236 protein-coding genes, 1 tRNA gene and 4 pseudogenes (2 of these 241 cut by a window edge) are annotated in these 228149 nt (G+C 52.2%); 117 read left to right on the top strand and 124 right to left on the bottom strand.

Translation table 11 applies throughout. From position 1 onward, the window contains the following. Positions 1-672, top strand: the 3' portion of a protein-coding gene (locus tag SIB74_RS03270) for a pseudouridine synthase (protein WP_063396372.1). 63 nt of this gene lie to the left of the window's left edge; 672 of the gene's 735 nt are visible here — the last part of the coding sequence; its start codon lies off the left edge, out of view; it ends in the stop codon at positions 670-672. Between the two features lie 33 nt (positions 673-705). After that, positions 706-1635 (top strand): helix-turn-helix domain-containing protein, encoded by a 930-nt coding sequence (locus SIB74_RS03265; protein WP_063396035.1) that lies wholly within the window; start codon positions 706-708, stop codon positions 1633-1635. Here the strand turns inward: SIB74_RS03265 and malQ are convergent. After that, the gene (gene malQ, locus SIB74_RS03260; RefSeq protein ID WP_063396036.1) at positions 1557-3122 is read right to left on the bottom strand and encodes a 4-alpha-glucanotransferase; all 1566 of its coding nucleotides are present in this window, start codon (positions 3120-3122) and stop codon (positions 1557-1559) included. The genes SIB74_RS03265 and malQ overlap by 79 nt on opposite strands. Positions 3123-3343: 221 nt before the next feature. On the opposite strand from malQ, the gene SIB74_RS03255 reads away from it, so the two are divergent. Next, positions 3344-4321, top strand: coding sequence for an LCP family protein (locus SIB74_RS03255; protein WP_063396037.1), 978 nt, complete (start codon positions 3344-3346; stop codon positions 4319-4321). Positions 4322-4331: 10 nt separating this feature from the next. Here SIB74_RS03255 and SIB74_RS03250 read toward each other — a convergent pair whose 3' ends face one another. Further along, positions 4332-4868, bottom strand: a complete 537-nt coding sequence (locus SIB74_RS03250; RefSeq protein ID WP_063396038.1) for a hypothetical protein — start codon at positions 4866-4868, stop codon at positions 4332-4334. Between the two features lie 86 nt (positions 4869-4954). Between SIB74_RS03250 and SIB74_RS03245 the strand changes: the two genes are divergently transcribed. Continuing rightward, complete coding sequence (locus SIB74_RS03245; RefSeq protein WP_011130446.1) at positions 4955-5953, top strand: ribose-phosphate pyrophosphokinase; 999 nt, start codon at positions 4955-4957, stop codon at positions 5951-5953. A 602-nt stretch (positions 5954-6555) separates the two neighbouring features. On the opposite strand, the gene SIB74_RS03240 is transcribed toward SIB74_RS03245, so the two are convergent. After that, the gene (locus tag SIB74_RS03240) at positions 6556-6717 is read right to left on the bottom strand and encodes a hypothetical protein (protein ID WP_156486120.1); all 162 of its coding nucleotides are present in this window, start codon (positions 6715-6717) and stop codon (positions 6556-6558) included. Between the two features lie 94 nt (positions 6718-6811). On the opposite strand from SIB74_RS03240, the gene SIB74_RS03235 reads away from it, so the two are divergent. Next, the gene (locus SIB74_RS03235; RefSeq protein ID WP_063396039.1) at positions 6812-7351 is read left to right on the top strand and encodes a hypothetical protein; all 540 of its coding nucleotides are present in this window, start codon (positions 6812-6814) and stop codon (positions 7349-7351) included. Here the strand turns inward: SIB74_RS03235 and lipA are convergent. Next, complete coding sequence (lipA, locus tag SIB74_RS03230; RefSeq protein ID WP_063396040.1) at positions 7333-8253, bottom strand: lipoyl synthase; 921 nt, start codon at positions 8251-8253, stop codon at positions 7333-7335. The two genes, SIB74_RS03235 and lipA, sit on opposite strands and share 19 nt — an antisense overlap. A 4-nt stretch (positions 8254-8257) precedes the next feature. Next, positions 8258-8827: a recombination mediator RecR gene (recR, locus tag SIB74_RS03225; RefSeq protein ID WP_011825628.1), complete on the bottom strand. Its 570-nt coding sequence runs from the start codon at positions 8825-8827 to the stop codon at positions 8258-8260. Positions 8828-8964: 137 nt separating this feature from the next. Between recR and psbP the strand changes: the two genes are divergently transcribed. Further along, positions 8965-9519 carry a photosystem II reaction center PsbP gene (psbP, locus tag SIB74_RS03220; protein WP_063396373.1) on the top strand — a complete coding sequence of 185 codons (555 nt, stop codon included), beginning with the start codon at positions 8965-8967 and terminating at the stop codon, positions 9517-9519. 206 nt (positions 9520-9725) lie between these two features. Here the strand turns inward: psbP and SIB74_RS03215 are convergent, their stop codons facing one another. Both SIB74_RS03215 and SIB74_RS03210 read right to left on the bottom strand, forming a co-directional pair. Next, positions 9726-10622 carry an LCP family protein gene (locus SIB74_RS03215; RefSeq protein WP_063396041.1) on the bottom strand — a complete coding sequence of 299 codons (897 nt, stop codon included), beginning with the start codon at positions 10620-10622 and terminating at the stop codon, positions 9726-9728. 365 nt (positions 10623-10987) lie between these two features. Continuing rightward, complete coding sequence (locus SIB74_RS03210; protein WP_063396042.1) at positions 10988-12790, bottom strand: ABC transporter ATP-binding protein; 1803 nt, start codon at positions 12788-12790, stop codon at positions 10988-10990. A gap of 139 nt (positions 12791-12929) precedes the next feature. Here SIB74_RS03210 and SIB74_RS03205 point away from each other — a divergent pair, with 139 nt between their 5' ends. Continuing rightward, positions 12930-13130: a hypothetical protein gene (locus tag SIB74_RS03205; RefSeq protein ID WP_063396043.1), complete on the top strand. Its 201-nt coding sequence runs from the start codon at positions 12930-12932 to the stop codon at positions 13128-13130. Positions 13131-13184: 54 nt separating this feature from the next. On the opposite strand, the gene SIB74_RS03200 is transcribed toward SIB74_RS03205, so the two are convergent. The 10 genes from SIB74_RS03200 to SIB74_RS03155 all read right to left on the bottom strand — a co-directional run bounded on the left by SIB74_RS03200 (position 13185) and on the right by SIB74_RS03155 (position 28966). Next, on the bottom strand, positions 13185-13499 hold the full coding sequence (locus tag SIB74_RS03200; protein ID WP_011825624.1) for an RNA recognition motif domain-containing protein: 315 nt from the start codon (positions 13497-13499) through the stop codon (positions 13185-13187). 447 nt (positions 13500-13946) lie between these two features. Next, on the bottom strand, positions 13947-14231 hold the full coding sequence (locus tag SIB74_RS03195) for a hypothetical protein (RefSeq protein ID WP_011825623.1): 285 nt from the start codon (positions 14229-14231) through the stop codon (positions 13947-13949). Between the two features lie 10 nt (positions 14232-14241). Then, the gene (locus tag SIB74_RS03190; protein ID WP_082818486.1) at positions 14242-16152 is read right to left on the bottom strand and encodes a DEAD/DEAH box helicase; all 1911 of its coding nucleotides are present in this window, start codon (positions 16150-16152) and stop codon (positions 14242-14244) included. A gap of 51 nt (positions 16153-16203) precedes the next feature. Next, a complete protein-coding gene (locus tag SIB74_RS03185; protein WP_063396375.1) occupies positions 16204-16587 on the bottom strand; it encodes a phosphomannose isomerase type II C-terminal cupin domain in 384 nt (127 codons plus the stop codon). A 13-nt stretch (positions 16588-16600) separates the two neighbouring features. Further along, complete coding sequence (locus SIB74_RS03180; RefSeq protein ID WP_063396044.1) at positions 16601-18331, bottom strand: ATP-dependent DNA helicase; 1731 nt, start codon at positions 18329-18331, stop codon at positions 16601-16603. Next, positions 18328-22152 carry a UvrD-helicase domain-containing protein gene (locus SIB74_RS03175; protein WP_063396045.1) on the bottom strand — a complete coding sequence of 1275 codons (3825 nt, stop codon included), beginning with the start codon at positions 22150-22152 and terminating at the stop codon, positions 18328-18330. Before SIB74_RS03175 ends, SIB74_RS03180 begins: the two co-directional genes overlap by 4 nt. Positions 22153-22581: 429 nt before the next feature. Further along, the gene (locus SIB74_RS03170; RefSeq protein ID WP_231906080.1) at positions 22582-23760 is read right to left on the bottom strand and encodes a YbfB/YjiJ family MFS transporter; all 1179 of its coding nucleotides are present in this window, start codon (positions 23758-23760) and stop codon (positions 22582-22584) included. A gap of 335 nt (positions 23761-24095) precedes the next feature. After that, positions 24096-24668, bottom strand: a complete 573-nt coding sequence (locus SIB74_RS03165; protein WP_063396376.1) for a methyltransferase family protein — start codon at positions 24666-24668, stop codon at positions 24096-24098. Between the two features lie 87 nt (positions 24669-24755). Next, entirely contained in the window at positions 24756-28067 is a 3312-nt protein-coding gene (locus tag SIB74_RS03160; protein ID WP_063396047.1) for an exodeoxyribonuclease V subunit gamma, read from the bottom strand. Further along, the gene (locus SIB74_RS03155) at positions 28061-28966 is read right to left on the bottom strand and encodes a metallophosphoesterase (protein ID WP_074159141.1); all 906 of its coding nucleotides are present in this window, start codon (positions 28964-28966) and stop codon (positions 28061-28063) included. The genes SIB74_RS03160 and SIB74_RS03155 overlap by 7 nt, the downstream gene beginning before the upstream one ends. Here SIB74_RS03155 and SIB74_RS03150 point away from each other — a divergent pair. Beyond that, positions 28965-29183, top strand: a complete 219-nt coding sequence (locus SIB74_RS03150; RefSeq protein WP_231901357.1) for a hypothetical protein — start codon at positions 28965-28967, stop codon at positions 29181-29183. The two genes, SIB74_RS03155 and SIB74_RS03150, sit on opposite strands and share 2 nt — an antisense overlap. Positions 29184-29358: 175 nt before the next feature. Here SIB74_RS03150 and SIB74_RS03145 read toward each other — a convergent pair whose 3' ends face one another. Further along, positions 29359-30096, bottom strand: a complete 738-nt coding sequence (locus SIB74_RS03145; RefSeq protein ID WP_063396050.1) for a pyridoxine 5'-phosphate synthase — start codon at positions 30094-30096, stop codon at positions 29359-29361. A 110-nt stretch (positions 30097-30206) separates the two neighbouring features. Between SIB74_RS03145 and SIB74_RS03140 the strand changes: the two genes are divergently transcribed. The 5 genes from SIB74_RS03140 to SIB74_RS03120 are packed head-to-tail and all read left to right on the top strand — an operon-like array spanning position 30207 to position 32352. Next, entirely contained in the window at positions 30207-30944 is a 738-nt protein-coding gene (locus SIB74_RS03140; RefSeq protein ID WP_063396051.1) for a lysophospholipid acyltransferase family protein, read from the top strand. A gap of 26 nt (positions 30945-30970) precedes the next feature. Further along, positions 30971-31507, top strand: coding sequence for a hypothetical protein (locus SIB74_RS03135; protein ID WP_011825611.1), 537 nt, complete (start codon positions 30971-30973; stop codon positions 31505-31507). A 56-nt stretch (positions 31508-31563) separates the two neighbouring features. Next, the gene (locus tag SIB74_RS03130; protein WP_011825610.1) at positions 31564-31797 is read left to right on the top strand and encodes a BolA family protein; all 234 of its coding nucleotides are present in this window, start codon (positions 31564-31566) and stop codon (positions 31795-31797) included. A gap of 20 nt (positions 31798-31817) precedes the next feature. Next, a complete protein-coding gene (gene grxD, locus SIB74_RS03125) occupies positions 31818-32141 on the top strand; it encodes a Grx4 family monothiol glutaredoxin (protein WP_011130467.1) in 324 nt (107 codons plus the stop codon). Positions 32142-32178: 37 nt separating this feature from the next. Beyond that, positions 32179-32352, top strand: a complete 174-nt coding sequence (locus tag SIB74_RS03120) for a hypothetical protein (protein WP_011825608.1) — start codon at positions 32179-32181, stop codon at positions 32350-32352. A gap of 163 nt (positions 32353-32515) precedes the next feature. Here SIB74_RS03120 and SIB74_RS03115 read toward each other — a convergent pair whose 3' ends face one another. Continuing rightward, positions 32516-32758: a Signal peptidase I gene (locus SIB74_RS03115; protein WP_156486072.1), complete on the bottom strand. Its 243-nt coding sequence runs from the start codon at positions 32756-32758 to the stop codon at positions 32516-32518. Between the two features lie 321 nt (positions 32759-33079). Beyond that, a complete protein-coding gene (locus SIB74_RS03110; RefSeq protein ID WP_011825607.1) occupies positions 33080-33352 on the bottom strand; it encodes a DUF6761 family protein in 273 nt (90 codons plus the stop codon). 146 nt (positions 33353-33498) lie between these two features. Here SIB74_RS03110 and SIB74_RS03105 point away from each other — a divergent pair, with 146 nt between their 5' ends. Further along, positions 33499-34203, top strand: coding sequence for a response regulator transcription factor (locus tag SIB74_RS03105; protein ID WP_369818036.1), 705 nt, complete (start codon positions 33499-33501; stop codon positions 34201-34203). 600 nt (positions 34204-34803) lie between these two features. On the opposite strand, the gene SIB74_RS03100 is transcribed toward SIB74_RS03105, so the two are convergent. Further along, positions 34804-35229, bottom strand: a complete 426-nt coding sequence (locus tag SIB74_RS03100; protein ID WP_063396054.1) for a hypothetical protein — start codon at positions 35227-35229, stop codon at positions 34804-34806. A gap of 459 nt (positions 35230-35688) precedes the next feature. On the opposite strand from SIB74_RS03100, the gene SIB74_RS03095 reads away from it, so the two are divergent. After that, positions 35689-36801 carry a histidine kinase gene (locus SIB74_RS03095; RefSeq protein WP_063396055.1) on the top strand — a complete coding sequence of 371 codons (1113 nt, stop codon included), beginning with the start codon at positions 35689-35691 and terminating at the stop codon, positions 36799-36801. Positions 36802-36885: 84 nt separating this feature from the next. Continuing rightward, positions 36886-36958, top strand: a tRNA-Glu gene (locus tag SIB74_RS03090). 130 nt (positions 36959-37088) lie between these two features. On the opposite strand, the gene SIB74_RS03085 is transcribed toward SIB74_RS03090, so the two are convergent. Then, on the bottom strand, positions 37089-37565 hold the full coding sequence (locus tag SIB74_RS03085; RefSeq protein ID WP_231906103.1) for an SRPBCC family protein: 477 nt from the start codon (positions 37563-37565) through the stop codon (positions 37089-37091). A gap of 266 nt (positions 37566-37831) precedes the next feature. Between SIB74_RS03085 and SIB74_RS03080 the strand changes: the two genes are divergently transcribed. The 6 genes from SIB74_RS03080 (at position 37832) to SIB74_RS03055 (ending at position 44855) form a co-directional block, all read left to right on the top strand. After that, entirely contained in the window at positions 37832-38932 is a 1101-nt protein-coding gene (locus SIB74_RS03080; RefSeq protein WP_063396378.1) for a ferredoxin-NADP reductase, read from the top strand. Between the two features lie 170 nt (positions 38933-39102). Beyond that, positions 39103-40626, top strand: a complete 1524-nt coding sequence (gene zwf / locus SIB74_RS03075) for a glucose-6-phosphate dehydrogenase (protein ID WP_063396056.1) — start codon at positions 39103-39105, stop codon at positions 40624-40626. Positions 40627-40667: 41 nt separating this feature from the next. Then, positions 40668-41957: a glucose-6-phosphate dehydrogenase assembly protein OpcA gene (locus SIB74_RS03070; protein ID WP_063396057.1), complete on the top strand. Its 1290-nt coding sequence runs from the start codon at positions 40668-40670 to the stop codon at positions 41955-41957. Positions 41958-41998: 41 nt separating this feature from the next. Then, on the top strand, positions 41999-43426 hold the full coding sequence (locus SIB74_RS03065; RefSeq protein WP_063396058.1) for a cobyrinate a,c-diamide synthase: 1428 nt from the start codon (positions 41999-42001) through the stop codon (positions 43424-43426). 69 nt (positions 43427-43495) lie between these two features. Further along, complete coding sequence (locus SIB74_RS03060) at positions 43496-44086, top strand: histidine phosphatase family protein (protein ID WP_063396059.1); 591 nt, start codon at positions 43496-43498, stop codon at positions 44084-44086. A 79-nt stretch (positions 44087-44165) separates the two neighbouring features. Next, positions 44166-44855: a GAP family protein gene (locus tag SIB74_RS03055; protein WP_011130478.1), complete on the top strand. Its 690-nt coding sequence runs from the start codon at positions 44166-44168 to the stop codon at positions 44853-44855. On the opposite strand, the gene SIB74_RS03050 is transcribed toward SIB74_RS03055, so the two are convergent. The 4 genes from SIB74_RS03050 to folD are packed head-to-tail and all read right to left on the bottom strand — an operon-like array spanning position 44830 to position 48664. Beyond that, entirely contained in the window at positions 44830-46305 is a 1476-nt protein-coding gene (locus SIB74_RS03050) for an ATP-dependent DNA helicase (RefSeq protein ID WP_063396060.1), read from the bottom strand. The two genes, SIB74_RS03055 and SIB74_RS03050, sit on opposite strands and share 26 nt — an antisense overlap. Then, positions 46302-46814 carry a divergent PAP2 family protein gene (locus tag SIB74_RS03045; protein WP_063396061.1) on the bottom strand — a complete coding sequence of 171 codons (513 nt, stop codon included), beginning with the start codon at positions 46812-46814 and terminating at the stop codon, positions 46302-46304. Before SIB74_RS03045 ends, SIB74_RS03050 begins: the two co-directional genes overlap by 4 nt. Beyond that, positions 46811-47713, bottom strand: a complete 903-nt coding sequence (gene crtE / locus SIB74_RS03040) for a geranylgeranyl diphosphate synthase CrtE (protein ID WP_196757120.1) — start codon at positions 47711-47713, stop codon at positions 46811-46813. The genes SIB74_RS03045 and crtE overlap by 4 nt, the downstream gene beginning before the upstream one ends. A gap of 42 nt (positions 47714-47755) precedes the next feature. Continuing rightward, positions 47756-48664 (bottom strand): bifunctional methylenetetrahydrofolate dehydrogenase/methenyltetrahydrofolate cyclohydrolase FolD, encoded by a 909-nt coding sequence (gene folD, locus SIB74_RS03035; protein WP_063396063.1) that lies wholly within the window; start codon positions 48662-48664, stop codon positions 47756-47758. A 70-nt stretch (positions 48665-48734) separates the two neighbouring features. Here folD and SIB74_RS03030 point away from each other — a divergent pair, with 70 nt between their 5' ends. Beyond that, complete coding sequence (locus tag SIB74_RS03030; RefSeq protein ID WP_063396379.1) at positions 48735-50828, top strand: HDIG domain-containing metalloprotein; 2094 nt, start codon at positions 48735-48737, stop codon at positions 50826-50828. 90 nt (positions 50829-50918) lie between these two features. Here the strand turns inward: SIB74_RS03030 and SIB74_RS03025 are convergent, their stop codons facing one another. From SIB74_RS03025 to SIB74_RS03005, 5 genes are all read right to left on the bottom strand, one after another. After that, on the bottom strand, positions 50919-51542 hold the full coding sequence (locus tag SIB74_RS03025) for an RluA family pseudouridine synthase (RefSeq protein WP_063396064.1): 624 nt from the start codon (positions 51540-51542) through the stop codon (positions 50919-50921). A 68-nt stretch (positions 51543-51610) separates the two neighbouring features. Continuing rightward, positions 51611-52018 (bottom strand): hypothetical protein, encoded by a 408-nt coding sequence (locus tag SIB74_RS03020; RefSeq protein ID WP_063396065.1) that lies wholly within the window; start codon positions 52016-52018, stop codon positions 51611-51613. 68 nt (positions 52019-52086) lie between these two features. Then, positions 52087-52263 (bottom strand): hypothetical protein, encoded by a 177-nt coding sequence (locus SIB74_RS03015; RefSeq protein WP_197463292.1) that lies wholly within the window; start codon positions 52261-52263, stop codon positions 52087-52089. A gap of 57 nt (positions 52264-52320) precedes the next feature. Then, a complete protein-coding gene (locus tag SIB74_RS03010) occupies positions 52321-52482 on the bottom strand; it encodes a hypothetical protein (protein ID WP_197463293.1) in 162 nt (53 codons plus the stop codon). 35 nt (positions 52483-52517) lie between these two features. Next, positions 52518-53015 carry a hypothetical protein gene (locus tag SIB74_RS03005; RefSeq protein WP_063396066.1) on the bottom strand — a complete coding sequence of 166 codons (498 nt, stop codon included), beginning with the start codon at positions 53013-53015 and terminating at the stop codon, positions 52518-52520. Between the two features lie 835 nt (positions 53016-53850). Between SIB74_RS03005 and SIB74_RS03000 the strand changes: the two genes are divergently transcribed. After that, positions 53851-54156: a hypothetical protein gene (locus tag SIB74_RS03000; RefSeq protein ID WP_063396068.1), complete on the top strand. Its 306-nt coding sequence runs from the start codon at positions 53851-53853 to the stop codon at positions 54154-54156. Between the two features lie 254 nt (positions 54157-54410). Here SIB74_RS03000 and SIB74_RS02995 read toward each other — a convergent pair whose 3' ends face one another. Together SIB74_RS02995 and SIB74_RS02990 are read right to left on the bottom strand one after the other, a co-directional pair. Continuing rightward, positions 54411-54629: a hypothetical protein gene (locus tag SIB74_RS02995; RefSeq protein ID WP_063396069.1), complete on the bottom strand. Its 219-nt coding sequence runs from the start codon at positions 54627-54629 to the stop codon at positions 54411-54413. 516 nt (positions 54630-55145) lie between these two features. Beyond that, positions 55146-55391, bottom strand: coding sequence for a Nif11-like leader peptide family natural product precursor (locus tag SIB74_RS02990; protein ID WP_063396070.1), 246 nt, complete (start codon positions 55389-55391; stop codon positions 55146-55148). A 142-nt stretch (positions 55392-55533) separates the two neighbouring features. Here SIB74_RS02990 and SIB74_RS02985 point away from each other — a divergent pair, with 142 nt between their 5' ends. Further along, the gene (locus SIB74_RS02985) at positions 55534-55890 is read left to right on the top strand and encodes a hypothetical protein (protein ID WP_041374745.1); all 357 of its coding nucleotides are present in this window, start codon (positions 55534-55536) and stop codon (positions 55888-55890) included. Positions 55891-55957: 67 nt separating this feature from the next. On the opposite strand, the gene SIB74_RS02980 is transcribed toward SIB74_RS02985, so the two are convergent. Next, positions 55958-56797: a carbohydrate ABC transporter permease gene (locus tag SIB74_RS02980; protein ID WP_369818037.1), complete on the bottom strand. Its 840-nt coding sequence runs from the start codon at positions 56795-56797 to the stop codon at positions 55958-55960. 27 nt (positions 56798-56824) lie between these two features. Beyond that, on the bottom strand, positions 56825-58447 hold the full coding sequence (locus SIB74_RS02975; protein ID WP_063396071.1) for a 2-isopropylmalate synthase: 1623 nt from the start codon (positions 58445-58447) through the stop codon (positions 56825-56827). A 147-nt stretch (positions 58448-58594) separates the two neighbouring features. Here SIB74_RS02975 and SIB74_RS02970 point away from each other — a divergent pair, with 147 nt between their 5' ends. Beyond that, on the top strand, positions 58595-60163 hold the full coding sequence (locus tag SIB74_RS02970) for a glycoside hydrolase family 57 protein (RefSeq protein ID WP_063396072.1): 1569 nt from the start codon (positions 58595-58597) through the stop codon (positions 60161-60163). Here SIB74_RS02970 and crtL read toward each other — a convergent pair. Continuing rightward, entirely contained in the window at positions 60160-61386 is a 1227-nt protein-coding gene (gene crtL / locus SIB74_RS02965; protein ID WP_369818026.1) for a lycopene beta cyclase, read from the bottom strand. The genes SIB74_RS02970 and crtL overlap by 4 nt on opposite strands. Positions 61387-61388: 2 nt before the next feature. Next, positions 61389-64016, bottom strand: a complete 2628-nt coding sequence (gene gyrA, locus SIB74_RS02960; protein WP_063396073.1) for a DNA gyrase subunit A — start codon at positions 64014-64016, stop codon at positions 61389-61391. A 158-nt stretch (positions 64017-64174) separates the two neighbouring features. On the opposite strand from gyrA, the gene SIB74_RS02955 reads away from it, so the two are divergent. The 5 genes and pseudogenes from SIB74_RS02955 to rsmD form a co-directional block, all read left to right on the top strand. Next, positions 64175-65161, top strand: coding sequence for a CAAD domain-containing protein (locus SIB74_RS02955; protein WP_063396074.1), 987 nt, complete (start codon positions 64175-64177; stop codon positions 65159-65161). 75 nt (positions 65162-65236) lie between these two features. Then, positions 65237-66400 carry a GuaB3 family IMP dehydrogenase-related protein gene (locus tag SIB74_RS02950; protein ID WP_063396381.1) on the top strand — a complete coding sequence of 388 codons (1164 nt, stop codon included), beginning with the start codon at positions 65237-65239 and terminating at the stop codon, positions 66398-66400. 224 nt (positions 66401-66624) lie between these two features. Then, a complete protein-coding gene (trxA, locus tag SIB74_RS02945; protein WP_011130499.1) occupies positions 66625-66948 on the top strand; it encodes a thioredoxin in 324 nt (107 codons plus the stop codon). A 94-nt stretch (positions 66949-67042) separates the two neighbouring features. Beyond that, the gene (gene hisH, locus SIB74_RS02940) at positions 67043-67684 is read left to right on the top strand and encodes an imidazole glycerol phosphate synthase subunit HisH (protein WP_074159148.1); all 642 of its coding nucleotides are present in this window, start codon (positions 67043-67045) and stop codon (positions 67682-67684) included. Further along, positions 67681-68244, top strand: a pseudogene (rsmD, locus tag SIB74_RS02935) (16S rRNA (guanine(966)-N(2))-methyltransferase RsmD); the annotation flags it as partial. The gene hisH and the pseudogene rsmD, both read left to right, overlap by 4 nt. 10 nt (positions 68245-68254) lie before the next feature. On the opposite strand, the gene petG reads toward rsmD, so the two are convergent. Then, positions 68255-68371: a cytochrome b6-f complex subunit V gene (petG, locus tag SIB74_RS02930; RefSeq protein WP_011130502.1), complete on the bottom strand. Its 117-nt coding sequence runs from the start codon at positions 68369-68371 to the stop codon at positions 68255-68257. A gap of 56 nt (positions 68372-68427) precedes the next feature. Here petG and SIB74_RS02925 point away from each other — a divergent pair, with 56 nt between their 5' ends. The 15 genes from SIB74_RS02925 (at position 68428) to SIB74_RS02855 (ending at position 81736) form a co-directional block, all read left to right on the top strand. Continuing rightward, the gene (locus SIB74_RS02925; protein ID WP_063396382.1) at positions 68428-68805 is read left to right on the top strand and encodes a c-type cytochrome; all 378 of its coding nucleotides are present in this window, start codon (positions 68428-68430) and stop codon (positions 68803-68805) included. Further along, positions 68802-69551 (top strand): RNA methyltransferase, encoded by a 750-nt coding sequence (locus tag SIB74_RS02920; RefSeq protein WP_063396077.1) that lies wholly within the window; start codon positions 68802-68804, stop codon positions 69549-69551. The genes SIB74_RS02925 and SIB74_RS02920 overlap by 4 nt, the downstream gene beginning before the upstream one ends. 30 nt (positions 69552-69581) lie before the next feature. Then, positions 69582-70742: a serine hydrolase gene (locus SIB74_RS02915; protein ID WP_063396078.1), complete on the top strand. Its 1161-nt coding sequence runs from the start codon at positions 69582-69584 to the stop codon at positions 70740-70742. Then, positions 70739-72157 (top strand): DUF3370 domain-containing protein, encoded by a 1419-nt coding sequence (locus SIB74_RS02910; RefSeq protein WP_063396079.1) that lies wholly within the window; start codon positions 70739-70741, stop codon positions 72155-72157. The genes SIB74_RS02915 and SIB74_RS02910 overlap by 4 nt, the downstream gene beginning before the upstream one ends. Then, the gene (gene bchI, locus SIB74_RS02905; protein WP_036912582.1) at positions 72154-73245 is read left to right on the top strand and encodes a magnesium chelatase ATPase subunit I; all 1092 of its coding nucleotides are present in this window, start codon (positions 72154-72156) and stop codon (positions 73243-73245) included. Before SIB74_RS02910 ends, bchI begins: the two co-directional genes overlap by 4 nt. Before the next feature lie 4 nt (positions 73246-73249). Further along, complete coding sequence (gene ruvC, locus SIB74_RS02900; RefSeq protein ID WP_063396080.1) at positions 73250-73714, top strand: crossover junction endodeoxyribonuclease RuvC; 465 nt, start codon at positions 73250-73252, stop codon at positions 73712-73714. A gap of 8 nt (positions 73715-73722) precedes the next feature. Beyond that, on the top strand, positions 73723-74490 hold the full coding sequence (locus tag SIB74_RS02895; protein ID WP_063396081.1) for a methyltransferase domain-containing protein: 768 nt from the start codon (positions 73723-73725) through the stop codon (positions 74488-74490). Continuing rightward, positions 74487-75056: a 5-formyltetrahydrofolate cyclo-ligase gene (locus SIB74_RS02890; RefSeq protein WP_063396082.1), complete on the top strand. Its 570-nt coding sequence runs from the start codon at positions 74487-74489 to the stop codon at positions 75054-75056. The genes SIB74_RS02895 and SIB74_RS02890 overlap by 4 nt, the downstream gene beginning before the upstream one ends. Positions 75057-75204: 148 nt before the next feature. Then, positions 75205-76218, top strand: coding sequence for a hypothetical protein (locus SIB74_RS02885; protein ID WP_063396083.1), 1014 nt, complete (start codon positions 75205-75207; stop codon positions 76216-76218). A 228-nt stretch (positions 76219-76446) separates the two neighbouring features. Next, positions 76447-76923, top strand: a complete 477-nt coding sequence (locus SIB74_RS02880) for a hypothetical protein (protein WP_063396084.1) — start codon at positions 76447-76449, stop codon at positions 76921-76923. 9 nt (positions 76924-76932) lie between these two features. Further along, positions 76933-77394, top strand: a complete 462-nt coding sequence (locus SIB74_RS02875; protein WP_063396085.1) for a SufE family protein — start codon at positions 76933-76935, stop codon at positions 77392-77394. Positions 77395-77431: 37 nt separating this feature from the next. Further along, entirely contained in the window at positions 77432-78748 is a 1317-nt protein-coding gene (locus tag SIB74_RS02870; RefSeq protein ID WP_063396086.1) for a homoserine dehydrogenase, read from the top strand. Between the two features lie 82 nt (positions 78749-78830). Next, positions 78831-79100 carry a hypothetical protein gene (locus tag SIB74_RS02865; RefSeq protein WP_082818487.1) on the top strand — a complete coding sequence of 90 codons (270 nt, stop codon included), beginning with the start codon at positions 78831-78833 and terminating at the stop codon, positions 79098-79100. Positions 79101-79127: 27 nt separating this feature from the next. After that, positions 79128-80717, top strand: coding sequence for an ABC transporter substrate-binding protein (locus tag SIB74_RS02860; protein ID WP_074159142.1), 1590 nt, complete (start codon positions 79128-79130; stop codon positions 80715-80717). Continuing rightward, on the top strand, positions 80717-81736 hold the full coding sequence (locus SIB74_RS02855; RefSeq protein WP_063396088.1) for an ABC transporter permease: 1020 nt from the start codon (positions 80717-80719) through the stop codon (positions 81734-81736). The genes SIB74_RS02860 and SIB74_RS02855 overlap by 1 nt, the downstream gene beginning before the upstream one ends. On the opposite strand, the gene SIB74_RS02850 is transcribed toward SIB74_RS02855, so the two are convergent. Continuing rightward, the gene (locus SIB74_RS02850) at positions 81730-83289 is read right to left on the bottom strand and encodes an alpha/beta hydrolase (protein WP_413681801.1); all 1560 of its coding nucleotides are present in this window, start codon (positions 83287-83289) and stop codon (positions 81730-81732) included. The two genes, SIB74_RS02855 and SIB74_RS02850, sit on opposite strands and share 7 nt — an antisense overlap. A gap of 407 nt (positions 83290-83696) precedes the next feature. On the opposite strand from SIB74_RS02850, the gene SIB74_RS02845 reads away from it, so the two are divergent. The 3 genes and pseudogenes from SIB74_RS02845 to SIB74_RS02835 all read left to right on the top strand — a co-directional run. Beyond that, positions 83697-84236 carry a glutamyl-tRNA amidotransferase gene (locus SIB74_RS02845; protein WP_231906081.1) on the top strand — a complete coding sequence of 180 codons (540 nt, stop codon included), beginning with the start codon at positions 83697-83699 and terminating at the stop codon, positions 84234-84236. A gap of 240 nt (positions 84237-84476) precedes the next feature. Further along, entirely contained in the window at positions 84477-84848 is a 372-nt protein-coding gene (locus tag SIB74_RS02840; protein WP_063396091.1) for a hypothetical protein, read from the top strand. 628 nt (positions 84849-85476) lie between these two features. Further along, positions 85477-85938 (top strand): annotated as a pseudogene (locus tag SIB74_RS02835) (iron uptake porin); the annotation flags it as partial. Positions 85939-86093: 155 nt separating this feature from the next. On the opposite strand, the gene SIB74_RS02830 reads toward SIB74_RS02835, so the two are convergent. From SIB74_RS02830 to SIB74_RS02810, 5 genes and pseudogenes are all read right to left on the bottom strand, one after another. After that, positions 86094-86450 carry a hypothetical protein gene (locus SIB74_RS02830; RefSeq protein WP_063396093.1) on the bottom strand — a complete coding sequence of 119 codons (357 nt, stop codon included), beginning with the start codon at positions 86448-86450 and terminating at the stop codon, positions 86094-86096. After that, a complete protein-coding gene (locus SIB74_RS02825; RefSeq protein WP_156486122.1) occupies positions 86435-86824 on the bottom strand; it encodes a hypothetical protein in 390 nt (129 codons plus the stop codon). The genes SIB74_RS02830 and SIB74_RS02825 overlap by 16 nt, the downstream gene beginning before the upstream one ends. Before the next feature lie 748 nt (positions 86825-87572). Next, a pseudogene (locus tag SIB74_RS02820) lies at positions 87573-87674 on the bottom strand (chlorophyll a/b-binding protein); the annotation flags it as partial. Positions 87675-87836: 162 nt separating this feature from the next. Continuing rightward, positions 87837-88040 carry a chlorophyll a/b-binding protein gene (locus tag SIB74_RS02815; RefSeq protein WP_011825535.1) on the bottom strand — a complete coding sequence of 68 codons (204 nt, stop codon included), beginning with the start codon at positions 88038-88040 and terminating at the stop codon, positions 87837-87839. An 11-nt stretch (positions 88041-88051) separates the two neighbouring features. Then, on the bottom strand, positions 88052-88195 hold the full coding sequence (locus SIB74_RS02810) for a high light inducible protein (protein ID WP_011130525.1): 144 nt from the start codon (positions 88193-88195) through the stop codon (positions 88052-88054). Between the two features lie 119 nt (positions 88196-88314). Here SIB74_RS02810 and SIB74_RS02805 point away from each other — a divergent pair, with 119 nt between their 5' ends. Then, complete coding sequence (locus tag SIB74_RS02805) at positions 88315-88548, top strand: hypothetical protein (protein ID WP_156486123.1); 234 nt, start codon at positions 88315-88317, stop codon at positions 88546-88548. 598 nt (positions 88549-89146) lie between these two features. On the opposite strand, the gene ychF is transcribed toward SIB74_RS02805, so the two are convergent. Next, positions 89147-90238, bottom strand: coding sequence for a redox-regulated ATPase YchF (gene ychF / locus SIB74_RS02800; RefSeq protein WP_041375077.1), 1092 nt, complete (start codon positions 90236-90238; stop codon positions 89147-89149). Positions 90239-90392: 154 nt separating this feature from the next. Between ychF and SIB74_RS02795 the strand changes: the two genes are divergently transcribed. The 4 genes from SIB74_RS02795 (at position 90393) to cysS (ending at position 97165) form a co-directional block, all read left to right on the top strand. Next, positions 90393-91571 carry an efflux RND transporter periplasmic adaptor subunit gene (locus SIB74_RS02795; RefSeq protein WP_197463295.1) on the top strand — a complete coding sequence of 393 codons (1179 nt, stop codon included), beginning with the start codon at positions 90393-90395 and terminating at the stop codon, positions 91569-91571. A 24-nt stretch (positions 91572-91595) separates the two neighbouring features. After that, positions 91596-94556, top strand: a complete 2961-nt coding sequence (polA, locus tag SIB74_RS02790; protein WP_063396096.1) for a DNA polymerase I — start codon at positions 91596-91598, stop codon at positions 94554-94556. Between the two features lie 379 nt (positions 94557-94935). Then, on the top strand, positions 94936-95595 hold the full coding sequence (locus tag SIB74_RS02785; RefSeq protein ID WP_063396097.1) for a Coq4 family protein: 660 nt from the start codon (positions 94936-94938) through the stop codon (positions 95593-95595). A 70-nt stretch (positions 95596-95665) separates the two neighbouring features. Then, positions 95666-97165 (top strand): cysteine--tRNA ligase, encoded by a 1500-nt coding sequence (cysS, locus tag SIB74_RS02780; RefSeq protein WP_197463304.1) that lies wholly within the window; start codon positions 95666-95668, stop codon positions 97163-97165. Positions 97166-97322: 157 nt separating this feature from the next. On the opposite strand, the gene SIB74_RS02775 is transcribed toward cysS, so the two are convergent. Next, positions 97323-98657, bottom strand: coding sequence for a sodium-dependent transporter (locus tag SIB74_RS02775; RefSeq protein ID WP_063396099.1), 1335 nt, complete (start codon positions 98655-98657; stop codon positions 97323-97325). Positions 98658-98735: 78 nt separating this feature from the next. Here SIB74_RS02775 and SIB74_RS02770 point away from each other — a divergent pair, with 78 nt between their 5' ends. Together SIB74_RS02770 and SIB74_RS02765 are read left to right on the top strand one after the other, a co-directional pair. Then, a complete protein-coding gene (locus SIB74_RS02770) occupies positions 98736-99989 on the top strand; it encodes a 1-deoxy-D-xylulose-5-phosphate reductoisomerase (protein ID WP_063396100.1) in 1254 nt (417 codons plus the stop codon). Further along, positions 99986-100333, top strand: a complete 348-nt coding sequence (locus SIB74_RS02765) for a (2Fe-2S) ferredoxin domain-containing protein (RefSeq protein WP_063396101.1) — start codon at positions 99986-99988, stop codon at positions 100331-100333. Before SIB74_RS02770 ends, SIB74_RS02765 begins: the two co-directional genes overlap by 4 nt. Before the next feature lie 19 nt (positions 100334-100352). Here SIB74_RS02765 and SIB74_RS02760 read toward each other — a convergent pair whose 3' ends face one another. The 4 genes from SIB74_RS02760 to SIB74_RS02745 are packed head-to-tail and all read right to left on the bottom strand — an operon-like array spanning position 100353 to position 104332. Next, a complete protein-coding gene (locus SIB74_RS02760; RefSeq protein ID WP_063396384.1) occupies positions 100353-101465 on the bottom strand; it encodes a YheT family hydrolase in 1113 nt (370 codons plus the stop codon). Then, positions 101446-102885 (bottom strand): NAD(P)(+) transhydrogenase (Re/Si-specific) subunit beta, encoded by a 1440-nt coding sequence (locus tag SIB74_RS02755; RefSeq protein ID WP_063396102.1) that lies wholly within the window; start codon positions 102883-102885, stop codon positions 101446-101448. Before SIB74_RS02755 ends, SIB74_RS02760 begins: the two co-directional genes overlap by 20 nt. Next, positions 102885-103190, bottom strand: a complete 306-nt coding sequence (locus tag SIB74_RS02750; protein ID WP_011825521.1) for an NAD(P) transhydrogenase subunit alpha — start codon at positions 103188-103190, stop codon at positions 102885-102887. Before SIB74_RS02750 ends, SIB74_RS02755 begins: the two co-directional genes overlap by 1 nt. After that, positions 103190-104332 carry a Re/Si-specific NAD(P)(+) transhydrogenase subunit alpha gene (locus tag SIB74_RS02745; RefSeq protein WP_197463306.1) on the bottom strand — a complete coding sequence of 381 codons (1143 nt, stop codon included), beginning with the start codon at positions 104330-104332 and terminating at the stop codon, positions 103190-103192. The genes SIB74_RS02750 and SIB74_RS02745 overlap by 1 nt, the downstream gene beginning before the upstream one ends. Before the next feature lie 126 nt (positions 104333-104458). Here SIB74_RS02745 and SIB74_RS02740 point away from each other — a divergent pair, with 126 nt between their 5' ends. Further along, a complete protein-coding gene (locus SIB74_RS02740) occupies positions 104459-105037 on the top strand; it encodes a hypothetical protein (protein ID WP_011825519.1) in 579 nt (192 codons plus the stop codon). A 6-nt stretch (positions 105038-105043) separates the two neighbouring features. Here the strand turns inward: SIB74_RS02740 and SIB74_RS02735 are convergent, their stop codons facing one another. Beyond that, positions 105044-105220, bottom strand: coding sequence for a hypothetical protein (locus SIB74_RS02735; RefSeq protein WP_197463296.1), 177 nt, complete (start codon positions 105218-105220; stop codon positions 105044-105046). A gap of 124 nt (positions 105221-105344) precedes the next feature. Here SIB74_RS02735 and SIB74_RS02730 point away from each other — a divergent pair, with 124 nt between their 5' ends. Both SIB74_RS02730 and SIB74_RS02725 read left to right on the top strand, forming a co-directional pair. Further along, complete coding sequence (locus tag SIB74_RS02730) at positions 105345-106766, top strand: DEAD/DEAH box helicase (RefSeq protein WP_369818039.1); 1422 nt, start codon at positions 105345-105347, stop codon at positions 106764-106766. A gap of 94 nt (positions 106767-106860) precedes the next feature. Continuing rightward, entirely contained in the window at positions 106861-107109 is a 249-nt protein-coding gene (locus SIB74_RS02725; protein ID WP_063396385.1) for a hypothetical protein, read from the top strand. Positions 107110-107457: 348 nt separating this feature from the next. Here the strand turns inward: SIB74_RS02725 and infA are convergent, their stop codons facing one another. Continuing rightward, on the bottom strand, positions 107458-107727 hold the full coding sequence (infA, locus tag SIB74_RS02720; RefSeq protein WP_006041809.1) for a translation initiation factor IF-1: 270 nt from the start codon (positions 107725-107727) through the stop codon (positions 107458-107460). 268 nt (positions 107728-107995) lie between these two features. On the opposite strand from infA, the gene SIB74_RS02715 reads away from it, so the two are divergent. After that, positions 107996-108607 (top strand): pseudouridine synthase, encoded by a 612-nt coding sequence (locus SIB74_RS02715; protein ID WP_011825514.1) that lies wholly within the window; start codon positions 107996-107998, stop codon positions 108605-108607. On the opposite strand, the gene SIB74_RS02710 is transcribed toward SIB74_RS02715, so the two are convergent. The 5 genes from SIB74_RS02710 to SIB74_RS02690 all read right to left on the bottom strand — a co-directional run bounded on the left by SIB74_RS02710 (position 108576) and on the right by SIB74_RS02690 (position 112172). Continuing rightward, entirely contained in the window at positions 108576-109379 is an 804-nt protein-coding gene (locus tag SIB74_RS02710) for a methyltransferase domain-containing protein (protein ID WP_063396106.1), read from the bottom strand. The genes SIB74_RS02715 and SIB74_RS02710 overlap by 32 nt on opposite strands. 82 nt (positions 109380-109461) lie before the next feature. Continuing rightward, positions 109462-109677, bottom strand: coding sequence for a hypothetical protein (locus SIB74_RS02705; protein ID WP_011130542.1), 216 nt, complete (start codon positions 109675-109677; stop codon positions 109462-109464). 75 nt (positions 109678-109752) lie between these two features. Next, entirely contained in the window at positions 109753-110715 is a 963-nt protein-coding gene (locus SIB74_RS02700; RefSeq protein ID WP_063396107.1) for an NmrA family NAD(P)-binding protein, read from the bottom strand. A gap of 55 nt (positions 110716-110770) precedes the next feature. Then, positions 110771-110869 (bottom strand): cytochrome b6-f complex subunit PetM, encoded by a 99-nt coding sequence (gene petM / locus SIB74_RS02695; protein ID WP_011130544.1) that lies wholly within the window; start codon positions 110867-110869, stop codon positions 110771-110773. A gap of 28 nt (positions 110870-110897) precedes the next feature. Then, positions 110898-112172, bottom strand: coding sequence for a N2,N2-dimethylguanosine tRNA methyltransferase (locus SIB74_RS02690; RefSeq protein ID WP_063396108.1), 1275 nt, complete (start codon positions 112170-112172; stop codon positions 110898-110900). Between SIB74_RS02690 and SIB74_RS02685 the strand changes: the two genes are divergently transcribed. After that, positions 112086-113093: an alpha/beta fold hydrolase gene (locus SIB74_RS02685; RefSeq protein WP_082818502.1), complete on the top strand. Its 1008-nt coding sequence runs from the start codon at positions 112086-112088 to the stop codon at positions 113091-113093. The two genes, SIB74_RS02690 and SIB74_RS02685, sit on opposite strands and share 87 nt — an antisense overlap. After that, positions 113090-113620: an acetolactate synthase small subunit gene (gene ilvN, locus SIB74_RS02680; protein ID WP_011130547.1), complete on the top strand. Its 531-nt coding sequence runs from the start codon at positions 113090-113092 to the stop codon at positions 113618-113620. Before SIB74_RS02685 ends, ilvN begins: the two co-directional genes overlap by 4 nt. Before the next feature lie 25 nt (positions 113621-113645). On the opposite strand, the gene SIB74_RS02675 is transcribed toward ilvN, so the two are convergent. Both SIB74_RS02675 and SIB74_RS02670 read right to left on the bottom strand, forming a co-directional pair. Next, positions 113646-114350, bottom strand: a complete 705-nt coding sequence (locus SIB74_RS02675; RefSeq protein WP_082818488.1) for a peptidylprolyl isomerase — start codon at positions 114348-114350, stop codon at positions 113646-113648. A 3-nt stretch (positions 114351-114353) separates the two neighbouring features. Further along, on the bottom strand, positions 114354-114929 hold the full coding sequence (locus tag SIB74_RS02670; RefSeq protein ID WP_011825507.1) for a photosystem I assembly protein Ycf4: 576 nt from the start codon (positions 114927-114929) through the stop codon (positions 114354-114356). 190 nt (positions 114930-115119) lie between these two features. Here SIB74_RS02670 and psbD point away from each other — a divergent pair, with 190 nt between their 5' ends. Both psbD and psbC read left to right on the top strand, forming a co-directional pair. Then, complete coding sequence (psbD, locus tag SIB74_RS02665) at positions 115120-116175, top strand: photosystem II D2 protein (photosystem q(a) protein) (protein ID WP_041374731.1); 1056 nt, start codon at positions 115120-115122, stop codon at positions 116173-116175. Then, positions 116159-117553 carry a photosystem II reaction center protein CP43 gene (gene psbC / locus SIB74_RS02660; protein WP_063396110.1) on the top strand — a complete coding sequence of 465 codons (1395 nt, stop codon included), beginning with the start codon at positions 116159-116161 and terminating at the stop codon, positions 117551-117553. The genes psbD and psbC overlap by 17 nt, the downstream gene beginning before the upstream one ends. 233 nt (positions 117554-117786) lie before the next feature. Here the strand turns inward: psbC and SIB74_RS02655 are convergent, their stop codons facing one another. Next, entirely contained in the window at positions 117787-118347 is a 561-nt protein-coding gene (locus SIB74_RS02655; RefSeq protein ID WP_063396111.1) for a nucleoside triphosphate pyrophosphatase, read from the bottom strand. A gap of 62 nt (positions 118348-118409) precedes the next feature. Here SIB74_RS02655 and SIB74_RS02650 point away from each other — a divergent pair, with 62 nt between their 5' ends. The 5 genes from SIB74_RS02650 to SIB74_RS02630 all read left to right on the top strand — a co-directional run bounded on the left by SIB74_RS02650 (position 118410) and on the right by SIB74_RS02630 (position 121916). Next, on the top strand, positions 118410-118796 hold the full coding sequence (locus tag SIB74_RS02650; protein ID WP_413681769.1) for an Npun_F0494 family protein: 387 nt from the start codon (positions 118410-118412) through the stop codon (positions 118794-118796). Then, positions 118793-120313, top strand: coding sequence for a cobyric acid synthase (locus SIB74_RS02645; protein WP_413681768.1), 1521 nt, complete (start codon positions 118793-118795; stop codon positions 120311-120313). Before SIB74_RS02650 ends, SIB74_RS02645 begins: the two co-directional genes overlap by 4 nt. Next, entirely contained in the window at positions 120310-120555 is a 246-nt protein-coding gene (locus SIB74_RS02640; RefSeq protein ID WP_063396112.1) for a 2Fe-2S iron-sulfur cluster binding domain-containing protein, read from the top strand. Before SIB74_RS02645 ends, SIB74_RS02640 begins: the two co-directional genes overlap by 4 nt. 79 nt (positions 120556-120634) lie before the next feature. After that, on the top strand, positions 120635-120838 hold the full coding sequence (locus tag SIB74_RS02635; protein WP_156486124.1) for a hypothetical protein: 204 nt from the start codon (positions 120635-120637) through the stop codon (positions 120836-120838). 247 nt (positions 120839-121085) lie between these two features. Then, the gene (locus tag SIB74_RS02630) at positions 121086-121916 is read left to right on the top strand and encodes a class I SAM-dependent methyltransferase (RefSeq protein ID WP_063396114.1); all 831 of its coding nucleotides are present in this window, start codon (positions 121086-121088) and stop codon (positions 121914-121916) included. Between the two features lie 65 nt (positions 121917-121981). On the opposite strand, the gene SIB74_RS02625 is transcribed toward SIB74_RS02630, so the two are convergent. Further along, the gene (locus SIB74_RS02625) at positions 121982-122554 is read right to left on the bottom strand and encodes a peroxiredoxin (RefSeq protein WP_063396115.1); all 573 of its coding nucleotides are present in this window, start codon (positions 122552-122554) and stop codon (positions 121982-121984) included. Between the two features lie 75 nt (positions 122555-122629). Next, complete coding sequence (gene dnaA, locus SIB74_RS02620; protein ID WP_063396389.1) at positions 122630-124027, bottom strand: chromosomal replication initiator protein DnaA; 1398 nt, start codon at positions 124025-124027, stop codon at positions 122630-122632. 99 nt (positions 124028-124126) lie between these two features. On the opposite strand from dnaA, the gene SIB74_RS02615 reads away from it, so the two are divergent. From SIB74_RS02615 to SIB74_RS02600, 4 genes are all read left to right on the top strand, one after another. Then, positions 124127-125281, top strand: coding sequence for a trypsin-like peptidase domain-containing protein (locus SIB74_RS02615; protein WP_063396116.1), 1155 nt, complete (start codon positions 124127-124129; stop codon positions 125279-125281). A gap of 6 nt (positions 125282-125287) precedes the next feature. Further along, positions 125288-125950: a TIGR04282 family arsenosugar biosynthesis glycosyltransferase gene (locus SIB74_RS02610; protein ID WP_063396117.1), complete on the top strand. Its 663-nt coding sequence runs from the start codon at positions 125288-125290 to the stop codon at positions 125948-125950. A 130-nt stretch (positions 125951-126080) separates the two neighbouring features. Then, positions 126081-127514, top strand: a complete 1434-nt coding sequence (locus tag SIB74_RS02605) for a hypothetical protein (RefSeq protein WP_063396118.1) — start codon at positions 126081-126083, stop codon at positions 127512-127514. A 515-nt stretch (positions 127515-128029) separates the two neighbouring features. Beyond that, positions 128030-128725 carry a TIGR04283 family arsenosugar biosynthesis glycosyltransferase gene (locus tag SIB74_RS02600; RefSeq protein WP_063396119.1) on the top strand — a complete coding sequence of 232 codons (696 nt, stop codon included), beginning with the start codon at positions 128030-128032 and terminating at the stop codon, positions 128723-128725. Positions 128726-128728: 3 nt separating this feature from the next. Here SIB74_RS02600 and SIB74_RS02595 read toward each other — a convergent pair whose 3' ends face one another. The 3 genes from SIB74_RS02595 to hisG form a co-directional block, all read right to left on the bottom strand. Then, positions 128729-129229 (bottom strand): GNAT family N-acetyltransferase, encoded by a 501-nt coding sequence (locus tag SIB74_RS02595; RefSeq protein WP_063396120.1) that lies wholly within the window; start codon positions 129227-129229, stop codon positions 128729-128731. Between the two features lie 100 nt (positions 129230-129329). Then, complete coding sequence (locus tag SIB74_RS02590; protein WP_063396121.1) at positions 129330-131126, bottom strand: ABC transporter ATP-binding protein; 1797 nt, start codon at positions 131124-131126, stop codon at positions 129330-129332. Then, entirely contained in the window at positions 131126-131779 is a 654-nt protein-coding gene (hisG, locus tag SIB74_RS02585) for an ATP phosphoribosyltransferase (protein ID WP_011130564.1), read from the bottom strand. The genes SIB74_RS02590 and hisG overlap by 1 nt, the downstream gene beginning before the upstream one ends. A gap of 29 nt (positions 131780-131808) precedes the next feature. Here hisG and gloB point away from each other — a divergent pair, with 29 nt between their 5' ends. The 3 genes from gloB (at position 131809) to SIB74_RS02570 (ending at position 133726) form a co-directional block, all read left to right on the top strand. Next, entirely contained in the window at positions 131809-132591 is a 783-nt protein-coding gene (gene gloB / locus SIB74_RS02580; protein WP_011825485.1) for a hydroxyacylglutathione hydrolase, read from the top strand. A gap of 223 nt (positions 132592-132814) precedes the next feature. Then, positions 132815-133213 (top strand): Rid family detoxifying hydrolase, encoded by a 399-nt coding sequence (locus SIB74_RS02575; RefSeq protein ID WP_011825483.1) that lies wholly within the window; start codon positions 132815-132817, stop codon positions 133211-133213. 291 nt (positions 133214-133504) lie between these two features. Continuing rightward, positions 133505-133726 (top strand): DUF3136 domain-containing protein, encoded by a 222-nt coding sequence (locus SIB74_RS02570; protein WP_011130567.1) that lies wholly within the window; start codon positions 133505-133507, stop codon positions 133724-133726. Positions 133727-133770: 44 nt separating this feature from the next. Here the strand turns inward: SIB74_RS02570 and cbbX are convergent, their stop codons facing one another. The 3 genes from cbbX to SIB74_RS02555 all read right to left on the bottom strand — a co-directional run bounded on the left by cbbX (position 133771) and on the right by SIB74_RS02555 (position 135323). Next, positions 133771-134688 (bottom strand): CbbX protein, encoded by a 918-nt coding sequence (gene cbbX, locus SIB74_RS02565; RefSeq protein ID WP_063396122.1) that lies wholly within the window; start codon positions 134686-134688, stop codon positions 133771-133773. Continuing rightward, a complete protein-coding gene (locus tag SIB74_RS02560; RefSeq protein WP_063396123.1) occupies positions 134672-134923 on the bottom strand; it encodes a 4a-hydroxytetrahydrobiopterin dehydratase in 252 nt (83 codons plus the stop codon). Before SIB74_RS02560 ends, cbbX begins: the two co-directional genes overlap by 17 nt. Positions 134924-135065: 142 nt before the next feature. Further along, positions 135066-135323 (bottom strand): BMC domain-containing protein, encoded by a 258-nt coding sequence (locus SIB74_RS02555; RefSeq protein ID WP_231906083.1) that lies wholly within the window; start codon positions 135321-135323, stop codon positions 135066-135068. On the opposite strand from SIB74_RS02555, the gene SIB74_RS02550 reads away from it, so the two are divergent. Continuing rightward, positions 135322-135753 carry a hypothetical protein gene (locus tag SIB74_RS02550; protein ID WP_156486125.1) on the top strand — a complete coding sequence of 144 codons (432 nt, stop codon included), beginning with the start codon at positions 135322-135324 and terminating at the stop codon, positions 135751-135753. The two genes, SIB74_RS02555 and SIB74_RS02550, sit on opposite strands and share 2 nt — an antisense overlap. Here the strand turns inward: SIB74_RS02550 and SIB74_RS02545 are convergent. From SIB74_RS02545 to SIB74_RS02515, 7 genes are all read right to left on the bottom strand, one after another. Further along, entirely contained in the window at positions 135725-135976 is a 252-nt protein-coding gene (locus SIB74_RS02545) for a carboxysome peptide B (RefSeq protein ID WP_011825478.1), read from the bottom strand. The genes SIB74_RS02550 and SIB74_RS02545 overlap by 29 nt on opposite strands. Then, a complete protein-coding gene (locus SIB74_RS02540; protein ID WP_011825477.1) occupies positions 135976-136251 on the bottom strand; it encodes a carboxysome peptide A in 276 nt (91 codons plus the stop codon). Before SIB74_RS02540 ends, SIB74_RS02545 begins: the two co-directional genes overlap by 1 nt. Before the next feature lies 1 nt (position 136252). Further along, complete coding sequence (locus SIB74_RS02535; RefSeq protein WP_063396125.1) at positions 136253-137797, bottom strand: carboxysome shell carbonic anhydrase; 1545 nt, start codon at positions 137795-137797, stop codon at positions 136253-136255. A 7-nt stretch (positions 137798-137804) separates the two neighbouring features. Beyond that, positions 137805-140186: a CsoS2 family carboxysome shell protein gene (locus SIB74_RS02530; protein ID WP_063396390.1), complete on the bottom strand. Its 2382-nt coding sequence runs from the start codon at positions 140184-140186 to the stop codon at positions 137805-137807. 111 nt (positions 140187-140297) lie between these two features. Next, on the bottom strand, positions 140298-140639 hold the full coding sequence (locus SIB74_RS02525) for a ribulose bisphosphate carboxylase small subunit (RefSeq protein ID WP_011825473.1): 342 nt from the start codon (positions 140637-140639) through the stop codon (positions 140298-140300). Between the two features lie 108 nt (positions 140640-140747). Continuing rightward, positions 140748-142160, bottom strand: coding sequence for a form I ribulose bisphosphate carboxylase large subunit (locus SIB74_RS02520; RefSeq protein WP_011825472.1), 1413 nt, complete (start codon positions 142158-142160; stop codon positions 140748-140750). A gap of 69 nt (positions 142161-142229) precedes the next feature. Further along, positions 142230-142541 (bottom strand): BMC domain-containing protein, encoded by a 312-nt coding sequence (locus tag SIB74_RS02515; RefSeq protein ID WP_011825471.1) that lies wholly within the window; start codon positions 142539-142541, stop codon positions 142230-142232. Positions 142542-142887: 346 nt separating this feature from the next. Here SIB74_RS02515 and SIB74_RS02510 point away from each other — a divergent pair, with 346 nt between their 5' ends. Beyond that, positions 142888-143481 (top strand): non-canonical purine NTP pyrophosphatase, encoded by a 594-nt coding sequence (locus SIB74_RS02510; protein WP_063396391.1) that lies wholly within the window; start codon positions 142888-142890, stop codon positions 143479-143481. Here SIB74_RS02510 and SIB74_RS02505 read toward each other — a convergent pair. Continuing rightward, on the bottom strand, positions 143478-144248 hold the full coding sequence (locus tag SIB74_RS02505; RefSeq protein WP_063396126.1) for a hypothetical protein: 771 nt from the start codon (positions 144246-144248) through the stop codon (positions 143478-143480). The two genes, SIB74_RS02510 and SIB74_RS02505, sit on opposite strands and share 4 nt — an antisense overlap. A gap of 101 nt (positions 144249-144349) precedes the next feature. Between SIB74_RS02505 and SIB74_RS02500 the strand changes: the two genes are divergently transcribed. Beyond that, complete coding sequence (locus SIB74_RS02500) at positions 144350-144751, top strand: hypothetical protein (protein WP_063396127.1); 402 nt, start codon at positions 144350-144352, stop codon at positions 144749-144751. A 55-nt stretch (positions 144752-144806) separates the two neighbouring features. On the opposite strand, the gene SIB74_RS02495 is transcribed toward SIB74_RS02500, so the two are convergent. The 5 genes from SIB74_RS02495 to SIB74_RS02475 form a co-directional block, all read right to left on the bottom strand. Next, complete coding sequence (locus SIB74_RS02495) at positions 144807-145085, bottom strand: hypothetical protein (protein WP_231906084.1); 279 nt, start codon at positions 145083-145085, stop codon at positions 144807-144809. Between the two features lie 324 nt (positions 145086-145409). After that, positions 145410-145550, bottom strand: a complete 141-nt coding sequence (locus tag SIB74_RS02490) for a hypothetical protein (RefSeq protein ID WP_231906085.1) — start codon at positions 145548-145550, stop codon at positions 145410-145412. Positions 145551-146040: 490 nt separating this feature from the next. Then, positions 146041-146322: a P-II family nitrogen regulator gene (locus tag SIB74_RS02485; RefSeq protein ID WP_011825463.1), complete on the bottom strand. Its 282-nt coding sequence runs from the start codon at positions 146320-146322 to the stop codon at positions 146041-146043. Positions 146323-146326: 4 nt separating this feature from the next. Next, on the bottom strand, positions 146327-147352 hold the full coding sequence (locus tag SIB74_RS02480; RefSeq protein ID WP_063396128.1) for a sodium-dependent bicarbonate transport family permease: 1026 nt from the start codon (positions 147350-147352) through the stop codon (positions 146327-146329). A 200-nt stretch (positions 147353-147552) separates the two neighbouring features. Beyond that, positions 147553-149271 carry a SulP family inorganic anion transporter gene (locus SIB74_RS02475; protein WP_063396129.1) on the bottom strand — a complete coding sequence of 573 codons (1719 nt, stop codon included), beginning with the start codon at positions 149269-149271 and terminating at the stop codon, positions 147553-147555. 188 nt (positions 149272-149459) lie between these two features. Here SIB74_RS02475 and SIB74_RS02470 point away from each other — a divergent pair, with 188 nt between their 5' ends. The 3 genes from SIB74_RS02470 (at position 149460) to bchL (ending at position 153430) form a co-directional block, all read left to right on the top strand. Further along, positions 149460-150716 (top strand): ferredoxin:protochlorophyllide reductase (ATP-dependent) subunit N, encoded by a 1257-nt coding sequence (locus SIB74_RS02470; protein WP_063396130.1) that lies wholly within the window; start codon positions 149460-149462, stop codon positions 150714-150716. Between the two features lie 7 nt (positions 150717-150723). Then, positions 150724-152334: a ferredoxin:protochlorophyllide reductase (ATP-dependent) subunit B gene (locus tag SIB74_RS02465; protein ID WP_063396131.1), complete on the top strand. Its 1611-nt coding sequence runs from the start codon at positions 150724-150726 to the stop codon at positions 152332-152334. Between the two features lie 205 nt (positions 152335-152539). After that, on the top strand, positions 152540-153430 hold the full coding sequence (gene bchL / locus SIB74_RS02460; RefSeq protein WP_063396132.1) for a ferredoxin:protochlorophyllide reductase (ATP-dependent) iron-sulfur ATP-binding protein: 891 nt from the start codon (positions 152540-152542) through the stop codon (positions 153428-153430). Between the two features lie 29 nt (positions 153431-153459). Here bchL and SIB74_RS02455 read toward each other — a convergent pair whose 3' ends face one another. From SIB74_RS02455 to SIB74_RS02440, 4 genes are all read right to left on the bottom strand, one after another. Then, on the bottom strand, positions 153460-154464 hold the full coding sequence (locus tag SIB74_RS02455; protein WP_063396133.1) for a protochlorophyllide reductase: 1005 nt from the start codon (positions 154462-154464) through the stop codon (positions 153460-153462). A gap of 82 nt (positions 154465-154546) precedes the next feature. After that, positions 154547-154945, bottom strand: a complete 399-nt coding sequence (locus tag SIB74_RS02450; RefSeq protein ID WP_156486127.1) for a hypothetical protein — start codon at positions 154943-154945, stop codon at positions 154547-154549. A gap of 80 nt (positions 154946-155025) precedes the next feature. Then, positions 155026-155136, bottom strand: a complete 111-nt coding sequence (gene psaM / locus SIB74_RS02445) for a photosystem I reaction center subunit XII (RefSeq protein WP_011130590.1) — start codon at positions 155134-155136, stop codon at positions 155026-155028. A gap of 302 nt (positions 155137-155438) precedes the next feature. Then, positions 155439-156206, bottom strand: coding sequence for a sulfite exporter TauE/SafE family protein (locus tag SIB74_RS02440; protein ID WP_063396134.1), 768 nt, complete (start codon positions 156204-156206; stop codon positions 155439-155441). 9 nt (positions 156207-156215) lie between these two features. Between SIB74_RS02440 and SIB74_RS02435 the strand changes: the two genes are divergently transcribed. Then, positions 156216-157058, top strand: coding sequence for a lipoate--protein ligase family protein (locus tag SIB74_RS02435; protein ID WP_063396135.1), 843 nt, complete (start codon positions 156216-156218; stop codon positions 157056-157058). Here the strand turns inward: SIB74_RS02435 and SIB74_RS02430 are convergent. Beyond that, entirely contained in the window at positions 156965-158233 is a 1269-nt protein-coding gene (locus SIB74_RS02430) for a site-2 protease family protein (protein ID WP_063396392.1), read from the bottom strand. The two genes, SIB74_RS02435 and SIB74_RS02430, sit on opposite strands and share 94 nt — an antisense overlap. A 66-nt stretch (positions 158234-158299) precedes the next feature. Here SIB74_RS02430 and SIB74_RS02425 point away from each other — a divergent pair, with 66 nt between their 5' ends. Beyond that, positions 158300-158977 (top strand): phosphoribosylanthranilate isomerase, encoded by a 678-nt coding sequence (locus SIB74_RS02425; RefSeq protein WP_063396136.1) that lies wholly within the window; start codon positions 158300-158302, stop codon positions 158975-158977. A 186-nt stretch (positions 158978-159163) separates the two neighbouring features. On the opposite strand, the gene SIB74_RS02420 is transcribed toward SIB74_RS02425, so the two are convergent. The 7 genes from SIB74_RS02420 to SIB74_RS02390 all read right to left on the bottom strand — a co-directional run bounded on the left by SIB74_RS02420 (position 159164) and on the right by SIB74_RS02390 (position 164811). Next, on the bottom strand, positions 159164-159292 hold the full coding sequence (locus SIB74_RS02420) for a hypothetical protein (protein ID WP_413681767.1): 129 nt from the start codon (positions 159290-159292) through the stop codon (positions 159164-159166). A 162-nt stretch (positions 159293-159454) separates the two neighbouring features. Then, positions 159455-160222: a GTP cyclohydrolase I gene (gene folE / locus SIB74_RS02415; protein ID WP_063396137.1), complete on the bottom strand. Its 768-nt coding sequence runs from the start codon at positions 160220-160222 to the stop codon at positions 159455-159457. A gap of 11 nt (positions 160223-160233) precedes the next feature. Further along, complete coding sequence (locus tag SIB74_RS02410; RefSeq protein WP_063396138.1) at positions 160234-160941, bottom strand: SDR family oxidoreductase; 708 nt, start codon at positions 160939-160941, stop codon at positions 160234-160236. Between the two features lie 24 nt (positions 160942-160965). Further along, positions 160966-161955 (bottom strand): acetyl-CoA carboxylase carboxyltransferase subunit alpha, encoded by a 990-nt coding sequence (locus tag SIB74_RS02405; protein WP_063396139.1) that lies wholly within the window; start codon positions 161953-161955, stop codon positions 160966-160968. Between the two features lie 26 nt (positions 161956-161981). Next, complete coding sequence (locus tag SIB74_RS02400) at positions 161982-163019, bottom strand: long-chain acyl-[acyl-carrier-protein] reductase (RefSeq protein WP_063396140.1); 1038 nt, start codon at positions 163017-163019, stop codon at positions 161982-161984. Between the two features lie 162 nt (positions 163020-163181). Beyond that, positions 163182-163913 (bottom strand): aldehyde oxygenase (deformylating), encoded by a 732-nt coding sequence (locus SIB74_RS02395; RefSeq protein WP_063396141.1) that lies wholly within the window; start codon positions 163911-163913, stop codon positions 163182-163184. A 76-nt stretch (positions 163914-163989) separates the two neighbouring features. Continuing rightward, entirely contained in the window at positions 163990-164811 is an 822-nt protein-coding gene (locus tag SIB74_RS02390; protein ID WP_063396393.1) for a creatininase family protein, read from the bottom strand. A 69-nt stretch (positions 164812-164880) separates the two neighbouring features. On the opposite strand from SIB74_RS02390, the gene SIB74_RS02385 reads away from it, so the two are divergent. From SIB74_RS02385 to pgeF, 3 genes are read left to right on the top strand one after another with little or no spacing between them, the layout of a single operon-like run. Next, positions 164881-166146 (top strand): S1 RNA-binding domain-containing protein, encoded by a 1266-nt coding sequence (locus tag SIB74_RS02385; RefSeq protein ID WP_063396142.1) that lies wholly within the window; start codon positions 164881-164883, stop codon positions 166144-166146. Continuing rightward, on the top strand, positions 166143-167042 hold the full coding sequence (locus SIB74_RS02380; RefSeq protein WP_063396143.1) for a Tab2/Atab2 family RNA-binding protein: 900 nt from the start codon (positions 166143-166145) through the stop codon (positions 167040-167042). Before SIB74_RS02385 ends, SIB74_RS02380 begins: the two co-directional genes overlap by 4 nt. Then, a complete protein-coding gene (gene pgeF, locus SIB74_RS02375) occupies positions 167039-167893 on the top strand; it encodes a peptidoglycan editing factor PgeF (protein WP_063396144.1) in 855 nt (284 codons plus the stop codon). Before SIB74_RS02380 ends, pgeF begins: the two co-directional genes overlap by 4 nt. Here pgeF and SIB74_RS02370 read toward each other — a convergent pair. From SIB74_RS02370 to hemH, 5 genes are all read right to left on the bottom strand, one after another. Further along, positions 167878-169554 carry an NAD(P)/FAD-dependent oxidoreductase gene (locus tag SIB74_RS02370; RefSeq protein ID WP_063396145.1) on the bottom strand — a complete coding sequence of 559 codons (1677 nt, stop codon included), beginning with the start codon at positions 169552-169554 and terminating at the stop codon, positions 167878-167880. The genes pgeF and SIB74_RS02370 overlap by 16 nt on opposite strands. A gap of 73 nt (positions 169555-169627) precedes the next feature. Continuing rightward, the gene (locus SIB74_RS02365; protein WP_074159145.1) at positions 169628-170893 is read right to left on the bottom strand and encodes an amino acid ABC transporter substrate-binding protein; all 1266 of its coding nucleotides are present in this window, start codon (positions 170891-170893) and stop codon (positions 169628-169630) included. Between the two features lie 110 nt (positions 170894-171003). Continuing rightward, positions 171004-171366, bottom strand: coding sequence for a hypothetical protein (locus SIB74_RS02360; RefSeq protein WP_063396146.1), 363 nt, complete (start codon positions 171364-171366; stop codon positions 171004-171006). Further along, positions 171366-173147: a biosynthetic-type acetolactate synthase large subunit gene (gene ilvB, locus SIB74_RS02355; protein ID WP_063396147.1), complete on the bottom strand. Its 1782-nt coding sequence runs from the start codon at positions 173145-173147 to the stop codon at positions 171366-171368. Before ilvB ends, SIB74_RS02360 begins: the two co-directional genes overlap by 1 nt. A 208-nt stretch (positions 173148-173355) precedes the next feature. After that, positions 173356-174531, bottom strand: coding sequence for a ferrochelatase (gene hemH, locus SIB74_RS02350; RefSeq protein ID WP_063396148.1), 1176 nt, complete (start codon positions 174529-174531; stop codon positions 173356-173358). Positions 174532-174605: 74 nt separating this feature from the next. On the opposite strand from hemH, the gene SIB74_RS02345 reads away from it, so the two are divergent. From SIB74_RS02345 to SIB74_RS02320, 6 genes are all read left to right on the top strand, one after another. After that, on the top strand, positions 174606-175769 hold the full coding sequence (locus SIB74_RS02345; protein WP_063396149.1) for a site-specific integrase: 1164 nt from the start codon (positions 174606-174608) through the stop codon (positions 175767-175769). Further along, positions 175766-176395 carry a class I SAM-dependent methyltransferase gene (locus SIB74_RS02340; RefSeq protein ID WP_063396150.1) on the top strand — a complete coding sequence of 210 codons (630 nt, stop codon included), beginning with the start codon at positions 175766-175768 and terminating at the stop codon, positions 176393-176395. Before SIB74_RS02345 ends, SIB74_RS02340 begins: the two co-directional genes overlap by 4 nt. Positions 176396-176438: 43 nt before the next feature. Further along, entirely contained in the window at positions 176439-177131 is a 693-nt protein-coding gene (gene cobO / locus SIB74_RS02335) for a cob(I)yrinic acid a,c-diamide adenosyltransferase (protein ID WP_063396151.1), read from the top strand. Between the two features lie 315 nt (positions 177132-177446). Beyond that, positions 177447-178160, top strand: coding sequence for a UMP kinase (gene pyrH, locus SIB74_RS02330; protein WP_063396152.1), 714 nt, complete (start codon positions 177447-177449; stop codon positions 178158-178160). A 50-nt stretch (positions 178161-178210) separates the two neighbouring features. Next, positions 178211-178759: a ribosome recycling factor gene (gene frr, locus SIB74_RS02325; RefSeq protein WP_063396153.1), complete on the top strand. Its 549-nt coding sequence runs from the start codon at positions 178211-178213 to the stop codon at positions 178757-178759. Next, a complete protein-coding gene (locus SIB74_RS02320) occupies positions 178756-179883 on the top strand; it encodes an NAD(P)/FAD-dependent oxidoreductase (protein WP_063396154.1) in 1128 nt (375 codons plus the stop codon). The genes frr and SIB74_RS02320 overlap by 4 nt, the downstream gene beginning before the upstream one ends. Before the next feature lie 169 nt (positions 179884-180052). Here the strand turns inward: SIB74_RS02320 and SIB74_RS02315 are convergent, their stop codons facing one another. The 5 genes from SIB74_RS02315 to SIB74_RS02295 form a co-directional block, all read right to left on the bottom strand. Then, positions 180053-180718 (bottom strand): SDR family oxidoreductase, encoded by a 666-nt coding sequence (locus SIB74_RS02315; RefSeq protein WP_063396155.1) that lies wholly within the window; start codon positions 180716-180718, stop codon positions 180053-180055. 411 nt (positions 180719-181129) lie between these two features. Continuing rightward, complete coding sequence (locus SIB74_RS02310) at positions 181130-182302, bottom strand: transaldolase (RefSeq protein WP_011825422.1); 1173 nt, start codon at positions 182300-182302, stop codon at positions 181130-181132. 92 nt (positions 182303-182394) lie between these two features. Next, positions 182395-184203 (bottom strand): peptidoglycan D,D-transpeptidase FtsI family protein, encoded by a 1809-nt coding sequence (locus SIB74_RS02305; protein ID WP_063396157.1) that lies wholly within the window; start codon positions 184201-184203, stop codon positions 182395-182397. Then, a complete protein-coding gene (locus SIB74_RS02300; protein ID WP_063396395.1) occupies positions 184203-184670 on the bottom strand; it encodes a hypothetical protein in 468 nt (155 codons plus the stop codon). Before SIB74_RS02300 ends, SIB74_RS02305 begins: the two co-directional genes overlap by 1 nt. A 93-nt stretch (positions 184671-184763) precedes the next feature. Further along, positions 184764-186155: a CPBP family intramembrane glutamic endopeptidase gene (locus SIB74_RS02295; protein WP_304440657.1), complete on the bottom strand. Its 1392-nt coding sequence runs from the start codon at positions 186153-186155 to the stop codon at positions 184764-184766. Between the two features lie 151 nt (positions 186156-186306). Between SIB74_RS02295 and SIB74_RS02290 the strand changes: the two genes are divergently transcribed. Together SIB74_RS02290 and SIB74_RS02285 are read left to right on the top strand one after the other, a co-directional pair. Further along, positions 186307-187638 carry a histidine phosphatase family protein gene (locus SIB74_RS02290; RefSeq protein ID WP_063396397.1) on the top strand — a complete coding sequence of 444 codons (1332 nt, stop codon included), beginning with the start codon at positions 186307-186309 and terminating at the stop codon, positions 187636-187638. A 4-nt stretch (positions 187639-187642) separates the two neighbouring features. Continuing rightward, complete coding sequence (locus SIB74_RS02285; RefSeq protein ID WP_063396396.1) at positions 187643-188899, top strand: hypothetical protein; 1257 nt, start codon at positions 187643-187645, stop codon at positions 188897-188899. On the opposite strand, the gene lepB is transcribed toward SIB74_RS02285, so the two are convergent. Next, positions 188889-189593 carry a signal peptidase I gene (gene lepB / locus SIB74_RS02280; protein ID WP_063396158.1) on the bottom strand — a complete coding sequence of 235 codons (705 nt, stop codon included), beginning with the start codon at positions 189591-189593 and terminating at the stop codon, positions 188889-188891. The two genes, SIB74_RS02285 and lepB, sit on opposite strands and share 11 nt — an antisense overlap. A gap of 81 nt (positions 189594-189674) precedes the next feature. Here lepB and SIB74_RS02275 point away from each other — a divergent pair, with 81 nt between their 5' ends. After that, positions 189675-191168: a hypothetical protein gene (locus SIB74_RS02275; protein ID WP_063396159.1), complete on the top strand. Its 1494-nt coding sequence runs from the start codon at positions 189675-189677 to the stop codon at positions 191166-191168. Positions 191169-191807: 639 nt separating this feature from the next. On the opposite strand, the gene SIB74_RS02270 is transcribed toward SIB74_RS02275, so the two are convergent. The 3 genes from SIB74_RS02270 to SIB74_RS02260 form a co-directional block, all read right to left on the bottom strand. After that, entirely contained in the window at positions 191808-192170 is a 363-nt protein-coding gene (locus SIB74_RS02270) for an arsenate reductase family protein (protein WP_063396161.1), read from the bottom strand. Positions 192171-192226: 56 nt separating this feature from the next. After that, positions 192227-192751 (bottom strand): inorganic diphosphatase, encoded by a 525-nt coding sequence (locus SIB74_RS02265; protein ID WP_011825412.1) that lies wholly within the window; start codon positions 192749-192751, stop codon positions 192227-192229. 366 nt (positions 192752-193117) lie between these two features. Next, the gene (locus SIB74_RS02260) at positions 193118-193582 is read right to left on the bottom strand and encodes a hypothetical protein (RefSeq protein WP_011825410.1); all 465 of its coding nucleotides are present in this window, start codon (positions 193580-193582) and stop codon (positions 193118-193120) included. A 147-nt stretch (positions 193583-193729) separates the two neighbouring features. Between SIB74_RS02260 and SIB74_RS02255 the strand changes: the two genes are divergently transcribed. The 4 genes from SIB74_RS02255 to SIB74_RS02240 all read left to right on the top strand — a co-directional run bounded on the left by SIB74_RS02255 (position 193730) and on the right by SIB74_RS02240 (position 198477). Next, on the top strand, positions 193730-195529 hold the full coding sequence (locus SIB74_RS02255; protein WP_063396162.1) for a proline--tRNA ligase: 1800 nt from the start codon (positions 193730-193732) through the stop codon (positions 195527-195529). A 37-nt stretch (positions 195530-195566) separates the two neighbouring features. Beyond that, positions 195567-195998 carry a photosystem II protein Psb27 gene (psb27, locus tag SIB74_RS02250; RefSeq protein WP_063396163.1) on the top strand — a complete coding sequence of 144 codons (432 nt, stop codon included), beginning with the start codon at positions 195567-195569 and terminating at the stop codon, positions 195996-195998. A gap of 87 nt (positions 195999-196085) precedes the next feature. Continuing rightward, positions 196086-197405 (top strand): adenylosuccinate synthase, encoded by a 1320-nt coding sequence (locus SIB74_RS02245; RefSeq protein ID WP_197463298.1) that lies wholly within the window; start codon positions 196086-196088, stop codon positions 197403-197405. A gap of 52 nt (positions 197406-197457) precedes the next feature. Further along, the gene (locus tag SIB74_RS02240; RefSeq protein WP_063396164.1) at positions 197458-198477 is read left to right on the top strand and encodes an adenosine kinase; all 1020 of its coding nucleotides are present in this window, start codon (positions 197458-197460) and stop codon (positions 198475-198477) included. A gap of 13 nt (positions 198478-198490) precedes the next feature. On the opposite strand, the gene cutA is transcribed toward SIB74_RS02240, so the two are convergent. Further along, positions 198491-198832, bottom strand: coding sequence for a divalent-cation tolerance protein CutA (cutA, locus tag SIB74_RS02235; RefSeq protein WP_063396400.1), 342 nt, complete (start codon positions 198830-198832; stop codon positions 198491-198493). A 20-nt stretch (positions 198833-198852) separates the two neighbouring features. Continuing rightward, positions 198853-199674, bottom strand: coding sequence for a precorrin-6A/cobalt-precorrin-6A reductase (locus SIB74_RS02230; protein WP_063396165.1), 822 nt, complete (start codon positions 199672-199674; stop codon positions 198853-198855). A 29-nt stretch (positions 199675-199703) separates the two neighbouring features. On the opposite strand from SIB74_RS02230, the gene SIB74_RS02225 reads away from it, so the two are divergent. Next, positions 199704-200186, top strand: coding sequence for a single-stranded DNA-binding protein (locus SIB74_RS02225; RefSeq protein ID WP_011825402.1), 483 nt, complete (start codon positions 199704-199706; stop codon positions 200184-200186). Positions 200187-200195: 9 nt separating this feature from the next. Here SIB74_RS02225 and SIB74_RS02220 read toward each other — a convergent pair whose 3' ends face one another. Further along, positions 200196-200396 (bottom strand): hypothetical protein, encoded by a 201-nt coding sequence (locus SIB74_RS02220; RefSeq protein ID WP_011825401.1) that lies wholly within the window; start codon positions 200394-200396, stop codon positions 200196-200198. A gap of 53 nt (positions 200397-200449) precedes the next feature. Between SIB74_RS02220 and SIB74_RS02215 the strand changes: the two genes are divergently transcribed. The 4 genes from SIB74_RS02215 to SIB74_RS02200 are packed head-to-tail and all read left to right on the top strand — an operon-like array spanning position 200450 to position 202695. Next, positions 200450-201022 (top strand): DUF2854 domain-containing protein, encoded by a 573-nt coding sequence (locus tag SIB74_RS02215; RefSeq protein ID WP_063396166.1) that lies wholly within the window; start codon positions 200450-200452, stop codon positions 201020-201022. Next, the gene (argB, locus tag SIB74_RS02210) at positions 201009-201935 is read left to right on the top strand and encodes an acetylglutamate kinase (protein ID WP_063396167.1); all 927 of its coding nucleotides are present in this window, start codon (positions 201009-201011) and stop codon (positions 201933-201935) included. The genes SIB74_RS02215 and argB overlap by 14 nt, the downstream gene beginning before the upstream one ends. A 3-nt stretch (positions 201936-201938) precedes the next feature. Further along, a complete protein-coding gene (locus SIB74_RS02205; protein ID WP_063396168.1) occupies positions 201939-202430 on the top strand; it encodes a hypothetical protein in 492 nt (163 codons plus the stop codon). Further along, positions 202405-202695, top strand: a complete 291-nt coding sequence (locus tag SIB74_RS02200; RefSeq protein ID WP_063396169.1) for a hypothetical protein — start codon at positions 202405-202407, stop codon at positions 202693-202695. The genes SIB74_RS02205 and SIB74_RS02200 overlap by 26 nt, the downstream gene beginning before the upstream one ends. Positions 202696-202709: 14 nt before the next feature. Here SIB74_RS02200 and priA read toward each other — a convergent pair whose 3' ends face one another. Beyond that, complete coding sequence (gene priA, locus SIB74_RS02195; RefSeq protein ID WP_369818028.1) at positions 202710-205016, bottom strand: primosomal protein N'; 2307 nt, start codon at positions 205014-205016, stop codon at positions 202710-202712. A gap of 387 nt (positions 205017-205403) precedes the next feature. On the opposite strand from priA, the gene rpoD reads away from it, so the two are divergent. Next, the gene (gene rpoD, locus SIB74_RS02190) at positions 205404-206738 is read left to right on the top strand and encodes an RNA polymerase sigma factor RpoD (RefSeq protein ID WP_063396170.1); all 1335 of its coding nucleotides are present in this window, start codon (positions 205404-205406) and stop codon (positions 206736-206738) included. Positions 206739-207296: 558 nt separating this feature from the next. After that, positions 207297-208250 carry a hydroxymethylbilane synthase gene (gene hemC / locus SIB74_RS02185; protein ID WP_063396171.1) on the top strand — a complete coding sequence of 318 codons (954 nt, stop codon included), beginning with the start codon at positions 207297-207299 and terminating at the stop codon, positions 208248-208250. Positions 208251-208326: 76 nt separating this feature from the next. On the opposite strand, the gene SIB74_RS02180 is transcribed toward hemC, so the two are convergent. The 3 genes from SIB74_RS02180 to SIB74_RS02170 form a co-directional block, all read right to left on the bottom strand. Continuing rightward, positions 208327-209058 carry a L,D-transpeptidase gene (locus SIB74_RS02180; RefSeq protein ID WP_063396402.1) on the bottom strand — a complete coding sequence of 244 codons (732 nt, stop codon included), beginning with the start codon at positions 209056-209058 and terminating at the stop codon, positions 208327-208329. A 95-nt stretch (positions 209059-209153) separates the two neighbouring features. Beyond that, complete coding sequence (locus SIB74_RS02175) at positions 209154-209741, bottom strand: inorganic diphosphatase (RefSeq protein ID WP_011130644.1); 588 nt, start codon at positions 209739-209741, stop codon at positions 209154-209156. 266 nt (positions 209742-210007) lie between these two features. Further along, positions 210008-210466 (bottom strand): hypothetical protein, encoded by a 459-nt coding sequence (locus SIB74_RS02170; RefSeq protein ID WP_063396172.1) that lies wholly within the window; start codon positions 210464-210466, stop codon positions 210008-210010. A 182-nt stretch (positions 210467-210648) separates the two neighbouring features. Between SIB74_RS02170 and SIB74_RS02165 the strand changes: the two are divergent. Next, a pseudogene (locus SIB74_RS02165) lies at positions 210649-210912 on the top strand (carbamoyl-phosphate synthase); the annotation flags it as partial. 207 nt (positions 210913-211119) lie between these two features. On the opposite strand, the gene SIB74_RS02160 reads toward SIB74_RS02165, so the two are convergent. The 3 genes from SIB74_RS02160 to SIB74_RS02150 form a co-directional block, all read right to left on the bottom strand. After that, positions 211120-211572 (bottom strand): hypothetical protein, encoded by a 453-nt coding sequence (locus SIB74_RS02160; RefSeq protein ID WP_063396174.1) that lies wholly within the window; start codon positions 211570-211572, stop codon positions 211120-211122. Positions 211573-211766: 194 nt separating this feature from the next. Next, positions 211767-213317: a carboxypeptidase M32 gene (locus tag SIB74_RS02155; RefSeq protein WP_063396175.1), complete on the bottom strand. Its 1551-nt coding sequence runs from the start codon at positions 213315-213317 to the stop codon at positions 211767-211769. Positions 213318-213410: 93 nt separating this feature from the next. Continuing rightward, complete coding sequence (locus tag SIB74_RS02150) at positions 213411-213848, bottom strand: thiol-disulfide oxidoreductase DCC family protein (protein ID WP_063396176.1); 438 nt, start codon at positions 213846-213848, stop codon at positions 213411-213413. Between the two features lie 90 nt (positions 213849-213938). On the opposite strand from SIB74_RS02150, the gene SIB74_RS02145 reads away from it, so the two are divergent. The 6 genes from SIB74_RS02145 (at position 213939) to SIB74_RS02120 (ending at position 218975) form a co-directional block, all read left to right on the top strand. Continuing rightward, positions 213939-214622, top strand: coding sequence for a secondary thiamine-phosphate synthase enzyme YjbQ (locus tag SIB74_RS02145; RefSeq protein WP_413681766.1), 684 nt, complete (start codon positions 213939-213941; stop codon positions 214620-214622). Then, complete coding sequence (locus SIB74_RS02140; RefSeq protein ID WP_011825380.1) at positions 214615-214983, top strand: CopG family transcriptional regulator; 369 nt, start codon at positions 214615-214617, stop codon at positions 214981-214983. The genes SIB74_RS02145 and SIB74_RS02140 overlap by 8 nt, the downstream gene beginning before the upstream one ends. Positions 214984-215254: 271 nt before the next feature. After that, the gene (locus tag SIB74_RS02135) at positions 215255-215545 is read left to right on the top strand and encodes a 4a-hydroxytetrahydrobiopterin dehydratase (protein WP_011825379.1); all 291 of its coding nucleotides are present in this window, start codon (positions 215255-215257) and stop codon (positions 215543-215545) included. Between the two features lie 90 nt (positions 215546-215635). Beyond that, a complete protein-coding gene (locus SIB74_RS02130) occupies positions 215636-216712 on the top strand; it encodes a CobW family GTP-binding protein (RefSeq protein WP_082818503.1) in 1077 nt (358 codons plus the stop codon). 271 nt (positions 216713-216983) lie between these two features. After that, positions 216984-217130, top strand: a complete 147-nt coding sequence (locus tag SIB74_RS02125) for a hypothetical protein (RefSeq protein ID WP_011825376.1) — start codon at positions 216984-216986, stop codon at positions 217128-217130. Between the two features lie 243 nt (positions 217131-217373). Further along, positions 217374-218975: an ABC transporter permease gene (locus SIB74_RS02120; RefSeq protein WP_011825374.1), complete on the top strand. Its 1602-nt coding sequence runs from the start codon at positions 217374-217376 to the stop codon at positions 218973-218975. A 600-nt stretch (positions 218976-219575) separates the two neighbouring features. Here the strand turns inward: SIB74_RS02120 and SIB74_RS02115 are convergent. From SIB74_RS02115 to SIB74_RS02095, 5 genes are all read right to left on the bottom strand, one after another. Continuing rightward, positions 219576-220292: a putative 2OG-Fe(II) oxygenase gene (locus SIB74_RS02115; RefSeq protein ID WP_063396179.1), complete on the bottom strand. Its 717-nt coding sequence runs from the start codon at positions 220290-220292 to the stop codon at positions 219576-219578. A gap of 643 nt (positions 220293-220935) precedes the next feature. Next, complete coding sequence (locus SIB74_RS02110; protein WP_063396180.1) at positions 220936-221919, bottom strand: lysylphosphatidylglycerol synthase transmembrane domain-containing protein; 984 nt, start codon at positions 221917-221919, stop codon at positions 220936-220938. Continuing rightward, the gene (locus SIB74_RS02105) at positions 221913-223145 is read right to left on the bottom strand and encodes a LarC family nickel insertion protein (protein WP_063396181.1); all 1233 of its coding nucleotides are present in this window, start codon (positions 223143-223145) and stop codon (positions 221913-221915) included. The genes SIB74_RS02110 and SIB74_RS02105 overlap by 7 nt, the downstream gene beginning before the upstream one ends. Continuing rightward, positions 223142-223312, bottom strand: coding sequence for a hypothetical protein (locus SIB74_RS02100; protein ID WP_156486131.1), 171 nt, complete (start codon positions 223310-223312; stop codon positions 223142-223144). Before SIB74_RS02100 ends, SIB74_RS02105 begins: the two co-directional genes overlap by 4 nt. Next, complete coding sequence (locus SIB74_RS02095) at positions 223313-223990, bottom strand: hypothetical protein (protein ID WP_197459803.1); 678 nt, start codon at positions 223988-223990, stop codon at positions 223313-223315. Positions 223991-224117: 127 nt separating this feature from the next. Here SIB74_RS02095 and SIB74_RS02090 point away from each other — a divergent pair, with 127 nt between their 5' ends. Continuing rightward, positions 224118-224921 carry a tetratricopeptide repeat protein gene (locus SIB74_RS02090; RefSeq protein WP_063396182.1) on the top strand — a complete coding sequence of 268 codons (804 nt, stop codon included), beginning with the start codon at positions 224118-224120 and terminating at the stop codon, positions 224919-224921. On the opposite strand, the gene SIB74_RS02085 is transcribed toward SIB74_RS02090, so the two are convergent. Next, positions 224872-225249, bottom strand: coding sequence for a hypothetical protein (locus SIB74_RS02085; RefSeq protein WP_369818029.1), 378 nt, complete (start codon positions 225247-225249; stop codon positions 224872-224874). The two genes, SIB74_RS02090 and SIB74_RS02085, sit on opposite strands and share 50 nt — an antisense overlap. Before the next feature lie 19 nt (positions 225250-225268). Between SIB74_RS02085 and xth the strand changes: the two genes are divergently transcribed. Beyond that, on the top strand, positions 225269-226108 hold the full coding sequence (gene xth / locus SIB74_RS02080; protein WP_063396183.1) for an exodeoxyribonuclease III: 840 nt from the start codon (positions 225269-225271) through the stop codon (positions 226106-226108). Positions 226109-226162: 54 nt separating this feature from the next. Here the strand turns inward: xth and SIB74_RS02075 are convergent, their stop codons facing one another. Continuing rightward, the gene (locus SIB74_RS02075) at positions 226163-227638 is read right to left on the bottom strand and encodes an FAD-linked oxidase C-terminal domain-containing protein (RefSeq protein WP_231906088.1); all 1476 of its coding nucleotides are present in this window, start codon (positions 227636-227638) and stop codon (positions 226163-226165) included. Between the two features lie 133 nt (positions 227639-227771). Here SIB74_RS02075 and hemL point away from each other — a divergent pair, with 133 nt between their 5' ends. Continuing rightward, positions 227772-228149, top strand: partial view of a glutamate-1-semialdehyde 2,1-aminomutase gene (gene hemL / locus SIB74_RS02070; protein WP_231906109.1) — the beginning only. Its footprint extends 924 nt past the window's final position; the window shows 378 of its 1302 coding nt (coding positions 1-378); its start codon is at positions 227772-227774; the stop codon falls past the right edge of the window.

Raw genomic sequence — 228149 nt, 5'->3', positions numbered from 1 at the left:
GAGCAACTCCTCCTGCAAGAGCGGGTAACGCTGAATGGCCATCTTGCCAAGCTTGGCGACAAGGCCGATCCAGAGCTTGACAAGATCTCTGTAGATGGGCGTGTGCTCAATTCCAACACCGAAACAAGAGTGTTGCTGTTCAACAAACCTGCGGGGGTGATCACTAGTTGTCATGATCCCCACGGGCGAGTGACTGTCTTCAGCATGCTGCCCGACAAACTATGCAAGGGTCTTCATCCTGTAGGCAGACTTGATGCCGATAGCCGAGGAGCTCTGCTAATCACCAACCAAGGAGAGCTCACGCTGCGATTGACCCATCCACGCTATGCACATCACAAGACTTACCAAGTCTTGGTGGAAGGTAAACCCTCAGCCCTAGTGCTCTCAAGCTGGCGACATGGCGTCATGCTTGATGGGAAAACAACCTTGCCCGCTGAACTAGAGCTTTTGCAATCACACTCAAGCCAAAGCCTTTTGAAGATTGTTCTAAGGGAAGGCCGCAACCGGCAAATCCGTCGCGTAGCCGAACAACTAGGTCACCCCGTATTAGACCTTCAACGCACTGCGATTGCAAATGTTGCCCTAGACGCATTACCAGAAGGGTGCTGGCGCGCTCTTGACGAGAGAGAATGGACTCCCCTACTGAAAATCACCAAGCCCTCAATGTGTTGATGCGCTTGATAAAGCCATCCAATTGAAACGCCGATGCGACTAAACCTTCCATGGCAAAAATCAAGATCTGAAGTCGAAACCAGACAAGATCCACAACAGATATTCCAGAGTTCATTACTGGAAGCTGGTCGACAACTCAGAGAGCGTCGCGAACAGTGTGGAATGAGCCTGCGTGATTTAGCTGAAGAAACACGAATCACTACCCCCGTTTTAGAAGCAATTGAAAGGGGGTGGGTCAAACGACTACCAGAGCCAGCCTATCTGTGCTCAATGCTGCCGCTGCTGGAGCAGCATCTTGAACTAGCCCCAGGCAGCCTCAACGGGGCCATGCCAGAACGCAATGCAAGGAACCAAACTCATTCCAAAAGGGGCCTGACGCGATTCACCCCCGGCAGCATCGATGTCTTCACCACCTGGCAAGGGAGTGTGATTTATGCCGTGGTCATGCTCAGCAGCCTCTTGGCCCTCAATCACCAGCAAAAGCATCTTGCTGCACTCAACAGTCAAACACTCTCGCCAATCACAGTCAGCCTTGAATCCCTTGCTGATCAGCACGCAAGCGAGACAGCCAACCCCGCCCTTGATGGCCTAAGACCCCTGGAAGAAGCACGAAAACGATCTCCAGAACAATGGCTCAACGCAACCCTTATCCAGCACAAAGCTCAGGATGAGATAGGTCTACTGGAGATCAATCTCAGTCAGCCACGTATGCTCAAAATCAACAGCGCTGGAAAAGATCTCACAAATCTCAGAGAAGCTCAGGGGACACTCACTCTTCAATTGCGGCCACCCCTCCTACTAGAAATCAAGCCTCCAGCTGCTCCTGAGGACAGCGTCATTTGGAAGGGCCAGGCGCATACTCCCGAACCCAATCATCCTGGGATTTACCGACTCGCAGATGCCGTCAGCAAACCGGATGCCGATTCAAGCGAACGTCCCCAGACAGCTCCTCTCTCGCCATAGCCGCTCAGGGCCCCATCAAGAGCTGAATCAAAGCAAGACAACCGCCAACACCAATTCCCCTCGACAGTGCCAGGGGTGTTGAAACGAGCTGCATCATCTAAATGAAGCAAATCCTGCACTGGGGTCATCACTAAACACGCCTCTGTCGCTAGGCCCAGCTCCAGCAACTGCCAACCAGGGGCATGAACTGCACCCTTCAATCGATCTGCGACCCGCTCACGGATGTCGAGATCAAGCTGCTGCCACCAACCCAGCGTCGTTGGATTGTCGTGGGTGCCTGTATAAACCACCCAGTGATGACCCTTAATATTTTCAGGTAGATATGGATTACTGGGATTGCCATCAAAAGCAAACTGGAGAATTTTCATTCCAGGCAGACCAAATTGGTCTCGTAGCGCTTCCACATCAGCAGTAATCACTCCCAGATCTTCTGCAACCAGTGGCAAGCTGCCACCAGCATCACGCCTTAGCCGCTTCAATAGAGCTGCACCTGGAGAAGACCGCCACTCCCCGTGCTCCGCTGTCGTATCGGATCCAGGAACTGCCCAATAAGACGCAAGCGCCCTGAAATGGTCGAGACGTAAGAGATCCACCTGTTGCCATTGACGCACAAAGCGGCTACGCCACCAATGGAATCCACTGCAGCGATGCCGCCACCAGCGATAAACAGGCGTGCCCCAGAGTTGTCCTGTACTGGAGAAATAATCAGGGGGAACACCACTTTGGATCTCAAGCTCCCCTCCTTGAAGGATCGAAAACAGGCCCTGATGACTCCAGACGTCAGCGCTATCGCGCGCAACATAGAAAGGCAGATCACCAAACAACAAAACGCCAAGCTCGCCTGCTAGATGTCTCAGTGCTTGCCACTGCCGATCAAGCTGCCATTGCAGCAAACGATGTTCAAGCAGAGCCTCCTGATGATGACCTTTCCAGGCATTGAGAGCCCTACGTTGATGAGCTGCCAAGCCTTCCGGCCATTCCCACCAAGGGAGGCCTTGATGCTGACGACGGAGCTCCATAAATAAAACATGGTCCTCAAGCCAGAACTGCTTGCTACACCAACTCTCAAAGGCAAGATGATGGTCTCTAGCCTGCTCTGACCAAGCCTCCCTTAAGGCTATGCCAAGTCGCTGACTGCGAAGGTCAGCCAGAGCAAAATCAACCGATGCGCAAGGCTCCTGGATAGGAACTGTTCCAGGCAACTCACGAAGAACGGATGCGGACAGGAAATCCTCATCAACAAGATCATCGGCATCAAGCAACCAAGGGTTAAGAGCAAAGCTTGAAGGGGAGCTGTAGGGAGACCCTGTCGCATCAGGAGGAGCCAAAGGCAACAACTGCCACACACCGATGTCATGGCGAGCAAGTGATTGCAACCAAGCCCTGGAAGGAGCACCGAAACTGCCGCAAACTGGACTTGCAGGCAGTGCTGTGGGATGAAGTAACACCCCTGTCGTGCGGACTAACGCTGAGCTGCCCTCAACCATCAAAAAACACCAGAAAATAAAAACAACAGTGGAATCTGATCGAAGTCAGCATCTAGATCAGCCATTAGCCCCAATCAATCTTGGAAGGACTTAGGCAGGGTCGTTACATACTCGCAAGATGCCTTGCCAGAAGTCTCGGTTCGTCCAAAAGCCATTGGACTTTTAACCCTAAGGAGCTGTAGTTGAGCAAGACTGTGATGCCGCTGTCCTCAACACGGTTGATGCCTACACAAGATTCAGGCAGAACGCCAACGCCATCGAGCGTTGGTCGCTGGATGGGGAAATATCCAGGCCGTACCTTGCTACGCCTGGCTGCGACCCTGGGTGGTCTTTGGCTGGCAAGCACGGCCCTGGGGCTGCTCTGGCCGAAGCCAGATCAAGTCGCCAAAGGCGATCCATCAGTGGACAAAGCAACCTCCCTAGCGCCGCTTCCCAAACAACCAATCATCATCTTGTTAGTGGGCATTGATTCGGACCAACTGAACGATCTCACAAACCAAGCGGCACCGATGGGTTCAGCCAATGCAGACAGCCTGATGCTCGTGAAGGTTGCGGCCAAGCAACCTGTTGAAGTTCTTCAGCTGCCGATTGAACTCGCTGTGACCCTGCCTGGAAGCAATGGGATGCAACCACTAGCGTCAAGTTACGGGCGGGGGGGTATTGCCCTTACCGCCGATGTGATTGCGGAAATCCTCGGCCTTACAAAAGGACAACCCCACCGCTTTGTGGTGATCCCCCGCAAAGCTCTAAGAGTCCTTGTAGATGGACTCGGAGATGTGGAGGTCAACCTCAACGCGCCTATTAAACACAAAGACAATGCCCAGAACTATTCGGTGAACTTGCGAGCAGGGCGGCAGAGACTCAATGGAGGCGAGGTAGAACAACTGGTTCGCTACCGCGCAGGTCCTGAAGAAGAAAGCGGTCGGCGTCAAAGGCAACAATGGATCCTGAACGGTCTGTCTAGACAATTGCGGCAGCCGAACACCCTCGCAAAACTCCCCAAACTTCTGAAAGAGTTTTCAAAAGAAGTGCAAACCGATTTAACCCCTCGTGAGTTGTTAAGCCTCACGGCAGCGGCTCTTAGCAACAATCAATTCCCAATCCTCAGCGAGTTACCTCTAGCCCCAAGAGCCGGGGAACAAACCCTGCGGCAACTCAAGGCAAGCCACCCCATGCCGCTCTGGCCGCAGGGCAACTAACAGGGCCTCATCAATCGGACGACAGCAGTAGCCGTCGACGCAATTGCACCACGACCTCCTCCAAAGAGGGCCCCTGCTGCAAGCAGCCCCCATTAGGGACTGCTGACAAAGCTGAGGGATCATCTGGAAGCAAACCGAACCACGGCAAACCATCCAAGCGGCGAAGGCTGAGGTCCCATGGGCCACCCAATTGCAGAACCCCAATCAGAGGAACATCGAGGGCCGCACAGAGCGCTACATAAGCAGCTGCCACCCCAGGGATCTCCCCGGATGGCAAAGGCGAGACCAGCAAAATGGTGGGCTGGCGCCATGCTCCCAGAGCCTCCAGCCAGCTACCACCATCGGGATGAAGCATGGCTGGATCACCACTCAGTCGCACCATGCCCCCCTCCGCAGGCAACAAACCAAGAACCTGATGGGGATTTTCAGAGCAGCGATGATGGCTCAACTCCCCTCCCCAAGCGCTAGCCAAAAGCAAGCAACCAGACCGCATCCGACCATCAGGGAGGGGCCCTGCACCAACCAGAAAAGGGATGGGAGCAATCATCAGGCGACCCTACATAGAGAAGAAGTTGAGATGAGAGCCTTTGCAGCACTAGCATCGGAGTACAGCTGATATTGCTCGCTGTCGACGTGACGAGTTTTCTGACCGCAGCCCGTACCGAACAAGAGAGCATCAGCTATGACATGCAGCGTCTGCGCTTGTTCAGCGGCACCTCAAATCCAGCTCTTGCAAGAGAGATTGCGGCCTACCTAGGTGTTCCCGATGGTCCAAGGATCTGCAAACGGTTCGCAGATGGTGAGCTCTATGTACAAATCCAGGAATCGATCCGAGGTTGTGACGTCTTCCTGATTCAGCCCACCTGCGCGCCAGTGAACGACAATTTGATGGAGCTGCTGATCATGGTTGATGCCTGTCAGCGCGCCTCTGCCAGGCAGATCACGGCTGTAGTCCCCTACTACGGCTATGCAAGAGCCGACCGCAAAACGGCTGGTCGCGAGTCAATCACTGCCAAGCTCACCGCAAACCTGCTGGTGAAATCTGGCGTGAACAGGGTCCTCGCCATGGATCTGCATTCCGCCCAAATCCAGGGCTACTTTGACATCCCTTGCGATCACATCTACGGCTCACCAGTCCTGGTTGATTACCTCGCAGCACAAGAACTTAACGAAGTCGTGGTGGTGTCTCCAGATGTAGGAGGAGTTGCACGAGCCCGAGCCTTTGCGAAACAAATGAGGGATGCGCCACTGGCCATTATTGACAAGCGCCGATCAGGTCACAACGTTGCCGAAAGTCTCACAGTGATCGGCGATGTAGCTGGAAAAACAGCCATCCTGATCGACGACATGATCGACACTGGCGGAACGATTTGCTCAGGGGCTCGTCTGCTTCGACAACAAGGGGCTAAACGGGTGATTGCCTGTGCCTCCCATGCCGTGTTTTCGCCCCCCGCCTGCGAACGCTTATCCGAAGAAGGCTTATTCGAACAAGTCTTGGTTACCAACAGCATTCCCATCGCCGCGGAACGACACTTCCCTCAATTGCAGGTACTTTCAGTGGCCAATATGCTTGGCGAAGCGATTTGGCGCATCCATGAGGAAAGCTCTGTGAGCTCAATGTTTAGAGGATAACCCTGAGATTAAATCTAAAATTAGCTGCTAAGCGATAGAGATGACTCTTCTTAGAGCAGCTCATCAATGTTTTAGGCACTAAAATCGAAGCAAAATCAATAAGCCTTAACCCTATAGGCCTTTTCAGTTAATCCCAGCTTACTTGCTCTTTAAATGCTTCATTATTAGGGCAAAGGCATTTCAATTAGGCAAGACCTTAACACCTATTCGTAAGGGCCTTGCTTACCGATAAAAGTGTGGCGAAAGAAGAAACTCAAACAAACTCTTGAGAAACCTTCTATAAACACCCTAGAACAGCCCAATCATTCGTTTCCACAGCCTGCAATTCAAAGCCATTAAAAGAAACTGGCTTGACCTGACTAGCAATAAGCTACGCAATAAAAATGTTAAGCATTGCCGTTTCGCGCTCATTACTCAAGCAACCTTGATGACTTGCATCACTAACCTAAATACATCTGACTCCTTTCGCAAAAGATCGTTTGTATTTAGAGTTTCAATAGACAGCTAATAAGCTTAAAATGAGATCAGCAAAAACGAGCCTCCATGCTTATATTAACCGGCTACTTGGCAAAACTTCATGCTGATATTACATATATAGAGCGCTAGCTTACTTTGAGAAGATGATGGCTCTGAGCATATATTGCAGTTAAATGCTGCTCTGTTATTCTGAACTCAGCAATGATGTTATCAGCAACCACTAAATCAACTTCTGCCGGAAAAAGCCCGCCAATAAACACAGGCAGAGAGTAGAAGCTGAATTTCATCTTGAATTCTACGATTACTGTGATCAGCTTGCCATTCGTAACTAGGCTGTATTGCCTTGACTCGTCAAAAATTTGTCACTCTCCTTCCCTTGCTATGACTCAACTAAGTCTAATTGAGTTAGAAAAGCAGGCCTCTGATGCCGGCCTGCTCTTGAGGCTGCAGGTGAGAAGACCACTCAATCTCTGGTCCTTAAAATTAGTTGTCGCACAAGCCCTCGATCAGGAACGTATACAACTTTGGGGTGAGATGAAGGCTTGGGCCTATGCAGGTGAGAAGGGATTACAGCTCGACACAATGCGTGTTCATCCTGAAGCACCCGCCGGAGTAGGGGATCTCATCTGGGTTGGCACCATGGCCTGGGCACTTGAAGCCACTCCTTGTAAACAGGCTCGACTACTGGCAATTTGTGATGAAGGGCGCCAACACGATCGCTTAATTCGTTATTTCCGGCAACGTGGATTTTTTACTGTCCGAGAGCTAGGAGCAGCCCCAATGGATTTCCCACTCAGGATGATCTGGGGTGGAGCCGGAGCGTTGATGGTTGGAAGCTGCAGTGAGGTGCTGAAGCGTAATCAGCGCCGTTGGCAAACCTGCCGGGGATTGGATCGCAAAGATCATTCTTCACAAGCGTGATAACTACTACGCACTAGAGGCCCACTACGCACCTGAGCAAATCCAAGCTTGCGAGCAACTTCAGCCAAGTTCTTGAAATCCTCAGGATGCCAATAACGATGCACCGGAATATGTGCCAATGAAGGGCGCAGATACTGACCCAATGTGACCCGTTGACAGTCAACAGAACGGAGATCCTCAAGAGTCTGAATCACCTCTTCTTGCTCTTCTCCTAGTCCCAACATCAAGCCTGATTTGGTAGGGATGTTGGGAGCAAGTTCCCGCGCTGCAGCCAGCAGATTGAGAGAATGGTGATACGTAGCTCCCCGTCGAACCTTGCTCTGAAGCCTTTCAACGGTTTCGAGGTTGTGGTTGAAACAAACTGGTGCAGCCATGAGCAACTGCGTGAGCCGTTCTCTCTGGGCCTCTAATGCCTTGGCCAGATCAGCGAATCCGCCCCAAAAATCCGGCGTCAGCACTTCTATCTCAATAAGAGGATTGCGCTGGCGAATGGCCGCCATGGTGTCAGTAAAAATACCCACCCCATGGTCGGGCAAATCATCCCTTGCTACTGAAGTAAGAACCACATAACGAAGACCCATCTGCTGCACCGCATCTGCAACTCGCTCTGCTTCGAGCGGATCAATTGCCTGAGGAGATTGGCCTTTCATGACCTGGCAGAAAGCACAACTACGAGTACAGATCGATCCGCCTAGGAGAAAAGTTGCTGTGCCGGCTGCGTAACACTCGCCGCGATTGGGACAACGCCCTTCCTCACAAATGGTGTGTAGTTGATTCCCCTTCACCAGCTGCTGCATCTGCTCCAACTGGGAGACGCTGCCAATGGGGCGACGCAACCATTCCGGAAGGCGCTCCGCAGGCAAAATGGTGCTGTATTGGGTCTGACGATGGGTGGAAGACATTGCTTTATTGCATAGCTCGACGGCCTTCAAGTGCACGAGTCAGGGTGACTTCGTCGGCATACTCCAACTCACTACCAACAGGAAGGCCGTAGGCGATTCGACTCACTTGGGTGAACGGCTTTAATAACCTTGCCAGGTAAAGACTAGTGGTGTCACCTTCAACACTGGGAGTGAGAGCGAGAATGACCTCGCTGATGCCATCTCGATCAACGCGTTGAATCAAGCTGGGGATCTGCAGCATGTCCGGCCCGATACCATCCATTGGTGAAATCAGTCCACCGAGGACGTGATAACGACCCTTATATTCCCTGGTTCTTTCGAGAGCTAGCAGATCTCGGGAATCAGCCACCACACAAAGCAATTGATCGCATCGCGTGCCATCACGGCAAATGTCGCATAAAGGCTCCGCGCTGAGATGAAAACAGGTCTGACATTGACCCACTTGAGAACGGGCCGCGAGGAGTGCCTCAGCAAAAGCGCGGATTTGATCTTCCGGTTGTCTCAACAGATGCAGGGCAAGTCTCTGGGCCGTTCGTGGCCCAATCCCAGGCAGACGCTCGAACTGGTCGATCAACCGAGCCAGGGGTCGAGTAAAGCCGCTCAGGGGTCCGCCGCAGATACTGAGAATCTTGGCAGTTCACCAGGTGGCAATTGTTGATCAAGCCAAGACCGTACGCCGGCAGAATGGTCAGCAAGTCCGGCTCTCTTCCAATGCTTGAACTTGTGCGAACCATTTCACGTGTGGGTTTCGCTTGTGCTCTTGTGATGCTGCTCGCTGCCTGCAGTGGTTCATATGCAGGCATGAACTCCTTCCAGAGCCCGGATGGTCGTTATGCATTCCTTTATCCCAATGGATGGAGTCGTGTGAGCATGAGTGGAGGGCCTCAGGTGGTATTTCACGACTTAATCAACAGCGACGAAACACTAAGTTTGGCTGTTTCGAAAGTTGACGAGAAAGGAGATCTGCAAACCCTAGGGAGTCCAATTGCAATTGGGGAACGTTTAAGCCGTGAAGTGATTGCACCTCAAGGCAGTGGGCGAGAGGCTGAGTTAGTAGACGCCAATCAGCGTGAAGCAGGAGGACACATCTTTTACGATTTGGAGTATACCGTTCATCTTGAAGATCGAGAACGCCATGAACTAGCAACAGTGGTCGTTGATCGGGGGCGTTTATATACATTAGCAGCAAGCACTAACGAGTTTAGATGGAATAAAGTCAAGGGGCTGTTCAAAGAGGTAATCACATCATTTACATTCTTAATCTGATCATTTAAGGCCGTAAAAGAAAACACATAATAGCAATAGTTTATTATTAAAGTTCAGCAAATTGGACGCAAAATCCATCTTCTAGTTCTAGTCTTTATTGCTATTTCTTGCCTATGATGGAGTCGAAGCTGAACAAACACTTCATATCAGATTTCCCATTAAGAGCTCAAGGGAAATGATTCGATTTTGATCTGCCACCGATCGATTTAAAATAGGAATCGGTAAAGCGAGCCATTGGCTTCCGCAGCATCTGGCCATTCAGTATCTAGGTAACTGATGCCATTACTAAAGAATGGCTTAGCTGCTAGCCGCGTTGTTTCAAGTTCAGTAGTACCCATTGCTGTCATTAAGCCTCCAAGCTCCAAAGGCCCCATATCTGTCTTGATGTTACGGCCTGCAGCACTTATCAATGCTGGCAGTCGAATAAGATTCTCAGCTCGAGTGAGCTTACTAAAAAGACTCTTGAGGACTAGTTGTTGACGACCCAGGCGACCAAAGTCGCCTTCACCATCATGGCGCCAACGCAAAAACCCCTCGAGATCTTTACCTTTCAAGATCTGAGGGCCAGCTTGAAGATCAATATAAAGACCCTGGGATTGATCTTGGTAATAAAGACGCTTAGGCACATCAACCTCAATGCCTCCCAATAAGTCTGCAATAGTTCTGATTCCTTCAAGATTAACAAGGATGTGATGGCTAATGGGGCGATGCATCAGCCGAGTTAACTCACTTTTTACCGCCTCGATACCACCATATGCATACAAAGCATTAACTTTCATTGGCCCAAAACTACGCGAATTGATATAACTATCACGTGGAATCTGGGTGATTCTTGTTTCGCCCCCCGTAACTCGAATCGTGAAGATCACATCAGTGTTGCCACGCCCTGCATCCATGCCGAGCACCACCACATCACGATTACCAAAGCCCTGCCAGGCATTGAAGGGATTGCTAATCGGGAAAAGGGGAGTGGTTGTGCCTGCAGTCTTTTGCGTGAGTGATCGACTGAGTGGAATTGAAAGGAACAGGCCTGCGATCAGCCCCACGCCAATGGCAGTGGTCATTGAACGCCAACCAGAACTGCCTTGATGCTTGGGAGTCATATCACCATCTTAGAGCCCTTTAGATTTTTCTCTAATAAAAGCAGCCTGCGGCTTTAAACAACACTCTAGCCAATGCTCAATTGTGTTGAACAGCTAGAGTTAATCATAAGCTCAATTTGAATTGTTAACTGGTGCTTGCTTCAAGATCTTTAGTCAGTGGAAAGAAGATACTGCTTTTATTCCTCAGCAGAAGAAGCCAAGACTTACAAAAAATCAAAGCTCTTTTTGGCAACCTGTATCGACAAGACAACCAAATGAGCTACGCTGTAGTTAATCGACAACGAAATAATCGTGCCATGTGGATATTGCGATAATCAGAAGACATCTCACAAATATGACAAACCAAAGACTCGAAAAGAGTTGATTCAGGCCAACAGCAATTCGTCAGCACGCAAACCAGCCTGAACTCGCCAGAGATCCCTATAGATACCTGATTGCTGCAAAAGTGAATCGTGAGTGCCTTGCTCGACGATATTTCCTTGATCCATAACAATAATCTGATCTGCATGCCTCACAGTACTAAGACGATGAGCAATCACAACAGTGGTTCGGTTTTTGGTGATATGCATCAAAGAACGTTGAATCGCTGCTTCTGTCTCATTATCAACGGCAGCGGTGGCCTCATCCAAGATCAGAATCGGTGCCTGCTTGAGAATTGCCCTAGCCAGGGCAATTCGTTGACGCTGACCACCAGAAAGACGTTGCCCACGTTCACCCACCAACGTATTGAAACCATGCGGGAGGGCTTTAATAAACTCTGAGGCTTCAGCCAAATCTGCCGCATCATCAATTGTTTTCTGAGTTGTCTCAGGACTGCCATACGCAATGTTTTCAGAAACTGTTCCATGAAATAAATAAACTTCTTGACTGACCAGTGCGATTGAACGACGTAGATCCCTTAACTTGAGCATGTCAATCGGCTGTCCATCCAGAAGAATCCGTCCAGAGCTGAGTGGATAAAGCCTCAGCAAGAGTTTCACCAGGGTGCTTTTTCCTGACCCTGTTGCTCCCACAATTCCGATCGTGCAGCCAGCGGGAATATCAAGATTGAAGTGAGTTAGAAGAGGAGCGCGGCCTTGGTAATGGAAGCCCACATCCTCAAAGCACAAAGCGCCCCGCACTCGTGCTGTTATCAACGGCTGTGATCCTTCAACGATGGTAATCGGAGTATCGATCAAATCCAGCACACGATTGGTGGAGGCCATTGAACGCTGATATTCGTCAAGTGTGCGGCCAAGAGTTGTAAGAGGCCACAGCAAGCGTTGTGTAATAAAAACGAGCACGCTGTAAAGCCCAACAGCCATTTGTCCCTTCCATGCCTGAAGGCCTCCAATTACCAAGATGGCCAAAAAGGCAAACAAAATGGCAAAGCGAATCAGAGGAATGAAGGCTGCTGAAAGTTTGATTGCCTGCTTATTGCTGCTGCGATAGGCCTCACTGCGATAGCGAATTTGCTCTAGTTCCCAGGCTTCTGTAGCGAAACTCTTGATTGTGAACATCCCGCCAAGGTTGTTGCTGAGATGAGCAGCCAGCTCACCAGCTTTATCTCTGACCTCGCGGTAACGCGGAGCCAACCGCCGCTGAAATTGAATTGATCCCCATAAGATCACTGGGATAGGCAAAAAGGCGAACAAGGCAACGCCTGGAGCGACGAAGACCATCGCCCCACCTACCAACAGCACAGTTGTAATCAACTGCAAGATCTGATTGGCCCCGTAGTCGAGAAATCGTTCTAATTGGTTGATGTCGTCATTAAGAACAGCCATCAGCCGTCCACTGCTATCTGCCTCGAAAAACGCCATCTCCAAATTCTGGAGGTGGTTATAGGCCTTAAGGCGAAGATTGTGCTGCGTTGTCTGGGCGAGATTGCGCCACAACACGCCATAAAGATATTCAAAGAAGGATTCAGCACTCCAGATCAGAAAAGAGAGCAACGCAAGAAATCCCAATTGGCTAGGGACAGTGCTAAAGCCAAGATTCGCTAACCAGGAGGTTTGCTCGTGTACGACGACGTCAATGGCCAGACCGATGAGTACCGGCGGGGCGAGATCAAACAGTTTGTTGAGAATGGAGCAAGTGGTTGCCGCAAGAATCAGGCGCCGATGAGGCTTAAGGCTGCTGAGCAGCCTTCTCAGGGGACTTGCAGTGCGCCGAACGTGAAAAGCCATAAACCTTGGGCACTACCTTCATTCAAGCGCTACAAGGTTTCGGATCAAAGCATTGAGCTGAAAGCTTGCTGAGCAATCCCGTCTGAACTGTTCATTTGGCCTGAAAGGGGGTAGAACTTAAAGACTTGAAGGAGGTTCGATGACCCGTTCGAGAGCGTTCAATCGATTCCATCGCTTCACCGCAAAGAAACGCAGGCTCAGTCTTCGTGCAGCAGTTCCAAATCTGCAAGACGACTTTCCTTCTGGCAATGAAGCGGTTAGCCACCGCGAAGAGCTCCACCAACGGGCTTGGCAAAAAGATCTAATGCTCGAATTAATCGATCCAGAAGAAGCTTATTAAGACGAATAAGGCCACCCATAGGGTGGCCTTATTGAAAGGGCTAAGGCTACTGATTTACCAGCGGTTCCCGCCTCCGCCTCCGCCTCCGCCGTATCCACCACGGCCACCACCACCGCCACCTGTGCGTTCACGTGGTGTTGCTTTATTCACGCGAATCATTCGCCCCATCCATTCAACGTCCTGAAGATCGTCAATCGCTTTTTGTTCGTCTGCATCGTTTGCCATCTCAACGAAAGCAAAACCACGCTTGCGCCCCGTCTCTCGATCGAGAGGGAGGCTGCATGTCTTGACTTCGCCGTATTGGCTGAACAGGTCGAGCAAGTCCTCCTGTTCCGCCTGGAAAGAGAGGTTGCCTATGTAAATGGTCATTCCTAAAAGGACCGATGGGATTTGATCAGTGAAGCCTTGGTCCGAAAAGGAAAGTCCTTGAATGCTGGAGCTGGAAAGCCGAAGCCTAGGGAGCGAGCCGTTTGGGGCCGGTGAGCTGATGCTGATGCTCACCTAAGTTACAGGGGAGCGAGTCAGAAGCTCTCAAAAAGCCACAAGACATACAAACAAACTGTTGTCTGGCGGCAAAATCAGGCGATTGTCAAGAGTGGCCAATCACGAGCTCTAGAGTGGATTGTCCTTCTTCTCAATCTTGGTTGTAGCTGCGATGGTGTGCTGAACCAAGGGAATCATCAGAATCGGCCTAACGTTCTTACGAGCAGAACAGAACTATTGAGGAAGTAGCGTTCGAATTGATCAGAATGACTGAGATTCTTGATCTAAATCGCTTTCAGGCCAATGTTCAGATCAACACATTCAAAAGCAGGTTTAAATGTCGTAGTGGGCACCTGCCTTGGCTTGGCATTTGGACTGAGCTGAACTGATGACTTCCCCAGCATTCACCTGATCTAAGAAGCATTGACAGGTGAACTGGCCCATCCCTGCAGGAGGCGTCTTACCTGCATTGGCCATGGCTGCGTTAAAACCCAGCAAACACATTGTGGTAATGGCGTTCTCGTGCTCGCTGCTTTGAGCTAGACCATCAACCGTAGACATACCAAAAAGGACACTGCTCAGACTGATGGATAGGCAGATTCGCTGCAAAAGAACCATCGACTCTGAATTAAGAAGCGCGCTGAATATGCAACTCTCGATTCATCACCTTGAGACGTTTTAGATCTTTAAAAACATCCTCAGGCATTCCTTTGGGAAGATCCACAAGACTGTGAGACTCAAAAATCTGGATGCGACCAATCAACCGTCCTTCCAGCCCGGATTCATTGGCAATGGCACCAACCAGATTGCCAGGCTTGACACGATCGCGGTGACCAACTTCCACACGAAAGCGCTCCATGTGATCTTCCGGCGGTCTCGATGAACGCTCAGGTCTTCGGCCAGAGCTTCCACGACTACTTTCTTGACGATCGTTGCGGCGGCTGCGCTGAGTTGATTGCTGCAACCAGCCCTCATCAGCCTGCACCAAGATTGGGCCTGGACCAACAGCAAGCTCTAATGCTGCTAGAGCCAATTGCTCTGGACTGAGGCTGAGCTCCTCAACAACACGCTGGATTAGCTCCTGGAGAAGGGCTGTCTCCTCGGAGTTATCTCTCTCCGTCTTAGCGGCAGTGGTGAGACGTTGACGAAGGCGATCTAGACGACTCTGGTTAATCGCTGCATTGTTGGGGATATCCATCGGTTCGATGGGTTGACCTACAGCACGTTCAAAGCCGCCCACAAAGCGACGCTCCCTAGGATTCACGAACAAAATGGCCTCTCCACTGCGGCCAGCTCGTCCGGTACGCCCGATGCGATGCACATAGGCTTCGCTATCAAAGGGGATGTCGTAGTTGATCACCAGGCTGATGCGATCGACATCTAGGCCTCGAGCGGCAACATCAGTAGCAACCAAGATATTCACGCTCCCTTTGCGCAAACGTTCAACCGTTCGTTCCCGTTGGTTCTGAGGGACATCCCCGTTCAGTACGGCAACATCGTGTCCAGCGGATTCCAGTGCCTCAGCAACTGTGAGAGTGATCACCTTGGTGCGGGCAAAAATAATCACTCCCTCACCAGTGAAAGCCTCAAGAACCCTTCTAAGGGCTTCAAGTTTGTGGCTGTTCTGGAGAGTGATACATCGCTGACGGATGAGACGAGCCTCCTGGTCACGGCTCTTGATCGTGATCTCTGCTGGTTCGTGTAGGTAACGCTTCGAAAGTCGACGGATCTCTGATGGCATCGTTGCCGAAAACAGCACCATCTGACGTTCTTTAGGCAACTGCTCCAGGATCCATTCGACATCATCGATGAAGCCCATACGCAGCATTTCATCGGCTTCGTCAAGCACCAAACACCTCAAACCAGAGGTGTCGAGAGTGCCCTGCCGCATGTGATCCATCAAGCGGCCCGGGGTGCCTACCACGACATCCACGCCACGCTTGAGCGTATTGATCTGAGAGCGGAAATCGGCTCCGCCATAAACCGCCAAAACTTTGAGATGCGGATGGCCAACGGCATAAGCACGGAACGAATCCGCGACCTGCATCGCCAACTCCCGGGTCGGGGCCAGCACCAACACTTGGGGACGACTGCCATGATCCTGAAGCCGCTCGATCAGGGGCAACGCAAAAGCTGCTGTTTTGCCTGTTCCAGTCTGAGCCTGACCAACTAGATCACGACCCAGCATCAATTCTGGAATAGCAGCTTTCTGAATTGGAGAGGGTTGCTTATAACCCTTTTCTGCAAGGGTCTTGAGCAACGGCTCGCTAAAGCCAAAACAATCGAATTCGGAAACTAACTCTGTCGCTTCAGTATCTTCACAGGCCTCAGCGGCTACAGCGACCGAGCCATCGCCTGAATTGTTTTGATTGGTGGCCTCAGCCACAGTGGTTAAACCATCATCCGAGCTCGTTGAAGAGATCTCAGACTCACTCTTTTCAGGGGAACACGAGACATCCTCGTGCGCTTTTGTATGGGTCATCGAGAGAAGGCGTTGCCTGCCTGATTGATCCTTTAAATCAGGCAGACAACGCCCCATACGCGGATACCCGCGTTGTGCTGCCTCGCCTTTTCTTCAAAGGTTGATTGCCTAACTTATCACCCGTCCGTAGTCATCCTCGAGGCGTTCAATATCTGATTCCTGCAATAGCTGACCATGCTGAACCTCAATGACCACCAAATCGCTTTGGCCTCCACGAGCTCGGTGAAGCACTCCCAGAGGGATATACAACGTGGTGCCAGCTTGAGCATCGTGCCAAGTGTTTTTACAGAAAAGCTGCCCCTGGCCTGAGACCACAGTCCAATTTTCACTGCGATGTTGATGGCGCTGAAGGCTGAGCTGTTGACCAGCAAAGACCAAAAAACGCTTGACCTTATAACCCTCTCCTTCGAGCAGATCTTCATACCAACCCCAAGGACGCTCAACTCTCTGGGGGGCCTTGCTCATGCCTCTGCTAGCAGTTGCGTTCAGCATGGCGGCGTCAGCCTCAGCCGTCACTACGAGCAGATGCCATTGCAGTAACGAGATCCACTCGCTGTCGCGCGCGCGTGATAGCAGTGTAGAGAAGTTTCCTCTCGAAGCGAGAAGCGCTCTCAAGACCATCAGCGCTGGTAGCCGACAAAGCTGTGATTTCCGGCCAGAGAAGAATGACATGATCAGCCTCACTCCCCTGAGACTTATGAACCGTAAGAGCCAAAGCTGGCTCCACCACGCTCAATCGGGCCGGGTGGATGAAGCGTGTGGTCAGTCCTCCCTGCTCAGAGATCACGCGAAACAGGATGCGCAGATTGTCTCCTTGACCAACCACCAAGCCAACGTCACCGTTTGCTAGCCCCAGTTCCGCTTGGTTCTCGCAACACATCACCGGCGTTCCCAACGGCCAGCGCATCACTCCAGCCTCAAGGTTTTGACCCAACAATGCGCGATGCACATTATCGACTCCCCAAAAACCACGACGTTTCGGACAAAGCACCATCAACCGCTCGAGAGAATCCAGCAAAGACTCAGCTGCAACGGCAAGATTGGTGTTGAGCATGGTTGAGGTATAAGCATCATCTGGCAGCTCGAGCATCAGTTCGGCAGTGAGTCGTTGCAGTGTTCTGCTGTGCTCCTGCAAGTGCTGAACTAAAAAGCTTGGCATGCTGCTGAGGTTGCATTGATGCTGCTCAACATTCGCTGATTTCGGCAGAAGAGAAAGTTGTTGCCAAAAAGCAGACAGGCCCTGATCACACAGAACTCTGCTCAACGTTGCTAGTGAACCGCGGTTGCGATAGAGCTGATGCAGATGAATGGCACCATGATTGAACTGTTGGCGAATATCAGCCTGTTGGAGTTGATGCCAAACCGCTCCACTACCAACTGGAGGCAACTGATCGGGATCACCAATCATCACAAGCTGACTATCAACAGGAAGGGCGTTTAATAACGCCTGCATCAGGGTGAGATCTACCATCGACATCTCATCAACAACGAGGAGATCAAGCATTAGGGGGTGTTGTTGATGCCTACCAAACCCACCAGGCCTGGCCTGAAGCCAGCGGTGAATGGTGCTACAAGGCAGGCTGGTCAATGCCTGCCGCTGGGGGGGAGAGATTGTCTCAAGCCCCTTGCGAACAGCCTCCTCTAGGCGTCTTGCTGCTTTCCCTGTGGGAGCAGCAAGACCAATCTTCAGGCCTGGTCTCAACGTGACTGCCCGCGCCAACATTTGCACGATGGTGCTGGTTTTGCCCGTACCCGGACCACCACTCAACAACAGCACGCCATGGTGATCGATGGCTTCTACGGCAGCCTGCTGTTCAGGGTTAAGCCCATCCAACAAAGCAGGATGATGGGATGGTGTGGTGCAGATTGAAGTCGGTTGAACAACATTTGACCTGTTGATCAACTCCTTGATCACAGCGTCCATGTCACCATGCCAACGACGCCAACTCAATTGATTGCCGTTTAAAACCATCGGAGAAGCCGCGCCTTCCAGCCAGCCACTAGCCAGCAGGGCCTGACAATGAGCATCAGGCCATCCCATCGCTTTGAGTTCTTGAGGGGGAGACATCGCAGTGAGGTTCAGCTGCAGCTCACCGCGGGCTAATGCATCCATCAAGGCGTTGACCAAGTCCTCGAGATGAATTGATGAAGCCTTGGGCGGGAGACGCCTCAACAACGTTTGATGCAGTGCTCTGGAAAAACCTGATGGCCAAGTGGATGAATCGCTGCGAGTCATTGTCCTCCGTTCTTGAGCAAGCGATCCAAAAGCAAAACCCGTTCCAATGGTGCGGGCTCCACAATCAAGCCAGGCACTGGTTTAGTAAGGGAGCGATCATTCATAGCCTTAGCGCCTGGGAGACCTCTAAGAAAAACGTAGACGTATCCGCCTAGATGGCGCTGTGGCTCGTAACTTGGCAACCGCCAACGCAGAAAACGATGGAGTGCGACCAAATAAAGATGGGATTGCAGAGGGTAATGATGAAGGAGCATCTGCTGCTCCATTGCGGAATCGTCGTAATGGAGCGGACCACAAGCGACAGCCTGCCCCTCTGGATCACGCCGACCGATCCAGTTGCTTTTCCAATCAGCAACCCACCAACGAGCTTCTAAAGATTCTTCTGAATCGGTGAACACAAGATCAATCGAACCGGTAAGAAAACCACGACTGCAAACATTGAGACCTTTCATCATTTCGGCATAGGGCAAGCCAAAGCGAGCCAATGGATTCAGATGAAAAACACTGGCTAGATCAAACGAACGCAACACCTTGCCTTGATGAGCAATTGGCAAATCGAAGCTGAGTTCATGAATGCGACGTTGACCATGCAGTTGATTCAGTCGCAAGCCTCCAAGAGAACCACCAATTGGAGTACTCAACACCCTGTCAAGACCATCCTGAACTGAGGCGAGCAGAGTGATGTCAAGACCTGCGCGTCGTAGCTCTTCTTCAATCACGATGACGGCATTCGGATCTTGCAATGGCTTGCAAAAATCCAGTCGTTCAAGAATCCGGTGTAAGCAATCCCCTGCTGCTGCACCACGAGGGAATTGCCCCAGAGGGCTCTGGTCAGACCAGTTCAACGTTGGAGTTGAGCGAGAGGCATCAGCAATCGCACTCTGATCTTGAAGTTTGAGCATGGGTTCAATCTTCTGCTGATCGCTATCTCGACCTTCTTCCAACTCCAAAGGATCAGCAGGAGCACTGCCGTCATAAGTGTGTGTAGCAGACACCCAAGCGGAATAACTACTGCGACCCCAAGACAGATCAAGGCGCCGTTGCGGTGTTGGGCCAAGAGCTAACTGACCTTGAAGCGGCGGCGGTTGCCAGCGCTGTTGCATCGATTTCAGCTGAGCCGGAACAACAGTGATCGGCAACTGCTGGCGATCAAGCCAAGCACTCATTCGTTCTGGAGTGAGATCCTGCATCGCTGCATCGATGGCATCAACACCAAACAGCCAAGCGCTGAGGGGATTGCCTTCCTGTTTGGCGCCCCGAGCCCAAATCAACATCAACAGAGAGCAGGCTCTTGTGATCGCCACATAAGCAAGACGTTCGGCTTCCTGCAGGGATGCTTGATGAGCCTGCTGTGAGAGCTGCCATCCTTTCCCCCAGCCTGTGTTGAGTGCTACACACCAACGCGACTCTGAGCCGGATCTCCACAGGGGGCCGTGGGGGAGGGAGGGGGCTTGCCAGAGGTAGGGACAAATCACAACGGGATATTCCATCCCCTTGCTGCGATGCACTGTGACCACAGCAACCGCACTCTCGGCTACATCACTGTGAGGTTGTCGAACCTCTGGAACCGGATCAACAGGTTGTAGTCGTTGGCGACGCAACCAATCAGCTGCAGTAGACGCATCCAAGCCTTGGCGATGAATCACCTCCTGTACAAGCTGCGCACATTGATATAAGTCGCCTAAAAGGCGTCCGCGTTCTGAGAGATCAGCCATTGTGCGGCCTTCAAGTAACTCCGCTAGGCAGCCCATAAGACCAAGGCGGGGAAGATTAATGGCCCAATTCCTGAAGCGAAGGGCTAATTGATCGAGCTCACCATTGCATTCAGCATGAGCGAGCTGCTCTGTATTCCATTGCATCAGAGCTGAACAGGCCACAAGCTTCAAACTGCTGCTGTGGGAGGGTCTGGCCAAACAATCCAGAAAACGTTGTAAGACCTGGGCCGCTTCACTGGTGAGAACATCCCCCTGGCTAACAAGCCGAGTGGGCACTGCAGCGACAGCAAGGCCCTGGCGAATGCTGGCTGCCTGTCGATGACGACCAACAAGTATGCAGATATCAGAAGGGCTGAAGTTGTATGAATCACTCTGAAGCAGATCCAAAACAGCATGGGCAACAGCGGTTGGGATCTGTTCTTCCAGGTTGGTTTTAGAGGTCAATGGAGCAGGTTGCGCACCTGTTGGATGAGTAGCGTCATCAAGATTGAGCAGTTGAAGTGGGTGCACACCAAGGGGCAAAGGCTTTGGTGTTGCTCCACTACAAGCAGTCAAAGATGGAACATTTAGTTTTGAACGCCTTAAACCTGGAGCCATCAAGTGGTTCAAGCCATCAAGCAATGGAGTCGTTGTACGAAAGTTATCAAGCAAGGCGTCGATGCGATCAACCTTTGAACGTGCATGCAAGTAGGTGTTGAGATCACCACCACGAAATCGATAAATCGCCTGTTTAGGGTCACCCACCATCAACAGAAGATGGTCAGGGCTATGTGCAAAGGCCCCTTCAAGCAGACGCCATTGCACAGGATCCGTGTCTTGAAACTCATCAATCAACGCGACGCGATAACGCTGTCTTAACGCCTCAAGCCATGGTGCTTGTTGATCAGGATGGCTTTGAGCGATAGTCTCAGATTGAGGCTTGGGATCCAGTGCAGAGAGAAGCTCTGCGTAGCTCATCACACCACGCTGCCTGCGGCGCTCAGCTAACGCAGAGAGCCCCCAATGCAAGGCATGCTTCCACACCTGTTCAGCGGGGCCATCACAAAGATCAGCAATTGATCTCTGCAATGCAGGCATCAGAGGAGTGGGATTTTCTTCGCCGCAACGCCGAGCAACAGTGCAAACAACAGCTGGATGAAAGTAATCCGTGAGCAAGGATTGATCACGGATCGCTGCGTAGCCAGGAGTAAAAGGCTGATCAGAATGTTGTGGTGATTGGGAGAAAGCTTCAAGCCAGTGATTGAGGATGGCGAAACGATCTTTTTTGGGTTTAGGGCTAAAGGGTTTTGTATCTTTAGCGCCCAGAGATCGCCAATCAGCAGCGCGGCTCGATAAAGCGATATCCAATTCAGAGCCGTGTCGTTGCCAGTGATCAACAAACTGTTGCCAGCACTGCTGAAGGTAGGCATCGAACTGGCTTGATAGCGGCTGTGAAGACTGCAGATTGCTGGGGTGAGTTTCGAGAGCCAAGCTGGGATCGCTATCGAGCTTGAGCAACGCCTTGGCCAAGTTCTCAACGCTCAAGCCAGCATGGAGAAGTCCGCGTACATGCTGAGCGTCGAGAGTTAAGACCTGTTGCTGCCAATAATCATGAACAACTTCTTGAACCAGTTGTTGTCCGCAGTCATCCAGGCGTGGGTCCATGACAGCACCACTCTCAAGAGCCTGACGCCGCAAGGTGCGCCTGCAGAAGCCATGGATGGTGGTGATATCAGCCAGATCAAGGCTCTCAAGTGCTACCAAGAGCGAAGAGATCCATTGATGCCGTTGAGAAAGATCGTGGCCGTTGCACTGAAGCCATTGCTTGAGAACAAGATCAGGCGACTGATCAGTGGCGCCATGATCGAGGGCTTCAAGACCTTCAAGAGCATGCTGAAGGCGTTGGCCAATGCGAGAGCGCAGCTCTGCTGCTGCAGCTTCAGTGAAGGTGACCACCAACAGTTCACTCATTTGGTGGCCGCCTTCAGTGAGCAGGCGTAAAACAAGATGAGCAAGAGCAAAAGTCTTGCCTGTTCCTGCACTGGCTTCTAGTAAGCGAAAGCCAGGTCCGAGGGGGTAATCATTGGACTGGAAACAATATTCAGGTTCACGGCTGACATTAGCCATTGCAGTGCAGCAGAGCTAATTGGTAAATCTCACCGATCATTCTCTGCCTTTGACATCGTATTTAGCAAAAGTGCCTAAAGGCGTTGAAAAACTCAACTTAGCAAACACTTTAAAACAATTGTTGACTAGTAGCTTCAAATATAATTATTGTTCATTACCTAGTCTAATCTGCCAAAGATCGCTCCATCCCAAACAAGCCCAAGCAGTCACAGATTACCTAATCGATTACTGAAGGATATTAATTATTAATCCTGTTATCTACTGATTCCGTACTGGGCTTATATAAAAGCGATAACATATATAACATACCTCAACAATTCTCTTGTTCCACTGTCTAAGCATTTCAATGAAGCATCAATAGAATTGATCTCTCCACTTGCATCTCAGGCATATAATCTCATCGAATCTGGCCAAGCCGTAACACAACTCTCAATAACTAGGACCTTTTGAAGAAGCTAATCTTTGCAAGAGTTCCATGCTCAACTGAACTACCAGAACTCCAATTCCTATTAAAAGAACTAAATTGAGGTTGGTACTTGCAAGATGAGCGAATGAGAAAGAAAAGCATGCATAACCGCAACCTGCCAAAGAAACCATAACGGCCCACACGCGTCGATGAGCCTCAGCAGATGGCAAAAACTCTCCAAGCCTGTCATAAGTAAGAGTGGCCGTCATCCACATCCATACACCAATCAGAAACGTTGCTAAAAGGATGATTGAAGCTTCATTGCTAAAGAAAAACAGCAAGCTGGCCAGAAGTCCAATACAAGAAACCAATGGGAGCATCAAGGATGTCGGCCATCGGCGCGGTAAAAAGGCTGCTGTGAGTGCCCCAACCGTAGAGCCCAATCCAAGTAAAGCTAAAGAGTCACTGCTTAAAGAAGAGGCTTCACCAAATTTCTGAGCAACAACGATCGGTGCATAAAGGGAAATCGGCACTTGCCCCGCTCCTACTAACAGCCCTCCACCTACGACCAGAACCACAACTCGCCAACGATTGCCTGGTTTTATTGCACTTAAGTCAGTTGAGCTCTCAGCAGATTGAGATTGTCCAGAAGCAGATTGAGACTGTATTGACTTGCTAAGCAACCAAAGCACAGGCAATGCCAATGCCATCGACAACAAGGCCAAAACGACCCAGGCGATCATCGCCGAATGATGGGCAAAGAGGCCAATTGCAAATGCACCAAGCAATGCTCCAATCCCTCCTCCCGCAAGAACCAAACCTGAACCTCGGCGTCGATGACGCGAATGCAAGCCAGCAAGAGCAATCGCTGGAATTCCACTAATCAAATGGCCTGCTGCAAAGCCTGCACAAATTCGAGCAACTGCTTGCCACAAAAAAATCGATTCAAATGCCTCCAGCCAGAAAGACAGCGGCAGCAGCAATAATGCAAGCATCATCATACGCAGAACAACTTTTCGATTGCGTATCTGCGAATGGTGCAAAGAGCCCAATAAATAAGCACCAAGATTTAAGCCTGCAAGATCTCCCATTCCAGTGGTACTGATCCAAGCTTCATCGATCATGAAGCGTCCAACTGCCCCAAAATCAAAGCGGGATATGCCAAGCCCGATTGCAGTAGCACAGCTACCTGCAATGACCATAAGGTTGAAGGGGCTGAGATTATTTTCAGCTTTTTGTATCAAGATAACTCCGTAAAAGTTGGCGGGAATCTCGTGAGCATTGCCCAGCCCCCATTCAAGTTACTTTTGCAGCCAAGAATACTAAAGTGAAAAAAGCTTAACAATAGTGGGTAGGATAGATTTTGGCGTAACCTCTCAAGTCATTATTACTGATCTCACTTTTAAGAAGTTGGTGTGTCTTAAAATCTCAGGGCTTAAGTATCATACAGAATGAAGCTATTTTAAAATAACTTAGCCCCAATTGTACGCCTCTATCCAATACACACCCAACCCAAAAAAGTAACTTTTAATCCCAATCAGCTTCTCCAGTCCAGCAGAGGAAACCCTGGAATAATCGCTGCAGTACTAGCGCGATAGGCACTGTATTCAGGATGCAAGATTATTAACTTTCGCTCCTCCCGCCGAGCCTTACCCCTCAGCAAAAGGCACAGCGCAAGGAACAACGCCACATGCAACAGGCTGCCAAGGGCAACGGCAACTCCAGCGGAACACAGCAACAGCGCTTGATAAAGCGGATGGCGGCAGCGTCGATAGGCACCCATCGTTACCAGGGCAGCAGCGGGCTTTGGATCAGGCAGTGGTGAAAGGCTTGCGCCAAGACGCCAGAACGCTTGAACCACTAACAACACCCCCACACAAAACAGGCAGGCGCCAAAAATGGTAATTGGCAATGGCCAGCGATATCCCCAACGCTCTAAAGAAGGCCAAGGGGGCAAGAGATGAGCTGCAATCAGGATGATCTGTGCCAACAGCCACCACTCACCCTGGCGATTATCCAGCCAGCCTCCCCAACTCAGGCCCCAACCAGAAAAAGCCATACCCAGAGACTCTGCTGGGCTTTGCTTTGAAGAATTTGACATCGAAGCCATGACATGGATCTGTTCACACAAGTCTGCGCAGACTGAATAGCAAAAACCTTCCACAACCTTCAAATTAATGATCAGCCGCAATGACTTCTAGATCGCCAATGCCTCAACCAAAGGGCCATAGAGGCTTGTGCATGCCTGCTCAAAACCAGCGCTGTTGAGAAGCTCTGAAGCTTCGCAATTCACACCAAAGCAGAGCTGCATCTCAGCCCGTTCACGCTCACCCTGAACATGAAATCCGCCACTCCAAGACTGACGGAAGGCTTGTTCACCCCTACCAGCCGATTTGTTGTTGGCGTTGGCGTAGGCCCAACCACTCATCGGTGGCACCGGCCAACACTGACTCAAACCCTGACAGGCCAAAGCCTGCAAATCAATGAGTTGTTCTCTTGCTTGCTCGGCTGGAAGTGGCTGCCAACGCAGAGCTATCTCAAATTGATCCTTCTTCGCTGCTGATCCACAACGGGCTACGACGACAGTTGCCGACGTAAGCGTGTGATTTGCGCAAACCTGCAAATGGCTTAGCCATCCCTCCATCACCCCCCTTGACTTCAACTGACCTGGTTGCACCACCACAACCGTGTCCCCAGCCCAGAGCATTTGCCTGGAGCCATCCGCCAACTCAAGACGTCGTGTCGAGCATGGTCCCATGCTCAGTAGCGTTGCCTGTAAATGTTGCCAACGTTGTTCGAGACGCTCGCACTCCAACGTCGCAGCTGCTCCTGGTGGAAGGGTGGCTTGACCGGCATAGCGATGCTTCCAATCACCTGCTTCTGATTCCTGCAACAATCCATTCTCATCCGTAGGGAGATGGCCAAGCAGCTCTGACAAGCGCTGCTTGAGCAGACCATGTCGATGCCATTCATCTAGATCGAGGGCCTCAAGGTCTTCAACAGGATCAAACCATTCACGTGGTGTTACCTGAAATTGCTCCAGCCAAATCAGCTGGGGAGCGATTAACCAGCGCAACAACAATTCAGATGAGATAACCGCAGAAGCCTCCAATGACACCGAACTCCAATGCAAAGGCAGCGCAAGGGCAAGGGGTGGTGGCGCTAGAGTTTTATCCAACCAGCGGCGCGCCTCGAAATGGCGACGGTCACAGCTAGGAGGCGGTTGGCTCCCCTGAGATAGAAAATTACTGCGCTCAAGGGGATTAGCGGCTGGTTCTCGACATAGGCCGTGGAACGTCTCATCGCTGAGCTCATGCTGCAGCCGTCCAAGCCATTGCTGCACAGGGCTAGCAGCTGGGCGACATTCGCCCGTGTGCTCATCGCGGCTGTTCCAGGTGATCAGCAGATGCTGTCGGGTCGACATCAATGCTTCCAAAAGCACATAACGATCTTGATCACTACTGCGTGGATCACCTAGCTGACGCTGCTGCTCCAATAGATGAAAGCCAGCTCGCTCGCGATGGCGAGGGAAAACATCGGCGTCCAATCCCATCAGCACGATCACACGATGAGGGATGGCACGCATCGGCTCCAGAGCACTCACTGTGAGGGCACCAGTGCGATGTCCAAACCGACCACTATCTGCAGAGAGCGCTTCATTCAACACATCTGCTACAACAGCCGCTTCCAGCAACAACGTGCAGTCAGCACCAATCTGACGCCAATCCTCCAAAGCAATCAGCAGGCACTGCCGCTCCCAGGCCCAAGAGCCACCATCACCAAACAACTCCTCGACAAAGCCCTGTAGGAGCTCTACCCAAGCGCCACAAGTTCGAGCACGACGAAACTCTTTCAGCTGCCGGCAGAACTGAGCCAAAAGCTGCCACCACTTCGCAAGCTGTGCTGGTTCCAGCCCCTCTGCGAAGGGTGCTGCTCCTCCAGGGGCCAGGCCTGGTGCGCTGGGCAACACCAAGCCAAGCAACCAGCGATCCAGGCACCAGCTGAGGCTATGGGTCTCATCACCACCACGCTCCTCGGCATCAAGGCCCCAGCGAAATCCTGTGCGCTGTAAACAGCGACTGAGGCTACTGGCATCGTCCTGGCTGAAGCCTTGCTGCTGCTGTATTGCCGGATTAGCGAGCAAGCCTTCAAGGGCAGTGGCAGTCAGTCGCTCGCCTGCGATCTGAAGCAGTTGCAACATCCCCTGCGTCAGCCCAGGGCTGTCCTGCTGGCTGCGATCTGTGAGCCGCCAGGGAAGCTCCACGCCAGTGGCTGCAGCATCGTTGAACACCGAGGCGAGCAGAGGAGCAAAACGATTGACCTGTGGGGTCATCACCAACACATCACGGGGTTCGAGGCTGGGGTCGGCAGCAAACCATTGCAAGATCTGATCGCGGACCAACTGCACCTGGCGCCATTGCCCAGGGCAAGCCAAAAACTGCAAAGAACTGTCCTCTTGCCTGCGCCGCAGAGGTTGATGATCCTCCGGCGAGACAAGCTGCTGCTGAAGCTGCTCAAGCAACGTAGGTTCTTGCCCGGATTCACAAGCCATGGTGGCCGGCGCGGCGAATAGATCACCCTCCTGCCACTGGCCAAGCTGACTCTCACCGCCACCTTCCAGCAACTGCTGAAATTCCGCGCCCATGCGTCCAAGGATGGCTTCTAAGCGCGGCGCTTCGAGCAACCAAAAACCATCAGCCGGCTCGGTCCACTGATACCCCAACGTCTCCCTTCTGCTACGACATCGCTGCCAAAGATCCGGACAGGGGGTCAACAGAAACATCTGTACGTCCACAAGACCCGAGAGGGCCTGAATCAACTCCACTTGCACCGGAGCAAGACTGCTCAGACCAAAAAGCCGCAGTTGACTTGGCAATGCCATGGCGGGGTTGTCTCCGCTGCGCAGCTTTGAAACAGCCCTATGCACCTGAATCCCGAACGGTTCAACGTTCAAACGTTCAGCCAATAAACGCAGCAACAGCGGTTGCCAGCGCAGGGTTAAAGGCATCTCCTCAGATGAGGTCAAAAGCCGATCACTGCCCTCCAGCCATTGATGGATCAACTGGGGGCGGTAAAGCGCGTAGTCGTCAAAGGCATCGGCAATGCTTCTGGCTAACTGCCATTGCACTCGGTTGAGGTGGCCTGACCGAGATGGCTGCCGATTGACCCATTCTCTCAATGGCGCAGCTTCTTCAGTCTCCAAAAGCTGTGGCAACAAATCAAGCAGAGGCCAAACGAGTCGACTGGCCCGCCAGGGATCTTCAGCATCACTATCGATCCCCAATATCATCCGAACCAACTGCCTTAAACGTGATCCTGGGAAAGGGAATCGCACCAAAGCACTGATGCCATTCACGCTTGCTAACTGTTCCCCCAGCCAGCGGCTTGTGGGCCAGGTGTTCACCACGACATCCACTGAGTCAAATAGACCTGGTGGTGCCAGACGCAGCTGCTCCGCCAACACTCGAGCTAACCACTCCGCTCTGTTGCTGCGGTAGATCGTCAGCAAGGCTTAGCAGAAACCAGGGATGATGAGGTAGTCATCTCTCGAGTTAACGCCTCTTTGATCTTGTCGACATCGCATGCAAGATGCTGATTCAACTTGCGGTCACCGCAAACCTGAACAACAGCATCGCGTTCTGGGCAATAGGCGCTCAGCAAGCCCCCGTAGCAAGCTCCCGTATCAATCATCACAATATGGCGATGGCGCTCCACCTGGGGACGAGGGGTATGAGCAACGATCACGCGTCCATAGCGACCGTCGTAATCCTCCCAGAATCGCTGACGAATGCTCAAATCAGGATTGCCATCGAGGTCAAAGCCAGCGTGAGTCGCAATCCATCCCTTGGCTTTGTAAACAAGAGGAAGCCCTTTCAACCGGCTTAACCACTCACGCGCCTGGCGATCACCCAATTGCCGGTAAGTGTCAATCGTCAGCAAAGCAGCCTGGCCATCTTGAGGATCGACCTCCAGACAGTCGATCAGGTGTTGTTCATGGTTACCACACAACCAATGAGCACGACCGCCACAGACCATTTCCCAGGCAAGCAACATGGTGGCCTCAATGGCCGGCCCTCGATTGATCACATCTCCACAAAACACGAGCTGGTCTGAGCTGGGGAGCAAGGCGATGAGCTCTACCAAGGATTGATAACAGCCATGGACATCCCCAATCACCCAGTGACATTCGCGGGGTGACTTCACAATCGCAGCAGCATTCTCTTCAAGATTCTGGCTGGGCAGTAGCCATATGTCAGCGCTACTGCGTACGGTGAACAGTCTTGAAGTGGTTGATTTGGATCCACGCACGTTGCCGGTCATCAAACGAGTCGACTTACTCGTCAAATCCCTCAATGGTGCTGAGCGCACCAATGAAGCTTTGGCGCGTTGCGAGGATGCAGACTCCATGATTGACGTCCTTCTAGGTGCGGCAGCCCAGCTTGAGCTTGGTCTCACCCGGGAAGATTTGATGACCACACCACCAATCCGTGACTGGATCTGGTGGAAGGAGAAAGAGGCCCTGATTACCATCGGTGAAACCAAGCCCCGTTACAAACAGGACGATCGAGCCTCCACAGAGAATTCGACTGGACGTCGCACATTCCTAGGGTTGTTCAGATTCTAATTGCTTAATGTTGGAGGGCCTGTTTTAGGCTTCAGTAGAAGGATCAGTAACGATCGAGACCACCGTCACTGCAGGCAGATTCATCGTTTTTACTCAGTCAAGATGTCCGGCATCAAATATTTGCTGAGTAAGCATTAATTTGCAGAGATAAACAATGCCTACTCATCCTTACTAGCTACCCAAAAAGAGGCTCTCGTCGGGGATTCTGGACAAGACGCTTCATCTCTCTTACAGCTTCTTGAAGGCCTACAGCGATCGAACGGGCCACAATCGTATGACCAATATTTAATTCTTCAATCCCTTCAATCGCAGCCACGGCTTCTACATTCTGATAAGTGAGGCCATGCCCAGCATTCACCCGTAAGCCAAGGCTGCGGGCTCTTGCTGTCGCTTCAGTCAAGCGTGCAAGTTCAAAGGATTGATTAGCCCAACAGGCTTCGGCGTAAGCGCCAGTGTGCAGCTCCACCCAACGAGCACCACTCTTACAAGCTGCCTCCAGTTGTTGAGAAACAGGATCTACAAACAAGCTGACGGGAATCCCTGCAACCTGCAGCTGATCAACTATGCCTTTCAAGGATCCCTCCTGGGCAGCAACATCCAAACCTCCTTCTGTGGTCACCTCCTGTCGTCGTTCTGGTACGAGTGTCACCATGTCAGGTTGAATTTTTAAAGCAATTCCCACCATTTCAGCAGTGGCTGCCATCTCCAAATTGAGACGACTGCGCACTGTTGCCCGAAGCAGTTCCAGGTCTCGATCCTGAATATGACGGCGATCTTCTCTTAAGTGAACTGTGATGCCATCGGCTCCACCAAGTTCCGCCAATAGAGCCATCGGCACTGGATCGGGTTCCACGGTTTGGCGAGCCTGCCGCACATTGGCAATGTGGTCGATGTTGACCCCGAGGCTGGCCATGAAGAAAGGGAAACAGGCCTGATCCTATTGGGGATAATTGACCGCCTTCTATTCTCTAAGGGATTTGACCGCCGGTTCAACTGCCCAATCAACATTGGGTTCAGAGGTTCTTGGCCTTTAACTTCGGATGTTTGAACTCGCCAGAGACGGTGTCCTCGGCCCTAGCGACTCGTGAAAATTCCCTGGGTCTCGCAATAGACCCTTTTTTGGCCCCCGTTGCCATGGTGACGACGCAAGACATCGTCCTGCGTCAATACTTTCGAGAGCGCATCGTTCTGGGTCAAGAGAATCTGCCCATGCAAGGGCCAGTGTTGCTAGCTCCCACCCATCGTTCACGCTGGGATGCATTGATGCTGCCCATGGCAGCTGGCCGTCGGGTTACGGGTCGTGATTGTCGATTTATGGTCACTGTTGATGAAATGAAGGGCCTACAGGGATGGTTTCTCCATCGCTTGGGATGTTTCCCGGTGAATCAGAGCAAACCTTCGTTAACCAGCCTGCGCTATGCGATTGATCTAATGGCCGATGGCCAACAGGTCGTGGTTTTTCCAGAAGGAACAATCAATCGCACAGAAAAACCCATCAAGCTGTATCAAGGTTTGGCACGTCTGGCTCAACTTGCAAAAAGCCAGAATATTGATGTCCAAGTCGTACCAGTTGGTCTTGGCTATAGCGAAGCCATTCCCAAAGCCTGTGGACGGGCATCAATTTGCTTCGCAGAACCGATGAAGGTCTTGGAAACTGGTCGTGAGGCGGTGAAAAGCTTCAATGCTGAGCTCTCAGAAAAGATGCATGCAGCTGAACAAGCTGCCCTCCATGCAGTAGGCCGTCTCAAGAAAGCACCTTAAAGTTCCGCCCATCTGTTCTTCAGTTCATGCGTTGTCGCCTTCCGCTGACGGCCCTTGCTCTTTCTGCTGGCCTAGCTCTCTCATCTGGTTCAGCACTAGCTCAAACAGCAGCTTCATCGAATGACAAGGTGCTGGCCCAGGCGGGCGGTGGATTCAATGTGGCCGCAGTGCAAGCCCTCCTGAATCAAGGAGATGCTGCTGTATCTGCTGGAAATCTCACTGAAGCCCGAAATGACTACGACAATGCTCGCGATGCTTCAAAGCAGCTGCTTGCCTTTTATCGGGACCTCAGTGGAGCCTTCCGCGGACTGGATGCTCGTATCCCTCGCGAAATGGATGCCAAAGGGCGTAAGGCCATGGGGCTCCTTGCACAGGCCAACCTTCGCCTTGCAGCACTTTTCCGCCAACAAAACCAACCTGAAGTCGCTGTACCGGTGTTGGTAGAAGTGGTGAGAGTGATGTCGCCCTCCCGCCCCGAAGGCCAAAAGGCCTATCAGAGCCTTCTGGAGCTGGGCTTCGTAGAAACCCCCTATGCCGGCGCCAAGCTGACAGCTCCCAACTGAGTCAACTTTCGACTTGGATCTGCCACCATCAAGCTTTGAAGTCAAAATTGGTCTCCATGGTTCAATCCGACGAAGTGGGTGCAGCGATCCGACTAGCCCTACCTGATGCCCAAGTCACCGTTGAAGACCTCACTGGTGGCGGCGACCATCTACAGGTGAACGTCATTTCAAACGCCTTCGCTGGTCTTTCCAGAATCCGCCAGCATCAATTGGTCTATGGGGCCCTCAAAGATCAGCTCGCCAGTGAAGTGATCCATGCCCTGGCCTTAAGCACGTCTACTCCCAACTAAACCCTATCCCCCTCTTTTCGATGGATCCCACTACCAAAACACGTATTGAAGCCCTGATCCAATCCAGCCCGATCATGGTGTTCATGAAAGGCACAAAGCTGATGCCCCAGTGCGGCTTCTCCAACAATTGCGTGCAGATCCTCAACTCCCTCGGCATGAGCTTCGAAACCTTTGATGTGCTCTCCGATATGGAAATACGCCAAGGCATTAAGGACTACTCCAATTGGCCAACGATTCCCCAGGTTTATGTAAAAGGAGAATTTATAGGCGGATCAGACATCTTGATTGAGATGTACAACGCAGGAGAATTGGCCGAGAAGCTTGAGATCGCACTTAACAGCTAGAACTTCAAGCCTTAATTCGTTAAGCCTTAGCAATTAAATGCCTTTATTACTCGCCACAACCTTGCAAGCAAATCTCCTCTATGGAGTGGCTGTGATCGGATTTTTTGCTGGTTCCTGGTTTTTGGGTCGAGCGATCACAGTGATCACCAAAGGCAATAACCCGCTGGTTTGGCGAGGCTGGAAGAAATTGTTTGGCCTTAAAAAGGACTGAACTACTCAGCAGCATTGCCCCCCTAGGGCATCCCCATCAGCCCTAGAGAGGCTTGGGGTGAAGCGCTTAAACGAGATACTTCTCCAAAACTTAGGGAACCAGGCCCATGTTGGTGGCCACCGACCCAATCATGGCCACCACAGCAATCGGAAACAAAAAGCAGCTAGCCAATTCCTGGAATGTGGAAAGGGAGCTTGTTGTCAAATGCCACGAGCCAGCGCTGCACCGCAGGCACACGCAACAAAGCCAAAGGCACAACAATATTCAGAGCAATCCAGGCAAAACCAAGGATTGCGCCGATTCGTCCACTCTTCTTGAGCAAACTCTCTTTCGGCTGCGGTTCGTCCATCGAATCACCGCTCATCAAGCTTTCTGCATTATGCCCTCCACCAAAAAGGAGGCTCATTGCAGCCCCATGGGGGGGGGCTGATCAACAAAAAAAAAGACCCTCGCTTGACGCGACGGGCCTGGGTGATGGGGATCAGTCAGTCTTTTCAAGGCAACAAGCCTCCCTTAAGCAGCGGGGCATTTCTATTCGCTTTTAGAGGCGAAGGCCACCATGAAAAGTGCACAAAAAATCATTATGCCAATGAACAGAATCATTGATGCGCCCTCTAAAAAGCCTTGATATCACTGATCATGAGCGCTGCTGAATCGAGTTAAAAACAAAACGTAAGCTTGCCCTATCCTGCTGGTCTGCAAAGGCTGCTGGAATTCCAAAAAGGAATTACCAACCCGCTTCTTTTTTGCGATAAAGAGTTCCCATATCGCCATCTGGGCCAATAAAGCTGGAGGGATCCAAAATCCATCTATCGACAAGATCTTCCAACCTGGCCTGATCCCTTATCTCCAGTTGTCCACTACGCCTTAGAGCATGAATGTAGCCGTCTGCATAGAGCCGCAGCTCCGACTGACTGTGGTAACGACTGGTCAGTTCCTGACAGGCATCACAAAGGGACTGGAAGTGTCTAATCGCCTCAGGGTGATCAAGAGATGTCATGGTCGGAGATCACGGCAGCCTCTTTAGGCAGCTTGCCATTGGATTGGGTTTAGCGTAAGCGGGATCTGTGATCACATGTGACCTCCATTCCCCGCAATCTTCATTCCACTGAGGACGCCCAAGTGTCTTCATCGGGGTCTTTGCAGATGCAGACCACGCCAAAGCAGCCCTCAAGGGTCCTTGTGGTGGAACCTCACCAAACTCTTCGCACGGTGCTGGTCCATCGCCTCCGTCAGGACGGCCATCTCACCGCTGCAGTGGCATCCGCCGTGGAAGCCCTTGACGTATGTCGAGATCAGTCACCGGATCTTCTCGTGAGTGCTGAGTTACTTGAGAGGAGTTCTGCAATGCGACTCTCTCATCAGCTCCGTTGTCCTGTGATCGTGCTAACAGCTCGAACAGGCACAGAGCCCATGGTGGGCCTCCTGAATGAAGGCGCCGACGATGTGTTGCGCAAACCATTTGGGCTTGAAGAACTCGCCGCACGCTGTCGCACCTTGCTGAAACGGGGACATAGCGGTTTGCAGGAGCGCGTCACAGTGGGCCCCCTTGAGGTCCACTTATTGCTCAGACAAGTGACTCTGAGCGATAAACCTGTGGAATTAAGCCCCAGAGAATTTGCACTTCTATGTGCACTTTTAATGCCTCCAGGTATCGTACGAAGCCGTCAGGAATTATTGCGAATGGCTTGGCCTCCCTTCAGCGGCGGGCCTCGTTCTGTAGACACCCAGATCCTTACCTTGCGACGCAAACTTGAGCAAGCTGGGCTTGGCGAAGGAGGTGGCATCACCACCATGCGCCAGCAGGGCTATCGATTCAGCCTGGATACTCTTCCTGATTCTGAATCATAAATATTGGACCTCAAAACTATCGATTAGTCAATGATCAAAGACCCAGGTCGAAGTGGCAGAAACAGATTCTAAGCATTACTAAAAGTTCATGATTAATGATTTAATCAAAAGATGAGCGGAATATATTGATACTCAGATAACTAGAACAAGCGATCAATCCTTAAGGAAGTCTGTTATCAAAACTAACCCTAAAAGATTTACAAGGTTGGGTGAGCGGCAATTGCCCAGATCAGCGGTGCGGCACCAACAGCGGTTGCAGTCAGCAATTGAGCACCGATAACAGCGAAGTGTTTTGCAGTCATGATCTAGGACTGATGGCTTCATGTACCATCAATCAGATAAACCACATCTGCTCTAACCTTGCTCAAATACTGCAGTGAGATTGATCACAATGATGAATTCTGCATCGAACATCATCAGCATTTATTAGCCAACAAGTTGACAGCATCTTGATCAGCCAACACGAAGAAGTTGATGCTCTCAGGCATGAACTACTCATCAAAGATGCTTTCTCCAACTTTAAGCGCAATTTGCATGCAAAGCTATTTAACAGCTGCAATTAGATGCAACTGTTAAACAGCACCTGAAACCTCACCTCGTCTACTTACTGTCCTGTTGTTTCTTGACAGCCTCCTCAACCTTGGCCTTCACATCTGCTGGCACCTCCTTAGGGCAGTACTGAATAGCCCCAGTGATGATCTGAAACTCAGCACCAGCGAAAAGCTGTTTAGTGGTGAGTTTGGTGGTTCCTGCCGAAGTCACTAATCCACCATGGCGGCCAGTAAGGATCTGCGCATAAGTAGCGGCAGCGATACCAACGGCCTTGGGGAATTCCACGCCAGCGGCACGTGCATTACAAACGTACGAAGAGCCAATGGTTCGATAGAGAAAGATCTCTTCGTTGCTAGCCGGTGTTGCTTTGGACTCACCAGCTTGCTGAGCAAACGCAGCAGGACTAATCAAACTGAGGGGCATCAACAACGACGCCGCCAAAACTGGACGAAGTCGACGGGAGAGGGTTTGCAATGGATCTGGTCTTCAAGACTTCGCCATGGTGCCCTATCCGACAAGGGTTTAACCACCCCTCTCCTGGTCAGTCATGACATATCAACGCTTTAGAGAGTCGAATCAACGCCTATCCCTTCTGAATCGAGGCTGATGCCCTCTCAAGCAGATTCTGATGGTGGATAGACCCTCGTCTTCAATCAGCCCGTCCCACTCATCGCCAGTTGTCTTCGTAAAGGAGTCGCACTTCCTTGTATGGCCAACAGCTACAGCGATAACGGCTATCACCCTCTTTGACTTATGCAAATACCTCCACTCGGATCAACTGATCCACATGTGGGAGCAACCAATCTTGCAATGGGAAGAGAGCCATCAGCAACGCCCACTGAGCAACAGACTGTTCATCAAGGTCTTAGCGGCTCTACCAGTTCAAGTAAAAACCCATAATGTGAACCTCAACCTTGCCAGGCACCCGCCACAGTGGATGGGGTCAAAGCCAATCAGCGACAACAGCTTCAGCTCCTGCTTGTAGCAGCTCGCCATCAGCTCTCCAGAAGCGATCTGCGATCAATGATCCAGTTTCTGGAGAATGAAGACTGCGGCTTCGATGTCACGCTGCAGATGGCTGATCCAAGTGAGCAGCCGGAGTTGCTTGAACTGCATCGACTAGTGGCAACTCCTGCACTGATCAAGCTATCGCCAACGCCAAAGCAAGTGTTCGCAGGCAGCAGTATTTTCCAGCAACTACAAAACTGGATCACTCGCTGGCAGCAAGACATCGTTGTCACTGGCCTGGGCCTGAGCTTGAGGCCAACAGAACTAGATGGCAGCCGCACTCAAAGGGAATTGCAACTGGAAGATCAGCTGCTGGTATTGCGCCAGGAGAACGAAACCCTGATCGATCGCCTCAATGCACAAGAACGAACACTGAGAATGGTGGCTCATGAGTTAAGAACTCCTCTAACCGCAGCAGTACTAGCGTTGCAGAGTCAACAGCTGGGTCAAATCAATATTGAACACTTTCAGGATGTCGTCAAACGGCGTCTTGATGAAATCGAATTGCTATCAAAAGACCTGCTGGAAGTAAAAAGCACGAGATGGGAAGACCTTTTCAATCCACAAAATCTTGATCTAGGAAATATCACCGCAGAAGCGATCCTAGAGCTCGAAAAGCTATGGCTTGATCGAAACATCGAGATCCATACAGACATTCCCTCCGACCTACCCAAGGTGTTTGCTGATCAGAGGCGCATGCGACAGGTGCTGCTCAACCTCCTGGAAAACGCCCTGAAGTTCACTGAGGATGGCGGGCAAGTTTCACTATCCATGCTGCACCGCACAAGTCAATGGGTGCAGGTGAGCATCTGTGACAACGGGCCAGGGATTCCAGAAGATGAGCAAGAGCGGATTTTTCTTGACCGAGTGCGCTTGCCACAAACTTCAGTGACAACCTCTGGATTCGGAGTCGGCCTATCGGTATGCCGCCGCATCGTGGAGGTCCATGGGGGCAAAATCTGGGTTGTCTCAGAACCCGACAAGGGCGCGTGCTTTTACTTAACAGTTCCAGTCTGGCAACGAAATGGACAAGAATGAACTCCGCTTGCCTTGACGGAGGGTCAGGCTTAAACGTAGTTTTCCCGAGTGATCACAAGCACAGACAGCTGTGATTACGGCCTCGCCCCCATCGTCTAGAGGCCTAGGACACCTCCCTTTCACGGAGGCGACAGGGGTTCGAATCCCCTTGGGGGTATCAGTTGATAACGGATTGACCTTGCTAAAGGTTGGCTTCTATTCGCAAAAGCAATGACCTTTGTCGTAGGCCCTTAGCTCGAACAATTTAAACAAAGGCTGCTCAAGATCATCTGCCTATCTTGAGATGTTCAAACCAAGGACTGGCGACGCAAGCCCTCCATCTCCACTGCAAGTAGATTTGCAGTGAGATCATCTCTCAATCGCTGTTCTATCAAGGCAACTGGCATACCAATACAGCCCTGAACAGTGAGCTCGTAGAGAAGGGACGTTGACGTTCCCTCAGCCAGCTCGCGCATGATCCAATTTCCCTCAAAACGTCTGAAATCCCCTTTAAGCAAATGGAACTGCAACTGGCCCTCAGCTCGATGTTCCACCAACTCCAACTGAACCTGAGCTGAAAACCTCAGCCCCAGCAACTGTTGAGAACCCACCTGATTCAGCCGCACTCGATTGCCGGTGCGTTCCAACACTGAGCTGCTAGCAAGGTTTGGGATGAATTCACTAAGTTTGTCGTAATCGGTCAGAACGTCCCATAGCAAAGACTCTTTGATCGGCGTTCTCAGCTGTACAGCAAGTCGACGCGCCCCATGAGGCAAGCGTTCCATCGTCTGCTCGATGGCCTGTCGCTTCACTGAGACCGACTCTGGCGAGGCTATGAGCACGGAACCCGAACGTGGTTGAAGATCCTGGAGAGCTACCACAAGAAGAGGCTGCACTCAAGATGGAAAGGATACCGAAAGAATTCAATGAACGTTGAGCCAATGCCCAGAGACTGAGCTGTGCCAATCGCCAAACGTAACCCGAAAACGCCGATGAGTATGCATACCATCACACCTTCTAAGGTATTCTCGCCGTCACGCTCTTGCTCTTGATGGCTTTCAACCAAACTGAAGTAGTTCTCGGTGGAATCGCCCATATCCCTCTTGTTATTGGCGCTCTCTACGTTGTCAAAGCACTTTTCTACCGTGGCGAAGACGGGAAGTTAGCTCCTTTTAGCTTTTCTTACCGCCAAGCGGCTCAAATAAAATCATCCTCGACAACCACCTCAACCGAAAAGCCTGATACCAAAAGCCCACCCGCTCAAGAAGCGATACCTATTAACCTTTACAAGCCAAAGGCACCCTTTGAAGGGACAGTTCTAGAGAACTACAGCCTTGTCAAAGAAGGTGCTGTTGGCAGGGTCAATCACATCACTTTCAACCTGGCCGGGGGTGACCCCCATCTCAGTTATGTAGAAGGCCAGAGCATTGGCATCATTCCTGCTGGTACGGATGCCAATGGCAAGCCCCATAAGCTTCGTCTGTATTCAATTGCCAGCACCCGCCATGGCGACAACCTAGAGGGCAAAACAGTCTCGTTATGTGTTCGTCAGCTCCAATACGAGCTAGACGGCAAAACGATTGACGGTGTCTGCTCCACCTATCTCTGCGACATCAACCCTGGAGCCAAAACGAAGATCACCGGACCGGTAGGCAAAGAAATGCTTCTACCAGATGATGAAGAGGCCAACGTCATCATGTTGGCCACCGGAACCGGCATCGCTCCAATGCGTGCCTATCTTCGCCGCATGTTTGAGCCTACAGAGCGCTCCAAGAATGGCTGGAAATTCCGTGGCAAAGCCTGGCTATTCATGGGAGCTCCCTACACGGCCAACCTTCTTTATGACGATGACTTTGAGCGTTATCTCAGAGAATTTCCCGACAACTTCATCTATACCAAGGCCATCAGCCGCGAACAGCAGAATTCTAAAGGCGGCCGGATGTATATCCAAGACAGGGTGATGGAGTATTCCGATCAGATTTTCAAAATGATTGAGAACCCCAAAACCCATGTTTATATGTGCGGCCTTAAGGGCATGGAGCCTGGCATCGACGAAGCGATGACGGCAGCGGCAACCGCTAAAGGGATCGATTGGTCAGAGTTACGACCCCAGCTGAAGAAAGCTCATCGCTGGCACGTTGAGACCTATTAATCCTGCACTCTCCAGGTTTTTAACTTGACAAAAAGACCCGCCCACTTGGGCGGGTCTTTTTATGCATCCTCAAATTTTTTTGGGCATACGACGACAAAGCATGCCGGGATGGTCTGTAGCACTTTGAATTCACAGATCCTTGGTTACCCGTCAGAAGAGGTCCGTGTTCCATGAGCGCCACGATCACAAACCCTTTACGAGTTGGACTACGTCAAGAGCGGGTTATTGCACCGCAGTGCCTAGTCATCTTTGGTGCAAGTGGCGACCTGACCCACCGCAAATTGGTTCCAGCCCTTTTCGAGCTATACAAACAACGACGGCTACCGAGTGAATTCGCCCTACTTGGCTGCGCGCGACGTCCTTGGACCAACGAAATATTTCGCCAAAAAATGGCTGAAGCCCTCGGCGAGACTATCAACGAAAACCATCTTGCCTGGGATCAATTCGCCGCCGGTCTTTTTTACGAACCTGTCGATCTACAGAAGCCAGAAGACCTCATCAAACTCAGCCATCGGCTGGAAGAGATTGATCGACTCCGCGCCACCCGTAGCAATCGCACCTTCTATCTTTCGGTGTCGCCAAAGTTCTACGGCAGTGGCTGCAAAGCTCTTGCTAATGCCGGTCTTCTAAGCGATCCCAAACGCAGTCGAGTGGTCATCGAAAAACCATTCGGGCGGGATTACGCCAGTGCTCAGTCTTTAAATCAAATCGTCCAAAGCTGTGGCCAAGAGAATCAAATCTTCCGCATCGACCACTACCTCGGCAAAGAAACAGTCCAGAACATCCTTGTACTGCGATTTGCCAATACCATCTTTGAACCAATCTGGAACAGGAATTACATCTCCAGCGTTCAAATCACGGCCGCTGAAACCGTAGGTGTTGAAGAACGAGCCAACTACTACGAATCTTCAGGGGCCCTGCGAGACATGGTGCAAAACCATCTCACCCAAATGCTGGCCATCACCACGATGGAACCACCAGGGCACTTTGACCCTGAGGCAATCCGCAATGAAAAAGCCAAGGTTTTGCTAGCGGCTCGACTAGCGGATGAGTTGGAACCTTGGAACTGCTGCATCCGTGGCCAGTACGCACCTGGCGGAACCAAGGAAGCTCCGATAGCAGGCTATCGACAGGAGCCGGGTGTCGATCCCAGCAGCACCACCGAGACCTATGTAGCGATGAAACTTTTCATCGACAACTGGCGCTGGCAGGGAGTGCCCTTTTACGTTCGCACTGGCAAACGACTGGCAAAGCGTCTTAGTGAAGTGGTGCTCACCTTTCGAGAAGCACCCGTGCACCTTTTCGATGCCGCTGGGGGCAGCCCTACAGCGAACCAACTCATCCTGCGAATCCAACCGGATGAAGGTGCCGAGTGGCGCTTTGAGGTGAAGTCACCTGGTTCAGGCATGCGCAGCCGACCAGTAGAGATGGAATTCTCCTATGACGAATCCTTCGGTGAGCCATCCGATGAGGGATACGTCCGACTTTTGGCTGATGCCATGCTGAGTGACCCAACTTTATTTACCCGCAGTGATGAGGTTGAAGCAGCGTGGCGCCTTTACACCCCTCTACTGGAACTGATTGAAGACAGCCCATGGCAATTGCCCATTCATCCCTATGAATCACGTACCTGGGGGCCCGCTGCTGCCGATACCCTGCTTGCCAATGACGGATTGCTCTGGCGCCGACCCTGATCCCGCCTGGCTTATCTCATCTTGATTACTCAGCTCTAGCCATGTCCCCCCAGCTCACGCTTCAGAGCCCTCTGCAACTCCCTCCTAGTGAGGTCCCTAGCTATCTCGAGCAGCTCTGGTTAAACGATCAACCTGGCAACACAGGCGCCAAAACATTCTCCCTGCTTGTTTGGCAGCCGGCCTGGGTCGAACAGCAGCTGGTTAGAACCGGCCAGATTGATGGCCCGATCATTGGATCGCAGAGTCAAGAGCTCATCCAAGCTGCCCGCCAAGCCGTAACCGAAGGCGATCTACCCCACAGCACACCTCCTCTGGATTCAAGTGTTGCAGCAGTCCTTGCCAATCGCGAAGGCAATCAACATGGCGAGGATTTACGTGGGCAACACATTGATGCTGCCATCAGTGCCTTAGAACCTCGACGCCTGATCACACTGGCACCAACCCTCGAGAAGGGGCATGACCTCGAGACACTCGTGGCTGCCTATTGCCCACTACCAGAAGAAGGAGGAGGAAACAGTGCCTGCGGAGATGTGGTGGTGCTTCGCGGTGACCATCACGCCCTAACAGATGGGCTGGGAATCCTTCAACCTCTACTACCTGCAGAACTGCCCGCCTGGGTCTGGTGGAACGGCAGCCTGGACGAAGCCCCCGAATTGCTCGAGCGGCTGGCTGTGACCCCACGACGCCTGGTGATCGATACAGCACTAGGAGATCCCCATCGCTGCATTGAGCTGCTCAAGGCCCATGTGGAAGCAGGCCCAGCGGTGAATGATCTGAATTGGTTAAGGCTGCGCACTTGGCGAGAACACCTCGCAATGGTGTTTGACCCACCACACCGCCGCAATGCCCTTAATCATGTTGATCAGCTCGAAATCGACGTTGAGGGTCATCACCCCGTCCAGGGGCTGTTGTTAGCCGCCTGGATCGCCGATCGACTGGGATGGCAATTAAAAGCCGCCCAGAAAATAAAAGGGGAAGGCATTGCTGCCGAATTCCGCCGAACCGATGGCACCACTGTTCAGTTTCGTCTTATGCCTGTACCCATGGGTCAACCGAGCATTCATCCTGGCCAGATCGTGGGGGTCAGGTTGATCTGCAAGCCAGATGCACAACTCGAACATGCCGTTTGCGTGATTCTCTGTGCCGAATCTGGCGGCTGCATGAGACTCGAAGCAGGTGGCATGGCCAGCATGGAGCTGATTGAAGAAGTCGTCCCCATGCAGGTCGCGTCTGTAGAGATGGATGTAGCCAGACTCCTCGCTGGTGGCCATAACACCACCACCCCCCTGCTTGCCGCTGCAGCCCCCCTTGCTGCCAAGCTGCTTAGCTAAGACCCCCCTTTGGCGAAGCCCTTTTTCAGCCGCCACCCGTCATGGCCTGTGTGATTGCTGCCCCAGCCAGTGGCACTGGAAAAACCTTACTAAGCCTCACCCTCACAGCCTGGGCACGCAGCCGTGATCTAAGCCTCCAACCATTCAAGGTGGGGCCCGACTATCTCGACCCGCAACAACTAACAGTTGCTTCCGGTAGACCCTGTCGAAACCTTGACCTACTCCTCTGTGGCCCCGACTGGGTGCAAAACAGCTTTCATGGCTTTGGTGCAGCTGCCGACCTTGCGCTGGTGGAAGGCGTCATGGGCCTATTCGATGGTGTCGGCACATCGCAGCAAGGCAGTACTGCTGCCGTAGCTCGTCATCTGCAACTACCAGTCGTGCTTGTCGTGGATGCAAGCGGCCAAGCAGGCTCCCTAGCGGCCCTTGTTAAAGGCTTCCGAGACCACGATCCACAACTGACTCTGGCCGGGGTGGTGTTGAACCGGGTCAACAGCAATCGCCACAAAGAATTACTGAAAGAAGTCCTCAACACCATTGAGGTCAAAGTGCTCGGTTGCTTGCCCCGAGATCCTGAACTCAATCTTCCCAGCAGACATCTCGGCCTTGCTCCAGCCCATGAGCTTGAGCGATTGGAAGCTCGACTACAAGCCTGGAGTGCCCTCGCAGAAACTCATCTCGATCTAACGAGCTTCAAAACGTTGCTCCGCGCGCCTACCCCGGCAATAGATCCAATTCATGCCCTGCTTGGAGAAAAGAGCATCCAATCACCACAACCACTACGGCCTGTAGCAGTAGCTCAAGACGATGCATTTCACTTTCGCTATCCAGAAACCAAAGATTGCCTTGAAGCTCTTGGGATGCCAGTCCTGCCCTGGAAACCACTGGAGGATGAACCCCTACCTGCACAAGCGAAAGGTGTGATCCTTCCAGGCGGCTTCCCCGAACAATATGCGGCGAATCTTAGTCAATGTGATCGCAGCATGGCAGACCTACGAGCCTGGTATGGACGGCGCCCGATTTATGCCGAATGTGGCGGGATGCTGCTGCTTGGACAGACCCTCACTGATCTGGAAGGACAAGCCCATCCAATGACAGGCCTACTTCCTTTTCATGCCAAAAAAGGCTCCCTTCAAGTGGGTTATCGCAGCCTTGATGGCACAGAAGACAGTCTTGTTGTTCGCAAAGGTGATCGACTGATGGGCCATGAATTCCACCGCTGGGAACTCCACCCCACGAGCCCTAACGATGGCTTAAACAACCTTCTTGATCGACCACACAAGATCAACAAACCAAGATCTCTATGGCAAGTTCAAGGGTGGCGGGTGCCGCAACACAAAGAAGGATGGAGCCATCAGACATTGCATGCCAGCTGGGTACACCTCCACTGGGCGAGCTGCTCAATGATCTCCCGTCGATGGCGAGCCGCACTCGAACCGCAATCAATCCCAGCAACAAGTGATTTCTGAACAGCACAAACCCAGGAAGACATCATTTGACGATGCTCTTCAAAATTCAGCCAGCAGCAACCGTCCTGCATGACATCTCGTCAACTTTGGATCATCCGCCATGGGGCTACCGAATGGGCACTCCAAGGCCGCCATACCGGTAGCACCGACCTCCCCTTGCTACCCCAAGGGGAAGAAGAGGCGAAGGCTCTTGCTCCTGTGCTCAAAGGCGTGAGATTTGCCGCTGTGTTTTCATCTCCCCTGCAAAGAGCCATGCGCACCTGTGCGCTGGCTGAGCTTGACATGCACGCTGAAATCCTGCCGGAGCTGATCGAGTGGAACTACGGAAACTATGAAGGCATCACCACAGCAGAGATCCGTCAAACCGTTCCTGAGTGGACTGTTTGGGATCAGGGTTGTCCTGGTGGTGAGCACGCTACTGCCGTGCAAGAGCGTTGTGATCGAATTATTGAACATGCCCTCGGCATCTCAAACAAGGGTGACATCGTTCTCTTCGCCCATGGCCATATCTTGCGTGCCCTGACTGGCACCTGGCTAGGCCTCGGTGCCGCAGCCGGCCGACTGTTCAGACTCGATACCGGCAGCATTTGCATTCTTGGTTTCGAAAGAGAACAGCGCGTGATCACACGCTGGAATGCCCTCTGCAGTGGCAAGTTCTAAATCGAACAACGAAAGGTTCTTGCCCCAAGATTGACCATTGATCATGAGCGAATATTGACAAGCTCACCTGATCGCCTCAATGGCTGACACCACCCTATGGGCCGAACTATTGGCCTTCGGCACCGGCTTAGCTCTCTCGCCGATCCATTTAGGTGTTCTACTTCTCCTACTGCTAGGGCCTAAACCGATTCAGCGGGGAAGTTGGTTCGTTACTGGCTGGATCGTAACCACTCTGGTCACCGTCATCCTGCTGCTGACTGTGGGCCACAGCTTGGTGTTGGACATGACCCAAGGCTCTCATCATCGAACAGCTCTCGACCTTCTTGGCGGAGGAGCTTTGATCTCGTTGGGATTAAAGGAGCTCTTGCGTTCGTTTGCTGCAGGAGAAGAACAACCAGCCTGGACCCATACGATCGAACGATTTATCAATTTGCCGCTGCCGCTTTTGATCGCCGTTGGTGCGCTAACAGAACTCATCAGCCCAGATGACCTCTTCCTATTTGCCAAGACTTCAGCCGTCGTGCTAGCCGCAAGCCTCCCCAGCTGGCAAGAAATCGTTGGCTTGGTGTTTTTCACATTTGGCTCGAGCCTGCTGCTACTGATCCCCCTGGTCGCCGTGATCATTGGCAGAGAACGCGTGATTCCCTTGCTGCAATCTGGCAAACAACTTTTATTTGCCAAAGGTGACTTAATCGTTGGTGGGGTGAGTTTTGCTCTAGGCGCCTACCTTGGTTGGCAAGGAATCAGCGGTCTGACGATTGTGATCTGAGTTGATCCAACCAGCGACCTTGTGAGGCGGCAGCGGCTGTTTTCCCTACAAGCCACACACCTGTACGGGCACGACTAACAGCCACATAAACCAGTTGCCGTCTCAAGCTGAGATCTTGAGGCCAGAAAACATCACCAGCAACAAACACCTCCCCGAAGCTGCTCCCCTGGCTGCGATGGACGGTAAGAACCGCCGCAGGTCCCAATGATGCGAAGGCATCTCGAAGCAGAAAAAAACGCCGCCACAAAGAACGACCATCCCTTTTGCCCGCCGCTTTTGCCTCAACTCTGAGCCTTTGCAACGTGGTATCGAGCAAACGTCTGCCCTCAGAACCAACTGGCGGCTGCAAACGCAACTCCAAATCAAGCTCACCTGCTCGAACTTTGGCCGTCAGGGTGTCAACAACCGGCACAGTCCAATCGCTTTGTCCTTCTAAACCAAACTCTGCAAGGTCACAGCGTTCCGGAGTGACGTCACGGACAACCACCTCTCGGTTTGATCCGAGCACCATGTCGGGTTCCTCGCCAGTCTCGGCACCACTACGAGAAGCCGGTGCCATGACTGCTTTGCGTGCAATCAAGACCTCTCCGGGGAGTACCGGCAACTGATCGGCCATATCACCATGAATCGCCCGCCTTGCATGGGGAACCAATTGCTCCAAGCTGCGATTCGTGTAGCAAAGAATCCTTGCTGCATCAGGGTTATCCTGAATCGCCGCGGATTGCAAGGCAGCCTGAGCTCGCTTCAGCCAGTTGTTTTGATCCAGGCATCCAACCCGGCCCAGCTCATCCTCAATCAAGGGAAAGCATGGAGGGGACTGACAGGGCAAGCTGCCATCGCGAAGACGACTCGCCAATCGCAACACAGGGCCCTGATGACGCACCACCTGCTGCAATGTTGCTGTACAGGCTCTATGCATCGAGAACACAGGACTTTGGGCCTCACCGATAGGAGGCAGTTGAGCAGGATCGCCTACAAAAACGAGACGTGTCCGAAAGGGGTGGGCACACTGCAGAGCAAGACCCAGCAGGGTGCTGTCGATCATCGAAGATTCATCGATCAGAACCAGGCCCAATTGCTCTAGAGACTGGGCCGTTTGCTCTGTCGACTCACACAGCTCAAGATCACCCTGCCGCTTCAATTTCAAGCGAAGCAGCCGATGAATCGTGGAGGGGTACCAGGTGGGCCTGAGGCCTTCAAGATCTAGAGCCTGACGAAGCACACCAACAGCCTTGTGGGTTGGCGCAACAACTGTCCAACACAGTCCAGCGTCCTCAACCTGACGCAACAATCGCATCGAAAGAAACGTCTTACCACTGCCGGCGAAACCACTCAGAACAAAGGGATTGCCATGATTCGCATCATCCAACCAAGAACTGAACGCTTCGGCAGCCTGCTGCTGATCTGCGGTGAGCTCAACAGTCGCAGGATCTAAAGAAGACTGCGTCACCCCAATGTCATACCCAATAACTGGCTGAGATGGAGTGGAGAACCAACAAAAACCAATCCCGGTAAAGCCACTGCAGGGCCGATCAAACTGCCCACTAAAACTTCAAAACGAGTGTGACCAAGACTTTCTTTAAGCTGTTTTTCTGGTGGAGTGGGCCAGGTCTCCACAGGCAAAAGATTCACCCGTGCTGCGGTAAATCCCGCAGCACGTCTAATCCCACTGGCGTCATACATGACCACAAAAGCCACAGTGGCTGCCAGCGCAAATCCTGGGTGATCAAAACCCATCTCCCATCCCACACCTGCTGCTGTACCAGTTACAAGGGCCGAATGGCTCGAAGGCATACCACCTGTTTCCAGAAGCACTGCAGGTCGCCAGCGACGATAAAGAATTAACTCCACAATCAGCTTGGAAAGCTGAGCCAAGCCACAAGCGGCAAGCCCCCAAGCCAAGACAGCATTATCTAAAAGTCCAAGCCACGCTGATGGGGAAGAATCGCTGACAATCATCGATCGCGGCTGGTGATGTAATCGGCTAGTGCCAGCAAAGGTGCAGCAGAAGCTTGCCAAGGCTCTAGTGCTGCCTTGGCTTCGCTCACAAGGAGTTCTGCACGCCGGCGGGATTCCTCTAGACCCAACAATTTTGGATATGTGGTCTTATCGGCAAGCAGATCCTTGCCAGCAGTTTTGCCAAGAACATCGCTGCTCGCCGTTACATCAAGGATGTCATCAATGATCTGAAACGCCAAACCAATCCCTCTGGCATAGATGCGTAGCGCATCAATCAAATCGTCTTCTGCTCCACCAATCAACGCTCCGCAGATCACACAAGCACTCAGCAAGGCCCCGGTCTTATGGAGATGAATGAACTCCAAAGTCTCCAGATCCACCTCTTTGCCCTCACACTCCAGATCTACAACCTGCCCCCCCACTAAACCAGGAGCACCAGCAACCAGCGAAAGCTCGCCAACAACCTTCAACAGCCGCTCAGGCGCAACACCCTGGCTGCGCAAGGCAACCATCTCAAAGGAACGTGTAAGCAACGCATCACCCGCGAGGATGGCAACGGCGTCTCCATACACCTTGTGATTGGTGGGACGACCGCGGCGTAAATCGTCGTTATCCATGGCGGGGAGATCGTCATGAATCAGCGACATCGTGTGAATCATTTCCAAAGCCACTGCTGTCGGCAGAGCCTGTGCCGGTTCACCTCCAGCAAGTTCGCAAGCTGCCAGGCAAAGGATGGGGCGTAAACGCTTACCACCCGCCAAAAGGGAGTAGCGCATGGCCTCCCTGAGTTGCTCAGGGCGCTCAGGGCCAAGCGAATCATCCAAAGCCTCCTCAACGCTGGCTTTGGCCGCAGCCAAATAAGCAGGGAAGTCGAAGAAGGTGCTGACCGCCGCCGCCATGAACCTTGTCTCGTTCATGGGATTCTCTCAGGCCAACCAGTCTCAAACCAGCAAATCTCTCAGGCCGAAGGGCAAACCGCAATGCTGCTGCCATCTAGCCACGGTATTCACCAAGAGCATGGTCACGGTCATCGGACCTACACCACCAGGAACAGGGGTCAATGCACTTGCTAAAGGTTCAACTTCTTGCGTTCGTACATCTCCACACAACCTGGCCTTAACTTGCTGCCCTAGTTCAGGATCTACGGGAAGGCGATGAATGCCAACATCGACAACCACTGCTCCTGGCTTGACATGCTCTGAGCCAATCATTTGTGGCCGCCCGGCCGCTACCACCAACACATCGGCCTGCTGAGTTAACGAGGCCAGATAACCGGTATGAGAATGGGCCACGCTCACGGTGGCATTTGCAGCCTGAAGCATCAATGCCATCGGCTGCCCTACCAGGATGCTGCGCCCAATCACAACAGCCCTTTTCCGCTCCAAAGAAATCTGATGACGTGCCAACAAGGCCATCACACCGGCAGGGGTACAACTGCGCGGCCCAGGTTCACCTTTCAACAATCGGCCAAGGTTGAGGGTATGTAGACCATCGGCATCCTTCTCGGGATCAATCGCAGCAAGCAAAGGCCCTTCATCAAGGCCCTTTGGTAAAGGCAATTGCAAAAGAATTCCGTCCACTCGCTCATCGAGATTCAAAGACTGAATCGTGGCCAAAACCTTTGCAGCTGAAACCGTTTCCGGCAAATGGGTTAGATGGCTGGCCACGCCAATTCGCCCACAAGCTTTCTGCTTGTTGGCCACATACACCCCACTGGCGGGGTCGTCCCCGATACGCAACACAGCTAACCCTGGCGGCCTTCCGGCTTGCACCAAGCCAGCCGCAATTTCAGCTTGGAGACGCTGCTCCAATTCTGCGGCCAGTTGTTTGCCATCAAGCCTAAGGGCCATTCACCGATCCGATGCTTCCCCAAGCATGCACGCAGAAGAGAGCTAGCGTTTAGGACAAGTGCCAGCTTCTGTGGTCCGTCTTCCAACCTTAAACAGGCTCTGGCAGAGCTGGTTACGCAGCGAGTCGCCGCGGCGTCCGTTGCTCCGCTGGTCGATGCCCCACAAGGCTGCACTCCTGCTGAGTTGCTTTGCTGTAGCAATCATCTCAAGCTGGCCCTGGTTGTTTCAACCGAATTTGAGCCCAGGACTTCCAGCTCCATTTGAGGCGCGAGCCCCCAGGGATGCTCGCGTCGTTGACAGTGAAGCTCACGAACAAAGGCGATCTCAGCTCGTACAGAGCACCTTTGTACAAGTGATCGATCAACAAGAAACAACCCGGCTCAAAAAACGACTAGAGCGCAATCTCGCTGAGCTGGAACGTGTTGCACGCAACAGTGATGCAGGACGGATAGGGCCTGTCAATCTCAGCGCCGAAGAACAAATCTGGCTCAAGACGCGCTCCCAACAAGAACGAAAACGCTGGGATATGGCCATCCGCCGTGCCTCAGAACGCATGCTCAGTCAAGGACTGAACAATCTCGCCCTTGAGCAGCTACAAGAGGCGGCCGCAATTCAATTAGCCGATCTAGGTGAGCGGAACGGCCCTGCGAGAAGCCTTAGCAGCAAGCTACTCGCCAGCACCTATCAAGGCAGTAGCAATCTGCGCACAGATCCAGCCCTCAGCCAACGCCTCATTGAAGAGCTGATCACCAAACAAGACATCCCAATCATTGAAGTCCGCCGCGGCGATCTGATCACTAGCAAAGGAGAACCCATCAGCCCAAGGGCCTATGCCGTTTTAAATCACTTCGGTCTTATCAGTCGAGGCCCAGACTGGGGTCCTTTGCTCAGCCGATTCAGTACAGCCCTTGCCGGCTGTGGCGTGATGCTGCTGATCATGCGACGGGAACGTCCCTGCCTAGAAGCACGTCATGGCCTACTGGCAGTGGGATTGCTATTGGTCACTCAGGCCAGCAAGCTCTGGTTCGTTCCTACTGTGAGCCCCCTAGCCGTAATCGTTCCGCCGACACTCCTGCTCGCCCAAGGTCTTGGCACAACCTGTGGCCTGGCTTGGATGGCTGTAGAGAGCCTGCTATGGCCTATGCCAGTCAACGGCCTTGGCGAAGGCCGAATAATCATTGCCTGTGCAATCGCTGCAGTGGCAGCCCTATATACCGGCCGCCTACGGAGCAGAGCACAGCTGCTGCAAATGGCATTTTTGTTGCCTTTAGGAGCCCTACTGGCTGAGTGGCTGCTCCTGAGTGCCGGCGGCGGTGGGGCCTGGGGTCGATTTGCACCCAATGGCAATGAACTTCTCTCAGAAGCACTGCTAATGGGGATCTTGCTGATGCTAGCGATCCTACTGATCCCAATTTTGGAGACCTCTTTTGGCCTGCTCACCAGAGCCCGATTGATGGAACTGGCCGATCAAGAGCGTCCCCTTCTGCGCCGCCTCTCCTCAGAAGCTCCAGGGACTTTCGAACACACATTAATGATCTGCGGACTTGCAGAGGAAGGGGCCAGAGCAATCGGTGCCGATGTAGACCTGATCCGAACCGGTGCCTTGTACCACGATGTTGGCAAGCTCCACGCTCCTCAGTGGTTTATCGAGAATCAGGTCGAAGGAGAAAAAAACCCTCACGATCAACTGAACAATCCCATCGCCAGCGCAGAGGTCCTACAAGCCCATGTGGATGAGGGATTAAAACTGGCCCGTCGCTACCGCCTACCGCGCCGAGTGGCGGACTTCATCCCTGAGCATCAAGGCACCTTGAAGATGGGGTATTTCCTTCATCGCGCAAGAGAACTGGACCCCTCCGTTGCCGAAAATAACTTCCGCTACCGAGGACCGATACCTCGTTCCCGCGAGACCGGAATCTTAATGCTGGCCGACGGCTGTGAAGCATGCCTTCGATCCCTACCACCGAACACCTCTGATAGCGAGGCACACTCCACCGTAAAGAGGATTATTGAGGAGCGGCAACGGGATGGCCAACTGAATAAGAGCAGCCTCAGTCGAGCCGAAGTAGAACTCGTTGTGCGCGCTTTCGTACGCGTCTGGCGACGCATGCGCCATCGCCGTATCCCTTACCCGATACCTGCTCAAAAGGCTTTCCCCAATTAAAGGCACTTTCTAACTTGCTAGATATTCTTCTATTTCAGCAACAACCAAGAAAGACCTATCTACATTTTTGAAGTTGTACTTTTCTCTTACTTAATTTTCCTGATCAGGAAGGAATGGAGCCCTACTTCTTAGGCGAAGCCTAAGACCTGTAAAAGGATGTCGAAAGCTCAAGGCTGTCGCATGTAGATGCATCCTTTCAAAGAAAACTTTTTTGCCATAAATCGGATCACCCAAAATCGGATGTCCAACACTTGCTAAATGTGCGCGCAATTGATGGGATCGACCTGTCAAGGGCCAAAGCCATAACGTTGAGCCGTTTGCGTTGCAGCTTCTAACCCTCCATTGGGATCGGCTTTCTTTTCCTTGCGGACTCTTGCCATATAGAGGCGGATTCTTCTGCAGCCGAGCCATCGGGAAGCTGATCGTTCCAGCATTGCGATTCATCCGGCCAACCACCACTGCCAAATAAAGCTTGCGCACTCGACGCGCTGAAAAAAGCATGCTGCAACGCCGCAAGCTCTCCGCCCCTCGCGCCAACAACAACAACCCTGAGGTGTCTCGATCAAGGCGATGCACCAATCGCAGTTCAGAGTCAATAAAATGCATGCGACCAATCAGAGAATCCTGCTGATCAACACCAAGACCAGGCTGACTCAATAAGCCTGGTGGCTTCTCCACAGCCATTAGCCAGGAATCCTGAAATAAAATCCTCATTCATTAAGCCCACGCGAGCTCAATGAACAGGCAATGAAAACTGATCAGACAATCATCATCAACTGAGATCAAAGTCGACCTCCTTGACGATGAATCGGACGACACCAATAAAGCAGCGCCAGCAGATTCACAACGAACATCAGCAGCGACAAGCCACCAAGAGCCTGAGAGTCAGGCACCACCAATGCCTTATCCAAAACCAGGCGGACAATTCCGTAAGGCAACGACCCTGCTAAGGCCATGGATAAAGCAACAATGGCAACGATGACACCCCATCGCCGCTCAGCCAAAAGGCCAGCAGATGCCACGATGCCAACGATGGCAGCCGGCCAGGCGAGGCTAAAGGCGAGGCTGATATTGGTTGTTTGCAGAGCCTGATTAGTAAATGCAACCACTCCAATAATGGGGAGGGCCGCCACGTTGGCTAGCAAGCCGATCCAGGCCATCAACCAATAACCACGAACCACAACACTCATCACAAAGACTCTGACTAGTGCCAACGTAAGCAGGCCTACTAGAAGCTTCTAAAAGAAATCAGGTTGATTCAGGAATTGGACTGAGCTCGCGGATCGACAAGAACGTCACCTTGAGAAGACTTATCGGTGGCGGCGCCATTGTTTGCGGCCTCATCGCTAGAGACTTCTCCTGCACTCTCAAGCTCAGTCTCCAGAGTGGAAAACAGCAGAGCTATTGCTTCTTTACAGCCTAGAGGAGAGGCCATGACCTACTCAATCCAGCCCAAGCAAAGGCTTTCAATCTCCTGGATCAGCGGGCTTAGTTAGCAAAGAGCTTTCGTCACTTGGGCAGAACTTTGCAGACCAAGATCACCGCCATCAAACGCCAAAACCACATAACGGCGCCAATCTTCGCCCAGGTAAGTGAGCTGACTTTCGCTATCAATCGTTGGCCCTATTAGAGACGTGGTCAAATCATCTGCCATGACCACCTATAGCGCGGTGGACCACTCTCAATGAGCTAAGGCTCTAAGCGATCGGCACAGTACTGCAAAAAAAGACTTTTCACTTCCTCAAAAGGAAGGGCCTGCACAAGGCGTGCCTCAACCTCCTCACGTTGTTGACTCTGGTGATAGAGGCGAAGCTCCCTCACCACCTCCGGAGAGCTCCGTTGCACAGTTAAAAGTGCTTTGCCTAGCTGATGATCTGCCAACAAGGGACCGTCCTTACAAGCTTGCATCACATGGGCCGACTCATGGGCAAGCACTGGCCAAACCTCTGTCGGATCATCCTCAAGGTTGTTGGCACAAAGCAGCACTGCATTTCTGCCAACATGAAAAGCACCCATCAATCCTGATGGACAGTCATCTGCTACCAGAGTATTCGTACCAGCCTGCTGCAAAAGGTTTTGATAACGACCAATCTGCTCCCAGCTACTGGCATTGCAAACATCAAGCCAAGCCAAACCAGACACGGAAACCACCAAGCATCCCAACCATCGCAATAACACCACAGCCAATCGGGCAATCCTCTGTTCTTATTGGACACAGATCGGCCGCGTTAGTTGCTTCAATGCACCGAACCTCTCCGGTTTTCATTCAAGCTCCTCAGAGCAAACGCCCCCCAGGGATCCTCAAAGCAATGAGCGCTTCACCATGAGGTTGACCAAATGCGCTGAGCAGGGCCCTCATCATCCAGGGGAAGGGGCTGGAGGGTTCCCACATTCAACCAAGACGAGTCACGAGTTAGTCGTTTAAGGACTGATCGGAAAGCTTTGCCGATCAGGCTCACAAGGATCCCAACGATGAAATCATTTCTTAGACCAATCCCTCCAGGAATCTCTTCAAGAAAAACCCTGCAAATTCCTAAATACGATCCGCCTAAAACTTCTGCAGAAATCAAAGAATAAAGCCTTGCCGATACAAGTCAGATGAAATTCAAGTCTCCGCAGACTAAATCTTGAAGCCAAAAAAGCCTATCGCCTATTTAAATCCTTCTTTTCATCCTATCCTTGCAGTACATGTCGACAAGCCCCTTGAGAAAAGCTACAAAGAATCACCAAAATACCAAGGCAAGTATTCTTGACTATTTAAAAATAAAGCCAACTTTTATTCGCATCAAGCTTCAAACCCTGCTTTCAAAGGCATCGGTACAGAAAATTTAAGACTGGACCATTGCCAAGCTTCTCATGCATTCTTCTTACCTAAAATAGAAAATCAATTAAAATTAAAATAGAGCCTCTTAACACTCGCTCACTTTTACAAGTCAATGCACTGCCAGCCCAAGTGCCCAATAGCCCCTATAATTTTCCAACCAGAAAGGCTGGTCATTTGTTAAAAAGACATTTCAGCTCTGTGGCCAAGGTGTCACAAAAGAACCAAACACAAAGCCATAGCGCGCAGCTGCGCAATCAGCTCAGCCTGATTATTAGGGCTTTCACCGCAGTGACAGCAGCTCTTTTAATTCTGCTACCAATGCAACCAAGCTGGGCTGCCTTGGACTATGCCAAGCAGGATGACATCCTTAGCGACACCAACATGCCAGAGGAAACCTTCGATTCGGCAATGTTCGACGACCTTCCTTTCGCACAACGCCGCCAAGCGCTCAGGGAGGAATCTGGGCTCCGGCGTCGTGACGCCTCTACACCTCTCATCCCTTAAGGATGAGCATTTCACTCATCCAAATGTTGTAAAGCTGGCTCATCAAATAGCGTCTAGTCAATCCAGCCAATGAGTAGCCGCTGGGCTGACTACCGGACTCAAGATCAGGCAATCAACAATTAACCAGGTCCAAGACATCCTCAGCAGCAATAGTAGTAACGCCTCTTCTATTTGAACGTGTATTTGTACATAATCGCAAGGGCCTAACTATATATTTAGCCACTCGAGTATGAAGTTGGCACAATGGGTCAGCGTCAATTTCCGGGATAGACCAAAGTTCGCCAAGACCCACTACGCGTCATCACTTCAACACCAATAGCCCTTTGACTGATTGAGCATTTTAGCCCCTGTCCATCACACCAATTCTTTGCAGCGGCAAGAGCTGCTTCCTCTGACTCATAGGGAGCGTCCAGCACAGCGTGGGGAGTTCCATCAAGAGCAACCAACCTGTAAAGCAGTCGTTGGGGCGCCATATTTCTTCATTTGCTCAACACACCCATAATCTCACGATTGTGGAAAAACTTGCAAAACCCGAGAACAATTTCTCTAGCAGTGTTCTTCCCTGCTAAAAACCCATCTCTCTACTGAGCCTGTCATGACTTGATCAACAAGACTGCCGCACAAACTCTTTTTCAATGAAAGGAATACACTTCTATACATCCAGAAAGCTAGTGAAGATCAAGCAACTACAAGCTGTTCATATTTTAGCCTGCAGCCTTTGAGCGATTGTTTCTTGCAGAAACAATCGCAGGTCGAGTTTTAGGATTGACCACAAGAAATTTATGAGGCAAATCCTGTTATTAACATAACTACTGCATTTATCTCTAAAAGCATGTATTCAATCATCAATGATTCAAAGTCATGCTGAATCAATAGCCAGTCAATAGAAAAGGTCAAAGTCAAATTAATGGCGCCACATTAACTTTTGGCAACCAGCACACAAACTCCTATGGAGTCGTCTTGCTTAGACGCCATCCTCATCAATCTTGTCAGCCTTGGATGAAGTGACGCAAACGACGAGACTCTTCAGCCATGCGGCGTTGCAATTCCTCAGCAGGAAGAGAACCCTCATCACGTTGTTGAGCAGCAAAAAGATCAGCTTCCGTCACATCAAGCCCATGCTCCTGCGCCAACTCCAGGAACTGCTCAACCTCGATAGCTTCCTCAAGTTGCTTATCGAGCAATGGATCCTCCTTCCTCAAAGCCAACAGACGGTCCAGGTCCTTAATCGACACGACCCCAATGCGAGAGTGATCGGTCTACATCAGCCAGCAGCAAATTGGCAGATGATGCGTTCGAGCATGCCTGAATTTGTAGCTCCATAGATGCAAAGTCAACACAGAACCGCTACACCCATAAAGTCTCCTTAACGACGGCATGAAGAACTGGAAAGGCTGGCGGCTGATTGGTGCCGGAGGGATGAGCATGCTCACAGTGCTTTTTATCGTGATTTGGCAAGCGGTTGCCAAGCAGACCAACACCCTTAACCAGGTTATGGAACGGCTGAGTGAGCTTGAACAAAAACCACAAACAAGCAGCAGCCGTTTGCTGGGCGAGCAACTACACAGCCTTCAGATCCGGCTCAATAATCAAGGAGAAAGGCTTAACGAACTCATCGAACAACAACGACAAATCACCAAGCCGGAAAAAGAGTACATCCACAGTCAATCTGACCCATGGCGAATGCAACCTGAACCTCCAGCCACACCATCAGCTCCAGGGTTGTCACCATAACCTTGAGCTTCATAGAACCCTCAAAGTCTTGACAAGAGCCTGGGCTGGAATCTTGGCGATCAAAAACCTATCCCTTCACCGCATCACCACTTGAACTAGGGAGGATAAAGCGCTGCAAAAGGATGAAGAGTGCCAGCACCGGCAAAATCGACACCACCGACCCAGCCGCCACAATTCTCCAGTCAAGGGAGAAGCTGCTGGCGAGCTGCTGTAGGCCGAGTGGAAGGGTGTAAAGGCTGGGGTCATCCAAGATCACCAAAGGCCAGAGGAAATCGCTCCAAGTGCCGATAAACACAAACATGGCCAGGGTGATTAGATCAGCACGAGCAGCCGGAATCATCACGTTCCACCATTCACCCAATCGACTACAACCATCGATACGCGCAGCCTCTTCAAGCTCCACGGGCACCGTCAAAAAACTCTGTCGCAAGAGATAGAGCCCAAAGGCTGTTGCCGCCTGTGGAATCACCAAGGCCATCAGAGAGTTACGCAATCCCAACTGCACCATCAAAAGATACAAAGGGATCATCACCACCTGAAAAGGAATGAGGATGGTTGCCACCACAAGGGCCAAGACCAGACCTCTTCCGGCAAAGCGCATCCGAGCGAGTGGATAGGCCGCCAGGGAGCAGAAAAGCAGATTGGCTACCACCGCCAAAGAGCTCACTACTGTGCTGTTGAGCAAATAAATCCCTAGCGGATTGTCGGCGAATAGTCGCCAATACGCCATCAGGCTCGGTTCGGCAGGTAGTAAGGCTGGAGGACTAGTAAAAATCTCTTCAGCGGGCCCTTTCAAGGACGTGCTTACCAGCCAAAGCAATGGAAGGAGAATGACAAGCGCCAACACGATAAGGACCCCTAACTGAAGACCTTTCAGCAGTGGCGAAGCCAAGCTCTTACGCCTCATCTCTACATAGGGAAAACGCCCCATTGTTCAGATGCCTGGCCGTCGATCAGCTAGCACAGCATCATGTTGGGGATGAAGAGACTGGCGACCGCAACCTGCCACCAGCCGATTAAGCGCATTCACAAATGCTTGAGCTGCAGCAACCACCACATCAGTGTCAGCGGAATGACCTGAGAAAAGCTGCCCATCCCGACGTAGCCGAATCGTGACTTCACCCATCGCATCAATCCCTTCCGTTACCGACTTAACCGAGAACTCGATCAGCTCATTAGGTTCGCCAGCTAGAGCATTCAATGCACGACAGACAGCATCTACTGGACCGGTGCCCACTGCAGCAGCAGTCTGCTCCTGTCCATCCTCTTGCGCAAGAATGACAGTAGCCGTAGGCCTAAGACTGCTACCGCAACTGACTTGCACCAGTCGTAACTGAAAACGAGCTTCAGGCTGCTGGACCTGTTCGCTGACAATGGCCTCAAGATCTCGATCGGTTATATCGCGCTTGCGATCGGCCAGATCCTTAAATCGTGCAAAGGCTTCGTCAAGATCCTCCCGAGTCAAGTCGTAACCGAGCTCCTCAAGGCGAGCTCGGACGGCACTGCGACCACTTAGCTTGCCCAGCGAGATCCGATTGTCGGTCAGCCCAACCGTACGGGCATCAACAATTTCATAAGTAAGACGATTTTTAAGCACACCATCTTGATGAATACCTGACTCATGGGCGAAAGCATTGCTGCCGACAATCGCCTTATTGGGCTGCACCACCATGCCGGTGAGATTTGAGACCAATCGAGATGTCTTGGTGATTTCCTCCGTGCGAACGGCCGTTAGAGGAGTAGGGCTATCAGATTCACGCCCAAAGAAGGGATTGAAATAACGCCGCCTCACATACAAAGCCATCACCAGCTCCTCAAGCGCAGCATTCCCTGCACGCTCTCCAATGCCGTTGATCGTGCATTCAAACTGCCGGGCTCCACTTTTCACAGCTTCTAAAAAATTGGCTACAGCCAGTCCGAGATCGTTGTGACCATGAACAGAAAGAATGGCCTCATTCATATTTGGAACATGGCAATCGATACCAGCAATCAACGCCCCGAACTCCGAGGGAGTTGTAAAACCAACTGTGTCGGGGATATTGATGGTGCCCGCCCCCGCAGCAATCGCAGCCTCGATCACCTCATAAAGAAACTCAGGGTCGCTTCGAGCGGCATCCTCACAGGAGAACTCAACATCATCAACGAGTGAGCGGGCGTAGGCGACCATCTCTGGAACGATCGCCAGAACCTCCGCCCGAGATTTACGCAGCTTGTGCTCCAAGTGAATATCACTCGTGGCAATAAATGTGTGAATTCGTCGTCGAGGGGCTGGGGCAACGGCATCAGCACAAGCCTTGATATCAGCACGCGAAGCCCTAGCCAAGCCACAAATGATTGGGCCTTCATCCCCGCCAACCTGCTGGGCAATACGTTGCACGGCAGCAAAATCACCCTGGCTGGCAAAAGGAAAGCCCGCTTCAATCACATCCACACCCAAACGAGCGAGTTGCTGGGCAATAGCCAGCTTTTCCTCGAGATTGAGACTTGCACCAGGGGACTGCTCCCCATCCCTGAGGGTGGTGTCAAAAATCAAAACGCGGCCTGGATCCTTGGCCATGACAGCACCCTTAAGGGAGTTAGTCGAAATGACTATGAGTTAAGCGAGTCTAAAGGGGGACTTCCTACTGCGAAGCGACAACTCAGCAAGCCAAGGTCCGCTTTATCAACAAAGTCGTTCTAAATTCAACTCCACTGAAAGCAGAACGTGGCCAAAGGTGCTCTGGCCCTGGTTCTCCATGCCCATCTTCCATATGTGCGATCGGCAGAGCCCGGTTCATTGGAAGAAGACTGGTTTTTTCAAGCCCTGATTGAGTGCTATTTACCTCTTCTCCAGGTTCTGGAAGAAGCTGCCGCAGCACCCAACCAACACCCCAGGCTCACGATCAGCCTTTCTCCGACCCTGCTCTCCCTACTCAGTGACGACGATCTAAAACACCGATTCCCCGCCTGGCTCGCTGTTCGTCTGGACCTCCTAACCCAAACGTCCTCAGACCTACAACCTGCAGCGGACCACCTCGCTGAGATCATCCAACGAAATCTGCATCAGTGGTTGGCATGCGAAGGCGATCTCATTGGTCGCTTTGCCCAACTTCAAAGGTCAAAAGTTGTCGACCTGCTCACCTGCGGAGCCACCCATGGCTACATGCCATTACTGAGGGAGCACCCTGAGGCAGTGCGTGGTCAGTTGCGCACTGCCGTACGCGAGCACCACCGCCTACTAGGAGAGCATCCCCTGGGAATCTGGCTGCCGGAATGTGCCTACTACGAAGGGCTGGACCGTTGGATACTCGATGCTGGACTGCGCTACACCGTGCTCGACGGGCACGGCCTCCTTCATGCCACTCCTCGTCCGCGTTATGGCGTGTATGCCCCAATCTGTAGCCGAAATGGCGTGGCCTTCTTCGGCAGAGACAGTGATGCCACGCTTCCTGTCTGGTCAGCCCAGCAAGGGTATCCAGGCGACCCTTTTTACCGAGAATTTCATAGGGATCTTGGTTGGGACCTACCAATCGAACAATTCCATGACATCGGGCTAAAGGAGCCCAGACCCTTAGGGCTGAAACTGCATCGAGTGACAGACCAAAGGTCACCCCTTGATGCCAAAGCAGTTTATGAACCCGCCATAGCTTGCGCACTTACCAAAGAACACGCTCAGCTCTACCTAAAGGGTCGCCGTATCCAACTCGATCAATTAGCTAACACCATGGCCATCGAGCCATTGTTAGTGGCTCCCTTCGACGCAGAACTCTTTGGACACTGGTGGTTTGAGGGGCCAACTTTCCTTGCCGAAATCTTCCGCCAAGCCAGCAAGGAGCAGGTGTATTTCACCAGGCTTCGAGACGTGCTCACATCAAACCCACAACTCCAACTTTGTGAACCATGTCCCTCAAGCTGGGGGCAAGGTGGCTACCACGACTATTGGCTCAATGACAGCAATGCATGGGTGGTTCCTGAGTGGAGCCGAGCCGGAAAAGCAATGGTGGAAAGATGCAGCCTAGGAGTGGCCCGAGAATCCGACCTACGGCTGCTGCAACAGGCTGCTCGAGAACTTCTCCTGGCCCAGTCCTCCGACTGGAGTTTCATTCTGCGAGCAGGCACAACCACGGAGTTGGCGAAGGAACGCATCCATCGCCACCTCAACCGTTTCTGGCAATTAATGCAGGCCATCAATGACAAGCAACATCTGCCCGAAGACTTGCTGATCACACTCGAATCGGAAGATGGCCTCTTCCCATTAATTCAAGCGACGGACTGGGCTCGCATTCGTGACTAGGTCGAAGAGGCCCCAAAAAGCATCCCTAACCGAATCTCCCAGGAGGAAAGCAAGAACAACCGCAGCATCACCATCAGAAGACGAGGTAGTGGCAGCGTGTTAGCCAGAAAACCTGCCCAATCCTCACGTGGCAACTGAAAGAAAGTGGCAAAGAAGCTGCGCAAGCGAGCTTCGTTAAAGCTCATCAGTCGCCGCAAACCAAACTGATAAAGGCGATGACGCTGCACAAGCTCCGGCGACCAAAGCACCTGCCACCCTTCCCGAGCAAGAGCGGAAGAATCCAGAGGAGGCTCCACAGCCATAGCCATTGCCAAATGCTTTGCCAATGCCGGAGCTCGACGTAAAAGAGCTCCAACCATGTAGCCCGAAGCAGGGTGGACCATGCTTGCTGCACCACCAAACGCGAGCAGGGGCTGACGACGATCAGGCAAAGGCAAGTTCATCGGGAACAGGCAATATTCCTCATGGATCACTTCTTTAATCTCCACCCCGCGGTGAGACAAGCGTGCATGCAGCCTTTCCCTTAATTCACTCCATGACAATGGAGGGGCGCAGGCAAGCGAAGTCTCCTCGACAAAAAAGATTCCCTCACCAAAATCCATGGCATAGAGAAAGCTGGGGGGTTTCTCTCGTTGTTCATCACTGAGATGGTCGGGACGAAAATCCATTAATACGAACTGACCAGACTCCACTGGTGATGAACTGAAGCGTCCCACGACGCCATAGGCCGCCTGTTCCGCTACGGGCCCATGATCAGGGCGACTGATAAATCGACTGCGATGACCACTGGCATCAATGACAACCCTTGCTCGATAAGCGTTGCCAGAGTGACAGAGAACTTCCGTATCTCTCCCCAACACCTTAATACTCACAGCGGTTTCAACATTCCAACTCAATTCACTACAACGACTCAGCAATGAATCTTGTAAAGCGGCTGGATCGAAAAGACCGTAGTCGAAATGATGTTGAATTGGAGCAAGACCCTCCTCGTTATCACCATCACCGAAATAGCTAACTGTGTTGGTCCAACGCTGACCCAGTAAAGAAGCCATCCCAAGAGACTCAAGCTCCTCAGCCCAAATTCCATAAGTATTGGGCCATGGCTGCTCAGGTGTATGCGAGGCGAGGGCAGTCACTGCCAAGCCTTGCTCGACTAACTCAGCAACGATACAGAGGGCCGCCGGACCGGCTCCCATCACTAAAACATCCGTACGGCTGGTCAATGTCAGCTGGAAGGAGGGTCGTCAACCCCAGCCACTTCACTGGGATCAGATCGATCATCTGGCTGGTCCTGATCCTCAGAATCAGGCGGCACAAGCACCACCTCAGAGAGGCGATCACCTGCATCCAAGCGCTGAAGCCGAACACCAGTAGCCGCCCTTGACTGCTGAGGAATTTTATCGGCACTGGTACGCACAATCACTCCACGCTCGCTTACCAACAAAAGCTCTTCTCCGTAGCCAAGCACCCTTAAACCCACCAACTCGTCTCCTTCGCGCCTGAACTTGATGGCACGCAGACCCATGCCTGCACGTTTCTGCAAGCGGAACTGATTGACCGGCACCCGCTTACCCAGTCCACTAGCGGAAGCAACAAGCACCCAGGGTCCATCACTAACGACAACGGTCTCGACGCTGTCATCCGGATCATCCTCAAGACTCTTGGCGACCTGATCAGCAAGCTCGACAGGCAATACATCCATACTCACCAAGGAATCGCCGCCTCGCAAATTCATGGCACGCACGCCACGAGCAGTTCGTCCTAAGGGGCGTAACTCCTCATCACAGAGTCGGAAATGAATGGTCATTCCAGCCCTAGAAGCAATCAAAACACTGTCACCAGGGACTGCCAACCTCACCCAAGTAAGAGCATCACCCTCCTCCAGACCAATGGCAATCAAACCATTGGAACGAATCTTGCTGAAAGCTGATAGAGAGGTGCGCTTGATAAAGCCACCCTTCGTCAACATCAACAAGTGAGTGTCGTCATCGAAGGATATAACTGACAGAAGGGAGGTAATTGCCTCTTCACGGGGAATGGGCAAGAGCTGTACGACAGGTGTTCCCTTCGCTGTGCGGCTGCACTGAGGCACACGATAAGCAGGAAGGGCATAGGAGACACCGCGGTCACTGAACAACAGCAACGTGTCATGGTCATTGCAGCTAATAAACAGCTTCACCGCCTCCTCACCTTGACTGCGAGTGCCTGCCTTTCCTCGTGTCCCCCGACTCGTGGCCTCAAACTCGCTTACCGGCATGCGCTTGAGATAACCGGTCTCAGTGAGCAACACCACAGATCGCTCGTTAGCAATCAAGTCGATGTCTTCGAGCCCCCCTCCTAGATCGAGGATCTCGGTGCGCCGAGGCAAGCAATGCTTCTCGCGCAGCTTGGCCAATTCGTTCTCAATCAGACCGAAAACACGCTCACGTCGGCCAAGGATGTCCTTGTAGTTGGCGATCTTGGTAACAAGATCCTCGTGTTCTAAACGAATCTTGTCAGCCTCTAAAGCGGTCAAACGCCGCAACTGCATCTGCAGGATGGCATCCGCCTGAATCTCCGTGAGACCATGATGCTCCTGCAACTGTTGACGGGCTGTAGCCGTATCAGAGGCAGCACGAATTAAAGCGATGATTGGATCAAGCTGATCGAGAGCAAGCAAAAGACCCAACAGGATGTGGTCGCGTTCCTCAGCTTTACGAAGGAAATAGCGTGTTCGACGTTCAACAGTATCAACGCGAAAATCGAGGAATACCTGCAGCATCTTGCGCAGGGTGAGCAGCACCGGCTCGCCATTAACTAGCGCCAACATATGGGCACTAAAGTTGCTCTGAAGAGGAGTGAGCTTGAAAAGATTATTGAGCACTACCTGGGGGTAGGCATCACGTCGCAGCTCCACGACAATACGCATACCATCGCGATCGCTTTCGTCGCGAATATCAGAAATACCCTCCAGCTTTTTATCATTAACCATCTCTGCAATCCGCTCAATCAGCGCCGCTTTATTGGTCTGATAGGGCAATTCCGAAATGATCACTGCATCCCGGTCTGGTCGACCGGGATGTTCAATCGTCTCAATATTTGCCACGCCGCGCATCGTTACCGAACCACGACCGGTGAGATAGGTTTCACGAATACCACTACGACCAAGAATCTGGCCACCAGTTGGAAAGTCCGGCCCAGGGATAAGCGTCATCAACTCAGAATCACTTAGCTCGGGATTACTGATCAGAGCCTGCAGACCATCGATTAATTCACTGAGATTGTGCGGTGGAATATTGGTAGCCATTCCAACGGCGATCCCTGAGGAGCCATTCAGCAGCAACTGAGGAATCCGCGCTGGCAATACCATTGGCTCCTGTTGGGAGCCATCAAAGTTGTCCGCGTAGTCAACTGTCTCTGCTTCGATATCCTCAAGCAGGCTGTCTGTCGTGAGCGACTGAAGACGCGATTCTGTGTATCGCATGGCCGCAGGTGGATCGTTATCGACCGAACCAAAATTGCCGTGACCGTCAATCAACGGCATTTGCATGGAAAAATCCTGAGCCATGCGAACCAGCGCGTCGTAGACGGCTGTATCCCCATGGGGATGGTATTTACCCAGAACCTCACCAACAACTCGGGCACACTTTCGATAAGGCCGATCGCTGGTCAGGCCCAACTCATACATCGCATAAAGGATGCGCCTATGCACAGGCTTGAGACCATCGCGAGCGTCGGGCAACGCACGCCCAACGATCACACTCATCGCGTACTCCAGATAGGAGCGCGACATTTCTATGCGCAGGTCCGTCTGGATTATCCGATCGTCGGACTCGCCGGGACCGCCGTCACTGGGTCCCAATGGATCCGCCATAAAAGAGCTGGTTGCCAATAATCAGGTTATCTCGGAAGCTGATGAATTGAGCCACCAGCATCAACAAAAACCAGCCTGTGCACTGTTAGGGCTTAATACAGCTAAAGGCTCAGTATTAAACAGGCCTCTTAAACTATTTAGAGTGTGATATTTAGACCATGAGCTCGGCTGAGGAATCCAAAGCAGAAGGAACCTCCGAAGCAACGGAAGGCACCGAGTCCTCATCTGAACCCGCTGAGTCCTCAGCTGCTGCAAATGACCTGAAAGTGAGTGCAGCTCAGGGTGCCTCCTCACAACCCAACCCTGCTGTCCCTAAGACACCAGCTCAACAACAACCTGCTCCAGCTCAAGACAGCCCTGCTATCTCCAAGCCAAGCACCATCCCCTCAAGCCCAACACCAACTCCCACACCCACATCCTCAGACGCTTCAGATGACCTGAAAGCGAGTGCAGCTCAGGGTGCCTCCTCACAACCCAACCCTGCTGTCCCTAAGACACCAGCTCAACAACAACCTGCTCCAGCTCAAGACAGCCCTGCTATCTCCAAGCCAAGCACCATCCCCTCAAGCCCAACACCAACTCCCACACCCACATCCTCAGACGCTTCAGATGACCTGAAAGCGAGTGCAGCTCAGGGTGCCTCCTCACAACCCAACCCTGCTGTCCCTAAGACACCAGCTCAACAACAACCTGCTCCAGCTCAAGACAGCCCTGCTATCTCCAAGCCAAGCACCATCCCCTCAAGCCCAACACCAACTCCCACACCCACATCCTCAGACGGGCCCGAAGGCCTTGATCAAGGAGAGGAATTGAAGCTGCTTTGGGAGAGACTGCGCAACTTCTTCAAGTTGAGCAACTGGATTAAGCAAGACGATCAGACAAGCCAATGGCAAAAACTGAGACGACCCGTTCTTCTCATTGCTGCACTGATCACCCTTGTGATTTTTGTTCGTATCTACGGCGGAATTTTGTCCACGATTGAGAGCGTCCCTCTGGCCCCATCTCTCTTCGAACTGGCCGGCATCCTCTGGCTGACATGGTTTTCAATCACCCGCCTGATCCGCAGCGAAGATCGACAGGATGTGATCTCCAGAGTGCGCACCCGATGGGAGGCCTTCCGTGGAACCACTGACAACAAGCCCTAGCTAAAGCTCCTTGCCCTCAAGGCAAAATTTGAGTCACCCCAGTTGGTAACTTGGCGTGACTTTATTTGGTCTGTGGTGAACATTCAGCTCGGACGCACCAAGGTCGTTCGCCGGGCCTATGGCATCGACGAAACCGCCCTTGTTCCGGGTGGACGAACCGTAGACCCGGAGATCACTGACACCTGCTGGAACCTCGCAGGCATCGAACGCGAGATACCGATCATTGCGAGCGCTATGGATAGCGTTGTCAATGTCGATATGGCTGTTGCCCTATCTCGCCTTGGAGCCCTCGGCGTAATGAATCTGGAAGGAGTCCAAACCCGCTACAAAGACCCCAACCCAGTACTGGATCGGATCTCTGCAATCGGAAAAGACGGCTTCGTGCCACTGATGCAAGAGATCTACAGCAAACCTGTACAAGAAGACCTGATCTATCAACGCATTAAAGAGATCAAAAATCAGGGGGGCATTGCTGCTGTGAGTGGCACACCCGTAGCAGCAATGCGCTTTAGCAAAACCATTGCAGAAGCGGGTGCTGACCTCTTCTTTGTGCAAGCGACAGTGGTCTCAACCGAACACATTGGTCCTGAAGGTCAACAAACTCTCGACCTCGAAGCCCTTTGTCAAGGCATGGGGGTCCCTGTGGTGATGGGTAATTGCGTCACCTACGAGGTCGCTCTGCAACTCATGCGTGCAGGTGCCGCAGGGGTGATGGTTGGCATCGGCCCTGGTGCTGCCTGCACCTCCCGAGGGGTTCTTGGCGTGGGCATCCCCCAAGCCACCGCAGTAGCAGACTGCGCTGCCGCCCGTGAGGACTACGAGCGAGAGAGTGGTCGCTACGTTCCGATCGTCGCAGATGGCGGCATCATCACAGGAGGCGACATCTGTAAATGCATTGCCTGCGGTGCCGATGCGGTCATGATCGGCTCTCCGATCGCCCGAGCAGTGGAGGCACCTGGTCGTGGCTTCCACTGGGGCATGGCCACTCCCAGTCCAGTACTGCCAAGGGGCACAAGAATCAAGGTGGGCAGCACAGGCAGCCTGGAACGCATCCTTAGAGGGCCTGCTCTGCTAGACGATGGCACCCATAACCTTCTAGGAGCTCTCAAAACATCCATGGGCACTCTTGGGGCCCGTACGATCAAAGAGATGCAACAGGTTGAGGTCGTCATCGCCCCATCTCTGCTGACCGAAGGGAAGGTTTATCAGAAAGCCCAACAACTAGGTATGGGCAAGTAAACATTCCGATCGCAGACGAAAACCAATTGGATCCGAGAGAGGCCATGGCTAGTATGTATTCGTGAGGGCTACGGCCCACACACTCCTCACACACACCGGCCCGACGAGCTCGGGCTTTTCGTCTTCTGTGCAAGAGACCGTCACAGTTCCTACCTGTGCAGGCTCTTAAGCCTGAATAAAATACAAACGATTGCTAAATTTCCGCAAAATCAACGACCTAAGGAATGTCCAATGCCGCCGCAGTTACCGACGCCTCCTTCGAGCAGGACGTCCTTCAAAGCGACGTGCCTGTGCTAGTTGATTTCTGGGCGCCTTGGTGTGGCCCATGTCGCATGGTTGCTCCGATCGTCGATGAGATTGCCAAGGAATTCGAGAGCAAGATCAAAGTCTTCAAGCTCAACACTGACGAAAACCCCAACGTCGCCAGCCAATACGGTATTCGCAGTATCCCCACCCTGATGGTGTTCAAGGGAGGTCAAAAAGTCGACACAGTTGTTGGTGCAGTGCCCAAAGCCACGCTTTCTGGAACCATTTCAAAGTACCTCTGAAGCTTGATCCAACTTCGATTCCAGCCCTCCTAGATCACCTTTGGCCTGATTCAATGCCTCACATGGCTAAAAGGCCAGATTGCGGAGGGTTTCTTTGATTACACGTCTAGGCTTAATTGATTACGGCATGGGCAATCTGCACTCTGTGCAGATTGCCTTTGAAAGGCTCCACAAGGCTCTTCACATAGTGAGGCAGCCCGCCGACCTCAGCCGCTGTGATGCATTGATCTTGCCTGGAGTCGGTGCCTTTGATCCCGCCATGGTGCACCTTGAGCAGACCAGATTGGTTCCAGACCTCAAGAGTTGGGTGAAAGGAGGACGACCTCTTCTAGGCATCTGTCTGGGCCTGCAGCTGTTGTTCGAATCGAGTGACGAAGGAAATGCCACCGGCCTAGGGTTGCTTAAGGGCCACGTTCAACGACTGCCCTCCAATCAAGGCGAACGAATTCCCCACATGGGCTGGGCTGCTCTTCAACATCGAAACGACTGCCCGCTGCTTGACAAAGAAGATCCAGACAGCTGGATGTATTTCGTGCATTCCTATGCTGCAGTCCCCAGCCAAAACAATGATCTTGCGGCCATAGCGCCGTTTGGCCAAGACAACATCACAGCGATGGTCTGGAAAGGCCGACTAGGGGCCTGTCAGTTTCACCCAGAGAAATCCGCCGCAGCCGGCGAGCGCATGCTGCGGCGCTGGCTGAAGTGGCTGGAGACCGGCGCAAAACCTGTGCCATGAGTAGCCAGCTAAGGCTCTCCGGAGGGCGCAAGCTTCAGAGTCCCGCTGGCCAAGGCACTAGACCCACGACGAGTCGTGTTCGTGAAGCAGTGATGAGCGTGCTAGCCCCACGCTTGCATGACTGCCACTGGCTTGACCTATTTAGCGGCAGTGGAGTAATGGGCTGTGAGGCGTTGCAAAGCGGCGCACGACGTGTAGTGGCTGTTGAACGAAACGCGAAGACAGCCAAAGTCTGTCAAGCCAACCTAATTGCCACCGCCTCTGGCCTCTCCAAGCAGAGCAACATTGAAGTGATCCGCCATGACGTACTGAGCTGGCTGAAGAGAGGTTGCCATGCCGCCAAGTTCAATCAACCTTGGGCAGGGGCAAACCCTGGTTTCAACCTGGTCTACCTCGATCCACCTTATTCTTCAAAACTGTATTCAGAAGTCTTCAAAGCCCTGCTTTCAGGCCATTGGCTGCAGAGAGATGCCCTAGTGATCTGTGAGCATGCCACGAACAACAGCTTGGAAACCCCAATGCAGTGGCTTGAACAAGATCGCCGTATCTATGGAAGCAGCGCCTTACTGTTCACCAATCCCCCAGAACAGTATCGCGACGATACTGATTCCAAGCATCCACAAACAATCCAAGCAAAGTGACCGGAATCAAACCCAGAACGATGCCGCAGAGAAGTGGTTCGATCATGGCCTCGCGCCCAGTTGAAAGATTAAGCACAATTGTTTCATGCTCCTGAACTCACCGTGACGGGCCCGTCATCAAACAATCAAAGCAAAAACGGGTTAATTGGAACCCTAGTGGTGCTGGCAGCAGCTGTCTGCATTGCAATTTTGTTATGGGTACTAGGACACTCACAACGAGACCCCTACGTCAACGCCACCCTTGATTTGGAGGGATCTTTGGAGCAAGGAGGTCGGCTGTTCCGCATCAACTGCGCTGGCTGCCACGGGATTACTGCCCAAGGAAACTTAGGCCCGAATCTCCTGGACGTGAGCGAACGCCGCAACGACGCCCAGCTGATCAGCCAAGTGGTAAGCGGCAATACGCCGCCCATGCCCAGATTCCAGCTGGAGCCTCAAGAAATGGCCGACCTACTGGCTTATTTAAATTCCCTGAATTGAACAAGGACATCCGCTCAATCCAAACGACTGTTGTTCTGGTTGAGCCAATTGGTCCACTGAATCTGGGCAGTGTGGCCAGACTCTGCGCCAACTTCGGAGTACAAGAACTACGTCTGGTCTCGCCCCGCTGCAACCCTGCTGATGCCGAGGCACGACGCATGGCTGTCCATGGCGCAGGAATGCTTGAGCAGGCAAAACAATTCTCATGCTTGCTCGATGCCGTAGCTGACTGTCACAGAGTTGTAGCCAGCTGCGGCCGATTGGATCATGGCAACATCCCCCTGCAAACCCCCGAACAAGCAGTGCCATGGTTACTAGAGAGCATGGGTGCAGCACCTGTGGCACTGGTATTTGGTCGTGAAGACAGGGGCCTAACCAACGAGGAACTTCAACTCGCCCAACGTGTACTCACTCTGCACAGCTCTTGTGGATATCCATCCCTCAACCTCTCGCATGCAGTAGCGATCGTGCTGCATGAGGTACAACGTTGCCAAGGGCAAGGGACGCTCAGGGAAGGGCAATCGGCATGGCCCGACCCAGCATCACCTCGTCAACTCGACGCATGCTTAACAGACGCACAGGATCTCCTGTTAGAGGTGGGCTTTCTTTTGAGCCATACGGCCCAAGCCCGCATGGCCAAAGTCCGTGGTTTACTCCAACGCGCTGCCGTCCGTCCCGAGGAAGTAGCCCTGCTGAGAGGGATGGTGAGGCAACTGCGCTGGGCTATCCATTCTCGTCACTCTTAACCTCAGCCGAACTCACTGTTCTTCACTTCCTTGTCAAGCAGCCGCCCTTACCGCAACCGCTCAAACGGGGCTGGTCCCCTACGGCTTTTGTTGCGTCTGATCTTGATGGGCATCGGCCTCGGCGTGATTACAGGTTCAGCGCTCAAGATGCTCGGCCCACAGGTGAAGCAGGGCAAGCTGGACTTGCCGGAGTGGCTTCCTGGGCGAAATTGGATTTCCCTGAAGGGCCTCCCCAGTCGCTTCAACATGGTTGAGGAAGCCACAAACCCCATGCTCAGCAATGGGAATAGTTTGCAACTGGGCAACTTCCAGACGAAGCAAGAACTCACAACGTTGAGCAACCGCTGGAGAGATCTGGCCAAGCAACAGAAAGACTTACAAGCAAGCGCATTCTTGCTAGTGCTTGATGACGGACGCTATGCCGAGCTCTCCCCAGAGACAGCACTGCCTGCAGCTAGCTCGATCAAAACAGCAATCCTGCTGGTAGCTCTCGAACTCATCGATTCCGGTCAGCTCAGCTGGAATGAACCCCTGAAGCTCACCAAAGAGATTATTGGTGGTGGTGCTGGATGGATGGCCAGCAAACCGCTTGGCAGCCAATTCCCTGCCCACGAAGTTGCCACCGAGATGATTCGGGTGAGCGATAACACCGCCACCAATCTGCTGATTCAACGCATTGGTGGCAAGGACGTCCTCAATGCACGTTTCAATGCTCTAGGCCTGAGCTCCACGGTGGTGAATAACTGGTTGCCGGATCTACAAGGCACCAATACCACCAGCAGCCACGATCTGGCGCGTGCCATCGCACTGGTCGATACTGGCAAAGCCCTTAGCCCACGCACACGGGATCTATTCAGGGAGGCAATGAGCACCTCCGTCAGCAACCGCCTATTACCTGGTGGATTTCTCAAGGGACTGGGCGGTAAGCAAGGAGAGCCTGACAACAGCCTCCTAGCAAAGGGCTACCGCATCTACAACAAAACCGGCGACATCGGCATCGCTTATGCGGATGCCGGCCTGATCGAACTACCTGATGGCAGTCGTGCAGTGGCAGGGTTCATGGTGAAAGGCCCCTTCAACGACCCCCGCTCCACAGAACTGATCCGCGACATGGCCGCCGCTATGGCTCCAGTACTCAAGCCAAAGCCATCGACACCTCGAACGGAATCAACAAAAAGCAATCAGCCATGAAGATCCGCGCCCTTTTGTCAGTTGCGCTTTTCACCGTATCCGGAGCAGTGCTTTACACCCCTGCTCTCATCGCCGCCCCAACCGTAAAGCAAAGACAGCAACAGGTCAGGCCCCTGCCAGGCGAGCTTGACAAGGTGCTGATGGTTAATGACAACAATCCCGAACTGATTACAGGGGAAGGGATCCTGATCTCCACCTTCCCTAGCAAAAACACACAAAGCTCAAGCGCCAAAGCTGACAAAAACAACCTGGCCGTGCCACTCGATGGTCGTTTCGATCTATTCAGTCACCACGTGTATGCCGGCCTTCCCGATCATCTCGAATCCACCCTCTGGCTAGCAGTGCTGGCACAGCCACTGGGTGAGGAGCCAGTGCAACTGACCCTACTGAAAGGCAGTACCTCCCTATCGCAAGCCACCGAAGCAGGACAGACAGCTGCACCATTTCTGCCTCTGCCGAAAATGATTGCCGAAACCACGACCCCAATTGCCGCTGGCCCAGGCAGCCGGGTCGCTGGCGATCTCCTGCGGGGGGAGCGAGCTCAAGAGCTGCCAGAGCGCTGGGAACTCCTGCCAAGCAGCCCCAGCCTCCTATTGGTGCTCCCCATCCCCGTAGCAGGTCTCGATCCACTGCTCAACGGTCGCAACCTTCAGATGCGGCTTCATAGCTCCGGCCCCATCTCACTGGCAACCGTGGCTGCATACGGCAATCCCAAAGCGGCCCCTCCACTGTCTCGCTGGATTGAGCTGCTTGAAAGCGGCGAACTCAGCCCCAAGGAACATCACCCCACGCCTCGAGGTAGCAGCGGCAAGATCGTGTATTCGCGCGTCAGCGGAATCCAGTTGGGCAGCACATGGAAGACAACCCTGACTGATCCTGGTAGCACCGTGCTAAGCGAAATCAATACTCCCATCTCCTGGCCTATCAGCAGCCTCGAGAGGGGCAGCCTCGGCACGGATCAGGTACAAACCGCTGAATTACAAGCGCACTACGACAACACTGCATGGGCGGCCCATGGCAACTACGGAGTTGAATATGACCTCACCCTGCCGCTACACAACGGATCAAAGCAGGAAAAATCCTTCTTACTGACCCTTGAGTCCCCCTTAAAGAAGGACAACAACAACACAAGCCTGGACTTTCGCGTTTCAGCCAGCGGACCTGTGATGTATCGAGGGCTGATCGAGGTCAGTGGACTCGATAGCGAGTCCAGTCGACCCATGGGCCGTCGCCGCTTCCACCTAGTTCTGCGACAGGGGCAGATGGGGCCAGACATTGGTCGCATCAGCCTGAAACCAGGAGAAACTAGAGATGTCCGAATTCGACTGATCTACCCCGCTGATGCCACCCCACCGCAAGTGCTCACACTCCTGCCTGTGAAACAATCCAAAACAACTCCAGACATCAACCCGTGAGTTCAACCCGCAAGCGCAGGGTCTTTCCCTTTACCGCCGTGATTGGCCAGGAAGAGATGAAACTGGCTCTGCTGCTCAACGTGATCGACCCGCGAATCGGCGGAGTCATGATCATGGGAGATCGAGGCACGGGCAAGTCCACCGCGATTCGAGCCCTAGCAGATCTCCTGCCAGGGATTGATGTAGTCGCTGGCGACCCTTACAACAGCTCACCCACTGATCCTGATCTACAGAGCAGTGACGTGCGCCAACGCATTGAACATGGTGAAAGCCTGGCCACTGAGGCGCGACAGGTCCCGATGGTGGATTTGCCTCTCGGTGCCACTGAAGATCGTCTCTGCGGCACCATCGACATCGAGAAGGCCCTCAGCGAAGGAGTTCGTGCATTCGAGCCAGGCCTGCTGGCCAAGGCCAACCGCGGCTTGCTCTACGTCGATGAGGTCAATCTGCTTGACGACCATCTTGTCGATGTGCTGCTGGATTCAGCGGCCTCAGGATGGAACACGGTGGAACGTGAAGGGGTATCAGTGCGACACCCTGCCCGATTCGTACTGATCGGCTCCGGCAACCCCGAGGAGGGCGAGCTACGGCCCCAACTCCTTGATCGCTTTGGCATGAGTGTTGAGGTGCGCACTGTCCGCGATCCAGACCTACGGGTGCAGGTGGTTGATCAGCGCACCGCCTTTGATAGCGATCCCGACACCTTTGCCACATCGGTTCAGGCCAACCAAGACGCCTTACAACAACGGGTCATTGAAGCCCAGCAACGTCTTGAACAGGTGAGCATCGACAACGATTTGCGTCTGCGCATCTCGGCTGTCTGTGGCGAACTAGATGTGGATGGACTGCGTGGCGATATCGTCACCAACCGTGCCGCCAGAGCTCTAGCAGCCTTTGCAGGACGAACAGAGGTTTCGGAAGAAGATGTGGCACGCGTGATCTCGTGCTCTCTACGCCATCGATTGCGTAAAGACCCCCTCGAGCAGATTGATTCAGGGGATCGGGTCGTCAAAATTTTCTGCAAAGTGTTCGAACGCAGTGAGAACAGCGATCAGGCTGACTTCGAGCTAACAACTCAGGCAGGCTGAACGCTTGCGCATCCTTGGCATCGACCCTGGCCTCGCCAGGGTGGGCTACGGGGTCATCGACACCAGCAACGGACAACAGCAGATGCTCGATTGCGGCATCATCCGCACCAATCCCGGCATTGACGACGGTGTACGGATGGTGGAAATCGCCAGCGATCTACGCCAGCTCATCCGTCGTTGGAAGCCCCAACTGGCCGCTGTGGAGAAATTCTTCTTCTACCGCTCCAGCACCACGATCAGTGTGGTCCAGGCACGTGGAGTCATCATCATGACCCTGGCACGCTTTCAAGTGCCAGTGATGGAATTCCCACCGATGCAGATCAAGCTTGCTCTGGCGGGCTCAGGCCATGCTGAAAAAGATGAAGTGCTCGATGCGGTGATGCGCGAATTGAATCTTGATCAGCCGCCCCGACCCGATGATGCCGCCGACGCCCTGGCCATAGCACTCACGGGTTGGTTCCAGCGCTAAAACCACTCATGGACTCCTCCTGCTCACCAAAACACGGCTGGTTTGACAGCGTGGCGGCGTCCTACGCCCAACAACGCCCTCATTACCCAGAATCCCTGTTTGACTGGATCAGCAGCAAAGCCGCCGGCCACCAACGTTGCTGGGACGTTGCCTGTGGTAGCGGCCAGGCCTCTCTAGGGCTTGCAAGGCACTTTGATCGCATCGATGCAACCGATCTCAGCCCAGCTCAAGTTGCTGCCGCACCAGCTCACTCAAACATTCATTACCAAGTAGCAGCAGCCGAAGATTCCGGGTTTCCCAACGCATGCATGGACGCAATTGTGGTGGCTGCCGCCATTCACTGGCTAGATGTACCCCGATTCAACGAGGAAGCCTTCAAGGTGGCCCGCCCAGGTGGACTGATTGTCTGGGTGGGCTATGACCCCCCGCAAGGGGCTCCCACTGCACTGCAGTTGTGGCTAGACCAGCTTTACGGCGAAAGGCTATCGAGCTGGTGGCCTCCCCAGCGTCAGCATGTCGACAACCACTATCAGAACCTGCCATTCCCCGCCATCAGCAAATCGTTGCCCCAAGAGCTCTGCATCTCCCTCAAATGGAGCTGTGATCAGCTGATCGGTTACATAGGAACCTGGTCGGCTTTGAGGAAAGCAACGCAGGAGGGACATGACTTGCTGCCACAACTCAGCATGGAACTGCAGAGACTCTGGCCAGCAGATCAAACGACAATCCCCCTGATCTTTCCACTCATGGGCCGCTGGGGTTATCTAACGCGATGAATCAAGCCATCGCCAAAACCAAGCTTCGTCGTCAATTCAAGGCCCTGCGCGCCCAACAATTACCTGCGGTTCAAGACACAATCATTCAGCAGGTTGTCAACACTATTCAGGGTTACTTAAAAGCTGGGAATCTACGAGGGTACATTGGTGTTTATTGGCCGCTTAGCGGAGAAGTAGATCTCCGCGAATTGAAACTCAACTTGAAGTTGCCCTTGGCGCTACCAGTCAGTGGGGAGGACGGAAGTCTCAGTTACCACCCTTGGACTCTTACTCCACTGCGAAAAGATGCCTGCATGATCCCCGCTCCGCTAGATGAAGCCATCCTTGACGCTGATGCAATAGGCCTCTTGCTGATACCTGCTCTGGCGATGGATCAACGAGGGATCAGACTCGGCTATGGAGGTGGTTTCTTCGACCGCTTCAGAAGCAATTTGGCTTGGCGCAAAGTTCCATCGCTTGCAGTCTTGCCAGAAGCCTGCATATCAACAGAGTTACTGCCTCGCGACAGTTGGGATGTACCCCTTGATGGCTGGATTAGTGAAAGAGGAGTTGTCAGAGTAGAATAGAAACTTAGAGTCAGCTCCCAAATTAAGAATAAAAAAATGCATCAAGAAAGCCCTGCCATTTAAAAGAGACAAGCTTTAAATTTAATATTTTATTAACTCTTGGTCATCATTCCATTAACTTATTTCAAAGCCTAAACTATCAAGCGCAATGACAGCACTAGCACTTCATTCTTACGCAAAAGTTCAGTCCATAGAGATAGACGGCAAAGAAGACGTCATCAAACTTAGACCAGTTATTGAATCTAATTTGTTCAATTCATTGGACGAGGGTCATGATTATACATTCCAGACTACTATCAACGGAAAATCCTTTACCCTTGAAGCATCTCCTAGCGATCAAGGAGCAAACATAACCCTGGGACTAGAAAATGATGATGCAGCTGCAATCATTGAAATTCTCGACCAAAACAATGACAATAAGATTAGCGATGAGGAATTCGAGGAAGGCATGGAGAATGCCGTGGTATCACATCAGGAAGATATTAGGCTTCACGAAAATCATTCCTTAGACTCAGAAGTGCAATTAATACTAGAAGCAGAGGATGTTGTTTTTCAATACGATCCTATAGACGGCAATTCTGGAGAACTGTTATTTGGGCAATCAATTGTTTCCGTTGGTGCGGACAAGCAAGGCAATATCCTTTCGTTTATTTGCCCTCAAAGGTCATTTAAAACAGAATTTGCAGGCTACATTCTTGACCTTACAGGAGAAGTAGAAGTCGGCCAAGTTGGAGGAGCGATCGACACTGTTACAGGAGAGGGAAATATCTATGGTGATGAACTCAAATGGCTATTTTGGGGAAACATCACCACTCCAAATGGTGGTTCATATGGATTCACCAAAGACGAAGCTGCATTCATCCCCATCAGGGATACAGATAATAACAGTGGTTTACTAACACTTTCAAGCATCGAAAGATCTGCCCATGGCAGCGGGAATATAGAAAATGTTTTCAGCTCTTATTTTGTCAGCGGACTGCAAGGTTCTGCGACTCAAGATAGTTTTTTGAAAGACCTCATGCTTCAAGGAATTAATCTACTTCATCCAGGTCTTGCAACTGAAGGCACTGCACTTCAATGGAATATCGATTTACAACATCCAACTCCTATTTCAGGCAGTGATTACGAAGACATTGCTCATTCATTGCACATGGGTCATTGAACAATTGAAAGCCAAATGAATTGAATCCGAATAAAATCTACTCCTAACAATTGGAATCAAAAAGTTTTCAACACGCCATTGCTGCCACTTTTTAGCAGCCAAATATTTGCCTCTGGCAAATGTTTCGTCCGACAATCATCTCAACCGTCTTAAAGGCTGCCACGCAGGTACTAGTCAATCCTGCAAGAATCTCTCAAAATGATTTTCAGAGTTTTCAGAGGTGATTCAATGCGGACCCTGATCCAGCCTTTGTTTCTATTGATCGCAACAGCATCTCTTGGTCTCGGGCAAGGTCAGCCAGCGAAAGCCCATGCCATTGAAAGCACTCTCAACTACCTCGATGGCAGCCTGGAGCTTCAAAGCCATTTCTCAACAGGAACACCTGTTGAGGGAGCAGTGGTACGCGTCTTAGAAGCCAACGGAACACCAGGCCGAGAGCTGGGTCGAATGGACCAACAAGGAAAGCTGAGCTTGACCCTGCCAGTCATGCAGGAAGGCACCCTCGACCTGCAGGTGGATGCTGGCCCAGGTCACCGTGACTATCTGATGCTGCCAATCCGCTCAGGCAAGGTGCAGCTAGATGAGGTGGTCAGCCAACCCAATACTCCACAAGTGCCATCGTTCCTGATCAGCACTGAATCACCTCTCCTGATGGGTCTTGCAGGTGTTTTGTTTAGCGTGCATCAGCAGCGCCTCAAATTCTGATCTTTCGCCATGGCTGAGCCCACCGCCGCATCCTCAAGCTTTGGCAGTCAAGCCCTAGACAGCATGGTCGAGAGACTTAACGGCACCTCTGATCCGCGCCGCCGCTACGAATATGTTCTATGGCTGGCCAAAAAGCTGCCACCAATGTCCCCTGACTTACAAACCGACGCCATCAAGGTCAAGGGATGCGTTTCTCAGGTCCATGTCCTTGGTGAACTCGTGGAAGGACGGCTTCACTGGCAAGGAGACTCCGACGCACTGATTACAAGAGGCTTGCTGGCAATGCTGATTCAAGGCCTCAGCAATCTCACACCTGAGCAAGTCATGGCAGTGAACCCAAGCTTCATTGAAGCCACAGGCCTTCAAGGCAGCCTCACCCCATCAAGAGCTAACGGATTCCTAAATATCCTCCTCAATATGAAGGCCCAGGCCCAGCAGCTTTCCAGGGTTTCGTCTTCCACAACTTCCTAGAGTCCTACCAGCAAGTACAAGACTGGACACAGCTGCCATGGGCACGAAGATAGGAGTTGGTCTCCTGGGGCTTGGAACGGTAGGCGCGGGCGTTGCAGGCATCCTCCAAGCCCCCGAAGGGCGACATCCTCTGGTGGCAGAGGTTGAACTGGTGCGAGTAGCGGTTCGAGATCTACAACGACCTCGCTCGATTGAACTTCCCGCATCCTTACTGACAAACAACCCACAGGCCGTTGTTGATGATCCCTCTGTGCAAGTGGTTGTTGAAGTCATGGGAGGGATCGAACCAGCCCGAACCCTGATCATGCGAGCCATTGCCGCCGGCAAAGCGGTCGTTACAGCTAACAAAGCCGTGATTGCAAGACATGGCGAAGAAATTGCTGCTGCTGCTGCTGCTGCTGGGGTCTACGTCCTGATCGAAGCTGCCGTCGGCGGGGGCATCCCGATCATCGAGCCACTTAAGCAATCACTAGGTGGCAACAGGATCGAACGCGTGAGCGGCATCATCAACGGCACCACCAACTACATCCTCAGCCGCATGGCACAGGAAGGGGTGGCCTATGACGACGTGCTCAAGACCGCCCAGGATCTTGGCTATGCAGAGGCAGATCCAGCGGCCGACGTTGAGGGCTTCGATGCAGCAGACAAGATTGCCATCCTCACTGGACTGGCCTTCGGTGGACCTGTCGACCGTGACTCAATTCCCACCCAAGGCATCAACAAGCTTCAAAGCCGCGATGTGGACTACGCCAAACAGCTTGGCTACAGGGTGAAATTATTGGCTGTCGCCGAACGTCTCAACTCAGACGCTCAGACCAGTCAGTCCTTGCCCTTAGCTGTAAGTGTGCAACCAACAATGGTGCCTCTAGACCACCCGCTTGCAGGAGTAAATGGCGTGAACAACGCCATCCTGGTTGAGGGCGATCCGATCGGCCGCGTGATGTTTTATGGCCCAGGAGCAGGCTCTGGACCCACCGCCTCTGCTGTGGTAGCGGACATCCTCAACATCGCTGGCATACGCCAACTAGGTGAAGTCCACGGCAGCCTCGATCCCCTTCTCGCCGCAAGCAGTTGGCGTTCCTGTCACCTCGTTGATCCAAGTGCCATCCGTCAGCGCAACTATGTGCGCTTCAATGCAGAGGACACACCAGGCGTGATCGGTCGGATCGGTAGCTGCTTCGGCGATCGTGCAATTTCAATTCAATCAATCGTGCAATTCGATGCCTCCGATGCCGGCGCAGAAATCGTTGTGATTACCCATGAAATAAGTCAAGGCCAGATGCAAGATGCCCTTACTGCAATCACCTCTATGGCTGAGGTCAAAGGACTTGCCGCCCATCTCAGCTGCCTTTAACAGCCAGCCACCCCCTGACGAAGAGACCCCTGCTTAAGTGAGAGACAAGTCTGCAGACGCTGACCTGTGCCCCCAAAGGTTCATGTCTAACGCTTCGATGTTGTCAAAAGTCCAACTCTTTTCAAAGCCGGACTTCCGACACATCATGGATCTCCATCAAGGTGACTGTGTTCAACTCCTCAGTGGTAATAAGGAGCAATTCCAGGTGATCGGAATCGACGATGACCACAACCGTTGTTGGGTGAGACGTTGGCCACTGCTTCCAAATGGATCACCGGTGTTTGAAGTGTCGATGCAACAAATCACCTGCTCTTCCCATAGAACACAACCACACTCACTAGCAAGTCTTTGAATCAAGGCCATCCGATCCGCCCGCGTTGTGTCCAGCTCTGGCCGTCGTGATTCTCTGCACTGGGCCGCTGCTCTATTTGCTTTCTCCCTAGCGCTGAGCCAGGTTGCCTGTCAGCCTGCTCGCCGTAGTGAGCGACTTGTCGTAGCAAGTGCCGGCAAGATCACCTCTCTCGATCCTGCCCAGGCCAGTACTTTTGATGCTCTGCAACTGCTGAGCGCCCTCGGGGACCCCCTCTACCGACTTGATCACAAAGGGGACCTAGAGCCACGACTAGCATCCGCCCCACCTCAGATCAGTGATGGCGGCTTCACCATCTCGATCCCTCTGCGCAAGGATGTGTTGTTTCACGACGGCACCCAATTCAATGCCGCCGCGATGGCCTTCAGCCTGCGGCGATTTCTGCGTATCGGCACCCTCAACTACGTGGTAGGGGGACGGATTGCCGCCGTGGAGGCAGCCGCTCCCTACCTGCTACGCCTTCGACTAACACGACCCTCCACTTCTCTAGAGGGACTACTCACCTCAATCAATCTGACGCCGGTCTCACCAACGACCTACGCCAAGCACAGAAATCAGTTCCTCAATAAGCAATTCATTGGAACCGGCCCTTACCGCCTCACTAGCTTCCAGACCCAGCAACAACGCCTTGAGCCTTTTCAGCAGTACTGGAGTACCGAGGCCAGTAATGCTGGAATCGATTTCATCAATCTGAGCAACTCCACTGCCCTATTCGGTGCCCTACGAAGCGGTGAAGTGGATGTACTGCTTTCCAATTCACTGGATGAAGACCAACGCCTTGCCCTCCATCGCCTTGCCAAGCAAGGGAAGCTCCGCGAAGGAACGGGGCCAGCACTTGAAATTGGTTACATCACTCTACTCAGTAATACCGCTCCACTCAATCAACCACTCCTGCGACAGGCCCTCGCTTACAGCCTCGACCGTCAGCTGATGGTTGAGCGCGTGAGCTATGGACTCAGACGCCCTTTGCGGTCTTTAGTGCCGCCAAACTTGCAGGCTGAACCAATCACACCCTGGCCCAGCTACAACCCTCAACGAGCCAAGCAGCTGCTGCAAAAGGCAGGTTATTGCACAACTCAAAAGCTGACACTCCCTTTCACGTTCCGTTCCAACGTGCCAGCAGACAAGTTATTGGCACTGACGTGGCAGGCACAGGTGGAACGTGACCTCTCGGATTGCCTGACATTGAAGCTCAATAGCGTCGAATCGACCACCGTTTACCGCCAACTGGGGGAAGGCGCATTCCAGGCCGTCATCCTTGAGTGGCGAGGCGCCTATCCCGACCCGGAAGCCTATTTAGCTCCATTATTAAGCTGCAGCAAAGCCAATGGACCTGTATGCGAAGAGGGGGAAGCGGCAATTAGCGGCAGCTTCTGGACCGCAGATGGGCTGGAAGCGAGCCTTCGCCACAGCGATGAACTTCGCGGACCCGATCGTCTCCACCAGCTCGGAGAGATCGAGCGCCGCGCCGCCGCCGGAGCGGCCTATCTACCAATCTGGCTGGTAGCACCACGAGCTTGGGCCCAGCTGCGCTTATCCAAGCCAGAATTTGACGGTAGCGGCCAGTTAATGCTCCCCCGTCTACGGGAGCTGCACTGATGGGCAGAGGGAGAGAACTACTGCGCTATAGCTCGACCCGCTTGGTCCTGGCACCGGTGATGCTCTGGCTGATTGCCAGCATGGTGTTTCTACTCCTACGGGTGGCACCAGGAGACCCAGTCGATGCCGTGTTAGGCAATCGTGCTCCAGCAGCAGCCCGCGCTGCTCTGCGCACCAGGCTTGGACTGGATCAACCGCTTTTGCATCAATACCTGCACTTCATCAAAGACTTAATTCATGGCGATCTAGGCCAAGCTCTTCTCAACCAGGAACCAGTGAGCAAGATCATTGCCAGAGCCCTGCCAGCCAGCTTGGAACTAAGCCTGACGGCACTATTGATTGCTGCAGTGGTTGGTCTGGTCGTTGGTTTCAGTGGTATTGCCCGCCCGGAAGGCAAGCTAGATCTCGCAGGGCGCCTCTACGGCATTGGCACCTATGCCCTGCCACCGTTCTGGGCCGCGATGATCGTTCAACTGCTGTTTGCAGTCATTCTCGGTTGGCTGCCAATTGGCGGACGTTTTCCCCCGAGCTTGCTACCACCAGAGGGGAGCGGCTTCCTGATCCTCGACAGTCTGCGGAGCAGCGACTGGATATCTCTTCAAGGAGCATTGAGACACCTGGTGTTACCGGCAGGAACCCTAGGCCTACTCCTCAGTGGGATTTTCTCCCGTACCCTGCGACTCAATCTTGGCCGCACACTGCAATCCGATTACGTTGAAGCTGCCCGTAGCCGGGGGCTGAATGAGCAACAGGTGGTGCTAAACCATGCCCTCCCTAATGCCCTTCTGCCAGTACTCACCATTGCTGGAATCACAGTGGCATCGCTGATTGGCGGCGCACTGTTAATTGAAGTCACCTTCTCCTGGCCAGGCATCGCCCTACGGCTCCAAGAAGCAATCAACCAACGCGACTACCCAGTGGTTCAAGGAATTGTGGTTGTCGTGGCTGCCCTGATGGTGCTGGTAAGCGTGAGCGTGGATCTGCTCGTTGCTCTGATTGATCCCCGCGTCCGCTACTGAGATTCGCGAAGTCTCTCTGCTGCATTGCGATCCAAACGATGAAGCCGCAAATCCCCGACCTGCTGATGTGTGGAGCCCTCAAGGGCTTCGCCAGCCTCAACCTGCTCCAAAAAGATTTGAATCTCAACTGCCAACAATCGCTGCACAGCTAGAGGCTCACGCCCTACCAGCTCTTCGCCTAGTTGAAAGAGATCATCGCCACGACCCTCACCCATCTGACCTTCAACCCGCACCGGTGAAAAATGGCTAGCGCCCTCCACAAGCACGACTCGACTAGCGGGATGGGGTGAGATTGCCAAAAGCAAATCGAGCTGCTCACTCAGCGGAGGAGTAATCAAATCAAGGGTGCCGCCAGTCAGCAACACTGGAACCGACAAAGGCACAGCCCCATGACGAGGCCACAGCAAGCTACCAAAACTGTTGAGAGCAACGATTGCCTCTAGCTGGGGGATTGACTGCAGTTTTGGCATTTGCACATCAACCAACTGACATTGCAATAAGCGCGAGAGATTGGTAAGAGGAAGATCGTCTAGAGCCTTACGACAGCGGGTATACAAACCAGGCTCCGGGGTAATACCAGCAGCCAATAGAGCCGTCAGTGCCCCAAGGGAGTGACCCATCAGCACCAACTTCTGACCAGGCAGTACCAACGTGCCTTGCTCTCGTGCCTGCAGGACAGCCTGTAGATCCGCCAAGCGGTCAGGCAACACCTCTGCTCCAGGTGCAAGTCGTTGCCCCTTCAGCAGGGCATGCACCGCTCTGGCATCACTACCTGGATGCTCAAGCACCACAACCGGCCAGCCCTTACGTTGAAGGCTGAGAGCCAACCAACGAAAATGATCCTGGCTTCCACCCAAGCCTGGCATGAGCACCACCCAGCTCGACCGCAACGGAGTGCCATCAGGTGGGCGCCACACCTCTAACTGGAGTGGCTTGGTGCGATGAGCCACTGGCAAAGGTTTGAACTCAGGTCCTGCGGCAAAAACTTCCTGACCTGCCAGCTCTTGCAAAACTGGAACTTGTGTTGCGGGAAACCTCCCGAGCGCTAACACCAACTGCTGCTGCTGTTGCAACTGACGCCGCCAGCGACTTGCCACCTGAAGTAGAGCATCAAGATCGAGGCGTACATTTTCAGCAGGGAGCTCCTCAAGCAAGTCCAGAGCGGTCACCTCTGACTGACTGTTCAGGAGCAGTTCCAGAGTGTTGAACAAGACGATGCCACTACTGTCGGCATCGACCCTCACCAAATCACTGACGGCATCAAGCAGCTGACGTCCTGCCCAACTACGCAGCATTTGTCGAGCCATGCTCTGATCTGTAAGCAAAGATGCCTGAAGCAGCTCAAAAAGATCGAAGCGGCTATCGGCATCGAGCAAATTGAGCCAGGCGATGAGTTCAGAACTACTGCTGCCCCCAGGCCGCCCCAAATCGACCAACTCCCTAATCCAAACTGGTATCACCATCCCCTCAAGCTGCACCTCCAATCGCTCCGCAGCTCTCAGCGGCGATACTCCAGCAAGACCGAACAGCAGAGCGCCGAAGAGCCCAATCACAATTCGTTGTCCAATAGGGCGTGTTAATGCCAACGCCGAATACCGCTCACGAGTTAAACCATTTTCACTCAAGCCTTGAAGGGATTAGATCGGCTTATTGAATGGTGCGCCTGGGTGCCATCAACGGATCAGATGCCGCCATTGAGCTTCAAACTTCTGCTCAAGCCAGGCGTGAAACGACTGATCAGCAGTGTTCGCCATTTGCCAAGCGAAGCTAGTCGCCGAGAAAGAGCTACCAGAGAACAATCTCGTCAACACCTATAGCTGAATAATCAACACAGCGAATAACAACAATCATTCCCCCCAAACACCTCGCATGAGATCTGTAGCCGAAAACCATCCGGCTATATAATTGATCAAATTACAGCGGCTCTCTTGATGGAGCAGCAGAAGAGACGAATCAAACGATGGAGGGCGCTCCAAATAACAAGCGAGCATTAAAGGCTAAGGAGAGTGGTACAAGGAAATATTTGCTCGCGCAAATGCATGGATTATTTGTCAAGCCTATAATAAGTAATAAACTTATAAAATATATTATAATTGCCAGCAATTTCCACCCCTATAAAAGACAACATCCAAGCAACATGCGAATGCTATTAGGCGCAACAACTGCTATGACTCTTCTGATTACATCCGCAGCCGCAGCCAATGAAATCAACCTTCAAGTCAAAAACGCCAGCAAACAACTTGCGGTGAGCATTCGCGCCTTTGCAACTGGGACATCTGCCGCTAGCGAATGTCTCGTCAAAAGCGGACAACTGAGCGAGAGGATTGCAAAGGAGACATTACCCTTTTCACTTCTCGAGGTTGGCATTAGCCCTGAAGTCCTTGACAATCCTCAGGTCATCAAAGCAGCCTCAATCTTGAGCCCTACACTTAATGCTGACTGCACATCTACGAAGATGAGCATCGAAGCAATCAATCGTCTGATCAAGGATGAGCTATAGAAATACTTCTAACCGGAAAACAGATCAGTAAAACAAAAATCTATGAACAAGCCTCTCCTAAAGCATATGAACTAGACCGCTCAAGCTCGCCAAGGGATACAAAAAGCGTAGGCAAACAGGTGAATTGCTTTAGCGAAGGAAGAAATGCGATTCAACTGAAAAAGATAAGATAAGTAATCAAAGCCTCTAGACTGGCTCTAGAACAGCCTATTGTCTGTGATGTTTGCCTAAACACCAAAGATGGCTTACCCCGAGTCTCAAGTCGTAATGGGCGGTTTGGTGCACATACCCATTATTATTGGTGTTTTTTGGGCGCTCAACAACCTAACCACAGGCGGCAGTAAAGGCAAGAAAGCCGCAGAAGCTGCAGCCAAGCAGGCTGCTGAAGAAGCTGCTGCCAAAGCTGCCGCGGAAGCTGCTGCCAAACAGGCTGCTGAGGAATTAGCCGCCAAAAAGGCAGCTGAGGCTGCAGCCGCCAAAAAGGTTGCTGAGGCCGCAGCCGCAACTCCAGCGACAACAGCAGTGGCTCCAGTGAATGGCGAAGCTGAAGCAGCAAAAGCTTCTAACAACGACACTCAAGCCACTCCTGCCCCAGACCAAGAAGTGCTCTAGGCATAGAGCAGATCCGCAGAAGTCATAAACATAAATCGATATAGATACACGTTCCGACAAGTTGTTTGCAATTGTAAAAGCCTTGATAAAGGCAAAATTTCCAATGCATTCAACTTTAAATAAACAACCTCAGGAAAAAATTAATAGCCTAAAATACAATCAAGCAAGAGCCAACTTGGCCTAAAACTTATCAAAGGCATAGTTCATTAATAAGCTGATATCGACCTAGTCAATACATACACATCTAGAATTAGGGTGTTCCAAGCGAAAGCAACCCATCAAACATGCAAGAAGACGAATAATAATCAGCCCCAACCAATGCTCGATATTTACATTCAGCCACCAATACGCAACATTCTCGAAGAAGACATGAGCACATAAAAAATAGCGGCTAACCAATTTTCGTCAGAAAAGCCGACTTATTCACGAACAAGCAAAAGTGAGGGCTTTGATTAACCACAAATATTTGTGTTGAATGTCTAATAAGCAAACTTGAAAATTAATTCTAGAAATAAGTTCACGAAACAGTAAGAGCTGCAGGCCTAATTTTTACACCAAGAGGTGTTTAAGCAGAAGTTAATCACCAACATTGACTTGGCGCATTGCGCCTATCTGTGTGAGGAACCAAATGAAACTCTTCCAGCAATTGCTGGTGGCACCTGCTGCTTTGGGCCTGATGGCCCCTATGGCTGCTAATGCCGCAGACCTCGACATCAAAGGTGTGTCCGATTATTCGGCCTCCAGCGAGCAGGTCACCAGCATCTCCCAATTCCAAGATGTTTACCCAACCGATTGGGCTTATCAGGCGCTGAGCAACCTGATTGAGCGCTACGGCTGTGTAGCTGGCTATCCAAGTGGTAGCTACCTCGGTAACAGAGCAATGACCCGCTTTGAAGCGGCTGCTCTATTGAATGCCTGCCTCGATCGCATCACTGAAGTCACCGACGAACTGCGTCGTCTTCTCAACGAATTCGAGCAGGAGCTCGCCATTCTCAAGGGCCGTGTTGATGGCCTAGAAGCCCGCGTTGGTGAACTCGAAGCCACTCAGTTCTCCACCACCACCAAGCTTGTTGGTCAGACATCCTTAATAAGTCGACTCAAAGAAGCCTGAATCAAACGCGTTAATCAATGCAAATACGGATTTGACTTTTATCAAGATGAGCTCCACTTGCAACACTCATCAGTCAAGAGCTAGATCAATAAGGCCAAACAAAAGTGATCTTCTCATCGTCTATACATACAAGGTTAGTTCAATAATGAACCATAAGCATTACAATCACGGAGGTCATTCCACTTGGCCAAATTTTCTTCTAAGTTGTCAAACTCATTTTCTGAGTCATTGATTTGCTGAGCTTTAATTAATGCTTGAAAAGCCTCGACACCATACTTGCTTGCAATTCTTTGCTTGATACAGGCTTTATACTTAGAACCAGCCTTTAATTCCTCCTCAGCTTCTCTTAAATTATCCTGAGCCAACTCACTCTTTTCTCTCCATTCCAGAATGTGGCCTGTGAATTCTTCTTGTGCACCATCAGCAAAAGCAGGTTCGCCATGTACTAAAAGCAAGCTCAATAACACTAATCCTGCTAAGAAATGACGCATTCCTCGCCTCTAGCGAACTCATGATTATCCCATAAAAGCTTATAGCACCATTTCTCTTTCGGCGAATGCCTAACTCTTTCAACACCTTTCTTTGTTAGAATAAAGATTGGCTTACCTGATTCTGAGACCTGCTTGATATCTACATTGCCGAGCATCCACATGCGCATAAATACTTGATTGTCCGTCATCGTCCCAAGATATTGCTTGCAACTTTTACCAACATCAATAAACCAGAGGGAAAGTAGATCTGCCTTCTCTCTATCTCCCTTACAAAGCTGAAGCGTAGTCTGAGAAATAGCCGTTGCATCGCCTTGCTGAAGCGCAAAACGAATCAAGGCATTTCCAAGGCTAATCCGTTCGCGATCTACACTCATGGCGCCATTTCTGTTGGGCATATATAAGGAGTCGAAAATCGTAAGCAAAGTTATAAACTTGACTCTAGCCAAGAAAGCACAGTGCACTCCGGCTTCAATACTCGCAAGTTATGGAATGAAGATGAGCGGCAAGATGGCTTAGTTTTGAAGGATTTACAAGCTGAACCTGTCAAGCTAGTATTCTGTTAGAATAGAATGTAAAAGGTCTAAGGCATTTATTGAAAGCCTAACATTCAAAACCAATGTCTATCCAATTGGAATAGAAAACTGTCTGGCATGCCGCAAGCAAAGCCTGAAAAAGGTTTATTTAATAGCAATCAGAGCTGAATTGACACAATCAATCCCACCTCAGCAGCTATTGCACGGGTAAAGCAAACTCAACAAAGCAACGAGCTTCTCTTGAAGAAACCTCCAAGAAGATTGGATGCCGTCAATGAAGAAGGCAAGTCACAACCAAGCATTGGATTGATCGTCTAAGCAAAACTGTCAATAAATACTCAACAGACTATCCTTAATAGCTAGAGGCCCTAGTCCAAATAAGAGAAGGGGCCTCTAGCCAAAAAGAATTTTTCAAAAGATGCCTGGAATAATCCAACCAGTCAGTGCATAATCATAACGATTAGACCTTTTAACAAGCCTTTTCGTGAATTTCTTGAGAGAGTTAAGGGGAGTAAATTCCATAATAAATTAGGGGAGAGTAAAAATGCCCTGAAGTTTTCACTTAAGGACATTAATATCTATAAAGTGCTTAAAACAATCCAGGAATAATCTGCCCTGTAGCAGCATAACTGGCGAGTGCTCCAATAAAGCCAATCATTGCCCAGCGGCCGTTTTGTAGCTCTGCATTTTCATTCATGATGAGTGGTAGGTAGAGGAATTGTGTAAGGAAAGATCAGGAAAGGCAAAAGGCCTCATGCTAATTGGCAATCAGACAAGAAGTACAGCCAATAGCATATTCTCGGCTAATCCACTGTTTAAAAAAGATGATTAGCCTGAAGAATGATCATTAAAATCAAAAAATGCCGGGTAAGATTTGCCCTGTGAACAAATAAGCCCCGACAGCAGATAAGAAGCCAATCATTGCCCAACGTCCGTTGGCCAGTTCTGCTTCTTTACTAAAAGCGGTGTATTCAGGATCAATTTGCATGCGAGGTTCGCTTGCGTACATGTTCTGACGTCCACCGTCTTCAGTGATGACATTTGTAGAAGAGGTCATGATCTTTCTGCTTAAACCACACCAGGAATAATTTGGCCTGTCGTTAGATATGCTCCGACCGCAGCCCAAAATCCCATCATTGCGGCCATTCCATTAACACGCTCAGCGGTTAACTTCTGATTTTCGACTCTATTGGTCTTGGGTGTTTTTTTCATAAGAAGGAATTTGTGTTGAGGTCCCTTTGCAACGAAGAACAGCGTGCCGGCCTTCGTTACAAAAGCTTAACACAAGAGGTTGCGAAGTGTGACGATCCTGTTCACAGGGGCAGACTTGCATGCCTAAAACCCTCAAAACTCCCTTTAAAGCAGGGTGCTTGCATGTTCAATTCTTATCATCAAGCCCTCAAATTAATGCATTAGAAGAAGAGAATTTTACAGATATGCACGAATATATATTCGCTTGGTGTTTTTTTTTGAATACTTTGACTTATACAAAGGTAAATATTTACGGTGGTGTCAATGACTCCTTGCAAAGACTGACCCCTACAAGCAAGCATAAGCTTGCTTGATTCAATTTCCGCTCACTGCTCTTGTAATCCGGTCTAAAAACTTAAGCACTTCTCATTCCTCTATGTGACTGAATTGAGAGATTAGATGACCAACTGATCCTGAGAAAAGCACTCCAGCCATGCTCAACTGTTCTCTCAAATTTAGGACTTGCATCAAAACCTCAAAAGTCTTGGACTGCACAAGCCTGAATCAAGTAAAAATCCCGCGACCTCTGAAGTCTTAGGTGTAAACACCCAGGCAAGTCTTAATCTGGGTCGTAATCGGAAGAATTTGTTTCAAAGCCCTCCCTAGGCTCTTTAAACAGCTATTCAATAGACACTGGCATTTGGCTGATGGCGACAAGCTCATCGCATTCAACAAACTGGCAAGAAGCCTTCATTGGTGCTCTTACCACCTGTTCAAGTCTTTTAAATTACCGCTTGCCAGGTAGATCATCTATGCGAGTTCAGCTTAGTGAATTCAGAGCTCAAGGTGAGCTGAATAGAAATTAGATTGAATTGATCAATCAACATACCAAGAGTTTTGCTTACCTTCAGGCCTATGGTTTGGTTTGCTTTTTTCTGGTCAGATAGAAAGTATGCCCCAGAAGATTAAAAGCTAGACGTTAAAGAGAAACTCCATAACATCACCCTCCGCTACGACGTAGTCCTTACCCTCACTACGCAGCCAGCCCTTGTTGCGTGCTTCAGCAAAGGAACCGGCCTCAAGCAACTTCTGGTAAGCAATGGTTTGAGCACGTATGAAACCACGCTCGAAGTCAGTATGGATCACACCAGCTGTCTGCGGAGCCGTCATGCCGGCCTTAAACGTCCAAGCACGGGTTTCCTTCTCCCCTGTAGTGAAGTAGGTACGAAGACCTAGAAGCCGATAGGTCGCCTTGATCAAACTCTTCAGCCCCCCCTCACTCACTCCGAGGCCTTCAAGGTAATCAATACGCTCTGCTTCGCCGAGTTCAATTAACTCAGCCTCCACCTGGGCTGAAATACGCACGCATTCAGCATCCTCACGCGTCGCCAAGCTGGTCACCTCCTCACAGTAGGCATTGCCGCCGGCAAGATCGTCTTCGCTCACATTGGTGGCATAAATGATTGGCTTAGCCGTTAGCAGGCCAAGCGGTTTAATCATCTTTGCTTCTTCATCACTGAGCTCTACAGCACGAGCAGCACCACCTTGCTCAAGCACAGATTGAATCCGCTCAAGCGCAGCATCTTCGAGCTGGGCGTCATTGCTTGTGCGCGTCTGTTTTTTCAAGCGCAAGCGCCGTTTCTCGATCTGACTGAGATCTGCAAAGCCGAGTTCAAGGTTGATGACTTCAGCATCCCTAGAAGGGTCCACTGATCCAGAGACATGGATCACATCCTCGTCTTCAAAGCAACGCACCACATGCACGATGGCGTCAACCTCGCGAATATTGGCAAGAAATTTGTTGCCCAACCCCTCTCCCTCACTAGCCCCCTTGACCAAACCAGCGATATCAACAAACTCCATGCGCGTTGGAATCAGCTCCTTGCTCTTGCTTAGATCGCAAAGCAGCTGCAAGCGCTCATCAGGTACCGCAACGCTGCCCACATTCGGTTCAATGGTGCAGAAGGGAAAGTTGGCAGCTTGAGCCTGCGCGTTGGCCACAAGTGCATTGAAAAGCGTGGACTTACCCACATTTGGTAGTCCAACAATTCCGGCTTTAAGCATGAGGGCAAATCTAGCCGTGGCCAGGCCAGAAACCATTACAAAAGCGATATGGCACCGCAAAACAACGCCAAAGATACTTGACAGTTACGTCAGCGTGCCTCGCTGCAGTCAGGCACGCTGACCAGCGAGACTGCTGGACATTGTTGGTGGGTTGATGGCCAGTACAAAGGCCCCGCCCATATCGGCACATCAGGAGCAGGGATTGGTCCATCTCACACAACTCAAAGGTGCTAAACGCCGCCGCAAACTCTGGATAGGCCTCAGTGCAGCTGTCGTGCTGATCACTGCAGGCAGCGTGGTGTGGAGGTTCAGCCCCCAGCAGCGCTTGGGTCGCGATCTCAGCGACTACACCGTAGAAACCGAGAGGGGCTCCCTTCCCGGGATCGTGAGCGCCAATGGCGAATTGCAGGCGAAGCGGAGCGTGAATGTCAGTCCCAAAAAAGCAGGTTTGCTGGAAGAGCTCTATGTCGATCAAGGCGACGAGGTCAAAAAGGGAGAGGTGCTGGCTCGCATGGATAGTGGCGACTACAACGACCGCTTAGATGAAGCGAAGGCCCTTGAAAGAAAAGAGCAAGCTGAATACCAAACGAGAAAAGCAGACCATGAGCGGCGCGACAACCTCTACCAACAAGGAGCCATCTCAGCCGACGACGCGAGCAAATATCGCCGCCTCTACCTGACCAGCCGCGCCAACCTTGCCGCAGCCCAAGAGCGTGTTCAACAACGCATTACTGAAGGGAGCGAACTTCTGATCAGAGCACCCTTCAGTGGTGTGATTACAGCCCGTTATGCGGAGCCAGGAGCCTTTGTGACCCCAACAACAGCAGCCTCTGCAACTGCCGGCGCCAGCAGCTCCTCCCTTGTTGAGCTCTCAGAAGGAATGGAGGTCAACGCCAAAGTGCCCGAAAGCGACATCGGCCGCATCCGCATCGGCCAAAATGCCAGCGTGCGTGTTGACGCCTTCCCAGAACAACGTTTTATGGCCCGCGTCAGCGAAATCGCTCCCAGGGCAGCAAAAACTGAGAATGTCATCTCTTTCGCAGTCAAGCTCAACCTGATCAAGCGTTCCCCCCAACTGCTGATAGGCATGTCCACAGACGTGGATTTTGAAACGGGCAAGACTGCACCCAGCACGTTGGTTCCCACCGTGGCGATTGTCACTGAAAAGGGCAAACCTGGGGTGCTTCTGGTGGGCAAAAAAAATCAACCAAGCTTTCAAGCGGTGGAACTAGGCACCAGTAGTGGCAGCAAAACAGCCATCCTGAGCGGGCTCAATCCCGGCACGCGCATCTTTATCGATCTGCCCCCTTGGGCCAAACCAAAACGCGACTGATCCAAACCCACATCAATTCGCCCCATGCCTGAGGCTGCTAACAAGCCACTGTTGCTACTGGTGGATGGCCACTCGCTGGCCTTCCGCAGCTTTTATGCCTTCAGCAAAGGAGGCGAAGGGGGATTGGCCACAAAAGACGGTACCCCCACCAGCGTTACCTATGGCTTCCTAAAAGCCCTACTGGACAACTGCAAAAGTCTTAGCCCTCAAGGCATTGTGATCGCCTTTGATACAGCTGAGCCAACCTTCCGCCATCAAGCAGATGTCAACTACAAGGCCAATCGTGATGTTGCACCAGACATCTTTTTCCAGGACCTGAAACAACTGCAAGAGATCCTTGAAAACAATCTGCAACTGCCCCTTTGCCTTGCCCCTGGCTATGAAGCCGACGATGTGCTCGGCACCCTCGCCAACCAAGCAAGCAGAGATGGTTGGGGGGTCCGCATCCTCTCCGGCGACCGTGACCTCTTTCAGCTGGTCGACGATCAGCGCGACATTGCCGTGCTCTATATGGGAGGTGGACCCTACGCCAAAAGTAGTGGTCCCAGCCTGATCAATGAGGCTGGAGTGCTCAGCAAACTTGGCGTCATCCCCAACAAGGTGGTTGAGCTCAAGGCCCTCACTGGCGACAGCTCCGACAACATCCCTGGGGTCAAAGGTGTGGGTCCTAAAACAGCCATCACTCTTCTTAAGGAGAATGGCGATCTCGATGGCATCTACAACGCGCTGGCTGAAGTGGAAGCAGAAGGCGAGAAAGCCAGCCGCGGTGCCATTAAAGGAGCACTCAAAAGCAAGCTCAGCAACGATCGTGACAACGCCTATCTATCTCTCCATCTTGCAGAGATCCTGGTCGATATCCCCCTACCGAAAGAGCCACGTCTAGAGCTAAGCAGCGTTGACAACGATGGACTCACTGACCGCCTGAGCGCCCTTGAACTCAACAGCCTGGTGCGCCAAGTGCCAAGTTTCGTGGCCACCTTCTCCAGCGGGGGATTTAAAGCCAATCGCCACGAACTTGAACCATCCAAATCGGCGACAAGCCCAGCAGTTCCTGAATCTTCAACAGAACCAGAGAGTTCAAACGACAACGAACAACCGGCGCTACAACCTCAACTGATTACCAATCCAGAAGAGCTGCAAGAGCTTGTCAAACGGCTGATGGGCTACCGAGATCGCCTCAAGCCAGTGGCACTCGACACTGAAACAACCGCTCTCAATCCCTTTTGCGCCGAACTGGTGGGCTTAGGCGTCTGTTGGGGGGAGGGGCTGCAAGAACTCGCCTACATCCCGATCGGACACCATCCACCTGCCGAACTGCTGGAGGCAGAGGCTTCCTGCCAAATCCCTCTAGAGGCTGTGCTCAAAGCGATAGCCCCTTGGTTGGCGAGTAACGACCACCCCAAAGCACTGCAAAACGCCAAATACGACAGGCTCATCCTGTTGCGTCATGGACTCGCTCTCGAGGGGGTCGTGATCGACACGTTGCTGGCCGACTACCTCCGTGATGCCGCCGCCAAGCATGGCCTGGATGTAATGGCAGAGCGTGAATTCAAGATCACACCAACCGGCTTCAGCGAGCTGGTTGGCAAGGGCCAAACCTTTGCTGATGTCGCGATCCCAACAGCCAGCCTCTACTGCGGCATGGACGTGCATCTCACCCGGCGACTTGCCCTACGCCTCAGAGCACAACTTGAGAGCATGGGAGACAAGCTGCTTCCTCTACTGGAGCAAGTTGAGCAACCCCTAGAACCGGTTTTGGCGCTGATGGAAGCCACCGGTATCCGCATCGACCTGCCTTATCTCAAGGAGCTCTCGGTTGAACTTGGCAACACCCTGGAGAAACTTGAGCAACAGGCCCAAGAGGCCGCAGGGGTGAACTTCAATCTGGCCTCCCCCAAGCAATTGGGAGAACTGCTGTTCGAAACACTTGGGCTCAATCGCAAAAAATCCAGACGCACCAAAACTGGCTGGAGCACCGATGCCAACGTGCTGGAAAAACTCGAAGCTGATCATGCAGTGGTGCCGTTGGTGCTTGAGCACAGGATCCTGAGCAAATTACGCAGCACCTACGTGGATGCCTTGCCGCAGCTGGTGGAATCAGAGACGGGCAGGGTGCACACCGATTTCAACCAAGCCGTTACCGCAACAGGCCGGCTGAGCAGTAGCAACCCCAACCTGCAAAACATCCCAATCCGCACCGAATTCAGCCGGCGTATACGCAAAGCCTTCCTGCCTCAGCAGGGCTGGCAGCTGCTCAGTGCTGACTACTCCCAGATTGAATTGCGCATCCTCACCCACCTCTCTGGAGAGGAGGTTTTGCAAGAAGCCTTCCGCAATGGCGATGACGTGCACGCTCTCACCGCAAGGCTGCTGCTGGACAAACCTGAAGTCAGCTCTGATGAACGTCGACTCGGCAAAACAATCAACTTCGGCGTTATTTATGGCATGGGCGCCCAACGCTTTGCACGCTCAACCGGCGTCAGCCAAGCAGAGGCCAAAGACTTCCTTAGCCGTTACAAACAGCGCTACGCGAAGGTGTTTACCTTCCTGGAACTACAAGAGCGGCTTGCACTCAGCAAAGGCTATGTAGAAACCCTGTTAGGGCGCCGGCGGCCCTTCCATTTCGATCGCAACGGCTTAGGCCGATTGCTGGGCAAAGATCCAATGGACATTGATCTCGACGTAGCCCGGCGGGGTGGCATGGAGGCCCAACAACTCAGGGCGGCAGCCAATGCACCAATCCAGGGTTCCAGTGCCGACATCATCAAAGTGGCGATGGTGCAGTTACAAGAAAAACTGACGGCAGCAGATCTACCGGCACGCCTGCTGCTGCAAGTGCACGACGAACTGGTTTTGGAAGTCGACCCCAGCTCACTTGAAGATGTTCAGCAATTGGTGGTGAGCACGATGGAAAAGGCTGTTGAGCTGAGTGTGCCACTCGTGGTAGAAACAGGCATTGGCGATAACTGGATGGAGGCGAAATAACAACCTCAACAAACAAAAGAATTAGACGGCAGTTGACCTCCATCAACAAGGCCAAACAAGCTCTTGCTTCAATAGATTGAGAGCATGCGTTTAAGCAATAAAAAAGACTCGCCAAGCGAACCCTCTCAAGAGATCTAAATCTGTGGATCTAAATTGATGGTTCATCCAAACAATAAAATCGCAAGCCTGAGAGAGAAAGTCTTGGTTACAAGCCAAGAAGAGGGGCTATCAATAGTTTTAGAGTTGATTGAGTCTTCTTAGATTGAACGAAGAATAGATTTGTTGAAACCAACTCTTCCATTGCCCTCATCCGATATATCTGGAGAGAACCAGTCACATTCTCTGAGTACATAAAACCCTCCACAAGGCAATCCTGCTGATGAATCTCAACCTACGCAAACGACTGCAAAACCTAAAACTTGTAGCCGGTCTGGCCAACTTTTTGAAACATCCTGACCTGGACAGCGTGTTCGCAGTTGCAGACAGTCTTAAAGACAGCCCACTGGCCGAGAAGATGGAAAGCCACCTGATGGCGAATGCACGCTTTCAGGAGATGGTGAAGGAGGATTGGCGGCCAAAACCGATAGACCTCAACGATCTGCAGAAGCTTCCGCAAGGAAGCCTTGGCCGCACCTACGCCGATCAACTACTCAGCCAAGAGATCGATCCTTTGGCGCTGATCGATCCAACACCTGTGACCTCCCCCAAGGAGTTCATCGTGCATCGCCTCAAGGAAACACACGACATCGTTCACGTGCTAACAGGCTTCGGCATCGATGGGGTAAGCGAGATTGGCCTGCAAGGGTTCAACCTTGCTCAGAACCGCTCCCCGCTCGCGGTGATGCTGATTTTTGGCGGCATGCTCAACGCACTGCAAGACGATAAGCCACTTGGACCGCTACTTCAGGCTCTAAGCCAAGGCTTCCAGATGGGACTAGATGCTGACTTAGTTGTCGCTCACAAACTTGAAGAAGGCTGGGAGCGGCCACTTGTGCAATGGCGCGAAGAACTAAGGCTTCAGCACACAAACGCGAGCTAAGCATCAGCCTGAGCCGAACGCAGATTCAGAACGCGTGGCCCTAGCCTCAAAGCAAGCTCCAGCCCTGCCAGTGTCACTGCGGCTCACAAACACCCTCACCCGCCGCACGGAACCCTTCACTCCGCTCAAGGACGGGCACGTCAGCATCTACTGCTGCGGCGTCACGGTCTACGACCTCTGCCATCTCGGCCATGCCCGCAGCTACATCGTCTGGGATGTGCTGCGTCGCTATTTGCTTTGGCGTGGCTACTCAGTCACCTTCGTGCAGAACTTCACTGATATCGACGACAAAATCCTCAAGCGTGCCGCTGAGAGGAAATGCTCCATGGAGCACATCAGCGAGCAAAACATCGAGGCTTTCCATCAAGACATGGATGCCCTAGGCATCCTGCGGCCCGATCGCATGCCCCGCGCCACACAATGCCTAGACGGGATACGCGCTTTGATCGGAGAATTAGAAACTAGTGGGGCTGCCTACTCTGTCGATGGCGATGTCTACTTCGCCGTGATGAAACATCACGGCTACGGCAAGCTCAGTGGTCGTGATCTCAATGAGCAGCAGCAAAACGCCGATGGTCGTGTGGCCGATGCCGAAGAGGCGCGCAAACAACACTCCTTTGATTTCGCCCTATGGAAGGGAGCTAAAACCGGAGAGCCAAGCTTTCCCTCACCCTGGGGAGCTGGCCGCCCAGGCTGGCATATCGAGTGTTCCGCCATGGTGCGCGAGGAATTGGGCGAAACAATCGACATCCACCTGGGGGGAGCGGACCTGATCTTCCCTCATCACGAAAACGAGATTGCTCAATCGGAGGCAGCTACGGGCAAGCAGCTTGCTCGCTATTGGCTACACAACGGCATGGTGAATGTCGGCGGTCAGAAAATGAGCAAGTCACTCGGTAACTTCACCACGATCAGAGCCCTGCTAGAGAGCGGCGTCTCCCCAATGACACTACGCCTGTTCATTCTGCAGGCCCATTACCGCAAACCGCTCGACTTCACAGCCGATGCCATCAACGCTGCAGCCACCGGATGGAAAGGTCTTAATGCAGCCCTTGGCCTCGGGAACATCTATGCCGAGACCCTGAACTGGCCTGAATGCAAACCCCTACCACAAGAAGTCATTCAACCCGCCCATTCCTCCACTCTGGAGCAATGCAGCGAAATACGTCAACACTTCATCGATGCACTGGACGATGACCTCAACAGCTCAGGGGCCATCGCAGTGCTATTCGATCTTGCCCGCCCCCTGCGTGCCCTAGCGAACCGCTTGGAGCGTGGTGACACAAAGGCAATTCAAGAAACAGCGCAGCTGAACTTGCTCCCACGTTGGCAACTGCTAGTGGAGCTAGCCAATGTGCTCGGGCTTGAGGCAGAAAAAGCCGCGCAACAAGCCCCCGATGACAACAACAGGGTTGATGAAAACCATATTCAACTCGCCATTGCCGCACGCCAAGAGGCCAAAGCTGCTCGTGATTTCGCCACAGCCGATCGCATCCGCGACGAGCTGCGCGCCCAAGGCATCGAACTGATCGATAAGCCAGGTGGCCTCACAGACTGGATCAGCAGCTAATCATCTACCGCGGAACGTTCTGGTTTTCAACCATCAGCGGTTCGATGCGCGACTTCGGCTTCGCCAGCTCTAGGGATACAAACGCTTCAGCTAAATCGACAATGCCCACCTCTGCTTTAGAGAACTGGGTCCATGAGCCCCAACCGTGAACGCTTGATTAGGTCCCTGTCCATGTCTGCAGCAGATCGACGACGCTAACGATCAAACCAAAGGCCACAACAGGTGGTGACACCCACCGCAGAAAAAACAACATCAAACGGATCAGTCGCCTGGATGTACCTGATTCCTGAAGATCGTCGCGAAACCGTTTCGGCACCACCCAACCCAGCAGCAGGGCCAGCAGAAATCCACCAAGGATCAAAAGCACACCACCAAACACCGAATCCATCACCTCCAGCACCGGGATCGACACCGCAGCCGGCAAACCCACCACAAAAATCAGCAACGCCATCAGCCAGGCCGCCCGTCGACGAGAGCAACCCAAACGATCCATCAGCGATGCCACAGGAACTTCCAGCAAGGACACCGATGAAGTGATAGCCGCCAGATAGGCCAGAGAAAAGAAGAGCACCGCCACCAAGCGACCAGTTTCTCCAAGGGAGGCAAGTCCTGTGGGGATCGCCAGAAACAGAGCGCCCACGGTGGAGGCGCTGATCGTGTCCTGCAGACCGAAGCTGACCACCACAGGAAACGTGATCATGCCCGCAAGCAAGCCCACCGCCGTATCCAGGCCAACCACGGCAATCGCTTCTTGAGGCAATCGATTGCTGCGATCGAGATAGGCCGCATAGGCCAAGATGCAGCCAATGCCAGCGCCAATGGAGAAGAAGGCCTGGGTAAAAGCGTTACGGATGGTGGTGGGGTTCACCAGCTGAGCCGGATCCCAACTGAGCAGAAACGTCTGGTATCCGCCGACAGCTCCAGGCAATGTGGTCGCCCAGATCGCTAGTCCAATCAGGAGCAAAAACAGCAAGGGCAAAGCCCAACGAGACAAACGCTCAATGCCTCCCTGCACGCCGGCAGCAACAACGGCAGCTGTAAGCACGAGGCTGATTCCCTGACCCAGAACAGCACTATTGCCGCGACTCACCGAGGCAAAAAACGATTCTGCCGCCGCCATATCCGCTGGCAGACCAACGAATAGGGCATGAAACAGGGTGTGGGCAGTCCAGCCCATCAGCACGGCATAAAAGGCCAGGATTCCACAGGATGCGACCACAAACAGCCAGCCCATTGGACGCCAAGTAGATCCTGCCGCCTGTACAGGGGCCATCAAAGGGCTTTGGCCCGTGCTACGCCCCAGCACCATCTCCGCCACCAACACCGGCAGGCAGACCACCAACACAATTACGACATAGAGGAGCAGAAACGCCGCCCCACCCCCCTGAGAGGATCGATAGGCGAAGCCCCAGAGATTGCCCAGCCCCACTGCACTGCCTGCCGCGGCAAGCACAAAGCCCACACCCGATCGCCAATGTTCCCGAACTGCCATGTCTGGAGCTCCTTGTTAAGACAAGCTTGCCAGTGTCTGGCCATCTAGTGGGAGACTGGCTTCAACTGCCGGAACAGTGTGAAAGCCATCAGCGTGCTGGGCTCCACAGGTTCGATCGGTACTCAAACCCTCGAGATTGCCGAAGAATTCCCTGAGCGCTTCCGGGTGGTGGCACTCACTGCCGGCACGAACATCTCTCTTGTCGTGGAGCAGGTCAAGCGACACCATCCCGAGGTTGTAGCGCTTGCCGACGCGTCGCTGCTGCCACAACTGAAGCAGCAGCTCAACGCACTGCCTAGCGATCAACAACCACCTCACTTACCTCAGTTGTTAGCGGGCCCAGAAGGGCTCAATGTGGCTGCCTCATGGGATAGCGCTGATCTCGTGGTCAGCGGCATCGTCGGCTGTGCTGGGCTACTGCCAACACTGGCAGCAATCAAAGCCGGCAAGGATCTTGCCCTCGCCAACAAAGAAACCCTGATCGCTGCTGCACCTGTCGTGCTGCCGGAATTAAAACGCAGCGGCAGTCGGCTGCTTCCAGCAGATTCCGAACACTCGGCCATTTTCCAGTGTCTGCAAGGAACACCCTGGGCTGAGAACGCCCGCCTCTCCACGGGAGTTCCTACCCCTGGGCTGCGCCACATCCAGCTCACAGCATCTGGGGGTGCCTTCCGCGACTGGTCAGCAAAAGATCTCGAGAAAGCCACCATTGCCGATGCAACCAGCCACCCCAACTGGAGCATGGGACGCAAAATCACCGTGGATTCAGCCACCTTGATGAATAAAGGGCTAGAGGTCATCGAAGCCCATTACCTCTTTGGCATCGACTACGACCAAATCGAGATCGTGATCCACCCTCAAAGCATCATCCACTCGATGATCGAGCTGGCTGATTCCTCCGTGCTGGCGCAGCTCGGCTGGCCAGACATGAAACTACCTATCCTCTACTGCCTGAGCTGGCCGGAACGGCTCGAAACTCCTTGGCGGCGACTGAATCTCGCCGAAGTAGGCGAACTCACCTTCCGCGCCCCTGACACCAAAAAATACCCCTGCATGGAACTTGCCTACGCCGCAGGACGTGCCGGCGGAACCATGCCAGCCGTCCTCAATGCTGCCAATGAAGAAGCAGTGGCTCAGTTCCTTGAGGAGCGCATCCATTTTCTTGACATCCCGGAAGTGATCGAGGCTGCCTGTGAACGCCACAAGCCCGACCTGCAGACACAACCCCAGCTTGATGACGTGCTTGCCGTCGATGCATGGGCACGCAAGGCCGTACAAGAGCAGGTGAAACGGGGCACCCGTCGCCTACCACTGCCAGCCTTGACAGCATGAATTTCAAGGTGAGTCATCACCTACTTCTTTGCGCCACCGCCACCAAGGCGGCCTGTTGCAGTGCAGATGTCGGCAACGCCAGCTGGGCCAATCTCAAAAAACAAATCAAACATCATGACCTCGAAAACATCGATCGTCCAGAAGGTGTGGTTCTGCGTAGCAAGGTTGACTGTCTTCGCATCTGCAACGACGGACCAATCCTGCTGATCTGGCCAGACGGGATCTGGTATGGCGGAGTGACACCAGAACGAATCGAATCAATCGTGAAAGAGCATGTGCTTGGCGGCCAACCAATCGAAGCCTGGATCATCCGCCGGACCCCTCAGCACCAGAGACATCCCTGAGTTTTTACTGGGTTTTTAGTCAAGCTCCAAACTTTGACAGCCAACGGGCCACCACCTGATCCCCCCAGCAGCCTCCGATGGCATGGAAACCATTGTGGCCGCCGTGAGCTGTCAACAACACTTGGATTCGCTGCTCACTGGATGGAGACATGTTCGCTACCAACTGTTGAGCGGCTTCTGCTGGCACCCAGGGATCATCTAGCGCTTGCAGGAGCAGTGTTGGCGGCAGGCGGCTGGGGTTCTCAAGCAAGGCGATCAACGGTGAGGCGCCAGCGTAGTAAGCATCAACATCGCCATAACCCCAGCGCGGTGCTGTGATGGCAGCATCAAACTCTCGGATCGTTGCTGGCGGGCTCTGACCCTTCTCCCCATTGAGCACTTCCCTTTCCTGCACAGTCACTCCGAAGGGATCCGCCAAAGTTTGACGAATCAATCGCTGCAGCAACCAACGCTGATAAACCCTATTGCGGGGTCGCTCGATTGAGGCACTGCAAGCCGCTAAATCAAGGGGACTACTGGTACAAACCAATCCATCCAAAACCGCTTGGCCAGGCGCGCGCGCGTGGCTTGGCTCAAGACAGGCATTGAGAAGCATCGTGCCCCCAAGGGAAATACCGGCCCCAAGCAGAGGGACTGCCCCTCTCGAAGCAACACCCTCACTCCCAAGCTGATCACAGAGCTGCCGGGCCCGTAACAACACCGGGCCAAGATCGCTGTTGCAGTCAGCGGCATAGGTCCCTGCTGAGAGATGCCGGCCAGGGTCTGCACCACGCAAATTCAAGCGCAGCACGGCAAAACCAGCCGTCTGAAGAGCGCAGGCCATGCGTCGTAGACCTTCACGTCGACTAGAGCCCCCCAATCCATGCAGCAGCAAAACCAAGCCACGCGCATGGAGGGTCGCTTGAGGGCGATCAAACAAAGCCAACAACTGACCAGAACCAGCCATACCGCTCGGCAAGGCAGGTACTGCAATTTCAATCGCTTCGCCTCGATCACTCGGCAAGCGCACCGGTCTCAGGGTGTCCCTAAGGGTCTGCAAATCACCGCCAAGCCAAGGCAATCTCTGTCTAAAAGAAGGCATCCCGAGCTGCTTCAGCAGCTCGGGATGGGGTTCACCCCTTCTTGCCAACACCAAGCTCCTTTAGTTCAACCAAAAGATCACCCAACACCTTCTTGGCATCACCAAACACCATGGAAGTATTGGCAAGTTCAAACAGATCATTCTTAATCCCTGAGTAGCCCGCACTCATGCCCCGCTTCACCACGAACACCGTGCGAGCCTCCTGCACATCCAACACAGGCATGCCATAAAGAGGTGAAGTTGTATCGGTCTTGGCCTGAGGATTCACAACATCGTTCGCCCCTAGCACCAGCACCACGTCAGTGGCTGGGAACTCAGGATTAATCACATCCATCTCCTTGAGCTGCTCATAAGGAACATCAGCCTCAGCCAAGAGAACGTTCATATGGCCTGGCATCCGTCCAGCAACCGGATGGATGGCATAGGTGACCTCAATTCCAGCTGCCTCCAAAGCACGGGTGACTTCCCTAAGCGTGTGCTGGGCCTGTGCTACAGCCAGGCCGTAACCGGGAACGATGACAACCCGCTCTGCCGCCTCAAGGGTGAGCGCACACTCCTCAGCGCTGCAACTGGTGATGTTTTTATATTCGCCACCGCCGCCAGAAGCAGCGCTTGCACCTAACGCTCCACCAAACAACACTGATACCAAGGAGCGATTCATGCCGTTGCACATCACCTGAGTAAGGATCAGACCAGCAGCTCCAACCATGGCGCCAGCCACAATCAGCAACTGACTACCGACAACGAAACCTGCCGCCGCCGCCGCAACACCTGAATAACTGTTCAAAAGTGAGATCACCACTGGCATGTCGGCGCCGCCAATCGGTAGCGTTACGCCGATTCCCAACAAACCAGACCCGATCACCAGCAACCACAGCGCACTGACGTTGTCGCCATGGCGGCCAAGTTCGATGGCAGCCACTAAAGACATCACAGCAAGTGCAATGTTCACTGCATGCCGAACCCTGCTCTGCATCCAAGGGGGTGTTGACAGCCAGCCCTGCAGCTTTGCCATCGCCACGATGGATCCTGAGAAGGTGATCGAGCCAACAAAAACAGACACCACAATCGAGATGTCTTCAACCACTCCGCTGCCTGCTTCTCCAGCACCAGCGGCTGACGGGAAGATTGCAACACCGAGAGCCACCAACAACGACGACATGCCTCCGCAGCCGTTAAACAGAGCAACGGTCTCCGGCATGGAGGTCATCGGCACACGCTGCGCTGTGATCGCACCGAGACATCCACCGACCACCGTGCCAAAAATGATCCAAATCCAGGCTTCAGCAGCGATGCCGGTGGTGCCTAGATAGTTCACGATCAAGCCCACCACGGCAAGTGCCATGGCAACAGCGGCAAGGCGATTGGCCTCACGAGCAGAGCGCACCTTCGAAAGGCCCTTGATCCCAAGGGCAAGGAGTAAAACCGCGACTAGATCAATCGCGAACTTGAGGATCTCAGCAATATTCATCAGTGGTTGTCCCTGCGGCGAGATGACTTGCGGCTGAACATGGCCAGCATCCGATCGGTAACGAGAAATCCGCCAATCACGTTGAACAAGGCGAAACCAAGAGCAACAGCACCCATCGCCAGCAGAGGGATGTTGTTACCGGCCTTGATGATCAGGGTGAGAGCGGCCAACATCGTGATGCCCGAGATCGCATTGGCACCACTCATCAAAGGCGTATGCAAAGTGGGAGGCACCTTGCCGATCAATTCAAGGCCAAGCAAGCTGCCAAGCAGCAGCACCCAAAGGGCCTCACTCAAGAACGACATCAGTTGGACCCTCCCGTGTTGAACACATCGTCATGGCGAATCACACCGTTGTGACTGATCAGGCATCCGGCAATTAACTCATCCTCAATGTTCAGAGTGAGCTGACCGTCCTTTAAAACGGGCTCCAACAGAGCGGCCAAATTGCGAGAGTAAAGAGCACTGGCGTGATTGGGAACACTGCAAGGGAGATCGGAGGCACCGATCAACTTCACGCCATTGCGATCGACTGTTTCACCAGGACGAGTATTCGCACAATTTCCACCCTGTTCAACGGCAAGATCGACCACCACAGCACCTGGGCGCATGCGATCGAGCATGAGATCACTGATTAATCGTGGAGCTTTTCGACCAGGCACCTGAGCAGTACAGATCACCACATCGGCTTCCGCTAACTGATTGGAGAGCTGCTCACGCTGAGCCGTCAAAAAAGCCTCAGAAGCCTGCTTGGCGTAACCACCAGACTCATCTGGCCTCTGATCAATTTCAGGAGGTTCGATAAAGCGTGCCCCAAGTGACTCCACCTGCTCCTTCACGGCAGAGCGGACATCACTGACATAGACCACAGCACCCAGACGCTTTGCTGTAGCAACTGCCTGCAATCCAGCCACACCAGCACCTAATACCACGACCCGCGCTGGCTGCACCGTGCCAGCTGCCGTCATCAACATCGGAAAGTAACGATCAAGGGCAGCAGCAGCCAACAGCACCGCCTTGTAGCCAGCAATATTGGCCTGAGAGGAAAGGGCATCCGCAGACTGTGCCCGGCTAATTCTCGGCAGCAGCTCTAGGGCCATCGCTGAGAGCTTTGCTGTCTTCAGCGACGCTGCTAAAGAACTGTTGGCATAAGGCGCCAACAAACCAACAACAAGGGCCCCAGATCGCATCCTTGCCAAAGCACTAGCAGAAGGAGATTGAACGCATAGGACGACATCGGCCTCGCTCCAGGCCTGTGAATCTCCCGGAGCAACCAGCTCCGCACCAATGGTGTTGAAATCACCATCAACAAAACCTGCGGCAAGGCCGGCGCCACGCTCAATGGCAACCTTGCTTCCCAGAGAAAGAAACTTCTTCACCGTGTCCGGCGAGGCCGCAACACGGGTTTCTCCCATCGCCGATTCCACCGGAATTAAGAGTCTGGGCAAAAGACAGGACTGGTTGAACCAGGCGAGATTACGGGGTCGACCTCCCGGCACCGGGAGCTTTCCTGAAGAAAAGAGTTTTTCAGCTGGCTTTATAGCTAAGAAGGATTGTTAACTCCAACTCCCTCCATGGGCCTAACTGCAATCGAATGTCCGGATGGTGTTTGCCATAGCCATCACGGAGGCCATGCTGTGGAGCGCTCCACAATGCAGAACAACCTCCAGGGACACGGGAGAGAATGGTGTGAACGTCTGGCAGAACGGATCTACGAGATTTCGGTGGATACCTTCTCCCAGACAGTGATGCCTAGCCTCCATTCCGCAGGATGGCAGCGACGCCATTTGGATTGGGAATTCAAGCTCGACAAACAGGAGTCAGAGCCTGACAAAGCTTTGGTAGACGGCATTATCAACGCCACCGAGAGTTTCCTACGCAGCAGTGAAGTCCACCGACTGTTTATTCAAGAACTGGTTCAGGGAACCTTTGCTGAAGCCGGTTCAGACACCCTGAGGGCATCAGCGGTTCAAAAGCTGATCGAAAACGAATTGCTAACGATGCTCAAGGAGCAAAAGGAGCAATTGCTCGATCGCTTAGCTAGTCAACTCATGGATGAGGCTCAGGGCAACTTCGAGATCGCACACACTGCTGCAAGCGAAGGCCTCAATGAGGTTGAGCACCTACTCGTGAACCACACCGAAGCGCTCTGAACTCAGTCAGATAATTGGTAACAACTCCTGCTCCATCGCCAAGGCCTGAAGCTTCAGGCCTTGGCGATGGAGCCAGCGTGCTCTTAGGATCAGCGGATCAATGTCACATTCATTGAGCCAGCACTGCTCCAAGCTGCGGCGTTGCTGAAAAATAAACTGTGATGAATGGCGGCGTTTGGCCATGGTGCCAGGGGGCCGAAAACCCCAGAAGCTCTTGGCTGGAAGCTAAAGATGCCAGCAGCGAAAGAAATGGTTAGAAAGACCTATCTTCTCGTGCAATGCCATCTCCAAGCCTTCCTTTGAACTGCTGGGAGAGTCCTGCCAGCCCAAAATCCGACCCCGCATTTGGCAGCAACAGCTGATTCAGCTGCTGCGTCGCAGACTGTCTCCACAGGCAATCCAAGGGCGAGATGTGCTTGTGCATGCTGGCCCAGGTGCAGGTAAAACCCTCGGCGCCCTCCTCAGCTTCGAGGCCATGCAAAGAGGGGGAGGCTTAACGCGATTCATAGTTTTTTGCCACCGCAACTCGATCCTCAATCAATGGCACCAAGCATCTAAACAACTAGGACTCAACTTGCAGGACTGGGAAGCCTGCCCAGAACAACCCGAGATCCTCAAACAAGCCGACGGCTGGGCAGTGACCTATCAAGGTGCCGGTCTTCAGTTAGAGACCCTGATAGCAGAACTAAAAGACTGGGCCGGTGACGGCTTACTCGCTATTGCCGATGAAGCCCACCACCTCGGGATGAATCCAGATGAACCTCAAGGCCCAGCCTGGGGACGCACCTTTCTTGCTCTCACTGGCAGCAGCAAAATACGGCTTGGTCTGACTGGCACGCCCTTCCGCGCCGACAATCTGGCCTTCTGTGCAGCCCGACGGGTGCGCGTGGAAGCCGAGGGAGCTCTGGTGGAGCAGATCAGCCCAGATCTCTGCGTGGAACCTAATGAGCTGATTCATGCTGGAGATGTGCGCCCCCTCGAATTCCGCTTCCAGGACGGCTGGGTGGAACACAGCCGTCCTGGACAGCCCGATCGAGATGTCTCCCCCCTCTCTGCTGAAGTGCGTGAAAGCTGGCGAGCACGCAATCTGCGAAGGGCTATTCGGATCTCAGACTCAAGCAGCATTGCCTTGCAACTGTTACTACGGGCACGACGTCAACTTGAGAAGGTACGTCGCCACCATCACGATGCCGCAGGCCTTGTGATCGCTAGAGATATCGAACACGCTGGTGGCATCGCCCAGCTCCTGCAAGAAGAAGGCGATCGTGTCGAGCTGGTGCATTCCCAAGACCGTGATGCCAGTGCTCGCCTGGCAGCCTTCCAAACAAGCAAAGCCGACTGGTTAGTAAGCATCGACATGTGTGCCGAGGGATTCGATGCCCCAAGACTTCGCGTGGTTGCTTATCTCACAACGGTGGTAACGCGCAGCCGATTCATACAGGGAATCACTCGCGCTGTAAGGATCTCCACAGCAAGAGCATCGTTAGAGCCGGTACCTCGTCACCCTTCCTATGTCTTTGCACCTGCAGATCCCTTACTGATGGGCCATGCCCGAAGCTGGTCGAAGACAGAGCCATATCTCATCAGAGACAGCGAAGCGAAAGCAGAGGAAAACACAACGATGGTTCACTGGCGAGGCCCAAGCCTGCCACTCGAAGCAGTCAACGATGGAGCAGGTGCTGTCATCCGACTACGCACACCAAATCTGCCCAGTTTTTTGCAGCGTTGACGACAACTTTTGCGAAAGAAAAATGCGACGTTCTATAAAATCAAACCAAATACAGACCACTTACATGCAATTCTCTGGCCAATGGGGACCAATCATGAACACAGCTATTCGACGACGTATAAGCGTTTCAACGTGTTGGGCATCCGCCAGAATCGCTTTACTAGACAGCAAAGAGAGCTACGAAGACAGTTACGCCATCACCCAAGAATTCCGCGAGTGGATCACATGTCCAGGTGGACATCACGAACTACTTGAGGCCTCAGCTCTTGTGGTGCCGAACCTTCCCAGCAAAAGCCGTTCCTACGACAAAACAAGCGACGCAGACGAGGCCCTAGAGATCTAGGCAAATTTAGCCAGGGATTTCTGCTGACTTGAAATATTTTACACGCAGAAGTCAAGCCGTCAGAGAACCAATAAAAGCCTCAACTCACGAGAGTAAAATTATGAACTCTCAGAGATTATTACCGGGATTGTTCTCACCAATAATATCATTATCTAGGCTATTTAATTGAGCAAGGCAACAACCAATTCTTTAGAACAAAATTGGAATCAAGCAGTAAAGATTTTTCTACCAGCAAGAAACAGTTTGTATCATTATCAAATGAAAGTTGAATTGGCAAAGCCTAACAAAGCAGCAGTGTCAATCCTTATCAAGGATTCCAGTCCAGCCCATCTATTCTTATGAAGCTGATTAACGTCGTCGTGGGCCACCAGGGCGATTTCCACCTGGACGCCCCCCTGGGGCTCCAGCATTTCGCTCTCGATAAGTGATTCTGCCTCGAGTGAGGTCATAGGGACTGATCTCCACCAGCACCTTGTCACCAGCGAGCAATTTGATGCGGAACTTGGTGAGCTTGCCGGCGGCACGACATAAACACTGATGACCGGCGGGCTGCTCAAGGGTGACCAGATAGAACCCGTTACCTTGTTCCTTCTCAATCACACCCGAGGTTTCGATCATGCGGTTGTGCCGTGGCTCATTGGTTAAATCGGAGTTTAGGTTGCAGCCCCCTGCAAACACGGCAGAGTCAAACAGTCTCTAGGGCCGATTGTCATTTCGCCACGCTCCATGATGGTCCACCGTTAAGACTCAGGCTTAAAGGATGACTCATCTCTATTGAAGCAATCAAGCGCTGACGATCCCTACAACGATCTATCTATGCTGACACTGCTCGCGTCTACTGACTGATCAGCTGACCACCCAAGCAAACGACTTCACGACCCTTCTGTTGAACAAGCCCTACGGCGTCCTAAGCCAGTTCACCCCAGAACCAGGCAGCCAGTGGAGGTGCTTAGCAGACTTGATCCCCATACCCAGGGTGTATGCGGCAGGCCGCCTAGATGCTGACAGTGAAGGCCTATTGGTTCTCACTGCCCATGGGCGCCTGCAGCATCGACTCACCAATCCCCATTTGAGCCACTGGCGGGTTTATTGGGTGCAAGTAGAAGGTTCTCCTAGTGAAAGTCAACTACAAAAACTTGCCTCAGGAGTGATCATTCAGGGAAAGAGAACCCGTCCTGCCCTAGTGAGCTGGCTGAAGGGAAAAGCTGCTCCGATCGTGAGAGAGCGTGACCCACCCATCCGTGTGCGGCAAAGCATCCCCACTAGCTGGCTTGAATTGAAGTTAAAAGAAGGGAGAAACAGACAGGTTCGACGGATGACAGCAGCAGTGGGGCTGCCAACCCTTCGCTTGATCCGTCATCGCATCGAGCTTATGGATGGTGAGCCACCCCTCAGCATTGAAGGGCTGGATCCTGGCCAATGGAGGCAGGTCTCATCAAGAGAGACCAACCTCCTGCTGTCCCTCCTCAATCGTCCGGCAGCTGACCCACAAGCGTGACGGCGCGAAATTCAATGTCTTCAACCACCTGCCAGGGTTGATCAGAACGATCGGCATAGCTCACCTTCTCAAAGCCCAAAGCACGAAAATCCTCTAGGAAGGCCTCTTCCTGCCAGGCACCACTAATACAGCCACTCCAAAGTTCCGGATCCTGCTGAAGAGCAAGGGGTACTGGCTTATCACAGACGATATCGCTAACAGCAAGCCGTCCACCTGGCCGCAAAACCCTGCGAATGTTGGCCAGCAGATTCTGACGATCTGCAGGATTCACCAAATTGAGCACACAGTTGCTCAACACCACATCAATCGACCGATCGGCAATTAGCGGAGCTCCATCAACCTGAGGGGCTTCAAGCGCTTCGATAGCGCCCTCCACAAAGCGCACATTGGCAAAGCCAATCCGCTCCGCCACAACTGGTGCGGCCTGACGAGCCAGGTTGAGCATCTCAACATTGCGATCCACCCCAATCACGGCACCCGCCGAACCGATCAGCTGGGCACAAATGAAGGCGTTTTTGCCACTGCCACTGCCAAGATCAAGCACAGTGTCACCAGGCTTAACCCAGCGAGTTGGGTCACCGCAGCCGTAATCGCGCTCCACAACATCACGAGGGATGGCCTGCAGCAGGCTGAGATCGAAAGCCACCGGGGTACACAAACAAGCTTCCTGGGCATGCGCTGCAGCTCCATAGCGCTCCTCTACAGCCTGCGTCTGATCCAACGCATCAGCTCCAGGGTCTGAAGCAGAGGGACTACAGCAGCTACTGCTCATGAAAAAAGCCCTTCAAGAAAGACCAATGCATTGTGGTCGGAAGGGAAAGAATCGGTGGCTAAGCCTGCATGACCCAATGGCATCAGCCCAAGGCCTCCAGCAGCTCATTCACTGTCTGCAACTGGCCGTAGTAGTAATTGGCCCTAGCCCGGCGCTCAGCATCCTCGAGGCCGTCAAAGGCATCGAATCCAAGGTTGCGCCAAAGCTCATGCCCACAAGCCCGATCGAGCTCCTGAATAGCCTCACAAGACAAATTGTCTAGTCGGCGCTGCAGGTTTTTGACTTGAACAACAGACATGCCAGCAGGAGCAAAAACAGACATGCAAATAGTACAAATAAACCATCCTCGCGCCAGTGTTAGATAGAAAATTCCTTAAAAAGGCAGCTTTCTCCTGCTTTCCTCGTCGAGATCTGCCTCCATCTCACGCAAACGCTTGAGGATCGTGTCGTAGTACTCGGAGATATAACTCTCAAGAGGGGTGGTTTCCGACGGATCCAAGCCAAAGCAGGAATAGGTGTCATCCATCGGTGCATCCAAAGCAATTCCCCCTCCAGTGACCTCTGCAAAAGCAAGTCTTTCAGCCATATTCACTGACTGTTCAAAGAATGAGACCACTCTCTGGCTCACTCCGATCAGAAAAGGTGACACACGAATCACCTTGGCTGTTTTACTGCTGGACTTTTCGCAAAATTTGACAATTTCTTCGGAGGTCCAAGCCTTCGGACCCACGACAGGAAAGCTGCGACGGATCGTTTCAGGACGCTCCAAAGCAGCCACAGCAAAACGTGCGACGTCTTGGGTATTCATGTATGCAACTGCTGTAGGCGTTTCACTCACCCAAACCGTCTGGTTTTCAAGAACGGGTATGGCGATTTGACCAATCAACCCCTGCATAAAGGCCACACCCTGCAAAATCGTGTAATCGAATGACGAATCTGCCAACAACCTCTCGGTGCAGAATTTGATGTCCATCAGTGGCACGTTGAGATGCTTCTCAGCTGCCAACAAAGAAAGAAAGACATAGCGCTTCACACCGGCTTTCTCACAAGCCCTCAGCAGATTGAGCTTTCCGTCCCAATCGGTTGTGTAGACACTCGCAGAATCATCGGGACGGCTCGTGGCCGCATCAATGACCGCATCGACGCCATCAAGAGCGTAATCAATAGTCCCCGGATCAAGCAGATTGCCGCAGGTGAGTTCGCAACCCCACTCCTGCAGGAAAGCCCCTTTACGAGGTTTACGGACCATGCAGCGGACCTGATGGCCAGCATCAATGGCACGGCGGGCTATCTGCCGCCCAAGGGTGCCAGTTCCACCAACCACCAGAACCTGCATAGGGCCCATCAATACAAGCAAGGAGCCTATATCGAGCGACTCCAGTCTGCGAACTTCAGTCCCCCTGAAGCTTCAACAAGAGAGCACCACCTGCAAGACCAACTGGGATCAACACCCAGAAGACGGCAGCAATCCCGAAAATCTCCGAAGCCATGAATGGGCATGTGAATCACGCACACCATTTAACGCCCTTCCTGACACATCTCGTGGCAAATCCGCAAAAGCTCGGTCACTGTCGCATCGGTTCGTAGTTGTCCTGCCATAACGGCACTGCAGCAAGCCTCATAGCCAGCAGAACGCAGAGCCTTGACCAATGCCAAAACTGACGGCGGGCCAGACAAAGCCAGACGCTTGGCCAGTTCAGCTGTGGGCCAGCAATAGACCGGCAAGCCGATGTCAGACTGCAAGCGATGCAACAGCCGAAGTGTGGCGGATGCGATCGGAACGATCGACTGTTCTGCTAACACCAACAAATCGGCCAACACATCTGGCGACTGAAGGGGGCCCAGCCAAAGGGGACCGCTCACCGCCCAGCGGCCACCTCCTTGAGAACACATACACCCTGACCATCCCTGTAGGGAGAGCAGTGGTTGAGCAAGCTGAGCACCACAAGCCTCACAGCGAGCTAAAAGCCCAAGCTGGCTCTCCTCACCGGCAGCAAGTCGACGCTTGATCCTTACCGCAACACGAAAAGTACGACCTTCACTAAAGCTAACCAGGGGCTCCAAACCACGCCCTAGCAGCCAGGCATGTCGTGCAAGAACCCCAAGCTGCAGCCTCAAAGCGATCTCCCAGCTGGCTGGATGCACCCGAGCCGCAGCAGCCAAACTGCGAATTGCCCCTGGCCGGTCATGGCCTGTGGGAGAGCGACCATCACTGCTTGCAAGCAGCAACAGCCCCTCAGAAGCGAGAACCTGCAACACAGGTTGCAGAAACGCATTCGGACAACCAAAACAATCGAGATCAATCAGATCAAAACGACACTGATCGAGGTAGGCACGGCTGAGGAGGACCTCAGCGGGCTGATGAAAAAGCTTTAGCGAGATTTGCTCTTGGCGCAGAGGGGCCAGATTCCTCTCCAAAAGAGAAGCGCGCTCAAGATCGGCATCATTCACCCACAGCTCTGGCAGCTGCTCTACTCCTGACGCCAACAATGAGGGTTTAACAGCCTCCAACCCCCAGCGCAAAGCACGAATACCGCAACCAGCCATAAGGTCCAACCAGTGCAAAGCAGGCGAAAACTTCTCTCTCCTCTGCTGCTGAAAAGCAGCCAATAAAACCGAAAGATCACGGGAAGGACGAGACTCTGGGCGGAAGAAACCACCTCCTGGCTCCAAAACGACTGAGCCTTCGCGATAGTGGGTAGTGGGTTGGTTCAAGCCGCTTTGTTTGCAACTGACTTCCAGACTGCCGAGCGGGCCATTCAAGAGACAGGTGCTGACTGGGGCGAATCCCATGATTGGTATTGGCAAGGCCTACGTTGTCACTGGCGTGTACTGGGAGCAGAGGACGCACGTCCACTCGTGCTCATCCACGGATTCGGTGCCAGCAGCGCTCATTGGCGACACAATGCGGCACCCCTAAAAGCGGCAGGATTCCGCATCTACAGCCTTGATCTGATCGGTTTTGGAGCTTCAGCCCAGCCAGGACTGAAACAATTTCGACGCCTCGACAATCGACTATGGGGAAAACAATTAGCAGCCTTTCTTGAGCAGATTGTCCAGGCCAGCCCCTCTCAACAAGCAGTACTAATAGGCAATTCTCTAGGAGCACTAACGGCTCTCACCACTGCCGCATTCCGCCCAGACCTTGTTGGAGCTGTGGTAGCCGCTCCATTACCGGATCCTGCATTGGTTGAACCATTGAGCTTCCGCCCCACCCGCTGGTGGCGCCGGTTGAAGCACAAGTTGATCGCAATCATCTTCCGCCTCTTGCCTCTGGAACTGATTGTTCCTCTCATCGCACGAACGCCACTCCTTAAAGCAGCTCTTCAGATGGGCTACCACCACTCCATCCAGTTAGACCATGAGCTACTACACCTGATCGCCCAACCTGCAAGGCGACCCTCGGCAGCTCGCGCCCTAAGAGCGATGTGCGTTGGCATGACACTGCGGCCAGTTGGCTGCACAGCTCCTCGCTTACTAAAACGCCTGGCTAGCAGGCCCGATCGCCCCCCCATACTGCTTCTCTGGGGACGAGAGGACCGTTTTGTGCCATTAAAAATTGGCCATCTACTGCAACATCAATACCCATGGATCACTCTTTCAGTGCTTGATGAAACTGGCCATTGCCCCCATGACGAATCCACTCAGGCTTTTGATAAAGCCGTGTTCAGCTGGCTGAACCTTAATTTAGGGAATGATCAACAACGGGCATGAAGCACACCCTTTCAGTGCTAGTCGAAGACGAATCCGGAGCTCTAAGCCGGATCGCAGGACTTTTTGCACGCCGTGGTTTCAACATCGACAGCCTTGCGGTGGGTCCAGCCGAAACGCCTGGACAATCTCGACTCACGATGGTTGTAGAGGGAGACGATCATGCCCTCCAACAGATGAGCAAACAGCTCGACAAACTCGTCAACGTCCTGCAGGTGCTTGATCTAACCAGGCAACCGGCAGTCGAACGAGAACTCATGCTGCTCAAAGTTTCCGCACCCGCTCACCAGCGCAGCTCCATTTTCGATCTCGTTCAGGTCTTCCGAGCGAAAGTGGTTGATGTGGCCGATGGCGCGCTTACCCTTGAGGTGGTGGGTGACCCAGGCAAGCTGGTGGCGCTCGAAAGCTTGCTAACCCCTTACGGGATCATCGAAATCGCCCGTACCGGCAAGGTCGCTCTGGTAAGGGCCTCAGGGGTAAACACCGAACTCTTAAAGGTCTCTCCCAGCGGCAGCCGAATACCGGCCTAAGTGATTGGCAATGCATTAAGGGTTTTTATTTCGCCATTAGCAGGCTGGCCTTAAAAATACGATCACCCTGCTGAATCGCATCCACCACCTCCAACCCCTTGATCACCCTGCCGAAAACGGCATAACGGCCATCAAGTTCGGGCAAAGGGCGCAAAGCAATGTAAAACTGAGCACTGGCTGAATCCGGCGCCGGAGAACGAGCCATAGCCAGAGCCCCTTTCTTATGAGTCAATTGCAATTGCAGCAACTCTCTGGGGTTGGTGATCAACTTTCCATAGCGAGGCTGGTCATCTGTTTTCAACTTCACTTCAAAGGGAATGAAGCGGGCCTGAGCACTGGCGGGATCGATGAAACTACCCTTCCCGTAATTGGTCTTGAGCGTCTTAGGGTCCTTTGAAGCAGGATCACCACCCTGAACAACAAAGGAAACGGGCTCTTTCACGACCCGATGAAAAACGGTGCCGTTATAGACACCACGTTTAACAAGATCGACAAAATTACCTGCGGTAACAGGAGCAGCATCACCATCCACCTCAAGGATGATTGCGCCTCGATTCGTACTCATCTGCACATTTGCCTTGCCCTGCAAGCAGGGGCTACTCAGCGAGGAACAAACCGCCTTGATCGATTCCGTAGTGGACTTGCTGCAGCCAACCAATAAGGGCATACAAAGCAGAAATCCCCAGATGTCTTGACGCCGAATCAAACGCGCAAGGGATGAGAGCCGCACAATTCAGAGCCCTTCAAGATTCACGTCAAGAAAACGCGCTAGCTCAGCACCATCCTGTTCTAACTGTGCGAGGGGGAGAGGCTGACCGACGCGGGTAAGAGTGATGTCTCGCCGACCTTGAACCCGCAAGGACAAGCGGCGAAGGGGATTGAAACCATCACGTACCTCAACCTTGACGGCTTTGACATCCTTGAGGGGGAACTCCGCGCTGATCAGCTTGAAATATCCGCGACGGCAAATTTTCACCATCCCGGAAGCCTTGTCAAAGTTGTTGCTACCTGCACCCAAATTGATGTTGATCATCGCCCAGAGGTAACTCGCAAGCAGCAAACCAGCTATGCCATACAGACCCATCACCAAGCCCTGAGGCACGAATAGGAGAGACGAAGGACTGCCGATGGGAAGAAGATCTCGCCCCAAATAACTAGACAGACAGGTCAGTGTGAAGCCAAGGCCGCCGATTGTGACGATGACGGCCAAGAGCTGATTGGAGAGACGTCGAAAACCGAGAACCGATTGCTCAAGCCGCTCTAGAGAAGCATCTCCGGCCTTAGGGGTTTCCTGGAGATCAGCTGACATGACTACCCAATATGAATCTCCATTCTGGACTGCGACAGCCCACAACGGGCAGATTTGAAGCAAGCCAAAGGAGCAACACCACTACAAGGGGTTTCAGCTCAAGGCAACTCGCTCCCAAAGACCCCTTGGGGATTGTTAAAGTCTTTGGGTATCCCACAGCTTGCGGCAGAACCGCACCGTTTTTTTTCCCATGACGATCGCTGTAGGACGCGCGCCTCAGCGGGGATGGTTTGACGTCCTCGATGATTGGCTCAAGCGCGACCGCTTCGTTTTTGTTGGCTGGTCTGGCCTCCTCTTGTTCCCTACGGCCTATTTGGCCCTAGGAGGCTGGTTTACCGGCACCACCTTCGTTACCTCCTGGTACACCCACGGCATTGCAAGTTCCTATCTGGAAGGCTGCAATTTCCTTAGCGCCGCTGTAAGCACCCCCGCAGATGCGATGGGTCATAGCTTGCTGCTGCTATGGGGCCCTGAAGCTCAGGGTGATTTCGTGCGCTGGTGTCAGCTCGGTGGCCTCTGGACCTTCGTAGCCCTTCACGGCTCCTTCGCTCTGATCGGCTTCATGCTGAGACAGTTCGAGATTGCCCGTTTGGTTGGCATACGCCCCTACAACGCACTTGCCTTCTCAGGCCCAGTGGTTGTCTTTCTGGCGTGTTTCCTCATTTACCCCCTAGGACAACACAGCTGGTTCTTTGCTCCCTCGTTTGGGGTAGCAGCAATCTTCCGCTTCATTCTCTTCTTGCAGGGCTTCCATAACTGGACTCTGAATCCCTTCCACATGATGGGAGTAGCAGGAATCCTCGGTGGAGCCTTGCTTTGTGGCATCCATGGCGCAACGGTGCAGAACACCTTGTTCGAGGATGGCGCTATGTCAAACACCTTTAAAGGGTTTGATCCCACCCAGGAAGAAGAGACCTATTCGATGGTCACCGCCAACCGCTTCTGGAGCCAGATCTTCGGAATCGCCTTCTCCAACAAGCGCTGGCTGCACTTCTTCATGCTGTTCGTGCCTGTCATGGGCATGTGGACGCCTTCGGTTGGCATCGTTGGCTTAGCAGTCAACCTGCGTGCCTACGACTTCGTGTCGCAGGAAGTACGCGCCGCTGAAGACCCCGAATTCGAGACCTTCTACACCAAGAACGTTCTTCTTAACGAAGGTATCCGAGCCTGGATGTCCGTTGCGGACCAACCTCACGAAAACTTTGTATTCCCTGAAGAGGTAATGCCACGTGGAAACGCCCTTTAAATCTTCCATACTGCAGAATGCCGGGGGATACAGCCTTGAATCCACCGGTTACGCATGGTGGGCAGGTAATGCCCGGTTCATCAACCTTTCTGGACGCCTACTTGGCGCCCACGTTGCCCATGCAGGTCTGATGACTTTCTGGGCAGGAGCCATGCTCCTGTTCGAAGTCAGTCACTTCACCTTCGACAAGCCAATTTTCGAGCAAGGCCTGATCTTGATGCCACATGTGGCAGCGCTTGGTTATGGCGTTGGTACAGGTGGCGAAATCGTAGACATCTACCCGTTCTTCCATTGCGGGGTGATGCACTTAATCATCTCTGCTGTGTTCGGCTTGGGTGGGGTCTATCACTCCTTGGCCGGCCCTGAAAAACTTCAGGATTACAGCTCTCCATTTTTCAGGCTTGATTGGAAAGACAAAAATCAGATGACCAACATTCTTGGTTACAACCTGATTTTTCTAGGCTGGGGAGCTCTTGCTCTGATCCTCAAGGCCTGCTTCTTTGGCGGCATCTATGACACCTGGGCTCCAGGTGGTGGCGACGTGAGATTAATCACCAGCCCCACACTTGATCCAGGCGTGATCTTTGGATACGTGTTCAGTTCTCCCTGGGGAGGTACCGGTTGGATCACTGGTGTCAACTCAATGGAAGACCTCATTGGCGGCCACATTTACGTTGCTGCTCTTCTATTCGTTGGCGGCCATTTCCACATTGCTACCAAGCCATGGGGATGGGTTCGTAGAGCCTTCATCTGGAACGGAGAGGCCTACCTCAGCTACGCCCTTGCTGGCCTGAGCTGTTGTGGTTTCATTGCCACAGCCTACATATGGTTCAACGTCACAGCCTATCCATCAGAGTTCTACGGTCCATCGAACGCCGAAGCCTCTCAAGCCCAGAGCTTCACCTTCCTCGTTCGTGACCAACGCCTTGGAGCAAATATTGGTACTGCCATGGGGCCAACAGGCCTTGGTAAGTACCTGATGCGTTCTCCTACTGGTGAAATCATCTTTGGTGGAGAAACGATGCGCTTCTGGGACTTCCGTGGTCCTTGGTTAGAACCACTGCGTGGACCTAACGGCCTGAGCCTTGACAAGCTTCAGAACGATGTTCAGCCATGGCAAGTTCGCCGTGCTGCTGAATACATGACACACGCCCCCAACGCCTCCATCAATTCAGTAGGTGGCATCATCACCGAGCCCAACTCGGTTAACTTCGTGAACCTTCGCCAGTGGTTAGCTGGTCATGCGTTCTTCCTAGCTTGGTTCACCATCGTGGGGCACTGGTTCCACGCTGGTCGCGCCAGGGCTGTTGCAGCAGGGTTTGAAAAAGGCATCGATCGTAAGACCGAACCAGCCTTGTCAATGCCTGATCTGGACTGATTCTCAACATCAAGCATCGATCTTGTTAATCGGGAAAACCTTCAACCCTCGCCATTGCGGCGAGGGTTTTTTTTCATGAAGCCAAAGCACATCAAAAAAAACAGCGCAACAATCACATGCTCAATAGAGCCTAAAGAGAAACAACTTGCCTCAAAAAACCACAGCAATGATCAACCTTGACAATGGAAAAATCAACGCCAAGCTTTCAATAACTCACTATCAGTTAATCCAACTTATTCATTCATAACTAGCAACCAGCGCCGCAACAGGGGCAAACTCAAGCCAATCACATTGCTAAAACAACCCTCAAGGCGCTCCACCATCAAGCCACCTTGACCCTCAAGAGCAAAGCCACCCGCGCATAACAATGGTTCACCAGTAGCCACATAAGCCTCGATCTCAGAATCACTCAAGGCAGCAAACAGCACACGTGTCGTTACTGTTTCGCTTAGGCGCTCACCATTAACACTGAGCAAACAGTGACCGGTATGCAAAAGCCCCCATGCCCCAGCCATTCGCTGCCAACGGCTAGTGGCTTCCACCGCCGTGGCTGGCTTGCCAAACACTGTGCCATCAAACTCCAACACTGAATCGCAGCCAAGCACCGGCGAAGCAGCCTCAATTTGTTGATGCACCACCCCAGCCTTCGCCTCCGCTAAATGCTTGACAAGCCGCACTGGATCAAGATGGTGGATAGTCTCTTCATCAACCCCACTCACCATCACTTGATGGGGAATCGAGGCCTGTTGAAGCAGTCGACGGCGGGCTGGAGAAGCCGAGGCAAGCATCAACACAATTACAGCAGCGAGAACAAGTTCTTAGGCTGCCATTAATGGTCGACCTTGCCTCCGTTGCCATGACAAGCGAGATGGAATTGCTTGACATGCGCAGCAAAAAACGTGCTGCTCAAGCCATGCGGTGTCTACGGTTTGACACCAGGTTTTATACCGATGCCCAAACAACAGGGCTCAATGCTGAGAGCGTTTGGCAGCAAGCCCGGCAATACTGCTTGCCTGGATGCAGCTGGTTTCAGCGAGCTGATGCTGTTGAAGCCGATTTTCGCTGGTTGATTACCGTTGGCGTATTGCGCCGTGAAGTCGATGGGCAGGGGTTGACAGCGAAAATCCGTCTCACCCCCTTGGGCCGCCAGCTACTTGAACAGTCACCAGGGTTACCAACACAACGAGCTGGGATTTTCGAACGACTGCAACACAATCTGCGTCGACTTTGGCCCAGACAATGAGCACCGATGGGATGTCGACCCCCCTGATGGTGTTAGGCACATCCAGTGGAGCTGGTAAATCATTAATGTCGGCCGCTCTCTGCAGGCTGCTGCTTCGGCGAGGCGAAACTCCCATACCCTTCAAAGGGCAAAACATGAGCAACAACGCCTGGGTTGACGAGAGCGGCGGAGAGATGGCCTATTCACAAGCCCTGCAAGCTTGGGCGGCAGGACTCGAGCCCCAATGCGCCATGAACCCTGTGCTGCTCAAACCCCAGGGAGACAGCACCAGTGAAGTCATCCATCTGGGTCAAAGCGTTGGCACGGCGCGTGCCGAGACCTACTACGAGCAATGGTTCCGTCCTGGATGGAGCGTCATCCGTGAGGCGCTAAAAGACCTTCAGTGCTCTTACACCCATGGTCGGCTTGTCTTGGAAGGTGCAGGCAGCCCAGTGGAAGTCAACCTGCAACGGCGAGACCTCACCAACCTGCGATTGGCTCAGTTCCTCCGAGCCCGCTGTTTGCTCGTTGCCGATATCGAACGCGGTGGTGTTTTTGCCCAGATCATGGGAACCCTGTCTTTACTGAAGCCGGTAGAAAAGCAATTGATACGCGGGCTACTCATCAATCGTTTCCGTGGCCGACGCGAACTTTTTAATGAAGGGCGCGATTGGCTAGAAGCCGAAACCGGAATTCCCGTCATCGGTGTAATGCCATGGCTGGAAGAGCTCTTCCCGCCCGAAGACTCCCTTGATCTACTGGAGAGAAGAGGCAAAAAAAATGATGCCGAGATCGAAATCGCTGTCTTGAAATTGCCATCCCTCAGTAATTTTTCCGATCTCGATCCATTAGAAGCAGAACCCACAGTTCAGCTGCGATGGGTGGAACCCGGCACATTCCTCGGGACACCAGATGCTGTCATCATTCCCGGCAGCAAGCAGACACTGCGCGATCTAAATTCGCTAAACCGCAGTGGTTTAGGGCGTCAGTTGCAAACCTACGCCCAAAGCGGTGGGCATGTGTTTGGCATCTGTGGCGGCATGCAAATGCTTGGGCGAACTCTGGCAGATCCACTAGGTCTGGAAGGCGTCACAACAACAGACCCATCAAGCAGCATGGCAGGACTCAATCTGCTGCCTCTAGATACCGTTTTCAAACGCAGTAAGGCTCTAAAACAATGCCAAAGGATCACCCAGTGGCCAGACAATGCCAAGGTGAAGGGGTTTGAATTACACCATGGCAATAGCCAACTCATTCAAGGGAGCCATGAGTCTGTCCTACCTATGGCTGACGATCCCTCAATGGGTTGGGTCAGTAAAAATGAGAGCTACGGTCAAGTCGCGGGAACTTACCTGCACGGGATTTTCGAAAATGGTCGCTGGCGAAGACTGTGGCTCAATCTGATACGGAAGCAAAAGGGCTTAGCAGACTTGCCGACCGATATATCCAACCATGAGCAACAAAGAGAACAACTACTCAATCGTCTCGCCGATGTTTTCGAAGAACATGTCAACATCAACCCACTGCTGGGAACATGACGATCTCTAAGATTGAGATTCAATGGCCCAATGGCACAAGCTCCCTTACAGAGCCAGGGCTTGATTGGCTCCAGGTTGCTCGAGACGCAGGGATCATCATTCCCACAGGTTGCTTACAAGGAAGCTGTGGTGCTTGTGAGATTGAAGTGAATGGAGAAGTGGTGCGAGCCTGCATCGCCATCGTTCCCAGACCGAAGTCATGCCAACTCAAGGTGGAGTTCGCCGATGATCCTTTCTGGTGATCTATCGCAGAGCCATCAATCCTTTTTAAATAACATTTGCCTTACAGCTTTTGCAGTAACCAACGGGGGGTTAGCACTGATGACTTTCTCCGCTGAGAAACAAATGCCGCAACTAATAGCCGGCGAGCAGCCATTAATGCCTGCTCTACTGATTATTTCTGATGCAAGCCAATTCCTACTCATGTTTTTTTGCCTAGAGACAGCCTGGCTTGGTGGCCACTTAAAGGCAATTCTCTCTAGTTGTGACATCGGCATTGCCTACATCGACTCCTGTCATGTCTAGGCATCCAAGCTTGCTGGTATGGCGACGTTGTAGGAGGCAGCACCTCAAGCCTGCTTAAGCCACCTCTTGTCGGATTGAATCCTTGGCAAACACTTTTAAAAGGGTATGGAGCAGCTGCTCTACTTTTGAGCCTGCTAATCAGCAAGCTGCGCTGTCCATAGCTTCACCTTCCTAAGGCATCTCTTGATGACTCTGATGGCATGAAAGATCAACAGCTCGCTAAAGTGATTGCAACAAATAAAAGAACGTGCTTCCTGGAGTAGACGCCTCAGCGCATGTGGTTAATTGCTTTAGGGCAAAATATACCAACATCAGTCTCGACAACTTTGCACATTTATGGGTCACCAAACCAGCTGAAAAGCTTGCAAACCGTTACCTTCAGGAGGTAGGCAAATCCGAAGATATTGCTCACTGCCTCAGGCATCGATTCTTTCTAGAAAGGCTTCAAGAGTTCAGCATTCAAGCAACAAATGGGGTTTTTATCAATATTGGTGCTGGGTTCACCAATTACCCCTATCTAATCAACACTCCCATAGCATCCTGCGAAGTAGACAAGCCCAATCTGATCAAGTCAAAACAGCAAAGAATACAGAAGCTTCAATCCTCTCAGCGGCTCCCAGAAAGAGACATTCTATTCCTGCGTACAACAGACCTCAATAAGAGCAGCGAAAACAAAAAACTATTCGACTCATTAAGCCAATGGATAGGATCACGCCAATCATTTATTCTCATAGAAGGGCTTTTATACTGGCTTTCGCAAGACTCAGTCAATTCACTTTTTAAACATCTACAGCAAACACAAATAGCCGGAAGCCTTCTGGCACTTAATGCATTCAAACCAAGCGAAACTTCTAAGGCAATGTTCCAAAGGCTAAGGAACTTCAGCGAGAAAGGCTACGGTATAGGAAACTTTTCTCCCAATACACTCGGCGAAACATTCCACGAGAATCTCTTAGGCTACAAATTGATCGATCAAGCGAATTACATCAGCCTCTCAAAGCAACTTGACGAAGTCAAAGAGCTTGGCGACAAAGACTCAGTCCTAGAAGAGGATTGCTACTTGTTACGTAAGATATAGAGCGAAGCAGGAAAACAGATAATCAGTTTTATATATAATAAACAGGCAAGAGAAAAGTGAAGGGTTTAACCCTCAAACTCACGGCGCGGGGAACTAACACCAGCTGGTTGCACACCCTTCATGTAAGCGAGCATCGTATCGGCATCAGAGACCTCAAACGGATCTCCATCAGCATTATCACTAAAGCCAGGCTCAACAAACATTTTTTCAATATTACAATCATTCACTAGCATCGAATAGCGCCAGGAACGCAAACCAAAGCCTAGGTTGGATTTCTCAACAAGCATGCCCATTTTACGAGTGAACTCTCCATTCCCATCAGGGAGCATAAAGATATTCTTGGTACCCAAATGCTTGCTCCACTGGAACATTACAAAAGCATCATTCACTGAAAGACAGACAATCTGATCAACACCTTGGGCAACAAGTTCTGCATGCAACTCCTCATAACGTGGCAAATGATTGGATGAGCACGTAGGTGTAAAAGCTCCTGGCAGGGCTAACACCACCACCTTGCGCCCCTTAAAGATTTCAGCACTAGTCAGGTCTTGCCAGCGGAATGGATTAGACCCGGGCACAGATTCATCGCGCACGCGAGTCTTGAAGGTGACATCTGGAACGCTTTGAGGGAAAGGCATTGCAAGGCTGATGTTGATGCAAACAAAATCTCATACACCTCATCTGATCTTGTCAAATAATCAAATTGTTGAAACCTATCGCCGACGGCGTGAATCGATCTGCAGCAGATCTCTCACACGCCGAACCTGACTAGCCAACTGAGGATCACTGGACAACCTTTTCTCCACTTGCTCGATGGCATACATCACTGTGGTGTGGTCCTTTCCCCCAAAAGTCTCACCGATGCGAGGCAAGCTCAAATCCGTGCCCTGACGCATCAGGTACATGCCCACCTGCCGAGCATGGCTAACGGCCCGCCTTCGACTGCTGCTACGCATGTCTTGAGGAGTCACGTCAAAAACCTCAGAGACCTTATCAATCACTTGTTGTGGGGTAACGTCCACACCTTGACCATTAGGGTCAAGCATTGGCGCTACCGATTCAACTGTCATCGGCAGCCCCGTGATCGAAGCAAAGGCAACTGCCCTGGTCAAAGCCCCCTCAAGTTCACGGATATTGGAGGTGAAGCGCCCAGCGATGTACTGAATTAAATCGCGAGGCAGCATCATGCGTTCCTGTTCCGCCTTCTTCTGCAAAATTGCCATGCGAGTCTCAAGGTCAGGCGACTGAATATCAGCGATCAAGCCCATAGAGAATCGAGAGATTAGGCGTTCTTGAAGCTTTGGAATCTGACTTGGAGGTCTATCACTAGCGATCACAATCTGCCTACCTGCTTCATGGAGAGCATTAAAGGTATGAAAGAACTCTTCCTGGGTGTATTCCTTGCCTTCAATAAACTGAATATCGTCAACCAAAATCAAATCAGTGGCCCGATATCGATCTCGGAAAGCTTGCATACCATCCTTCCGAATAGCTTGAATTAAGTCATTCGTGAAGGTCTCTGTAGAAACATAAGCCACCTTTGCTTCGGGATTGATCTCAAGCCTGTAGTGACCAATAGCCTGCATCAGATGAGTCTTGCCCAGGCCAACACCGCCGCAAATGAACAAAGGATTGAACTCTCGCCCAGGAGCTTCTGCAACGGCTAGCGCAGCAGCATGGGCCATGCGACTATTCGGCCCCACGACGAACCGATTGAAGACATAGCGCAGGTTCAGGCCTGGAAGAATCCGCCGAGGGCCACTAGAAGGGGCTACAGAGGCAGTGGTTGTTTCTGCAGTAGGCAAAGGTGAAGGGATGGGCGCCGATGTCATTGGTGGCAACACCCTCTCAGCAGAGTCTTCCTCCTGAGCCTGAACGGACACCCTCACTGACTGGCCGTAAATCTTCGCCGCAGCCGCCTCGATTGTCTGAACGTAATTCTTGCGAAGCCAGTTACTTGCAAAGCTATTTGGAGCAATCAGAGTCAACTCCCCGTCACGAAAACCACTACAAATGGCAGGACGAATCCATGTCTCAAACGTAGGTTTGCTGAGATTGTGCTGAAGGGCCTGCTGCACCTTGGACCACAGCTCATTGCCCGTTAGCACCACATCCTTTCCTCTGCGATGGCTGAATCTACGCAACTTCTATCGAGCAAGCCGTCTTTAATAAGACCCTGATGTTCTCGTTCCCTGGCACCTGCGTTTGTCATGACCCTTGCCCTATCTGCCCACAGGCTGCATCCGCTCAGATGGCTTGGCTTGATCCTCATCAGCATCAACCTAAGTGGCTGCAACGAAGGGTTACGTCAACGTATCGGCATTGGTTCTAAGACAAGCCCAGACAACACCCCTGTCGTCAGTGATCCACCCAAGTCAGCGCCTCTGCAGCCTGGCACCAATGTGATCGTGATTGCGGTGGAACAAGTTGGTCCGGCAGTGGTGCGCATCGACACGGTGAAACGGATCGCAAACCCCCTTGGCAACTTTTTCGGCGGCGGACCTCCCATCCAACGGCAAGCCGGCCAAGGGTCAGGTTTCATCACACGCTCTGACGGGCTGATCTTCACCAATGCTCATGTGGTTGATGGGGCAGAACAGGTATCGGTAACCCTTCCAGATGGACGCAGTTACAGCGGCAAAGTGCTTGGTGGTGATCCCCTTACAGATGTCGCCGTGGTCAAAGTCGTGGCGAAAAAGCTTCCCGTGGCCCCCCTCGGCAATTCCAACAACATCAAGCCTGGGCAATGGGCAATCGCTATCGGCAATCCTCTTGGACTCAACAACACCGTGACTGCAGGCATCATCAGCTCCGTCGACCGCACCAACGCCTTAGGGGGGGGGCAACGAGTTCCTTACATCCAAACTGACGCCGCCGTAAACCCTGGCAATAGCGGAGGACCACTCATCAATGCCTCAGGACAGGTGATCGGAATCAATACTGCCATCAAAGTTGCACCGGGAGGCGGGCTGAGTTTTGCAGTACCGATCAACCTGGCCAAACGAATTGCCCAACAAATCGTGGGGAGAGGGCAAGCTTCTCATCCCTATATCGGGGTAAGGCTTCAGAGCCTTACCCCCCAGCTAGCCAAAGAAATCAACGCAACAGGAGGGCAATGCCAGGTGCCTGAAGTTAATGCTGTTCTCGTTGTCGAAGTGATGTCTCGCAGCCCTGCAGACAAAGCCGGCGTGCGCCAATGCGACTTAATTAGTGAGGTCAATGGTGAGGTCGTCCGCGACCCTTCGCAAGTACAACTTGCCGTTGATCGTGGGGAGGTTGGCAAGCCCATGCCGCTCACCCTTGAACGAAACAACAAGACGATCGAATTAAACGTGAAACCAGCAGAGCTACCCAGGCAGGGGTGAATTGAAATGGCAAAACCCGCGCTGGTTGTGATGGCCCGCTGGCCGGCAGCAGGCAGATGCAAACGAAGGCTGGCCGCCAATCTGGGAATAGTGCGTGCTGCATCTATCCAGGCCAGGCTTACCAAACACACTCTGAGCGTGGCAAATAATCTTGCCAATAGAGGTCTGGTCGAGCTGCAATTCGCGATCACTGGCCTCGCTCCCAAGGCAAGTAAGCGCTGGGGGCTTGATCAGGGTGTGATCACAGTGGAGCCTCAAGGCAAGGGAAGCCTGGGTGAACGGATGCGCCGACAGGTTTTGCGAGCGCAGCAACGACACCATCCACAAATCAGCGCAGGTCGCACCACACTGCTAATCGGCACCGATCTGCCAAATCTCTGTGATCGTGATCTGCTTCAGGCCCTAGAGGCTTTGCAAGAGCATGAATTCGTGCTTGGACCCGCTACTGATGGGGGCTATTGGTTACTTGGACTCTCAGGGCGCTTGGTAAAGCCCGTGACACGCTGGCCCTTCTGCGGCATTCCTTGGGGGAGCAATCAAGTGAAGCAAGTCACACTGCAGAAAGCAGCGGATGCAGGAGTAAGGCCTTGCTTGCTTGGTCAACAAAACGATCTCGATTGCCTTGAAGATCTTTCAGCATGGCAAGCATGCGAGGAAGGATGGATATGACAAGGGTATGAACCAGAAAACAACTCGATCAAGGCAAGTAAAAGAGGCGAAAAAGAACAAGATGACCTCTTTCAAAAGAGAAGCATTGCCGCCCAAAACTTCTCATCAGTGAGCAACATCACAGCTCTAAGTGAGGTGGGTCATCACCTCAACCAAAGAATTGAGAGATGGTGTATTCACCGAGGGAGAAATCCTTCCCCAAAACCTCAAAGCAATGAACTTCCAAACCCATACCAAGCTACATGACGATTTTGGCAAGAGAGTAATCCGTAGCAAAAAAGATATGGAAGATCTGGAGAAAAAAAGTTTAGTAGAAGGATCTTTTGAAATAGATCAATCTCAAAAGAATTATGAAACAATAACTGGCTTGGATAGGTTTAATCCAAAAGCCGTAGATCCAAACTCTCTTGACAGATTTAATCCAAAAGCTGTTGAACTAGATCAAGAAGACAACACAAGCATGCCAGAGCTACCAACATTTTCTCCAACACTAGGATTTGATATCCCAAACAACCCAATTGAAGATGAGGTTTTAGAACCCTTTGAGCAGCTTGGACTGAATCTCGAGGACCTTAATGCCAATGATCTTATAGATCCAAACGACTTTATCAACTTGGATGATCTTCTGGGCCAAATAGATAATCTTGAGGATTTAATGCAGGAGATTATGGATGGCGGCACCTATCATCAACAAGCCCCAACTGGAGCCCCACCAAGCGGGCAACAAGCCCCAACTGGCGGCGTAAATGCAGCGGAGGAATTAGGAAGTCTTTATGATGCTAGCGTAAAATTAAATGGGTTGAATGATGACAAGGATGGCGGGGATGGCGAGGGCTCGTTGTTTAGCGATCTCTGGGACTGGCTTGTTGGGCCACCCGATGATCCTGGTCCGGATGATGAGTACCTAGCAGATATAAATGATCAACCGGAAGCTGAAGACAACTATGAGTACACAAGCAATTCTGAAGGTACAGAATCAGATAGTGATACTTTAGAGGAACCGTCTGATGAGGGCTGGGTACCTGATTTCGATTTTGATACTTTGGAGGAAGAGTCTTCAGAAGAAGGTGACAATGGGGCAGAAGATGATGATGGTAAAACTACTAAAGAAAGTGATAATGATGAAGGTAGTGAGAATGGGGCAGAAGGTGATATCATGGCCTCTCCAGATTTACCACCACAAACTAATGATGACGGGGATGGCGGGGGCGCTCAAAATCCATCATGGGCAAATCCTCTCGATGACATAACAGGCCAAGAAGATGTCATGCCTGAAGTTTCAACTATAGAGATCCCATTATATGAATCCACTAACCACCTTCAAAAGAGTGACCAAACTATCAACCGAAGCCCAGAATTCCTTACAAAGGATGGTGTCATCAACCATGATCATACGTCTGTCACTATGAACTCAGCTTTTGCTGATAATGGTGAATTTATGAATTTTGGAGAAACCTATAGAGCAGAAGGCCTCTTCCCCTGCCCGACAATTCCTCACATTCAAGCCAAAAACTTTTCAGAGCTGATACCAACAATCGCGATGACCACCATTCAAGACATCTGACAGGGGAAGCCAAACCAATGAGTTTTTACTAAATACAAAAACTTGCAAAATCAGCGAACCGTCGATCAAGTACTACCAAATCAATCAAATTCAATCAAACCAGTCCAAAGCCCCGCTTCAAGGCGGGGCTTTTTATGCGCTTCAACAAAGATTAAAATTACTCTTGCTTAAATTTAACAAACATACAGCTCCAAAGGCTACGCGAAGAGGCCTACATCTTTTTTCAAATTTTTCACGCCATGCAATGACAATTCCCAAGACAGAACTGTTTATCCTCTTCAATGCTTAATTAAGAAAAGCCTGCTCTCTAATCCGTTTAGTGGACCACTCTAGTCACTCTTTTTTCTCAAGTAGATGTACTCTGAAAGCTTGCAATACCAATTTTCTCAGGCAGACTCCCTCCAAGATTACTTAGGGGCTCTCGCCATTCAGCTGCTGAAACAACAAGCCAATCAACCATATTTGTCGTGATCCTCTAAGCCAATCCATTCAGGCAGTTCTCTGCAATATCAAACATGAGCGAAGTGCCTAGCCTCAGCGTGATTGTGCCGAGCCTCAATGAAGCCAGCCGTCTACCACTGCTGTTGGCCGATCTCCAACGCTGGCCGACACCCCTTGACCTTTGGATCGTTGATGCTGGCAGCTGTGATGACACAGAACTCGCTGCCCAACTCACAGGAGCTCAAGTACTGCGAGTAGCCAATCCCAATCGGGGTGCTCAGCTCAGCCATGGAGCATGCCATGCCAAAGGAACTTGGCTGATGTTCCTGCATGCCGACAGCCGACTCCCCCCCCAATGGCCCGCTGTCGTTGAAGCAGTGATTACTCAGTCAGCAGGAGAGCTGAATGCTTGGTTTTTCGACTACAAAATCCAAGGGAAGGGAACAAAACTGCGTCTATTGGAACTAGCTGTGGCCCTTCGCAGTCATTGGCTGCAAAGGCCCTATGGCGATCAAGGCTTGCTCATCAGCAAAAGGCTCTACCAACACATCGGGGGATACAAACCCATCCCTTTGATGGAAGATCTCGATTTGGTGCAGCGACTCTCTTGCCAAGTCAAGTTGCTGAGCCTGGGATTACCCCTTTACACCGATGGCCGCCGTTTGCAACGGCTAGGTCTACTCAATCAAGCCTGGCAAAACGCCCAATTGCGTAGACGCTGGCGCAGAGGAGAGGCAGCCAAGCAGCTGTCAAAAGACTATTACCAATAATCCTTAGGCATACCAAAAAGCACATTTGTGGCCATCAGGCTCCAGCGTCCAACCCTGTCGCTCATAGAAATCGACAACACCTGGATCAGCAAAGAGCGTGACTCGTTTAACACCCATCTCCTTAAGAGATTCAAGGGTGTAATCCATTAGATGCTTACCCAATCCCACCCCCTGATAAATGGGGTGAATCGCTACATCCCACACTGTGGCTTCAAGAACTCCATCACCTGTACATCGAGCAAAACCAACCAAACGAGGCAACAGGGGATCATGGCGCCAAAGGCCCACTTTCAAGAGCGTGTGATCAAGTGCAAGACGTACTCGACGCATCGGCCGGCGACTCCAACCCACAGCCTCCAGCAATTGTTCAAGTTCAACAAGATCGAATGAACGGTCTTGACTGAAGACAAGCTTGATCTGCTCATTCGAAGACGGGCACTCTCGTGCTCCATGCCCATAGGCCTGCTCAAGAACCTCCGGCGTTAGCGAACAGGAGCTGATCACACGGCAGTGCTCAACTGTCTTGATCCTGCTTCACCAAGGCCCATAGCCATTAAGCGTGAAGCTGAAATCAAGATCCAATCGCTGAAAGCAAAAACTAAATTCAAAGTTTCGCCAGTCCCCTTTCCTGTAGTTCCGCTAATTGAGAATAAAGGCCTCCCTTGGCACGAAGCTCAAGGTGGGTTCCCTGCTCAATCAGCTTGCCCCGCCGAAGCACCATGATTCGATCGGCTGCTTCCACAGTGGCCAAGCGATGGGCAATAACAACCGCAGTACGACGTTCAAGCAAGCGATCTAGATCCCTTTGCAATGTCGCTTCCGTAGAAGGGTCCATGAAAGCGGTCGCTTCATCCATAACCAGCACAGTGGGGTTGCGAATGGCCACCCTTGCAACTGCTAAGAGCTGTCTCTCTCCCGATGACAAATTGCCGCCACGCTCCCTGAGCTCAGTCTCCAAGCCGTTGGGTAGCCGATTGAGCAAAGGATCAAGGCCAAGATCTCTACAGATCGCCCGCAAACGGTCATCCTCAATCAAGGAATCCAATCGGAGGTTATCTGCAACATTGCCGCTAAATAGAAAGGTGTCCTGAAGCACAACCCCCAGTTGTTTGCGTAGCTGCCAAAGGGGGATTGTTTTGATGTCAACACCATCAAGCATGATCCGCCCGACTTGAGGCTCGTAAAGACGACAAAGCAAACGGATCAGGGTCGTCTTGCCTGAACCGGTTGGTCCTACCAGGGCAACATGTTCACCAGCAGAAATGCGAAAACTAAGGTCCTGGAGAATCGGCTCGTCTGGCCGATAGGCAAAGCTCACCCCCTCAAACACCACCTCACCGCAAGCAGCAGAAGCAGAGGGCCTAACAACGCTGGGTTCGTCTTTAACAGGCTTTGCATCGACAATGTCCAGTGGCTGCTCCAGCAACTCGCCAATCCTTTCAACAGCAGTCAGGCCCCCCTGAATCTGAGTGAAGCGATCAGCAAGTTGACGCAGGGGATCAAACAAACGCTGGGAATAAAGGATGAATGTTGTCAAGGTGCCAAGACCCATTGTCTCGGCAGTTACCATCCATCCCCCAAGCGCCAACACCACAGCCACGGCTGCCAGGGCCACCCATTCGATAAAAGCTGAAATGCTGCTGTCATAAAAGATCGTTCCATTCACGGCTTGCCTGTAGGCCGAGCCAGTGCGATCAAATAGCTGCCCATTAAACGTTTCTCGACGAAACATCTGGACAACCTCAAGCCCCTGAAGGTTTTCCTGAAAATCGGCATTGAGCTGAGAGAGTTCCTCCCTCACGCGGTAATTGGCTTTCCGATATCGGCGTTGCAACCAAAGGATCACCAAGGTGACTGGTACCTGCGTCACCAGCAGCAAACCCCCCAGGCGCCAATCAATCAAAATCATGGTGACTGCAATCACCACAAGGCTGACGAGATCCCCCAAAACTCCTACTGCCCCACTGCCAAAAACCTCCGATAGTGCATTCACATCACTGGTCAGCCGAGTCAACAACTTGCCCACAGGCATTCGATCGTGAAAGCGCAGCGAAAGGGCCATGGCGTGGCCAAACAGATCGTTACGAATACGCGCCGTTAGCCGTTGCCCTAAGGCCTCGATATTGAAAGACTGAAAGCCCTGCAGACCCAAGCGCAGAAGCACAGAAATCAGCAGAATCCCCACCAACACTCTTATTGCTGAGCTCACTGGCAGATCACTGAGCCAAGGGAAGGTTGACTCTTGCTTCAAAACACTGATTGCCTGGCCAACCAAGAAGGGTTGAATCGCACCAGCAAGAGCTACCGGCACCAAGAGGACAAGCACCATCCATAGACGCCGGCGGTCCTCACGGAGATAACGCCCCAGACGCCGAACCCGCTGAAAATCAGTAACAGACATCAAGCTGGATTTTTAGGTAATGATTCCTGAATGCGCATAGCCTCCACAATCAACTGAAGATCTCCACGGTCCAACCTCAAGGCCAATGGATGGCCGATCAAGCGAGCCGAAGACTGAAATAGCTCCTCAATGGCCACTAAGCCATTGTCGCGAAGGGTACGGCCTGTCGCGACCAGATCGACAATCGCTTCAGCAATGCCTGTTAAAGGGCCAAGTTCTACCGAACCGGTCAGGTGAACAAGCTCTACAGGCAGATCGAGAGCATCGAAAAATTCTCGAGCACAATGGGTAAACTTGCTAGCAACTCGACAATGGGGAGGCAGATCAGCTGCGTGCTGATAGCCACTACTGGCCTTCACTGCCACAGCCATACGGCAGCCCCCGAAGCCAAGATCAACCAACTGGGCAACGGGCATCTGATGCTCCCGCAGCACGTCGTAACCAACAACTCCCAACTGAGCCTGACCATAGGCAACATAAACGGGCACATCCCCGTTGCGCACCAACAGTGCCCGGGCCCGGCCACAATGGGAAGGCACCATTAACTGACGATTGCCTGGATCAAGTACAGCTGAAAAATCCAACCCAGCAGATTGAAAACGAGCAACCGAATCATTCAGCAAAGCTCCTTTTGCAAGCGCGACAGTGATCATGGAGCGATGCGTCGACCTGGACTTTAACGATGGAGGCAACCTCAACAGCTGCGACTAGCGATAAACAACGTTCATCGATCCATGCCCTTCCTGTTCTTCAGGACAACATCATCTGGATCTGGATTAAAGGCGACCAAGCTGTCGTTGTGGATCCAGCAATCGCAGAACCAGTCAAGACATGGCTGCAAACTCGAAAGCTCTCACTCGCAGCAGTACTTCAGACCCATCACCATGCTGATCACATTGGTGGCACCCTTGAGCTGCTTAGGGACTGGCCTAACGCAGCCGTGGTAGCAGCCGCTGACGACCGTGATCGCATTCCGTTCCAGACGATCTCCGTTCGTGATAGAGACAAGATTTCTCTTCTAAACAGCAGTGTTGAGGTGCTCGCCGTTGCGGGTCATACCAGAGCACACATTGCTTATTACCTGCCCACAAACAAGGAAGATCGTGAAGATCCAGCAGTGTTCTGTGGTGACACCCTTTTCGGAGCTGGATGTGGCCGACTGTTTGAAGGAACTGCCGAAGACATGTTCAAGGCTCTTCAACGTCTCTGTTGCCTGCCAGCGAAGACCCGTGTGTATTGCGCTCACGAATACACCGAAGCAAATCTGCGCTGGGCCTCCGCCCTGCATCCAGAAGATATTGCTATCAGCGAACGACTGGTAGACGTTTCAAGTCGCCGCCAGAGGGGTGCCCTGAGCCTGCCTAGCAGCATTTCAGAAGAACAACGCACCAACCTCTTCGTGCGTGCTCAGAACAGCAAAGAGCTAGCGGAACTTCGCCAACACAAGGATCAATGGCGAAACTAAGCACAAATATCTGACGCAGCAAGATCAAAATGGCCTGCCCTGGCAAAACTGCTCAGCAACAAGGCAGTCCTGTTCCCTTGGAACAGGACCAACAGCCAGTGAAATTGCAATCCATGGAGATCAAGGCCGCTCGAACATGAACGAAGCGGCCTCACTCCCAGAGGATTTTCAACAGAAACAAAAGCTGACAGCGATGATGCACCATTGATGCTCAGAGCAGACCATGAACGCCCCTTCTGTGCAAGCAATCACAACAGCATCAGCTCCAGCACCAGTCGGCCCCTATAACCAGGCCGTACTAGCAGGAGGATGGCTTTACTGCTCTGGTCAAATTGCCCTGGATCCAACCAACGGGGTGATGGTTGGGCAAGGTGATGTGGAAGCTGAAACCCGCCAGGTCCTAAGCAATCTGATGGCTGTGCTCACAGCAGCCGGTGCTGAGCCAAGGCAAGTGATTCGTACCACGGTTTACCTCACGGATCTAGCGGACTTTCAGAGAGTTAATGCTCTCTATGGCGAGATCTTCGGGGATGGCATCAGCCCAGCAAGAGCATGTGTTCAAGTAGCTGCCCTCCCAAAAGGTGGTCGAGTGGAAATCGATTGCGTTGCTTGGCTCGGCTGAAAACAATCAGTGGAGACGTGAAGCGCTTTGATCAAGCGTGTAGCGACTCAAGAAAATCTTGTCCCTGTCCTCTTATCCCTGACCTAGCAGGAGTTCTTCGATCCGATCAACCCTAATCACTTTGATTGACAGCGGAAGTGGGGTTACTGCTAACTCCTGTGACTTTCCCTAGCGTTGAAAGGGGAAAAAACGATTGGCGGAACCTAAAAGCAAAAGCCGAATCCGCCAAGACGGACAGTCCGCTGAGTAGTCTGAAGATTGCATAGGTTTAGAGGCGTACTGCGAGAAACCATGGCCGAAGCCAAGTTGACCATTGGCGAACTCGAGGCGGGTTATCCCCTTTACTGCAAGGCCCTAAGGCGACTGCTGCAGGAAGGTCGTAGCACCCAAGAGATAGAGCGCACAGTGTGTTGGAGCCATCTTGAGACCCTCAATCGTTGCCTCCCCAGCCGTTACAAGGCACCGTCTTATTTGCTTGTGCTGATCAGACGGGATCTGGAACAACCAAAGTAGAGAATGGTTTTCATCCAAAACATCCAAAAAGCTATCTTCAATTCTCATTCAGACGATTCCATAAGGGGTTGAGTCGGATGTCGACCTTCCACCTCCCCTTGGAATACACGACTCGCCAAGATATCAGCAGATTCGATCGTCATCAGTTCATCACGACTGAGCGGTTCTCCCATGCGTGCAAACAATCGATTCGCCTGCCTCAAACGGGTACGGTCCAAAGCATTGCGAATTGAACGAGCATTAGCAAAGAAAGGTAGATGACGGCGACGTTCGATGTAATCCTCGAAAACGCCCTCAGCTTCATCGCCAAAGTAATAGTTCTGCTGGACCAGGAATAACTGAGCGATAGCCATCAACTCCTGATTGCTGTAATCCGGGAAATCAATATGGTGAGCAACCCTAGAAGAAAGGCCAGGATTAGATTGATAGAAAGTATCCATCTTATCTTTATAACCAGCAAAAATAACAACAAAATCACCTCGCCGACATTCCATATCCTGTAGCAATATTTCGATTGCTTCTGCTCCATAATCTCTTTCATTACCTGGTTTATAGAGGTAATATGCCTCATCTATAAACAACACACCTCCCTGCGCACGTTTAATCATCTCCCGAGTTTTTGGCGCCGTGTGGCCAACGTACTGACCAACTAAGTCGTCACGGGTGACAGTCACAACATGACCTTTGCGCAGATATCCAAGGCGATGAAGAATCTGAGAGATTCTGCTTGCAACAGTTGTCTTTCCAGTGCCAGGTCGTCCAGTAAAAGACATATGAAGACTTGGCATCGTGCTGGCTAAGTCAAAATCCTGCCTGGCCCGATCAACTAACAACAAAGCGGCAATTTCTCGAATCCTCGTCTTCACCGGCTTCAAGCCAATCAGCTCGCAATCCAACTGATCCAATACCTCTCCAACTCCGGAATCGGCATAAGCCAAAGAGAGATCAATTGAGGAGTCCATCTATCTCAGCTGCAAATTTATAATCATCATCATTTAACTCAACCTCTTCTTCTTCATCCTCCGGCCGCAACGTGATATTGACATAGGTACGTCCAAAACTAATATCAGGAAAGCGCTTAGCAGCTTCAGTGTGTTCACCAAGACGATCTAAAAAATCCCTGGTTTCTGCATAGGCTTCGAATTCAAATCGCCGCTCGAGTCGTATGGGACGAACGCGCTTCTGCCATTGATTCATCACAACAGTTGAGAGGTGGATTGTTCCAAGTCAAAGAATAACCTTTATGCTTGTCATCAAAGTTGATCAGACCAGAATTCCGAAGAACTTCGCCATAGAAAAAACCAACAAAGTATCCGGCTTAAATTAGGGTTTAGCTAAATTAGCTACGGCGCTTTGCATGAGTGGGTCTTAGTGCTGGCTCAACTTCCTGATGAGGACGAGCAATAATATGCGCTGCAACAAGGCCATCACCAACCCGTTCACAGGCATCTGCACCAGCACGAACGGCTGCATTCACAGCTCCTGTTTCGCCACGCACCATCACAGTGACATAACCACCTCCAACATATTCCCTAGAGATGAGATTAACCTCAGCAGCTTTTGTCATTGCATCAGCCGCTTCAATGGCAGGAACCATGCCACGAGTTTCAATCATTCCGAGTGCGACCCCAAGAACAAAAGAAGGAGCAGAGGAAGCAGATGCCTTGATAGCACTACCAGACGAAGAGCCACTGCCACTGGAACCCGCAGCACCCCTTGATGCAGACCCCGCTGCCGTTGCTCTACTGGCGGAAGTACGAGCTGTAGAAGCACTTCTGCTCGTAGTCGACTTTGAACTTGCTGAAGACGATGTTGAAGCAGAAACATCCACAGTTTGTGCTGCCTTGCCAGGAAGAACTTTTTTGGCGACTTCAGAGCCAGCAGGTGTCGGTTTCGTCAACGAGGGGCTGTCTGAAGAACTAGAGGAAGAAGGTTTTGGCATGGATAAAAAGTTTAAGAAGAAGAGCAGAGATGGATCGAATCCGAATCATTTATTACCTATCCATCAGGCAACCAGTAATCAATAATTCCTCCAATTGTCAGATCTGTTTGAGTGTTGGGATCTGGACATGCAAAACGTGCAGCTGATCCACTGGAGGTAAACACCCAATTGCCCTCTCGAGCACCAACAGGATCAACAGCCACCAACTGCTTGCCGGCGTTATTACGCAAGATGCGCAGATGCATATGACCGAGACCATCAACCCTTTGCGTACAAACCAAGCGGCCCATCACCTGCATGATTTCCATCAAGCTGAGCCCCCTGAAACTGGCTTCGGGGCGTCTGGATCCCAATGATCAATAATACCTACAATCGTAAGATCACTCGGATAAGATTTACTTCCTGCCGCCTCTCTCGCAGCTGAGCTGCCAACACAAATCACCCAATCATCTGGCTTACAACCCACAGCATCGACTGCAACCTTCTTGGAACTTCCATCGAGAACAACTTGAAGGTGTTTGTGTTCGAATCCGGGGATTCGATTGGTGGAAACAAGCGGCTTAAGAACCTTGCAGATCAACATGTCAGTGTGCCTCCTGATGAATGGGCTCCAAGGAGGAACCAACGACCTCTGAAGTGTCTTTTTTATCGCGATCACGAATGGTCAAGAATGTATGAAGAAGGCCCTGATCGAAAAGGTCAGAGTATCGCTCAGCAATAGCTTGATTGACGCGATAGCAATCAGAAATAGCTCGATCCCTTGCACCTGGGACTTGGCCAGAATAATCAAAACGAACAACAACAGGGATTGGCAGATCTCGAGAAACATTCAACCCTTTAAAAATTTTCACTCCTACATCTAAATCTGGAGCACCTACTTCGACTGTATCCAAATGAGCGAAATAGGTTAGGTTGCGAAGATGAACTTCCTTAAAACCTATTCCAACTCCAATAAAGCGCTCTGCATGCCCAGCATCTGGGTAGGGGCCAGCATGTAATTGCTTCACGTAATCAATCTGAGAAAAGTTGTTTGCAATCAATTTTGTAATGAATAACACCATCCCCTGATCAGGTTTCTTAGGTGCACTGGCTTCAACACGTTCAGCAATATGTTGCATTGCCTGAGCTGAAGTTAGAGCAAGCGTCTCTTGATAGAGATCTTCAGCCGAAAGCCACTCATCTAAAACAATTGAGCCATCTGCCGCAGGAACATGGACGCGAATGGCATCGGTATCGGTATCAAGCCCGATCAAAAGAAGGTCTACTGATGCACCACAACAGAAACTATTCTCGACGGATTCACGAAAATCAAGAAGACGCTGTTGACCAGCTGAAGCTGCCAAGGCATCATCACTTCCATGAGCCGCACATCCTTGATGAGATGGGTCAAGGGAACTAAAGTGATAGGTGACAACCTTGAGATAACGCGTTGGAGAATCGGCTGAATTTGGAACACCTTCTCGATAACGTCTGTGTTCTGTCTTAATCCAACGGTTTACGGTTTTCTCAACATCAAATAGAGCGCCTGCATGGGAGCGCCGTCTTACTGAACTAAAAGGAATCCGTAAGGCATAAGCAATCGTATGTGCCAAGCGTCCATCAGCGCAGGGGGAGACATCAAGGAGATGAAAACCACAATCAACAAGAAATGAGTGAAACTCCTTTGCTTGTGGGCTACCTGCTCCTCCTTGAAGAGGATCTTCTTGAAAGAAAAGGTCACTCACCTGCTGATGAAACTGAAACACACACCAAGCAAATAAAGCCCTCATATCTAATGCTCGTACCCAAGCCTGTTCCAAAAGGTGGCTCGGCAAATCAAAACCAAGTTCAGAGCGAGCAAGACTTTGAGACTTTGAGACAAAATCCTGATCATGCTGAAGCGCTGAGATCCTTTTAAGCAAAGGAACAATCAGCTCAAAAGAGCCTTTGACATTGACTTCATAAGTCTGCAGATGCTGATTTGCAGCTCTGTCTGTGAGAGGGTGGCAAGGTCCTGAACCAACATTGGCAACCCCTCTTATCCTTGAGCGATCAGAGATCTGAGGTGTTACCACAGGCCTCCTCCTTGGAGCAGTCGGCGCCAAGGGTCTTTGCGTTTGAGAGGCCAAATTGCGATTGCGATAGGCCATCAATCAATCAACCCCTTGCGCCGCCAGAGACTGTGATCAAGGAGCCTTGATCAGTGTTACCACTTGACCCTGTTACGCGACTCATTGGTTGAGAAAGTTCCTCATTACGCTTTAAATCAGCGGCAGGCATCGCAGACATCGGGCCTGGGCGAGTTGGATTACGGCGACGAGCAGAAGCTCCTTCGGTACCAGTCACCCTTTCACTGCGATCCCAATCATCTCCGGTGATATTGAGGCCTGCAGATTGGCCTTCTCCTGTAACTCGTGATTCTGGGCGTGTTTGCCCTACATCATTAGAGGTTTCTTCAACAGGAACCGACTTAAAATGACGTTTTTTACGATCAAAACGGAACTGCTCAGTACCAGTAATTTTATCAACCGCCATATTGAAAGGACCCGTAATCTGAGAGCCCTGCTCATAACTTGTGCCTGTCACACCAGAGCGCTGTTCACTTTTCACATGAGCAGCCCTTGCTGGAGACTGAACACTAAAGTGGGTCCAAGGGGCAGACCTTTGTCCCTCCTGTTGCAACTCACTACCAGCGGGGGCGTCTGATCCACAAGCCTGGGCAAGTTGATCTCCACCTACATATGGGGTGCCAGTCAAAGGTTCACAAGCACCTTTCTCTGCTCCTGTCATCACTCCACCTACTCCAGGCTGAAGACCTGTCATCACAGCTCCAGGTGTACCCATCATCTTTGGGGTACGGTCCTGAATTTCTCTTACTGAATTTGTATCACACCAGCCAGCAGCTTGTTCTAGCCCACCATATGGAGTTCCAGTGACTGCTTTACATGTTCCAGGTTCATCTCCTGTTACAAGTTCAGAGCGACCTGTAAGCGTTCCACTAACAGTTTGCGATTTATTTGTGAGGCTTAAACCTACCTTTGCAGCCTCAGGGTTTGGCCTGCCACCGCAAAATGTTTTGTATTGCTGAGTACCAACATATTCATCACCAGTCACTCTTTTACAACTACCTGGTTCATTCCCGGTAACGTACTCAGAGCGAGCAACATTGGTACCAGTTACACCTGCTCCACGCAGAGTATGAAATGAACCAACTTTTTCTGCAGGTCTCCCTTCAGGGAGTGGGTCAGCTCCAAGATACTGATCACCAGTAAGTTGCCGATTGGAGCCAGCTTCGTCGCCAGTAACCCTCTCAGAACGTCCAACCATTACACCACTAACCTTTCGACCATCTTCTGTAATGCTCTGGCCAACTTTTCTTGGTGAGGGTTGGCTAGCACCACAATATTGATTGGACTGATTCGCCGAGATATATTCGGTACCTGTCAGGGTCTTACAAGTTCCAGGTTCATCACCAGTGACTTTCTCGGAGCGTCCAACTTCATTGCCGGTCACTCGATTACCATGGGTTGTATTCGTAACTGCAACTTTTAAAGGTTGACCTGGTTGCGGAGAGGACTGACAAAAAGCATCAAAGACCTCTGATCCTAAGTATTGAGTACCTGTGATTGAGCGACAAGTACTCGCTTCATTACCAGTGGTTTTCGATGAGCGATTTGCTTGAGTACCAGTCACTAGCTGACCTGTACTGGTTTCACTTAAACCAACTTTCCAATGGGCATCTGCTGCGACTGCCTGCTTGGAACCGTTACGGTTAGGGCCACAGGGACGGCAGGCACCTGAGCGCTTTTTATCGGTAGACCCACTTTTACTGCGCAATTCACGCACTCTCTGTGAAATCTCTCGACTTGACAAGTCAGGGTCTCCCTGACGAGCCACTGATGCGGCAGAGGTCGGCTGATTGGCTGCTGTTTTTCCGTGTTTTGATTGTGCTTCACGGCGTGCAAGAACCAACGCTCGGCTTGGATTTTGTATTGAGCGGCGTTTCGTCGTAGGGCGGCTTGAAGATGAATGTTTAGGGCTTAATCTTGAGAGGCCATCAGAAGTCCTCAAAGAATTAGCAGAAGACTCATCAAAACTTTTCTGATTAGTGGGTAAATCCTTAACCTCATTCATTGCAGCACCTTGCTGGCTAAGCTTTGAAGAGAGTTTCTCAACTTCTGCACGGGTTCTATCTTTACTTTTCGCTGCTGGCTGACCACGGCGAGAAAGCTCATCACGACGAGCCAAAACCAAGTCTCGACTAGGATTGGCTATGGATTTAACTTGACGACGTGAAGGGCCAGAGGATTCTCTTGAAGCAACAAAAGACGTCTCTGGCAGCTCTTTCTTAGCAGCGATTATCTGCGGAGAAGTTTTTCCAGTCTTGAGGAAAGATTGATCAGTCCTTGTGACACGTGCATCAGAGGCATTGCGGGTGCGATTAGGACTTGATCCATTTAATGACGTGGATTTCTTGCCTGAGTTGCTCTGGGCCCTACGGCGTTCAAGCGCTAGCTCTCGACTGGATTGTTTTGCCATGCCCAACCAATAAAAAACGTCGTAAGGAAGAAAGAGGCTCGTTGCCTCTGATGAGAATTAATAGCCCCGAAAAAACTCGAGGCTATTAAGGAATAGATGCTGAAACTAAAATCAGCGTCCTTCAAATACTACGAATGCAGTTCCTTGACTTTGGGTGTAAGCGTCGTAACCGACCATGCGAACATGGTGGTCTGGGTATGCACGATGGCAAGCCTCAAGCTCACTGACGACCGCATTCAGATCCTTCTCGCCAAAGAAAGGTAACTTCCAATAAGACCAATAGGTCTGCATGGAACCGCTTGGATGAACGTGCTCAATCACAGGGCTCCATCCCTGAGCAATGATGTAGGCAATTTGATCGTAAATTTCGTCCTGGGTCATCGGCGGTAAAAAGCCGAAGGTTTCCAGGGTGGCGACTGTTTGATAGTCACCAACTGTGCTCTGGAAAGGCATGGTGAACCTTGGAATGTGGATATGGGGGGGCCAATACAATTAAGTGTTGACCTAACTAAATCTGAGAAGAAGTTTTGAGGAGACAAGTGTCTCCTCAATTAAGCCGATCTACTGAACGTCGAGTTTGTCGACAGTGTCGAATTCGAACTTGATTTCTTTCCAAGTCTCAAGTGCGATCGCAAGCTCAGGGCTGTGCTTCGCCGCTTCCATAAGGATGTCGCGACTTTCCTTCTCGATCTCACGACCTGCATTGCGTGCTTTCACACAAGCTTCAAGTGCGACTCTGTTAGCAGCTGCACCAGCAGCTGACCCCCATGGATGACCATGGGTACCACCGCCGAACTGCAGGCAGGAGTCGTCTCCGAAAATTGCCAGCAGCGCTGGCATGTGCCAAACGTGGATACCACCAGAGGCAACAGCAAAGACTCCAGGCATGGAACCCCAGTCTTGGTCAAAGAAGTTACCGCGATTGCGGTCTTCTGGAACAAAAGACTCACGCAGGTTGTCGATGAAGCCGAGGGTGGTCTGACGATCACCTTCTAGCTTGCCAACCACAGTTCCTGTATGGAGCTGGTCACCACCGGAAAGACGCAAGCACTTAGCAAGCACACGGAAGTGAATTCCGTGTTTGGGATGACGGTCAATCACCGCATGCATAGCGCGGTGGATATGCAACAGCATGCCGTTTTTACGACACCAATTCGCCAAACCAGTGTTGGCTGTAAATCCACCAGTGATGTAGTCATGCATGATGATTGGCATGTCGAGTTCTTTGGCGAACTCGGCGCGCTCATACATCTCTTCAGGAGTCGTCGCGGTGCAATTGAGATAATGACCTTTGACTTCTCCAGTTTCTTGTTGTGCAAGCTTGACAGCCTCAGCAACAAACTCAAAGCGCTCGCGCCAACGCTGGAAAGGCTGAGAGTTGATGTTCTCGTCGTCTTTGGTTAAGTCGAGGCCACCACGCAGACACTCATAAACAACACGTCCGTAGTTTTTACCAGAAAGGCCAAGCTTTGGCTTAATGGTGCAACCAAGCAAGGGGCGACCGTACTTATTCAAACGATCGCGTTCTACGACGATGCCATTAGGAGGACCACCGCAGGTCTTAATGAAGGCCATCGGGAAGCGAATATCTTCCAGACGAAGATGGCGAAGTGCCTTGAAACCGAAGACATTACCGACCAAAGAGGTCAGAACGTTAGTGATTGAACCTTCTTCAAAAAGGTCAAGTGGATAAGCAATGAATGCGTAAAAAGATTCCTTATCTCCAGGGACATCTTCGATGCGATAGCAACGGCCCTTGTAAAACTCAAGGTCAGTTAGTAGTTCTGACCAAACTGTGGACCAAGTACCTGTTGAAGATTCAGCAGCCACAGCAGCAGCAACTTCCTCTCTTGGCACTCCTTCCTGGCCAGTGACCTTGAAGCAGGCCAGCAGGTCGGTGTCTAGGGGTACATAATCGGGAGTCCAGTAGGTGTCTCTGTACTCCTTAACCCCAGCGTCGTACTTCTTGCTCATGGAATAGCTCCTTTTAAGTCGGTATAGAAGGTTGAGATAGCGCGGCTCTTAGAGCCATCGCAGAAGGCCTCAGTCCTTCTGACCTACGAAATTGCCGTTGCCTAGCGCAGGCTCAACTTCGCGATGAGGGCGAGCAATGATGTGCGCTGCCACAAGGCCGTCTCCTACACGCTCGCAAGCATCAGCGCCAGCACGGACAGCAGCGTTCACAGCGCCTGTTTCGCCACGCACGAGCACGGTGACATATCCACCACCGACAAACTCACGACCAATCAGGCGCACTTCAGCTGCCTTGGTCATGGCATCAGCAGCTTCAATTGCTGGCACGAGGCCGCGGGTTTCGATCATGCCTAGGGCGATGCCCATGGTTTCGTTAGCCATTGCCTACCTGAAGTGATGAATGGAATGTTCGCAATGGACAATGCTCTGCAGCCCATCCTTCCGTCAAGCAAATTTGACCAAAGAAGGGATCACCATCAGTAGTCGCATGCATAAGCCAAGCTAATCACCCTGCCCAGGACTGTTTTAAACGGCTGTTGTTTTTTTTGTCAGCGCTTGCCCACATTTGGTTGCCAGTTGACTGGAATCTCTTTTTTTCGACCCAGGCCAAGCTCGTAGACATTGCCCAAGCAAAGAAGTCTTCAAGAAATCCTGACTCAAGCATTCCCAAGTGATCTATCCCTAAGCCTCCCTTCCAGCAGAATAAGAGCGATAGGTTTTTTTGATTTTGGCTCAACCACTGCTAACAATTGCGAGTGGGAACACCCACAAGGTTGCCGAAATCGAGGCAATGCTGGGTCCACTGCCGATCAATGTGCAAAGGCAACCGAGTGATCTAGATGTTGAGGAAACCGGTTCAACTTATCTAGACAATGCTCTGCTTAAAGCTCGAGCGGCAGCCGAACTTTTAGGGGGATTGGTTATCGCTGACGACTCTGGTCTTGAAGTTGATGCTCTTGATGGTGCCCCAGGGCTTTTCTCGGCCCGCTTTGCCCCAAGCAATCAAGAAAAGATCAAAAAAATCCTGGCAACCCTTGAAAACAACCCATATCGGAGTGCCCGCTTCTGCAGTGTGATGGTTCTATGCGATTCACAAGGTCATCTCCTCAAGGCCGCCGAGGGGATCTGCTGGGGGGAACTGCTTAAAAAACCTGCTTACCAAGGTGGTGAATTCGAATCACTTTTTTGGGTAAGAGAAGCCAACTGCACCTATGGAGAAATGAACCTCGAACAACTATCAAGACTTGGCAGCCGCGGAAAAGCCGCTCGAATTCTTGCCCCTTGCCTTCGACAACAAATCGGACTTGAAACGATTAGCTAGCGATTGATTTGATCGATGGCTCGCATTGCCGCCGCTGCAGCCTCTTCAACATCCCCTTCTTTACCCGCCAAAGTGAGCCTGCCAAAGGCGCCAACGCCTTTCACGTCAACGATGGTGATATTGGAGGCCTTCTCAGCTTCATTGGCAGCAATCAACACATACCCGGCTGGTTCGGTTTCAAGAATGAACATGCTCATTCCCGCCTCAATCATCGAACCGCGTCGGTTTTGGCGATTAATCAAAACAGCGTGATCTGGGGTTATCGCACGGATCACCTCTGTCCAGCTCACATCACAAGAGCTTCTCTGACTAACCCTGCTGCCAATGGCATCCAAAACAACATCGCCAGAATGGAGCACCGTGCTCTGATCACGGTGGTAGAGGGCCAAAGAACCAAAAGCCCTTTCCACAACCATTTGACCGAGCCGAACATTGCTCGCTTTAAGGGCAATATCAGTCACTCGATGGACAGCCATGCCTGGTGAGACCTCCATCCACAGGCAAGCATCACCAGGAATCGGTAAAAAGCCTTGACTCACCGTGCCCATGTAGGCAGCTAGCTGAGGCTGAAGTGAATCGAGGAAAACATACGTCCGCAATTCAATTTGCTGCACATGACTATTTTGACGGCCAACCCTTGCTGTCTCCGAATCAGTCGTAATGACGCAGCTTGCCCCTGAGGCCTGAGGCAAAACCTCAGTTCCTGTCACCAGCGAGCTTCCACCTTGACGCCGCTCCCGAATTTCTAAGCCCGCAAATCGCTGCATGGCGGGGATAATACCTTGTGATTGAACATATCTTTCAAACGCACTGCTCTTGCAAGTGGCCTTAAAGCCGATACCGTCCAAATCAATGATTGGGATGGACTATGGCCACCATGCAAGAAAAAAAATCTGAATCTACAAACCTTCCAACAGACCTAAAAGCAGAGCAAGCACTGGGTTTAATTGGTTTGGGCCTGATGCAAAAAATGCGGGAAGGTGCAAATGAGTGGACATGGTCTCAAGCTGAGACTGGCGGACAAGCCGATCTTTTAGCTCTGCGACAACGCCTCGAGCTCACATCTTTGGCCATTCAAACTGGTGCTCCACTGAGCACAGCTGAGGTGTCAAAGCTTCTTGGTGCGAGACCCGGCTCAAAGGAAGTCACACGAGGAGGGCTGATCGCAAGGCGAGTCAGCAGAAACGTTTGGAAGCTCAGCAGTTCCGACAAAACTCCAGAGCGCAATGTTGATGGATTCAGCGGCGATGGATTCCGTCGCCGCCTGTGAATCCTTCAAAAATTAATCATCAAACTGATCAATCTCCAGAAGAGATTGTCTTTAATCATTCATCTTCTGACTCGTCTTCATCTTCTGACTCTCCTTTATCCGACTGTTCAACATCTATGCAGACCGTGGTTGCCATCAATTGTTCTCTGGCCGCAATCACAGGAGCAACTTTACCCTTGAGCTGATCAGCAGCTTCAGCAAGAGTCAGATCCTTATTCTCACGTATCTCGTCGACAGCGTCGCGGAAGATCTTCACCTGGTCACGATACTCACTGAATTCAGCCTGGCCAAGCTTCTCCTCAGCAACATCAAGGGTCTTTAAAGCCTTATCCAATGTTGTCCAGCCTTTTCAGCCTGGGCAATCGTGGATTCAGGAGTCAGCGCATTACCCACCGCTACAGCCTGATCAACTTGATTTCGAACAGAGCAAACCAGCTCAACATCCTCAGCTACTTTGATTTCATCATTGGCAGCTTTCTGGCTAGATGACTAACAAGAAGCAAGAGTGAGAGATAAAGCTAGAACAGCCGGTAAAAAGCGAACTGCAGCCATCAATCCAAAAAATCAATTCTCTTAAATTTAGTCAGGTTTCATCTGCACTTAAAAAAATCTAAGTACAGACACACTGCATTGTGATAGAAAAACCTACGATCGAAGGTCAGCTCCTTCCCAACCAGGACGGAGCTCCGCCAAACCATTCGCCAAGGTCTTCATCCTCCGAGCAGTAGTCATCATCTGGTTCGGACGATCCAAGCTCAAGACCATCAAGCAACTGATCGATACCATCACGAGGTTGCAATTTCTGTTGCTCTCTCCTCGCTCTATGCAACCAGGTTGCAACAGTTTGGTTTCGGTCAGCAAACTTATGAATATAGATTCGTTCACTTAAGCTAACAGGTTGATCGCTTGCAACTCGAGCAAGAATCTCTTGCAGGCGCAGGCGAGTATCTCTAGATAACATCTACATAAATAGACCTGATTACGTAATAGTAGAACTAGAAGTAAAAGCCTTCGAACCAACCAGATTGCTTTCAAAATGATACATGTATCTTAACACTCATCTTTCGACTAAATCTTGCCGCTAATTCTCTCAAATTACACAGCTAATCTCTTGACTAGATGAAAGTAGGTGATATCTAATCAAGAACTCTACTTGGCTTCCCATCTTCTTCAAGCAAGTACTTAGCTTGATCGAAGAAGATCGTCTCTCAAGAGTGAATAAGAGAAGATAGGCTGGGTTTAAATAACCAACACAATGCTAACTCTTTAAACTTATGAAGCTCTATTATTCAGAGTGGCGAAGCCTCCGCAACATAAGCGACACCACCATAATAGTTAAGTATGGGATTTATCGTTACACGCAACTTATCAAGAACTTCTATCTCGCAGAAGACAATCACATGAGCATTTGCCCCAAGGCCACTAAAATCCATGCCCTCTGTCACATACGTATCAGGCCCTCTACCAGTTACAGGCCTAATGACTGAATAGCCAGGTGCCCCAGCTTTATCAAGAGCTTCAATCACTGAATCAAGCTCTCTCTCACTTACTATCAAATCTAGGCGTTTCATGGATTTAAGCTGCTGAAGGAATTAGCTTGTAAACCAAACCCATATATAGTGGGATGCCAATCGTATGATTAAAGGGGAAAGTTAATCCCAAGGCGCTAGAGATGTAATATCTTGGATTGGCCTCTGGAACTGTCATTCGCATTGCCGTAGGTACGGCAATATACGAGGCACTAGAGCACAAAATAATAAACAAGAGTGCATTGCCATACCCTAAACCAAGGGCCCTAGCAACAAGGCCTCCAATTAAAGCATTGAACATTGGCATCAGAATGGCAAAAAAGACAAGAAACGCTCCTGCTTTTTTGAGGTCTTTAAAACGCTGCGCCGCAACGATTCCCATGTCCAGCAAGAAGAAGCACAAGACTCCATAGAAAAACTTATAAACGAATGGTTCCATCTTCTCTACACCAGCAGGACTATAGACAGAAGAAATGAAACCAATTACAAGGCTACCTGCAATCAAATAGACATAGCCATTTAGCATCGATTCATGCAGAACTTTGCCCCAGTTCATTCCAGTTCCATCAGAGCCAGGACGTGCCTGACGGGTACCAAGGCGAACTAGGACCAAACCAACGATGATTGCCGGTGATTCCATTAACGACAGTGGGGCGACCATAAATCCGTCATAAGAAATATTTTGTGCCTGAAGAAAACTCTCAGCCGCAATAAAGGTCACTGCACTAATTGAGCCATATGTCGCTGATATTGCTGCTGCATTAAAGACATCAAACCTCAATCGCAAAATACAGAAGCAAATCAGCGGGATGACCGCCGCCATTAAAACAGAAACAGTAATAGTTGGGATGACTTGACCACCGAAACCATCTTTCGCCAAAGCCATGCCACCCCTAAAGCCAACGGCCATCAACAGATAAAGCGAAAATAATTTCGGCAGCGGCGCAGGAATCTCAAGGTCAGCATTCAAGAAAACTGCAATCGCACCCAAGAAAAAAAATAAAACCTTTGGTGATAAAACATTTGCCAGTATGAGCCCTGCATCAAGTGCCGTTGCGGTTGCTGTGATCATATAAAGAAGTTGCGGAAGATTTGGTATGTTTTAGACAATGACTGGGCAAGATGTCGTTGAAAGAAGCTTAGACAATTTTTTACATCATTCAAAAGCCTAAGATCTTACAAGGCAGATTATATCATTGTTTTTATCAAAGATCCCAACCCCATGAAGGTGGTCTCATGAGGCTGGGATCTCTAATAAGTTGCCACTTACTCTTATAAGTCAGCCAGGGCGGCTTCAAGAGCTTGAGTTCGGTTAGTCATCAACCCTTGCACATCAAACTTCTCAAGTCTCTTGCGGACCCTCTCGTTTGCAGCAACAACATAAGCTTTCCTTGAATGGTTTTTTGCCTCTTGAACCATCTGTTCAATGGCCAAAGTTGCAGTAATGCCAAGCCGAGGAACTTCAGTAATATCAAGGATCAAAACCTTGTAATTACGTACCAGAGCCATTCGTTCTGTGATTCCCGAAGCAGCTCCAAAGCTCAAGGGTCCACGCAGACGGAATAACATCACCTGCCCGCCACAGCGATCAAGCAATGCTTGTTCGGAAGGAGGTAAAGATGGCTCTTCAGCTTTAGCCGCAGCAGCTGATTTGTTATCAACATCACCATCCATCAAACGATTATCAGCATCCATTCCTTCCAATTGAGCTTGTGTCAACGAATCAATGGTTAATAGGTTTGCGACAAAAACACCAACCAAAACTGCTGAGATTAAATCCCAGAAGACTGTCATCAGCAAGACGCCATACATGACAACAGCTGTTTTGATCGAAAGTCGATGAGCTCTAAGCAAGAAGCTCCAATCAATGATGTCTAGACCTACCTTGACCAATATTCCTGCAAGCAAAGAAGTTGGAATTAAAGCTGCGAACTGACCTGCTCCATACAAAACAATCAAAAGCACAATGGAATGCACCATTCCAGACAGTGGCGTGCTTCCTCCAGATTTGACATTGATCACCGTCCGCATCGTTGCACCGGCGCCAGGCAGTCCGTTAAATAAGCCAGATATTGAGTTACCAATTCCTTGACCAATCAATTCTCTGTCTGAGTTATGACGAGTTTGAGAAATGTTGTCTGCAACCAGTGATGTCAAGAGTGAATCGATTGCTCCCAAAACTGCAAGCACTAAGCCTGATTTGATGATCAAAGGTAGAAATGCTGGGTCCCAGCTGGGCAAAGAAAAGCCCAGGCCACCTTCAGGGATCGTGCCAATACGCGGTAGCTCATCGATGCCTCGGGCTGCAAGGTTCGCGTCATTGAACAGCACAACCGAAAGGGGAGTAACGATCAATAAAGCCAACAACGGTGAAGGCACCCACTCGGTGAGACGCCGAGGTGCCAAAAAGACAATGGCCAAGGTCATCACAGCCACTGCTACCGCGCCCCAGTTGGGTTGAAAGTTTGCCGACAACTGAGTCAGGCAAGCAATCACACCGCCCTTGGTTGAGATGCCAAAGAGAGGTCCAATCTGAAGAATGAGGATGATGACCCCAATCCCAGACATAAAACCAGACACCACTGAATAGGGCACAAGCGTGATGTAACGACCCAGTCGTAAGACCCCAAACAGAATTTGGAATAGACCTCCAACAACAACTGCGGCCATCACCAGGGGCAAAAGCTCGCCTGGACCATCAACCGTTGGCAACGCTGTGGAAATACCAACAGCAGCAAGAGCGGCGACAACTCCTGCCACAGTGACGCTCATCGGTCCAGTCGGGCCGCTGACCTGAGATGGAGTGCCTCCAAACAGCGCTGCGAAGAAGCCAACAATCACCGCTCCGTAGAGACCGTAGATCGCGCCTCCATCGCCAAGGGCAGCATTGCCAAATGCGAGGGCTAAAGGCAGCGCCACCACCGCAGCGGTCAATCCGCCTAATAGATCTCCGCGAACATTGCGCAGATGAAATCCATGGATCAATGCCAAAACGTAGTGCTCCTGCCCACTTGACTTGAACAAAACAATATCTGGCTGGGGGCCCCTCCTCTATAGAAAGAGCGTCAATGTGTCCGGCCTCTATAACAAAAAGCTTTTCTCGATCCCGAAGAGTTTATTAACTCCCGCAGATTTGTTCATTCATCAAGCAAATTGTTATAGCGATTTTGGAGCAGCCCATGGGCAGCACGACGCTGCTAAAGGAAAGCGGACCTCGGGAGGTTTTCTGTGGCTTGACGTCAATTGTTTGGCTGCATCGACGGATGCCCGATGCCTTCTTCCTCGTAGTGGGCTCACGCACCTGTGCCCATCTGATCCAAAGCGCCGCAGGCGTGATGATCTTTGCGGAGCCACGTTTTGGCACTGCCATCCTGGAAGAGCGAGACCTCGCTGGACTGGCAGACGCCCATGAAGAGCTTGATCGGGTGGTGAACGACTTGTTAGCGAGACGTCCTGAAATTCGCACCCTCTTTCTGGTGGGTTCCTGCCCCAGCGAAGTGATCAAGTTAGATCTAGCAAGAGTTGCCGAGCGACTCAATGGACAGCTTCAAGGCGGCGTTCGCGTGCTGAATTACTCAGGAAGCGGCATTGAAACCACCTTTACTCAAGGAGAGGACGGTGCGCTCAAAGCCATGGTGCCGTTGATGCCTAATAGCAACGAAGCCCAGCTTCTGCTTGTTGGCACCATGGCCAACGCAGTTGAAGATCGTCTCAAACATCTCTTCGAGCGCCTCGGCATCCCCTCAGTGTCCAGCTTGCCGCCAAGGCAGTCGACTGATCTGCCATCCGTAGGGCCTGGCACCCGTGTTCTGCTAACCCAGCCCTACTTAACTGACACGGCTAGGGAACTTAAAGACAGAGGCGCCGAGATCCTTCAAGCGCCTTTCCCTCTGGGCGCTGAGGGAAGCCGACTCTGGATGGAAGCGGCAGCCCACGCTTTTGGTATCAATGGCAGTCACGTTGCAACCATCCTTGAACCTTTGATGGTGCGCGCCCAAAAGGCTTTATCGCCCTACAAAGAGCAACTGGCTGGAAAGCGAATTTTCCTGATGCCTGAATCCCAGCTGGAAATTCCACTAGCACGTTTCCTTCACAGAGAATGTGGAATGGAACTTGTAGAAGTTGGAGTTCCTTATCTCAATCGAGACATGATGCAGTCTGAATTGGAGCTGCTGCCGCAAAACACACCAGTGATGGAAGGACAACATGTGGAGAAGCAGCTCGACAGGGTTAGAGAGCAGCGTCCTGATCTAGTTGTCTGCGGTATGGGTTTGGCAAATCCCCTTGAAGCGGAAGAGATTGCAACGAAATGGTCAATCGAATTGATCTTTAGCCCCATCCACGGCATTGATCAAGCTGCAGACCTCGCCGAACTGTTTGCAAGGCCACTGCATCGCCGCGACCTTCTCAACAACCAACTCCTCGTAAGCGTCTAAAAAAACAATGGAACTCACTCTCTGGACCTATGAAGGCCCTCCTCACGTAGGAGCCATGCGCATCGCTTCCTCGATGGAAGGAGTGCATTATGTGTTGCATGCCCCGCAAGGAGATACTTACGCGGATCTGCTGTTCACGATGATCGAGCGACGCGGACGCAGGCCCCCCGTGACCTACACCACCTTTCAAGCCAGGGATCTAGGAGGAGATACTGCTGAATTGGTCAAAGGTCATCTGCGTGAAGCCGTGGAGCGCTTTAACCCCGAAGCACTCTTAGTGGGTGAAAGCTGCACCGCTGAGCTCATTCAAGACCAACCCGGCTCGCTTGCTTCAGGCATGGGTTTCAACATGCCTGTTGTGGGTATAGAACTGCCGGCCTACAGCAAGAAAGAAAATTGGGGTGCCTCAGAAACGTTCTATCAACTCGTGCGAGGCATCCTCAGCAAGCAGCCTTCTGAGCAATCTGGCTTCAGTCATAGCCCTGTTGCATGGAAAAGCGAAGGACGCCGGCCCAGAGTGAATCTCTTGGGCCCAACCCTGCTCGGCTTCCGCTGTAGAGACGACATTCTCGAATTGGAAAAACTGCTCAATCAACACGGCATTGATGTACATGTTGTTGCTCCACTTGAAGCAAGGCCAGCCGATCTAATGCGGCTGCCCAATGCTGATCTGAATGTCTGTCTTTACCCTGAAATCGCAGAAGCAACTTGTCTCTGGCTTGAGCGCAATTACGGCATGCCGTTCTCCAAAACAGTGCCGATCGGAGTGGGTGCCACCAAAGACTTTTTAGAGGAACTCCATCAATTGTTAGAGATGCCTGCACCCAATCCAGGCGAAGGTGCAGAGCAATCGCGACTGCCTTGGTATTCACAGTCTGTGGATTCCAACTACCTCACCGGCAAGCGCGTGTTCATTTTCGGCGATGGCACCCATGCCATTGCCGCAGCAAGGATTGCTGATCAAGAGCTGGGTTTCAAAGTGGTGGGTCTTGGCACCTACAGCCGCGAAATGGCCAGACCGGTGCGAGCTGCAGCGAAGGAACTAGGACTTGAAGCACTCATCAGCGATGACTACCTTGCCGTGGAAGCTGCCATGGCAGAGGCAGCACCCGAACTTGTGCTTGGCACACAGATGGAGCGGCACAGTGCCAAACGACTGGGTATTCCCTGTGCAGTCATCAGCACACCGATGCACGTGCAAGACGTCCCTGCCAGATACAGCCCACAAATGGGATGGGAAGGTGCAAACGTCATTTTCGATAGCTGGGTGCATCCATTGATGATGGGCCTTGAGGAGCATCTAATCGGCATGTTCCGCCATGACTTTGAATTTGTGGATGGTCATCAAAGCCACTTAGGACACCTAGGCGGACATCAGAGCCAAACGGAACAACAACAAAGCCAAGCAGCAACCAATCCATCAACGCAATCAAATGCAGATTCCTCATCTGAGGAATCACCTCTCTGGACCCCAGAGGGAGAAGCAGAGCTCGCAAAGATCCCCTTCTTTGTACGCGGAAAGGTTCGTCGCAATACGGAAAAGTATGCGCGCCAGGCTGGTTGTAGACGTATAGACAGCGAAACCGTTTACGACGCAAAAGTCCACTTTCGGGCTTGAGTATCAGAAAAAAAAATAGAGAACCCACTAGCCATTGCAAGGAGAAAAGGGGATGAGTGTTTACACTCATCTTTCTCCAATGGCCAATCCCTTTGTCTCGAAAAGCAAGCAAACCTTGGAAGAAGTTGTATCGAATTTGTTATGAACCAGCAGAGATAGATCCATTGGCCTTGAATAACAATACGAACTTGAGCAAGATCACTCAATGACCACGACCCTGACACGACCAGCCGATGGCGAAGGCAGTGTGCAAGTTCAACAGGATGCTTCTGTTCGTATTCAGGAAGGGGCCCTGGTAATCGCGGTTTATGGGAAAGGTGGAATTGGTAAATCCACCACTTCCTCCAACCTTTCAGCAGCATTCTCCAAACTCGGCAAACGAGTGCTGCAAATTGGTTGTGATCCCAAGCACGACAGTACTTTCACGCTTACGCATCGCATGGTGCCTACGGTGATCGACATCCTTGAAGAGGTTGATTTCCATAGCGAAGAGTTGCGACCAGATGACTTCATGTTTGAAGGCTTCAATGGAGTCAAGTGTGTCGAGAGTGGTGGACCTCCAGCTGGCACCGGTTGCGGTGGTTACGTGACTGGGCAGACCGTAAAGCTGCTTAAAGAGCATCACCTCCTGGAAGACACCGATGTGGTGATCTTCGATGTCCTTGGAGACGTGGTCTGTGGCGGCTTCGCTGCACCCTTGCAACATGCCAACTACTGCCTCATCGTCACCGCCAACGACTTTGATTCGATTTTTGCGATGAATCGCATTGTCGCTGCTATTAACGCTAAAGCGAAGAACTACAAAGTTCGCCTTGGCGGAGTCATTGCAAATCGTTCTGCCGACTTAGATCAAATAGAAAAATTCAATAAAGAGACAGGGCTGAAAACTATGGCTCATTTTAAAAACGTTGATGCAATACGTAGATCAAGACTTAAAAAATGCACAATTTTCGAGATGGACTCATCAGAAGAGGGGGTATTGGAATGTCAAAATGAATATCTTTCACTAGCACAAAAAATGCTCGATAATGTTGAGCCTCTTGAAGCGGAACCTCTCAAAGATCGTGAAATTTTTGACCTGCTTGGCTTTGACTAACCTCTAAAAGGAGCAAAGCCCTTGATCATTTAAGTCAAACCAACCAATTTCATCGACAATTCCCAGACACGTTTTGCGGTGATGGGATCTGTCGCCCTTTCCGATAGTTCCTGTCGGAAACTTTCGCGGTTCTTCTTCTGACGATTGCCCCAACTCCAATGCACGCCTGATACACCAAACTCTGGATTAGTGACAACCTGTGCAACCCGCTGACCAGCCTTGGCCTGGGTGACATATCCACCAGTAATCAGCCTCTGGAACAAAGGGAAAATAAACCGAAAGAGCTTTGGTGTATAGCGAAATAACGGTGTGTCTGCCACACAACCAGGATAAAGGGACGTAAATAGAATTCCTGATTCTTCATGTAGGCGCCGATGGAGCTCCTGCGTGGTGATCATGTTGCAGAGCTTGCTGTCTTTATATGCCTTGCCAGGCTTGAAACTTTTGCCACTCGCCATACTGATAGGCGCATGAAACCCTTGCTCAAAACCTGAAAGATTACCCAAATCAGCCGGTGCAGGAATCGGGATCTTGCCGCCAAGCTCCTTATAATTAGCGGTAACTGTGCCAAGAATGACCACTCGGGCAGCAGACAAATAAGAGCCACGCTCTGATTGGAAGACTCTTGCTTTACTGAGGTTCTCAAGCAAAAGTTGAATCAGCAAAAAATGCCCGAAATGATTGGTTGCCATCGAGAGCTCATAGCCCTGAGCTGAGCGTTTCGGTTTGCTCAGCCTGGGCTGATAGACCGCGGCATTACAAACAAGCGCATCCAACGGTTGTTCGAGCGAGTCGAGAAGGGTCTCGACTCCATCGCGAACGCTCTGGAGATCACTCAAATCCATCCTTAGATGATGAAGTTGACTGGCTGGGATGCCTACCCTCTCGGCAGCGGCAACAGCCCGCAATGGATGTCGATTTGCAGTGATCACCTGCCAGCCTCGATAGACGAGTGCCTTGCAGGCATACAACCCGACTCCAGAGGTCGTGCCCGTGATTAAGACGGTGCCTGGAGAAGCTTGAGAAGAAGCCATCGACGCAGCCTTGAGAGCAGCAGGTTGGTATAGCTATAAAACTAAGCGCTGAGCTTCACTCTCGACGCAAGCAAAACAAAACTCAGCGCCAGATGACCCTCAAGCGATTCGGGGCGATCCACTGATCATGCTCGTCCATCAGACGAATGCCACCGCCAAGGGTGAACAAGCGATCAAAGCGTTGCTGAAGGGTATTCAGCTGAGCAGATTCAAGGTTCAACACGGCGACAAGTTCACCATGACGATCAAGACGTTCCTGGTAAGCAATTGAGAGCTTGACCAGAGTCACAACACAAAGGGAAACCAATCCCAGCTTCATGGTCAATGCCAAAAGGCTGAAATTAATCTCTCTGCGCTGCTCTTGCAGCTGCAAAGTAGACGCCATAGTGACTGCATCCATCACCTCAGGATGAATCTGCTTACGGCGTCGCCGAGCTGTGCTTGTCTGTTTTGACCTGGGTCTAGCCAGGAAGGAGCCCAAGTTTGTTCAACGGTTGACCGCTTGTAGCGCATCAAACCTCAACTGCCAAGGGGCTAGACCCAATGAGATCAGGACCTCAATCAAGCCTCATGAAGGGTTACGCCAAGGCGAAGGGCTAGCACACCGCAATGAAAAACAACCACGAGGCACAAACCGGCCAAGTCGACATTTGCAATATCAGTGATGCCCATGATGGAAGGGAACGCTAGAAGCATCCATATTCTCCTAGCAAAACGGTACCTAAGACCAGTCTTCGCAAAGGCCTGTCACACCTATCAATGGCAACTCCTCCGTCGAATGCCATTGATAGGTCAATCTCCCCACCAGCCACTGACTAGAAAGACGCCTCTCAAAGCCCCTTGAGAGCAAAGTCTCGAAGCGACTTTCTCGGAGGGTAAGGGTTCCTGAGATTCAACTCATTCATAACCTTTTCAGCAAAAAACATGGACTCTTGAAACTCGAGGCTTAGCGCTGAAACTTGCAAAAGGAATAGTTAATGCCCCAACACCAGGGTCAAGGCCTGACGGCCAGTGCCAAAAGCAAGCAACAGCACAAGTGTTCTCAACATCCATGCCAGGCGATTGCCAGAAACCCTTGCAAGCCGAGACGCTGACCAATGAGCGGCCAGAGCCGCCACGCCACCCAGCGAAAGCCCAATACCAGCAGAACCACGGCCCTCGCTAAGAAACTGTAAAGAGGCCGCAGTCGCTGAACATGTCACGGCGAGGGTGCTTAAACGGATCGCCAAGTGAATAGGAACAGCCAAACCATTCACCATCAAAGGCACCATCAACAAACCACCCCCCAAACCAAGCAAGCCTGCTGAAAATCCTGCGACACCACCAACGACTGCAAGACCCGGCAGAAAAAGAGTGGATTTGAGCTGCTGACCTGCTTGATGAGGCTCTGAACGAATCGTGGCAGCCACCACGAGATAGAGCCCCACCTGAAGCGTCAGCAAAAGCCAGCCAGAAACATCTAAACCAATCTTGCTGAACAGCAGTGAAGACAAAAATGCGGCCACTCCGATGCTCAATCCAGCCCGAAGCTGAAATCCTCCAGCGAAGAGGTGGGTCAGCGTGCCACTCAACGCAGTAGGAACAATGGCAAAAGTACTGGTGGCCAAAGCCTGATGAGGGCTAAGCCCCATCCACAGCAGGAGTGGCGCAAAGATCAGACCGCCGCCAATGCCCAGCAGACCAGCAAGACCACCAGCCAACAGCCCCAAAGGCACAAACACCAGCAAATCCCCCAACACCATCACTGCTCTATGCCGACAGCTGCATCCTGCCTACCTATCTCGCCAGGTCGCGGCCGCTTGATCTCCCCTTTGCAATTGTCTGGCCCAGAACAGATGGCCCTCGATGAGGTGCTTCTCGAGTCTTACGAAGCAGATGCGAAACCACTGCCAACACTGCGCTTCTATCAATGGAACGGTCCATGGCTTTCCCTTGGTCGCAACCAACATCACTGGCCCGAGCACTGGAATGCCCTGGCCAAACGAGGAGATCTACAGCTGGTGCGGCGACCCAGTGGCGGTAGTGCAGTCCTGCATGCAGGAGGGCTCACTTATGCACTGATCTGGCCCTCTCCTCCCCGCCAGAGACAACAAGCCTATAGACAAGCTTGTCAATGGCTCATACGGGGCTTTAAAGAGCTCGAATTACCTTTGCAATTTGGCGATCACCCAGCCAGGGGGGCCAGCGAAAGTAACTGCTTCGCCACAGCCACAGCCGCTGATCTTGTGGATCCTCAGGGTCACAAACGCATCGGCAGTGCACAACTCTGGCGTCAGGGTCATCTCCTTCAACATGGCGAAATCATCCTGAATCCCCCGCAAAGACTCTGGCGAGAGGTCTTCGATTGCGAACCACCTAGCGACGCACCAGCATCAATCCCCAGGCAAGAGCTGAGCCATCTCCTGCAAACAACGTTTTGCTCCTGTTGGCCAGAGGTGAACTGGCAAGAGAGCCCTATCACTAACGCTGAATGGAGCTCAGTTGCCAATAAAGCAGCGAACTATGAAGTACTGCTGGATGCCTCAGGCTGCTCAACCAATCCGCCAGAGACCATCGACTCCACAACTTTAGGCAGTGCCATACCCAGGGGATAAGTGTTCTGACGGCGAGCAGCTTCGAGAAACTGAGCAGGAAGCCTTACACCAAGACGCTTAAGCACAGCTTCGGAGAGATCAATTCGATCTAATGTTCCGCAAGGAAGACCAGCAACATTAAAGACAAGAAGCCTGCCCTCCTCAGCCTGTTCTAGCGCCAACACCGCCTGCCATAAAGGGGCTTTCTCGCCAATGGAAGGCAACTCAGATATCGGTTTCATGTGATCCGCCAGGCATTGCCTATCCCATTGCTGTACAGGCAATTCTTTTAAGGGTTGGTCCGTCATGTAACCAACCCAACGACCAGAGCGACAAACCAAAACCCACGCCGGAGGAGAATGCTCCTCGCTGCCAGACAAACGCAACTGACTAAGCCTGCGCAAAGACTGGTCATCTTCAAGCACACGGAAGTTGCGCCCAGCCGCCAGGCCCACGTTGAGCTCACGCAAGACCTTCTGCAAGGCAAGTAGCTGGGTTTGAGAGCGAGATGCACCGAGACCAAACCAACCGAGCATCAACAGCCAAAGCCCACCTATCCCACCACCTTTAAAGAAGAGCAACCAACCCCCCAACACCATTGCCGAGAGAGACAGGGCACGGCCAGTTGCTGTCGCGACCTGGACACCCTTCCTCTGACTGCCAGTCCACTGCCAGACCAAAGCCTTAAGGATCAAGCCTCCATCAAGAGGCAACCCAGGCAGCAAGTTAAAAAGGGCGAGCAACAAATTGAGCCCACCCAACTGCCCAACGAGGTTGGCAAGCAGCGGATTGACGTGATCAGCTGCATACACCCCTCCCGTCAGCAAGGCAACAGCCAACACCAAGCTCACCAATGGTCCGGCTGCAGCAACCCTTAAAGAGGCCATCGGTGTAGAGCACTCCCTCTCAACGCTGGCAACACCTCCCAGGAAAAAAAGCGTGATGCTGCGAACCTTGACCCCCTCACGCAGTGCAACCAAAGAGTGGCCTAGCTCATGCAGGAGAACAGACAAAAACAACAGCAGGGCCGTAATCAACCCCAGACCCCAGCTGATCCAAGCTGGAAGCGAAGATTCAGCTGTAGCGGACACCTGATTTTGTGAAATCCAGGTAAAAAGCAACAGGATCACAAACCAGCTGGGATGAACCCTTAAAGGGATTCCCCGAATCTTCATCAGCTCCCAGCCTTCGCCCACCCTTTCATCTCCATCGAGCCGGATCAGCGGCCAGTAGCAAACCAATCTTAGAAAAGTCTCGAGCCAATGGTCTTGCCTATGGGGTCTCCCACATCCATCGCAGTGAAGATCTGCGGTCTTACCAACATTGACCAAGCCAAATCGATTGCAGCACTGGGTGTCGAAGCAATTGGTGTAATCGGCGTTGCAAGCTCACCCCGCTTTGTTGCAGAACAGCAACGACGAGACCTTTTCGCTCAACTGAACAGCTTCAAGCCAGAACTCCAACGGGTCTGGGTGGTCGCTAATCCAAATGACCTCGACCTAGCCGAAGCCCTGCAAGGAGAAGGTGCACCGTCGGCAATCCAGCTTCACGGCCAAGAAACTCCAGAACACTGCGCAAACCTGCGCAGGCAACACCCGAACACGCAGTGGTGGAAAGCCCTGCGCATACGTAGCCATGAGGATCTCTCCCTTGCCCATACCTATGCAGGCCAGGTCGACGCGCTACTCCTCGATGCATGGAGGCCTGGACAACTAGGTGGCACAGGCCATCGCCTTCCCCTGAACTGGTTGCATCAAGCCTCTTTTGAACTGCCCTGGTGGTTGGCGGGTGGTGTCTCCGCAGAGTGGATTCCAGAACTTTTGAGCCAGGTGAATCCATGGGGCTTGGATGCCTCAAGCCGTCTAGAGATTTCGCCAGGGATCAAGGATCTAAAACTGGTTGAGGCCCTGGTTCAAGCGGTACGTCAGCAGCAAAAATAGATTCAATGATGCAATCAAAGCTCTTAAGCAATTTGAGCGGCAGCAGATTTTTTCAATGGGTTGAAATTGAATTTCGACGATAAATCGCGAGTAGGCAATAAGAATTTCAATACAACCAATAAAAATATGCCTAGCCAAAACTTTGGCCTACGAGACCAGCAAGACCCATCTAACTATTGCGCCTAATTATTTTTTAGCTTGATCGTTGAGCTGTTCCTGCCGTTGCTGAATTCCAAAAAAAACATTCGCGCCTAACACCAAGGCAGTCGCAACTACAATAACTCCAATCGCCAATGGGCTCAGATTAAGAGCCATTGCGAACAAAGGTGAAGGCATTGACCTCTAAATTGTAAATACAAGAATTAGCCTGACAGAGCTTCATCGACTTGGCTAGCAACAAGCGAAGTCGATACACACATGTTAATCAGAGCAAGCCATCATTAAGTGTTCTTTCTTTGCAAGATCTAGATAGAGCTTTTAAGTTGCAAGGATGGCCTCCTGCTGACGAACAAGCTCGAAGAATTCCTGTTTAAGACTAGGATCATGACGAAAAACTCCTCTGACAACTGAGTTCACCATGCTGGTACTTGGCTCTTTCACTCCTCGCCATTTCATACAATAATGCTGTGCTTTTACTATTATCCCTAAACCCTTAGGCTCACATAAGCGCTCTATTTCATCAGCAAGAATCATCACAGCCTCTTCCTGGATATGTGGCCGCGAAAAGACCCAGTCAGCCACTCTTGCAAACTTTGAGAGCCCAATTACACGACTGCCAGGCTTAATACCAATCCAACAGTTACCAAGGATAGGAACCAAATGATGAGAGCAAGCAGAACGAACAGTTATGGGGCCAACAGTATAAATTTCATCTAAATCTTTTGTATTTGGAAAGCTAGTAACATCTGGCTGCTCATAGAATCGGCCTTTAAATACTTCATTTAAATACATGCGAGCAACTCGCTCGGCAGTCTCTTGCGTGTTGTGGTCATTATCAATATCAATCACTAAGCTTTGGAGCAGTTCTCGAACTCGATCGGCAACTTCTACTTCAAGTTCCTTCAACTCTCCAGGTTGAATATGTTCTGCAATATTGTCATTGGCGAGGAAGGAAACATCTTCTGCAACAAGGCGGGCACGTATACGTTCAGAGATCTTGTTTTCATTTTTTGGCTGACCATTCCCAGGCAAGCCATTGAGTTGCTGACCTAGGTCTTTAGATGATGCTGGGATGATAGAAGTCATTAAATACAGTTTTAAAAAGCGCCAGTGGCTGGCATTAGAGTGAGATCTTCAATCACCTGTGATGGTGGCTGTTGAGCCAAGTGTAGAAGGGCGGCGGCTGCCTGCTCAACAGACAGCATGGCATCACGGTCGAAGCTGCTTTGGACGGTTTCAGTATCCCAAAGAGGGGTATTGACCGCTCCAAGAGTGAGGGTGCAAGCACGTATCCCATGATTGCGCTCCTCCGCCGCCAAGCAACTAGTAAAAGTAGCCAATGCTGCTTTGGTGGTGCAGTACAAACCCCACTGTGGGAAAGCATTGCGAGAGGCATGACTGCTCACATTGATCACCAATCCACCGCTGGTACGCATCGCAGGCACCACAACAGAACACAACTGGAAGACGCTAGTGAGATTCATCTGAAGCAACCATTGCCAACGCTTCAAAGGCATGGATAGAAGATCCCCTGTCCAAGCCGCCCCAGCATTGTTGATCAACACCGATGGGCAATGGCCCCGTCCAAGCAAATCCTCGATACCAGGAGCAATGGCTTCTGGATCAGCCAAATCGATTGATTTAAAAAGAACATTCTGGCCTGTACTTTTTAGCTCTTGGGAAAGTGCCTGAAGTGCATCTTGGCTGCGGGCTACCAACATCAAATCCCAACCGGAATTTGCAAACAACCGCGCAGCTGCTTCCCCAATACCGCGAGATGCTCCAGTAATCAGGGCAGTAGGCAAGGAGCGAATGCAACCCCAATCACCCTAGGCAGGCAAGCCGGTTTCCGACGAGCTTGGATCGAGAACACGACCCATAGCCCGGAATTTCCGATACCGCGATTCGCGAAGCTGATTAACCTTTAAACCAAGAAGCTCATCGAGGTGCCGCTCGATAGCCTCTCTGAGCACCTCTCCCGCCTGAAGAGGGGCCCAGTTATTACCTCCAGCTGGTTCTGGAAGCACTTCATCCACCACTCCCAAGCTAAGTAGATCTGGCCCAGTAATCTTCAAAGCAGCAGCTGCCTCAGGAGCTTTGGCGGCATCTCTCCAAAGAATCGAAGCACAGGCTTCCGGACTAGCCACGGTGTAGACGCTGTGCTCAAACATCAGCAAACGATCAGCTACGCCAATTCCAAGAGCGCCTCCGGACCCTCCTTCACCAATCACCGTGGCAATCACAGGCACGCGCAAACGAAACATTTCACGCAAGTTGACTGCAATGGCTTCACCTTGCCCCTGCTCCTCGGCGAGCAGGCCTGCATATGCACCAGGAGTATCGATGAAAGTGAGGATGGGTAAACGAAAACGATCGGCATGATCCATCAGGCGAAGAGCCTTGCGGTAACCACCAGGCGTCGCCATCCCAAAGTTTCTAGCCACATTTTCTTTTGTATCCCTGCCCTTTTGATGTCCGATCAGCAGCACAGAGCGCTTACCAATACGGCCGACACCACCAACCAACGCCTGGTCGTCGCTACCACGACGGTCACCATGCAACTCAACCCAGTCGTCGCAAAACATTTGGATAAAATCCAAGGTGCTCGGCCGGTGAGGATGGCGAGCCACCTGAATTTTCTCGGCCGGTGTAAGAGCTTGAAAAATTTCTTCCCGTCTACGAGCCGCCAAAGTCTCTAACTGGAGCAACTGCTGACTGACATCGACTTCGGAATCGCGTGCAAGCTCTCGGATCTGCTCAATCTGCTGCTCTAGTTCTACCAATGGCTTTTCGAACTCAAACAGATAACGACGAGCCATAACAAGAGAAGATCCGGAAACAAGGTTCAGGCTGCAGCAGCCTGAAGTTGGTGATTGAGATTGAGGCTTGAAAAGCCATGACGCAAAGACGCCATGCCGATGAAATCCATCTTCTCAAGGCTGATCTGGTTACGCCCCCAACTGAAATTTGTGTGGCAATTCTCAAACTCCAACAGCATTGCTTCTGCAAAACAGGCAAACATTTGCCTCTCAGGCTTATCCATCTCTGCCATCCAGCCAACATCCCAGCTGATGTCATTGCAGAACTCAACGATTCCTCCTTTGAGCACATGCACCCCACCCCCAGCAAACTTTGTATCCAAGTTCTTCGGATAGCCGCCATCGATCATCAGGCAAGGCTTGCGCAAACTCTCCATATCAATTTCAAGGGTTCTAGGCATGCTGGCAACCCAAACCACAACATCAGCTTCAGGCAAGGCCTCTTCAAGACTCAGTATTCTGCCGCCACCTAATTCAGCTTGAAGTTCAACAAGAGGCTTTTGCTGTCTAGCCACCAATAGGAGTTCGGCGACACCAGTTCGAGAGGAAAGCCAACGGCAAACAGCACTACCTATATCGCCAGTGGCACCAACTACCGCCACACGGGCCTTGCTTAAATCAATGCCTAAAAGTGGGGCATTGTTCTCAAGCTGACGGCAAATAACCCATGCTGTATGAGTATTGCCAGTCGTAAATCGCTCCCATTCAAGAGTGGTGTTGCGTACATGTTGGTGCCTAAGAAGATTGAAGTTCTCAAAAATAATTGAGGTAAATCCACCTAGGGCACTGATTTCAATGCCTCTCTTCTGTGCCAATTCCATGGCATTGAGAACTTTGCGACGGGCAGTTTTGAACCGACTCAACATCTCTGGCACAAAACATGAATCGATATAAGCCCCTTCTATTTTCTTTCCTGTGAGGCTTTCGACCTCAATCTCTTCCAGAAACTGGGGAGGAGCACTGCACCAAACATCTAGGTCTCCATCTAGATGGTCATAGCCAATCTCAAGCGCCTTCTTCCTGGCATCTTCAAAACTGGTGGAATGACCGATCAGACCAAACATGCAGTGCTGACGTACGGAAAAGCTGAGCCCAGCCTAGAAGTCCTAGAGAGAGCCAAGTCAACCATAATCCTATGGATGCTGGTCTTTACGGTCAATTGCTTGACCTTCAACCAGGCTGCTCACAAATGGACATAAGCAAAAAGGAAGCTCAAAGACAGCAGTTCAGCTCACAAGAGCTGCCGCTGCCATACGGGTAATTTCACGAGTGTTAAAGCCAATCTCGGTGAGAGATTCCTGGTAAGCAATCAAGAAATCCTCAATCAGATCTTCCTTGTCCATCTGCAGCACGGCAGCATCACCTGCCACCTGATCAAGCATCCGGCGAATCAGAGGCAGGTTCTCGCGATTGGCCTCAAGCAACTCCTCACGGCAACTCTCCAAATTGGCCTTGAGCCAAGCCTCGCCATAATTGAGGTGTGTGTACTCGTCCTTCACGACACCTTCAGTAATCTTGCGAGCGAAGGGGTCAGAAACAGGGATATAGGTGTGATAAGCCGAAATAGCAAAGGCTTCAATCAAGAGCGCCTGGATCAGCAAGCAGGTAGGTGTTTTCCCCTGCTCTAAAGCTGTCTGGAAGTTGTCACGCAAAGGAGCAAAAAACTCCCTTGCGAAGTCCATGTCAGCCTCGACACCAAGGTTCTTGCCGCAAGCCGTGAAGCCCTTCTTGTGCCTCATCTCCATCTTGGCAAGCCGCTTGAGCTCTTCGACATGATCGGGAAGCAGCGTGCCAATCGAGATGTAATTGTCATGGGCTTCCTGTTCGCCCTCAATGACTATTGCGTTGATTCGACTGTAGGCATCCTTATATGCATCTGAAGTGAAGTCTGGCAGGGCTTCTGAAGATCCAACAGTGCTGTCAAGAACAGCAGCCTCAGGCATCTCTAGCGTAGGCATGGATCTTTTTAGGAGTCGTCAGTCGAGAGACTTTAACCTTCTCTTTGAGAAAATCGACTCAAGCTGCCCGTTAATATCACAAGCCTTCTGGTTCTCTCACCGGAGGCCATTGGCTTCCCATCAGGCTGATCAGCAAATTAACCCAGTGATCGGCTAAAGCCTGCTCCAATGCTTTCCCTAGCGCAGCATTAGCCTCTCGACTATCACCGATCACCCCGGACTCACTGAAATCGTCCGTAAGCCAAGCACATGGAGCATGCCCCTCAAGGCTCCAACCCATCGGCGGAGTGGTGGATAGGCCAGGGGTGTAGTGGTCACCATCGATAGGGCGCTCAAGCCCTACCAACTCAGGCGCCATGGACAGCATCAGGCTGGTCTCAGCAAGACCAGCATGCAGCCCTACCTCACGCTCACTTTCAGGGAGCAAATCCTTTAATGCCCCCACACCACTCCAGAGAAAACAGGGCAATATTGCCATCGCAGGGCATTGAGCACGAAGCTGCCGAGCCGCCACATGCAATAAGCCAATCTGGCCTCCATGTGCATTGAAAAGCAGCAAACGACGAACTCCCATGGCCGCCAATTGCTGACCAACTTCAATGACCAGCTGAAACATCAGGTTCGCTGAAAGGGAAAGAGTTCCGGGGAATGCCTCATGTTCCGGAGAAAATCCCAATGACTGGGCTGGCAACATCCAGATCGGCAGGTCTGCAGGCAAGCGTTCAAGGACCTCAACCAACATTCGCTCTGCGAAAAAAGCGTCCGTTATCAGAGGCAAATGCGGACCATGCTGTTCACAGGCCCCGAATGGCCAAACCAAGGTGGATCCCCCCAGACCAACCGCCTCTGCAGCCTCTGGCCAGCTGAGATGGTCAAAGCGCCTGCAAGAAATAGACATCAGCACCAATCTGCGAACAGAACCCCACCCTGCCTGTCAGAATGCTTGATCGACGACCCCAAGGCCCCCATGGCCGGATCAGGCAGTCCGCAGCCCAATAGACCAAAGCCCCCTAAGCCCGCAGCGGAAGCCCCTCGCAAGCCCCTGCAGGTCATGCACATCAGCAGGCGTGGGGAGCAAGAAAAGCTACTGCGAGAAGCCGCAGAAACAACGTCCCCTGGCAGCGAAGCAACTACAGGATCAGGCCAGCTCAGCAACGCCCCCAATCGATCCCTCTCAGCTGATGCAGCCTCAGATGAGAGTCGTTTTGATCTCGGCGAGCTGCAAAACATGACGATGGCCGATCTACTTGGTCCGGCCGATCAGTCACGCCGAAGCGGTGCGGACCCCAAGGGCAACGATCATCGAAACGAAGAAGGGCAATCCAACCCAGCACGCAGTGTCGACGATTTCGACTTCGATGAAGACGCCTTCTTGGCTGCTCTAGATGAAAACGAACCAATTGGAACCACAGGGGAAGTGGCCACAGGCAAAGTCATCGCTTTGGAAAGTGATGGTGTTTACGTCGACATCGGCGGGAAAGCACCAGGCTTTATGCCCAAAAATGAATGCGGCCTTGGCGTGATTACCAACCTCAAAGAGCGCTTCCCAAAGGGTTTAGAGGTCGAAGTACTCGTCACCCGAGAGCAAAATGCCGATGGGATGGTCACCATCAGCTGTCGAGCTCTAGAGCTGCGTAAGAGCTGGAGCAAGGTGCAGCAGATGGAGAAGGAAGGCAAGGTCGCCCAGGTCAAAGTCAATGGATTCAACCGTGGTGGAGTGACCTGCGACCTTGAAGGCCTGAGAGGATTTATCCCCCGCTCTCAGCTCCAAAATGGAGAGAATCACGAAGCGCTTGTCGGAAAAACCCTTGGTGTGGCCTTCCTGGAAGTCAATCCAGAAACCCGCAAGCTGGTGCTTTCAGAGAAGCGGGCCGCTACCGCCGCCCGCTTCTCTGAACTTGAAGTAGGACAGCTCGTGGAAGGTCAAGTCGTAGCAGTGAAGCCCTACGGTTTCTTCATAGACCTAGGCGGTGTGAGTGGCCTCCTTCACCAATCCATGATCACCGGTGGCAGTCTTAGATCCCTGCGGGAGGTATTCAACCAAGGCGATCGAGTCAAAGCCTTGATCACCGAAATGGACCCTGGTCGCGGACGCATTGCCCTGAACACTGCCCTACTGGAAGGACAACCGGGCGAACTCCTAATCGAAAAAGATAAGGTTATGGCTGAAGCGACGGATCGAGCCAACAAAGCTCGTAACGTCCTTAGGCAGCAGGAACAGTCAGCAGGATGATTGCTGCCAATACGCCCAACATCACAGACCAACACCCTAAGACTGACTGGGAGCTCGACTTCTACTCGCGACCAATCCTTGAATCTGACGGCAAAAAACGCTGGGAGTTGTTAATCAGCAGCTCCCAGGACCCATCAGGGACTGCACCATTCCGCTGGGTAAAACGCTGCCCTGCAGGAGAAGTCAATTCACTGTGGCTGACCAATGCCCTAAGAGAGGCCCTGAAAGACTCTCAGGAACAAGGCTGGGAGGCCCCACTGAGGCTTCGCTGTTGGCGTATATCGATGCGCACCATGGTGCAACGGGCTTCCGCAGAGCTTGGCATCGAAGTCATTCCAAGCCGCCGAACCTATGCCCTGCTCGACTGGCTCGCCGAGCGAGAACGGGACGTCTACCCCCTTGAGGAGGGCTACATGGCTGGTCCGCTGGCTCCTCCCCCAACTCCGATACCAACACCCCCAGTGCCTCTACCTGAGGCCGTAAGGGGAGACGCCTGGAGCTGGGCCTCCCTACCCTTAGGCTTGCTACGCGAAGCCCAAGAGTGGCCAATCGGCTTCGGTGGCCTACTACCAGTTGGAGCAAACGACAACGACAACATCCCTGTGCCAGGTGTACGGATGTTCAGTCAAACCCGTGCTTTGGCTCTAGCAGGCTGGCTTGGAGGCCTAGAACCAGTTTGCTTAGTCGTCGATGGCACGCAGCTGATGCTTGAAGCAGGCCAAGACGATCGCTGGCTGGTGACGGATTTGGATGAAAAAACAGCCAAGGCAGTTCAACAGAGCCTCCTAGAATCAAGAGAGCAAGCCGGCGGACTGCAATTCATCTCTGTGCAGACCTCCCCAGAAGAAAAACGATTTGCTGGTTTCTGGATGCTGCGTGACCTGCCGCAACCATGACATCGCTGGGGCAGGCAGCGGAAACTGACAACCAAGACCCGCTTGCCACTCCAGATACCCTGTTCAACCAACTCAAAGGATGGACCTGGGTCGGTTGCTATGGGGGCTACTACCTGCAGGCCGACCTTCTACAAAAGGCTGGTTTCGAACATGGATTCTTCACGCGACGCTGGCAAGATCGAGGCCCCGATCAACTAGCTGGTTACCTAAGCGCAGGCATTAGCGTTCATAGACCCCAACAAGTTCATGGCGGCAGGGTGCTCGAAGCCTCACAAGCCAACCGCCCACCCTGGCCGGAAGCTGATGGCCTCGTCAGCGACAGGGGTGGACAAAGTCTCTGGGTCTGCACTGCCGACTGCACTCCAGTACTGATTGCCGACCACTCCACAGGGCATGCAGCCGCATGTCATGTGGGCTGGCGAGGCTTAACCGCCAAAATTCTGCAGGAAGCTCTAGCAAAGTTGGAATCTCGAGGAGCAAAAATCGAGACTCTGCTTGTTGCTCTAGGACCAGCTGTGAGCGGTTCCAACTATCAGATTCAAATTGATGTTGCAGAAGCTGTGGCCAAGAGCCTCGAAGCAGATCCAAACCATTCACCAATCCAGCTGGAAGAACGGCTCTCCGCACTAAAAGAACAAGGCATTCTCGATGCAGACAAAGAGCCACAGCGACTGCGTCTCGACATTCGCTTGGCTGCTGCTGACCAACTCAAACAAGCTGGACTAAGCAGCGAGCAGATCAGCAGTTGCCCACTATGCACAGTGGCAGAGTCCAGCCTCTTTTACTCATGGCGCAGGGACCACGTGAAAGCCGTGCAGTGGAGTGGAATCGTCGCTCAAGCTGGAGAATGAACAACCACAAGCTGTTTCGCCAGGGCTTCTGCAGCCCTAATCCCATCGATGCCAGCCGAAAGGATGCCTCCGGCATAACCAGCCCCTTCTCCAGCAGGAATCAGCCCAGTGGTGTTAAGCGACTCAAAGGAGTTATCCCTGGGAATACGCACAGGCGATGAGGTACGGGTCTCAACCCCAGTGAGTACAGCATCAGGATGCTCATAGCCTGGTAAACGCCTAGCGAAGGCCGGCAAGGCCTCTCTTAAAGCCTCAATCAACGGAGCCGGCAACATCTGATTGAGGTCAGCCAGCTTGATTCCTGGCAGATAAGAGGGCGTTACCTCACCGAGGCAAGTTGTAGGCCTGCCCGCAAGAAAATCCTCCTGGCGCTGAGCAGGGGCACAATATCCACCCCCTCCAAGCTGAAAAGCCCTTCGTTCCAACTCCCGCTGCAGGGCCACTCCTGCCAGAGGATCTCCTGGCCAACGCTCATAACTGCACAAATCCTGATGCTCCAAATTCACAACCAAGGCACTGTTGGCATTGCGTTCATTGCGCGTGTGTTGACTCATGCCATTGGTAACCACGCAATCTGCTTGCGATGTAGCACCCACCACAACTCCCCCCGGACACATGCAGAAGCTATAGACAGAGCGGCCATTACGAGCGTGATGCACCAACTTGTATTCCGCATGGCCGAGTTGTGGATGACCCACCATTGGCCCCCAGCGCGCGCGATCGATCAGAGGCTGGGGGTGTTCGATACGGAGTCCTACAGAAAAGAGCTTGGCCTCAAGCTTCACGCCAACCCTTTCCAACATGGCGAAGCTGTCCCGTGCTGAATGACCCAGGGCAAATAACACATGCCGACTGCTAATTGTGCTGCCATCGGCAAGCTTCAGCCCTACCACCTGCAAAGGCTTGCCGGATCGTGAATGATCTAAATCTCGCCGCAGCAGCAATTCATCAACTCGAGTCTCAAATCGAATCTCACCACCAAGCTCCTCAATTCTGGCGCGCATTCCACGCACCACCGTGGCCAATTTGTAGGTGCCAATGTGAGGTCGGTGCACCGTAAGGATCTCTGGATTGGCTCCACTGGCCACCAATTCTTCAAACACCTTGCGCCCATAGTGTTCAGGGTCACTCACCTGGCTATAAAGCTTTCCGTCTGAGAAAGTCCCCGCCCCACCTTCACCGAATTGGGCATTGGAATCAGGATTGAAAGGCCGCTGTCCCCTCCAGAAAGCAAAGGTTTCTAGCGTGCGCTTTTTGATCGACTGACCCCGCTCCAACAGCAAAGGCTTGAAACCCATCTGTGCCAGAAGCAGAGCTGCAAAGTAACCACAAGGACCTGCCCCCACCACAACCGGCCGCTGCGTTTCTACTTGAGGGAAATCTGTTGGCGCCTGCGCAACTGGGTAATAGCGGGTGTCTGGAGCCTTACGAATCTTTTGATTGCCTGCGTGGCGTTTCAACAGAGCAGCTTCCCCTCGAACCTTCACATCCGCGCTGTAGATCAACTGGATCCGCTCATGACGTCGAGCGTCAATACTTCGTTTCACCAGCCTGTGATAGATGAGCTGGGAAGGCGGAATACGCAACCGCTTAAGGATGACTGCTTCGATCGCCTCTGGCGAATGATCAAGGGGAAGCTTCAACTCACTCAACCGCAACACGTCATCACCTCACACGTAAAGCGCATCAGCTCCATCCAATCCTGATTCAATCGCAGCAGATTCGAGTCTTGCCTCAGCCAGGACCCAAAGCAGAAACTCGAGTAAAAACTGTTGTCCCAGAAGGTGTCTGTCCTGCTCGCAAAGCAAAACTGCTAGCGGCGCCCTCCAAACGCACTTGTTTGCCTTCGAGCCGCAAGCGCAAAGCTTTGCAAAGCGGCTGGGGTTCACTTTCTGCATCAACCCATCCAAGAGGATCAGCGCTTCCCTCTGCAGAAGCCAGAGAAGCAGACATCGTTGAAAGCGCGATTATTCGAGCAGTATCAAAGCCAGCAGCGGCCAACAAATCGGGCGCCTGCCCCCAATGCTGCTCAAACGATTCAGAAAATTTCTGCCAACCAGGCCCCCGTGAGGATTGCTTCAACAAGAGTTGCTCCCAGGCTTCTGGACCGATATCACTCGCCAAATCCGATGATGCAAGCCATACCCAGGCTGGATGTTGTGGTCCCCGCCCAAGCAATCCATCCATCTGCGCCTTTTTCAAAGCCTGCGCAAGAGGACCTGATGGGCGAGACGCCAAGACAAGAGCATCAGGTCCTAGCCAGACCAGGTCCTGCTGCAAACGCTTGAGTCGTTCGCCATCGTCAGGATTCACGCTCTGCACCAACTCGGGCTCGTAGCTCTCCACCCTCCCTCCAAGGATTTGAAAGGCTTCAATAAAAGATTTCGCTGCAGCAACACCAAGCTCAGATGGATCTCGCACCACCATGACGCGGCGCCAACCCTGCTCCATCACTCGCTGGGCCATGGCCTGATGATCATCGCGAACAGGTGCCACCAAGAACCACAGGCGTGAACGTGCATCCAGCTCACCAAGACTTCGTAACGAAGCGCCCCGCTGATAAGGCAGCACCACACTGAGATTGCGCTTAGACGCCAGAGCAGAAAAAGCACGAAGATCCGCAGCAGGAGGCGCCACGACCAACTTCAACCGAGGGTTACCTGATAAAGCCAGAGCAGGATCATCATCCAGATTGAGAAGACGCAACTTCACAGACGCCAAAGAAAGACCGCAACCTCTTACCTTCTCCTCTCCCAACTGGAAGCCCTTGAGGAAGATCTCATTGGCACCTTCTACAGCAGAGCCCTTTGGCAAAAGAACCACCACAGATGGAGACAGCAACCCACTTGCCGAAACCGCCTGACAGCCAAGGAGGCTGGCAAAAATCATCAACCAGCTCCGCCAGGGAGCCTTAAAGAACCTTTGCCTCCAAGACCCACTTGCAATGGAATCTGCAGCCAAAGACGAACCACTTGAAGGGGCCGCTTGGGAGGGGGCCATGATCCTGAAGACCCAACGTAATCAGAGTAGGGCTGATGGATCAGACACCTCTGGCTTTATCACAAGATCTTTCTAGAGAAACAATTTGATCCTGCAGAGCTGCTCCTATCTCAAGTCTGAGGCGAATCGCACGTTAAACGACCTAAACCAGCAGTCGCTAGCCCTGCACTGAGATCTACATCGCTGCCGATCGAGGTCACCCGCGCCAAAAGCACCCCTTCGCTAGAACCTTCTGGGCGCAGATTGACCCGCCGGCGCCTGGGTAGCTCTGACTTCAACCAAGCCATCGCCTCCGCCTCATCAGATGGATCCACCTGCAAACAAGCAAGACGAACCGTATAGGTTCGGTTGTGGTCACCAACCAGGAGCAACGAGGAGCCACTCACACGCAGCACTTCCGCCGCCATGACAGGCAATGGTGCGATGAACAAAACAAGCAGAATGCTTAGAAGAACAAACTGCAGTCGTTGCATTAGAGAGAAACCCCAGAAAGTTCAGGGTGGTTAGGTAAACCCACCATTTGAGCGTTGCTCTTGCCAGGAGGAACCATCGGATAGCAATTTTCATCACGTCGCACATGCACATCGATGAGCATCGGACCTGGAGTAGCAAGGGCCTGCTTCAAGCTTGACCTGAGATCCTTTCGCTCAGTGATCAACACCCCGCCAATCCTGAAGGCCTTCGCCAATGCCACGAAATCAGGCATGCCCGGAAGCATGTCAGTGGCTGAATAACGATCTTCATAGAAGCTTTGCTGCCACTGACGAACCATGCCTTGCCAATGGTTGTTCACAATCACAATCTTGGCTGGGATGTTGTACTCAATCAGTGTTCCCAACTCCTGAATATTCATCAGGATGCTGGAATCACCAGCGATACAAACAACCTGCTCATCTGGCAAAGCAATTTGAACACCAATAGCAGCTGGCATCCCGAAACCCATCGTTCCCAATCCCGCGCTACTGATCCACTGACGAGGCCCATTACGTAAATATTGAGCCGCCCACATCTGATGCTGGCCAACATCAGTTGTTATGTAGGCCTCAGGAGCCAAGTCCCTTATCGCTAAAAGCACCTCCTGCGGATAAATTGGCCCCTCCTCAGGCGGAGTCATCAAGGGGTAAAGGTCCTTCCAACTCTCAATACGAGTTAGCCAAGCTGAAGTCCTCAACTCAACAGGCTTTTGCTTACTCAAGTCCAATAACTTCACCAAGCTGACACCAACATCACCCAATACCGCAACATCAGGACGTCGGTTCTTAGCTACTTCTGCTGGATCAATTTCAAAATGAATCACTCTTGCGCGGGGCGCAAAAGTATCAAGCTTGCCTGTAACCCGGTCATCGAAACGTGCGCCAACAGCGATCAACAAATCACATTCAGTAACTGCAAAGTTGGCATAGGCAGTGCCATGCATTCCCAACATCCCCAAAGCCAAAGGATGTCGCTCATCAAAAGCCCCCTTACCCATCAATGTGGTAGTAACAGGTATCTGGTGACGTTCTGCAAAACCCTTAAGACTCTCGTGAGCTCCGGCAGAAATAACTCCTCCGCCAACGTAAAGGAGAGGCCTCTGAGCATCATCAATTAAATCGAGAGCCGCCTCAATTGAGGAAAGTTCTGGAGCCGGGAATCGGTGAAATCCTGCAGGCACGACGGATCCAGGTTCAACTGGCTGATAGTCGAATTCCTCCTGGCCCACATCCTTGGGGATATCAATCAAGACCGGACCAGGTCTCCCAGAAGCTGCAATGAAAAATGCTTGAGCAACAACCGAAGCCAAATCACCCGGATCGCGAACAACCCAAGAGTGTTTCACGATAGGCAGAGTGATCCCGAAAATATCAGTTTCCTGAAAAGCATCTGTACCAATGCATGGTCGAGGGACCTGTCCTGTGATCACCACCATTGGAACTGAATCCATCTGGGCCGTGGCGATACCAGTAACCAGATTGGTTGCGCCTGGCCCAGAGGTTCCAAAGCAAACTCCAACACGACCTGTAGCCCTGGCATAGCCATCCGCCGCATGGGCACCCCCCTGCTCATGGCGAACAAGGATGTGTTTCAACCATCCCTGCTGCTCCGCCTTATGAACGGCGTCGTAAATGGGAAGGATTGCACCACCTGGATAACCAAAGATGATGTCAACACCGTTGCGGCGAAGAGCATCCATCAGGGCATCGGCGCCCGTCATACGTTTTTGCTCTTGTTGTGATGAACCACCGAGAGCCGTGGTTGAAGAAGTCAAGGTCACGGCAGTGGCAAAGCATGGTCTGCTCCTAAAGATTAAGGGCCTGCCGTACAGATTGCCTATTGGTTCTTCACCATCACCAGCAAAATCAATCCGTCATTGAGCCTGCTGCCTGAGGGCGAATGCCCCAATACAAATGGACTCCGTTGAGAACAGTCATCCCACAAACGAACCAACAAGAAGAGTGAGACCACTCTTAACTAGCCAGCACTCAGAGCAGACCGATCGCGTGCAAAGGGCCATGGCCACTGATCAGCTCCAACAAAAAAGCCGCAAAACCAAGCATGGCTATGCGTCCATTCCATGCCTCAGAACTGGTATTCAAGCCCCATTGCCATCTCTCCTGGGGATAGAACTTCACTCGACCGGCCAGCTTGGCAGCCTCATCGAGATTGATCTCTGGCCCCTCAAGACTGGATCCAACCAGATCGGCCAGGCCCTCAATGAATGTGGGGTAAGTATCAAGAGCAGGCACCCGCCTGAAATGAACAATCCCTGCTTCGGTCGCCAGCTCGCGGTATTCGATATCAAGCTCGGCGAGAGTTTCGATGTGTTCGCTCACAAAGCTGATCGGCACAACCACTAAATCCCGTGTACCAGCCTCACCAAGCTGCTCAATAACTTGATCGGTATAGGGCTGAATCCATTCCTCTGGACCCACTCGGCTTTGATAGGCAAGGGAATGAGGATTGCCATAGCCAAGAAGGTTTTCCAGCTCAGCCATGATCAAGGTTGTACAAGCCTCGATCTCCTTCTGGTATGGATCACCTGCTTGTTCGACATAGCTCTTGGGCACTCCATGAGCACTAAAAAACACTTGAGCTTCTTCAGGCACATCACTCAGCCGAACCTGCTCAGCGATCAACTCCGCCATGGCAAGAACATATCCAGGGTGGTCGTACCAGCTGCGAATACAACGTATTGGCAGCTTGCGGAAAGATTCATCAGTCTGTCGCAAGCGCTGCAACTCTCGAAAACTCGAGCCACTGGTACTAATCGAAAAATGAGGGTAGAGGGGAAGCACCACCACCTGATCAATCCCATCAGCTTTGATATCTGCGACAGCGGATTCTGTGAAGGGATGCCAATAACGCATCGCCACATAGCTCGTGGCATCGATACCGCGTTGCCGAAGCAAGCTCTGCAACTCCCGAGCCTGTTGTTCAGTGATCCGCCGCAGAGGAGAACCGCCCCCTATTGAGCGGTAAGCCTGCTCGGATTTACTGCTGCGCAGCGTGCTGATGAACCAGGCCAGAGGCCTCTGAAGAGCGGGGTTAGGCAGCCGAATGATCTCCGGATCGGCAAAAATATTGAAGAGAAAAGGCCCTACATCCTGGATACGTTCAGGGCCCCCAAGATTCATCAAGAGGACACCGACCCGAGCCATATAGAAGAGAGTTCTTTAGAGGGACTTGAGGGTAGCTGCCATCAACGCCAAGGTGGCACCATCCCTACAGGGCCATGGAGCTGAGCAACGAGCTAATCACCATCAACCGTGCCCTGGCTGACAGCGGCATCAACCTGAGAATTGAACAGCGAGGCCAGTGGCTCAATTTACGCGGCGCACTGCCCTGCCGGAATGGAACTGGATTGATCAAAACTCAACGAATCAGTTTGCAGCTTTTGGCAGAACAAAAAGGATTGAAAGAGGCTGAGCGAATTGTGCAACTGGTGCACTACCAACTGCAACGCAAACAATTCGACTGGTCCCAGTGGACGACCAAATCGACACGAACACAACCTGAACAGATAGCGAAAGGGCTGAGAGAAGCTTTGGTCAGCTTTGAAGAAGCATTCTTTACTGATCCATATCGCCGACGGTCACCGGCCGGTAGCCGCAGCACATGGACGTCCGCTTACCTTCCTTACTTACGACGACTCAAAGCCCTAGCTGTTAACAAGCAGAGCTGTTTTGATTCAGACCTTTTAAGAGACACTCTGGCCAGTTATGCAGATGGCAGCCGAAGCCGACAGCAATGCGCCACGGCCCTAGGTGCATTGGCACGCCACCTGGAAATGGCACTGCCGGAAGACTGGCGAGCAGAAGCGGATGGATATGGACTACATCAAGCGCGCTTTCGTCAACTACCCAGCGACAATCAGATCATCGAGGCGGTGGAGCGCATCCCCAACCCAGGATGGCGACTTGCCTATGGACTGATGGCCACTTACGGCCTGCGCAATCACGAGGTGTTCTTCTGCGACCTTGCTGCTTTAGCGAAGGGGGAAGATCAGGTGCTGCGGGTCCTACCAAACACAAAAACCGGCGAGCATCAGGTTTGGCCGTTTCATCCAGACTGGGTCAAGCATTTTGAACTTGAACAACTAGCAAACAATGCCCAGGCCCTGCCGCCGGTGAATGTCGACCTGCGTCACACCACACTCCAACAGGTGGGGAGAAGAGTGTCGGAACAATTCCGACGCTATCAACTGCCCCTCACCCCCTACAACCTGCGGCATGCCTGGGCGGTACGCACAATCCACATCGGCCTTCCAGACACCGTTGCAGCAAGAATGATGGGCCATTCAGTGGCTATTCATACCCGCACCTATCACCACTGGATCACCCGACGTGACCAACAACAAGCGGTAGATGCAGCCCTAGCTCGAAAGCTCAGCCCATGACCTCACCACTAAGAACCTTTGCCTACGAGCATCGCTGGTTCTATGACCTAGTCACAACCATTTCGGCCCTCAGCGTAGGGGGTGTCAATCGGTTGAGGTCCTTAGGGCTGACTGCTCTTCAAGACAAGCTTTCTAAAGGAGCACCAGTTTTGGATCTTTGCTGTGGGTCTGGCGAAACAGCAGCACCATGGATCAAGGCTGGTTTCGCTGTAACAGGTTTAGATCTTTCACCAAAGGCACTGGCACTAGCAGCTCAACGAACCCCCCAACTGCAATGCATCGAGGGCATGGCAGAAAAGCCACCGCTAAACACCAACCAATTTGAGGCTATCCAAATCAGCCTGGCCTTGCACGAATTCAGCTCAGAAGAACGACGACAAGTGCTCAAAGCCTGCATGCGCCTATTGCAACCGGGGGGTTGGCTAGTGCTGATCGACCTCCATCCAGCAGGCCCCTGCCTCAAACTGCCCCAACAGTTGTTTTGTGCCTTGTTCGAAACTGAAACCGCTATCACAATGCTCCAAGCAGACTTGCCCAAGCAACTTCGAGAGATGGGTTACAGCACTATTGAGCAAGAACTATTAGCAGGCCGAGCACTACAACGAATCACAGCCCGCCTTCCATAAGCAGCCCAACTCAAAGCATGCTCAAGACCTTGCCAACATTTTGATGACCAACCCTCCAGCTCCGCATTCGCCCTCTTCAACTGAACTCGATCACAGCGCAGAAGTTCTCGGCATAGGCGGCCATTTAGCCCCCGAAACCGACCAACAGAGCTACCGCAAACGCATGCAGCGCCGACAAGACGTTCAGCGCCAACGTGTAGAAGAACGAGACAAAGAGAAGGGCCTAATCCTTGTGTTCACAGGACATGGCAAAGGCAAAACCACAGCAGCGCTAGGGCTAGCCTTACGCACCCTTGGCCATGGCGAGCGTGTTGCAGTCGTGCAATTCATTAAAGGAAGTTGGCAGCCAGGCGAAGCAAAAGCGTTAAAAGTTTTTGGTGACGCATTGAGCTGGCATGCCTTTGGAGAGGGCTTCACCTGGACAACCCAAGACCGGGAAAGAGATCAGCAATTGGTATCAAAAGCCTGGCAACAGGCTCTGATTTACCTCCACAGCAACAACCACAAACTTGTAGTGCTTGATGAGGTCAATGTGGCGATGAAACTGGGATACCTCAAGGTAGAAGAAGTACTAGGGGGGATCACGGAAAGGCCACCCCTAACCCACGTAGCACTCACTGGCCGGGGCGCACCAAAGGAGCTCATTGAACGTGCAGATCTGGTCACAGAAATGACCTTGGTGCACCACCCCTTCAAAGAGCAAGGCGTCAAAGCACAAGCAGGAATTGAGTTTTGAAGCAATCAATCATCTCACCTCTAAATCTGCATCCAATAGCTGATCTGTAGCAAATAACCCGACAGACCGTTCACCAGCAAAGCTCTGCTCCATGAACAATGAGCTCGCTCCAAAAAGAAGGATCCTGTCTGATGCGTTCAAGCGCTCAAAATGTCAGACGGGCCATCACATCGCTGCGACAAAGCAAGTTCTCTCGCATCGATCAGGAATGATGACTTCCTCCAAGCGAATCTGAGAAGCGACAACCCTTCAGACCATCCAGCTCAAGGACTAGTAGGAGAAGGCTTGCTACTCTCGTCGGGATCTGGACGATGAATGGCCTACGCGCGAGTCCTTCTAAAGCTCAGCGGCGAAGCGCTGATGGGCGATCAGAGTTATGGCATCGATCCAGCAATTGTTCAATCCATCGCAGAAGATGTAGCAAAAGTGGTGGCCAAGGGCACCCAGTTGGCGATCGTGGTGGGGGGTGGCAACATTTTTCGAGGCCTAAAGGGTTCTGCAGCGGGCATGGATCGGGCCACAGCCGACTACGTCGGCATGTTGGCCACAGTGATGAATGCCATCACATTGCAGGACGGCTTAGAGCGAGCAGGAGTACCAACCCGAGTACAAACTGCAATCGAAATGCAAGAGGTGGCGGAGCCTTACATCCGTCGGCGAGCCATTCGCCATCTAGAGAAAGGCCGAGTGGTTGTGTTTGGTGGAGGCTGCGGCAATCCATTCTTCACAACTGACACCACGGCCTCACTTCGGGCTGCGGAAATCAACGCTGATGTGGTGTTCAAAGCCACGAAGGTGGATGGGGTCTATGACCGTGATCCCAAACGCTTCCCTGATGCAAAACGCTACGACTCACTCACCTTCCAGCAAGTGCTAAGCGGCGAGCTGGCGGTGATGGACAGCACTGCCATTGCCCTATGCAAAGACAACAATATCCCGATCGTTGTATTTGACCTCTTTGAACCTGGCAACATCGGCAAAGCAGTGGCTGGCGAAGCAATCGGCTCCCGTATCAGCAATGCAGCCTAAACAGCCCATCCCAACTCATCCCTTCACCCAGCCTTCGCCTCTCTGAAGCCATGTCGAACCAGGATCTCAATGACAACATGCACAAATCAGTGGAGGCCACACAGCGCAACTTCGCCACTATCCGTACTGGACGCGCCAACCCGTCACTACTGGATCGAATCAACGTTGAGTATTACGGCACCGAAACGCCCCTGAAATCTCTAGCAACAATATCCACCCCTGATTCACAGACGATTGCCATACAGCCCTTTGACAATGGATCAATGGGCCTGATTGAAAAAGCCATTGCCACTAGTGATTTGGGCTTGACACCCAACAATGACGGCAAGATCATTCGCATCAATGTGCCGCCGCTAACTGAAGAGCGCCGCAAAGAGTTCTGCAAGCTGGCAGCAAAATATGCAGAAGAAGGCAAAGTAGCCCTGCGCAACATCCGTCGCGATGCAATTGATAAAGTGAAAAAGCTAGAAAAAGATGCTGAGCTCTCTAAAGATCAGAGCCATGATGAACAGGATGGGATACAAAAACTCACCGACACATTCATCACTGAAATCGAAAAATACCTCGCCGAAAAAGAAGCCGACATTCTCAAGGTTTGAGCACTCGAGATGTGCTGGTCATCGGAGCAGGCGCCGCTGGATCTGCGGCGGCTTTCCATCTGGCTGCAGCCGGCCAACACGTCACACTGCTCGAACAGAATGCACACCAAACGATCAAACCCTGTGGTGGAGGCATGGCAGCTGCGGTGCAGGAGTGGTTTCCATTTGACTTGCAATCGGTCGTTGATGAAGTCATTGAAAGGGTTGAGTTCAGCTGGCAGCTGAGTGATCACGTCGTGGCCGACCTGCAAGATTCCGCCCCGTTTTGGATTGTGCGGCGAGAGAAGCTTGATGCCCTCCTAACAAGCCATGCGATTGATGCAGGCGCCGAACTGCTGCGGCCTTTTGCGGTGAAAAGCCTGCAAAGACAAGAGGGGGTTTGGCAAGTTACAGCCGATGACGGCAGACAACTTGAAGCAAGAGCGGTCGTAGTGGCTAATGGCTCCCTGTCCGCTTGGCCTGAAGCCTTGGGATTGGGACCAAAAACACTGCATCACGCGAGCACCATGTCTGTGCGCCTGGAGGGTCGCGGCAACCTCAAAACTGGTTCAGCCCGATTTGAATTTGGGCTGGTACATCATGGGTTTGCCTGGGCTTTCCCCTTGGCAGGAGGCGTGAATGTAGGCGTAGGTACGTTCATCGGCCGCAATGCCGCTGATAGTGATGCCGTCTTGGAACAACTGCTACCGAGCCTGGGATTTGACCCGCAAGCAGGCAAACGACAAGAAGCATCTTTACGAGTTTGGAACGGCCATCAAGCACTGCATGGCGATGGTGTCATCGCCGTGGGAGATGCGGCATCACTATGCGATCCGTTCCTGGCAGAAGGTCTGCGCCCAGCGTTGATGAGTGGATGCGAAGCAGCCCGCTGCCTTAACCATTGGTTGAACGGTGATACCAACAACCTGGCTGATTACAGCCAAACCATGCGACAACGGTGGGGAGACTCCATGGCCTGGGGGAAAAGGATTGCCCAAGTGTTTTATCGATTCCCCAAGGTGGGATATCAGCTTGGAATCAAAAGGCCAACAGCTCCACAACGGATTGCTCAGATCCTTTCTGGAGAGATGGGATATGGAGACATTGCCCAGCGTGTAATTAAACGGTTGCTCTTGCAACGTTAATTACCTGAAAGAATAAAGATTGGCCGAACGAAGTTCGACAACTAGCATTCAAGCATCTCTAATTCAAAATAAATTTCAGCGTGAGCAGTGAAGTGCTCTAGAGTGATTAAGAAGTACGAAAACTTACAAGCTAAAAGCAACGTCAATCACTTCTTCAACAAACCAATTGTTACCAAGGGAGAATCTCCCCATTGGCATGCCAAAAAGTGCCTGAGTTTTCCAAATTGAGATTGTCAATACGGGCCAGCAAGCCATCAACCGATTCTTCTGGAGTAATGCCTTGATCAGTGAATCCTGTCATGCGGGTACGCACAAGCCCTGGATGAAGAAGCGCCACGGCAATGCCTTGAGATTTAAGGTCGATAGCTAATGACTTTCCTGCCATACACAAAGCCACCTTCGACATTCTGTAGCCATAAGAACCGCCGGAACTGTTGTCATCGATCGAGCCCATTCGGCTAGTCATCAAAATGACTTTTGCGCCAGGAAGTAGATGATCCATAAGAGCATGTGTGACACGTAATGGCCCAATGGCGTTGACCTCGAACTGACGACGAAGGCTCTCGGGATCAAAATTTTTCAAAGTCGTGCTTTCCAAAATGCCGGCATTGTGGATCAGCACATCGATCGGCAAGCTGCGAAGCCGTTCCTTCAAGCTCGCAATCGATCCATCTGAAGTGATCTCGACCCCGGCCTCAATACGCACGCCTAAGCCTTCCAATTGCGGCGAAGGCTTACGGCATGCAGCCACAACCACGTCACCACGAGCCTGAAGCTGACGACAATATTCATAGCCAATGCCGCGATTCGTTCCTGTGATCAGATAGGTCGCCAAGAGCAGAGAAAGCAGAAGCCTATTTGGAAAACAACTTTATAGCGAGAGGGGATCTTTGCACGCATGCCAGTTGAATTGGCTGGATTGCCAACCCTGATCTCTCTCATGCTCTGATCAAACGATGCCGATCTTGCGATCAGAGCATTATTACTTTCAAGATGGCAGAAAAAACTCTCCAGCTTCAACTCAGGCAAAGTAAGATATTCTTCAATGCCATAAAAAATTGTAGCAAACACTCATCTCCAAGCTCTCTATCTTACTCGAGACAAAGCTATAGATTTTCCCACCCAGAGAAGATCGCAATCTTGACTAGAGACTTCAATAAGACCAAACGTTCTATGTCTTTCAGCTAATTACTGCCAGGGGAAAGCATTGATAACGGAAAGACTCATTCCCTTATTCAGCGAGACTTTAAGCTGTTGTTAGTGCCAACGCAGCACCCAGCCCAGAACGAACATCTTCCTGAAGAAGTCGGCCATCATGGTCATGATCTAAGGCGTCAAATACCGCATCACTACCGAGCCATTCTTCTCTAGTAATACAACCATCACCATCGAGATCATTGAGCATGAAAATCTCCTGAACAACATGGCAGAAAGCCGCTCCTCCCTCCAAAACAGCTAATCGATGCGCCAACTGAGCCTCAAGAGTTTCAATCGCCTTGCTAAAGCCGCGAATCCCTTCATCCAACTTCTCAAAAGCCATGCGATCAGCCCTCATCATTGACTCAAAACTCTCCTTATCGACATGGATCTGAGACTCTGCAGCAACAGGATTGACAGCATCCAACTTACGCATCAGCGGAGCCTCTGTACTACGCAGCTGATCCAAAAGCTTTGGTGAGATGGTCAACAAATCACATCCAGCCAATTCAATAATTTCGTCAAGATTGCGGAAACTCGCGCCCATGATCTCAGTCTTGTAATCATAGGTTTTGAAGTAATTAAAGATCTTGGTCACCGAGATCACACCAGGATCTTCTGGACCTGTATAAGAATCCCGACCAGTAGAAGCCTTGTACCAATCAAGGATTCGCCCAACAAAAGGAGAGATCAAAGTGACTCCTGCTTCTGCACAAGCGACAGCCTGAGAAAAGCCAAATAGCAGAGTTAAGTTGCAATGAATTCCATCCTTCTCCAAAACCTCAGCCGCTTTTATACCCTCCCAAGTAGAAGCTATCTTGATCAAAACGCGATCATTAGTAATGCCAGCGTCGTTATATAGGCCAATGAGTTTATGAGCCTTAGCGATTGTGGCTTCAGTATTGAAACTGAGGCGAGCATCCACTTCAGTGGAAACACGGCCAGGAACAATCTTGAGGATTTCCTTTCCAAAGATTACACAAATTTCATCGAGAGCCTCATGGACCACCTCCTCCACAGCTGCAGAGCTGCCCAACAACTGACGGGAGGAATGAAGAGCCTCATCGATCAAACTCTGATAAGCAGGAATCTGCGCCGCCGCAAGGATCAATGAAGGGTTGGTCGTGGCATCCCTGGGGGTGAACTTTCTAATGGCGTCCAAATCACCGGTATCCGCCACGACCACGGTCATGGTGGAAAGCTGCTCAAGGAGTGTGGCCATAAAGCAGAACGTCTCGCAAGATCTTTAAGCTAGCGGCGTTTTTTTCGCTGACAGCCCAGGTTCAGAACTCACCATCGAAGCTTTGCCAAGACTTAGCCTTTGGCCGGCTGAGAATAGGTCTGCTCAGTGCTAGGTGGAATTTTTTCAAGCACCAGCAAAGCATCAATGATCTGTTTCGCTACAGGCACCGCCACCGTGGACCCATAAGCATTGCCCCCCTGAGGTTCATCCACCACGACCACCACCACATAGCGAGGATTATCAACCGGCAGATGGGCAACAAAGCTGCAAATCTTTGCTCCTGACAAATAGACCCCATTCAGTGCTTTCTGAGCAGTGCCGGTCTTGCCACCGATGCGATAACCAGGCGTTTTCGCCCCTTTCCCACTCCCTTTCTCTACAACCGATTCCATCCAGTCCCGCACAATCCTGGTGACATCTGGGCGCAGTAATTGATGTCCAGTTGTTGCGGCGGCGCGTGGAGCCAACGCTTCTCCCGCCCGCAATCCCCTAGTGATGTGAGGACTAACCAGGCGGCCACCATTGGCAATCAAGGCATGCAACTGAGCCAGCTTCAGTGGCGTGAGCGACAGTCCCTGTCCAAATGCCGCCGTGGCCGGCTCAATTGGCTGAGCCACGAATTGCTCCTTCGTCTTTAACTGACCTGCAATAGCCCCCGGCAGATCGGTATCGGGCTTGACATCAAGTCCTAGCCGTCGCAACCAATCCCAGTACAGCGTGGGTTTGAGCTGACGCATGATCTTCACCATGCCGACGTTGCTAGACACTTGCAGCACCGTGGCGTAGTCGATCACCCCATGGCTCTGACGATCATGGTTGGAAATTGGCCATCCACCGATCTTCAATGATCCGTTGTCGTTCACCTTTCCACCCGGCTGAATCACACCTTCCTGAAGAGCAAGAGCAAGGTTGATCGGCTTTAAGGTAGAACCAGGTTCATAAAGGTCCTGAACGGACCACTCGCGAAAGCGAGAGGGCGAATATTTCCAATACTTGTTCGGGTCATATGTGGGTGTGGACGCCAGCGCCAGCAACTCTCCATTGGTGACATCAATCACGATGGCCACTCCCTTCTTGGCCTTCCACTCTTTGACCTGGGCCACAAGTGCCTGCCCCGCCAGCTCCTGCAAACGAGCATCCAAAGTGAGCTGCAGGCTTAGATGATCGCCATAAAACACTCCCGGAGCCAGGTCGTCAGGAAGGGGGGTGCCATCCGCTCCTCGGCGCAGGCTGCGAACCTGTTCATGACGCAACAAAGCCTCGTGGCGACTTTGCTCCAATCCCGCCTGTGGGACGCGATCCAAATTAAGAAAGCCCACCACGTTGGCAAATAGAGCGCCCTGCGGATAGAGCCGCTGTGGATAAGCCTCAAGATCTAAACCACTGATACCAAGGTTGCGAATTTCATTGACGATGTCCTGATCCAATCCTTCAGCAAGCTTCACACCAGAAGGACGGTCACCAAATCGCTGCACCAATTCGGCAACAGGTATCGCCAACACCCCGGAGAGCTTGCGAGCAACATCCAGTGGCTTACGAATCAAACCGGGATCATCCCCGGGGAAATTAAAATAACGAGGATGAGCCCAAAGCCGAAAGCGTTCCTCGTCGAGAGCCACCAGCCGTCCATTGCGGTCCACAATTGAACGCCGTGTCCCAATCGGTTGGGTTCGCTGGGTCTGCAAAGCCCTTGCACGGGCTTCAAGTTTCGGTGCTTGCAGAACCTGCAGCCAAGCCATCCGGCCCATAAGTCCAATCAGCCCAACGCAGAGGATGGAAAACACCCATCGCATCCGATGAGCAGGAACTGATTCCAACGCAATCACGCCCTGGTCACGCCTCCTGGAACTTCGTGAGCGACGAGCCTTTGAGGCAGGCATCAGTAGCCGTGATTAATGGGTTGGCCCATCAATTGGCTCAGCAATTGCGACTCTCCAGAAACAACACCACCAGCCGGATCAGCAGAGCGTTCGAGATAAAGAAGGTTGGCAACCTTTGTGGGAACCATCGACTGAGGCAACCTGGTTTCAGCCAACAAGTGTCGCTCAATCATCGCGGTTGACTCCGTAAGACGATGAGCCAATGAGCGAGTGGTCTCCAGCCTGTTGAAAGCAATGGTCCAACGATGCTGCCAATGCAGCGTGAGAGCAGACATCAATGCCGCAGCAACCAAAACACCGATCAATGCACCATCAGCAGCCCGATGCAGTCCTGCCAGAACTGGCGACTGGCGAGCCACCTTCCTTGAAGACAAGGATCCCTGGATCAGCTCAAGTGTGCGGACAGAACGTGCCCGCGAAACATCACGGTTAGCCGTTACCGAACGCTGTTGGAGTGCGGCAACCACCGAATAAGCCACTGTAATAAATCAGTGAACCACCCTCAATAGGCCTCCGCAAGGCTAAGTCGCTGACAATCACATGCTGATTGAAGAGTTCAGTTATCCGCCAAGCAGCAAAAGATTGATGAAAGTAACCCCATTCCAGAGGGCATGCATCAGCACGCAAGGCAAAAGACGACCTGAACTAAGCCTTAATAGACCGAGTCCCAAGCCCAACACAAACAGCGGAGGTAATTCACCAACACTCAGGTGAGCCACACCAAACACCAGCGCGCTGGTTACCACACCCCATAGCGGACCAAAAGATTTCGCCAATACAGGCAAAAGCGCACCACGAAAAACCAACTCCTCAAAGAGAGGCGCCAGAATCACAGCGGTAGTGGCTAGCAACATCAAGGCCAATGGATCCTTGCTGCGCAGTACCAGTTCCAATAAGGGGTTGCTTCCCCCTTGATCCCCCAACAGCAATCCCATCAGCCATCCAGTCAATAGAACCAACGGCATCACCATCAACCAGCCTCGACCTGCCTTCAGCAACGCTGAACCCCAAGGCTGCAGACGCCACTGCAACCATCCATCAACGGGCCGATCAGTTGCCTTCAGACTGCGCAGCTGCTGACGCAGAATCAACAATGGCGGTAGTGCCAAAGCGCCGTAGCCAATCACCACTGTCACCGCTTTGCTCAAGGGGCTGTCCATCCCCCTAGTCATCAAGGCACTCAGCGGAGCCACGAAAGCGGGAGCAATCACCTCACCCAAGACCACAAATCCACAGGCAATCAGGAGCACCATGTCCGTTAAGGAAAGTGGTAAGGCCTGAAGCGGTGGCCAGGGAGCAACAGACTTGCGGATCAACATCCAAAGATGACGCAACAAAAGCCCAGTACCGGCAAGTAGAGCCGCCGCCGGTAACACCACGCTCAAGACCAGCCTCAAAGCCATGCTCGATGCGACACGGGGATTCACGCAGTCATCGCGATCCCCGCCAAGAGCAAAGCAACCAACCTGTTGAAGCAAAGGGTCCCCGCTTAATGAGCCAAGCGCCTCACGATCAGCAAGTGAAAGAACCCCTTCTTGCGAACTAGCCAGTAGCGCCTGCTGTAGAGGAATCAGTAACGGTGACTGCACTGAATCAGCCAGGAGCTCACGACGTTCTGCCCCTGAAGATTGGAGTCCGGCGAGCAACAGCCTCTGGCGGTCATTCATCTGACTGAGAGGGATCTCACCGAGAGCTTCTTGCAAAGCCAATGTTGGATCCTCACCCACCAGCAGAGGCCTAATGGCTGCAGGGACGGCCTGATCAGCAAGCAAAGCCATCTCCTGTTGCTGCATGGAGATGGTTGGGGTCACTGACGGCCTGCTGAAGCTGTCTTGCAACCCCACAAACCAAATCAAAAACGCGAACATCAGTGATACAAAAGCCAGGCCGACTTTCCAAAGCGGCTCACGGGTGTATCGCCTGATCAGGCTGAACAGGGGATCAAAACTCAACGACCAGGCATCAATTGAAGCTGATTCTCGCTGGCCGCAGCACAGCGCGCTGACAGCTGTTCAACACTCCCTCAAGGGCATCGCCGAAGACCATCCCATACTGCGCTGGCAGGGGGCCCCATACGATGGCCGCGTCAAAACATCTTTGCCGGTGCCCCTGCGTCTTCTCCTCGTCCGTCATGGTCTGAGCAGCTTCAACCGCGAGCGACGGATTCAGGGTCGCAGTGATCTTTCCACGCTCACCTCGGAAGGCCAAGAACAGGCCCGTCAAACTGGACAAACCCTGAAAGAAATCCAAATCAATGCTGTTTACAGCTCCCCTCTGAAGCGGGCCGCATCCACAACAACAAACCTACTAGCAAGCAAAGGCAGTGATCTCAGGCCTTGCTTCGATGATGGGCTACTGGAAATCGACCTGGCTCCATGGAGTGGTCTCTGCAGCGATGAGGTAAAGATCACGTTCCCAGATGCCTATCGCACCTGGAAGCAACAACCACAGGAATTGGTTCTCAAGCGAGAAGACGGCAATCCCTATAAACCAATTAGCGAGCTGATGGAACAGGCTCGTGAATTCCTACGGGAACTCATTCAACGTCACCCACTGGAGGGTGACGAAACAGTTCTGGTTGTTTCGCACAATTGCATCCTGCGCTGCTTAATCCTTGTTCTCCTTGGTGAGCCAGACCAAGGCTTGCGACGACTGCGCCTCGATAACGCCTCACTCTCGGTGTTCAACCTGATACCCCTCTCAGAGCAATCCCATCAAGCACAAGTCGAATGCCTAAACAGCACCGTTCACTTGCATCAGCAACTACCCAGCAAAGGGAAGGGGCCGAGACTGATCCTTGTGCGCCATGGTGAAACCGACTGGAACCAACAAGGCCGGTTCCAAGGCCAAATCGACATCCCGCTGAATAAAAATGGCTTCGCGCAAGCCGCCGCCGCCGGAGCATTCCTAAGCGATGTGTTGATCGATCAGGCCTACAGCAGTTCGATGACCCGACCAAAACAAACGGCGGAAGCCATCCTCAAGCACCATCCAGATGTCCAACTCGAAGTCACCCAGGGGCTGGTGGAAATCGGCCATGGCCTTTGGGAAGGGAAGCTGGAATCAGAAATTGAAGCCGGCTGGCCTGAACTGCTAGATGCCTGGAAACAAGCTCCGCAGACGGTGCAGATGCCCGAAGGCGAAACCATCCAGGATGTATGGGAGCGTTCCGTGGCCTGCTGGAACAAGATCGCCAACAGCCTGGCTCCAGAAGCAACAGCGCTCGTGGTGGCTCATGACGCTGTCAACAAAACGATTCTCTGCCATCTACTCGGAATGACCCCGGCTGATATCTGGGCAGTCAAACAAGGGAATGGAGGTGTCACGGTGGTCGACATCGCTACAGATCCAGGCCAACCTGCAGTGGTGACCTCTCTCAACCTCACCTCTCACCTTGGTGGTGTGCTCGATCGCACAGCTGCTGGGGCGCTCTAACGTGATGCCCGAGGCACAACTTCTAGACCCCATAAGGATCCTGCACGGGTCGGATCAACCTGTCGTTGAAGATGCTGTGCTGATCAGAGACAACCATCTGATCGCCTTTGGAGCGCAGGCACGTCAACAGGCTCAACAGCTCGAACTGACCCCCAAATCAGCTAGCCAACAACTACTCGCCCCCTGTCTTGTAGACCCCCATTCCATCCTTGAAGATCCAATCAGTGGTCATTGCGAAACCCTTGCAAGCCTGAGACATGCAGCTGCTGCTGCCGGTTATGGCCAACTAGCTCTGCTACCCCGCAGTTCCTCCTGGCGTGATCGCCCCGAAAGATTGCAGGGATTTTTAAATCCAAATAGCGATGTCGACATTCACTTGTGGGGCAGCTTTAGCAGAGATGGTGCCGGCAGCGAACTATCCCCCCACGCGGATTTAGTGCAACACGGTGCCGTAGGACTGGCAAACGACGATTTAATCCTGCCGATCGCTCTCCTACAACGGGGGCTGGTGCTAGGCGAAATGGGATCAGCGCCAGTGTTAATCGCCCCCAGAGATGAAAAAATTCAAGGTGGCGGGATGGTGCGCGAAGGCGTTGAAACACTACGAGCGGGCTGGGCACCTGACCCCTTCGCCAGCGAAACCCTCCCCCTGGGACAACTTCTCGAACTTCATCGGCAGCACCCTGAACGTTCCCTAAGACTGATGAACCTGGCCACTGCCCCTGGAGTCGCCATCTTGGGGTCCTGTCCCTCCCGGCCTATGGCCAGCGTGTGCTGGTGGCATCTGGTGACTGACCAAAGCAAACTTGATCCCACAGAGCTCGGATGGAGGGTCATCCCATCTCTTGGTAGTCCTCGGGATCGAGCAGCCTTGATCAAGGCCCTTGCCAATGGCACCCTCACGGCCGTGGCTGTCCATGCCATACCCCTTGATGAGGAAGATACCCAACTGCCTCCAAATCAGCTTGAGCCTGGCCTAGCAGGCCATCAACTCGTGCTGCCTGCGCTTTGGCAAGAGCTTGTGGTCAAAGCTGGTTGGTCTGTAGAGCAGCTTTGGCATGCTCTGAGTTTTGGACCGTCAAAAATGCTCACCCTGCCCGAAGAACGCTTGACCATTGGCAGCCGGCGCTGGCTGATGTTCGACCCTGATCAGCTCTGGACTCAAGATCGGCACAGTGATCATGCCCCCAAAGCCGCTAATCAACCCTGGCAGGGCTGCCAACTGCAAGGCCGTGTCGTGGCATGTGGACTCAGGGAATAAGTGAGCCGAAACGATCAAAAGGCCAAAAACGCCATAAGGCACGCCCGAGGATCTCTTCCTCAGGCAGAAATCCCCAAATTCGTCCATCAGTGCTATTGCTTCGGTTATCTCCCAGCACCAAGACATGATCGCTGGGAACTGTCGCGATCAGGGAATTGCAAGGTCCCATTCCCCTGTTGTTCACAGGGCAATACTGGGTTACATAGGGCTCCTTCAGCCTCTGTCCATTCACGCTCACTTCTCCCCTGGGATTGATCGAAACCTGGTCTCCACCCACGGCGACAACACGCTTAATCCAAGCATCACAGCTGGGATTGGTTAGTCCAATCCAGTTCATAAAAGGAAGGTTCACCACAAAGCAAGGAAGGGCACTCTGACCACTCTTCAAATTCAACGCAGAATTAAAGGAATAGGGCGTGTTAAACACCACGATCTCCCCACGACGTGGAGATCGACTGCGAAGGCTGACTTTCTCAACCAGCAAACGATCCTGGACTTGCAGCCCTGGGATCATCGATTCAGAGGGAATGTATCTCGCCTCAGCGACGTAATGACGAATGCCGAAATACAGGCCCAAAGTGAAGAAGACTGGTCCCCAGAAATCCCAAAATGGATGAGGTTTAGAGGTTGATGCTCCCTGGGGAGCAGACGCCTTATCGTTTGTGGGATGGTCCTGCTGCTGCGCGTCAGACAACTCAGCCCTGTTATGAATTCGATGCTTAACGATAAGGCCAGCCTGTCCGGCCCCTTAGCGTGATCAAAGCAACCTCAGCCCATGGTGCGTCCCCGCTGGCAAGGGTTGAAGCCCTCCCCCTCGCGTAAGTTCTGGCAGCGCTGGGATCAGGTTTTGGCGCTAATCGCTGCAACCAACTTGAGTTGGATCCTCTTCGACGTTACCTACATTCCGCTACGCAATTTCTGGCTACACCGCAATCTCTATCCCCTGCCCTCAACATCGTTGATGGTGCCGTTGCCATGGTTGCCGAACGTGACGCCTTTCTATGACGTTGTTAAAGGCATCAAACCGCATAGAGATACCCAGCTTTATATCAAATGTTTCAGCCAACTCGATCAAACCGCAGCAAGGCAAGGAATCAATAGCCCTGCTTCACAACAACTACGCCTTAATCAAGTCGAGCTCACGACTCAACTAATCGATGAGAATCCGTTCGTCAGCTCTGGCAACGTCGGCACCCTTGAAAAACTAAAAAACCTACTGCGTGCAAGGGCTGGGATGGATTCCTCCAAGCAGGCAGCCGCCCATCTCTTGGGAAACAACTACCTCAACAACCTTGATTGGCAGCAAGAAAGACTGTTCTGGACGGAGAAGATTCTTCCCCTGATCGCCACCAACTATTGGCGATCGATCAACGAAAACGGGCAGCCTGTTGACCATGCCTGGCGCCTCGACACTCCCTTCCAACTTCTCTTTCTCCTCGACATCCTGCTAAGGGCTATGCGCCTGAAGCGTCGCTTCCCCGGCATTAGCTGGCGAGAGGCCCTGCTTCGACGCTGGATCGACCTGCCTCTACTGCTGCCATTCTGGAGACTCTTGCGGGTAGTGCCCGTTACCGAGCGCCTATCCAGCGCTGGGCTCATTCAGCTGGAACCTTTGCGCGCTGTCATCAGCAGGGGCGTCGTAGCCCTATTAGCCCTGGAGCTGTTTGAAGTTCTCACCTTACGCATCGTGGATGCAATGCAAGAAATCATTCGCTCACCACATCTGCCACAACGAATCCGCAGTCTTTGTAGTCATCAATCAGTGGACAAGAGCGAAGAACGTGAACTGGCCGAATTGCTTCGGCTCTGGTTACCGCTGCTCCTCAGCGAGGTAGGGCCAAGCATGCGCCCCCAACTTTTGGCACTCTTTAGTCACGCCTTGCAGCGAAGTATGGATGGCGTGATCGTGCCCGCTCCACTCAAAGGGCTTGCGGTCATTGAAAAGGCCGAATCGGAACTAAGCCGGCAACTCGCAGCCGGAATGATCGATACATTGCTGCAGCTCTCTCGCAATGCCGGCGACCAACTTGGCCGCAAGGATATGGTGCTCGAGCAACTAGGAGTCGATACGATTGATCGCTTCTGGGAAGAGCTCGCTCGCACCCTCGAGCAGGGGGCCGTTCTCGAACGTAGTCAAGAACTAATGGTGGCCTTCCTTGAAGAGTTCAAGCGCTCCAGCTTCCGCCAGCTCAGAGAACAAGGTGGGGTTAATGAATTGATCAGTGAGCTCGATGGCCTTAACTTCAGCGAGGCGGAAACGACAAGCTAAAAGCAAGAATCAAGCAACAAAATAACAGAATAAGATGCCATTTAAGCCGCCATCAGAAGACATTCAAAGGCAGCGAGAGCCTGAAGTACGCAAGAAAAAGAAAACTAGATAGCGAAAAGATAAACGGCCATAAAGATTACAATTACCTCCGCATTTAATATTGCATAGCAACCCCTCAGCGGCCTTAATCTCTTGACTATTTGGGCTTGATCCGGATCCACTTGATCGAACTTCTTTGAAAAAACTTGCTGTTGTATCTAGAAAATATCCAACACAAACCAGCTCCTCCCACCAGCGTGAATAGACAACAAGCCCTATCCTTTACAGGCTACTATCAGCTTGCAGATAAAGTAAATAAGTATTTAGACAAGGCCATTATATTCGCGCAAAGGTATGACTCCTTGCCCGTCATACACCTGCTACAGAAATGGCAGTCAATGCCCCAAGAACAAACCATGTACAAATAATCCTTAGGCTCTTGATTGCTACCTTTTACAAATTGCGAATAGTAAGAATCGCACTTCCATCGTTAGCGATCTCTTTGGTTCATTTTCCTTTAGCAGCCCTACTAACAATTCATCGCATCAAAACAACATTTATTTTCGCCGAGAATAACTCCTATCTCTGAGGATTTACTCTTCAGCGCAACAACGCCTCAGCCCAGATCTCCGGCTTGAAGCCCACCAATACACTGCCATTTTCAGTGATCAGGAAAGGACGTTTAATCAACTTGCCATCGGATGCAAGTGCATCGAGCGCCTCGTCATCGCTCATGGCCTTGACTGCATCTGCGCCAAGCGCGCGATAACTTAAACCACTTGTGTTGAAGAGAAGTTTGCGGCTTGCCAACTGCTTAATGGCGCCACGAAGCATCTCTCGACTAGGAGGTGTCTCAACGATGTCGAAAAGATCATGCGCAATCTGATGCTGCTGCAACCAAGCAAGGGCCTTGCGACAAGTAGCGCACCGCGAATAGCTATAAATCCTTATTGAGTTAAGCATGATTTAACTGACCAGCAAAGAATGAACTCGTTCATTCAAGCGATTAGGGTTCATAGTCACTTTTTCAGCTTAACCTGCGCCGCTTTGGTGCAGGTCTCCAACAGAGGCTCAACAGCTTCTGAATCTCTCCAGCCACCGATATCAACAACTCGCCCCTCAAGATTTTTGTAAGTGCGGAAGAATTCAGCCACATCCTCCAGTTGACTGGCTGAAATCTGCCGAATGCTGCTGATCGACCGTTGACGGGGATCAGCAACGGGAACACACAACAACTTGCCGTCATAAGCCCCGGAATCATGCATATCAAGCACCCCGATTGGTCGTGCCCTAATCAGACAGCCAGCAAATGTGGGTTCCTCCATGATCACCATTGCATCAAGAGGTGCACCATCCTCCGCAAGGGTGTTGGGGATGAAGCCGTAATCAAACGGGTAGCGAACCGAGGAATGAAGAACCCTATCGAGGGCCATCACACCAGCCTCATCGAAATATTCGTACTTGTTGCGGCTTCCCGCCGGAATCTCCACCAACAGGTTGACCAACCCGGGTGAAGGAGATGGGAGTAGTGAGCTTAGATCCATCTTTCTCCAAGGCTGTGGGAACCATGCTTTCCGTCCCCGCAGACCGATCTGTCAAAACTGCCGCGAGGGGCACTCCAACGGTTGCGATGGCAATAGTCAAACCCAGCAACGCAATCGAAGGGGCACTCAAACTGAAAGGATCTTCAGGATCTGGTCCAATGAGACCAGAATCATGACGTGATCTGGACGGCTCCTCACCCTTAGACGAGGGGCTTGAAACTGAGGCTGGGTCAGGATCCATGCAGGGGTGGTTTAGAACGACCCGGTGTAGGGGAAAGCATCAGCCACCTTCATCGGGGCGATTTCAGGATCTGGACAAGCCATTGCCGGAAACCGCTACAAAATATTCTGTCACCGAAAGAGACGTTATGCAGCAGGACGATCCTGCCGCTCTCTATGGGCGGCCAAATCTGACGGTGCATCATTCAATCCATCAAGCTGTGACCTAATCGCACGCAGCTCCTCAAGGATTGATCCAAGAACCTGTTGGGTTGCTGTTGAGGGGGAATTCAGAACCTCAACAGTGACCTCTTTGATCCTTAAAACATCCTTTGCGAAACGGGCGACTTCATTTGGATGAAAAAGAAGGGGATCTTTCTGATCGCTTCGATACTCAGGATTGAGCTTGCGTGGATTAAACGAAGGATTGAGGTTGCGTGGATCTGTATTGGTGTAGCGATACACCGAAGCCCTTGAACGATTCAAAGACTTCTGAACATCATCTATACCAACAAGCGCATCAGATTGAGCCATCACAGCATTAATATCTTTGCTTAAATCTGAAGAAGGGCTGGGCAGAGGAGAATCAGAATTGACCGAGCCATCAGACATGAGATCGACTAACCGCTTCTTGATGTTGCGCGAGACTAGCAGGTGAGACTCATCTCGCACAGGACGATTCGGCGCCTTAAGACAGTTTCACGATCGGCTTTTTTGGACCGCGGATGGTAGTTTCCCCCATCCACTGAGGTCCGATTCATGCGCGTCTCCCGCCTGATGCTGGTGACGTTGCGCGACGTACCAGCAGACGCGGAAATCGCCTCCCATCAATTGCTGCTCAGAGGGGGATACATCCGTCGCGTGACTTCAGGTATTTACGCCTACCTGCCCCTGATGTGGCGGGTCCTGCGCAAAATCACAGCGATTGTGCAGGAGGAAATGGATGCCACTGGTGCTCTGGAGACCTTGTTACCTCAATTGCAGCCTGCAGAGCTCTGGCGGCGTAGTGGCCGATGGCAGGGGTACACGGCCGGCGAAGGCCTGATGTTCCACCTTGAAGACCGCCAAGGACGAGAACTCGGCCTCGGCCCCACCCATGAAGAGGTGATCACAAGTCTTGCCGGAGACCTGCTGCGCTCATATCGACAGCTTCCTGTAACGCTCTATCAGATCCAAAGCAAATTCCGCGATGAGATCCGCCCACGTTTTGGCCTGATGCGCGGCCGGGAATTCATCATGAAGGACGCCTATTCCTTCCATGCCTGCGAAGCAGACCTCGCCATGACCTACACAGCCATGGATGAGGCCTATCAACGAATCTTCTCCCGTTGCGGACTCGAAACCGTCGCTGTGGAAGCCGACAGCGGAGCCATCGGCGGAGCCTCGTCTCAAGAATTTATGGTCACAGCGGATGCTGGCGAAGACCTGATCCTGATCAGTGGTGATGGCCTCTACGCCGCCAACCAAGAAAAGGCGGTCTCTCATCCACCAAAGGCCATCCCACTGCTTGCTTCAAAAGCTGCCTTGCTTGATACACCCGAACAGGGAACGATCGAGACACTGTGTACCGCCCAGGGGCTTGTTCCGTCTCAAGTGGTGAAGGTGCTGGTCATGCTGGCCCGCATCGAAGATGGTGAACTTCAACCAGTCCTTGTAAGCATCCGAGGAGACCAGCAACTCAATGAGGTAAAGCTGATCAACGCCCTAAGCAGGGAACTAAACAAGGGGGTGCTTGATGTGGCCCCCATCAGCGCCGATCAAATCAGTGCGCAAAAGCTTGAAGCCTGGCCCTTTGGGGCGATGGGGCCTGACCTAGACGATGCCCTGTTAAGCGAAGCCACAAGCTGGACAAAACATTTCCTACGACTAGCTGACCGGACAGCTACTGAGCTGAACTGTTTTGTCTGCGGTGCCAATCAAAACAATCAGCATCGAATTGGCATGACCTGGTCAAAGCTCGGGGAAGTGCCCAAAAGCGTCGATCTACGCAAATCGCAGGCTGGCGATCGCTGTATCCATGACTCCAGCCAGATTCTGGAGGAGAGAAGAGGCATTGAGGTAGGACACATTTTCCAATTAGGTCGCAAGTACTCAGAAGCCCTAGAAGCCTGTTTCACCAATGACAAGGGCACTCAGGAGCCTTTCTGGATGGGGTGTTACGGCATCGGGATTTCCAGACTTGCCCAGGCCGCTGTGGAACAACACCATGACGAAGCTGGCATGAATTGGCCTCTGGCTATAGCGCCATTTGAGGTCATCATCGTGGTAGCCAACATCCAGGATGAGGTTCAGCAAAAGCTGGCCGAACAGCTTTACAGCAAACTACAAGCAGCTGATATCGAAGCGCTACTTGATGACAGGACTGAACGCGCCGGCGTGAAATTCAAAGATGCTGACCTGATCGGGATCCCTTGGCGGGTCGTGGTCGGCAGAGATGCCGCCAAGGGGCAGGTGGAACTGATTCAAAGATCCAGCCGCAAGGTTCAAATACTTTCTGCAACACAGGCATTTACCGCACTGGTTCAAGAGATTGCAGCGAACCAAAACACAAGGGTCTGACCAGCCATTTAAAATTCCTGGAAATGGAATGAACCGGATGACTACTGCCTTGCATCACATGGCCAAGCAGTTGATGCGGGCAGGATTGGCAATCTGCCTTGTCCTTTGCCTAATGCTCACAGCCAACGGAAGCGCCAATGCAGCCGAGGTCCAACTGTCCGGGAACTATGTAGACGACACAGTCAACGTGGCTCACAGCCTGCAAGACGCGATCGCCCTGCCCTCGGACGACGAAGGCTATTCAGCAGCTCAAGAAGAGGCTCATGACCTGAGCTACAACTACATCGCCCGATATCGGCCTCGCTCCAAGGTGAATAACCTGCAGTCCTTCACCACCATGCAGACAGCCCTCAATTCCCTAGCTGGTCATTACAACAACTTCGCCAACCGCCCCCTACCGGAAGCACTTCAAAATCGGATCACTAAAGAACTTGCCAAGGCAGAACAAACTGTATTAAGAGGCAGATAAATCAACTACTAGGCAATCGCTGTTTGACTTAAGGCAGGGATATCTGGGAAGATCCCCGTTTGTGAATAACGGCGGCTTCGGGCCGCAGTGTCCTTGGCCAATGTTGTCGTCATCGGTGCTCAGTGGGGTGACGAAGGAAAAGGCAAGATCACCGATCTTCTAAGCCGTTCAGCTGATGTTGTCGTCCGCTATCAAGGTGGCGTCAATGCAGGCCACACAATCGTTGTGGATGACCAGGTGCTCAAACTGCACCTCATTCCCTCAGGAATCCTTTACCCAGAAACAATCTGCCTAATCGGCTCTGGCACAGTCATCGATCCCAAAGTGATGCTCAAGGAGCTAGACATGCTCCTTGAGAACAGCATTGATATCTCAGGCCTTCAACTGGCGTCCACTGCCCACGTAACGATGCCGTATCACCGCCTCTTGGATGAGGCGATGGAGCAACAACGTGGCGACCAACGTATCGGCACGACTGGACGGGGCATCGGTCCAACCTATGCCGATAAATCCCAACGCAACGGCATTCGCGTACTTGATCTTTTAGATAGCCAACGACTACGAGAGCGACTGCGTGGCCCTCTGCAAGAAAAGAATCGTCTACTCGAACAAATTTATGGTGTGGCACCACTTGACTCAGAGCAGGTCATCGAGGAATACCTCGGCTATGGCCAAAGGCTTGCTCCACACGTTGTCGACTGTATTCAAACCATTCATCAAGCTGCCCGCAGCCGCAAAAACATTCTTTTTGAAGGAGCTCAAGGGACCCTTTTAGACCTTGATCACGGCACCTATCCCTACGTCACCTCCTCCAATCCAATCTCAGGCGGTGCATGCATCGGAGCTGGAGTCGGACCCACGCTGATCGATCGAGTGATCGGTGTTGCCAAGGCTTACACCACCCGTGTAGGGGAAGGTCCTTTCCCAACAGAACTGGAAGGAAGCATCAATGAACAGCTCTGTGACCGGGGAGGTGAATTCGGCACCACCACAGGCCGACGCAGACGCTGCGGCTGGTTCGATGGGGTCATTGGTCGTTACGCAGTAGCAGTGAATGGCCTGGATTGCCTGGCTATTACCAAACTAGATGTGCTTGATGAGCTCGACGAAATCCGAGTGTGCGTCGCCTACGAACTCAATGGTGAACGAATTGAACACTTCCCTAGCAGCGCAGAAGACTTTGCCCGCTGTCATCCAATCTTCGAGACCCTGCCAGGCTGGCAGTGCACCACTGCAGACTGCCGTCGTCTTGAAGACCTACCAACCACAGCTATGGACTATCTGCGCTTCCTCGCCGACCTCATGGAAGTGCCGATTGCCATCGTCTCCCTAGGTGCCAACCGTGATCAAACAATCGTTGTAGAAGATCCGATCCACGGTCCCAAAAGGGCTCTCCTAAGCGCCTAAGCCCTTTCTCAAAACAGATGGTGGACGGGGATCGATACTTCTGAGGTTTCCCATGCATCCCTCCATGGCTATCCCCAGGTTCAGTGATCGTCCTCTCGATGTGGTTGGAATAGGCAATGCCATCGTGGACGTGCTGGTGCAGTCGGACGATGCCTTCCTTGATGCGCACAGCCTGAGTAAAGGCAATATGGCCTTGGTGGATGAAGCCCAAGCAGAAGCGCTTTACTCCATCAGTGGACCAGGTCTAGAGACTTCAGGTGGATCCGCCGCCAACACCCTGGTAGGCCTGGCTCAGCTCGGCGGGAAGGCAGGCTTCATCGGTCGTGTCAAAAATGATCAACTAGGCAGCATTTTTAGCCACGACATCCGCTCAGTAGGCGCTCGATTCGAGACTCCACCAGCAAGTGATGGTCCTTCTACGGCTCGCTGTCTGATCCTGGTCACCCCTGATGCGCAACGCACCATGTGTACCTATCTAGGAGCTTCGGTGCAGCTGGACCCTGAAGATTTAGACCTGTCAATGGTTCGCCAAGCCAAGGTGCTCTACCTCGAGGGGTATCTATGGGACAGTCCGGCAGCCAAAAAAGCCTTCATCGCTGCCGCACAAGTCTGTCGTGATTCAGGAGGCCAAGTAGCCCTCTCTCTTTCCGATGGCTTCTGCGTTGATCGGCATCGCGACAGCTTCCTCAAGCTGGTGGATAGCCACGTTGATCTGCTGTTTGCTAACGACAGCGAAATCACCTCTCTTTACAAGAGTGTCAGCTTCGAGGCTGCATTGGAAGAAGTGAAAGGCCGCTGCAAGGTGGCAGCCCTGACCCGCAGCGAGCATGGATCTGTCGTGCTAGCTGGTGATCAACGCTGGGATATTCCTGCCTACAAACTTGGCAACGTGGTTGACACCACAGGTGCAGGTGATCTCTACGCCGGTGGCTTCCTACACGGTTACACCCAGGGAACCCCTTTAGAAACCTGTGGACAAATTGGATCCATCTGCGCCGGCCAGGTGATCACCCAACTCGGTCCGCGTTCACAGGTGTCGCTTCCGGAATTAGTAGCGAAGCATCTGAACTAATTGAAGGGCTGTTTCACCCTTCAACAGGTTCCAAAGCTGCTGCTACCCAAGCAGCGTAAGGATCACTTGCAGTGGCTGACCAGTAAATCCACTCTGGGGTCTCATAGCTGTGTAACTCTTTAATCGCCTGATGCAGTGCCTCCAGCTGATCCTGACTGGTCTTGATCAGCAATTGCACTTCCTGCGATCGTTCCAGCTCCCCCTGCCAACAGTAGTGGGATTGAATCTGCTGCAAACTCACGCAGGCCACCAACCTGCGAGCCAAGAGCTCATTGGCCAATCCCTCGGCCAGGTTTGTGTTTGCCTCTGTGGTCAACACCAAAACCAGTGTCGATGAGGATCCTCGATCAACCATGAAGACCTTTGCGAAGAACGTCAGCAAAGTGGAGCTAATGGATTGGTTGAGAGCCGATTGAGCAGGCTCTTAACGCTACCGATGGCTTCTACTGCAACGCAGGGCTGTGGCCGGGAGATCAACCAAAGGCCAAGACCCTGCTGCCGACAGATCTTGTGCCAGAGCTGCTCCGTCACCCCCCCCGACTGCCTGCAAACCACTGCTGTAATCGACCAGCGCCGGCACAAGGCTGACTCCAATTCGCCATGAGATTGCCCCTGCAGCGGACGCACCACAGCCAGATGGTGCTCTGGCAAGCCACTCGCCAACGCATGTCGAAGACTTTCCGGCGAAGGAAGCACACGGGCAAACACTTGAGCTCCAGCCTGACGAGCTGCCCTAACAGCCTGGCCAAGATGCCTTGCCCCAAGAGCCATCAACAATCGACTTCCTTGCAATGTTTGCCTTGCCAAATCAGCCGAGCTCGCGATCAGGGATGCTTCTCCACAACCCTCCATGGGACGCTCAAAGCGCAACAAAGGCTGAGCAAATTCCTGACAGGCACGCTGCAGATCCGTACTGATCTTCACCGCAAAGGGATGGGTCGCATCCACCACCCAATCAAAGCCTTGATGGCGATCACGAGCCTGATCAAGCACCCCGAGGATTCCTTCCACTCCGTCGAGGGGGCCTGTCCAAAGATCTTCCAAGGACAGACCTGCGTAGGCCCCTGCGGCGCTAGCACTGACGACACTGACACTGACTCGCCATCCCTGAGCCACCAAAGCGGCCACCAAAAGAGGGCCTTCACCAGTCCCAGATAGCAACCAGACATGCCGCTGGTCATTCCTGCAAGCTTGCATCAAAATGACTCTCACTCCAAGGGAAGGACATGAACCACTGCGTACTTGAAGTGGAAGTGATCCAGGCACCAACCATTCGTTATACCCAAGACAACCAAACACCGATCGCCGAAATGGAGGTGCGCTTCGATGCACTTCGTGTCGACACTGCCCCTGGTCAGCTCAAGGTGGTGGGATGGGGCAACCTTGCCCAGGATCTACAAAACCGCGTCCAAGTTGGGCAAAGGCTTGTGATTGAAGGTCGACTACGAATGAACACAGTTCCTCGCCAAGATGGCACCAAGGAAAAGCGCGCCGAATTCACGCTCGCGCGTCTTCATTCCCTCTCCGGCCAAGCTGGTCAACCTGCTAGTAGCCCAGAACGACCTACTAGCACTACAACCAACCAGACCTCACGACCTATACCGATAGCCGAGACGCCAACACCCAAACCGGCAACAACTGCAGAACCAGAAGCTGCCAGCTGGAATAGTGCCCCACTGGTGCCAGACACCGATGACATTCCCTTCTGAACGCATTCATTACCCGAAGCTGTTCTCGTCTTCAAGGCCCTCGGCAGCTCGAGTCAACAGCTGGCCCAATTCCCTCTCCAGAGCAGCCAAATCAAGGCGCAACTCAACCCAACGGCCACGATCAATCTGCTCCAGCAACCAAGCGCGATCAGCCTCCAACTGAGTGATCAACTCAGATAAGTCGCTATCAGAGGGATGAGCTGAAGCCATTTGCAACGGATCCTTACCCTCAGCCTGGAGGCTAAAGCGTCAGAATAAACGCCATGAATGATCTGTTCTCTCCAGGCAGCCTCGTCACCGTGGCAGGTGGTGTACTTGCAGTTGTTGGTGCGGTGGCCTACACAAATGGCAATGCCAACCTCAGCCTGCCAACCATCTTCTACGGAGTGCCCATCCTCATAGGAGGACTAGCACTGAAATCCTCTGAACTCCCCCCTGCTAAACGCGTCACTCCAGCCGCAGTTCTGCGTCAGGCCAGGGAGAAGGGAGCACCGGAACTGGGCAAACTCGTCTGGGATGTAACCCGCTGGCGTTATGGACAGAAAGCCCATCTTGAGACGTCCTTAGAAGCGCTCAAACTCTGGGATAAAGACAACCCCCCTCAGCTCCAAGAGATTGAAGAACTAGAAACTTCAGCGGGTTACGGCGTGCGTTTGAGATTCAATCTGGGTGCTGTGCCCCTCGATCTCTGGCAGGAACGCCAAGAACGATTGGGCCGCTTCTTTGCCAAAGGCCTTCACGCCGAACTGAAATCTCCAAGCGCGGGGGTCCTGGATCTCATCCTGCTGCCAGTCAACAAGGATGATGAACTGGCAGGTCAAGATGGAGTCAGCTAAATCTTCTGCAGCGCTGGTTGAGCCCTGCCAAACCAACTCCGCGAGAAGGCTTACACAGGATGACTCCCTCAGGGTTTCGGTGCTTAGCGAAGCCCTCCCTTACATCCAACGTTTTAGCGGACGGCGCATTGTCATCAAATACGGCGGTGCCGCCATGGCCCACGCCAATTTGCAGGAAGCGGTTTTTCGCGACCTTGCCCTACTCGTCAGTGTGGGAGTAGAGCCCGTTGTGGTTCATGGCGGCGGACCAGAAATCAACCAATGGCTGGAAAGGCTTGAGATTCCAGCAAAATTCCGCGACGGACTTCGCGTTACCGATGCAGACACCATGGACGTGGTGGAAATGGTCTTAGTTGGACGCGTTAACAAGCAAATCGTTAATGGCCTCAACCAACTGGGGGCCAAGGCTGTTGGCCTTAGTGGCAGTGACGGGAGTCTGGTTGAAGCCCGACCCTGGGGCGACGGCAGCCATGGCCTCGTCGGAGATGTAGCCCGAGTCAACACCGATGTACTGGAACCAATTCTCGCAAAGGGTTATGTACCAGTGATCTCAAGCGTGGCCGCCACTGTTGAGGGCTGCTCCCACAACATCAATGCAGACACGGTCGCCGGTGAGATCGCCGCTGCTCTTGAAGCAGAGAAGCTAATCCTGCTGACCGACACGCCAGGCATCTTGCTAGATCGGGATGATCCAAGTTCCCTTGTTCATCAGTTGCGTCTATCTGAAGCACGCCAGCTCATCGCTGAAGGGGTGGTGGCTGGCGGCATGACCCCAAAAACCGAATGCTGCATCAGAGCTCTAGCTCAAGGGGTCGGCGCTGCCCATATCATCGATGGACGTGTTCCACACGCCCTGCTTCTCGAAGTGTTCACCGACGCCGGCATCGGCACCATGGTGGTCGGTCGCAGCTGAGCGATGCACGCGAATCTGGCCGAGGCTGAAGCCGCCCTCGCCCGGGGAGACTATGGCCAAAGCCTTGCTCTATTAGAGCCTTTGGCAGCAAGCCATCCACTGCCCCATGCGGAGGGGGCCAGGATCAGAATGCTGATGGTTACTGCTTGGATGGGGCAAGGTGACGAGCGCAAGGCTCTCGCAACCTGTCGTCTTCTCACCCGCTGCAAAGACCTCGAACTTCGCCAGAACGCGAAACAGCTACTGATCGTGCTGGAAGCACCAAGCTTGCAACGGCCTGCCAACTGGTCGATACGCTTGCCGAACTTAAACATGACAGCCACAACGGCTGCACGCCCTGCCTCAGCCCGTCGACCTTCACTGCGGCCAGCGCCGCCGCCACCGCCAGCCACCGGACCAACAAAAGCCCCCACTCTGGGCTTCTCAATCTTGGTCTTGCTCGTTCTCATCGGGTTAACCATGCTTCTCAGTGGCTTGGGCATACCACCGAGATGAGCCTCTCAATGCCAAACGAGTGAACCCACTAACCAGCCAAAGACTCACCAACAACCCTGACGGGGATCTGAGTTGGCCTCTACAGCAAGGCGACTCTCAGCAGCTAGACCTTGATCACAAATGCTCCAGCCGACTCGAGGTTGGCAACCCTTCGGGCATGGAGCTGTTGGAGACCAGCCTGATCCTGCAAACCGTTCAGCTCAGACTCGGCTTCGGCGTTCTCAAAATGCCCCTCGAACGGACCTCCAACAACATCAACCAGTGAAGATGATGGCCTAATCAAAGCTGAATGGGATCTGGGTCCACCGCTAAGGCAACCCCAAGGGGCAATCCATTCCAAAGAGTCGATCCTGAAGGCAGCGGCAAAGGACTCTCCTCCGGACCATGCAATAGCAGTTGCCAACGACTTCGACCCGCGACCCGCGCAATCGGAGCTGGGGCTGGTCCTATAAGACACCAACCCTGAGCATCACAAAGGGGTTTGATCTGTTCAGCGAGGACCGCAGCAGCTGTGGCTGTCGCTGCAGCTGAATCACCGGACAAGCGCAACAAGCAGGCCCGGCTATAAGGCACCAAACCAGCCTCATGACGAAGACAGGCCTCTTCTTTCAGAAACTCGCCATAGCGACCATCCACCAAATGGTGAATCACAGGATGATCAGGGCAATAGGTCTGAACAAGCACATGACCTGGCCGCTCGCCACGTCCTGCACGACCAGCCAATTGCATCAAGAGCTGCAAGCTCTGCTCTCCAGCTTGTAAATCAGGGCGATGAAGCAAACCATCTGCAGCCAACACAGCCGCAAGAGTGACCCGAGGCAAATCCATACCCTTGGCCAACATCTGGGTGCCAACCAGCACATCTGCCTCCCCTGCTGCAAATTGCTCTAGTAAACGGCGATGCCCATCACGCCCACCGGTGCTGTCACGATCGAAACGCAACAATCTCAGACCCTGGAGCTCCTCAACGAGATGCTCCATCACGCGCTGCGTGCCTGCACCGAAGGGTTTGAAAGCCTTCGATCCACATTTATGGCAACTGGACTCAACCTCAGCGCGATGGTCACACCAATGGCAACGCAACCACTGGTGCCCTTGACGACTGCGATGCACCGTAAGCGCCACATCGCAGTTAGGACACTGCACGACCTCTCCACAGCTACGACAACTCAAAAAACTGCTGTAGCCACGTCGTGGCACCAACACCACCGCCTGTTCACCGGCCTCAGGTAATGCCGAAAGACGTTCCATCAATGGACGGCTGATCAAGCGACGATGGCCATCGGCCAATTCCTGTCGCATATCAACCACATGCACCGGCGGTAAGGGCTGATCGGAAATGCGACGGGTCAGTCGAGCCAAGGCAAGCTGGCCTTGAGGAGCGAGGTTCTTCCAGCTGACAAGCGAAGGCGTAGCACTTCCCAGCACCACCCTGGCACCAGTTCGCCTGGCCCTATCCATGGCCATGTCACGAGCGTGGTAGCAAGGCATGGGTGACTCCTGCTTGTAAGAACTGTCGTGTTCCTCATCAAGCACGATCAAACCCAATGGTGCCAATGGCAAAAAGACTGCTGAACGAGTACCAACCACCACCAATGGCTTTGCCGCAGTAAGCCCCTGCCGCCAGGTGCTCACCCGTTCACGATCGGAACAGCCACTGTGATATTCCAGAACCTTGGTTCCGAAACGGCGACGGAAACGATCCACCAACTGAGGGATCAAACCAATCTCCGGCGTGAGAATCAAGCAATGACGACCAGCTTGCAGTTCTCTTTCCGCAAGCTGCAAGTAAACCTCTGTTTTGCCCGAGCCTGTCACCCCCCAAAGCAGCATCCCAGTTCCAAGGGGCTGGGATTGAAAAACCTCCACAACCTCCTGCTGTTCAACAGTCAGAGACTGAGGCACCTCCAAATCCTGATCACAACCATCTGAGCAGGAAAGCCCGTTGGATGCATCAGTAGGTTGTCGCTTTTCCCTACGAATGAGACCTCGCTTGATGAGGCCATTGACAAGACCAGACCCGAAGCCGGCAGCCTGAAGATCCCTCTGCCATGCACCACCGCCCCTTGCAGCCAAGGCCGCCTGCAAATCAGCCTGACGCTGAGGAAGATTCTGGGAATTGATCGCAGAAGATTCGAGTTGAATCCACCAGAGTCGACGGGGCTCCGCCTGATGAGACTGCCGCTGACCGAGCCAACCAGGCGGCAAAGCTGCTTTAAGCATGCGAAATGAACTGATATGGCAATGAACAGCCATCGCTTCAATCCAGCCAAACCAGAGAGGATCTACCGCCGCAGACTGCACAAGAGCTTCGATGGCCTCTAAGTGACGCGGCGGCGCTTCACTCCCAGAGGCCTGCCCACGATCAACAGGAGACGAGATCCGCCGATCCATAACAAGGCCGTGCATCCTTCGTCCCCGCAGGCGAACGACGACGAGATCCCCTAAATCCACCCCTAACCGTCTGCTGTCTAAATAGGTGAAACACCGCCCTTCACGACCTGCCTCCACCCAGACGTCCACCTCTGCGCAGCATTCAGAAGAGCAGGGGGCCGGTTCAGCCGGATCAGGACTTGCAGGCGTCACAAGTTTTTTTTAGAATGTCAATGTTGGACAGTCCAAAGGCTGTCGTCGGAACCAAGCAGAGTTCCGTCCAGTGGGAAGACACGAAATTCGAGCCTCTATAGGGAACCCTCTATAAAAGTTCGGTCGGTCTGAGAAAGCCCCTGACAGCCCTGCTTTGGTCCACAAAAACATTTCCTGTTCCTTTCGCTCCAAATCAGAGCATCCCAAGTCTCAACCTGGATAACAGGTTCGTCAGGCTACTTCTAGCTCAGATGATCACTTGTTTATGAGGTTCTGATCTGATGCTGTGAGCCGTCGGTGCTGCAGTGGCCACTTTTGCATGGTTTTGCATAAGCCTGGGTTCTGCTCCCTCATTCCCACTTTCCTCTTTCATTCCCCTCACCTGCCATGAGTCCTGCAGCCACCCAAGCAGCAGCTGCAAAGGCCAAGCCAAAAGCCTCTGCAAAGACTGCCAAACCCCAAGTGGCCAAAGGCACGGTTAAAGCCAAAGCCAAGAAAGTCAAGGCAACAGCACCTAAGGCAAAGACTGCTGCCAAGCCGGTTAGCTCTGCTGCAAAAGCGTCCAGCCCCAAAGCAAAAAAAGCAAAAGCCACCCCTACCCCTACTGTCAGCAAAAACCTTGATTTAACAGCTGACAAACTTCTTGCTACAGCAGCGACAAGCGCCCCTAAGGCCAGCGCTGAAACTGAAAGCAGCCAAGCTGCTGCTAAAGCAATCAGCGAAGCAGACGCGAAGGCCAGAGCTCTAGCCAATATCAAGATCGGCCCTAAAGGCGTCTACACCGAAGATTCCATCAGGGTTTATCTCCAGGAGATCGGCCGTATCCGCCTGCTCCGTCCAGACGAGGAGATTGAACTAGCCCGCAAAATTGCTGACCTCCTGCATCTAGAGGAACTGGCAGAGCAGTTCAATAGTGATCACGGTCACTACCCCAACAACAAGGAATGGGCTGCCCTTGTTGAAATGCCCAACATCAAATTCCGCCGTCGCCTGATGCTGGGGCGCCGAGCCAAGGAAAAGATGGTGCAATCCAACCTGCGGCTGGTTGTTTCGATCGCCAAAAAATACATGAATCGAGGCCTGTCCTTCCAGGATCTAATCCAGGAAGGCAGCCTGGGATTAATTCGTGCTGCCGAAAAATTCGACCACGAGAAAGGGTACAAATTCTCCACCTATGCCACCTGGTGGATCCGTCAAGCCATCACCCGAGCAATTGCGGATCAGAGCCGCACAATCCGTCTTCCTGTTCACCTCTACGAAACAATCTCACGCATCAAAAAAACAACCAAAGTGCTGAGCCAGGAGTTTGGCCGTAAACCAACAGAAGAGGAAATTGCCGAAAGCATGGAGATGACAATCGAAAAACTTCGATTTATCGCAAAAAGTGCTCAACTGCCCATCTCCCTCGAGACTCCGATTGGCAAAGAGGAAGACTCCAGGCTTGGTGATTTCATCGAATCTGATACTGAGAATCCAGAACAAGATGTCGCCAAAAATCTCTTGCGAGAAGATCTAGAAGGTGTTCTCGCAACCCTCAGCCCCCGCGAACGTGATGTTCTGCGTCTGCGCTATGGCCTTGACGATGGCCGCATGAAAACCCTCGAGGAAATTGGACAGATCTTTGAGGTCACACGAGAGCGCATCCGTCAGATTGAAGCCAAAGCCCTGCGCAAACTTCGCCACCCGAATCGTAATGGTGTCTTAAAGGAATACATCAAGTAATCAATTTAAAAGTCAATCCAAAAAGGGGGTTTAAGCCCCCTTTTTTTAATGCAAGCGATCAAGACCTTTCAGCCACTGATATCTTTAATTCCTAATACCAATAGAGCAGCAAAGCTATTTAGGTTAAGACTATGAAAAAAGCAACAAGTCTCATTATGATCAGAGACACTGCAAATACTTTAACCACTATGACCATTCATATTAGATATAAAATACCTCCACCCTTCTGATAAAAGTCAAAACCTGGCCATAAGGTAGAGCCTCCGCATTCCATTCAATCAAACCGCTCACTAGGAAAAATTTTATTTTTTAGCATGCAATCCGGAGACAGGCGAAATATATTTCTGATCACTTTTTCAATAGCTTGGAAGTGATATTTGCTTTCCAAACGGAAGCTCTTTTATCTCTTGCTGATCTTGGGGAAAGAAATGAACAAGACCTATTGATTGAGCAGACAACCGAAAAACCTCCCTTCCCTCAGAGCATTAACGGATTATCAGCCCATCGCAAAAATCGTGGGGTCGACTGCTTAATCTGGAGGGCTGGAGTTCTGAACACATGGTCCTCACCCAACTGCGCATCGCCTCACGCCGAAGCCAGCTGGCCATGGTGCAAACCAATTGGGTGCAAGCGGAACTGGAGCAAGCACACCCTGGCCTTTCCATCTCCGTGGAAGCAATGGCAACCCAGGGAGACAAAATTCTCGATGTCGCCCTTGCCAAGATCGGCGACAAGGGCCTGTTCACAAAAGAGCTTGAAGCTCAGATGCTGATCGGCCGTGCCGATATCGCGGTTCATTCCCTCAAAGATCTACCCACCAATCTTCCCGAAGGGCTAATGCTTGGGTGCGTGACTGAGCGAGAAGACCCAGCCGACGCTCTGGTGGTGAATCAAAAGAATGCCGATCATCAACTCAGCACCCTGCCTGAAGGGGCAATCGTTGGCACAAGCTCGCTACGGCGCCTCGCCCAATTACGGCATCACTACCCCCATCTGGTGTTTAAGGATGTGCGCGGCAATGTGATCACCCGCCTTGAAAAACTGGATGCCGGCAACTATGACTGCCTGATCCTTGCAGCAGCAGGTCTGACAAGGCTTGGCTTTGGAGATCGCATTCATCAGTTGATTCCCAGCGAGATCTCCCTTCATGCCGTTGGCCAGGGAGCCCTAGGCATTGAATGCGTGGAGGGTCACCCCGAAGTCCTCGAGGTCATCAAGGCACTGGAACACAAACCAACAGCGCAGCGCTGCCTTGCTGAGCGGGCCTTACTGAGAGAACTAGAAGGGGGCTGCCAGGTCCCCATCGGTGTCAATAGCCGTATCGAAGCCAATGAATTACTGCTCACGGGCATGGTTGCCAGCTTGGATGGCAAACGGTTGATACGTGATCAGCAGCGCGGCCCACTTGATCGCTGCGAAGCCATCGGCAAGGAACTCGCTGAAACCCTGAAATCTCAAGGCGCTGGAGAGATCCTTGCGGAGATCTTCGCTGCTGTAAGGCCAGAAGCCTGACTCCTCTCAATCTCTATTGAGCTAGCTAGCTAGCTCAATCAACCACTCGTCAGTCTGTTGGCTGCGCTGAAAAGGATCAGCGCAGGATTTCCACAGTGGTTCCCACCTCGACGACGTCAAACAACTGACGTACATGCGCATGAAGCATGCGCACACAGCCATTGGTGACTGCAGCTTTTGCATTGACCCAGTAGGGCCATGGGGTGCCATGAATGCCGAATTGGTTCTGACCACTTTGCAGAAAGCCAATCCAGCGATCGCCAAGCGGGCTAGCAACCCCAATCGCAGGATTCACTCGCCCAGATTTGGTGCTCTGATATTGCGGATTCGTCACTTTGTTCTCCACCTTGAAGACACCTGTAGGAGTAGGCGTACGAGGATCACCAATAGCGACCGGCCAGGGGCCAAGCTTCTCTCCATCGCGGATCACACTGATTTCACGACGACCAAGCAGCAAGACAACTTTCGTACTGATCTCAGGCGATACAGACACTTCAGAGTTGTCCGCTGAGTCCGCAGGCGATGCAGATGCTTCAGAGTTTTCCGCAGAGACCTCAGCCGATACAGACACTTCAGAGTTGTCCGCTGAGTCCGCAGGCGATGCAGATGCTTCAGAGTTTTCCGCAGAGACCTCAGCCGATACAGACGCTTCAGTGTTTTCCGCTGAGGCCTCAAGAGATGCAGGCGCTTCAGTTTTATCCGATGGGACCTCAGCAAATGCTTGAACCATGCCTGGCAAAGCAACAGCTCCCGCCAGGATCAATGAAACAGGCAATAGCGAAAACGGACGGCGCAACAGGCTTGACACGGGCCAGCAAAGACTGATCAGTCTCAAGATAAACAGCGAGCAACAAAACCGTTCAGGCAATGTTCATTCGCTGCCAACGACCATTGTCGCAAGGATCAATCAACCAGTTTTGGATCGATCTCAGCGAGATAACGGGCTTCGCAGGCCTTGATAATCTCGACAGCTTTTTGCACCCCTAAGAAGCCGTTCACCCTGCAGGTACCTGGCTTTTTAAGGTCCTTGTAGTGCTCCCAGTAGTACTGGGTCTCCTTCAGCCATTGCTCTCCGAGCTGTTCAAAGCTGGTGATGTGGTCCATGCGCTTGTCATCAGCCAGCACAGCGATCACTTTGTCGTCGACTTCACCACCATCATCAAAGGTCATGATGCCAATGATCCTTGCCTCTACGATCGAGCCAGGCACCAGCGGCTCTGTGACACTGACGATTTCGATGTCCAGTGGATCACCGTCTTCGTCCCATGTGCGAGGAATGCAACCGTAGGCAAAGGGATAGGCCAGGGAGGAGTAGCCAACACGATCAAGCTTGAGGTGGCCTGTTTCCGTGATCAGCTCATATTTATTGATCGTGTTGGAGTTGAGCTCCACGATCGTGTTGAGCCGCAATTCCGATTCATCGGCAAAGGCAGGCAACACATGCAAGAGGTTGGGAGTGCTGCGGCTTGGAGCCTGATCGATGTTGGCCATAAGTAGCGAAGTCGCCAGCGGCGCATCCTACGGGGGCGCCGCGATCAAGCTCATCGCCGCAACGAATCCAAAGTGATTGATTCAACAAAAGATGCTTAACACTATCCAAAGCTTTAAAAGGGAAATAAGCCAACAGCTGCAAAAGCAGCTGTTGGCTTAAAAGAACAAATAAAAAGATTAAAATTGACCATCTAAATATCAATCAATAACTTCTCGTCAAAAGAGAAGCCTTCGGCCAATCATCTTCTTTGCTTCCATGAGACAAGTTAGAAGAGTTTGGGCTTAACAGATGCACCCACACTCCCTTCCACATTAACCTTGCCATCAATATTAACTCTACCTTGCACTTGTAGCGGAGATGAATTCACCACATCCACCGGTGTTCGAATTTCATCCACACTCACGCTTCCTTTAATCTCTTCTACCAACACTTGGCCGAGGATCGGCAGAGCTTTATTGGAGTTAATCGTCACGCCATTCTTCACAGCCACATCACCACTCACTGGGAGTGGCTGTTCGGCGTTGATGTCAACGGTGGGCAAAGCAATCTGATCCACTTGCAATCCACCGACGATGCGAATTGGAATCGGGCGGCTGAGCAACTGCAGCGCTGTTGCAGAAAGCACCCCGATCGAGATCACCAGAGCGAAGGGCCATCTACTGACGATGAAAACTTGAAGCCACAACGGCGTGTCTTGTTTTTGAGTGAATGGCTTGCTCTGCATTGGACAAGATCTACTGCCCTATTGATACAAGACCAGCAACTCATGCGCTCATTACCCACAAGCCAAAACTACGCAACCGAGACACCGATCCTGCTGATCGTTTTGGTAAAACAGATGTGGGCAGGTAGCAAGAGCCACATCTTCCCGTCATGCTGTTGACAGCATTTAAAAGCTCAATCCCCGTGCAGCGTTCCATTCGTCTCTCTTTAACGCTCACTGGTGCTGCGGCTCTTGCCTTAGCCAACACTCCAATCCAACCAGTCGCTGCTCAAGACGCTGGTAGTGCAGAAGATCTTGGGGTGATGGAGATCAACCTCAAAGATTCTGTGCGGTTCAACTGGGGTTTTCAAGGCGCACTGCAAGGAGCAGGCACACCCAATCAAGCCGGCATAGGGGCATTTCTTCCCATTGCCGTTGGTGAGAACAGCGTCTTCTTTATAGATGCCTTCGATGCCTTTATTTAAAGCACAGCCAGCTGTCGCCAGCCTTGACAAAACTAGTTTCCCAAACCTCAAAACTATCTATTACTATTTTAGTGCAGATGCTTTGAATTAATCAAGGCAATAATACCAATAAATAGGCATTCTAGGAGCCTGATGTTAAACAGAGCACGATCTTATGGGCTTCCATTGAATAGAGTCATAAAGGATTCTTTAGTCACGGCAATTAAGCACCATCCCTCCAGCCCAACAATTCTTCTCGCCCGGACTGCCCGCATCAGCAACATCAAGCATCTTAAACAATCCAGGCACGCATAAAATGCCATCGCCTGTCTCTACCCAGCCAGGTGCACATTTAGAGCCCTGCTGTTCAACAACGGCCTCATCTGTTAATGCTTGATCATTCGGTACTTGCTGACTGGTCACTGAATTAGCTTGCACTCGCTGAATAGCTAGAGGATTAGTGGCTGTTGGATTAGTGGCTGTTGGATTAATTGCCACTTGATTATTCTTCAATTGATCAATAGCTACGCCCCTAGCATCAAGCTGACTATCAGCAACTTGCTTAGTGATAACATTACCTCCAGGAATTATCCCCATGGTGATAACAATAAACACCAAAAGCATGACGCCAAGGGCAGCCAATATGCCGTTAACACCTTTCATTTGCGACGTTCTGCTGTATCAAGCATAACGGGCCCTGGAGAAATCCCAGAAGAAAGAAAATAATTAGTAAGAACATCTAACAGCAAAGAAAGATGCCATTCACCCAATGCCCTTCCCTTCAATACAATTGATTTGATCTAGTAACGGCAGCAGACGTTTTCAACATAGCGCCAAATCTAGGCCAGGAGTATCTATTAAAGTTCTTGCAGATGCTCAAGCTTGTCTTCTAAGTAATCAAGGAAAGGCTTGCTTGATAAAGGTTTTCCGGTTACATGCTCCACCAATTGCTCAGCATTCATCATCCGGCCAATCGGGTGAACATGTTCTCGCAACCAAGCCAACAGCTGATGCTCATTACCTTGAGAAACATGTTCCTCAAGTGGTCCAATCGCCTGCTGCATCGCATCTGATAGCTGCGCACTTATCAGATGCCCCATCAGATAAGAAGGGAAATAGCCAAATAAACCTTCACTCCAATGCACATCTTGCAGACAACCCTCGCCATCATTTTCGGTAATCACACCAAGCAAATTGCTATAGCGCTGGTTCCATTGATCAGGCAAATCTTCCACCGGTAAGCCTTCTTCTAGCAGCGCAATTTCAAGATCTGTTCGAATTAAAATATGCAAGCCATAGCTGAGTTCATCGGCTTCCACGCGATTCAAGCCTGGGGTTAATGGATTCATCGCCAGCCAAAGCTCATCAGCAGAGCTGAGTGGCGCGCCTACAGATGCAAAATGAGGCCACCAGCATTCGCAAAAAGCCCTACTGCGGGCGATTCTGTTCTCCCAAAACAGAGACTGACTCTCATGCACCGCCATCGACGTGGCCTGGCCCAACGGCCAAGTGAACCATTGATGACTTTGAGCAGGTAGACCCTGTTCATAGAGGGAGTGTCCCCATTCATGGGCGGTGGCCAAAAAACAAGACAAGGGCTGCCCAGGCACCACTCTTGTCGTGAGTCGAAAATCCTGAGGTCCAAGGGTGGTTGAAAACGGATGGGGTGATCGCGCCACGCAAGTGATGCTCAGATCCCGACCCCATCCCTGCAACAAGCGCTCACAAAGATCCTGCTGAGTGGTGTCAGGCAAATCCCATCCCAATGAAACAGCACGAGAACGAGTCCAAGCACGTGCCTTCTCAACTAAATCAGGCAATCGTTGACGTAATGGAGCAAACAGCTCCTTTAAACGCGCCAAGGTCAGATCTGGCTCAAAAGGTTGGGCCAAACTTTCCCAGCAGCTGCGTTGTTCTGCCAGCTGCTGCGCCTGTTCCTGGCGCAAACTGATCAGATGCTGCAAAGCCGGCGCAAAGCAGGAAAAATCAGCCGTTGATTTGGCTTGCTGCCATCGGGCATATCCCTTTGACTTCGCAGTCGCGAGCGCTCCCACCAAGGCAGGATCTAGGCGCTGCTGTCGCCTCAGGTCTTGCTCAAGAAGCTCCAGGTTGCGAGCTCGCCCAACAACTTGGATTGGCTCCAACTCCCCCACCAATCGAGCTTGCTCAAATTCAGCGCGAGCCTCCACCAACAGCCCCTCAAATTGCGAACTGCTTTGACGTGCATGTAATTGCTTGGCCAAAAGACTGAGCTGCTCACCACGCCAAGCTGCGCCAGCAGAAGGCATCCTGGTGTTTTGATCCCAATAAAGGGTGCTTTGAATCGAACCCAACAGCTGGGTCTCGTGCAGGTATTCACCAAGTCGTTGCCAAGCCAGCGCAGACAAAGGCTGGATCCATGACTGCATCAACCTTAAACAGACGAGCGCCCTAAGGCCAAAAGTTCGTCGAGCTTGACTCCCCCTTACCCCTTAAGCGTTAGGTAAAAGAGAAGCAAAAAACTAAAGCCGCTTCATGCGGCAGCGGCATAGCTGATCGAGGGATTCGCGACCAGTGAGCCGCAGGCGCAATCGAGCCCAGATCTTGTAGACCCCATCCACAACAACAGCAACACCAGGCCAGGCCGTGGGTGCATAGAGCCATCCCCAATCCACCAATTGATAAGCCTCGCGAAAGACCGCGACATCTCGAACGACTTCACCATTGCGACGCAACGCATGCATGCGCCCCATCGCCTGCCGATAACTAATGCCAGCAAAGGCCTCAGGCTCATAGTCAGGGGAATCAATGTCAACAAAATTCAAGCGACCGTGACGATCATGAGCGCGTAAAAAGCTCACTTCACGGCAACAAAAAGGACAAGCCCCGTCAAACAAGAGGGTGAGCTCAGGTTCAACATTGACGGTCATCTCCTGTTCCAGGTGCATTCCTTGCGGCATAAGTCATCAGTCAACGTCATCCAACCACAAAGGAATTCCTCACCATTGCTGGCCATCAAGGCATAGGTCATCCATTGGCGAGTGTTTTCTTTGCCAGCGAAAGGTTTCGAGACAAGCCATCGGGCAGATATTTTTCAACTGCTTCAGCCTCCGCTGCGCATGGAGAGGGGCACAGCCACTCGCAAGCGCAGCAAGCAAAGCAATGATCGCCAGCAGGCCCTTTCAGCGAAACAGCACGCCCCATTGCTGCCAGCTCAACTGTGTAGACCAAACTTAGGCAGCCAGTCACTCCCCCCAACAGCGATGTCTCTTCAGCAAGCGTTACACCAGCTGGAGATCGTCACGACAGGAGAAGGCTTCACAGACCTCACTGCCCAGCTCAATCATTGGATTGCCTCCTCGAGGATTAAACGTGGCGTTCTCCACCTCACTGCATTGCACACCAGCTGCAGCCTCACCATCAACGAAAACGCAGACCCACGAGTGCTCACAGATCTCTCGGCTTATCTCAAGGCTCTCGTGCCAGAAGAGGGCTTCCGGCCGATCAACGGCCTAGGCGAGCGGCGTTCCTATCTCCATGACGATGAAGGGCCAGACGATATGCCCGCACATATCCGCACAGCTCTCACCTGCAGCACTCTTAGCCTCAGCATTGATCAAGGCAGGCTGCTACTAGGCATCTGGCAGGCGATTTATCTCTGGGAACATCGCCGGCATGGAAGCCACAGGCGGGTGGCGATCCACGCGATTGGCGAAATGAACAGCCATGAATGATCTGCCTGATGAATTGTTAAAGCGACTTGATCGTTATGCCGCGATGCACGGCATGGATCAAAAACAAGCCATCGAGCATCTACTACGAGGTGCCCTCAATCTCGCCATTCCTGATCTCTCGAAATCCAAAACAGACAAGCCAACTGCTAGCCAAAAAGAACCAGCACCAAGCAGCACAGCCAACTTATTCGCACGCCGCAATGGTTTCAAACTCAACCAGTTGGTGCAGCAACGCCACAACCCTGATGCCTGGGCTGAAGATGGTGGTGCTGAGACCGACGTAGATCTGCTCGTTGATCGTCTCCACGATCTAGCTGAATCACCAGATCAGGAGCAATCGATGCCAACAGATCAAACCTGAGCCGCACAAATGCACTGCCCAATGTTCATCGTTGATCGATGCTCTGACAAGACAACCCCTCGACAACGCACCACAGCGCTCAATCACTACTGGTTCAAAGAAAAATTGTTTAGCAGTATCCGACCAGCTCAGACAACAGCATTGGATTCAACTGCCGCAATCACTCCTAGGGGACAACATCAAATCACCCTTCAGCCATTGCATCATTAGAGCAACACAACACAGCAACCATCACAGACAAGAATGACTCCCAAGCTCACAACACAACCTCATGACGGCAACCCTGCTTACTGCTGAACAGCTCTCTTCCGTAGCTGAAAAGCTGCCGGGGTGGACCCTGGCGGATCAACGGCTGCGACGGCAATGGCGCTTTCGCAACTTTGTGGAAGCCTTCGGTTTTATGACCCGTGTGGCACTGCTAGCTGAAGCCATGAACCATCACCCGGAATGGAGCAACGTCTATGCCACTGTGACGATCGAGTTGACGACCCATGACGTCAACGGACTGAGCGATCGTGATTTGAAGCTCGCCGAAGCAATCAATTTGCTGGAACCGGGCTAATCAAAACTCACTCAGCCAAAACTGCTGCCAGCATGGAATCAACGAGCGGCTGTGGTTCCAGCACCCTCCCGCTCCCCTGACGGCAAGCCCATGAACGACGCAATCGCATCCGAAGCAACCACTCAACCTGATCATGGCGAAGCGCCCGAGCAAGACCGGTGCGTACCGGTAACAATCCTCACTGGCTTCCTAGGCGCCGGCAAAACCACCCTGCTCAACCACATCCTCAGCAATCAGAAGAGCCTAAAAACCGCCGTATTGGTGAATGAATTCGGTGAGATTGGAATCGACAACGAGTTGATCGTCAGCACCAGCGAGGACATGGTTGAACTCAGCAATGGCTGCATATGCTGCTCGATCAATGGGGAGCTGCTCGAAGCGGTTGATCGGATTCTCGAACGTCCAGACCCAATCGATTACCTCGTTGTGGAAACCACAGGCCTGGCAGATCCGCTCCCCGTTGCCATGACCTTTCTTGGCAGTGAACTGCGAGATCAAACCCGCTTGGATTCGATCATTACCTTGATCGACGCGGAAAACTTTAACGACCAACTCTTGGAAAGCGAAGTCGGCAGAGCCCAGGTGATCTATGGCGACATCCTGCTGCTCAACAAAACAGATCTCGTCCCTGAAGAGCGATTAAAAGAGGTTGAATCCAAGTTGGCAGACCTCAAACAAAATCCCCGCATCCTTCGATCAATCAAAGGAGATGTGCCCTTACCGCTGCTACTAAGCGTGGGCCTGTTTGAAACCGATCGCGTACAACCAGCAGACGTTGCAGAGAGCCACGATCACAGTCATCACAGTCATCACCACGACGATCACAGTCATCACCACGATGACAACCCTGATCACCTAGCAATCGAAGGCTTCACATCCCTATCCTTCAGCAGCGATGACCCTTTTGCGCTGCGGAAGTTCCAAAATTTCTTAGACAATCAACTTCCTGCAGAAGTCTTTCGTGCCAAAGGGATTCTCTGGTTCAACGAGAGCGAACGCCGCCACATCTTTCATTTAGCCGGCAAGCGCTTCTCCATTGATGACAGCGACTGGCCCGCTGAGCGCAAGAACCAACTGGTGTTGATTGGACGCCAACTCGATCACGACACCCTTCGGCGCCAACTTCAGGCCTGCGTAGCAAAGGACGCCGGCAAAGGGTTCAGCTGAATCCAACCAACAGGCAAACAGATCGACAACTTCGCCCACTGCTTGCTACTCAACAGCTGCAGCAATGGCAGTTGCTCAACCCGCGCCAGGAGGAGAACCTGAACAACAGCTTGATCAACAGCGCACTCAATTCTGAGGCAATAAAAACGACTGCACACTCGCTGGTTGTGTTTGCTGTGCTGAATTGATACTTCAGTATGAACAAAATCAAGCTTCTAATACTTCTGATTGAGATCTACCTGGCTACACTGTTTCTTCAACGGAGAGGGCCATGCTTGAACTGCTGACCGCCATCACCGCCCTGGCCCTAGTGATGCTGGCCTTTTGGTTATTGGCCGATTCCGATGACGACAACAGCGGCGGCGGACTGATGGAACCCTCACTTGTGCCGATTCCGGTACGCGAGCGACGCCCCTAGAAAACTACCCCTCAATCAACAAGCGGGAAGGGAACTCGAGCACAACAAGAAGCTGCAGGCCAGCGTTCAAAGCCATCGCAGAGCAAAAAGAATGTCGTGACTCACAATGCTGTTGAACGCAGTTGAGGTCATTCAGAAAAAAGTCTTCACCGCTGCAGAACTCTGCCAATGCCACCCAACTTCGCTTGCTCAACATCAAAACCTTCTCCCTGATGGCCTCTAACGGTTGAGATTGATCGCCTGATGACCCAAGACGCCGTCCCGTCAAGCTACGGCTCGAACCGCCTGCGCAAACGCCATTGGCAACCAGACCGCCTGCTTCTCAACAGCATGGCAATTCTGCTTGCTGTACTTGCTCTCTGGCCTCTGATTGGTCTGATCCGTGAAGCACTGCAGGGATTCATCAATGGATCGGCCAGCCTGGGAGTCGATGGCCCACAACAGATTCAAGGGACCTTGACTCTGCTGATCGGGACATCCTTATTGGGTGGCCTACTGGGAACTGCAAACGGCTGGTTATTAGCAAACTGCCGCTTCCCAGGACGTCGAGCCCTACGAGTGGCTCAGCTATTGCCCCTCGCCACACCCGCCTACCTACTCTCGGCCATCCTGATCGATCTTGGCAGTCGCAATGCCATACGAATTCATGGCATGGGCTGGGGGATTTTGATCATGGCGCTGACAACCTATCCCTACGTTTTTCTCCTCAGCACTGAAAGCTTTTCAATCTGCGGACGCCGCCAACTGGAAGCCTGCCGCAGTCTTGGGGTTGGACCGTGGAACAGTTTTCGACGCATTGCTCTGCCCATGGCTTTGCCAGCGATTGGTGCCGGGATTGCCCTGATGGGCATGGAAGTCGTCAATGAACTCGGGGCCGTAGCACTACTCGCCATCCCAAGCCTGTCAGCTGGCATCGTTGAGACCTGGCAAATGGAAGGCAATCCTGCCGGTGCCATTGGACTAGCAATGATCGCGCTGATCATCGTGATGTCACTGGTGGGGTATGAACGCAGACTGAGACGACGAAGCCGCCGCTGGACAGAGGGTGTCGCTGGTGGCGATTCTCCAGCCTGGCAGCTGCACGGTGTACGAGCCCTGTGCGCTCAGTGCCTAGCCCTCATTCCTCCCACGATCACTTTGGGTGTGCCCCTGCTGTGGGCCATCCTCAATCTCGATCAACTCGAACAAGGGATAGATCCTGATCTAATCCCACTGACAGAACGCAGTCTTGGACTTGGGCTGGCAGCAGCAAGCCTGGCCGTGGTAGCAGGTCTGATCCTTGCAATCGCCAAGCGTTGGTCATCAACACGCTGGATGGGCAACCTCTCATTTATGGCAGGTATTGGTTATGCCATTCCAGGAGCTGTGATGGCCATTGCGCTGATGCCATTCAACGGTGCTCCATGGAACCTCGCATGGATTCTGCTGCTGCTGTGGGGCTATAGCGATCGCTTCTTGGCAGTTGCAAAAGGAGGACTCGACGCTGCCTTCGAGCGCCTTTCCCCAAGCCTGGATGAAGCCGCTACTGGACTTGGCTGTCAATGGCAGGAGGTGCTTCGACGCGTTCATCTGCCTTTACTGAAAGGTCCACTAGCGGTAGGAGCACTTTTGGTTTTTGTCGACACGGTTAAAGAACTACCTCTCACATTTGTCCTGAGACCCTTTGATTTCGACACCCTTTCTGTACGGCTGTACCAATACGCCGCAGATGAACGCATGGCGGAATCCATCTTGCCAGCACTGATTATCATCGCTCTGGGATTAATCGCTTCGCTGGCATTGGTCCCAGGGCTCGATCAAGGGGAACGAAAAAAGCCTCCTTTAAGCAAAGAACCACTCACTTAGTTTTCAATACTTCAAATGATCTTCAACAAGAGTTTTGGGTCGGTTTCAGAAAGGCAGACCCCATTCAAAACCACAGACTCATAACAAGCGAGAATTGCGAAGAGAGACTCGATCGACAAAAAAGTCTCTCAACCACAACACTTGCTACAGATAAATCACTTATTTGATACGAGATTAGCAGCATGCGAAGACTAAGATATTGACATCTTTTGATTGAAGACCAGTCTATGGAAAAATACAATAATGTGCTTCTAATACGCCTATTTCTTGGCCTTGCCGCTTTCCTTGCTCTGCGATTAGTCGGGGTTACAGTTGAAATGGGTTCGCCAATTTGGTATACAACCAATGCCCCACTTGGCTAAACACACAATCAAGCAAACTCTCTCTTAGACCTATACATTAAACGTGGCTCAAGTTGCTTCGAGACTATTAATACATGGAGCCTCTGATGCTTACACTTGCTGCTATTGGCTCTGATATCAGGCAACGACTAAGCATCTTTTCTTTTAGCAAAGCTGCAGGGCATGAGTTCATTCTCTCCAGACGATTGGAGCTATTCATGACCAAGGTGAGGCATTGATTTTTCAACCACAAAATCAGCTAAAACCCTTTCACCTCAGCTCTCTGGGATGAAAGGGACACGTTTCGATTGATCTGAGAGTTGCTGGGCTGATCCTGTGGCGTGGGCTGATCCTTTGTCTTAGGCAATGCCAAAACATTAAAAGCCAATGACCAGCGCTCTCCTTCACCTCGAAAAGGCATCACAGAATGAGGTTGCCATGCCGGGAAAACATAAAACTCACCTGGCACTGGCAAAACATAGTGCGCCATTCCCGTGCGAAAACTTTGGATGTGCCATTCCTCAGGGCCATGAAAACAAAGCTGACCATCAAAACTCTCTGGCCTGATCTGAGATGGCACTTGCAGGAATGCAACACCCGAAAAACTTCCACCATGGGTATGGGTCGGGTTGTAATCACCAGCACGTTGGCTGTTCAACCAAACATCCACCATCTGCAGCCGATAGCGGCCTGGTGTCCATGGGCCACGTCCTTGCGGAGGTTGCCGATCAATCACATGACGAATCCAACGTTCACAACCAGGCAAGACAGCTTGATTGCAAAAATTCTGAACTTCTAGTTGCTTGAGAGCAAGCTCTCTTTGTTGGTTGAGTTGCCCAGCCAGCTTCGCCGATGCATCAGGGCTGTTTTCTGGATTCGCGAGCACCTGAGCCGCAAGACTCTGCAGGCTGCTGAGCATTGAGGGTTCAAGCTCCCCCTTGAGGATGGACCTTGGGAAAAGGTCAAGAACATCCATGGTCAGTTTCTTTGCTAGCAACAGTGTGATGCATGCGATACACATTTATGTTCACAATGAACCGATGCTTAGCGAAATTTACGAGCATAAGAAGATTTCAGAGAACTTCTTCCAGTTCAAACCAATCCAACTAAATTGAAAATTTTCACCAGAAGCGATGATGAGCAAAGTGTAAAAGGTACTGCATGAAAGAGAATTAGCAAGTTGCTATTCTTTGAGCTCAAAGAGAAATTTTTAGCCCAGAAGCCTCTCTTTTAAGGCTTTAGCCTCCAGCGATGTTTTCATAGATTGACAGTCATTAAGCGAAATTCCACCCCTAGAATGCCCCAAGAAACCAGAGCATCTCCAACACTCTCTAAGGCAAGTTTCAAGCAACTTCGCAACAAGAAGTGCCATTGATTCCGATAATTGACTCAGCCTTTTCAGCCATGCAGAAAGGCTAAAGACCAAACCATGTCGAGCAACAAGGCACCCCGATTGGTCTCGACTCAACAACACAGAGAACGTGCTACTTAGAGCCGCAAGATTTATCAATTCTGTCGCCAATCTGAAATCGTCAATAAGGGTCTCAGACTTTTATAGACAATTTAATTTTTCAAGGCTGAGACATCTCATCGCCTCATTGCATGCGCCGTCTGTCTCGCTAATGCACCGTCTGTCGCTTCAATAACGCACGATCCCCCGCAACCGCAGCAGCGGCAAGCCCATCGGCAATCGTTGCGATCACCCTGTAGCAGAGCACCGCCGCTAACAAGGGCGCTTCCGGCACCTCAGAGCCCACTCGCAACAAAAGAGTGGCTTCAAAAACCCCTAGCCCTCCAGGCGCTGCAGGAACGACCAAGCCCACAGTCCAAGCCAAGGCAAACGCTGCCAACCATTCCCCCATCGACAAGCTGGTGCTCAGCGAAAACGCCATCACACAACACCAAAATCCAGCAAAGCGAAACGCCACGAAGAGCATCTCCATCGCCAGCGAACTCCAGGGGTAGTCGTCTCGTCCACTGCCCAATGATTCTGCTGAAACAACACCAACCAAACCCGCATCAACCCGATCGAGCTGCTTGGCTTTGGCACGTTCTAAGCGTCTGAGCAGGGGCTCTCTCCAGCGAGGTATCAACAACATTGCTGGCAAGCAACAGGCCATCGCCAAGCCAGACTGCCAACCTCCGAAGGGAACCCAAAGCAGGGCCGCTACGGCCATGAGCAAGGGCTCGAGCAACACAGAAGCCAATGCAGGCCCGGCCCCCAGATGGGGCCTTAGCACCCGCATTCGCTCAACCAAATGCCAGATCCCGCCAGGCAGATACTTGAGCAGATTGCTACTCAGGAAAAGGGGAATCAGTGAAATTTGCCTGGGTCGATGGCCCAACCAACCCACCAACACTCGCCAAGCGAGTGCATTCACCACGAGGCTCGACCAGCTGATCCCCACGCCAAGCACCAGCCACCAGCAGGCCAGGCCACTCAGGGAAAGCTGACGCAACTGTGCCCCATGGCTGACCAATGCCACCACCACAAAGGCAAGACTTGCGAGCGTGATCCAGAGGCGAAACCCACCTGGGAGAGCAACCTTGCCCAGCCAAAACCTCAAACCCCGCCCATGGCGAATCAAGCCTGAGATCACCATGTCCAATCCTCATCTGCAACAAAATCCTCCGAAGCCAACAACACTTCACGGCGTAACTGCTCCAGAGAATGGCCCGTCTCAACACTGAGGCGAAGGAGATCGTCATGCTCCGGCTTGACAGTGAGGATCCCTTGAGGTCGCCGTACCTGCTTGACACGCACTGAGCCCCATGGCGTGGGACAGGATCCCCCACGACGAGGCAGCAACCACCGCCCATGAGAGTGTTCCCGCAACCCCAGAGTCGTTCCCTGAGAGAACCACACCACTCGCAACCCAGGAGCCTGTTCAGCAGTCACCAATGCCTTCACACTTACCCCCTGGCGACCTTTTTTCATCTGCACTTGCTCAGAAACAACATCCAACGCTCCGGCATCCCGCAACTGATCACTGAAAACGGCAACGTCCTCAGGCGTAGCGTCATCAATCCAGGCTTCCTGCACAACCACCGGCTGCCATCTCAAACCAGCCATCTCTTCTTCAGATTGCTCTCTAGCGAAACCATCGAGCTCACAGATTCGCAGGATGTTTGGGCGATCAAGAGTGCGGTGTCCCAAACCCACGCCAATCGCTTTGATTCTTAGCGAGGGAGGCTGACCAAAGCGCTCTGCCAGCACAGCCATCAAGGCAAGCCCCGTCGGAGTGGTGAGTTCACAAGCCGGGAGGTCATCACCAACCTCGAGGCAGATTTGATGTCTTCGGGCTAGTTCCAAAACGGCCGGGACCGGAACCGGCAAGAAGCCATGAGCTGTTGCCGTCTTGCCTCGCCCCGCCGGAGGTACGGCGCAGACAATCTGTTCGGGAGCCAAGTGCTCAACAGCCGCACAAACGCCCACCACATCAACCAAAGCATCGATCATGCCCACTTCATGAAAATGCACCTGCTCGATGGGGTGACCATGAACCGCAGCCTCTGCTTCCGCCAAAGCCTTGAACACCGCCAACACCCTGGCGCGCAAAGGTTCTGACCAATCAGCCTCCATGATCAGCGCTCTGATGTCATGCCAAAGCCGATGAGGAGGCTCCAATTCGAGCCCTTCGACGGATAACCTCAGGCCCCTCAAGCCGGCGCTGCGGTCCTCGGCGACCGTAAGGGCATAACCCTGCTCAAGGCCAAGTCCTGCAAGGGGAGCCTCAATCACGGCCCGAGGCACACCCAGATCCAAAAATGCGGCCAGGAGCATGTCACCAGCCAGACCAGTTGGGCAGTCAACAAACAGGGCCGTCATTGCCCCTGAGGGAGTCCCTTGGGAAACTGACCAAACCAAACATGAACAGAGCGCCAATACAGCTTGTCGACAGCCAAACCAATAGCAATCACGACGCCTAGATAGACAGCCAATGCAGCGAAGGATCTAACACCAAGGCTTAAGCAGAAAGGTTGGATCAACGACATTCAGTTATTGGGCTGGCTACCGCGTCCATCCCTGCGAACAAGGGAACCTCTTCCACCTCGCCCCTTGCCACCGCGAGTAGGCATCGGCCCCATCACTTCATAGTCTTCAAGGTGAAGCTGCTGCCCACGACGTCGCACCTCCAAACTCACAAAATGACGCAGGTTACTGAGGGGCACATCCCCTTTTAATTGCAATTTGAACGGCAATGGTCTACTGCCATCAGCCCTAGGCTTCTGGCGAACCTTCAAAACCAGGTCACCGGTTTCAGGCCTGGTATAAATCAATTCACCACGAATAGAAAAGTAGTCGTCCCCTTGAGGAAGCTGATCTTCAAGTTCCAAGCTGGAATCACTCGAAGACTCTGAATCACTTTCATCAAGCAAGGTTTGTTTCAGGGTGCTGGGCTCCCAGATTCCAGAGATCTGTAGATGCAGATGATCCGCTTCGCGGCAGCGTGGATAGACGACCCATAGATGAGGTTGATCCATTGCCAGATGACGACGCATCAAAGTGAGCACCCGGCCTAGGACAACAGCCTCAATCTCAACCCCTTCAGAATCCACCAGGAAACCTCGAGTGAACTGCTCAGAATCTTGAGGCCGATAAGTGCCTCTTACGACACCGATGGCCCTGTACTGCAACGGCTCAGTGGCCGCAGGAATCGGATGGTCGCGCATCGAAAAAAAGGGCATCCACTGGCCCAATTGGAAATCTAGCCAGCATTCGTGAACCGTCCCAGACTGACCAGGTAATTTTCTGCTCGCTGAAGTGCTTAAGCCCGAAAGGATTTTGCCCTCCCGCGGGATGATCCTTCTGATCACTGGGCTCATTACCGCCTCAGCACTGGCCTGGTTTGGAGCGCAATTGATCGCACCTGAGTCAAGAGCTCTAGGCAATCGGGAGATCCTCAATCGGCAGGTGAAAGATCTGCTAGATCAACAAAATAATGGTGATCTGAACACAGAAGAACAGCAAAAGCTGCTGGAGCGATTGCTGGTCCTAGCTCGCAACGAGGAAGCAATGACCCAAATTGAACTGCTAATGGCCAGGCAGCCAAAAACCTGGTTATGGAAGTTGATGCTCGCGGAACTCAAGCGCGAACAGGGAGATCGCGATGGAGCCCGGAAGGACATCAACCAGCTAATGACCATCCAGCCTCACAACCTCGAGGTCCTGCAACTGAAGATCTTGCTTGACCTAGAGGCCGGGAGAGAAAAAGCCGCCGTTGCTGAACTCAAAAAGAGATTTGAGTCCAAAACGAAAGGCAAGCGCATACCCATAGGGCTTCTCCTGGCAGATTTGCAGCGCCAGACAGGACAAACCAAGGCTGCCGCTGCGCTCTATCGCGTTCTATCGAATGAGTCACCAACAGATGCACGTCCCTTGCTCGCTCTTGCTCTCATGCGGCAGGAGCAAGGCCAAGACCAGCAAGCACAAACTCTGCTTCAAGAAGCTAGAGAACGCCGTAAAAAACCAGGCGAAGCCGATCCCCTGATTGATGGCCTGGCGAGTCAGTGGAGGCTTAACTCAATCCGCACAAAAGGTTCAAACAGTGTCCTCAGGGCTGATTCGCCGAAGCCTCAGAACTCTCCAATTCCAGGGCCTTGAGGGCTGCATCGATTGCATCAGAAGGAACTGTGGCATCGTCCATTGCTGTGGACCTTCGCAAACGATTCATAAGGTCCATCGGATTGGTGGCATCGAGAATCGTTCCTTTGTCGTTGTTCCCCGGAACGGTGTTGTAAAGATCACGCTCCTGAGGTGTCTGATAGTCACCTGAAAGCTGTGCTTCAGCAGGATCGACAACTGTTGTCAGGCTGAGCAAGGCAATTGGCAGTGCAGCCAAACCAAGCTTGCAAAAGGGATTAAGACCTAAGGGGGCTCGGTTGATCAATGACGCATCCCCAAGTTCAGTAAGGCTAATGCTAATTGTCATGGTCAGATTTCCATGACCTGTGCAGATCGCTACCTGGAACGTCAACTCAATTCGCACCCGCCTCGATCAGGTGCAAGCTTGGCTACAGGATGCCCAACCCGATCTGCTTTGCCTCCAGGAGACCAAAGTGGATGATCCGCTTTTCCCTCACGAGGTCTTTGAAGCTCAGGGCTATCAAGTGCACTTTCACGGACAGAAGGCCTATAACGGCGTTGCAATCGTTAGCCGTCAACCTCTCGAAGATGTGCGCCGGGGCTTCACTGGCGAGCTCCCAGAGGATGCCGAAGCCTTGCAACTGGGAGAGCAAAAGCGCGTCATCAGCGCGCTCGTTAACAACATTCGTATCGTCAATGTCTACGTTCCCAACGGTTCCGCTCTGAAATCAGAGAAATATCCCTACAAACTCGAATGGCTGAGCTGCCTAAACCGCTATTTGAGTGCACAAGCGAAACGGGATGAACCCCTCTGCCTCGTTGGGGATTTCAATATCGCCTTGGAAGCAAGAGACATTCATCATCCCGAACGACTAACGGGAGGGATTATGGCTAGCGAGCTTGAAAGAGAGGCTCTTCTAAAGGTTTTAGGAGACCGACTCCACGACGTGTTCCGCGTGTTCGAACCAGATGCCAACCATTGGAGCTGGTGGGACTATCGAAGTGGTGCCTGGGACCGTGATCAGGGTTGGCGTATTGATCACATCTACCTATGCGATGAGCTTCTCAGTCAGGCCAGAAGCTGTGTGATTCACAAACATCTAAGGGGCCATGAAAAGCCTAGTGATCATGCCCCGGTAACCGTAGATCTCAACTGGCCTCCAATTGATGACGATGAGGAGATGTCGGAACTGTTTAGCAATTGAAGGACATGGCTATTTAAGGCAATAGTCGCAGTCAAGGATTCACCTCCGGAGCAGTCAGAATGCCTTGGCTTCTGAAGGCATCTCAAGACCTTCTGAAGTCAAGATGACCTGGCGCCGAGCCGACTCACCACAGCTTTTTGGAGTGGGGAAAATTTTGTCAGGATTGGCCCGTCCATCTGGATCGAAGGCTCTTCGTAGCAGTTTCATTGTGGACAGATCATCCTCTGCAAACATCCAATCGAGATAACAGCGCTTATCAGCCCCAACCCCATGTTCACCAGTGATGCTGCCGCCAACATCAAGACACTCACGCAGAATGGCTGACCCCAGATCCCGAACACGAGACTCCACATCAGGCGTGTCTGCGTTGTAGAGGATTAAAGGATGCAAATTGCCATCGCCAGCATGAAAAACATTGGCCACCGGCAACTCATACTCTCGACTAAGCCTCTCTATTGCCGTCAGCACCCTCGGCAAAGTGCTGCGTGGCACGACACCGTCCTGCACGTAATAGGTGGGTGAAATCTGCCCAACCGCAGCAAATGCTGACTTGCGTCCCTTCCAAAGCAAGGCACGGTCAGCAGCCTCTTCTGCACGACGAATGGTCCTCGCTCCTGCCTTGCTACAAAGTCCACTGGCCTGGTCTGCGGCCACAGTGACTTCCGCCGCCTGACCATCGAGCTCAATCAGCAGCACAGCCGCGGCATCACGAGGGTATTCGTCGAAGCCAAACAGATCATTGACTGCATTAATCATGAAGTTGTCCATGATCTCCATACCCGCAGGTAAAACTCCGGCGGCGGTGACCTGGCAGACCGCCTCGCCAGCAGACTCCATGGTGGGGAAATCTGCGAGCAGCACAGTCACATGTTGCGGCGCCCGCAAGAGCCGCAAAGTGATCGCTGTGGCGATCCCCAGGGTGCCTTCGCTGCCAATAAATGCCCCACGCAGGTCGAGCTCCGCATGCTCCGACAATCCACCACCGAGAAGGGTCACCGTGCCATCAGCAAGCACTACTTCAAGCCCCAGAACATGATTACTGGTGACGCCATATTTGAGACAGTGCACACCACCGGAGTTCTCGGCCACATTGCCGCCGATGCTGCACACCACCTGACTGGAAGGATCAGGGGCGTAATAAAACCCTTCCCCAGCGACCGCCCGAGTCACCCAACTATTGATCACTCCTGGCTGCACCGTAATGGTGTGGTTATCAAGGTCCATCGAAAGGATCCTGCGCATGCGACTGGTCACCACCAACAGCGCCTCTTGCTCGACTAATGCACCTCCCGAGAGCCCCGTACCACTACCCCTAGCGACAAAAGGGATGCCATGGCGATGACAACAAGCCAAGATCTGAGACACCTCCTCAGTGGTCTCGGGCAGCACTGCCAAAGGAGGACAATGACGATCGATGGTTAACCCGTCACAGTCATAAACGAGCAACTCTTGCCGCTTGGAGACCACCGACTTCTTCGGCAAAAATCGCCTTAAGTCCCTGTCTAGAGCAGTCCAGTCGTGGGACACCATGCCCGCGCATCTGTCCAACAACCTAGGCAGCAAACCCAGAAGTAAACGGATGGCCTGACACAGTTCATCCGCTTCTGACCGTTTTGGGTCAAGATGGCGAACGGTTCATATCAGCCACTTGGCTTCGGTCCCTGTGACAGCTTCAGCCTTGAACACCAGCCGCTCCCAGGCGATTTTCAGCGCCGCCCAGCGCTTAATGCCTGGTGGCGTTAGTTCTCCAGTGCGAGCATTCCGCTCCGTAGGCGGCCAACCGATCGTGTTTGACCGCGTAAAGGGTGCCTACGCCTGGGACGTCGATGGCAATCGCTTCATCGACTACATCGGCAGCTGGGGGCCCGCAATCTGCGGCCATGCCCACCCAGAAGTCATCGCTGCGCTACAAGATGCGCTTGAAAAGGGCACAAGCTTTGGTGCCCCATGTGAGCTAGAGAATCAACTAGCTGAAATGGTGATCGACGCCGTGCCCAGCGTCGAGATGGTCCGTTTTGTGAATAGCGGCACAGAGGCCTGC

It is taken from the genome of Prochlorococcus sp. MIT 1306 (assembly GCF_047304515.1).
Lineage (GTDB): Bacteria > Cyanobacteriota > Cyanobacteriia > PCC-6307 > Cyanobiaceae > Prochlorococcus > Prochlorococcus marinus_D.
The sequence above is the reverse complement of the archived record's forward strand: the minus strand, read 5'-3'. Positions and strand labels throughout refer to the sequence as shown.

Excerpts from the sequence above, each read along its gene's own strand:
- SIB74_RS02825 (WP_156486122.1), bottom strand. The coding sequence starts at position 86,824 with ATGAGTGTAGATCGCGAACGGATTAGCCTTGGAAATGCCTTGATTCGT.
- SIB74_RS02515 (WP_011825471.1), bottom strand. The coding sequence starts at position 142,541 with ATGGCTAACGAAACCATGGGCATCGCCCTAGGCATGATCGAAACCCGC.
- SIB74_RS02740 (WP_011825519.1), top strand. The coding sequence starts at position 104,459 with ATGGGCCTAACTGCAATCGAATGTCCGGATGGTGTTTGCCATAGCCAT.
- SIB74_RS02855 (WP_063396088.1), top strand. The coding sequence starts at position 80,717 with ATGGGCAGAGGGAGAGAACTACTGCGCTATAGCTCGACCCGCTTGGTC.
- SIB74_RS02360 (WP_063396146.1), bottom strand. The coding sequence starts at position 171,366 with ATGCAACGACTGCAGTTTGTTCTTCTAAGCATTCTGCTTGTTTTGTTC.
- cbbX (WP_063396122.1), bottom strand. The coding sequence starts at position 134,688 with ATGGACTCCTCAATTGATCTCTCTTTGGCTTATGCCGATTCCGGAGTT.
- SIB74_RS02260 (WP_011825410.1), bottom strand. The coding sequence starts at position 193,582 with ATGTCTGATGGCTCGGTCAATTCTGATTCTCCTCTGCCCAGCCCTTCT.
- argB (WP_063396167.1), top strand. The coding sequence starts at position 201,009 with ATGGAGTCAGCTAAATCTTCTGCAGCGCTGGTTGAGCCCTGCCAAACC.
- SIB74_RS02380 (WP_063396143.1), top strand. The coding sequence starts at position 166,143 with ATGATTGCTGCCAATACGCCCAACATCACAGACCAACACCCTAAGACT.
- petG (WP_011130502.1), bottom strand. The coding sequence starts at position 68,371 with ATGATCGAACCACTTCTCTGCGGCATCGTTCTGGGTTTGATTCCGGTC.
- SIB74_RS03150 (WP_231901357.1), top strand. The coding sequence starts at position 28,965 with ATGATTGACGTCCTTCTAGGTGCGGCAGCCCAGCTTGAGCTTGGTCTC.
- gyrA (WP_063396073.1), bottom strand. The coding sequence starts at position 64,016 with ATGGCGGATCCATTGGGACCCAGTGACGGCGGTCCCGGCGAGTCCGAC.
- zwf (WP_063396056.1), top strand. The coding sequence starts at position 39,103 with ATGAGCGCCACGATCACAAACCCTTTACGAGTTGGACTACGTCAAGAG.
- SIB74_RS03065 (WP_063396058.1), top strand. The coding sequence starts at position 41,999 with ATGGCCTGTGTGATTGCTGCCCCAGCCAGTGGCACTGGAAAAACCTTA.
- SIB74_RS02155 (WP_063396175.1), bottom strand. The coding sequence starts at position 213,317 with ATGCAGTCATGGATCCAGCCTTTGTCTGCGCTGGCTTGGCAACGACTT.
- SIB74_RS02150 (WP_063396176.1), bottom strand. The coding sequence starts at position 213,848 with ATGCCGCAAGGAATGCACCTGGAACAGGAGATGACCGTCAATGTTGAA.
- SIB74_RS03165 (WP_063396376.1), bottom strand. The coding sequence starts at position 24,668 with ATGGCTTCGATGTCAAATTCTTCAAAGCAAAGCCCAGCAGAGTCTCTG.
- SIB74_RS03200 (WP_011825624.1), bottom strand. The coding sequence starts at position 13,499 with ATGACCATTTACATAGGCAACCTCTCTTTCCAGGCGGAACAGGAGGAC.
- SIB74_RS02625 (WP_063396115.1), bottom strand. The coding sequence starts at position 122,554 with ATGCCTTTCCCTCAAAGCGTTCCAGATGTCACCTTCAAGACTCGCGTG.
- SIB74_RS02555 (WP_231906083.1), bottom strand. The coding sequence starts at position 135,323 with ATGGTTCCTGCCATTGAAGCGGCTGATGCAATGACAAAAGCTGCTGAG.
- SIB74_RS03190 (WP_082818486.1), bottom strand. The coding sequence starts at position 16,152 with ATGGGGCGTTGTCTGCCTGATTTAAAGGATCAATCAGGCAGGCAACGC.
- infA (WP_006041809.1), bottom strand. The coding sequence starts at position 107,727 with ATGATCGAAACCTCGGGTGTGATTGAGAAGGAACAAGGTAACGGGTTC.
- SIB74_RS02845 (WP_231906081.1), top strand. The coding sequence starts at position 83,697 with ATGGAGGGCGCTCCAAATAACAAGCGAGCATTAAAGGCTAAGGAGAGT.
- SIB74_RS03115 (WP_156486072.1), bottom strand. The coding sequence starts at position 32,758 with ATGAGCCTCCTTTTTGGTGGAGGGCATAATGCAGAAAGCTTGATGAGC.
- SIB74_RS02805 (WP_156486123.1), top strand. The coding sequence starts at position 88,315 with ATGCCTAAAACCCTCAAAACTCCCTTTAAAGCAGGGTGCTTGCATGTT.
- SIB74_RS02870 (WP_063396086.1), top strand. The coding sequence starts at position 77,432 with ATGGGCACGAAGATAGGAGTTGGTCTCCTGGGGCTTGGAACGGTAGGC.
- SIB74_RS02540 (WP_011825477.1), bottom strand. The coding sequence starts at position 136,251 with ATGTTGATCTGCAAGGTTCTTAAGCCGCTTGTTTCCACCAATCGAATC.
- SIB74_RS02705 (WP_011130542.1), bottom strand. The coding sequence starts at position 109,677 with ATGTCTGTTGTTCAAGTCAAAAACCTGCAGCGCCGACTAGACAATTTG.
- rpoD (WP_063396170.1), top strand. The coding sequence starts at position 205,404 with ATGAGTCCTGCAGCCACCCAAGCAGCAGCTGCAAAGGCCAAGCCAAAA.
- SIB74_RS02230 (WP_063396165.1), bottom strand. The coding sequence starts at position 199,674 with ATGCAAGCTTGCAGGAATGACCAGCGGCATGTCTGGTTGCTATCTGGG.
- SIB74_RS02635 (WP_156486124.1), top strand. The coding sequence starts at position 120,635 with ATGACTTTCTCCGCTGAGAAACAAATGCCGCAACTAATAGCCGGCGAG.
- polA (WP_063396096.1), top strand. The coding sequence starts at position 91,596 with ATGCCTGAGGCTGCTAACAAGCCACTGTTGCTACTGGTGGATGGCCAC.
- SIB74_RS02085 (WP_369818029.1), bottom strand. The coding sequence starts at position 225,249 with ATGACAATTAGCATTAGCCTTACTGAACTTGGGGATGCGTCATTGATC.
- SIB74_RS02615 (WP_063396116.1), top strand. The coding sequence starts at position 124,127 with ATGACCCTTGCCCTATCTGCCCACAGGCTGCATCCGCTCAGATGGCTT.
- folD (WP_063396063.1), bottom strand. The coding sequence starts at position 48,664 with ATGGCCCTTAGGCTTGATGGCAAACAACTGGCCGCAGAATTGGAGCAG.
- SIB74_RS03215 (WP_063396041.1), bottom strand. The coding sequence starts at position 10,622 with ATGACTCCCAAGCATCAAGGCAGTTCTGGTTGGCGTTCAATGACCACT.
- SIB74_RS02100 (WP_156486131.1), bottom strand. The coding sequence starts at position 223,312 with ATGTCGTTGATCCAACCTTTCTGCTTAAGCCTTGGTGTTAGATCCTTC.
- SIB74_RS02775 (WP_063396099.1), bottom strand. The coding sequence starts at position 98,657 with ATGGCAGTTCGGGAACATTGGCGATCGGGTGTGGGCTTTGTGCTTGCC.
- SIB74_RS02810 (WP_011130525.1), bottom strand. The coding sequence starts at position 88,195 with ATGAAAAAAACACCCAAGACCAATAGAGTCGAAAATCAGAAGTTAACC.
- pgeF (WP_063396144.1), top strand. The coding sequence starts at position 167,039 with ATGACATCGCTGGGGCAGGCAGCGGAAACTGACAACCAAGACCCGCTT.
- SIB74_RS02975 (WP_063396071.1), bottom strand. The coding sequence starts at position 58,447 with ATGGCCAAGGATCCAGGCCGCGTTTTGATTTTTGACACCACCCTCAGG.
- SIB74_RS02205 (WP_063396168.1), top strand. The coding sequence starts at position 201,939 with ATGCACGCGAATCTGGCCGAGGCTGAAGCCGCCCTCGCCCGGGGAGAC.
- SIB74_RS02390 (WP_063396393.1), bottom strand. The coding sequence starts at position 164,811 with ATGTCTATTTCTTGCAGGCGCTTTGACCATCTCAGCTGGCCAGAGGCT.
- malQ (WP_063396036.1), bottom strand. The coding sequence starts at position 3,122 with ATGGTTGAGGGCAGCTCAGCGTTAGTCCGCACGACAGGGGTGTTACTT.
- SIB74_RS02420 (WP_413681767.1), bottom strand. The coding sequence starts at position 159,292 with ATGGCTCTTAATCTGAGCCCATTGGCGATTGGAGTTATTGTAGTTGCG.
- SIB74_RS03025 (WP_063396064.1), bottom strand. The coding sequence starts at position 51,542 with ATGAGGATTTTATTTCAGGATTCCTGGCTAATGGCTGTGGAGAAGCCA.
- SIB74_RS02130 (WP_082818503.1), top strand. The coding sequence starts at position 215,636 with ATGAACGACGCAATCGCATCCGAAGCAACCACTCAACCTGATCATGGC.
- SIB74_RS02765 (WP_063396101.1), top strand. The coding sequence starts at position 99,986 with ATGAATTTCAAGGTGAGTCATCACCTACTTCTTTGCGCCACCGCCACC.
- SIB74_RS03195 (WP_011825623.1), bottom strand. The coding sequence starts at position 14,231 with ATGGTTCTTTTGCAGCGAATCTGCCTATCCATCAGTCTGAGCAGTGTC.
- SIB74_RS02755 (WP_063396102.1), bottom strand. The coding sequence starts at position 102,885 with ATGAATATTGCTGAGATCCTCAAGTTCGCGATTGATCTAGTCGCGGTT.
- SIB74_RS02690 (WP_063396108.1), bottom strand. The coding sequence starts at position 112,172 with ATGGGATTCGCCCCAGTCAGCACCTGTCTCTTGAATGGCCCGCTCGGC.
- SIB74_RS02425 (WP_063396136.1), top strand. The coding sequence starts at position 158,300 with ATGGTCTTGCCTATGGGGTCTCCCACATCCATCGCAGTGAAGATCTGC.
- SIB74_RS02270 (WP_063396161.1), bottom strand. The coding sequence starts at position 192,170 with ATGCTTAACTCAATAAGGATTTATAGCTATTCGCGGTGCGCTACTTGT.
- SIB74_RS03085 (WP_231906103.1), bottom strand. The coding sequence starts at position 37,565 with ATGGAACGCTTGCCTCATGGGGCGCGTCGACTTGCTGTACAGCTGAGA.
- grxD (WP_011130467.1), top strand. The coding sequence starts at position 31,818 with ATGGATCCCACTACCAAAACACGTATTGAAGCCCTGATCCAATCCAGC.
- pyrH (WP_063396152.1), top strand. The coding sequence starts at position 177,447 with ATGGCCTACGCGCGAGTCCTTCTAAAGCTCAGCGGCGAAGCGCTGATG.
- crtE (WP_196757120.1), bottom strand. The coding sequence starts at position 47,713 with ATGGCGGCGGCGGTCAGCACCTTCTTCGACTTCCCTGCTTATTTGGCT.
- SIB74_RS02535 (WP_063396125.1), bottom strand. The coding sequence starts at position 137,797 with ATGGCCTATCGCAATCGCAATTTGGCCTCTCAAACGCAAAGACCCTTG.
- SIB74_RS03180 (WP_063396044.1), bottom strand. The coding sequence starts at position 18,331 with ATGACTCGCAGCGATTCATCCACTTGGCCATCAGGTTTTTCCAGAGCA.
- SIB74_RS03060 (WP_063396059.1), top strand. The coding sequence starts at position 43,496 with ATGACATCTCGTCAACTTTGGATCATCCGCCATGGGGCTACCGAATGG.
- SIB74_RS02340 (WP_063396150.1), top strand. The coding sequence starts at position 175,766 with ATGACCTCACCACTAAGAACCTTTGCCTACGAGCATCGCTGGTTCTAT.
- psaM (WP_011130590.1), bottom strand. The coding sequence starts at position 155,136 with ATGGGCATCACTGATATTGCAAATGTCGACTTGGCCGGTTTGTGCCTC.
- SIB74_RS03130 (WP_011825610.1), top strand. The coding sequence starts at position 31,564 with ATGGTTCAATCCGACGAAGTGGGTGCAGCGATCCGACTAGCCCTACCT.
- SIB74_RS02405 (WP_063396139.1), bottom strand. The coding sequence starts at position 161,955 with ATGGCTCGTCGTTATCTGTTTGAGTTCGAAAAGCCATTGGTAGAACTA.
- trxA (WP_011130499.1), top strand. The coding sequence starts at position 66,625 with ATGTCCAATGCCGCCGCAGTTACCGACGCCTCCTTCGAGCAGGACGTC.
- hemH (WP_063396148.1), bottom strand. The coding sequence starts at position 174,531 with ATGGCTCGGGTCGGTGTCCTCTTGATGAATCTTGGGGGCCCTGAACGT.
- SIB74_RS02265 (WP_011825412.1), bottom strand. The coding sequence starts at position 192,751 with ATGGATCTAAGCTCACTACTCCCATCTCCTTCACCCGGGTTGGTCAAC.
- SIB74_RS02910 (WP_063396079.1), top strand. The coding sequence starts at position 70,739 with ATGAAGATCCGCGCCCTTTTGTCAGTTGCGCTTTTCACCGTATCCGGA.
- psbD (WP_041374731.1), top strand. The coding sequence starts at position 115,120 with ATGACGATCGCTGTAGGACGCGCGCCTCAGCGGGGATGGTTTGACGTC.
- SIB74_RS02120 (WP_011825374.1), top strand. The coding sequence starts at position 217,374 with ATGACCCAAGACGCCGTCCCGTCAAGCTACGGCTCGAACCGCCTGCGC.
- SIB74_RS02090 (WP_063396182.1), top strand. The coding sequence starts at position 224,118 with ATGATCCTTCTGATCACTGGGCTCATTACCGCCTCAGCACTGGCCTGG.
- SIB74_RS03010 (WP_197463293.1), bottom strand. The coding sequence starts at position 52,482 with ATGGCAGATGATTTGACCACGTCTCTAATAGGGCCAACGATTGATAGC.
- SIB74_RS02875 (WP_063396085.1), top strand. The coding sequence starts at position 76,933 with ATGGCTGAGCCCACCGCCGCATCCTCAAGCTTTGGCAGTCAAGCCCTA.
- SIB74_RS02310 (WP_011825422.1), bottom strand. The coding sequence starts at position 182,302 with ATGGCCACACTCCTTGAGCAGCTTTCCACCATGACCGTGGTCGTGGCG.
- SIB74_RS02435 (WP_063396135.1), top strand. The coding sequence starts at position 156,216 with ATGCCGACAGCTGCATCCTGCCTACCTATCTCGCCAGGTCGCGGCCGC.
- SIB74_RS03250 (WP_063396038.1), bottom strand. The coding sequence starts at position 4,868 with ATGATTGCTCCCATCCCTTTTCTGGTTGGTGCAGGGCCCCTCCCTGAT.
- hemC (WP_063396171.1), top strand. The coding sequence starts at position 207,297 with ATGGTCCTCACCCAACTGCGCATCGCCTCACGCCGAAGCCAGCTGGCC.
- SIB74_RS02650 (WP_413681769.1), top strand. The coding sequence starts at position 118,410 with ATGACAAGCGAGATGGAATTGCTTGACATGCGCAGCAAAAAACGTGCT.
- SIB74_RS02525 (WP_011825473.1), bottom strand. The coding sequence starts at position 140,639 with ATGCCTTTCCAGAGCACAGTTGGTGACTATCAAACAGTCGCCACCCTG.
- SIB74_RS03045 (WP_063396061.1), bottom strand. The coding sequence starts at position 46,814 with ATGATTGTCAGCGATTCTTCCCCATCAGCGTGGCTTGGACTTTTAGAT.
- SIB74_RS02115 (WP_063396179.1), bottom strand. The coding sequence starts at position 220,292 with ATGGATGTTCTTGACCTTTTCCCAAGGTCCATCCTCAAGGGGGAGCTT.
- lipA (WP_063396040.1), bottom strand. The coding sequence starts at position 8,253 with ATGTCTTCCACCCATCGTCAGACCCAATACAGCACCATTTTGCCTGCG.
- SIB74_RS03070 (WP_063396057.1), top strand. The coding sequence starts at position 40,668 with ATGTCCCCCCAGCTCACGCTTCAGAGCCCTCTGCAACTCCCTCCTAGT.
- SIB74_RS02135 (WP_011825379.1), top strand. The coding sequence starts at position 215,255 with ATGACGGCAACCCTGCTTACTGCTGAACAGCTCTCTTCCGTAGCTGAA.
- hisG (WP_011130564.1), bottom strand. The coding sequence starts at position 131,779 with ATGATCACTGTCGCGCTTGCAAAAGGAGCTTTGCTGAATGATTCGGTT.
- SIB74_RS03175 (WP_063396045.1), bottom strand. The coding sequence starts at position 22,152 with ATGGCTAATGTCAGCCGTGAACCTGAATATTGTTTCCAGTCCAATGAT.
- petM (WP_011130544.1), bottom strand. The coding sequence starts at position 110,869 with ATGGCTTCGGAGATTTTCGGGATTGCTGCCGTCTTCTGGGTGTTGATC.
- SIB74_RS02505 (WP_063396126.1), bottom strand. The coding sequence starts at position 144,248 with ATGCAGCGATTTGCGGGCTTAGAAATTCGGGAGCGGCGTCAAGGTGGA.
- SIB74_RS02735 (WP_197463296.1), bottom strand. The coding sequence starts at position 105,220 with ATGGCCAAACGCCGCCATTCATCACAGTTTATTTTTCAGCAACGCCGC.
- SIB74_RS03015 (WP_197463292.1), bottom strand. The coding sequence starts at position 52,263 with ATGGCCTCTCCTCTAGGCTGTAAAGAAGCAATAGCTCTGCTGTTTTCC.
- SIB74_RS02980 (WP_369818037.1), bottom strand. The coding sequence starts at position 56,797 with ATGAGGCGTAAGAGCTTGGCTTCGCCACTGCTGAAAGGTCTTCAGTTA.
- SIB74_RS03055 (WP_011130478.1), top strand. The coding sequence starts at position 44,166 with ATGGCTGACACCACCCTATGGGCCGAACTATTGGCCTTCGGCACCGGC.
- SIB74_RS03205 (WP_063396043.1), top strand. The coding sequence starts at position 12,930 with ATGACCCGTTCGAGAGCGTTCAATCGATTCCATCGCTTCACCGCAAAG.
- SIB74_RS03210 (WP_063396042.1), bottom strand. The coding sequence starts at position 12,790 with ATGGCTTTTCACGTTCGGCGCACTGCAAGTCCCCTGAGAAGGCTGCTC.
- SIB74_RS02285 (WP_063396396.1), top strand. The coding sequence starts at position 187,643 with ATGCCCGAGGCACAACTTCTAGACCCCATAAGGATCCTGCACGGGTCG.
- SIB74_RS02440 (WP_063396134.1), bottom strand. The coding sequence starts at position 156,206 with ATGGTGTTGGGGGATTTGCTGGTGTTTGTGCCTTTGGGGCTGTTGGCT.
- folE (WP_063396137.1), bottom strand. The coding sequence starts at position 160,222 with ATGACTTCTATCATCCCAGCATCATCTAAAGACCTAGGTCAGCAACTC.
- SIB74_RS02400 (WP_063396140.1), bottom strand. The coding sequence starts at position 163,019 with ATGTTTGGTCTGATCGGTCATTCCACCAGTTTTGAAGATGCCAGGAAG.
- SIB74_RS03105 (WP_369818036.1), top strand. The coding sequence starts at position 33,499 with ATGCAGACCACGCCAAAGCAGCCCTCAAGGGTCCTTGTGGTGGAACCT.
- SIB74_RS02365 (WP_074159145.1), bottom strand. The coding sequence starts at position 170,893 with ATGGCCCCCTCCCAAGCGGCCCCTTCAAGTGGTTCGTCTTTGGCTGCA.
- SIB74_RS02600 (WP_063396119.1), top strand. The coding sequence starts at position 128,030 with ATGAGCGAAGTGCCTAGCCTCAGCGTGATTGTGCCGAGCCTCAATGAA.
- SIB74_RS03145 (WP_063396050.1), bottom strand. The coding sequence starts at position 30,096 with ATGGCCAGCCTCGGGGTCAACATCGACCACATTGCCAATGTGCGGCAG.
- SIB74_RS02865 (WP_082818487.1), top strand. The coding sequence starts at position 78,831 with ATGTCTAACGCTTCGATGTTGTCAAAAGTCCAACTCTTTTCAAAGCCG.
- SIB74_RS02550 (WP_156486125.1), top strand. The coding sequence starts at position 135,322 with ATGCCACGAGTTTCAATCATTCCGAGTGCGACCCCAAGAACAAAAGAA.
- SIB74_RS02530 (WP_063396390.1), bottom strand. The coding sequence starts at position 140,186 with ATGGCAAAACAATCCAGTCGAGAGCTAGCGCTTGAACGCCGTAGGGCC.
- SIB74_RS02075 (WP_231906088.1), bottom strand. The coding sequence starts at position 227,638 with ATGGTGTCCCACGACTGGACTGCTCTAGACAGGGACTTAAGGCGATTT.
- SIB74_RS02160 (WP_063396174.1), bottom strand. The coding sequence starts at position 211,572 with ATGAAAGGTGTTAACGGCATATTGGCTGCCCTTGGCGTCATGCTTTTG.
- SIB74_RS02750 (WP_011825521.1), bottom strand. The coding sequence starts at position 103,190 with ATGTCGTTCTTGAGTGAGGCCCTTTGGGTGCTGCTGCTTGGCAGCTTG.
- SIB74_RS02590 (WP_063396121.1), bottom strand. The coding sequence starts at position 131,126 with ATGTCTGTTACTGATTTTCAGCGGGTTCGGCGTCTGGGGCGTTATCTC.
- SIB74_RS02345 (WP_063396149.1), top strand. The coding sequence starts at position 174,606 with ATGGAGCTGAGCAACGAGCTAATCACCATCAACCGTGCCCTGGCTGAC.
- SIB74_RS02985 (WP_041374745.1), top strand. The coding sequence starts at position 55,534 with ATGAAGAACTGGAAAGGCTGGCGGCTGATTGGTGCCGGAGGGATGAGC.
- SIB74_RS02640 (WP_063396112.1), top strand. The coding sequence starts at position 120,310 with ATGACGATCTCTAAGATTGAGATTCAATGGCCCAATGGCACAAGCTCC.
- SIB74_RS02385 (WP_063396142.1), top strand. The coding sequence starts at position 164,881 with ATGGCCGGATCAGGCAGTCCGCAGCCCAATAGACCAAAGCCCCCTAAG.
- SIB74_RS02110 (WP_063396180.1), bottom strand. The coding sequence starts at position 221,919 with ATGGTGATCTCAGGCTTGATTCGCCATGGGCGGGGTTTGAGGTTTTGG.
- SIB74_RS02125 (WP_011825376.1), top strand. The coding sequence starts at position 216,984 with ATGCTTGAACTGCTGACCGCCATCACCGCCCTGGCCCTAGTGATGCTG.
- SIB74_RS02785 (WP_063396097.1), top strand. The coding sequence starts at position 94,936 with ATGAATCTCAACCTACGCAAACGACTGCAAAACCTAAAACTTGTAGCC.
- SIB74_RS02170 (WP_063396172.1), bottom strand. The coding sequence starts at position 210,466 with ATGCAGAGCAAGCCATTCACTCAAAAACAAGACACGCCGTTGTGGCTT.
- SIB74_RS02220 (WP_011825401.1), bottom strand. The coding sequence starts at position 200,396 with ATGGCTTCAGCTCATCCCTCTGATAGCGACTTATCTGAGTTGATCACT.
- SIB74_RS02175 (WP_011130644.1), bottom strand. The coding sequence starts at position 209,741 with ATGGCCAACATCGATCAGGCTCCAAGCCGCAGCACTCCCAACCTCTTG.
- SIB74_RS03185 (WP_063396375.1), bottom strand. The coding sequence starts at position 16,587 with ATGCTGAACGCAACTGCTAGCAGAGGCATGAGCAAGGCCCCCCAGAGA.
- SIB74_RS03080 (WP_063396378.1), top strand. The coding sequence starts at position 37,832 with ATGGCTTTCAACCAAACTGAAGTAGTTCTCGGTGGAATCGCCCATATC.
- SIB74_RS02955 (WP_063396074.1), top strand. The coding sequence starts at position 64,175 with ATGAGCTCGGCTGAGGAATCCAAAGCAGAAGGAACCTCCGAAGCAACG.
- SIB74_RS03235 (WP_063396039.1), top strand. The coding sequence starts at position 6,812 with ATGACTCAACTAAGTCTAATTGAGTTAGAAAAGCAGGCCTCTGATGCC.
- psb27 (WP_063396163.1), top strand. The coding sequence starts at position 195,567 with ATGACTACTGCCTTGCATCACATGGCCAAGCAGTTGATGCGGGCAGGA.
- SIB74_RS02995 (WP_063396069.1), bottom strand. The coding sequence starts at position 54,629 with ATGGCGCCCCAACGACTGCTTTACAGGTTGGTTGCTCTTGATGGAACT.
- SIB74_RS02470 (WP_063396130.1), top strand. The coding sequence starts at position 149,460 with ATGGGCAGCACGACGCTGCTAAAGGAAAGCGGACCTCGGGAGGTTTTC.
- SIB74_RS02880 (WP_063396084.1), top strand. The coding sequence starts at position 76,447 with ATGCGGACCCTGATCCAGCCTTTGTTTCTATTGATCGCAACAGCATCT.
- SIB74_RS02830 (WP_063396093.1), bottom strand. The coding sequence starts at position 86,450 with ATGCGTCATTTCTTAGCAGGATTAGTGTTATTGAGCTTGCTTTTAGTA.
- SIB74_RS02795 (WP_197463295.1), top strand. The coding sequence starts at position 90,393 with ATGGCCAGTACAAAGGCCCCGCCCATATCGGCACATCAGGAGCAGGGA.
- SIB74_RS02700 (WP_063396107.1), bottom strand. The coding sequence starts at position 110,715 with ATGCAGGTTCTGGTGGTTGGTGGAACTGGCACCCTTGGGCGGCAGATA.
- SIB74_RS02710 (WP_063396106.1), bottom strand. The coding sequence starts at position 109,379 with ATGAGCAGTAGCTGCTGTAGTCCCTCTGCTTCAGACCCTGGAGCTGAT.
- SIB74_RS03120 (WP_011825608.1), top strand. The coding sequence starts at position 32,179 with ATGCCTTTATTACTCGCCACAACCTTGCAAGCAAATCTCCTCTATGGA.
- bchL (WP_063396132.1), top strand. The coding sequence starts at position 152,540 with ATGACCACGACCCTGACACGACCAGCCGATGGCGAAGGCAGTGTGCAA.
- SIB74_RS03110 (WP_011825607.1), bottom strand. The coding sequence starts at position 33,352 with ATGACATCTCTTGATCACCCTGAGGCGATTAGACACTTCCAGTCCCTT.
- SIB74_RS02480 (WP_063396128.1), bottom strand. The coding sequence starts at position 147,352 with ATGATCACAGCAACCGCAACGGCACTTGATGCAGGGCTCATACTGGCA.
- SIB74_RS03170 (WP_231906080.1), bottom strand. The coding sequence starts at position 23,760 with ATGGTCATTGCAGGTAGCTGTGCTACTGCAATCGGGCTTGGCATATCC.
- SIB74_RS02395 (WP_063396141.1), bottom strand. The coding sequence starts at position 163,913 with ATGCCTACGCTAGAGATGCCTGAGGCTGCTGTTCTTGACAGCACTGTT.
- SIB74_RS02610 (WP_063396117.1), top strand. The coding sequence starts at position 125,288 with ATGGCAAAACCCGCGCTGGTTGTGATGGCCCGCTGGCCGGCAGCAGGC.
- psbP (WP_063396373.1), top strand. The coding sequence starts at position 8,965 with ATGCTTGAACTTGTGCGAACCATTTCACGTGTGGGTTTCGCTTGTGCT.
- SIB74_RS02215 (WP_063396166.1), top strand. The coding sequence starts at position 200,450 with ATGAATGATCTGTTCTCTCCAGGCAGCCTCGTCACCGTGGCAGGTGGT.
- SIB74_RS02305 (WP_063396157.1), bottom strand. The coding sequence starts at position 184,203 with ATGCCTGCCTCAAAGGCTCGTCGCTCACGAAGTTCCAGGAGGCGTGAC.
- frr (WP_063396153.1), top strand. The coding sequence starts at position 178,211 with ATGTCGAACCAGGATCTCAATGACAACATGCACAAATCAGTGGAGGCC.
- SIB74_RS02255 (WP_063396162.1), top strand. The coding sequence starts at position 193,730 with ATGCGCGTCTCCCGCCTGATGCTGGTGACGTTGCGCGACGTACCAGCA.
- SIB74_RS02485 (WP_011825463.1), bottom strand. The coding sequence starts at position 146,322 with ATGAAACGCCTAGATTTGATAGTAAGTGAGAGAGAGCTTGATTCAGTG.
- SIB74_RS02140 (WP_011825380.1), top strand. The coding sequence starts at position 214,615 with ATGAATGATCTGCCTGATGAATTGTTAAAGCGACTTGATCGTTATGCC.
- SIB74_RS03135 (WP_011825611.1), top strand. The coding sequence starts at position 30,971 with ATGCGTTGTCGCCTTCCGCTGACGGCCCTTGCTCTTTCTGCTGGCCTA.
- SIB74_RS02465 (WP_063396131.1), top strand. The coding sequence starts at position 150,724 with ATGGAACTCACTCTCTGGACCTATGAAGGCCCTCCTCACGTAGGAGCC.
- cobO (WP_063396151.1), top strand. The coding sequence starts at position 176,439 with ATGACCAACCCTCCAGCTCCGCATTCGCCCTCTTCAACTGAACTCGAT.
- ychF (WP_041375077.1), bottom strand. The coding sequence starts at position 90,238 with ATGCTTAAAGCCGGAATTGTTGGACTACCAAATGTGGGTAAGTCCACG.
- SIB74_RS02840 (WP_063396091.1), top strand. The coding sequence starts at position 84,477 with ATGGCTTACCCCGAGTCTCAAGTCGTAATGGGCGGTTTGGTGCACATA.
- SIB74_RS02240 (WP_063396164.1), top strand. The coding sequence starts at position 197,458 with ATGCATCCCTCCATGGCTATCCCCAGGTTCAGTGATCGTCCTCTCGAT.
- SIB74_RS02560 (WP_063396123.1), bottom strand. The coding sequence starts at position 134,923 with ATGAATCAATGGCAGAAGCGCGTTCGTCCCATACGACTCGAGCGGCGA.
- SIB74_RS02570 (WP_011130567.1), top strand. The coding sequence starts at position 133,505 with ATGGCCGAAGCCAAGTTGACCATTGGCGAACTCGAGGCGGGTTATCCC.
- SIB74_RS02225 (WP_011825402.1), top strand. The coding sequence starts at position 199,704 with ATGAACCACTGCGTACTTGAAGTGGAAGTGATCCAGGCACCAACCATT.
- SIB74_RS02095 (WP_197459803.1), bottom strand. The coding sequence starts at position 223,990 with ATGCGCGACCATCCGATTCCTGCGGCCACTGAGCCGTTGCAGTACAGG.
- SIB74_RS02885 (WP_063396083.1), top strand. The coding sequence starts at position 75,205 with ATGACAGCACTAGCACTTCATTCTTACGCAAAAGTTCAGTCCATAGAG.
- SIB74_RS02670 (WP_011825507.1), bottom strand. The coding sequence starts at position 114,929 with ATGTCAGCTGATCTCCAGGAAACCCCTAAGGCCGGAGATGCTTCTCTA.
- SIB74_RS02645 (WP_413681768.1), top strand. The coding sequence starts at position 118,793 with ATGAGCACCGATGGGATGTCGACCCCCCTGATGGTGTTAGGCACATCC.
- SIB74_RS03240 (WP_156486120.1), bottom strand. The coding sequence starts at position 6,717 with ATGAAATTCAGCTTCTACTCTCTGCCTGTGTTTATTGGCGGGCTTTTT.
- SIB74_RS03255 (WP_063396037.1), top strand. The coding sequence starts at position 3,344 with ATGCCTACACAAGATTCAGGCAGAACGCCAACGCCATCGAGCGTTGGT.
- SIB74_RS02890 (WP_063396082.1), top strand. The coding sequence starts at position 74,487 with ATGAATCAAGCCATCGCCAAAACCAAGCTTCGTCGTCAATTCAAGGCC.
- SIB74_RS03265 (WP_063396035.1), top strand. The coding sequence starts at position 706 with ATGCGACTAAACCTTCCATGGCAAAAATCAAGATCTGAAGTCGAAACC.
- SIB74_RS02815 (WP_011825535.1), bottom strand. The coding sequence starts at position 88,040 with ATGACCTCTTCTACAAATGTCATCACTGAAGACGGTGGACGTCAGAAC.
- SIB74_RS02575 (WP_011825483.1), top strand. The coding sequence starts at position 132,815 with ATGAACGCCCCTTCTGTGCAAGCAATCACAACAGCATCAGCTCCAGCA.
- SIB74_RS02725 (WP_063396385.1), top strand. The coding sequence starts at position 106,861 with ATGAACACAGCTATTCGACGACGTATAAGCGTTTCAACGTGTTGGGCA.
- SIB74_RS02520 (WP_011825472.1), bottom strand. The coding sequence starts at position 142,160 with ATGAGCAAGAAGTACGACGCTGGGGTTAAGGAGTACAGAGACACCTAC.
- gloB (WP_011825485.1), top strand. The coding sequence starts at position 131,809 with ATGGAGGCAACCTCAACAGCTGCGACTAGCGATAAACAACGTTCATCG.
- SIB74_RS02275 (WP_063396159.1), top strand. The coding sequence starts at position 189,675 with ATGGTGCGTCCCCGCTGGCAAGGGTTGAAGCCCTCCCCCTCGCGTAAG.
- SIB74_RS03155 (WP_074159141.1), bottom strand. The coding sequence starts at position 28,966 with ATGGAGTCTGCATCCTCGCAACGCGCCAAAGCTTCATTGGTGCGCTCA.
- SIB74_RS02500 (WP_063396127.1), top strand. The coding sequence starts at position 144,350 with ATGGCCACCATGCAAGAAAAAAAATCTGAATCTACAAACCTTCCAACA.
- SIB74_RS02455 (WP_063396133.1), bottom strand. The coding sequence starts at position 154,464 with ATGGCTTCTTCTCAAGCTTCTCCAGGCACCGTCTTAATCACGGGCACG.
- ilvN (WP_011130547.1), top strand. The coding sequence starts at position 113,090 with ATGAAGCACACCCTTTCAGTGCTAGTCGAAGACGAATCCGGAGCTCTA.
- SIB74_RS02545 (WP_011825478.1), bottom strand. The coding sequence starts at position 135,976 with ATGGAAATCATGCAGGTGATGGGCCGCTTGGTTTGTACGCAAAGGGTT.
- SIB74_RS02105 (WP_063396181.1), bottom strand. The coding sequence starts at position 223,145 with ATGACGGCCCTGTTTGTTGACTGCCCAACTGGTCTGGCTGGTGACATG.
- cutA (WP_063396400.1), bottom strand. The coding sequence starts at position 198,832 with ATGGTTGATCGAGGATCCTCATCGACACTGGTTTTGGTGTTGACCACA.
- SIB74_RS03020 (WP_063396065.1), bottom strand. The coding sequence starts at position 52,018 with ATGAGTGTTGTGGTTCGTGGTTATTGGTTGATGGCCTGGATCGGCTTG.
- SIB74_RS02895 (WP_063396081.1), top strand. The coding sequence starts at position 73,723 with ATGGACTCCTCCTGCTCACCAAAACACGGCTGGTTTGACAGCGTGGCG.